We start from the raw sequence: 230686 nt of genomic DNA, 5'->3' as shown, positions 1-230686 counted from the left end.
GTTGCCGCGGATTCCGGCGGCAGCCAGCCAGTGACGGATGCAGTAACAGGAATCAGCAGCGCCACTCCGCTCATCGGCCCAATCCCCGGGAGCACGCCAACGGCGGTCCCAATCAAGACTCCAACGAAGGCAAATATGAGGTTATACCAAATGAAGGCTGTTTCAAAGCCTTGAAATAAATACTCGAGTGTACCCATTTTCTACAACCACCTTTCGAAAAAGCAACACCAAAAATTATGAAAGCCAAATTGGCCATCCTGGCAGCGTCCCTTTTAATACTTCTACATACATAAAATAAACAAGTCCGGAAAAACAAGAAGATATGATAAGGGAAGTAATCACTTTAGAGCGTTCCATCGTTTGAAAACAAACAAATAAAAATAAAAACGTTGTGATGACATACCCGATTGTTTCCAATGTCAAAATATAAACCAATGTAGCGAAAAAAATGATGAGGAAAGGTTTATACAGTAATTTTTCTTTTGAACTATGCTGGGCTTTTGCAGCCATGGTTTCATAAAACAAACGAATGCTTAACAGAACAAGAATGATACCAAGTAATAAAGGAAAAATATCAGGACCAACGGAGCTGCCATAAGAAGAAGTCGCAAGCTGTCTGCTCCCAACAATGAAAAGAACTCCTGTAGCTAAAAATAGTATCGAGGCAATCCGATCGAATTGAATACTCATCGCTTACTCCTTTCAAGAATCGGGGAAGGAAGAAAAACCCTCCCCCCTTTAATTACTTCTCCATGCCCAGGGCTTCTAATAATTGCTGAACCTGCCCTTCCTGCTCTTCAAGGAATTTTTTGAAATCTTCGCCATTCTTATAATCAAGATCCCAGCCCTGTGTCTCTACTTCTTTCTTCCACTCTGGGGAATTCGCGAGCTTTTCAAGTGATTTTTCCCAATATGCTTTTGCATCTTCAGACATTTTTTCAGGTCCAAACACACCGCGCCAAATCGTAAATTCGGCATCTACTCCCTGTTCTTTTGCAGTTGGAACGTCCTTGAAGTCGCCTGCTAAACGTTCCGCAGAAGTTACCGCCAGTACTCTTACCTTGCCAGCCTTCAAGAATTCCTTAACACTGGAAGCGTCAGTGCCAATGACATCAGCGTTCCCGCCAAGCAGTGCAGTAATCGCTTCTCCGCCGCCATCATAAGAAACATATTTCACTTTTGTTGGATCAACGCCATATTCATAAGCTGGCAGGATCGAAATCAGATGGTCCATGGAACCAGGCGCAGAACCGCCGGCAAATGTAAGTTTACTAGGATCCTTCTTTACTTCTTCCAGAACAGATTTCAGGTCTTTAAATTTAGAGTCCTCTTTTACAACAATGGCACCATAATCCTTTGTCAACTGAGCCAGAGGAGTTGTATTTTTAACCCCATATGGACTGTTTCCTTCTTTTTTCAGATTGTTGATGATAATTGGAGGTGAATTAACAAAAAGCATTTCATTATTTTCTGCCTGTGCCGTAGCATATTCCGCCATAAACACAGCACCGCCGCCACCCGGCTTGTTCTCAACTGTCATAGGCTGCTTAACAATCTTTGTTTCACTCAGAACCTTCGTCAATGAACGTGCGGTTAAATCCCATCCGCCGCCAGCTCCAGATGGCGCCACCACGGTAATAGCTTTGGCAGGATAACCTGAACCTTCTTTTTTAGCAGACGATGCAGGAGCATCACTGCTGCAGGCACCCAGGCTAACCGCCATTGCACCCGCACATAAAACTGCAGAAATCTTTTTCATCGAAAACATTTGTAACTCCCCCTTGTAAGCGTTTTCTTAATTTTACAAAGTTTTTGAAAATAGGATAGATTATTCATTTAAACAGCATTAAAAACTTAGTTAACATTTTGTTCATTTTGTTCACGGGGGTTATTTTTAAAAAGAGTGTGGAACATCAGGAATATTACGTGCAAGTTCAGAGGCTTGCTAAAATAACAATGATCTCAGCCATTTTATCCAAGTTGCAGACAGTTATCTCCACAAAAAATAGAATGCCTTCAAAGAGACTTGAAGACATTCTTATTTCTGACAATCTGATATAATCTTTTAAACACTTGAGCCGTGCCATTTAATTTATAAAGCCAGATTGGCTATGCATACCGTGGAGGCTTCCGCTGGCCCACAAATTTAAATTTTTTACTAATTATTATTAGCTGGACGTATCTCTTGAAACAATACTAATCTTCCAAATAGTCCCATACTTTTCATTTAATTCGCTAATCATTTTTTTATGTGCTCTTAAATGAACTTTTTCATAATGTTTAGTTTCTCTATCCTCAAGTCTATTCCTATCCTTATTATCTTTTTCTTTCCCATAACCACACCTTGAATGTTGAATGACCCTGCAGCAGGTCCTTTTTCCGAATCATTTGGTTCAAGAAATAGCATGTATTGTTTATCATTTTCCATCGGTAAATATCCACTAACACTTAATAGCTGACCCTGATTTTTGTCGAAAGCACTGGTTTCTAATATAGAGACTTCTTGGTTCTTTTCTATTTTTCGTCCTGTATCATTTTTAATAACTGCATGAACCTTAAAATCTGAAACGGTAAAATAATAATTCGGAAATCCTTCCTCATCTCTATCGATAATTGATTCTCCACTTATTTTTTTCCCAATTAAAATTAAAGGAGTTTGTTTTTCCATTTCATCCAATGATTCATATGAATCCTGAAGTTTTCCTTCTGATACTACTATATTCGATAAATCTTTATCACTGTACAGATATCCTATAGAAACTCCTATTAATAAAACTCCTACTAATATAAGTTTTTTCATTCTTTCTGCTCCTAGTATGCATGGATAGTTTAGCGTCCTGATTAATGCTCACTGAAGAACGCCTCCTTAAGCGAATATATTTCTTATAAGGAATGCATTAAATTACTCATGATCACTCAATTGCGTTAAAACCATTAATATTAAAATCACCAAAACATGTATTCCGGCTAGAACCCCATATATAAGGCCATCTACCGGCATGATGAAAAGACTGATGCCAATTAACAAAATAGTTTCAATACCAAATAAAACAATGACCAGTCCAATCCGCTTTGCCATTAATTTTTCATTGTTCACCTTATCTTTCGCATAACCCGCTAAAAAAGAAACGCTTCCTTTTCTCCAGATGAATAGACCAAGCAGGATAAAGAAACTGCCCAAAAGTCCTCCATAAGCCATATTCGCAACCATGCTCTCCCTCCGTGACTGAACAAAATAATTCCCTGCAAAACTAATTCCTACCCAATGTTTGCCACCGTTCACGTGCACATTCTTAAACACTTGCATATCACAATCCAATCAAACTCGTTCCTGCGCGTAATTGTTAAAATTAGGATAACACGTTTTTGAATATTTTACAGTTGATTCCAATTTTGGAGTTCCGAAAAGGAAGTGTACTCCTTGAGGTAAACGCTTTATACCAACACGTAATAAATTTTACGTTTTATGAGAAACTTGAACCGTCCCGAGTCTTGTAAAATCCACCAATATCCACAAATCTTCTTGAACAAACACGGATCAAAGTTTATAAAAAAGCTTGCTATCCAATTAAGGACAGCAAGCTAGGGACACCCCGTTTCACTTTGTTAGCTTTCATTTAAGTTCGCTCAGGGTACGTCCCCATTTATCAAAAAATGATAAATTCAACTATTATACAAGCCCTCCCCTCTTTTGGTTAATAGAATAGGATGTATTAAACCAAAGGATGGGAGGTGAATGAAAATGGCACAAAAAACGTTTAATAACCGCAGCGCAGCGACTTTGCAGATTGGTCTTCTTGTTCGTCAGGGGGCGGATCCGGCCAACTTTGATGGAGTACTCTATTTTACACTTCGTCCAGGAGAAACGAGAACCATCACTTATGGAAACCAACAGAATGTGTTCCTAAATGGTGTCGTGATGTCTACGAATTTCAATGGGGATATCTATAATAAAACACAAATCGTAACAGTAAGAGGAAGCCAACTCGATAATCTTTTGAACACAAATAGTATTATCGATATCCTTCCAATCTCAACTGACTATGTAATGTTTGGACGCAATTCCTAATTCCGTAAAAGGTAAGTCCATGACGGAATTAGATAGATTTTCCTGCCGCACTCAACCCTTTATTGGGAAGAGTGCGGTTTTTTTATGTCGTATACTGGAGGCAACACTATTTCCACTCTTGAATCGGACAGTAAACTTCATCTGTTTTTCCCTATAGAAAAAAAGCAACCAACTAGCGGCTGCCTTTTCAACTCATATTTTCGTAAAAATAATACCAAGCAACGCTGAAAAAATTCCAACAAGCTGGTACATTTTGATTTTCTCTTTAAAAAGCCAGATGCCAGCAAGTATGACGACCAGGCAATTCAGGCTGACAATCGGGAAGATAATACTCGCTGTTCCCTCATGCAATGCATAAAAGTAACAGCTGTAGCCGATGACACTGATCAAGCCAACGAGAGAACCGATATTGGCTTCTGTCAGCTGCCAATGCTCTTTTTCCCGAATGCTGGTGATTCCCAAATAAATACTTCCGCCGCCATACATGCAAATCAATGTATTAAGCGAACTGATTTGCAAATAAGAAGTCGTCTTCATCAAGATTCCAAGAATCCCGAACGAAAGAATGGCCAAAAGCACCCGAAATAGCCATGGCCCATACTCAGTCCCGCGGTTCGTGCCTGGCGAATATTGAATCAACAAGGCCGAGCCCAGAATGAATACAATGCCTAGCCACTGAAGCAGGCTGATCTGTTCGTGAAAAATAACCGCTGCACCGAGAATCGGAAATATCGCGTTTGCGCCTACCAGAGGCGATGTCAGGCTTGCCGGCCCCTTCTCAAACGCCCTCGACATTTGGATATTCCCATTTGCATTCAATATTCCAATCAGGCCGCCAAGAACCATTGCCAGCAAGTTGAACTCCAGCGCCCCAGACGCCACTCCATAACCAAGGGTGACCAGAAAGGCTACCAAGTAAAAGAAAAATTGAATATGTACTTTTGAAAGATGTCGTGCTGTACTCCATTTAAAAATCGTATTATTGATCCCAAAGCTTAACGTCGTTACCAATGCCGCGGCAATCCACATGCTGATCCTTCTCTCTCTAACATTTTCCCTCCCTCATTTTAAGACTCTATCAGAGTATTCGCAATCTATTTTTTCGTGTTTCTAAATAAAAAAGGAAACCTCTAAAACTTTATGTTTGCCGAGCGAGGGGAGAATCGAAGGATTGAACGAAATAGTGCTTTATAACCAAATTTGTAAAAAACGTGTAAATTTACACAATCCACTTTTAGATTATTATATAATGTTCTTTGTATAAATTTTCCATCACATGAGGTGTCCTCCTTTTCTTCCATTCAGGTTCAAATAGCATAAGACCTCCACTTTGGCTAACTCCACATACCTGCTTGAAAAGGTCTAGGATCACCACTCACATGACAAAATCATGCTGACAATACAGACTTTTTTGCCAGTGTGATTTTAAAAAATGATATAGAGGAGAGTGATTGCCAAAATTCAGGAATCAGCCTGAATTCATCTGGACACCTAGCTCTTTTATGGCCCTGACGGATTCCGAAAACTTTTCGCTTCAAGCCGGACTAAAAACAAAAATGAACACCTTACATCATTCAAATCGTTCAAAAACATGGAGGAAAAAGATATGAAATCAGTAAAGCCAGAAGTCGTCTCAGAGACCGAGAAAAAAATCATACTACTAATCGCTAAAGAAGTGCCAAACAAGGAAATTGCGTCAATTCTTAATTATTCGCAAAGAATGGTAGAGTACAAGATTAGTTGCATTTTCAGGAAGCTGAACGTCAAAACCCGCGTGGGCATTGTGACAAGAGCATTCCAGACGGGTATTATTTGTCCGAAAATGATGAACTTTGCGGAAACACGAAATACCAATTTATAGAAACGTTTAGTATATTTGTAAATGGATAGGCGATGCCAGGCTTTAACAGGAGGAGAAATAAACATGCCAGGAATTGGTACAATCGCTAAATATATCGTTCAATATTGGAGTAAAATCGCTTCTGCAGTAAAATCTAAATTAAGCGCTATTGATTATGCAGCACTTGCCGCGGCTGTTAAAAAAGGTGCTTCTGCAGTTGCAAGTTGGTTATGGAGAAATATCTCAAAGGTTGCTATCCTTTGGGAAATCCTTAAAGCCATTATCGGCTTGTAAGAACCATTACAAACTAAGCCCATTATCTATTAACCTTACTAACTAATAAACTACATAAAGTTTGGGCACGCCTATCCTTATCTAAAAAAGGGGAAATGAAAGTGGAAACGCAGTCACCCGTGCTTCAGGTGAAAGACCTGACCAAGACATTTGAAGATAAAGTAATATTGGATAAAATCGACATGGAATTGCATAGTGGAGAAGTGATCCTGCTTTATGGGCCAAACGGGTCCGGAAAATCTGTCTTCCTGAACAGCATCCTTGGTTTTCTGCCAATCGACAGTGGCAGTATTACGTTATTGGGCCGTTCCATTGATGACCATCAGCACTTAAGGCAGCATAGCTGCATCGTTTCCATTGACCATCAGCAATTCATGGATCTGCTCACCCCGAGTGAGTACTTCTCATTCCTTATTGATGTATACAATCTAAATCAAGCTCCTAAACTGGAGGAAGCACTTCAGCTGAGCGTCCAGCTGAATGTAGGGGATAAGTGGGATGAATTGATCAGTTCGCTATCCTTTGGAAGCAAGAAAAAGATACAGTTGATCGGCAGCCTGCTCATCGATCCAATTTTCCTGGTCTGCGATGAAATTTTTGAAGGATTGGACTCGGAATCTGTCGAACATGTCCTTCACCTTTTCCAGGAACGAAAAAATCGCGGAAAGCTAACGCTGATTACGACTCACTTAAAGGAATATGGAGAGGCTATCTCTACTAAATCCTTCGAAATTAAGAACAGGAAGCTACTCAATATAACCGCAGGGTGATTCACTTGAAATTAAAAACCTATAAGACTCTCTATCATAAAGCTTTTGAAACCACAAACTCTCTCACCTTCAGTGAGCTTGCCTTCCTGATTTTCTTTTACGGCGGTGTGTCCGCAGGGTTCCATTATTGGACCGTTGGCCAGACACTGAATATGTATTTCACCTTACTTTTTACCATCTCCTTATTATCCGCTTCCATCATCGGAGGAATAGGCAAAAAAGGCACTCCTGTTTTACTCGACTCTTTTAAATACGTTCCGATTCTTCCAAGCACGATCTTTTTCTATCAGTATATAACGTCAGCATGGCTAAGCAGGGCTGTGCAAATCGAGCAAATCATTTTGATAGGGCTGCTCTTGCTTTATCAGCAGTCCCTTTTGACAATCGCCAAGGCAATGATCATGTTCCATTTAATCGTCATTGCAGCGTTATGTCTGCAATATCTCTATTTCTGGTTAAAAAAACTGAGGATCATCAAGTATGTGATCACTCTCTCATTCCTGTGCCTGGCATTAATCATACAGTTCTATATTCTGTATTTTTCAGATCAAAAACTGCTGCCCCTCAGCTACTCATCGGCCTTCTGCTCGCTTCTGGCCATCATCTCGGCGCTGGGGCTGGCCAGCCATAAAACAATGATCTCGCACATTCTTTCGGAAAAAAAGTATCATTTCGTTCCCATCAGCCAGCAGAAAATCGTTGTATTCTTAAAACTGGCCAGCTTCGTATTCATTGCTCTTCCCGCAAGGTTCAGGGCCCTTCTTAAGGTCAGCTTTATTAAAGCATTAAGGGATCAGGACATTCTGCTTTCTTACATCTATATGTTAAGTTTTATTATTTTAACGTCAGCTTTTGGCTATGCCTTCACCAAGAGATCGGGCGAAGAACTGTCGCTGACAATCGCCCTGATTTGTACGCTGATCCTGAACTCAAAATTGAAGTTTTCTGGAAAACTGGCCAAACTGAATAACCCTTATTTATTTCCTGTAACTCCTAAAGCTGCCAGCCTGGTATCCGATATCACCGCAGGTATCCTGCTGGTGTTCACCTGGTTCCTGGCGATGATGTTATATTTCGCTCTGGGGCTGCTCAATCTGGTCGACATCTCGTACAGTTTTGTGGCTCTTCTATGTTTTTTGGCGTTAAACAGTCTTTTTATTATCACAGGGAATCTTACCGCCAAACATCGAAACCGCTCATCCTTTCTGTTTTTCTTGTTTGTTGTCCCTTTAAATATTTTAATCGAGCAAATCATCTATTCCTGGTGGCCTATACTTGCCGCCGGCGCTCTGGCTGTCTTGCTCGCCAAGTACCTGGATGCATTTGAGATGACAAAACAAGTCGCTCATATAAGGACCAAGAAGCAAAGCATTGCCATAAAAAAGAGATAATGCCATAAAGGAGCATTATCTCTTTTCTTCATTCACCGGGAAACCAGACCAAAATTTCTGTCCCTTCCCCAATTTTACTCTTCAATTCAAGCGAGCCTCCATGAGCAAGGATTAGCTGCCTGGTAATCGCCATGCCCAATCCTGTTCCGGAATCCCTTTCCTTTGTGTGCGTTCCCCGGTAATATCTTCTGAAAAGATTCCTTTGCGTGATTTCATCCATTCCATTTCCGTTGTCTCTTACCGAAAGATACAGTGCGCCGTTCCTTCTATCCAGCTTCACTGCAATCTTCGTACCGGCAGCATTGTGCTTGACCGCATTGGCCAGCAGGTTATCGGAAATTCTTCTAAAACCTGTCGGGTCGACCGGCCACATGACCTCAGATGGATCAGATTCAAACTGTATTTCGGACTTGTTCCGCTCAAGCTCAAGCTTTAACGAGGCAATGGAATGTTGAAGAATTACCCTCACATCCACTCTCTCTTTTTCTAAATTCAGAGAGGAGTTTGCCAGCTGATTGCTTAAGGTCAGGTCGTTAATCAGTTCAATTATGTAATCTGATTTCTCTGTCATGGTATTTCCCATGATTTTCAGCTCATCAAGCGACCATCGTTCCGGGTCGGCCTGCAAAAGCTTGGAATAACCATAAATCGAACTTATTGGTGTCTTCAAATCATGCGTCAGCCCGGCAATCCATTCTTCCCTCAGTCTTTCATTGCCTTCAATTTCTCTTTTATTCTCATCTAGAGTTCTTGTCAGGTTCGTCAATGAATGGTAAATCCGATTGAAAAACGCAGACTCGGTATGCCCTTTGGGTGACAGCTTCTCCTGAGGATACTCCCCTTTGGCGAGCTGATTGATCCAGTCCATGATAAAGAGGACTCCCCTTCCAATCTTCATTCCATAGTTCACGGAAACCAGGAGCAAGATCAGTAACAGAAGGAGCAGAAAAGCAATGAACACTTTCAGAGCTTTATCATTTTCCTTTCCGTCCATCTGGGTTTGATTCAGTGTCACGACGGTAAGGATATTCCCTGTCTCAGGGTCTGCTCCGCTGGCAATCTCATATTTTGCTTCCGGATTATATTCATATGACTGCTGAAGATCGATAAAATTGATCTCTGGCTCCAGGCCCCCATCATATTGTTCAATCATCCTTCCTTCATGATTCAGAAGAAAAATAGCTGCTTTCTCTTTGTCTGCAAGTCTCTTAACTTCTTTAGGGATGGTGTCAGCAGCTGCATAGCCGGCAATTTGTTCGTACAGTTCCGAACTTTTAGAGGAATGGCCATAAAGAACAATATATTCCTCCTTGTCGATTGTAATGTTCCAGCGTGACACCTGATAGGGTAACGAGAGGGCAGGTGTGAGAAAATCGTTTAATTCATACCTTTCAGGAACGCCTTCAGGCACATGGTAGCCTTCCACTGCCTCCCCGCTTTCATTAAGGATCTGGACCCAGCCATTCTGCGTTTTCACTGCCTGTTTCATTTTATTTTCAATCCGGATTTCCCCATTTTCCCTGTGGAGGGAGCTTTCAAGATATTCTCGTGTCGTCCTATGAAAATTCCCTTTTGTTTCGTTCTGCAGGATTTGATAGGAGAGGTATAGGATCATTCCTCCAAGAAACATCATGACCATGATCAGCAAAAACAGGAAACGGAAGATAAAATACAGCGTTAAATCTCTTTTAATTCCTCGCATTTAATCCCTCGCAACAAATTTATAGCCTAGCCCATGGACGGTCCTGATATATTCCGGCTGGCTTGGATCTTTTTCAATCTTCTCCCTCAACTTTCTGATATGCACCATGACTGTATTGTCATCGATAAAATGAGGTTCCTTCCAGATTCGCTCGTAAATCTCCTCTTTGGAAAAGACACGGTTGGGATGTCGGCAGAACAGCAGCAGCAGCTGGTACAGGATGCCTGTGCACGGGACAGCCTTTCCATCGACCTTTAATTCCGCAGAGGATAAATGAACAGAAAACCATCCAAAATCCAATACTTTCTCTGTCCTGTCCTCTTTTTGCAAAGAAGTCCGGCGCAGGATGGCTTTGATCCTGGCGGCCACTTCCAGCGGATTAAAAGGTTTCGTTAGATAGTCATCTGCACCGTGGGCAAATCCCATTAATTTATCGAGATCGGAGTTCTTGGCTGACAGGAACAGGATTGGGATGTCGGCTATTTGTCTGATTTCGGTGCAGACCCTGTATCCCTCCATATCCGGGAGCATAATATCAAGCACAATAAAGTCATATTGGTTCTGCTGAACCTTATGAAGAGCTTCCTGGCCTGTAGAGGCGGTATCTATCGAAAAGTCTCCTTCTTTTGCAATCACCATCTTGAGCATGATCAATAAATCTTCTTCATCGTCTACCAGCAGCAGTTTTTTCTTTTCCATGTCTACCCCCAAAATTAAGGTGAATTTAAGATTGTGTTCAGCTGAAATTAAGCTGCAGTCATTATACTTAATGACAGAAAGGAGCGGATAACATGAATACCATTTGTTTTCATGAATTTAAGAGTTTGTTTAAAAGCTTTAAAACATTGGCCATCATCGGCATCATTTTTGGTTCCTCCTATTTGCTGGCGGATGTCATGGGCCAGTTCATGCAGGAGTTAGGAACCGAGGAACTTGGGAAAAATGGCTATGCAGCAGGACTCATGATCCTGATCGTCTTCTTCGGCCTCTTTTTTGTCTCCGGGCTCTCACACGACACCATCAATCGTGAGGTAAGCTCCCGAACGATGCGCTTTCTTGTGACCAAAACTTCTAGATCGAAAATCATCATCGGAAAGTTTTTGGGTATCAGTCTTTTTTGGATCCTATGCTTATTCATCTCATTTTTACTGATCAGCAGCTTTTCAAAGGAATTTCTTTGGCTCAGCTTTGCAGAAAGCCTTATTTTCATCACTTTTTCGATTTCCTTGATTCTTTTGGTTTCCGTCATTTTCCCAAGACCAGCTGTAACGATGTTCTTCGGAATCATCCTGGCATTGCTGTTCCCGGCCGTCAGTTTTTGGGCCATTGCCACTTCAAACCCATTTGTGTCCTGGTTTAAATTTCTTTCTCCCTATTACTATATTTATCTGGGAGGTCCCTATATCACGGTGCCACTCGCCATGACAGTCCTATTATTAGTGCTTTCCATATACCTGTTTAAAAGGAGTGATCTGTAATGGAAGTGATTAAAACAACCTCTCTCCATAAAGAGTTTGGAAAACAGACGGTCGTAAATGGAATTGACCTGACAGTAAAACAAGGAGAAATCTATGGATTCCTGGGAAGAAACGGAGCCGGAAAATCCACGTTCATCAACATGCTTACCGGTATTATCCTGCCATCGAGCGGAGAGTTCTCCCTGTTTTCGGAAAAGAGCCTAACTCCGGAAATAAGGAGAAAGGTCGGTGTCCTGCCGGATTACTCCACCTTCTATGACCACTTAACCGCCATGCAGCATCTTCGCTTTTTCTCAAAATTGTGCGGTGTGAAGGCAGGCAAGCAGCATTGCCTTGAAGTCCTTGATAAGGTCGGCATGAAAGAACATGCCAATAAAAAGGTCGGCAAATTTTCGTTTGGAATGAAGAAAAAGCTTGGAATCGCCCAAGCCATAGTCCATAACCCTGACCTCATATTTTTGGACGAACCCACATCTGGAGTAGATGCCGAATCTGCGATCCAGATTCAAGAACTGATCAGGGAGCTGAACCGGGGCGGTATGACCATCTTTATGACCTCTCATAATTTACATGAAGTTGAAAAAATATGTACCCGTATTGCCATCATGAAGAAAGGAAGAATCATGCATGAAGGCACCATGGATGAACTAAGGCAAAAGCACAATGCAACAATGACCATTAAACTGGTGCACTCTCCTCTTGCCAGTCCTAAAAAGGAAAAAACCTATGCATTTTTAAGCAAATTCAGCCATAATATTGAAATAGGTGCTAGCGAAACAAGCGTCGAAATTGGTAAGGAAGATTCTATCCCAATCATCATCCGTGGTCTGAGCGAGCTGGGCATCGATCTGTTCAGGGTAACCGCTGACCAGCCTTCCCTGGAAGAAATCTTCCTTGAGAAGAAAGTCAGCCCTCAAATGACAGAAAAAATGCACGCATAACACTTGTTTTCATGCAAGTATATTGTGTATTCTTATTGTAGAAGCACCTTTTTTAACAGCCGCGGCAAACGTCTGTTACAGAAACGAGAAGAAGACACTAACATTAGTGTCTTCTTTTTCGTTGGTTCATCTAAGCCTTCTCCTCTTTTTTCTTATCAGGAATGACGAAGCTGATTAACACACTTACAATGAGGACCACTAATGCACCTTTCTCAATAGCCTGGTTGTCGCCCAGGGCAGTGAATTGGCAGATAAAATAAACAACAGCCGCAATAAATCCTATACCGCGTAAGACATTAATCATCATTTTCCTCCATTATTTAGTATATTGTTATTTTATCACAAAAATGGTTATATGTGGTATTTGGCCGCTTATTTTTCTCTTTTACTATCTCTTTTTACTAATTGATCTTCCATCTTCATTTTATATAAAGGCGGAAAAAGAATCCTAGGAAGTTTAAAATCTTAAACAACTCTTAACATACCTATTTGCAGACAAAAGTGCAGGTTTGTACTACTACCTTTTATATAGTGAAATGAAAACAAAACGTTTTTTCTAGAAATCGGATTTCGGCTTTAGCACTTACAATTTTGCCGCCAAAGCATTTCGCCTGCACATAGGTTCTACACCTATACCTTCATTCCAGCTCCTGCTCCCAGTAATCTCCTCACATTCCCTTTCATACGCCTAAAATAATACCAAATACTGGATTCAAAACAATCCTACAGAAGTAGCAAAATGCCTATTGTTTTCTGAAAAGTTTCTTCGTAAAAGAAATATATGACCATCCCTAGCCTTTTTCCTCTGTTACGCCCAATTTTAGTTGTTCTGGTTATCATTTATATTTTTGAATGTCTTTTATTCTGCATTTTGCGGTTGAAGTGGATTGTTTTCTAAAATGTTTTCTACTTCTTCATACCCCTCAGGAAATGCATAGTTATATCTAGCTGGAAGTACAAAAACATACTTATTATTTTGTCCCAGGATGGATGGGCGAACAGGTGCTGCCCCAATATGAAATTCTCCCTTTTCAAGTAAGGACCACTGATTAAGTGTAAAAATCATGATCGGAATATCTTGTTTCGGTTTTTCCTCCGTCCGTTTAGGATGTCTAATTGAAAGGGTTGGGCCGCTTTCAATTATTTGTTGATCAGCAGAAATACCTTCCCAGGAATCAGAGACAATCTTGTAACCCTCCCAACTTTTTGGAAGCTCAAAGTTGAATCCATATTCGGTATTTTCATAAAGAATAGTATCTGTTACTTTATCACCAGGTTCGTTCTGATCCAGAGGATTTTTATTATCGTCCACTTTGTTTTCATCTATTGGAGGATGCTCCTCGCTTTGTTGCCCTTGTTCATTTGATTCAGGACTTGATGGACGTTCCTCATTAAACGGAAGAATAAGAATGGCGAATAACAATATAGCAGCAACACTCGCTAAACCAGCAAAAAACCTTTTCATGATCGCAGCTCTCCTTTTTTTCTTCTTATCATTTGACCTTGCAAATTGCAGCAGGTTTTCATGGATCATATCTTGTGTAGCTTTACTGAACTTTTTATCATAATCAGGTTCTGGTAATGATTTGATTTTTCTCTCTAAATCATAAAATTTCTCATGGTCTTTCATAGTGAAAATCCTCCTTCGCTTTTTTGCAGGATCTTTAACGCACGATGGTAGGTAATACGCACCTTATTTTCAGTCCAATTTAAAATGGATGCTGTTTCAGATACAGAAAGTTCTTTAATCCCTCTAAGGATGATGACGTCCCGATAATTTGCTTTAAGCGATTGGACTGCCTGATAAAGCAATCTGTTATTTTCATTAAGCTGGAGGATTTCCTCAGGCGTTGCCTTATCTGTTTGGTCATCCCAGAACCTGATCATTTGCTTCACACTAAGACGCTTCCTTTTTCTAATTTCATCTATCCCCACATGGCGCGCAATCGAAAAAAGCCAGGTCTTAGGACTTGATTTTTCCTGATACGTATCAAAGCCCTTAATTGCCCGGATAAAAACTTCCTGCACAAGATCTTCCACATCATTTGACCCGATATAATAAACTAAAAAATGGTATATATCTTTGTTGTACAAGTAAAACCACTCTGAAATTCTGTTGCTAATCATCAGCTGGTCAACTCCATTTTCCCATCAATTTTTTATGCTTATAAATTAGTCGAATCCGTACAACATTTATTTCACTTATTAGAGTTATTTTTAAGAATTATTTTTAATTAGTTTAATATGAAAATGAATGCACCACGCTAAACTTTCTGAAAGATAAATAAAAAAAGCAACGGAAAACTTATTCTCCATTGCTTTTCTGTTGATATGTAATTGTGATTGCTAAAGCTCCCTATTGCTTCTCCTGCTGTGGAGTATAATTTTAACGGCCTCTCTGTTTTATTACATAGAAATCACATTTTTGTTTATTGACCTAGATAACTTTTCAATCCATGTTGTACACACCTTGTAAGCAGCCTGGAAAATTGGACTCTGGATAAATGTATAAATAAAGGTGAAAATAAAGACCGGCCCGCCCAGTAATAGGGCAACCACCAGCACCATACTCTCCACAATCATTCGCACTCTGCTGATTGAATACCCGAGCTTGACTGAAATCGCAAGCATAAATCCGTCTCTTGGCCCTGATCCGATTCGAGCAGCATTATACATTCCTCCTCCAATACCCATGATCACAATACCAAGCAGCAATACCAAAACATCAAACATGAGCGTGGAAGCCTTGGGCAAAACATCCAGCCAGAGAAAAAAGTCAACCATCGTGCCAACCATCAGTGCATTAATAAAGGTACCAATGTTAACATAAGAACGATCAATCAAAAGCGTTACAAGAACTAACATGATCCCAAAAATCACGTTCCATGTTCCGATTGTTAAACCAAACTTATCAAAAAGGGCAATATTCAAAACATCCCACGGGTGGACCCCTAAGTACTTAACCTTGATTGCCACCGCTATACCATAACTAAAAAGGATAAGTCCGAATATGAAAAAGGGAATTTGTATTTTAAGTTTCATTTTATCACTTCATTTCTATCAACTTAGTTATTGAACTTAGTTTAAATCAACACGAGGAGCAATTAAAGCAGAAGTTTCTGCATTGATCCATGTCGTACAAGATAAAAAAGAAGTGAAACAAAGCTCATTTCAGACTGCGCAAGCGAGTATGTGGTTAAATCTTAATAATTGACGAGACGTCGGAACCGTCACCTTGTCGCAATAGAGCACTAAGTATATTGTTGGACTTTCTCGCGAGCTGTTTTGACATAATGCTCTTTACCATTCATGGTAAAAAGCATACACGCTTTATCCATTAGTTCCTTGCCTTCAGGGATAGCTTTTTCCTCTAAAAGGATTAACCCCTTCTGATACAACAATTCTCCTAGCAAGTAATTAGATTCATTGGCGCTATATAAGGGCTTATTTCTCCTTTTTCTATTTTGCTGATTTGTGATTGACTACAAATTCCTTTTGCTAGTTCTTTTTGGGTTACATTTAGCTTTACTCTAATTGTATGGATTGTATCACCAAGGTTTTTGAAATTGAATTCACTCATAATCTTGACCCCTTCCCATCACCTCGGAGTTTCTTTAACATTTTACTTCTTTTTTATATTTGGAAATATATTACTTTACCAATAATCATATTACACCTTTCATCCAGAAGAAAGGTGTCTTTTCTATTATCTAGAAAAAAATATCTTCTACAATAAAATATTCTTAAATGAATAAAGAACTATATATAACGTCGTATTTTTACAAAATATTGAATTTTATCGATTACATCTTACTATGTTGCATCATCTTAGCTTCTTAATATTATGCTATATTTCAATTAGGAGGGATGAAAATGAAAAACTTATCAAAGATTATTGTAGGACTTACTCTTATAGGCCTTATTACTTTAAACGGGATTAATTTTGATATCATCGTCTTGGATCCATTGTATGACTTGCCTTTTGAACATTAAAAAAAACACATAAAATAAGGCTGAACCAAGATGGTTCAGCCTTATTTTTTATGAAGTTCTTTTTGCCTTAACAGCGATAATTAGTGCACTAGCCAACAGAGCGATGTGCATGGAATATAAAACTACGGAGTATTTCGAATCAACAACAGACACAACTGCCAATGTAGAACTCGAAAGGAGAACCAATACAACAATATTCATTCTGATTTTATTTTTGTTCCTGTTCCTAATTAACAAAAATAATATAAGACTAATAGAAATTGCATAAATGATGATTAATAATGTTTCCATATGGTGATTTCTCCTTTCTTGTTTTAATTTTACCAGTTAAGATAGAAACAAGTTGCAATAGCACCAGTACTCATTCCAAGAGCTACAGCGAGACATGGCAGGCAGAGGACTCCAGTGAGACAAGCGATCGCGCAAATATTACCTAATTGCCAGCCGACAATAGAAGGGAGACCTAAACATTTGACGAAGCCACTAAAACTAAAGCCCATAGTGGAAATAGCCCCATCCTGGCTGTCAAAGTACTCTGCAGCTGTATAAAACATTTCATCAGTCACTTCGTTGAAAGTTACCTCACCATTAATATATGCAATTGTTTGGAAAGTATCAATCTCAGATTTCTGGATTAATATCTCTGAATAAGATTCAACCTTTCCTGGCTTCAGGAAATGGAGAGCTACATTGCTTATTTCATGATGCTTTTCGCTAGATACAGGAATCGTTACAGAATGAAAGTCATTTTCCTTATAAGTAAATACTTTAGCATTCTCAAAATCTAATTCAGTAGAATAGATCTTAACTTGGCCTTTTTGAATTTGTTTCTCTGCTCTTTTAACCCATCTACTCTTTTCCTTCTTATCCGTAACCTCAACAAGTTTTTCTAATTGAAATTTCACAGAATCCTCCAATTGCGCAAGAGGATCATCTGATGTTACCTCAGCATTCACTTGACTTTGAGGTGTTGACATAGAAACAAATAGTAACACCACTAATGAAACTAGAAAACTTTTCTTAAGCCACACTATTTTCCAACCCCTTCTGATATTAATCCCAATATTGACCTAGACAAGCCAATGCGGTACCACCTGTTACACCAATCGCAGCCGTGACACAGACAACACATGCAGTCCCCAAGGTGATTACACACGTTGCTCCACAAATGTACGATAACCATCTTGCTGCCATTCCCGAAATACCGAGACAATCACCGACTTTATTCCAATCCACACCTAGAGCGCCTATTTGTCCAGCTGAATTTTCCCGAACTTCTTTTTCAGTCATGAATGGATCCTCTGTAAGCTCGTTAATCTGTTCTTTTCCGTTAACATTCAACAGGATATGGAAAGTATCTTGATCTGATCTCTTAAATTCCATTTCTGTATAGGTTTGCAGCTTTTTAGTTTTTTCATTAAAATAAATGGACACATTGCTGACCTCGTGATGATTACTACTTACAATCGGTATTCCAACAGCAACATAAGGACTATTGTCGAGTTTATAAACTTTAGCAGTTCCATAGGAAAGATGCTCTTCCTTGACACTTACTTTTTTTGTCCCGATGACCTGCATAGCACGTCTTGTCCAAAAGGATTTGTCTTTAGCATTTGTAACTTCACTAATTTTCTCTATGCTTTCTAGTAGCTTCGAACTAGGTTCTTGTATAAGCTGCTCCCCGCTTTCTCTAGGCACATCAGTTGTTGCTTTTACAGTTAGGCCTTCCACATTCATGCTGAATAACAATATAGTTGTCAGCGTGAGTAAAAGTACTTTTTTCATTACATTCATTTACCTGCTTCCTCCCTGCCCCTTACAAAAGATTAAATATCGCGTAAACCTTTAAAACTTTTCCCCCTCCCTTTTCCACTTTCTGCATATGGTACATTTCTACCATAAGTAAAATAATTAAATAAACCGAACTTGCTTATTGCTCTTTTGTCCCTTCAATTTCTTTTTCCTACTTTACATACTTCCTATTACGAAAAGACTTAGCCTTTTATAGTTTTATAGGAATATTTCCCACTTAAGTCATTAGTACTGCTTCTTGAATAATCACGAGTAAACCACTCATTATATCTAGCAGACACGTTAAACATTGAATCTGTGAAAATAAAAAGAATCTCTGCAAAGGAGATCCTTCATAACCATCTTTCGAAGAACATTTTGATCTTGTCAGAAATGGGAGAACGGGGACTTGAAAAACTTTCCACGGGTTAGAACGTGCCAGAGGGTGCGGTCTCAAAAGCATGGGGTTATAAGAGAAATGACCGCTTTGGCGGTAAACTTAAAGAGGATTTTGAATATACTATCCTCTAATAAGTCTGCTTCTACGCCTTTTATTATCATTTATTTCGGAATACCAAATGAAAATCTTCATTTTCTGGAAGCAGCCTAGAAATGGAGATTTCCTTTTAAAAAATAGGGCACTTTTTCAGTGGAGACATGGGGACGGTTCTTATGTCCCGAAAATCCCTGTTTCTTGATTATTAAATCCTTAAAAATCACCTGCATGTCGCTAACCAAAATTAAAGGGAAGCATTATTTAGCTTCCCTTATGCTATTTAAGCACTATTCAGCTATTATTTCGACTCCCGAATGGGACAAGAGAACCGTCCCTAAGGATCTTACTAATCAACAATGTTTAGTTTAATGACCATCTCTTCATGATCTTCTGCAGCACCGCAAACTGTGGAACAAATTAACTTGTATTCGCCAGTTTTCTCTGCTGTGAATTCAGAAGGAGCATCAGCTTTAAGGTCCAAACCTAATTCATCATTTCCGATGGTATGCAACCCTTCTTTATTAACCAAGTTCAGCTTCACTTTCTTTCCTTTTTGAATCGTTAACTCCCTATCAGAAGTGAATTCCCAATTAGTAGCTGTGATTGTAAACTCCTCTACTGACTGATTTGCTGATGCTGCGGCGTTTTCTTCATTCCCGGCCGATGTATTTGCTTTTTCCTCAGTCCCCCCGCAAGCGGCTAAACTTATTGTTAAAGCTCCAGTTAATAGCATTAATCCAAACTTTTTCATTGCCTCTCCCCCTTAATGTAATGGTCTCGAAGGTTATTATAACGAGGAGAATTTACCAACCAAGTGAATCAAATCACGCAATGTGATTTTTGTTACTATCTTTTGGATTATGTTCATAAAATGTTCACAAACGAAGGAGCACAGGGACGTTGATATGCTCATTGTGTACCCATCACCGTTCCGATCGTCACACCCATTTGTGGAATAGAACCGAAGAATCCTCTGCGTTCTGCTGAACGGAAATGGGGACGTACCCTGTGTTTTTCTGATAAACAAGGCGCAGATCAGCGCCAAAGCCAGATAGCCGTCGGTCAAAGCAAATCGTGGGATCGGCTTAGACTCCAATCATAAGCAGCGATACGCTATCCAATTTCAAGAAAAAAATGCTCATCTATCCCTTTTTAGTATATGGATAATATTTTTGAAGTTTTTTGCTCCGCTGAGAGGATCTGTCACCCCCGCTACACTAAACCTCCATCCTCCATCCCGACACAGCCAGCCAGCGCTCATACCGTTCATATTCAGGCATGATTTTTCCGACAAGCCGCCAAAATGAACGGTCGTGATTCATATGGACCATATGGCACATTTCATGGACGACAACATAATCAATCACTTCTATTGGTGCCATGGAAAGCTTCCAATTGAATGTCAAATTCCTCATGGAATCACACGTTCCCCAGTTCGTCTTACTGTCCGTGATTCGAATCGAGCGCGGCTTTATTTTGAAATTGCTTTGATAAAATTTAACCCGTTTTTCGACGAATGCCTTGCACTGCTGATAATAAAATCGCTTCAAAGCCTGTTTGATGCTCTCTTCATTTTGCTCATTCACGTATACATGGAGCTTGTCTTCCTCGAACACGGCATTGTCTTTTTCGATATCTGCATCCTGAGAAATCAGAATGTGATAGAGCCTGCCCAAATATAGAAATTGTCCGCCTGGTCCGTACTCTTTTTCCCTACCGGCTGAGGCCCGCTCTTTCATTTCCTTCGCCCTTTGCAGGATCAAGTCCCATTGGCCTTCTAGGATTTGGAGCACACTTGCATCTGCGGTCCCCTTAGGAGCGTGGACTTCGAAATGGCCGTACAAATCCATATAAATGCCGATTGTTTTCCGATTTTTAAAAATCACATCATACCGGATTGTTTCACCTAAAAAAGTATGAAGCATGTCATCACCTGCATTTTATTCTATAAATACGCCCCAGCCATCAGAATGGCCGCCGTAAGGCTTGCTTATTTTATCCAGCTTTTCCTGCACTTTTTTTAATTCACTATGGTTAAGGAGCATCCTTTTCGAGCAGCTGCAAGCCCACTCATCTGTCTCATCATCCTGATCGAGTAAGCCATGAAAGCCTTCTTCCTTCAATACTGGCAGAAGCTTCTCGCCAGTTGCCTTATCCGGCACAGCTATAAAAAATTCGACTGGCTGCGGCTTTTTAAAACTGACACCCTCATTAAATAAACTGCGCAATGCTTCTCCATCCGCGTCGTTTGGAAATTTCATCATCCATTCCTCCATTTGTGTGCCTTCTATGTTGTCATTATCATGCACTTGCTAAATTTCTGCTAATCATTTGATTATGAGATTGTTGTGTTATAATGTAAATAACCTTTTGCTTTAAATTTTTTACTTTACCGGTACCATGCCCCTACTCGTTCGTTGAGTAGGGGTTTTTTTATTGCTGTTATTTTTGAAAATAAAAAAACAGACCCTTTTGGAGTCTGTTTCGGTATGCTATATCAAAATTAAGCTTTTTGAACGTTAGCAGCTTGAGGTCCACGTGCACCTTGCTCAACGTCGAAAGTAACTTTTTGACCTTCGTCTAATGATTTGAAGCCTTCAGATTGGATTGCAGAGAAATGAACGAATACATCTTCTCCACCTTCGCGCTCGATGAATCCGAAACCTTTTTCTGCGTTAAACCATTTAACTGTACCTTGTTCCATGTTTGTTGCCTCCTAGTGCTAGAGCACATTGTATTACTATCCTTGCCCAAAGTGATCATTAGAACGAAGAGTCGAACTTTACACCGAACAAAAATAATTCTACCTAAGAATAACAAGATTTAGGAATAATTGCAAGGGACCTTAGTAGGATGACTTCCTCTTAATAATGTGTGAGTTTGAGTTGAATGGAGAAAGTTGTAGTTCAAGAGAAAATCACGGCTTATTTTGGCACAAAAAAAAAGGATAGATGAGCCGCAAAAAATTGCTCAATCTATCCTTTTTTAAAACCTTCGCCTATACCTGGGTTTTGCCTTATCCATCCTACAAAAAAATCTTCTCACCTAGATTCAGTTCTTTCGCCTTTTCGAAGACACCCTTCGCCACAGCAAAATCAAAATAAGCCGCCCCATACCGCTTTAAAAATAGTAACATCCTCAACTCCACGTTCAATCGGATTCACATGAAGTTCAGCCAACGTCCCAGAAAGCCGATCAAACGACCATTTCCCTAGACTCACTGCATCAATAAATTCCCCAGCTTCCGATTTCACCGGGACACGGGGACGGGGACACTGGGACGGTTCTTGTGTCCCGAAAAATATTACAATAAAAATTCCACCTGCATGTAACTAATCAAATTTAAAGGGAAGCATTATTTAGCTTCCCTTAGGTTATGTATGTTACCTTAAGCTTTATTTCGACTTCCAATAGGACAAGATAACTGTTCCTCTTCCCTTCCGCTACTTTACACGGATTATACTAATTCCCAATACTGTAGCCGGAAAAAGTACCAGGACAGCACCTATAAAAAACTGATAAGATTCCTTTAATGTATCTGGCTGGGTGAAGATTTTATATCTTATCACATTGAGTGTTATAAATATTAATGCAATAATAACCACTGCTATAATGGTTCCTGCCACATACCCCTTGTAACTATTCATTCTCCGTAGTTTTGGGGAAGAGATAAATAGAGACAAAACAACATTAATGACAGCACTACCAAAATATACGACTAGGGTTAACTGAGAGTAATTTACTTCCTCAATAATTTGTCCCTCCCTGACTCCCAAGTTATACATTCCGGTTGAAGTCAGGAGGAGCTGAAAGCTTATGACAAGCAGGAAAAAGAAGAATTGGAGACCTCCATTAACCCAGGATAAGCCCTTTTTAGAAAGTGATAATCCATAGACGAAGAGCACAATCGAACAGATTAGTAGAATGATGAAACTTATATTCAACCAACTTGGCACCGTCGAGATTGATTGTATATTCATCACTGAAATAAACAGACTGATTATGAAAAATGCAGTAGTTACAAATCTGAAGTTTTTTTGCATCTCTTCTTGAGTTGTATGTCCTGACCGGGCTTTTACCTTCTTCATCGCAAGCTCCTTTCTGTCTTAGTTCCAGAGGTTCATCACGTGAATAAAAACTTGAAAGAAAATAGAAACTTGGTCAATCACCCAATTCAGAATTAAGATCCATAAATATCGGCATATGATCACTAAAACTAATCCATTCTTCATATGTTCCAATTTCAAAATTTGTCATCTGCTTAAGAAGTATTTCTGACGCAAAAATAAAGTCAATGTGAAATGGGCTGGATTTACTCTTCCTAAAATAATGCGTTGGTTGTAATTCAAGACCTTGTTCCTCTTTATACAAATGATGATATGTACTTCTAATATTTATTTTCCCCAGAAAATCAACTACATCAGAGTGGGTTCCTACACGTTTAATATGATCAAATATTTTATTACTGTTCCAATCACCTGCAATAATACACGGCTCTTTAAGTAAGGCTTCATAATACTTTAAAGCCAGAAATATTTGCCCTACATAGCTATTAAACCTGCTCTTTGTAAGTTGCGACCAAACTGCAAACAGCAGGAAACTTTGTCTTCCAGTAACTATTAAAGGAATAATATAGCGAAAATTTTTATTATAGGATGGATGCAACTTTATATTAAAAGCATCATTTAAATTAAGTATCCCAATGCCCTTATTCAAATTGTCACCAAACCAGAGAAATTGATTAATATCCTTATGATGGTTTTTCCCTCTCCATTTTTCTGGAGCTTCACATTCGGGAATGACTAAAATATCTGCATTAAATGGGAGTATATAATCAATTTTATCTCTGAATCGCATAGAAGCATTCCATGTAATAACCTTCATATTCCAACTCCTTCAAAAGAGAGCAAAGATTATTCCGACTCCCTAATAGGACAAGAGAACCGTCCCTATGTCTCTTTTTTAAAATCATTTGTGGAACCTACACCTTGATCATTGTCCAGAAGCCTCTAATAAAACTCACCTTTCATTTCAAATGTAAATTCCGCCCCCTCAGTCCTATATCTACCATCTCTAGCATTTAAATCATCCAGGTAAACATAGTCTGAATAACCTTTTTGTCCAGCCATTATATCGAGAGGTAATTTCTTAGTGCCTAATATCTCCCCATTCTTTGTTGCAGTCACCAGTAAAGTCCCTTTAAAAGATTTTTCATTATAATTATTGATCACTACACTAACGCTCATTTGACGTTTAATACCTGAAACAAAGTGTGTATGTAAAATTTTATCCATAGTTGGTTCATCTGTTAAAAATGTGGTTTCTTGATATTTCTTGTCCAGTTCATCAACATAGGCTTTATCCTCATAAAAGGTTACTATTGCAACTATAATAAAAATAAACATTGCTAAACTGATAAAAAAAATATTTGAATATTTATAGGATGACTTAAAGGTTTTACCAGTCCATTTAAAAACCAAAGCTGCGATTGGTGCCACGAGGGCTCCAATAATAACAGCCATGAAGGCAGCTGTGAGAATATTGTATGCAAGGCTATATGTCCCATCAAAATATATAAGGATAACCATCGGTATTGCGATTATAAGTAATATCACTGCAGACCTAATACTTCCTTTAATCCACGAAGGAATAAAGGACTTCCCTCTAAATAATTGGTACAGCCCAAGAATTGGGCCTATGATCAAAGTCGCAAATAGAATGGTCAAAATAATTATAAGTATGATTTCATTAAATAAATCCATAAAGAGTTCTCCCTATATACAATTTCTTTCTTAATTGTTCTTGCATTTTAAAATAGCAGCCCCCCTCTTCCTGGCCGATATACTTAGGGTCATTAATGACCTGCATGCTAAACAACGCCTTGACTGCAATAGGTCCCGAAGTTGCTAAAAAGTTCCTAAAAAGGTTCCCATCAAGCTTCTTCTTTAGAATGTCTAGAGATTCTCTAGAAGAATAAAACATCTGTACCAAACCCACACTTTTGGGAACGTACGATAGCCCCCGTTTCCTGAAAAGAATTCTTAAAATAGAGCTAAGTAAGCAAACAAGAAAATCATCAGGACATACCTAAAGGCTATATTTGATGATTGTTCCTTAAATGAATTTTTTTTAATATCTATTGTTAAAAAACAAAGTAAGATGATAACTAAAGAATATGAAATCGATTCCTTTAGTGAAGCTAGTCCAGTAAATAGTGTTAGTAATAGAACAAAACTTACTATCACCATTAAAATAATAGTAATATACTCAGGTTTAAACTTCTTAACGGTTTGCACATTTATCCCCCACTTAAACAGTCTATTAATAGAGCCAAAGGCTGTAGCTAAATGAGCCTTTTGTTCTCTCAAAAACCCCTTCATTCTTCCATTTCTCTTCTTTGCTAGTTGCTGCTTCCCTGGGCTCCGCCTTGGGAAATCGACTCCCACCTATACTTCTCATTCATACTTTTATGGGATCCAACCGTCCAGGTCATTACACCGTCAATATACTGCCCAGATAACTCTGTCAATCGGTCTATTGCCCATACTTGTTGCTCTAGAGTCAGCCATGAGTCATCTTCAATGTATTCGTACTCCGCCTCATGGATAAAAGCTAAATAGTATTGAGTAGTTGCTAATGGTGTGGCATCTATATAGTTTTTTATTTTTTGCACATCATCTTCGAAAAACTTCATTGGACCGTTGGCTTTATACTTTAACTCAATGATTGCTAGAACAGTTTCAATGTCTTCTTTCAAATGATTATTGTTTCCTGGTTTTTCATTCAATTTCACAATGGCCAGATCCGCAATAAATCCACCATGATGATATTCCGTATAAATCCTTACATTGTGCTTTTCTAATAAGCTAGCCAGTTCAGATCGCAAATGGAAATAGAGAGCATTTTTTAATGTATCTTCTTTCAATAGATAAAACGACTTATGGTCTTTTGAAATTTTTCCTACCCAAATATTTTTGATAGCCCGGTCAATTGTTTTTTGTATTTGCTTCAGATCCATTGAAATCACCCTTCAATCATCCTAACCCTCAAGATAGAAATTAGTTATTTTTTCCATTATATCAAATTAAAAGTTAAATAAAGAAGGTATTAGAACGAAAGTATAAGAGAGGATACTTTACAGCAAGGAGATATTATCATGTTATTAATTCTTAATTTCTTGAAGAAGCAAAAGACAGAGACACCCCCTGTAAAAGCGATGACTGCCGCTCCAAAACAGGTTGCCGTAAGAAAAGGTGAAATTGGAGAATACAAGATTGATATACAGCTAGATCAGCTGCCAAAAGAAGCCGCTACTTGAGTTATCTTCTGATAAAGAACCCAAAAGCAAAGTCAGGATATTCACAGATTGACCATGTTGTGCTGACACCATACGGCATTTTTGTAATTGAAACGAAAAACTATCAAGGCATGATATACGGCGGGAAAGACAGAAAAATATGGTCCGTCAATGGGAAGTTCAAAATGATGAACCCATTTGTCCAAAACTACGGGCACATTAAAGCACTAGCTTCCTTGATTGATCGAAAGTTCAAGGAGTCCTTCAGGAGACAGTGGGACGGTTCTACCGCCTCTGATATTTACATATTTTCTCTTTTTGCGAGACACGAGAACCGTCCCCGTGTCTATCTTGGAGTCCTCCTGGACCTAAGTTAGGGGTTAATTCGGTGTACGATTTGACACCCCGTATCATACTAAGAGGGCTCTTTTTTGTTCAAGTCCTCGAAAATCCTTCAAACAGGAATGCTCTTTCATAAGATACTTCTTTTTATAGAACCTCCCTCTAACCTTTTACAATATAAAAAGCTAGAGTAAATAAAACTCTAGCTTCACCTTGTCCGATTTACTTATGACTCAAAAGCTGTTCTATCTGGAAAAACTCCGCCTTCCCTCATCAAACAAACTGCAAGTCGTTGCGCAGCTCGATCAAAGTAGAACTTAGATGGAATATTCTGATCCGGTATAACCTCTAGTTCTGAAAACTTCCTCGTAAGTTTATTTAATTCAATTTTCCCCATAATATTTTCATTGGGCCCAAATTTGTATACAACCTTTTCACTATCTTCGTATTCTTTTAATAATAAAACGTATGAAGCCAATTTTTACTCCTCCTCTAATGGATACCAAGGACGACCAGACTCAACTGTCTTGTCATGAGCCGTCCTATAATCTGTCTTGAAAATCCCTTCAAACTTTGATTCAAAAAGTTCATGGTTTAATAAATCAATATCATTCTTGTTGAAAGTTCCTTGTTGAAGCCTATCCCATGCCTTTGCAATTTCATAGTCTGAATCAAAACGTCCAACTCCATGTTCCTTAATGTGTTCTTTAATAAATAAATGTTCTTTAATCCTTTGTATCCTATATTCAGACATTCCTGTAAATTTTGCAATAGACTCGACATCAGTGTTGCTTTTCCTAAAAAAATCGTACATTTCATCGGCTCTATCCAGTTGTTTTAAATATTCTTCAAAAGAAAGTTCTCTTCCACCAGATTGAAAAATCCCCATATCCTGAAAGGCGCTATCTTTATATTCACCTTTCCCGTCTACCCCTAGAGAAACCTCTCGTTTTTCAACCCCTACTCCATTGTCTTTCGTCCCAGGAGTCACACGTTTTTCAACTGCTGCGAGTAAAACAAAGGGACGGTTCTACTGTTTCATGTAGTCCAGGCTACTAAAACAGCAGAACGATCCTCTGTTTCTTTGTTTGACCTACTTAGGATCCTTTTCTTTTTTTGAGGACTGCTTCTTTGTCCAAAACAATAGATGACCATTCTTCTGCATGAATGGTACGATAAGGTTACCCAATGCCTAGATGCATCATATGCCAACCAGGATTCATCATTTTCTTCATTACAATTTCACTGGAGGCCTAAAAAATGAAAAACAAAGTGATCTTGCTGTCATCCGACCAGCTCGGAAAAGGTGAGCCAGGATTAGGTGAAGGATTATTAGAAACCTTTTTCACAATTCTGAAGCAACAGGAAGAACTGCCTGTCGCGGTATTCTGCATGAACAAAGGCGTGTTCACTCTAACAGAAAACTCTTTTGTGTCTCTCCAATTAAAAGAACTGGAAGAAAAGGGCTTAGAAGTACTGGCCTGTAAAACATGTGTAGACTATTATGAACTCAACGACAAACTCGCAGCCGGCAAAATCAGCGGAATGGCGGATTTTATACACCTAGCCTCACAGTATGAAGTGTTGACATTGTCGTAAAACGAAAAAAGGGACTGTCCTTATCTTCCATAGAAGTGAAAAACTGTCCCTTTTGCTGAATAATTTAGCCATCATACCTTTTCAAAATTCTATTATTCAGGATCACGCTAAGCAGTTTAGCTCCTCTCAAATTTGGAATCACCTTCTCCAATTCAGCGACTACCTTTTCCTTCTCGTACAATTCCAATAGTCTGCGTTGAAAAGGTTTCCTGACTTTTTCTTTATACTTCCTATACGATTCACGCTCCCCCTGCACAAGCGCAATTTCACAAGAGAATAAAATATATACATTTGATATTTTAACTCTCTCGCCATCCTCCGCTTCCTCTAACTCACCATTGAAACAATAATAAAAAAAATCGAAATTGCTGTTGTTTCGATTTTTTCATAAAATCCATAATCTTTTCCGGATTCATTTCATCTCATGGTTTGTGCAAATAATTTATCATAACCTCGCCTGTTTCCCCATAGAAAAAGGCAGCCGTGGTCGGCTGCCTTTTCAACTCATAGTTTCGTAAGGCTCTTTTCTCAAACTTTGTTGCTATTGACGACAAAATAGGATGGGATTGCCTAAGTTTCTGCACAAAATGAACGCTTATTTAGAGAAAAGAGCTTGCCAACTTCGTACCGACCTATACAAAATGGCTTTATCACTTTAAAATCGGCTTTCGGATTTTAACAACAATCTTTACGAAAACCGCCTTTCGTAAAAATAATACCAAGCAATGCTGAAAAAAATCCAACAATCTGGTACATTTTGATTTTCTCCTTAAAAAGCCAGATGCGAGCAAGTATGACGACCAGGCAATTCAAGCTGATAATCGGAAAGATGATACTGGCTGTTCCCTCTATGTAACGCATAAAGATAACAGCTGTAGCCGATGACACTGATCAAGCCAACGAGGGAACCGATATTAACTTCTGTCCACTGCCGATGCTCTTTTTCCCGAATGCTGTTAATTCCCAGATACACACTTCCGCCGCCATACATGCAAATTAATGTAAACCATCCCTCTGGTTTACATACAACGGCAGCGTGAAAATAAACTCGCTTCCTTTTTCCGGCTCGCTCTTGACTGAAATCTCTCCTCCATGGGCTTCGATGATATATTTCACAATAGCCAGGCCCAGTCCGGTTCCTCCAGACTCTCTGGACCGTGATTTTTCGCCCCGGAAGAATGCATTGAAGATGAAGGGCCGGTCTTCTTCCTTAATCCCCAGCCCATTATCCCTTATGCTTACTAGAAGCTGTCCGCCTTTTTTCTCTACATTCAAGACAATTTTCTTTCCTTCATACTTCACGGCATTGTCAATCAAATTTGCCATCACCTGCTTAATTCTGCCGCTATCAATCATCAGGCTTACCGACGGTGGCTGACCAGCCAGGTCAAGGTCAATGCCTTCGTTCTGATGGTCCAGCTTGGCATTTTGATAAACATCCATGAAGAAATCCTGGCTGTTCACAAGAGCCTTATCGATCGAAAGCTGTTCCAGCTCGAATTTCGAGAACTCAAACAAGTCCTCGATCAGCCTGTCCAGCTGGTCCGTTTTTGACCTGATCACTCTCAGGTATTTTTTCTGCATGTCTTCCGTCTTCGCAATTCCATCTTCAAGGCCTTCTACATAACCTTTAATCGAGGCAAGCGGCGTCCTGAGGTCATGGGAGATACTTGCGATCAATTGCTTGCGTGCCCGTTCGTATTGCTGCTGGTGCTCAATCGACTTTTTCAAGTGATCCCGCATCAAGTCAAATCCATGGATAAACCGGCCGATCTCATCCTGTTTCCCATACGTGATCGTATAATCCAAATTGCCTTCAATCACTTCCTCGGTCGCCTTATATATGTCTTTCAAAGGAAGGAGAACCGTCCTTGAAAAATGCCACGTCCACAGTAAATAAGTGCCGCCAGCACTGCAAGCCCGGTGGCTATCCCGCCAACCAATGCTAAGATCACTTCCTTGAACTGGGTAAAGGGTGCTACGGAAAAAGATTTCGCCTGGATTTCCACCGACAATTCTCCACGTTCCTTTGTCGACACATCCACCTTCAGCTTCCCAAGCCTGCTCAAAAAAAACGAAGAATCTATCCTCATCTGATGCTCAGCAGAATCGAATAGGCTTTCCCCCTCTGATGAATAAACAGCCAACTCAATATCATATTTTTTCAGAAGCGGCCTTACCCTTTCGTAAAAAAGTTCAGGTTCTGAAAGGTTTGCCGCGTTCCGGTCAATCGTATTCTTGACCTCTGACAACAGCATATCAAGTTCATCTTCGCTTTTACCTGCCTGCTCTTCCATCCCTGACGCAAACAAAAACATAAACAGTACCGATACAATAATCGGCAGCACAATGATACTGATAAAAGCGAGGATCAATCGCGGTTTCAGTCCCATTCTCATTGAATGCCTCCGTCAAATTTATAGCCAATTCCCCAAACCGTCTTAATAAACCTTGGCTCTGACGGATTTGGCTCGATCTTTTCCCTCAGCTTCCTCACATAAACGGTGATCGTATTCGTATCGCCAATATGCTGATAACCCCAAACATTTTCAAGCAGCTGTTCTTTAGAAAAGACCTGGCCCCTGTTTGCTGCCAAAAACGCGAGCAGCTTGAACTCTTTTGCCGAAAGCTCGACCTGCCTTCCTTCCGCCCGCACTACCGTGTATTCTTTCAAGTTGATCTCAAGTCCAGGGAATTTGATGGTATGTTCTTCTTCCTTTTGAACTGAGAGATGCTTAAACCTTCTTAGCTGCGCTTTGATCCGGGCCACCAACTCACCCGGGCTGAACGGTTTGGTCACATAATCATCCGCGCCAATCCAGAGGCCGATAATTTTATCTGTCTCACTTTTCTTTGCGCTCATAATAATAATCGGAATATTCGACTCTCCCCTGATCCTCCGGCACAATTCAATCCCATCCATTTTGGGAAGCATGACATCAAGCACAGCAACCGTAGGCCGATGTTCAATAAAATGATCCAGCCCTTCTAGCCCGTCAAAAGCCAAAATGCTTCGGTATCCCTCAGCTTCCAGATAATCCTGGACAAGCTCAGCAATTTCACGTTCATCTTCAACAATCAAGATCAAATCTTCTTCCATCATTGGTACCATCCTATTTAATAAAATAAAGGAAACCGTTGAATCCGGTTTCCTCTTTCATACCATAGTTAACCTTAGGCTGCAACGTCACGCTTGTTGAAAATGAACAGAGATAGGAAGGCAAACAGCAAAAAGTAGATCAGGAGCGTGACGATTGAGAATGTCATCGTCATCCCTTCAACAATCGGTGTTCCCGTTGTGTATTGCTGAAGTTCCGTATTGGCAAAAAGGATGTATTTTGCCCAGTCATACTGGCTTAACAGCTGGACTAACTGCGGACCTGTGAACATAAGGAACAAGGAGATCCCGATGGCTAGCGAGCTGCTTCGAAATACAGTTGATATCATGAAAGCGAGTGTCACCATCATGACCAGATCAATGCTCCTGAATGCAAAGAGTTCAATAATATGTGTGACCATATTCTGCTCGACGACCCTTCCATTGCTATAAGCAAGATAAGGCGCCTCCGTTCCGCTGAAACCGAAAAATAGGATGCCGAACAGGAAAGATGAACTAAATAATAAAACAAGCATCAAGAGTGCGAATAACAAGGTCGATGTGTATTTTGCCATGAGGATTTTCGTCCTGCTTACAGGGCGAATGAGCAGAAGCTTGACCGTTCCCCAGGAAAATTCACTTGCTACCATGCCGGCCGCAATGACTATCGTAAATAGAGCCGCAAGCCCAGTAAATGTCGTGGCATCAACCATGTAACCCCAAAGTGAATCTTGTTCAATTGGCGACAAATCATGTTCGATCCGATACTGATTTAAGGCAATCCTTTCCTTCAACAATCGCTTCTGCGCTTCAAGCATTGGTGCAGATTCTAGATTCTCTGACATTTGGGCATTTTCAGCGCTCAGCTGCGACTTCCAGTCCGCATTGCTGCCAGGGTCTAATACAAACTTTGTAAAAATCCCAACCAGGGCTACGACGAGTACCAGGATTCCAATCATCACCCATGTACCGGTACGTTTGTAGATTTTTATATTCTCATTATGAATTAATCTTGAAAAATGGGTCATTTATTTCTCCTCCGTTATTTCCAGAAATTTTTCCTCCAGCGTCTTATTTCCAGAAGAAATTTCATAAATTTCGAAATCATGTGCCGCCAATTCCTTAACAAGGGCTGGAAGCTTATCACGGCTGGCTGAAACTAATAAGTGTTTTCCCTTTACTTCTGGATTCATCTCAGGGAACGTTTTTCCTACAAATTCCCTGGCTTTTTCCATCGGTTCGATTTCTAACGCTGTATTCACTTTATCTCCTACAAAATCACCAATCGTTTCAACGCTGACCAGCCTGCCATCCTGGATAATACCAATCCGGTCACACATCAGCTCCATCTCTGAAAGCATATGACTTGAAACAAAAACGGCAATCCCTGCCTCATGGGCAATCTTGCGAATATATGTCCGGATTTCACGGATACCTCCAGGGTCAAGGCCATTTGTAGGTTCATCCAGGATCAGTAAAGCCGGAGAATGGAGCAGCGCTTGCGCAAGACCAAGCCTCTGCCTCATTCCAAGCGAATAATCCCGGACCTTCTCATGAATCCGTTTTTCAAGGCCCACAAGCTTTACAATTTCATCGATCCTTTCCTTTTTCACAGGATCTCGCAGCATCCGTGCATATTGAAGCAAATTGTTGTAACCCGATAGGAACTTGTACATCTCCGGGTTTTCAATGATTCCGCCAACATGCGAAATCGCCTTCTCAAAGTTCTTCTCGATGCTGAAACCATTGATCAGTACCTCACCTTCCGTGATGCCCATTAATCCAACCAGCATCCTGATAGTCGTCGTCTTCCCCGCCCCATTGGGACCTAGAAAACCAAATACCTCACCAGGATATATATCCATGCTGATCCCCTGAATAATCGTCTTATTGCCAATGACTTTGATTACATTCTTTATCTCAACAATCGGTTTTTTCATTATCATTGCCTCCCTTCACTCCCTATTTTTCCACCCAAACTCTAAAATGCTCTTATGAAATTATTAATAAATTATTAATTCAGACGAAAGAAAGACAGTTCTCCTGTTCAAAAAGAACAAGAGAACTGTCGCGGCGATTCTTCCCTATGCTCACCATAGCAGATGAGTGATAATAAAATATTCATAATATTGTTAAAATTTCGTTCCCTTTCTGCTTTTATATAATTGTATTATGTTTTTGAAGATATTGGTGTAAGAAGGGATGAATAGTATGAGTATTCTATTTTTCATCTTAATGTTATTTCATGGCCTTATACATATAATGGGCTGGTTAAAATCATTTGGTTTTGCGGAAATTAATGCGATCACTCAAGGTATTCCAAAGATTATTGGTGTATTTTGGCTATTTGCAACTTTACTTTTTGTATTTGTAGCAGTTTCTTACCTTCTTAAGATGGAGTGGTGGATTATCCCTGCAGTAATTGCAGTTATGACTTCCCAAATCCTTATACTAATGACATGGCAAGATGCTAAATTTGGCACTATACCAAATATTATTATTTTCATTGCCATAATAATTGGGTTCTCTGTTTGGAGATTTAATTATCAAGTGGATTTGGACTTAAGAAAAATGAATAATTCGAATTTCTCTACCAAAGAAATTCAAATAATTACAGAAGAAACGATAACTCCCTTACCCCTTCCAGTCCAAAAATGGGTACACAATATTGGTTTGATAGGAAGAGAAAAAGTTAATTCTGTTTATTTTAAACAGAAAGGAAAAATGAAACTAAAACCTGATCAAGAAAAATGGTACGATGCTGTTGCTGAACAGTATATAACAACTGATGACCCTGCATTTCTCTGGAAGGTGAAAATGGATATGTTTCCATTTGTAAGTGTGGCAGGCAGGGACTTTTTTATCAACGGAGAAGGTAGAATGTTGATGAAAATAGGATCATTGATACCGGTGGTGAATGTTACTAATAACAAAAAAGTAAATCAATCAACACTTCAGAGGTATTTAATGGAATTACCCTGGTACCCTTCAGCAGCATTAAATGATTATATTAATTGGGAAAGTATTGATGGAAACACCGCAAAAGCAACAATGAATTATAAAGGGACTACGGGTTCAGCAATTTATTATTTTAATGAAAACGGAGAATTATTAAAAATCAGTGCTTTAAGATTTAAAGAAAGCGATAAAAATGCTGAACGTATTGAATGTATAGGTGAAGTGAAAGAGAACAATGTTGTTAACGGAGTAAAAATTCCAACTAAACTCAATGTATCATGGGTATTAGGTGAAGAGGTATTTACTTGGTACAAACTCGAAATATATGATGTAGAATTTCGATAATCCCACTGAACTTATCGGAAGCTCTTATACTTTAGGAGGAAATAGAGAAGAAATTATTAGATTATCTTTAGCTGCTGATTCAATATAAAGGGGTTCTTTTTAATTTTAAAATTTGTGAAGCAAGTCACAATTAACAAAAACCAAGTCAGGCGAGACGTAGGGAAGCAGATGAACGGTCGACTGCACCCCAATTGTCAGACATACCTAACAATCGGGGTGCAGTTCACTTATTCCCCATTGCTTGCTTTTATGTTGATTTGGGTGTGATCTTTAATTAAATCCTAGAAATTATAGGATTTAAAAAATTCAGTTGTTTAACTAACGAGCACCAAGAAGCGAAAGCTACATCCCCTTGCTCCGTATTTCTCCCAGTTCCTCATATGTAATCCCAAACGGAGCGCCTCCCTCGGTGAAGTCCTCGATAAATACGAACCCTTCATCATGGTCCTCCCATTCCTGCTCTCGGTCTTTTTGCAATCTCCTGACTTTTAAAAGCTGTTTTTGCCTAATCCTGTTCTCTTGACCAAATAAAACGTTCATTTTCTGTTTTTCAGAAAAACGAAGTCCCAATAGTTCCAGTTCCTTTATCGCACAAACCGGATCAACAGCGAACCACTTACTGTAAGATTTAACGACATTTTCCCCTTCGTAACTCACTAACCACGATTTTGCACTTTGAAGCCTGGCTTCTCGTTTCATCCGTTTTCGCCTTGGCCCTAAATTCCCATTCTTTTTTGCCATTATGATACCTCTTAGTGATTATATAGTTATTGAGACATTATACCGTTTCTAAGTCCCGCTTTGATTTATTCATCCTCTTCTTCAATATATCCCATATCATAGTATAAATAAGCTAAGGCATCGGGAAAGCCCCAACCGATGTCTTCAGTATCAGTAACAACTCGAAGCAGACGATCGGCCAAAGCATGATAGTATTCTTCCTCCCGGGCGCATACGCTTGTGACCTTTTCATACATGGAGACCATGCTATTGTAAAAACTTTCATCAATATCTCCGAATGAATTCGTAAACTCAACACCTTGTTCAACATAATAAAGCATCAATTCTGTTTTCTTAAATTTATCGCCAGTCATTTTTTCAAACTCGGATATTGACTTTTTCGCTTGACTCAAACGGAGTTTCCCATGCCCTCGATCCGGGAAAAACTCATCCTTTATCTTTTTCTTGGTTTGAGTAAACAAATCATCAACCGCATCGTCCCCTCGGAGTCGAACGTCCATATACGTTTGTACTTCCTTACTGTTTTTGTATAACTCCGAAATCAATTGAATCAGTTCTTTTTGGTCATATTCTTTTAATTTCTTTTTTACATCAGATAGTTTTAACTTCATCGGATGACCTCCATTCTGTATATTTGTTTATTCTAATTATACTTGAAAGGGCTAGTAGAACGCCTCTTAAAAAAGACACAATAAAATTAGAGCAAAAAAATACGATAAGGAAAGTGACTGCTTATCGTTCTCTTTGTATCTATATTTGTTTTATTGCATTCTAAATTACCAGCGGCTAGCTGAAACTTACCAGAATCATACCCTCGTATCCATTCACCCACCTACTCCACCCTCCTAGCCGCCTGCTGAACAGGGTCCCACACCCCGTTATAAGGGGGAGCATACGCCAGATCTAAATCAAGCAGCTCTTCGGTCGTCATGGAATGGAATATGGCTGTCGCTAATACATCGATCCGCTTATCGACGCCCTTTCCCCCAAATGGCACTTTTTTCCCCGTCCAAATAGATAATAATGAAGGAATCAATTCCAGCTTTAACAATTCCCCCTTATTTGCTGCAATCATAACTCTCTGAATTAACTTTTTAGCTAAATCTCCAGGAAACGCTAGATTTTGTTGAAAATAATAACGGTTCGGATCATTATGATCACTAAACTCGAAATAGAATTCACCAATCTCTTCTACGGTAGGTTCTTCCCCGATGTGCTGTTCAAAATCAAGGAAAAAGTCGATAGAATCTTTAATTATACTAGCTGTTTCAATAATATCTTCCCATTCTTCAAGTAATGCCAATAAGTACGGAATTATCTCCAAAGAAAGAGAAGTTGTAGCAGCAGATGCAAAAGTGTTAATTGTTTCTTCAGTACCTTCACTAAGGAATCGAAGGTTATTTGAATCCCTAAAGTCATCATGTGTGGCTATAGACATAAAAACTCTAATGCATAAATTCAAAACAGCTTCATCCTTAGTCTGATTCATCAACTGAATTAATAATGGTTTTTGAGCAAAGTCCCCTATTTTATATAATTCAATTAAGTTAAGTAAAACATCCCTTTCCGTCTTAGCATTTAAAATTATATCTTTGATATCAGATTGGGATAGCCTTGATTTCTCTCCAAACCATATACTATTCATAAGGTTTTCAGTTTCATTCATAAGTACACCTGCTTCCAACCAATGACATTAAAGGAAAACTCTTTTAAAACCAAAGAGAAAGCGGTCTGCTGTTTCAAAGGTGCTTTTTAATATTCAAGATCCTTCCATTTGTCCACTTTTTAGGCAATCAAGGTTCATATTATGGATCACTTGTAATATTTTCTTCTCGCTTCATGTGTGGCTAAATCCGCAAATCTTATAGTAATAGGCAGACGGCTATCTTTCTCTACAAAATGCATTGTAATCTGAGTAGCAGTTTCTATGTCAATCCAATTTCCACATGAAACGAAAATAGGTTTAACATTCACTCTTGTTCTCAATGCTCGTCCATAAACTTCTCTATTTATAATAATATCTGTATACGCCCCTACTACATTTTCTGGTATCGTAAAATCAACATTTTCTATCTTTAAATATGTTTTTGCAACCCCTATGGTAGGCTTCCTTAAGTGGAACGAGGCATGAGATGCAATACCCATGTGACGACTATGCAAATAACCATTACCATCAAACATATATAGGTCTGGGATATTTTTCAATTGCTCAACTGCCTTTAAAATAAAAGGTAGTTCACGAAAAGCCAAATACCCTGTAATATACGGAAATTCAACTTCGCCTACATACTCAACTTGCTCTATAACTTCTTTGGTGTTGTAATCTATAACCACAATACAACACACACAGTAATCGACTTTATTCTCACTCCAATAAGCAAGGTCAACCCCTGCTACTAGAGATAGCTCGCTCATGTGAAATCCATTTGTTAAATGAATGTTAGTCTTTAACTCATTCTGTATAGCATTTAATTTTCCGATATCCATTTGGCTTCCTACTCATATCTTTTTGAATATTTCAAGTCTGATTCACTTGGTTCTTTTTTTTGATCTACTATATTTCCATTTTCATCATACTTTATATACTTCATCTCACGCCCAGCAATACATTCTGACTCATATTTTTTTTATTCTCAAAATATTCAACTTGGTATCCTTGTGCAGCGCCTTGGTCCATATTATTTATTCTTTTTATATTTCCATTAGGGTAGAAAGTAACACTGGCACCATGTTTTACTCCATTTTCGACGAAGAAGTAACTCTCGACATTTCCATTTTCAAATAACTCGTAAGCTAAGCCAGTAAATAATTTTTCTTCACCAGCTTCGGTGTATTCCACAATTCCTTGATCGAATGGTCCTCCAAATCCCAATTCTTCTTCAAAATCCCCGCCATTCTGTAGTACATACTCAATATTTAAAATCTCATTTGACATTTTAGGTACCTCCGATATAAAAAGGAGCATCTTTTCACTGTATTTAAAAAAGAGACAAGCATGATAGCTTATCTCGTGTAATTGTAATCCCCACTAAATTGAATCACTAGAACCGTCTCGCCTGTCTTAGGATCTGGAAAAATAAGTTGTAACCCCAAATATATTTTCAAATGTTGAAGATTTCCACAAATATACTAGTATCTATTAGCTTCCTCATACTCTTTCATTCTTTCAACTAACTCACGGTCTTTTTTATTCTCTGGAACTTTTTTCATATATTTATATTGAAAATATTTTATCCGTGCTGTAGGTCCAAACTCTGTTGCTGACCAGTTTGTATAATCAAAGTAAACTTTCAGTTGTCTTTCTGCGTCCACAATTATATTTATAGAAAACCATGGATCCTGGTCATTTTCAATGAATGTTTCTTGCAATTCAACTGTCAGATCAAATATTTCATCCTCATACTCTTCATATGCGTCTCTATTTACATTATATATTTCAGGAATATAATAACTATACTTATACTCATCATTATCTATAGTATTGAAGAAAAAAAACACTCCCCCATCTCCATTTTGAACCTCACCTTGAAAATAGAATTCTTTCCATTCTGTAGGGATTGAATCACTGATTGTTTGTGTTAAATTTTGATATAACATGTTTAATTTCGTTTCAAAATCCATCTATTGTCAACCTCCAGATTTGTTCTTAATCCTTTTCCTTACTGGTAACTCACCCTCAATCTGATAAGTTACTTTAAATTTATCAGGTCTGAGAGAATTATCTATATAATGGGGCTCTATCGCTACGGAAACTTTCTTTGGGGGAATTTCCTTTAATGCATTCGCCCATTCCATCTCCATTTCATACCACTTTCCGCCTCGTCTATTAATCTGACTATTTTGAGGGACAAGGTTATCAATGTCTCCTGGTCCATTAAATTGAGCAGCAATTAGATGCCCACCATCATCATCTGGGAGTCTATCAATTCCTCCAACAGTTGCCTGGGCATATTTATTTCGCTCCCCTTTTTTTAATATAAGTTCCGGCGCATTTACATACATAATGCGACCAAGCTCATCGGTAGTGTATTTATAGTTAACATCTGTAATATACCTTGTATTGGGTAGTAAGTATTTCTTTCCATTTTTACCCTTTATTATATGATTACCAAAATCGACTTCTTTAACATCCTTAATAATAGTACTCTTACCATTATCCCCAATTCCCACTTTTCCGTCTATCTTATGGAGTACTTCTTGTTTTCCAATACCCACTCCATTGTCCTTTTTTCCACGAGTCACACGTTTTTCAACTGCTGCACCGCTGTCCTTCTTCTCAATAGTCCCCGGCTTAACAATCCGAACTCCCCCAGCTTCCTCCACAACCTTAGCACCTTTAGCCATTTTCACAGCCTTGTCGACGCCTTTGGTGCCGATGATCGCAAGGGCGACTTCTCCTATGGCGCGGCCAAACCACTGTGATCGGCTTTTGGCATCGCCGTTTATGACGTCATTTTTCCAGGAGTCTGATATCGACTTCCAGATACTTTTTGCGGTTTCCACGGGGTGACTTACAGCATAAACGATTCCCTTGGCAGTCTCGATTGGATGGGTGATGGCGTTCCATATTCCTTCAACGGTTGAAAAAACAGCTTCAGCTACCCCTTTGCGAAATCCTGATACAACATCGTTAGCCGTTCCAAACATGTCTTTCATTTTGTCCCAGACCGACTTCTTTTCCGGCTCCTTGAATCGGTCCGCTTTCTTATCGGCTTTCACATACAAATTCATCGATCCATCAACGAATTGATGGATTTTCTTCAGTTTCTTTTCAGCCTCTCTTACCTTTGCAGCTGCTTCATTTAAATTCCCACCTATGTTCCTTCGTGAGACTATCCTGCCATCAACCTGATGCCTGACGGACGAAATCCGGTTTCCAACCCCATCGACCCGGGAGGCTAGATTGACTAACTCCTTGTTGGCAGCCTTCACCTGCTTCACTTTTATATTAATCTTGGACACTCGGTAACCTCCTTCTCAAACATCGTCCGGAATTCTTCCAACGATTCACGGAAATAAAATGGTCTGGTGTCTTCCACAATGGAGCTGGCCAGCGGGATGGCATCATCAAGAATGAATACTTCAACCTGCTGTTCTCCTTGTTGATTTATAGCCTCAAAAACTTCTTGAGTCAGGCCTTCTTCCAAGTCATCCACTTCCAATGCGACTAGAGGAAAAGGACGTCCTGCAGCCGATGGGTTATATATATTTACAAGGTAGGCTTTACTTACAGATGGAAACTTCATTAGGCAAGAACGTACCCTTTTCATTACACTTTCCGGGAGCTCCACTATTTGTTCAGTCAGAATCCTTTCCCTCTCTTCATCACTTAACTGTTCGAAAAAATAATGCAGAATTCTGCCGTCCTTCATCGTTTCCAGTTCTTCACAGATAATTTTTTTACTCAACCCGGTAAAAGGATTCAACACCCATGGGATGTCCGTTCCCGCCATTTCCAAAAGCAGCACTGCAGGGATTTTCACATATGGATACTCTGATTGGATGATCCCATCGAACTTCTCCCAGCTCGTAAAAACTGGTAGGACAAGCTCGCCATCCTCTTCGATGTATTTTAAATTCAGCGTCTCATCATCCGCAACCGACCCAATCACGACCAGTTCAAGTTCAACCAAAGCTATATAAAATTGAAAACGCCTAGAAGGCTCCTCAATAGCCGCAGACAGCAGATCATCAAAAGACTCAATCACCTGATTATTCATAACCACTCCTGAAAATTAGACATAACCAATATATAATTCCACAAATATCCAAATGTTCCTTTTTGTTTTATATGGGTAAAAAGACTCAAAAACACCTGAACGTTTAGCCAACCTGCATATCATGAATCTCCTCAAAATAACGCTCCTGAAACTTCTTGTTCAGAATTCCGGTGAAATAAGCCATTGGATTCTTCAATTCCACCTTCGACTTCAGCTTCCGGACGAGCTGTTTGAAGGAGTCAAGGGACAGCGATAACAGGAGACCCGTGTCTTTTTCATAGTTGTTACGGTAAGCAGCAACCATGCTCATCCGCCAGAATTCTTCAATTGACTTTGCGGTTGGGTAGAAGTATTTTACAAGATTGACGAAATCCACTGGAACCCGGTCACTGACAAATAGATGCTCATCCGGTGCTTGTTCAGCAATGGATTTTAACTCTGTGATTTTGGCTGATTGTTGTTCAGCAGCATTTTCTTCACGTTTATTATTCTTTTTAATGTTAGTTTCAGAAGGAATGATAGTTTTATATTGGTGGCTCAATTGAACGCCATCCGGTAGTTCATTCATCGGGAAACGATTGAATACATACAGGTTGCTAGACTGTGAGCCGTTCTTGCGCGCAGTTTCATATACAGTGAAAATACCAATTCCACTAGCCTTCAGAATCATCCTTTTAAAAGTAGAACGGGAAATTCCCATCTCCCCATACTCCTCATAAATCGCCTTAAGGACCGTCCCGATCTTGGCATTCGCCACCCCAGGAACCTTCGCAGCAAAGCGAGCTAGCCTCTTCAACCCAATCAACTCACCCTTACTGAAAAAACGCTTCTTATCCGCCATCCACATCTCAAAATGATTGTTAAACTCCTTCAATGAACCAAACGTGAATACTCAGCAAAACTCTCAATAACCGCTGATTTAATTGTCATGCTAATGCACCACCCTTTCACCCTTTATATATGGATGAACGGGTGGAAAGGACAGGGGGGAAGCGGTCGATTGTGGCAGTTTTGTGAACAGTTAGATAGGAGACTTTATAAGAAATTTTGCTGCCTTATATAAAAAAATACGATTAGCAACGTGACTACTTATCGTATTTTATGGATTTCTCAATAATTAACCGTGCACGGATACTACAATTAACAATGCCTAGTTGGACTGTCATAAGAATGTACTACTTCTTTCATGTTTTTATCAGCGGTTTTCGCATAAATAACCACTTTTCACCAACTCAAGTATCAAAGAAGCAATATCAAAAAATAAATTTATTACGTTTAGGACTTTGAAAAAAATCTAATCTTCCACATTAATCGAGGAATTAGACTAACAATTGCACCCAATTGTAGAAGATCAATTAATTAATAAAATCCTTTTCGTGGTTTTTAAAGGAATTAAAATCAATAATTTTGATTTTATGGTCTTTGAATAAATCAGGGTGTTTTTCTCCATAATACTTTTCAGCAGATAGACATATGTACTCACACAATTTATCGATATTTACTCAGACTGTTCTATTCTTTAATATTTTCAAGCTATTTTCAGTAGGGGTTACCCAAGATAAACCATTTTTATCTGCTCCACCTATTGCTAATTCAAATTCGTATGAATAATAAAAATTCGCGTCTTCTTCTTCGCCCCATTTCTTTAAATCCGAATTTCCAGCATGTAAGAAAGAACAACGGAGAGAATAACACATCTCTCCCGTAAAATACGGATTTTTTGCCTTAGAGCCATCCTTTATCCAACCTGTATTATCTGCAAAATATTGGTTTACCCAATCATCAAACCATGCTACATATTGTTTTCTTATATTTCGTTCTCCATTTTTTTCTTCAAATCTGGATATTCAATTTGTCCACAAATATCAGGTATAGTTAAAGATAGTGCAAGCGCTGATAAATAACTTTTATTAGTAAGCAAAAGGTTAATATCCTTTATTTTCTCTATCAATTGTATCTCCCCAATATATAAGTCTAATTAATTTTAACTTTAACATAAATATCCAAATAGACAGATAGTGATTACTTTAGGCTTTTTTTATGGCTCTATATATCATGACATACCACTTCTCAATATACTTCCATCTTTAAATCACTTAGCAATTGGAAGAGCATTTGTTTGATTAAACGCAAATACTTTATGAGTTCATCAAAAGTATACCAATACTAAAATGGCATGCGAGGGGATGAAATAAAAAGGACGGTCTAATGCTTACGAAACATTAGACCGTCCACTATTATATCGCTCTACTCGTCGCCTTGTTTAAAATAGTATTTCCAACTCTCTCCATTTGTTGCTGGTCAAACATTTCATCGAATTCCAATTTCCTTTTGCCATATTGGATCCTTAAGCCTCTTTCAAGGAAGCCATCTTTAAACCAGTTGACGTTGATGATTGTCTGATATCTGAACTTATCCATGAAGGTAAGGTTTTTGGTTACAAATAAAACCCTTTTATTTGTTGGTATCAGATATCCTTTTATCTCTTTCTTACTTGATTTATCAAATTCACAAAAAATGAAAGTAAGAGCTTTTTCATTGGTATCAAATACTCTTTGCACGAGATTTAGGAAAAACTGTTCATTGTTCTTAATCTCGTTAACTTCATATTGTGAAGCACAATTAACTCCATTCTCCAACACTTTGGATAGCAAAGCCTCAACTTCTCTTCTTTGAAGCTCTTCCTTCTCTTTACGCTGCCTTTCTTGAGCTTCATATCTTTGTTTGTTTAGCTTCGTCTGTTCTGCTCTTTTCTTTTCCTTCTCAAGCTTTTTTGCTTGCAACTTTTGATCTGCTTCAGTTCTGTACTTTGCAACCTTTTCCTTTACTACATCAGAATCTTGCTTCGCTGCTAAAATCTTTACAAATACATCTTCAACCTTACGACTGACAGTTCGGTAAATTCCCATAGCGGCCTCCCCTTAACCAATCATTTTCTTTGCCACATAGAATCTTCTTCCCAACCATGCAAGTGCTGCTATACCTAATCCCCCAGCAGTTGTCTGTCGACTATCCTCTTTCTCAGCTTCATATTCTTTAAAGCCTTGTTCATAGTAAAATTTATAGACTACTTCGCCCTTTGTATATTCTTCAGGGATTGCCAACTCTGTCCCTCCCTTTCCTTGAGCAAGTGCTGCGTCTCTAATTTTTACTACCTCTTTGTTAGACTCAAAACCTTTTTTATACCAATCTATGAACTTCTCGTTTTTCAAGTCAGGCTTCTTATATTCCAATAGGCTAAAAGCAGCTTCATACCCCTGCTTAACATAAGACTCTTTTAATTCCTTTTGACCCTCTTCGTATCCTTCTTGATATGCTTCACCAAAGTCCTTTTCCTTTGGTGGATTATTCACATCATTTTTTCCATCTTTTAGACCTATAGCAAAGTACTCTTCTTTCTTAGCTTCTATTCGTTCTTTAACAGCTTGATTAAAACCTTCTTCAAACGCTGCCTTTAAGTGAGCGTGAGCTGCATATGTTTCAGGAATTGAAATTTTATCTTGTTTCTTCCCTAATGAATATCCTTCTTCATTAGCCTTTTTCTTTTCAGTTTCTAACTTTGCTTTTCCTTCTTCATATCCCTTGTCATAACCAGTTTTATAGCCATTCTTGAAAATATCACTTCCACTCGCAGCTGCGTTGTTGCTGGTGTTCCCTTGATACCCATCCTTCTGGCCTTGAGCATATCCTTCCTGCTCACCGTTTTTACCCTCTTGCTGATCTTTCTGGAATTGAACCTGCTCAGGACTATTGTTTATTTTAGTTTTGTCATAGCCACTTGGGGCTTCACACGGTATCCCATCATCAACAGCATTTCCCCAACCATCCAATCTTTCTGGATCATATGTAGCGGAGTATCCTTTTGAATTCCAGTATTCAACCACTTCATCATAGGTTGCAAAATCAGAACAATCCTTATCGTTTCTGGTTGCTGCAGGAGCAGTCCCTGAAGAGCTACCAGAAGAACTCCCTTCAGAAGCTCCTCCTCCATTATGATTATGGTATCCAGTGCAAAGTCCCTTCGCTTTAGATTTCTCACTACAATTATGACCGCCACTAGAGTCCGTTCTACCTGAGTGTGCAAAAGAAATAGTCCCAAATACAAAAGTAAATAACAACGTTAAGATGGCGATTTTCTTATACATGTTTCTCCCCCTCAAAAATAACTAAGGCGCTATTTTTATGTTGCCTATGCTGTTTTTCAAGTTTTATATTAAGGCAAATTCCACATATTTACAATACACTTTTGGACTATCTCCTATTTTTTCTCAACAAAAAAACTCAGTCGTTTTCAAACTGAGTTTCTAGCTAATTGTTTCTTTTTTATTTATACTTAGTCTTATCTTCTGCTACCCTCGGCATCTCCCTAAAAAACTCATTAGCCTCATAACTCTGCTGAATGTCCTTAACCCGTTCGATAAAATAATCCTCTAAATACTTATCCGTACAATAAACAAAGCACCCCTTTTGTCCGCGCGTCATCAATGTACGATAAGTATTCCGGATAATCTCATCAGCAAGCTGCTTAGCTTCTTCAGGTTTTTCCTTCAGCATTTTTTTCAAGCCTTTTAATGAGTTGTCAGTTTTAGCGCGTTTGGTATAATCGGTGATTACTTCTCCATCCTTATATACCAGGTCATCACCAATAATGACACCAACATAGTCAAACTCAAGTCCTTGGCAGGTGTGAATACAGCCAATTTCATTTACTGAGCTTTCGTCAATCGCCCATGTTGCGGAGTTATCGAGATTCCAGCTCATACTAAACTTGTGCTCTGGTAGCTCAATATCGTGAAAATTGGTATTGGACTTTCCTTCCTTGATCCAGTTCCAACAGTAGCCAGCCACCATGCGCGACTTGTTGTTCTTTTTATTCAGCCTTTCAATTTCCTGACGCATTTCGTTGGGATCCTTAAAGATGCGGAAATCATAATTTGTACCGATATAATTCGAGTTAGCTGTCTCCCGAATCTGCAGCACGTCGTCAATCCAGCTCAGATAACCATCAGAGCCATTGCAGCGAAACTGTGATTCCAGCTTGACCGTTGACACCCATGCACCAAATTCTCTAGCAAACTTCTTAACCATGCCGATACTTCCGATATCCTTCAGAGTGACCCGCTGTCGCTCATCGATAAAAAAGACTGCCAGCTTTGAAGCATTGATAATTTCCTTGACTTGATTTTCACCAAGATTGCTGAAAAGACCGGACTTCTCATTTAGTCGATGGGCTTCATCAACAACGAGAACATCAAATTCATTTGCAGGTGCATTGATATAGCTGCCAGATCCAACAAACAAGTTATCAATATGGCCTTTGCGAAAATTCTGCTTAAGCTTAGTCGCATAAATGTTTCTCGGTGCTGCATTTTTAGTGACATATTGAGAGACTAAACTGCGATTCGTAGCCTCTACCAATAAGTTAATCGCCAATACAGACTTCCCAGTACCCGGGCCACCCTCAACGACTAATACCTGCTTAGTGTTTGTCCGTACTGCTTCACTTGCCAGTTGCAACGCTGTCTCATAAACCACTTTCTGGTCATCGATCATGACAAACTCCCTATTACCCTGAAGCATGCTGTTCAATGAATCCTGCAGTGATTTGGACGGCCGAATTCTCCCTTTATCAATCGTATATAAGATCTCTTTATTATCACCGTGTTTGATATATCTTTTGATAAAATCGCGCAACTTACCGGAATCACCTTTTACAAAAACCGGTGCTTCCTCTATATAATAATCATATACAGGATCAGTCAACGGATCCTGCTCACCCTGGTTTATGTAACTATGAAGGTATGCACATGGATAAAGTTGAATTTCCTCTTTTTGCGCATTCTCATTATAATCCTTGATCAACGCTGCATATGACCAAGCCTGGTATGAGGGATGAGTCGTCTCATGCACTCCCCTGTTGATGACCGTTTTAACAATAGCCTCTTTGCCCTCAATCTTTTCAACAGTTTCCCACTGCTTCAACTCAACAATGACAATCGATTGCCTGGCATCCTGGTCAGAACCAGAGATAAGGAAATCCACCCGCTTCGAGGTGTGAGGAATCTTGAACTCAATCGCAACACCGGCATCCAAAGGAATCTCGCTGTCACTCAACACCCTGTGCATATACTGCATTGAATTGTGCCAAGACCGAACCTCCCGCTCATTAATCCGGCCAATCTTAGCGTTATAATTGCTGACAATATTGTTCACCAACTCATCATCAAAAACATCCCTCAAGAACTCATCCTTCGTCGCCTCATATACAATCAACTACCCTCACCCCTTCTGCACGGGATACTTAAGCGCATTCTTCTTCATCTTCCCCAAAACTTCCGATTCCAGATCAATATCCAATTTATCCGCCAACTGAACAAGATAAATCAAAATATCAGCCATTTCCTCTTTTATGTTTTGCTTCGAATCATTGACAGCTTCTTCGCTGCTCTTCCATTGGAAGTTCTCCAGCAGTTCGTTTGCTTCTAGAGAAATCGATATGGCTAGGTCTTATTCGTTGTGGTATGGTTTCCAGTTGCGTTCGTCGCGGAAGTTTAGGATGGTTTGACTGATTTTGTTCATAATTATTTACTCCGAATTAACAAAATTCTACAAATCTATTCTCCCTTTAATTTAGCAGGGAATTTAGCTAATTAATTTTATGAAATCCCAAATTAAGCATCAAACTTATCAGCTAAGGATAAATACGTTTCTATCTCATCAAGATTGTACATATTCTGCAAATATGTCCTTGGTAAGATTGTAAGGGTTAAACTGTTTGTATATTTTCGGTGTTTTATACTAGACAAAAACGTACTCACTATTAGCGAAATGATTTTTAATCTATTTTGCGTTAATCGTTGCCGTCCACTTCCTAAAATTGGGATAATTAAAGGTTTTGTATCACCTTGTTGACCTATATACTCCCACAATAAATTTAGAGCAGTTTTCAAATGGTCAAAGTTCGGCTCTCCTCTTCCATGCTCATTTAAATCAGTAGAAGCTAATAAATATGCTACTCTTCCGCCAGGCCCAGGTATTGGAATTTGGGCAACAGTTCCTATTGGATACTTGTAAACTTGCTTACCCCTAATTTTGAAATTCTCTTTTGGCTCGCTTCGAAGAGCATTTGAAATCACTTCATCAAATAGTTGGGAATCTGAAAAAAAAAGATCTCTAAGCTGGACTATCAATGCACCTTCATCTATATAGTCATGTTGAAAAGCACTATTAGAAGGAATGATTAGGGAACCATTCTTCATCTCAAATATATTATTCACATCCACTTGTAATGTAATATCCTTATCTGACAAATGTACCGACCGTAATAACCTAGGCCTACTTATCCAAGCCGAAATAAACAATCCCACTAGTAAAACTAGCCAAACATTAGGTTTTAAAGAATCATCATCTTTAATAAAGAAATAACCTAAAAATTCTATAAACGTCCAAATCACTCCAAAGACTGCAGTCCAGTGGATTAAAAAAGTTTTAATATTTAACGAATGTTTCCAAGCATGCAAAGAAAAAAATGTTTTTAATTTAATATACATAAAACTTATTCCCCTCAATACTTATAATTGAATAAGACATTTGTAACCCTCTTCCGAAAGTTTTTGGCGGATAATCACATTTTAAGGGTTACATGTGATTGGTTTTTTAGCTTATAGAGCTTATAATACTATTAGTTTCAAACATTAATTAAACTTATATATCATTTACCAGAAAACTAGGGACAGTTCAACTTTAAAAGTCGAGCCGCCCCTGGTATAAAAACATTAAAACATTAAAACCACTTTCGACCTATATATCCTGCTGGTGGGGTTTTAAGTGGAGATACCTTTATTGGATTTACACCATGTTTAAACGAGGATGCATCCACTTCGAAAATACTAACAGCAACTTGGTTGTTCCCATGGGTATGTGCAATTTGGCGAGCATGTTTAGTAAATGGCGCTTGAGCAGTAGAGCCACCAAATTCCCCTGTATTTGCAAGTATTACCGGTTGATACATATGATACTGAAGAGCTGTAACCATATTATCAAACGTTTGTACATCCTGGTTCATTGCTGCTATTACATACATATCAGATACTTCCCTTAAATCAGCGGCAAGAGTTAAATCAGTAGCATCGTAGCAAATACTCCCTGTGATATTGAAGTTTTGTTGACCATTCCCCATGTTTATTATTAGTTGGTACGGCCGGTGACCGTTTATATTCATCTCTTTCTCAAACTTTGTCATATGTTGTTTGCCTTGATAGACATATATAAACTCTCTTCCAGTAGATCGTTCTGCTCTAAGTAACCAAAGCCCTTGGTTTATTATAGATTTATTGTCGTTTGAAGATATAAAGGTTAAACCTGTAAAAATATTTGCTTTAGTTGCATCAGACAAACCTCTTAATAAATCAATATCATCTGGATGTACTGTTAGTTCCGGAAAAACAATTAAATCTAAATAATTACTAGCACTTTCATAACTTTCTGCAGACCTACTTGCTTTAAGCTGGTTATTAACTAGATTGCATAAGGATGCAATATGATTCCTATGTTTTGCTCGAAAGGCAGGGGTCCAATGTAAAGGATCTTTCACATTGAAATCCGTTGTCTTGGGTAATAACGGTTGGACTATTGCTACTTGAATTTTTTGGTTCATTTTCTCCTTAATAGGTGGCAAAGGAAGAGTGTAAAAAGGGGTCTTAGATAAACTTCCATATATCTTATTTTGAAAATCCAACCTATCTTTAATAATCTTTATTAAATCTCCGGTATGATTAATTTTATCGAATTCATTGATTTGATCACTCCAATCCTTAATTCCCGGCCATTGGAGCAATTTAATTAAGAATTCACTAAGCCAAGGGGAGATGGGACTAGGTTCGTTCAAAAGACCTCTAGGATAAATACTCAACCCTAACCTTCTTGTAAACCAAGTAGACTTAAGCCCTTTATATGAACTGTTAGCTTCCCTCTTAAGAAAAGCATTTGACGTGAAGTCGTATTCTCCCGTTATAGAAGAACGTAATATTCTTCCCAACGAATACAACCATTCATAACCTTTTTTCACCCAAGGTGGAATCTCGCGATACTTTTGTATACTATCATTAGTAATTTGAAAATCCACTTTAAAATTTTCTTTTCTTGGGTTTTGTATTTCATTCCATTTAACTTCTTTTAGAAGTATGTCACTAGCCATTACACCCTTTTCCAAAACCTCTTGACCCCTAGAATGAACTAAAATGGATAATGCAAGTTTTAATAATGCATTTTCCTGTTTAAAAGGATTCTCACTACTTTGTATAATCCTAATTAGAGATTGTCTTCTTCCATCTTTTATGATTATTTCTTTATTCTCTAGAGGTTTTAATGAGGTTTTTAATTCAAATGGAATTTCCTTTATCCATTTAGCATTTTTTAATCTCCTAGATTTTATAATGTTGCTCATTATATCTGGACGGCTAAAAGACACTATCATTATCGCTTCTTTCCGTTTATCTGCATCGTCTTGATTTCTCATTAATTCTATAAACCATGTTACGTATTTTTCAGTATTAGGCTGAATTTGCTGGAGTACAAGAGATAGTGTAATAATATCTGAACTATAATTAATACTTGTTTTATAAAGAGCTATGTCTTGCAATAATGCATATTTCAACACCTTATTTTTTTCGATTGACTCTAAAGAATAACCGTAATCTCCTGATGATATTAAGTATAAGATAGCTTGATGTATTAAATACCAAGGGGATTCAGGACGATTGATAAGAAGATCTCTTGCAAAAACTACCAGTTCCTCTCTGAATCCTTTAAGGTCTGCCGATTCAGGATAATAGGTTTCTAAACGATATCCTATATCCGTAGCAGCTGCTCTTAGCAAGTCAGCACAGACATATTCTGCAACCTTCATTTCTTTTTTTATTATCTTATCTTGCGGTTGTACGTATAGCTTAGTTTTTAATGCTTCTAAAACCGGAATGAGTAAATCAGGGTCCGGGTATAAGTCCAAACCACATTTCAAGAGTAAGGTAAGAGAAGGATTAGCGGACCAGGCAGAAATTAATTTTCTTGCTGCAGATTCAAATTCATTATTTAACAATTGTCCTGCAGTAAAATTCTCTAGGTCATCTCCCTTATTTACGACTTCACTAAGGTCAGTCATGCTTCTTCTAAGCCGAAGCGTTCTTACCATTCTAGTTGCTACAAACCTTTTTAATGTATCATCCCGAATATCTATGTTTGGAGTAGATATATTGGCAAGAGTTAATGGATTATTAGTATACTTCACCTCATTTAATATTTGTTCCGATAAACCAAGTAATCCTTCAAGTCCCCCGGTGACCTGACGGAGTTCATCTACATCTGGTGTTCCACTTATAACTCCTTGGAACATATTCATTAAAGATGACACATTATTTTGTGCTATCAACTCTCTATACGGAGTTACTTTGGTTTTACTGTCGTTAACTTTAAGATTAAAGTCTGTGCCAATACTTTTTTGATATTCCTTTAGAAATTTATTTACTTCTTTAGTCACTAACTCACTTATTTTTTCTATATCAATGTCACTGGATGCTTCAATCACCAATCTTATATCATCCACATACCTACAATAATCTAGTAAAACAAATGATTTAGGAGTAAATGCACTATCGATCTTGGCACCAACCATGCGGTCAAAATTTATTAGATATGCATTAGATAGAAATCCACTGGCAACTAACCCTTGAGGGAGACCCTTAGGAAGATCCTTTCCAAGCAATTTTTTTGCACTATCAATATCACTATCTTCCCATTCCCATGAAAAAACACTCTCAAGTTTGTCCCAGAATTTATCCTCGTTATTATACTCAATGTCCAATATGTAGTTATTAAAATACTCTTTGTATAGCTTTTTTAATTGACCTATAAGTGCTTTAACATCAATATGATCATAAAACTCTTTTAAATCAATTGATACTACATATAATGTTTTATTGGGCGAAAGTCCTGATGCATATCCTTGACAGATTTTTTTTGGTCTTAATAAAAATGACCTATAATCTTGATAATATTGTCTATAACTTTGTGAACTTCCCCAGCTAAATATTCCCTTTTTATTTTTCTGAGGATTTGATTCCCAATTACAGTGTAACCTATTTCCATAACTATAAATTTGTTGTTTTTGTGCTGAAAAATAATTACTTTCCTCAGTGGGACCTTGGCAAGTTTCTATAGCATCTGCTAAACATAGCATCGCAGCAGTTGAAATTGTCTGATCTCTAATTGTTAGGTGCGTTAATGGTCTTAACCTTATTTCTTCATCTTTATCGTCAATTCGATCATCATTTAAATCTAATCGATCTTTTTTTCGCGAACTCCATAATTGAGTCATATCCTTGATTTTCGAATCTGAAAAATACCATTGTTTATTTTTAGGTGCTAAAACTAGCTTAATGGCGTCAGATTTATAATTCTCATCTTCTAACTCACGTATCCATAATGAGATATTATTCTCCAAGTCAACTGTCGAACAATCTAATTCCAATATATCTGCATACCAATTATGTTTCCTTATATATAATTGGGACTTCTTCCATGCTTGTGCTAAAACAACTTCATCACACAGATATTTTATTTGGGGAGCTATTACCTTATATTTGTCTTTTATAATCGACATTTCAACCTCCGCTTTAACTTATAATTCTATTACACTAATTTTCAGGAATTAGGAAAACTCTAGAAATATTTTAACATAATAATACAATTTTTCATTTACCTTTATAGATACAAATAAAGTAATCTTCTGCTATTTGAACGATAATAATCCATAAGTCCCTTCCAAAGAAAAACTTAAAATACAAGGATGGCATTCACATCTTACTTAAAAAATAGTTTTGAAAGAACGAGACACAGGAAGGTTCTCATCTCTCACTCGGGAATCGAAATAAAAGATAGATAAATTGGCTTTACGATTTTCTTTTAAGAAATAGTTTTGTTGACTATTAGATTGAGGCATTAGAAACTATTGGATGAAGTATTCAATGAATTGAGCTATACGAGGATGAACTCAGTTAATGCTCTTGAGAAGTAATATTTCAGTGTGAAGTAATTGCTCTGTCAACAATAAGTTAATCTCTCAGATTTAAAATATCATTTAAGGAATAAAATGGGGACATGAAATGCTTCCCCCATTTCCCTTAAAATCCTCCCCCTTAACCTACAAAAAAATCTCCTCCCCCTCAGTCTTCCCCTCCGCTTTCTCATAAACCCCCTTCGCCACAGCCAAATCAAAATGAGCCGCCCCAACCGATTTAAAAATAGTAATATCCTCAACTCGACGTTCGACCGGATTCATATGAAGTTCAGCCAACGTCCCTGAAAGCTGATCAAATGACCATTTACCTCGATGAACGGCATCTATGAACTCCCCAGCCTCAGCTTTCATCCCCTCATAATCATCTGCATAAATAAACGTTGCTTTTTCAATCGCACCTAACGGGATTTCTCGCATTTCGGGCAAGTAACTACCCACTCCGATAATATGTGTCCCTGCTTTTACATAATCGGCATCAAATACTTCTTCGGTTGACCGGGTAGCACAGCAAATGACATCGGACTGGGCGACGGCTTCGTTTCGGTCGACTCCGGTATGTATTTTAGCGGTAATACCTGCCTCTTTGAGCTTTTCGCCGAATGTGTAGGTTTTTTCAATGGAACGGTTGATTAAATAGATATCTTGGATTGGCAAGACGTTCACTATTCCCAGTACTTGCTCGAAGGCCATTCCGCCTGTGCCAATGACGGTCAGTACCTGGCTGTCGAGCCTGGCGAGGTGGCGGGCTGAGATGGCACTTAATGCGCCGGTTCTCAACCTTGTCAGGTAAGAAGCGGACAGTAAGCTTATATGTCTTCCTGTTTGTAGTTCTGTGAGTAAAATGGCTCCTTGTGTGGTCGGAAGATCGGCTGAGCTGTTATCAGGAAAAATTGAGACAATTTTGGTCGCTGCCATGGATGTTCCATCCGAACTTGGCATATAGAGAACAGATCCGTTGCGTTCAGGGACATTCAGTACTGTCCGGTGAGGATTTTCAACACGGCCTTCATGAATGGCCACTAACATGGCTTCGACATCGCGAATGGCATCTTCGATTTTATAGATGGACTGGATCAGTTGTTCGTTCAGTATAAGCATATAGAATCTCTCCTTTTTAAGAAAAAACTCGGCCAAATTATTTGGCCGAGCTCATTTTACCAGTGATCACAGTTGGTTCAACGCGGCTTTTCACTGCCCAGATGGCAATCAGTGACACCGCAGCAGTGAACATGATGTAGAGTGCAACTGGAACGTAAGAATTATCGAATGAAGCGAGCAGCGCTGTAGCAACGAGCGGCGCTGTACCGCCAGCAACTGCGGCACCGATTTGATAGCCTAGTGAGACCCCGGTATAGCGAACCTTGGCATCAAAGATTTCAGAGAACATGGTTCCAAGTACTGCCGTAATCGGAGCCCAAATGATCCCCAGGCCGATAATCGTCGCCAACACCAGCATGAGCACACTGCCTTGATGAATCATCCAGAAGTATGGGAAAGCGAAAGCCATCATCGCCAATGTACCGGCGATATACATTTTCTTGCGGCCAATTCGGTCTGACAGACTTCCCATGATTGGGATAAGGATCGTCGTAATGACGGTTGAAACCATGACGGAACCTAACACAGCGGAGCGGCTGAATCCTAGAGTGCTTGTCGCATACGAAACAATGAACGTACTGAAAATATAGAATGGAGCTGTCTCAACCACTTTCGCACCGATTGTGATGAGCACTTCTTTCCAGTAATAGCGAAGTGTATCGACGATTGGCAGCTTTGGAATTTCACCTTTTTGCTGAACTTCCTTGAATTCTGGTGTCTCATCGATTCCTTTTCGGATCCATAAACCAAAGACCACGAGCAATGCACTAAAGATGAATGGCACGCGCCAGCCCCATGACATGAATTGCTGCTCTGGCAATAAGCTCATGAGCCAAAGAGCGAGCGTACCCATCACCATTCCGATCGTCACACCCATTTGCGGGATGGATCCGAAGAATCCTCTGCGTTCTGGCGGAGCATACTCAGTTGCAAGCAGCAGAGCTCCTCCCCATTCCCCGCCGATTCCAAGTCCCTGGATCAGACGAAGCGTGATCAAAATGATTGGTGCAGCTACACCAATTGCTTGATATGTAGGCAAGATACCCATTGCGAATGTTGCAGCACCCATCAAGCTCAATGTTAAAACGAGTGTTTTTTTCCGGCCGATTCGATCCCCGATATGACTAAAAATGATTCCTCCAAATGGCCGGATGAAAAACGAAAGTGCAAACGATGCATACGCTAAAAGCAAGCCTACTGTCGGGTCCTCGTTGACAAAGAATAATTGGTTAAATACAAGTGCGGCCATTGTTCCATATAGAAAATAGTCAAACCATTCAATGGAACTGCCAACAAGGCTGGCAATCAATACACGATAAGTTGTTTTCTTATCCAATTGTTGCATTTTGTCTTCCTCCCCTTTTAAAATTGAAGTGTCACTTCAATTAAATTTTAGATAACGATAAATATTCTGTCAACTTTGTTCAGATTGACACAATCCATATATAAGGGAAAAATAGGAATAGGTAGGTGAGGTTTTATGATCGGTGTACGACTTAAAGAAATCCGGAAAGAGAAAAATATGACTTTGAAAGAACTTGCCGAAGGGGCTGGTGTATCCATCAGCTTTCTATCACAAGTAGAACGCGGGAAGTCCAGCGTCACATTGGAATCCCTTCGTAAAATATCCGAAGTTCTTGGCGTCAATCCAAGTACTTTTTTTCCAAGTAACAATGAGCCTGTGAGTGGACCATCATTTCATTATAGAGACCTGACACAACAAGTCCCAAACCCGGACTTTCATCCCATACTCGTTACACTTCCAGCAAACCAGAGCGACGGGCAGCCCTTCGCACATAGCGGACATGAATTTGTCTATGTAATAGAAGGAACTTTGACACTGCAAATAGGTACAAAGATGATTGAACTGCAACAAGGAGAATCCTGGTTCTTTTCCGCTAGCGAAACTCATTATTGGTATAACCATACCGATCAGAGCATTCGGTTTTTATTGGTGTCGTCAAGGTAAAACAAGGGGGGTTCTTCAGTCCCTGACCAGTACCATCCCACACATCTCCCGCTTCTTAATATATGGCAAGAACCTAATTCCACATGGAATTAGGTTCTAAGTAATATTCAATATAAAAGAAAAGTATTCTTTGCAAATGGCAAAACATCACCAAATAAAATTATTGCTTGGTCAACATCTTTTCTTTTTTTGTTCTTAGTCTGCCATGGTCATCTTCATATGTTTCAACTAACCCTAAACTAGCAGCTCTTTTCAATAGTTGATTTGTTCTATTGTGGGAGGAAGCCAACCTTTGATTTCTTCTTTGGACTATTCTTAATCCATTCGTTCTACTTTTTAATGTTGACATAATAATCACTCCTTCCCGCTTATTAACATTTTATCATAAAAGTGAGCTAATCCACACATATCAGCATAAAAAACAACTGTCCTTTCATCATCTTCGGCAAAATCCTCAGGGTCCTCACTTTGAATGCATAATACTCCAACAACCTTTTTACCAATCCTAATTGGGACACCCAATATTGACCCGTACTCATGTTTTGGTGCAAACTTTCCTTGGAAGTGTTCATTTTCTTCGTTAACATTATTTATTAATACGGTTTGATTAACATCCCAAATATGTCCTGCAAATCCTTCTCCTTTTTTAAACACCCTTTCCCGTGATGAACTAAATTCAATCCTGTTGTAAGCAAACATCTTAAGCTCTTCTTCCTCAATAAAATAAATTGTGGATGATTTATCCGCACGATCCTCCAATAAGATGGTTACGCACTCATCTAGAATGTTATTACAAAATTCATATTTCCAAGTCGGTTTTCCTTCATCCAGCAATTGAATCAAGGACCTAACAAGCCGGCTGGCATTTTTATGGTGACGAATGAATATATCACTTATGTACGTTACTTCGTCCAGATCAATAGCCTTTAATTCCACTTCTTCAATTAAATCAATGTTTATTTCCTCTAAATCCTCTATCTTCTTATTTAGTTCATCGTTTTCCTTAATGAGACTTTTATCTAAGTAGTGTTGTTCTTTCTCAAAAGCTTCATCATACATGAAATTTGGAATATTAGTAAATCCGATAGAAACTGCACTGGGATTTGTTCTAAGGTATTTTGCCAACCCATTCGTAATGACAATAACTGCGACTACTATTCCAATCCATTTAATAACATCAAATGGCATTATCTCTTTTTGTGGAAGAAAAAACTCGATAATCTTTACAATTACCTCTCCCACAGCTAACAAAATTATTAAAGTCAACCCTAATCCAATAAACCGACTTAACCACTTCTTCTTTGACTTACTCATCAAGATCACCACAAATATATAGAATTCTCACAAAATATATTCGACATTTTTCTTCATTTAACCTCTTATAAACCACAAAAAAAGAATCTTATTATCCTACACAAAATTGGAGACAATTGGACAGCTCCCTCCCCTCAGTGTTGAACGAAGATAGGGCATGTCCCATTACCACCCACCAAAAAAGAAGCACAAACTCGTAGCTTCCAAAAACCTTTACGAAAAAGGAGCAAAAGGTCCATCCCTTACTCCCTCAGCTGAAAACACAACAAAGCACGGAAACCTTGATCTCCGTGCTTTATTTTAACTCATGAGAATAACTCCAACTGCTCTACCTCTCCCAATCGCTCCAGGGCCTGTGGTTCATGATCCTGGAAATAGGCTTGGTGTAGTTGTTTGATTTTGGTCATGATTTGTTTGTTTGAGTCTGCTGCTTTTCGTAGGCGGCAGCTGTAGATGACTGGGAAGTAGTCGCGCAGGAACTTTCCTTCGGCGTGCGCGGTTAGGGCGATGATCTGGAATCCAAGTTGTTCTGCAATGAAGAATACTGGATTCAAGACGTGATCGCTGGATGCTTTACCGAATGGGTTGTCCATGATGACTACTCGATGGCGCTTAGTTTTAGCAACTGAGTGTTTCCGTTTTTCGGTAACGTAATTTAAGATACCGAGGAAGAGGGTCATGTTTTTGCTCCACTTTTCTCCTCCAGACCAGGCATTGGACTGCTCCCATGAGTACGATCGGGTGGTCACCTGATTATCGTTTGTGACTTTACGGCAGGTCACTTTCATGCTCTCATTATTCATGACAATGCGGAGAAGCTGTTTGGAGTGAATCCACGTTTCAATCTCTTTGCGCATCTTGCCGTAATCTTCGGTTCCATCACTACTTAAAAATCGGTCTGAATCCAATTGCCCCAATATCCATTCAATGTGCTTGCGGATCCTGCTTTTTCCTTCTTCCTCCGTCCATGCTGGAATGGAGAACTGGAAGATTTCCTTCCATTTATCGTCGACTTTGACTTTCGTCTTTTTAGGAATCAAGGCTAGTTCGCCCGCAATCGTAAACAAGTGGCTGTTGATATGGGTGACGAATTGTTCGAGCTGTTTGTCATGGTCGATGATCGTCGCTTCATTGTATTTGATCGCGGTCTGGATCCGCTTTTGCATGTGCCTCTGGAATTCTAGCACTTCCCCATACGTCTTCTTGCTGTCAATTCCCTGCCGTGCCATTTCCCGCATTTTTACGTTCGTGATATTGTTTTTGCAAAAATGCTTAAACGTTTCTTTTGCATGTTCGACTTTTCCCTTTTCAGCCCCAACAAGATTACTCATTCTGGTCAACTGATCCGTAACTCCTTTTACAAAATCCTTTCTTCGATAGGTAAAGGCTTGAAGTTCGTCTTCTTCCAAAATGGCGGCTTTGACGGTTGGTCCTTTAAAATGATGGGCTTCTTCAAAGCGGTCAAGCTGATGAAAAGCCTGTTGGAGGGAGTTGATTTCTCCTTCCAAGCGCGTTTGTTCTTTTTGTAAAAAGGCTTTTCGCTCCTCTAGTATTATTGCCTCTTCTTGCAACTCTTCCTGGATGTCCGCTGCGCTTTTTGTAAAGAAGATTGGCTCTGCCTGCGGAAAGGCTGTTGCGAATTTTTCCTGAGCGATCTCAACTGCTTTATCCTGTTGGATTTTTAAAGTATTCTGCGAGTTATACTTCTTCGTTTCCTGTTGAACAGTTTCTTCAAGGTCCTTAATTCGCAGTCGTAACGATGAAATTCTTTCAGTTCCATTTGGCGGGAAGATTATTTCCTCATCCAGGTCAGCATGCTCAAGCCTTGCATCTTCCATTCCTTTTTCAATCCTCTTAAGTTCCTCTCGGGTATGGGAAATCTTCAATTCTATTTCATTCCTCGTACCGGAAAGCTTCCTCAAAGCAAAATTCAGTTCATCTCTTGCCTCTTGTAAAACAGCCCTTGATTTATTGGCGTAAACCGGTTGAACGTTTATCACTTCAGCATATAAAGGGTCAGCCTGCTGCCTTTTAGCATAGCTTGTTTCTTCCCAAATGTCTTTCTCTTTCAAATCCAGTTCTTCTTTTAATCGCTTTTCATGCTCTTTGTAGCGTTTGATCTGCCGCTCCGATTTCCCCGATTGTTCAACCAGTTTCTCCCGATGGCTAAGCAGTTCATTCCGTTCTTTCTCCAACTGAAGGTATTCACGTGCATCCTTCAACTTTCCTTCCAGACCATTGTGCTCATCTGAGTATACCTTCACCCGGTCTTCCTGGGACTTCATCAGTTCCCTATTTTCCGAAATGGTTGCTCGGTTATCCCTTATCTGGATATCTAACTGGCTAAGAGTTTGAAATAACTCATGTACATAACTCTTTTGCTGTTGTACTTCCTCATAAGGATAGTTTTGAAAAAATTCGATAAGCTGGGCATCTGCTTTTTTCCACCTCTCCAATTGTCCTTCGATTTCAAGTCGATCCTTCTTGGCTTTCTCAGCGTATTGCATCATCGTTAGTTTCCATTTTTGAAAAAGATCAGGCGAATGGTTTTCACGCCAATGAGCCGGTGCCACAACATTCGATTCCGTGTTCTCACCCTGTACAATGGCACTTGCCTGTTCGATTGTCATCACATTAATGGGAAATTGCAGCTGCTGCTGAACAGACTGTACCTTTGAGAGCAAATGCGACATGTCAGTGGCAGTGGTCACCAAGGTAACCGGCCAGAGAGGATAGATAGCTGCACTTTCTGTGGCAGACTCTTCAAGCGACTGAATAAATTGAACGCCCGTTTGCAAAAAGCTAAATTGGTTTGTCCACTTAATGATTTGTTTTTCAAGGAAAGGGTCGGCAAAAAATAGATCTTGTTCTCCATAGTCATCGATGCGTCTATAGGCAATCCGCTCCTTGAACAAGCTTGATTCCCTTTCCCGTTCCAAACCCTCAAGCTGATCCCGAACTTGACGCACAATTGAATCTTGTTTCAAATACAGTGAATCGACCTGTGCCCATTGGGGGCGAAGTCTAGCCAGCACTACTTTTACTTTATCGTGATCTTGGTCCGCTAGATCCACTTCTAGCTTTGATTTTGAATACACTTCCCATTTCTGGCTCTTCTCCGTATTTAATCTCTCCTGCTGAACTTCCAACTCTAAAAGGAATGTGGCGATCCTCTTGTTTTCCGTTTTCAATTGAACGGTCTGTTCATCCAAGAGTCCAAGACGCTGCTCCCATTTTGGCACACTCTCTTTCACCGTTTCCTGATTCGGATTAGATAGAATTCGCTGCCTGATCCGCTTCAACTGGGCTTCTAAGGTATCGATGGTTCCAATCTTTTGATTTAGCAGTCCTTTTACCTGTTCGAGCTCATTTTCTTGTTTCTGCCTATCCCTTTCCATTTGTTTCAACGCTTCCTCAATCGGGCGCCTTTCAATTTTTAAGTCCTGAGTCCGTTTCAGACTTGCCTCGATTTCCTGGCTAAAATAACCCTTCAGTTCACGGCTATTCTCCTCCAGCCGATCTTGAATATCCTGAATGTCTTCATCCTCGTCCAATTCCGCCAACTTCTCCAAATGAAAGGCAAGTTTTTCACTCGCTTCCTTCCATTCTTTTTTCAACTGTGCAAGCTTGAGGGAATGATATTGATTTTTTGAAGCTGAAAGGTTTTCTTGAACTATATGGAGCTGCTGCTCAGATTCTTTCCACTCGGCTTCAATGGTCTGCAAGAGAAGCCTTTCTTTATATAGATCAAGAGAGAAAACCTTTTTCTTGTTCTCGTTTTCTTCCTGCTCCCATTGCGTCATTTTTTCAACGAGACCTTTAAGCTCTTGCAAAGCATGCTGTTCTTGCCGAGAAATTTCCTCTAGAACAGCTTTGGCCCGTCCCTTGACTCGCTGATACGCCTGCTGCTGTTCAAAAAGTCTCTCATAAGTCGAGGCATATCGGTTGAGTTGTTCCTCGATGGCCTTGTTTTCTTCAATTTGTTCCTTTAATTCTTTGTACAGCTTGAAGCTGGCTCGATGCTTTTCAAATGTGTCTGCGAACGTATTCGCGTGGTGTCCTGCAATGGCGCCTTCCACTGTCGGAATCAACAGGCGGTCAAAAAGCTGGTTCGTCTGCTTGCATTCATCAAAAAAAGCTTCGACTCCCCCTTCTGTACTATTAATCTTTACAACCGCTTCCCATTCGTCTGTGATGATGTGATACTGATCTTCAATATGATTCTGGAACGCTTTAATCGTTGAAAAAGTGTGGGCATTCATATTCTGATGCGCCATGTTGGAATAGTAATCGGAAATCTCTCCCCGGTCGGAAGGGCGATTGGTATCTTTCCGGACAAAAGGCAGATCTTCAATCCCACTCTTGTCTCCAGCCTTATATTCGTATACATAGCGGTATGAATCCAATCCATTCTTGGTTAAAAACAAACTGACACATGTAAGTAAATAGTGACGAGGCGAATCAGAGAGAATCCATTCAATCGCGATGTGCGCAGGGTAATTATCAAGCTGCAACGTCTGCTTTATCTTTCGTTCAGCTAGTGAAGTGTGGGGCATAATCGCTTGCAGAGCGGTTTGGATAAAGACCGTCTTCCCTCCTCCATTTTCTAGTAGAATCGCACCATTGTATCCGTCAAATCTAAATAGTTCATCATTGTACCGTTTCATGCCATCTTCATAGACGACATTCGTAAAGCGGATCTTACTGATGGTCGGCATATTCCGCTTCCTCCTCCCATTGATAGATAAACTCAAGGATGCCTTTGTTGTACTCCACTTCCATGAAAAAGCGCTGGACGATCGTTTTAGCTTTTTCAGTCAGAATGATTTCGTTATTACCAATTTCAGCGATTAATTCTTGGGCAACAAGAAAACGTTTCACCGTATCCATAAAGCTCAACCGGCTAATCGTGTTTCCGCTCTGCTTCTTGGCACTTTCTTTGATATCATTCATGTCATCCCACTTACCAACAATCTGGCCCCAATTATAAGAAAACTCTCTCTCTCGTTCCTTCAACATCTCATCATCCAGTTCCTTCAGCAAATCAATTCGCTCATGAACTAGCTTTACCCAATCATCGAGCTGAAGAAAGTCCCGAGTCGGCTCAAGCGTCTGATAGCTATCATAAAAGGCGCCGAACAGCACAATCGATGCAAAGTAGAGCAAATATAAATCAGCATTGGTCGCTCCTGATTTCAGGTAAGTCCTTTTGATATAGTCATTATTCACATGAAATGGAGAAAGCTTTGTCTTAGGAATCATATACATTTTTTCACCAGCAGGCACGATGACACAATCGACTTTGTGGGCAAAGCCGTCCACCAGCGCCCGAACCGAATCATCTGCTATGTATAATGAAAGGGAATCGCTTCCGGCCTGACCATCTCTTGCCAGGATCATATATAGTTCAAAAGCTTGCATAACTTTGCTTTCGCTATAATTCATTTTCAAAATCCTCCTTTAAAACAATCTCCATTTCCTGAATCGAAAATCGCTCTGTTACATGAAGAGTTTCCCCCTTTTCAAAAACCAGCAATGTCCTGCTCCCCAACAATGCCAGTGCATCATCCATAATATGACTAGCATCATCTTCTTCTCGTTCAATAGGTCCACTTGATACTGGTGAGCGTTGATGGAGAATGAGCCAAAAATCATACAAAAATCGTTGATTCAATAATGGGTTATCTTTTTCACGTATGTATGTGAGGATTTCAGAAAGTTGATTCTTTCCTTCATCCAATGCCTCCAACATCAATTTCATTACATGCCCGTAATTTTTCCGCAAAATTTGCTGGTAATTGTTCTCCTTCTGATCGTCAAGTTCCATAAACCCGAATTCGACGGATTCCTCGCGTTCTTCGCGGATATTCTGTTCGGCAAAAAGTGTCAGCGGAGACCACGACTGCTCCTGTTGAACATGCAGGAACGGATGCAGCAATCCTTTCATTGCTTCAAGCGGGAGCGGTGTCCCGATGATTTTTGCGTTAATGTCCTGATCGAAATTGAATGCATCGATTCCTGTATAATAGAGGGATTCCTGAGCCGCCTTTAATGTATGATTCTTTAATTCTATGCTTTGCTCAAGCAATCTCGAATGCTCATAATGGACCTCTTCCAGATGATTGGTGATTTCTAGGACATACTTATAGGTTTTGGCTTCTTTTTTGTGATAATCCTTTTCATACAAGCGGTCTTTTGTTTCTTTTACAAATTGGCGGAGCTCGGTAAATTCCTCATTTTCCCGTTCCAGTCTAGCATGAATATCTTCGAGCAGCTGTTTGTAACGGTCGAAGGTCTCCTCCGAAACGATGCTGCGCTGTATTTCGTGACGCAATTTTAACATCCGTTCATTTAGTGACTCGACGTCGATTCTCATTTCATTGATTTGGCGGAGGGCACCTTTGAATTCGCCTTTCTCTAGCTGTTTCCGAAGCATGAGCTGATTGATGGAAAGCTGGAACTCACTATAGAATTCTTTGGTGGCAAACACGAGCTCAAGTCCATCTTCATCCAGTGTGTAATATTGCGTGTTCGTTATAGAATCGAAATTATTCGCCTTAAGCAATGAGTATTCTAGCTCATCTTCCTTAAACTCCTCCCAATTAAAGAAGGAATAGGAACGCTTTTTCCCCGTCGCCGGCCTGAATGTCATGATGATGGCTGTGGCAATTTCTTCACAAGTTTGGATATCCAGCGTATACTGGCGTGCCGATATTCGCTGAAGGAACTTTGCCAAGTCTTTTGTGCCCGTCTTCATTTTCCGCATGATTTTTTGCTCGAAGAAAAAGAGCAACGAGAGCAATCCAAGTCCTTTCATATCAATTGGCTGATCCAATTGGTCTTTCATTTTTTTGCGTTCTAGTTCATATAGGGGATCAAACAATGCCAGGCGGCGCATTCGCTCTTTAAACCCTGACGTCACTTCCGTTAGTTCATTCAATTCCATGAGATTGCCTCCAAATTTCCTGTAACTCCTTCGTCTTCAACACTTCCTGAGGAAGGTATTGTCCATTTTCCAACATGGTTAGTAGCTGAAGATTCTCACCTTTTGAAAAATAAGTCAGGAATTCCAAGATCGCTTCTTGGTCATAACGCTGATTGGTCTTTCCGGCAAGTGTATCTTTGCTTAGGCATGCCTGGTAAAAGGGTAAATAAAGCTTGGCAGGAACTTTTTGATTCAACTTATGCCATATAAAGATGCCGGACCGATCGATGTCGCCAAAGTAATAAAATTCATGATTCTTATTGGATAGCGGAAGTTGACGATCAAACTGCTCGATGCTCTTAATGATTTTGTTACCGCATCCGTAAATTAGAGTTGTGAACACCGTTTTTGGCAGTGCGTCCTCTAATGCCTGGAACGTCGTTTTGTTCTCCACAATCAAATGGAGGTGTTTGTTCCGGTTTATAGCACTTGGATTCAAAGAAAACATCAGAGGATCTGCTACCGGGATGATTTTCATTGGGGCCAGGAGCCCGATTCGTTTAAGTAATTCTTCTCCACGCTTTTCCGTGATCCACTTTTCATCACCAATAAGTTCTACACTCCGCTCAGGTGCAGGAACTTCATAGGCAGGAAAACCTTTTTCTTCTATATAACTACTTATCTTCAGTATGTATGGAGAATCGTGATTCCAAAGAGAAGGCTCTTCGGAAAAATACGAGTCAAGTTGAATGGATGGATGCAAAAGGATCCTGTGTTTTAAGAGGTCAGCATGGTGAGCCTGTTTCAGAGGGGTGGTGTGAATGCGATAAACATAGGCTAGAGATGGATTCCGTGTGTTTCGTCCTTTTGATTTCATCATTTCAATTACACCCTCTTCTTCAAGTGAAAGAACAGTTTGGGCAAATTGTTCATATGACATACGTGGCAACATGATTTCCAACTCAGACAGCTCAATCGTCTTTCTTTTATAGACTGCTAACATAGTTCTCGCTGAATTCAACACAAAGAAACCCTCCATTTTTTTACAATCTCCTGCTATTATTCTACTAAATTCCTCCTCTTTCGTCAGTAGGTATCTTTATTAAAAGGAGACATAGTGAACGTTTCCATGCTCTTACGAAGCGTTAGTGCGCAATGGTCACAAAGAAGGTTTGGTAAGAAAAGCATTACGAACTGCTGAATGAACCAGGGTGGCTAAAATATATTGGCGATAAAGGCATTCGGTCGCTTGAGGATGCCAAGAATTATATTTTGACCGGGCCAAGAAAGATGTATGAACGAGTGGGGTTCGGACTTTTTGTGGTTGAACTAAAAGAGAGCCAACTGCCGATGGGTTTATGCGGCCTGATTAAACGGGATGGACTGGAGGATGTCGATATTGGATATGCCTTTCTTGCCGAACATCAATCAAAAGGATATGCCTTTGAATCAGCAAAAGGAACATTGGAATATGCCCGTAAACTAGGTTTGGAGCGAATCGTTGCCATTACAACCAAAGATAATGCCTCCTCCTCAAAACTCCTTGAAAAGCTTGGGATGAGTTTTGAAGGATACGTGACTCTTCCTCAAGACGATGAGGAGCTTAAACTCTATGCTATAAACGTAGCAAAATAATGGATTTGGGAAATGCTCTTTTTAATGTATGGCTCATTGCAAATGCTTGAACCCTAAATGCCTGGCTTTATCAACCAGGCGTTATTTTCTGGTCATTTTAATTGTTCATATTAACGAACTTTCCCTCCAAAGCCTCAATATACCTCTTCCGGAATTTTGAACAGACTGATGGGCATCTTCCTTAATGACACGATGTTAAGCATTATATAGTCGATCGAAATTTAGAACCGACTTTAGCTGCCATCTCCTGGACCTTGTCAGCTGGCAATGGAATAAGGTTGGGATAACTACACATGAAACTTACCCATTTTCGGTCGGCCACTATTTGAATAATATCACCAGTAAGAAGTACCCCTTGCTTGATCATATCATTTTCCCAATGTAAAACACTTCCTTCATTAAAATGACCACCCAAACGATGCAATGTTACACCCGCATCAAGCTCCAGAGAATCACCAGTCCAGAATATGATCCTGTCACTACGCTTAGGAACACACTGTCATCTAAAGCAAAAAAACACTTAGAGAATCAACTCTATGTGTTTTCTGAAATCTATATCAGTCATCATTACTCGTCTTGGAACCATCTGTGTTTTTTACACCTTTGCTTTTGTAAGGTTTAGCACTTTTTGCTTTGTTTGCACTAGCTTGCCAGCGGTTCCAGCCTTTCTTGCCTGTTCCTCTGCCTGTTCCGCTTTTACCCTTGGTTTTACTCATTGAATCAACTCCATTATTCTTTACGTTGATGTACCGCTCATTGAATAGTCTTAACCATTTTACATGGGTAAAACCAAAAGCAATGAAATATAAGCATATTACATTAGTTAGTATTTTACCAACACACAATTATAAAAACCTGATGCAGCAAAGGAATGTTTCCTTTGCTTCTTTCTTGAGCGTAGGTGATGGAAGCATAAGGTCCGTCCCCTTGCTCCCATTTAAAAGTTAAACGCCTGATTTCATCAACCAGGCGTTATCTTCATAATGATTATTTTAATTACTGATATTAACGAACTTCCCCTCCAAAGCCTCAATATATCTCTTAGCGGATTTTTGTACAGACTGATTGGCATCTTCCTTAATGACACGATGAAATGCATTATATAATCTGTCAAAATTTAGAACGCTGACTTTAGCTGCCATCTCCTGAACCTTGTTAGCTGGCAATGGAATCAGGTTGGGATAACTATACATGAAACTTACCCATTTTCGGTCAGCCACTATTTGAATAATATCACCAGTAAGCAGTACCCCTTGCTTGTTCACATCATTTTCCCAATGTAAAACACTTCCTCCATTAAAATGACCACCTAATCGATACAAGGTTACACCCGCATCAAGCTCAAGGGAATCACCAGACCAGAATATGATCCTGTCACTCGGCCTAGAGACCCACTGACGATCCGCTTCGTGGATATAAATGCTTGCTCCGAATCGTTCAGCCCATTCAACCTGTGTCGAATAATAATGCGGATGGGATAATGCGATTGCATCGATTCCTCCAAGGGAATGTAGTTCCTTTTCAGTTTTTTCGTCCAGGTAGGTGATGCAGTCCCATAACAAGTTGAACCCTTCATTCCGGACCAAATAGGCTGTCTGCCCAATCGCAAACGAAGGAGTAGTCGTAATGCTGTACAGTCCCTCCTCTTCTTGGACAATGGTATTTTTATATTTCCCTGAATCTACAAGCTGTTGGAGCGTTGTCCATGACTGTCCATCCGGATGGATATACTGTCTTTCGTCAGCGCAAATCAAGCAGGTTTCAGGAGCATGGGCAGAATGGGGATATTGGACACCGCACGTATTACATATATAATGGTTCATTTTGAACACCATCCTATGAGTTTTCTTATCTTTATTATAAGAAAACCATTAAGCAATCTCTTCGGAAGAACGGTGTAAGCTATCTACAACTTTTGGATGAGACTTTTATGTTTCTTTATCGAATTTGTAAGAATTAAATTAATCAATAGAAAAAAGCAGATTTTTTCCAAATCTGCTTGCCTTCCCCCTTTTTGTATATCCAAGTGAGTCATGCCGCTCAAGGAATGAAGCAAAAGGACAATAAAGGACTTGGGACGGTATTTGGGCCTAAGGACCTCATTTTCTTGGTTATTAACCAGATAAAAAAACAACTGCATGTCTGGCTCTTACCAAATTTAAAAGAGGCATTAGCTAACTTACCATTATTAAGCTAGCGTTTATAAGTTTCTACAGGCTCTTATTTCAACGGGCTATTTACTTAACAAAAGCATAAGGTATCTCCCTATGCTTCCTACAGGCTTTCTTAAAGTAAATCTAATTTACAATTTTAAAGAAGATGAATTTGGTGATACTCATGTTTATCTTTAAATGGTAGTATGACACAATCGACTTTTAAGCGATTAAAAATTTGCATATAGTTATCCATCTAAATTTGCCGCAGTTATTTTCTAACAATTTAATTTGTGAGACCTTCGGAAGTTCACTTGTCGAGAAAATTAAATTTATTCCATCGATAATAGTTGCTATAATAAGAAATGGATAGGTTGCCCAGCCCTCATTCTACCGAGAAAGGGGGATGGGTTTCATGACAAAGAAAAAGCCTATGTCACGTAAGCAAGCTTTGGCATACAAAACCCAGCAAGAAGGAAAGGCTGTATTGGTTACAGCCTGGATGCCAGCCATTCTGTTGGTCGCAGGTGCAGGCATTTTATTCCTTTTCTTGCACACTGGTGTCGATTTGAGCCAGTTAGCACCACTAGCTGAAATCATTTCAGCACTAGCACTATAAAAGTAACAAACTTAAACATATTATAAGGAACTATGCCCTAATTATACTAGCCATAAAGCTGCAAAGTACGTTCTGTCGGTCAACAGGGCTTGAAATGCAGTATGCCGCCTATGCCTAACACCACTCACAAAGGGCCGGGAGTGTGAGCAGGGTATAAGTTCCTTCCCTGATATGTGCATGAAAAAAAGCCCTCTGGTCAGGAGGACTTTTTTTTGCCATAGCATGCCCGCTTATGGCAATGGATTCGGTCGGTCAAACCTGATCCAATTTCATGAACATGATGTTCAATTTTGCATGGAGGTTCCGCTCCATACGAAAAGCGTAACTAATGATTCGCGCGGCTCCGACACCACTCGGTTCCACAACAAATACTTTACCTATGTCAACTATAAGTATAACACTCTTGTTGACATTGTAAACACAAAAAGGATTGACAAACTCGCACATTTTTTCGACACATGAAAAAACAGAAAAATGGTCCTTAAAATGGAGCCTCCCTCAAATTGCCCTTTTTGCTACAAATAATAAAACTAGGCGAAAAACGCATGCGTTTTTCGCCTCTTTCAATTTATCTAATCTTAATTCAATTCCGGCCAGTACCCTTTATTGGCTTCGATTAAATCGTCTAAAATCTCTTTTGCTACTTTTGCGCTTGGGACTGTTTTGGAAAGTGTCAGTGCCTGCCACAATTTTTGATAGCTGCCTTCGATATAGGCTTCGACGACTAATTTTTCGACCGTTACCTGCTGGTACATCAGGGCTCTTTGGAATTCAGGAATCTTTCCCTGGCTCAATGGTTCTGGGCCATTGCTTCCGACGATACATGGCACTTCTACCATGGCATCGTCATCAAAGTTGGCGATGGCTCCGTTGTTTTCAACGATCAGCAGCATTCTTTCATGCGTGTTGAAAGCAATCGCGCGTGCTAGGTCGACGACGAAGGTTGCATGGGCACCCATCTCGAATTCACAGCCATCTGCTGTTCCTCTTTCCACGATGGTCCTTGCTGTTGAGAATACCGTCTTTTCTCTGCCGGCGATCACTTCATTAGCCCTGGTGAATTCTGGATTTGAATGTTCGACCACATAATCAGGATACAGGTAATATTTTAAATAGGTGTTCGGCAGGAATCTTGGATCAACTGCCAATAAGTCTTTTGCTTTTTTATGCGTATCCTGCCAGCTTGCATCAGTATGCTGGGTGTCCACTTCTTTTTGAGTGAGATAACCATTCTCCGCCACATAATCGCGGATCTGCGGCAGATATTCGTTGCCTTCCTTGTCTTTGATGCTTGTCCACCAGCCGAAGTGATTCAATCCAAAGTAGCGCACTTCCAGATCACTTGGCTCTTTGCCGATGATATACGAGATCCTGCGCAGTGTTCCAACAGGCATATCACAAATGTTCAGCACCTTTGAATCAGGGCGAAGCACCCGGCATGCTTCCGCTACGATGGCTGCAGGATTGGAGTAGTTCAGCATCCAGCAGTCCGGTGAATATTTTTCCATCAGGTCAATCATCTCGACCATATCCCCGATGCTTCTCATTCCATACGCAATTCCGCCTGGTCCGCATGTTTCCTGGCCGACCACACAGTGTTTTAACGGGATTTTTTCATCTTTCTCGCGCATTTCGTATTTTCCGGTACGGATATGGGCGAAACAGAATTCGACATCTGTGAACGCTTCTTCTGGATCGGTTGTAAAACTGAATTCTATATCCGGCGCTTTTTCCTTCATGACAATGTCCAGCGCCTCTCCCAGGACAGCCTGCCTCTCGCCGTCATTGTCGTATAATTTTAACTTCCTGAGCGGGAAACGATCCAGATTGTCCAATAGCATCATGACAATTCCCGGTGTATAGGTACTACCTCCACCTGCTATAACAACTGAGAATTTTTTCATCTTATCCATTCCCTTCTTCTAATCTGTCATTCTAAGATGTTAGTTCGTTTGTACTCCTAAATAGCTTTCGACAGCTTTGCGAATGTTGGTTACCTGCAGGCCATAAACAACCTGGACGTTTTCGTCTTTAATCACGACCCCACTCGCCCCTGTTTGTTGTTTCAGTACATCTGCGTCTACTTTCTCCGGCTGCTCTACTGTCAACCGAAGTCTTGTATAGCAGTTCGTAACTGTTTTAATATTTTCCGCTCCGCCTAAAGCATCGACTATGACTGGAGCCAGCCCAAAATCACCCTGCAGTTCGGACGTTGCCGCAACTTCCTTGCTTTTCTTTTCCTTGTAATCTTCCTTCGAATACAGTTTTGTTTCTCCGCCTTCATCTTCTCGTCCGATGGTCTTGAAGTTGAACTTCTGGATCAAGAAGCGGAATGCCGCATAATAAGCCGCAAAGGACATCAACCCGATTAAGATGTAAGTTGGCCAATGCGTTTTTTCAATTCCAAGCGGCACGTTGAACAGCAGGAAGTCGATCATTCCATTCGGTCCGATTGCTCGGACATCAAACAAATGGAACAATACCATCCCCAATCCGCTTAATACGGCGTGAACAACAAACAGCAATGGTGCGACAAACAGGAACGAAAATTCGATTGGCTCCGTGACACCAGCAATGAACGATGTAACTGCAGCAGGAATTAAAATCGCTTTTGCCTTGCCTTTGTTCTCTGGCTTTGCCATATGATACATGGCCAAACATGCACCAATTAAACCGAACATTTTCGAAATACCACGTGCATCCCAAACGACACTTGAGGAAAGCTCTTTTACATTTGGATCGATGATTTCCGCATAGTAAATATTCCTTGCCCCTTCGTATACTTGGCCGCCAACTTCAGCGACACCGCCCAGGGATGAATACAGGAATGGTGTATAGATCAAGTGGTGCAGCCCAGTTGGGATCAACAGGCGCTCCAATGCCCCATACAGGAAGATACCGAAGCTGCCGCTATGCTGGATCAGCGACCCAAGGCCAGAAATGCCTGATTGGAAAAACGGCCAGATGAATGTAAGGGCAACGGACAGCAGGATAAGAACTGGAATTAACACGATAAAAACAAAGCGTGATCCGCCATAGATTTGAAATGCACCTTTGAACTCTGTATCAATAAATCGATTGTGGACGATAGCGGTTACAATACCGAGAATGAGACCCAGGAACACACCCATATCGAGAACCTGCACACCAAGGACCATGGTTTGTCCGGTTCCCTGCAATGATTCTCCTTCATGAAGAATTCCGCTGATCTGCATGAAACGATTCATGGCATTAACAAACACTAGATAGCCTAATAAAGAGGTAAAACCGGCGATAGCTTTTTCTTTATTCGCCAGCCCTATGGCAATACCTACAGCAAAAATGAGTCCTAAATTGGTTAGAATCGATACCAATGATCCAGTCAGGATCGTACCAAATCCAGTCGTGATCGGATTATCCAAAAACGGGAGGACTTCCATTAGTTTTGGATTGGTAAATAAATTACCGAAAGCAATTAAAATACCTTCAATTGGCAAAATAAGTATAGGAATAAACATTGCTTTTGAAAATCGCTGCATAGCTTCCATGATTCTCGTCTTCATTTCGCCTTCCCCTTCCTGTGTATAGATTCATTTTTTTAATAGGTTTAGAATACAATGTAAACGCTTTACCGTCGATTGGTTTCACCATATAAAAAACGTGTTTCACAGATTGAAACACGTTTCATTGGTTCAGTTCTTATTTGATATCGTATCAAGATACATCTTTACAATAAACTCAAACATCAGCAGCAGACTGGGAAAGAAGCTGTTTGGCAGCATATTGCGGTCATCCAGTTTATTATGGTCGGTGATTTTAAAGTTCAAGTTTGAAAGCGCAGCAATCCGATTCTCCGTTTCTTTCGTGAACGATACGGTAAAAATATTATGCTCTTTGGCTGCCTGCAGTTTGTCCAGGATCAGCTGTGTTTCCCCTGATTTTGAAATCACGACAAGAGCCCCGATATCCTCCAAATTATTTTCGAATACGCCAATTGAATCACTGCCACTCGCCACAATCGTTTTTCTTCCCAGTACTAATAGCTTTTTATACAAATACTCAGCCGCAATGGAAGAAAACCCCGTAGCATAAATAAAGATATAGCGCTGACGAAGATTCAATACATTATTAATAAACGTTTGGATATCCTCCAGCGAATTATGATTTAAAAAATCCTTCTCACTGATTTCCAGATAATCTTCCATCATGCCGCTCTGCGGTAAATCCGCCTTCTTCACAAGAGGCAAAAGCTGATAATACATATCCACAAAACCCGCATAGCCCAGCTTCTTTGACAGCCGGATCACCGTCGCAGGAGAAGTGAAATTCTCCTTCGCAATCCTGCGGACACCCATCTGCAAAACCTGATCAATGTTCACCACGATATACTGAACCAATTGAACTTCCAGTTCCGACAGATTCTTCCCTTGAATGATTTTGCTGATATCGATCATACTCTCACCACACTCACTTTGCCGAGTTGTCTAGTGCAAATGAACAATAATTCTATTAACTACAGGACAGTTCCATGTAAACCATGGACATTCTTCATCCGGATAGTTTTAGCTTATTGTACCTTAACCTAAACCATAATGGGAAGGAAGGCAGGTAGCGAGGTCATGGCGGTGTATCTTGGGCTTTCGCTCGTGCATTTTCTATCGCTTAAAAAAAAATGAGAGAAGCTTATACATTAAGAATGGACCTATTGTATAAAAGACTGAAAATAGAATAGCCAAAGAATAGCCATCAGCAGTTTTTGCTGTAAAGAATACTCATCACTGCCAAAGGTTGATGATAATGTAATGACTATCCCAAAATATTAAAGAGTAGAAAGAAATATTTTATAAAAATTAAAGACTTGGACATTATCTTACCTTTCTCCCCTTATTCACTCTTGGTGATGGTTTCTTCTTTGTACTTGGAATGTTCGTATCAATAAAAGAAGGGAACTTCCACTTTCCATAAGCAAGGAAGTAAAATTCCGGATAGGCATAGCTTAGACCGAGTACCATCGGCATGACAATTGCCAATAACCAGCCGTTCCCGATACCTCCGAAGAAAAACAATATCAGCACTGCTAGAAGGAGAACGTACATCAGTACAGGGAGCCATGGCCATAACTTAAAATGTCCGGAATAAAGGATGCCCTTTCCCTGAAGAGTCCCTTCGCCTTTTTCTATGTTAATTTTTGCTCTCTTGATGGAGAAGAGAAGAAAGGCAATTGTGAAAGTCATGTATGCGAAGCCAAGTGTTATTAAATAAGGATGTTCTCCCTTTACACTGAGAAAATACAGACCAAACCCTTCCGAAATCAACTTTACATAAAAAATGTTAACCAGTACCACTAGCCAATTCTGATAGCGGTACGCCCTTTCAGTTGATAGGAAAAAGGCAGCAGAGATCCCTTGCAGAACCCATAAAATGGATAGGATTGTTAAAAAAACTGTAATCCAGGCGACTTGAAAACCATTCGTCTTATCTGCTGCAAAGGGGATTAACGTAAACCACAAACTTAGGATAAACGAAACAGCCAGAAAGGCACGGAGACCATCCGGACTCAAACGGTTGAATCCCACGTCTTTCACCTTTTGCAGTTGTTGTTCAGTAAATTTATTCACATTTCTATTCTCCTAACAACATGTACTTTTACTCAATTTAGAATAACAGTGAAAAAAGGGCTTTAGGCGTAAACAAGAATCATGATGTTATGTCAAAAAATGAAGGGAGCATGAGAACCTTCCCATGCCCCACTTCAACGTCTTTTCTTCTTTCTTCTCCTATCCGGTTTACCGTAATTTTTATTGATGACTTCCAGATCAATTAGTTTTGGATAGAAGTGGTACATTGTGTAAATAAAGAATCCTGCCAGCGGCAAAGCGATAATCCAGCTCATCACTGAATCAGCGGAAAAGACTGCTGCGCCCAGTGCTAATGCAAACACTCCAACACCAGCGACTACAACTTGTTTTGCGTACATGAACAATAATATAATCAAGCTGACCAGGCGGGTCCCCATTTCATTGATATGATTCCATTCTTTAAAAAAATGAATGAAAAGCAGGATTAAATTCCAAATGATCAGAATGCCCATTCCTGCTACAAAAATCAAATCATGTATTCCAGTAATCTTTTATTCCCTCCCCATTAATTGTATTCTTTTTATATTTTCTACGTATGCAAATGAAATATAGTTTCAAAAGTTTCTTACCTAAGTCACTGCTCCTCTTTCGCCACCTGCTCTTCAAGAGCTGCTTCCAAAGCCCGTATATCACTGATCTTTTGTATGTCCTCCAAAGAAATGAAATCAACATATTTCCCATCCATAACCTTCAGTCTCACGTTATTGATTGGTAAGTTGACTGATTTGACAATGGATAGCATCTGCATGATTTGTTCCTGCTTATTTTCTTCAGCCATGTCTGACAAATTACCCTTTGTTTGCAAGTTGAGATCATAGGACTGGCAAGCGTCTATGTTTATTGATTCATAGGAAACATAGTCATCACTTCCATCTAAACAGAATAAGTAGGGCTCCACGAAGCCATAATAAAAGCCTTCATCGGGTTCAAATCCAAGCTTATTCAGTTCTGGCATTCTCTCAGCAACTTTTTGTTCTTCTTTTTTGAAAAAATGATAACTGATCAGTTTCTCCCGGTTAAGGCTGTCAGAAAATATCGCTTCTTTAACCCTTTCGACAGTATTCATTTTCTCGATATCAGTTTTATAGATACTGACTTCATTCATAATCTTATAATCTTTGCTATCATTTTCATTTAGAAAAAAGCGGTTGAAAGCATTAACGTCATAAACATAGAGTTCATACAGATCATACTCCAGACCTGCGAGTGTCTGCTTCACCTCCTGGATCAGAGGGTAGCTTTGCTGCAGCAAGGCATAATCCTGTTCATCCACGCCAATCCCTCCAGGCTTAAACAAGAAAAGATACGCACTTCCTTTAAACCCATCCTCGTCATCCGTTGTATACAATTGCAGGAAGGATTTTTCGAAACCCAACTTTTTAAATTTTTCATGAAGGTCGGATTCCATATACTCTTGATTGAATTCATAGAATTCAAGGCTCTCTTTATAATTATCTCCTGTGATTCTATTGAAAAAGAGCCCATCAACAAACACGGAAAACCTAAACTCTGGAATGTCTTTATGCTTAACCCTGAAGCTGCTTCTCCCTCCATTGCCTGTATCAATCTTTGGCCTTGAGACAATATCGACTTCTGCATTGTGTTTATATTGAACATAATCCTTAAGCTCCCCGTCGCTAACCGAACAGCCCGTTATAACAAGAAACATCAGGATAATCGTAAAAAACTTCTTTTTCATGTGTATCTCCTTAAAATATATATAGAAGAATTATAAACAACCAATCCTGTTTTTTTAAAAATTTTCCACTAAGGGTATTCTAGTATACAATATATTCGTCAAAGCCAGCTCAGATCATATTAGGAGGAACATATCAAAAAACAACGAGGAAAAAAGACATTAGAAATCGGGAAGAATAAACAAACTACAACCTGCTCTCTGGACATTAATCATCACAGTGGCACTAATCCTACTCTTATCTCCTATTTTAAATATTGGTTTATTTGCCAATAGGGATGCCGGTAAGGGACCTTAAACCTCATCTTCATGAGGGAAGTTTAACAATAAAACATAAAAGTGCGAAAATCATTACGCTTTTCAAGTATAATGAACCTTATTCAGATAAGGAATATAATCTTTCACAGAGAAGATTCTATACATATGACGAAAAAAAACAAAAAACGAGGTTAACAAATGAGTAAAAGAAGTTTTGCAGATTATCATGTAAGCGAAGAAATACAAAGAGCACTAGCTGTGTTGAAATATGAAACTCCAACAGAAGTACAAAGTAAAGTGATTCCTTTAGCAATGGAAAACCAGGATTTGGTCGTAAAGTCTCAAACCGGAAGCGGAAAGACTGCATCCTTTGGTATTCCTGTTTCGGATTTGATTGAATGGGAGGAAAAAAAACCACAGGTGTTAATTCTTACCCCAACCAGGGAGCTTGCGGTTCAAGTCCGCGAAGATATTACGAATATCGGAAGGTTTAAACGCATTAAAGCCGTTGCCGTCTATGGAAAAGAGCCTTTTTCAAAACAAAAGGAAGAATTGAAACAAAAAACTCATGTAGTCGTCGGAACGCCCGGACGGGTTATGGACCATATTGAACGAGAAACCCTGGTTTTGGATGAAATCAAGTATCTGATCATTGATGAAGCTGATGAGATGCTCAATAGAGGTTTCATCGATGAAGTGGAAGCGATCATTAAACAGGTGCCTTCAACCCGGGTGACAATGGTGTTTTCTGCTACCATGCCTAAAGATATAGAAAGTCTTTGTCATAAATATATGACTGAGCCTATTTATATTGAGATTGAATCAACCGGTATAACGGCCGATACCATTGAACATTCTTTAATTGAAGTGAAAGAAGAAGAAAAGCTCTCACTACTTAAAGATGTCACGATTACAGAAAACCCAGACAGCTGCCTCATTTTCTGCCGGACCAAAGAACATGTGGATACTGTTTACAGCGAACTTGATCAAAGCGGATATTCTTGTGAAAAGCTACATGGCGGACTGGAACAAGAAGACCGTTTTGCTGTTATGGAGGGTTTCAAAATGGGAAACTTCCGCTACCTCGTGGCCACCGATGTAGCTGCCAGAGGCATTGATATTGATAACGTCAATCTTGTCATCAACTATGACGTTCCAATGGAAAAAGAGAGCTATGTGCACCGGGCTGGCAGAACCGGCCGTGCCGGAAATAAAGGCAAGGCAATTACATTTTCAACACCTTATGAAGGAAAATTCATTAAAGCCATTGAAAAATACATCGGCTTTGAGATCCCTATTATTGAAGCTCCCAGCCAACCGGAAGTGGCTGGTGCAAAAGCTGATTTCGAAGAAAAACTTAATGGCAGGCGAATTGTAAGAAACAATAAAACCGCCCGAATCAATCAGGATATTATGAAACTCCATTTCAGCGGCGGTAAAAAGAAGAAAATCCGTGCTGTTGATTTTGTTGGAACAATTGCGAAAATCCCGGGAGTCACAGCAGATGACATCGGCATCATTACCATCAAGGATCATATGTCATATGTTGACATTCTGAATGGGAAAGGCTCGCTAGTCTTACAAGCCATGGAGAATGCGACCATCAAAGGAAAGAAATTAAAAGTCAGCAAAGCCATTAAATAAAAAGCTTATATTAAAAATCCCCCTTATTTAAAGATGAGGGGGATGCTTGTTTCCATTATTCCAATTCTGATAAATTCCATATATTTTCGGTTCACCGTAGCGTCCCCATCCCCTTATTCTCCTCCATTTGAAGAAGCTACGACAGCTGCACCTGATATAGCTGAGATCGATGCTGCTTGCTGAGCCTTGATCAATATTTCGATTGTTGTAGAAAGATTAGTCTGAAGCAGGGATGAATGATCGATTTTGTCACTGATGACAAAATTGACGGCCATCATAAAATTGATGTCTTTCTTCCATTTAAACAGCTTCTCTGCGTTCAATTGCTCCCATACTTCTTTTATTTCCGTAAGATGGTCGCTGCCTTTTTCCATGAAGGTAAGCAGAGCTATCTGAGGATAGAACATGGTCTTTGGCTTGATTCCTTCTTTTTTCATTCTGTCATAGATTTCAGTGGATAGAGCAACGAGGTCATCTGCAGTGCTATTTTCATGCAGCGATAGGATATGGCTCATGCTTTGCAGATCATTTCCCTTTCGGAATCCGTTTTGCGAAAGCTTGCTGTACAGGTCTTCGATCTGAAAAATCATTTCATCACTCTGAAGCTCATTTTGAGCAAGCATGACTGCAAGCGGATAATCGCTGTGGCCTGTCAAAAACAAATGCTCCTCCCTCATTTTCTTGTAAATGCTCCTTGCCCTTTCAGAAAGGGATTTGAGGTCATCTGGATTTTCTGTGGCCAGCAGCATGGCGGAAATGTAGGTGAAAGTATTTTTGCTGAATCCTGCTGAGACCAACGCCTGGTATGCAGCGATAAAGGCCGGAAACTTTTCTTTCGGATTTTCAAACTTAGTGTCAAGCAAAGCGGCAAAGGTAAAGCGAGATTCAGAGCGCAAAGGCGAGAACAACCCAGACTCACTTTTTATATAATCCGCAAGGTCGGTAAATCTATCGATATCAAAGGTGCGGTTGCTGGAGATATACAAAGAAGCGACCATCATCAAAACCGATTGATCGGTAACCTGCCAGCGGTATTTTTCTCTCAACTGGGAATAATTTTGGATGTAACTATCAATACTCCTGTTTGCCTTTTCCATATAAACCTCCATTGATATGTCATTACCTTTTAATACGAATCAAACCGGAAAAAGTTTTGTATTTTTATGGAAATTTTTTCAGATTTTCAAAACACGGAAACACAAGGTCAGTTTTCGCGTATCTGTGGAAATCAAAGTGCTGCTTTTGTGCAGTCGTGGTTTCGAGGTACTGCCCATTTACCCGGGCTTCCTCCCTTCCATATGCAAAGACCCTTCCATACTCCCAAAAACCGCAAATTTGGAAAAGAAATCACCTCCCTCTCACCCTATAATCTGATCAGGGGGAGATGAAATTGACATTAATGAAGAAAATGGATTCGTATCGTGTCTATCTTTATACACGTTTTTGGTCGCAGTTCTTATTTACATTCATTTTTACGGTTAACTTGCTGTATCATGTGAAAATTGTGGGTCTTGGTTCGTTGCAGCTTGTTCTGGTCGGTACTGTTTTGGAGGCGGTCGTTTTCCTGTTTGAGATTCCGACTGGGTTTGTCGCGGATTTAAAAAGTCGCAGGCTTTCTGTGATCATCGGGTATTTTTTGATTGGGGCCGGGTTCCTCATTGAGGGCTCGTTTCCTTATTTTGCAGCGGTTTTATTGTCCCAGGTTCTGTGGGGAATTGGCTATACGTTTACAAGCGGTGCGCATCAAGCGTGGATTGCAGATGAAATTGGAGAAGATCGTGCTCCAGAGGCGTTTGTCAACGGTGCAAAGGCTGGCACACTCGGAGAAGTGATTGCGATTCCTTTAAGTATGTTGATCGGTTACTTTTTCATGATCAATCTTCCTATCATCATTGGCGGGCTATGCATGGTGGGATTGGCTGTCTTTTTGCTCCTATTTATGAAAGAAGAGAATTTCAAGCCTGCGGAACATGAAAATACATCAACATGGAACACGCTGAAAAGTAATATGCACGAGATGATCAATTATACAAAGACCAGTTACCTTATGCGTATTCTCTTCATGATTGCCTTGTTTTTTGGGTTATACAGTGAAGGCTTTGACCGGCTATGGATTTCACACTTTCTTGAAGAGACTCGTCTTGCATACATGACGGATGGGAATTTGGTCGTCCTGATCGGAAGCATTCAGTTTATCGTCATGCTCCTTTCATTTATCGGCCTTCATTTTATCAGCCGGAGTTCTCTCCATCATCAGTTAAACACCATTTATGTATCCTTGCTGATTGGATGTGTTCTGATTATCACTTCGCTGACTGGTTTTGCTCTTTCGGCTGGAATCATCAGTTTGCTGTGCTTTTATCTGATCATCCAGGGTACAAGGTCAGTTATGGCACCTCTTGAGGATACATGGCTGAATAAAATCATTCCTGATTCCTCGACACGCGCGACTTTCTTTTCGGTGAAAGGCCAGGTTGATGCGATTGGCCAGATAAGCGGAGGACCGGCTATTGGATTGATTGCCGCCAACTACTCTATTAAAATAGCCATGATGGCAAGTGCCATTCTTTTAACACCTGTCATCTGCTTATATAAACTAGCAATCAAAAAATCTCGAGAATGACGTCACTCTCGAGATTTTTCTTTAACCGGGATATGAATTTCCATATACACTTTTTTATAATCCCAATAATGGCAATGCTCGTCATAAAATTCAAAGTCGAATCCCTCATCATCCACTTCATAGGATGAGTGCGGAAACCAATCCTCCAGTATGTATCTCCACGTCCCTTTAATGGCGGCGGCGAATTGTTCAACCTCAACCAAAGGCGTCCGGAAGATAGCGTAAACAGCCTCGGGGATTTGTACAGCTGTTAATCCGTCCGGTAAGTCTTTTTCATCGTCATAGTCTACAGCAAATATATAACGGCACCTGTCTTCCTCCAGGCTGCGGCTCAAATTAAGACAATACTCTCCATGCTTCTTCGGCGCCAACACATTGTATAAGTACGTTTCAATCGAACCATCAGTCAAACCCTCCTGCTCCCAGAAGGCAGGAACATTTCTATTAGCAGGGGCATTGTCTATACTGAATATTTTTCCGGCGACATGAAAAGCATTACGCCGGACAATCTGAGGCTGCAGGACAATTCCGCCCGTGTTCTTTGCGTGAAGGCTCATAAGATCCAGTTTTTGAGGCAGTGAAGTCGGACAATGCTCCTTATAAAGACTAGGCGGACTTCCAAAGCACTTTTTGAACGCTTTTGTAAATCCAGAATGTGTTTCAAACCCGTAGTCCAGTGCAATTTCGATGATTTTTTTCCCATTCACTAATTCATACAATGCAAACTGGAGCTTCCTTTTCACCACATAATCCATCAATGTATAACCCGTTTGTTTATAAAAAATCCGCGAAAAATGATACGGAGAATACCCAACCATTCTTGCCAGCTCTTCTGCACTAAGTTCCTCTTTAATATGATCCTCTATATAATCAATCACACGTTGAAGTAAAAGTAACTGTTGAATCTTCCTCACCACTTTACGGTTGGTCTTTGTCTTCTCCATTACAATTTTACATAAGTTTTGGGATACTTGGAATAATGAGACGACCTAACAGTTTCAATTGTCACCATTTCTCATCTCCAAATATGACACAGTGTCACATTTTAAATTGACATATGACAGCGTGTCATATATTATTTAAATATAATATGACACGCTGTCACATCATAGAACCGAGGTGATCACATGCCAAAGCAAACATTTTTCAATTTACCAGAACATAAACAGAAGAAACTGCTTGAATCTGCAGAAGTCGAGTTCATCAGGGTCCCATTTTTTGAAGCTTCAATAGCAAATATTATTAAAACGGCTGGTATATCGAGAGGGAGTTTTTATCAATATTTCCAGGACAAAGATGATTTATATTTCTATTTATTAGAAAGTAAAATAAAAATGGCCAAAATTTACTTCAGCGGATTATTGGAAAAACATAAAGGAGATTTGATTGAAGCGCTGATTGAACTTCAAAATTACTTTTTATATGCATTATCAGATGAGGAAGAAAAGCAATTTTTAAAAAATGCCCTGCTCTACACAACCCATAGAGTAGAGAGCTCCTTCACAAGTATTTGGGATACCTATCTAGAACACGAGGAATTCAAGAAGATCGGGGAACTCATTAATAGAGATCAGCTGAATATCAGTACAGAAAAAGAGCTGTTACAAATTTTTAAAATAGTCTCTGCACTGGCCTTTAACAATCTTATCGAAAAAACAGTAAAAGGCTTATCTGATGAAGAGGCAATGGAATCCTTCAAACTTAGCATGCGCTTACTAAAACAAGGGATATACAAGCAAAACCTATAATGACATCGTACGGAGGTGTAAGTAAAATGACTGTAATGCTATATGGATTAGGATGCAGATCAACAAAGAAAGCAAGAAAATGGATGATTAACAACCAGATTCCTTTTGTAGAGAGGGATATGATGGAGGAGCCTTTAACGGTTCATGAACTTCAGGAACTCTTACAATTGACAACTGATGGTACCGATGACATTCTCTCTAAGCGGTCCCTTCCTTATAAAACTATGGATATAGATTTTGATAGCCTTTCTTTACTCGAATTACTGAAAATTATCCATCAACATCCAAGGTTGCTTAAAAGCCCTTTGATCGTTGAAAACAAAAAGCTTCAAGTTGGTTATAACGAGGAGGAAATCAGGCAGTTTCTTCCGAGAAAGGTTCGTAAGTTTCAGTGGCTGAAATGGAAAATGGAACACTTGCAGCCTTTAGAAGGTTAACTTTTTTCAGAATGGATGACCTGCTTATTACAGTCCTCCCTGTTATTGTAATAGCAGGGAAGTGAATTTCACCGCAAGGAGTAGCCAACAATGAATGAATTGACTCAACAGTATAGAATAAATCCCAAACAAATGAGGAACGAGCTAAAAAGGTTTTCTTTAGTCTATAAATTTGCACTGGATGAAATGAATACGAAAATAAATATCTTAAAAGAAGAATTTATCCATATCCATGATTACAATCCAATCGAACATTGTAATTCAAGGCTAAAGTCACCAGAGAGTATCATGAAAAAAGTGCACAGGAAGAACCTCAACTTTTCGATGGAATCGATCCGGGAGAATATAAAAGATATCGCCGGAATCCGGATTATTTGTCCTTTCATCACAGACGTTTATAAAATAGGTGAGATGATCGAAAAGCAGAAGGATATCGAGTTGGTTGAACATATCAAGAATCCAAAACCCAACGGTTATCAGAGCCTTCATCTGATTATTAAAATCCCTGTTTTCATGTCTGACAGAGTGGAAATGGTATTTGTGGAATTGCAGATACGAACTATAGCCATGGATTTCTGGGCCAGTCTTGAGCACAAAATATATTATAAATATGATAAGGACATCCCTGAAAGAATTAAAAAGGATCTTAAGGATGCAGCCCTTTCAGCTGCTGAACTGGATTTGAAAATGGAGAGCATCAATAACGAAGTGGTTAATTTAAAAGCGAAAGATCAGGATGATGACCTTCAAATTTTGAATGAAGCTCTCAATAGTCAAAAGACAAATATTCAGTCAGTCCTTAATGCATTTTTAGTGAATGTTCCTAATGAATTAAAGAAGTAGTCCGATTTAATCCCGCGAAGGTGTAATCAATTCCAGAGCTTTTCGTCATGATATTATAAACTTCCTGGGACATGAGAACCGCCCTCCCATGTCCCACGCATACACTTTAACTACTCCAGAGCTTGCTTAAAATAGCTCACAAAAAAAGCGACTTTTGCTTTTCATGATTGCACTATTTTACAATTCATGAAAAGAAAAACCGCTCCATATTCCTATTATTAAAATTTCTCACCATACCACTTAGCGGCTGCTTCAACTTCCTCCCGGGTCAATTGATGCCCTCTATTCTCCCAGTGAATCTCTGCATTCGCACCCGCTTGTTCCAGCAGCGATTGCAGTTCTTCGGATTCCTGCGGCGGGCAGATTGGATCGTTCGTTCCGGCCGCAATGAATACAGGCGTTCCTTTCAGGTCCGGCAGGTCGATTCCTCGTCTCGGTACCATTGGGTGATGAAGAATTGCACCTTTCAAGGCTTTTTGATAGTGAAAAAGCAGGCTTGCTGCGATATTCGCTCCATTTGAATAGCCGACGGCAATCACATTATTGCGATCGAAGCCGTACTTTTCTGCCGCTTCATCCAGGAATTCATTCAATTCCTTTGTTCGGAAAAAGAGGTCCTGTTCGTCAAAAACACCTTCTGCCAGTCTGCGGAAGAATCTTGGCATTCCGTTTTCAAGTACATTACCACGGACACTTAAGACAGATGCTTCATCATCAATCATACCGGCAAGAGGCAGCAGATCCAGTTCATTGCCTCCTGTACCGTGGAGCAATAATAATGTTGGTTTTGTCGGGACTGTTCCCTTGTTGAATACATGTTTCATTTTTTATCTCCCTCCATAAGAAAAGCGCAAGCACCAGCACATTCTCGAATTGCATTTTTTCTTTCTTATCCCAGAACACGAGCTTCCACCTTTGGCAGCATGCTTTCCAATTCTTCTCTTTTTGACTCCAGCCATGATGGCAGCATCAATCTTTCACCTAGTGTATCCATTGGCTCATCGACTGTAAAGCCGGGTGAATCGGTCGCTATTTCAAAAAGAATCCCTCCACCTTCATGAAAATACAAGGCTTTGAAGTAGTTACGGTCCAGAATTTCTGTTGGATAATAGCCTTTTTCAACTAGAAGCTCTCTCCACCTTTTATGATCCTCTTCATCCTTCGCTCTCCAGGCAATATGGTGGACGGTGCCGGCTCCCATCAACCCACGGACGGATGGAGTCAGCTTGATATCGATCGTATTGCCAATCTCTGCTTCAGATTTGAACCTTAAGAAGCTTTCTTCCTGGCCAATGTTTTCTAGTCCGAGTATATCCTCCAGGACTTCTGCTGTTTTATAAGGCTGTGACGAAATCAAAATGGCTCCGCCAAATCCTTTGATCGCAACATCAGGAGTTACTCCTCCGAAGCTCCAGGCATTGACTGGCCCCTCGTTGCGTTCGACCAGCTCGATTTCAAGCCCGTCAGGATCCTGGAACTGCAGATAGCTTTCACCATACCTGACATTCTGAATGAACCTGACTCCAAATCGTTTAAATCGGTCCTTCCAAAAGGGGATGGAACCAATCGGGATGACGTAACTGGTCACACCGACCTGGCCGGTTCCTATTCGGCCTTTCAACTGGTTCGCCCATGGAAAAAAGGTGATAGCGGTGCCCGGATCCCCTGATTCATTGCCAAAATAGAGATGGTACACTTCCGGACGGTCAAAGTTGATCGTTTTTTTAACCAGCCTCATGCCAAGTACCCCGGCATAAAAATCGATATTCCTTTGAGCATCATTTACCATCGCGGTAATATGGTGGATTCCTGATGTTTTCTGCATTCCTCCTCACCCTTTCTTCTATGGGGACTACTTCGGCCTTTGTATTTCAAACACCTCTCCGATTTTCGCGTAATGGTTACCAGCAAGCCGGCTTACAGCAGCCAATCCTTCGGCGTCGATTCTTCCATTCTCATAAATGCCTTTTTCTATATGGTACTGAACAACCTTTCCAATGATGAAATCACAGCCGGGAGTTTCTTCTCCTCCTAATTCCAGTGTATGCTCAAGTACGCATTCCATCCTGACTTTGGCTTCCTTAACACCAGGCACCGCAACCTTCACGCTGTCAGCCGGAGTTAAATTGGCCAGCTGCACTTCACTTTCGTCAGGAGCAAGGCTCGCGGCAGTCTGGTTTATTTTATCAACATTATGCTCATCAACAATATGGACAACAAACTCTCTGGATTCCAGGATGTTCCTCGCTGTATCCTTCTGATTCCCGCCTGACCGCTGGATGGATAAAGAAATCATAGGCGGATTGGATGAGACGATATTGAAGTAGCTGAATGGCGCTCCATTCAATACCCCATCCTTCGACCTTGTCGTAACGAAGGCAATCGGCCTGGGGATGATGCTTCCTATCAGGAATTTGTAATTATCCCTTTCGGAAAGCCTGGCAGGGTCAAACGAAAGCATAGCCATCATCCTTTCTTTTTAGATTCAATCCAGCACTCTGACTTCAATCGGAATTAACCCTCTTTCAATCTGTCCGCGATACTGCTCATATCGTTCCGGCAGCATCAATTTTTTACCCATTGTTTTCTGTGTTTCATCATGCGCAAATCCCGGAGGATCTGTTGCGATCTCAAACAGGATTTCACCATGTTCTCTAAAATAAATCGCATTAAAATAATTCCGATCCTTAACCGGGGTGACACCATAGCCATTGTCTGCCACGTATTTCTGCCAATCCAGCTGATCCTTGTCATCAACCGCTCTCCAGGCAATATGATGAACCGTTCCAACACCCATCACACCGCGTCCAATCGGTGTCAACTTCAAATCAATGACATTTCCGATTTCTGCTGTTGAGCGGAAGCGGATGAAATCTCCTTCTTTGCCTACAAGATTAAGGCCCATTACTTTTTCCAGAAGTTCAGCGGTTTTTTCTGGCCTGGCGGATAATAATGTTGCACCGCCAAATCCTTTAATCGCAACTTCAGGTGTTACCTCACCAAAGCTCCAATCATTGGCTGCTCCTTCTTCTCTTTCCACGATTTCCAGATGAAGCCCATGAGGATCATCAAATTCTAAATAATGTTCTCCAAAACGGTCCATCGTTGTGTAGGCTATATTGAACTTTTCCAACCGGTTTTTCCAAAAATCCATCGCCCCCGCAGGAACCACATAGGAAGTCACTCCTACCTGGCCGTCACCGACGACTCCCTGGCTTGCTCCTGCCCATGGAAAGAAAGTGATGATGGTACCCGGCTTTCCGCCTTCGTTTCCGAAATAAAGGTGATAGGTTTGGGGATCATCAAAATTGACCGTTTGCTTCACCATGCGCAGTCCCAATACACCAGCGTAGAAATCAACGTTTTCCTGCGGATGGCCAACAATTGCCGTGATATGGTGAATTCCCATTGTCTTTTTGCTCATTCTTCCTCACCTCTCTAGTAAAAATCTTGACTCCAAGATAAATTAGAATAAAATAGCGTCTATTGCATATTTACCAGGACCAATCAGCGCCAGCCCAACCGCTACAGCGATCAACGTTAAGTTATATTCATATCCATTTGAAGTGGACCACAAACCGTTTGGTGCATGCACTTTGACAATTGCCATCAGCATCGTTCCTGCGATCATAAGGGCTGCCAGCGGCGTTAAAAGTCCTACAGCTAATAATATTCCCCCGAGAAATTCTGCTAATCCCGCCAAAAGTGCCATCGTTACACCCGGTTTCATGCCAATCGAATCGAACCAGCCTCCTGTTCCCTTTATTCCATAACCGCCGAACCAGCCAAACAACTTTTGCGCACCATGTCCGATAAATAAAATTCCAATTACCAATCGTATGATTAATAAACCTAAATCCATCATTTTAAAATTCCTCCTGTAATTATCTTGAATTCAAGATATATAATTTTAAAAAAAATTTAACATTTTTTTGCCCGGTGACCGATTCTTTTTAAGAGAGATATGGTCTGATTGATCTCGTCGGCATCCAATTCGGCAAAAACATTGCTCATTTCCACTTCATGCTGCGGGAAAATTTCATCCATCAATTCTTTTCCCTCGTTTGTCATCACCGCATAGGTGACGCGGCGATCCTCTGGGCAGCCCCTGCGTTTCACATAGTTTTTTTGCTCTAGTTTATCGATAACATAAGTAATGCTGCCGCTTGAAATAAGAACCTTTTTTCCAATCACCTGAATAGGCTGTTCGCCTCTATGGTACAAAATCTCCAACACAGAGAATTCCGTAGGATTCAATCCATACTTTGCCGCATCTTTCCGGATCACTTCCTGTATTGCCTGTGCGGCACGAATGATTACTGTAACAGCTTTTAACTCATTTTTTGGCAGTTCCATTTCCATTACTCCTTGTCAATGGTCATGCTGGATCCAACGAATCCAGCATGACCACTAAGGTTTGAACCGATTTATGCGGTTGGGTTCACTTCTAATTCCACTTTGATTTTGATGTCTTTCCCTACAAGGACACCGCCTGTTTCAAGTGCAGCATTCCAGGTAAGGCCAAATTCTTCACGGTTGATTTTCGCTTCCGCTTCGAAACCGTAAACTTCTACACCCCATGGGTTTGTGCCTTTGCCGCCGAATTCAACATCAAACGTTACTGGCTTCGATACATCCTTGATTGTAAGGTCACCAGTTACTTTATAATCATCACCATCTTTTGTGATGTTCGTAGATTTGAAATCGATTGTCGGGTTATTCTCGACATCGAAGAAGTCTGCTGATTTCAAGTGATTATCGCGATCTTCATTGCGTGTGTCGATGCTTGCCACATCAATCTTGAATGCGATTGATGCTGTTGTTAAATCTGTCAGATCTGCTGCTTCAACATCTGCAGTGTAAGATTCAAATTGACCTTTCACCTTTGACACCATCATGTGTTTTACTTCAAATCCAATTGCTGAGTGAGATTGGTCCACTGTCCATTTTGCCATTTTAAAATTCCTCCTAGTATTATCTTTAATTCGAGATATAATTTTAAAAAAATATCTTTAATTAATTTATTTTTAATTCGAGATAAAATTTATCATGAATGCTGTCACTGTGTCAATACATAATTTCAAGTCGACCAGATTGCTTTCTTCCTATTCCTGGCTTGTTCGGTTCGTAATTTTTTCGGAGTTACATCTGCTCCTTCAGGGTCTACAACCGTTGTATTCAGCAGCAACTCTTGCATCGATCCGCGGAAGATTTCCAGATACATTTTCCGTAACCTGTTCATTTCCTCCATTTCAATCTCTGTTAAACCTTCATTCTTTTTTTTATGCGCAAGTTCATTTATCCTTTTTAAAATATCCAGCATACCAATCCCTCCTTTTTGAAAAATATCTTGAAATTAAATATCTTGAATTAAAGATAAATGATTTTTTGATTTTTGTCAACACCCATTAAAATTCTTAGTACTCACCATCAGGAAATACTTCTTCAATTATTTAATTTCTTTTTATGAAAAGAATGCCTGCAGGAACGTTCACTACTCATTCCACTTTACTAACGTATACGGTTATGAAGTTAATTCACAACCATCATAATAAGTATTTTTTTGTACTGCACCCCAAAAGTTAGAGTGAAATTTAACTTTTGGGGTGTTTTTTGTGGTCAAATATAGCGAAGGATTTAAATTAAAGTTAGTTAAAGAGTATCTAAGTGGGAAATCAGGTTATAAATTTTTAGCTAAAAAGTATGGCATGAAGGACAGTACACCAATTCTGAGATGGGTCAAATCCTATGAGAAATTCGGAGAGGAAGGATTAAGAAGAAAGAGAAATAAAACAGTTTATTCTGTTCAATTCAAGCTAGAAGTATTAAGCTTTATGAAGAGAACAGGTTCTTCAGAAACGGAAACGGCCCTCAAATTTGGGTTAAAGAATCCTCCTTTGATAGCCTCATGGAAGAAAGCTTTTCTTGAGGGTGGTACTGAAGCCCTAGATAGACTGAAAGGACGGTCATCCATGTCTGAAAAAGCTAAGAATAAAAAAAGTAAACATATCGAAGAGAAAGAAATGACATATGAAGAAAAATTAGAACGGGAAAACGAACTTCTTCGGTTAGAGGTAGAATACTTAAAAAAGTTGCGAGCTTTTCAGATGGATCCGGAAGGCTATCTCGAAAAGCACAAGCAGCGTTATCATTCGAACTCAAAGAAACCTTCAAACTAAAAGATGTGTTACTGGTAGTTGGCATGCCTGAATCCTCGTACCATTATCATATAAAAATGATGAAGAGGGCAAATCCAAACCAGCAGCTGGAGGAAACTATCCAATCCATTTTCGAAGAAAATAACGGAAATTATGGTTATCGACGCATCAAATTAGAATTGAAGAATACTGGGGTAAAGGTGAACCACAAGAAGGTCTATCGCATCATGAATAAACTTGGACTCCAATGCGAAAAGTTCAGTAGGAAATCTAGAAAGTACAGTTCTTACAATGGAGTTGTTGGAACTATTGCCAAAAACCGTATTAATCGTCGTTTTCACACAAACGTGTGCCATCAAAAATTGACAACAGATATTACAGAATTTAAGTGTTCAGACGGTGTGAAACTATACCTTAATCCAATTATGGACATGTTCAATGGTGAAATTCTTTCGTATGGGATGAGTATGCGCCCTACCTTAGAATTAGCGCTCAGACCTCTCGAGGAAGCACTAGAAATTGTCAAAGATTCAAAGTTCAGAACTACTGTACATTCCGATCAAGGTTGGCATTATCAACATAATAAATGGGTTAAAACGCTCAAGGAACATAAGGTATTCCAAAGTATGTCGCGAAAAGGGAACTGTTTGGATAATTCCCCCATGGAGAACTTTTTTGGATTAATGAAACAGGAAATGTATTATGGGGAAGCGCTATGCCCATTTGAGGATTTAAAAAAGAGAATTGAAGAATATGTCAATTATTATAATAACAAACGCATAAAGCAAAAATTGGCCGGCATGAGCCCGGTTCAATACCGTATTCATACCAGCCAATTAGCTGCTTAATATAAAACTCTAACTTTTAGGGGTCACATCATTTTTCCATTGCTTTTATTGTTAAATTTGGCCATTTGTAATACGTTGTAACTCAATTTTATCCACTCAGCAGTTCGATCATGATTTATGTAGTTATTGAAAATCCTATATAAATGATGCAAGTAAAAAAATGAAACTTATCCATATACAAAGAGGTGAATAGAAGGCGGTATCTCTTTTGGCAAATGTAGTATGTTTGATTTTCTTGAAAAAACCCACATATTTTCCTTCCCCGATAGCACGCAGCAAGAATACAATTCCTCCAGATATACAAAGCCATTTTGACAGTGTGGAGGGTTTGATGGCTGTGAAAAAATCTATTTGAACCAATAGAAGGATAGATGCAAAAAAGCATAGTAAGCCGATAAAAAGTGTGCCTAACATTCTTGGCTGTAAAACTGGTGATTCGCGGTCATCTTTAGTCGGCAGGGCCATACTTACTCCCCAACTTCCGCCAAATGCCCAAAAAAAGTGTAACATACCAATAAATATAAATATTAGAGACGTTATTCCTATTAAGCTATTTATCAATCTCCCACCCCTTCTGTTTTTATCGTCCTTCGTCATACCCTCATTATTATACTTAATTTTCCAGCATCTTAGCACTCTTTTCACAAGGTATCTGAAATCAAAAGTAAAGAGGATAGACTTCTGTCTATCCTCTTGTCCTCGTTATTAAATATAAGTGACGAGATTCTACGCCTTATGGATCTTTACTTTATCTTCATTATCTTTACGGATTTTTTGCACCAGCTCAGTTACTTTCTCATTTTCTTTTTCTGAGACAACTTGCTGCTCGAGCTGTGGTTTAATCTTATCAAGTGCTTCGACCTCTTGCTTTTGGCTTTCAGCCTGCTGCTTGTACTGGTCATACATGGCCTGGATTTCCTGGTCGGTTGCTTCTACCTTGCCAATCTTGCTTTCCAGATAAGTGTTGACCGTCATTTGCTTTTTCAGCTGACTCTTAAGATCCTTCTCGGTCATTTTATTCTTTTTCAATGCTTCTTTAAATTGTTTTTCATCTTCGAAGTTAGCTTTGATCTTTTCCATCTCTGCATCAACTTCTTTTTGTTTTACGGAAACGCCGTCTTTCTCAGCTGTCTGGAGAAGAAGCTCCGCATTGATCATTTGGTCCAGAACGGACTTTTCGAGTTGATCCTTCATCTTTTTATCCATCTGGTCAGCCGGCATGCCCTGCTGTTCATAAGTTGCTTTCATGGCGTCGAGCTCTTTCTTGTATTCCTTCTTAGAAATGCCTTTCCCGTCAACTGTAGCAACTAAATCTTCTTTATTTTGTTTCTCAGCATTCCCTTTCGAGCTATCTTTGCTGCATGCGCCAAGCACAAGGACTGCTATGCTTAATAAAAGAATGCCTGTAAAAATTCGCTTCATCATAAACAAACTCCCCTTTCACCCAACATGTCCGTCATACTACCATAGTTCTCGAATGAATTGGAGATTTTAAGGGAAATGTTATCAGATTGTAATATAGCAAACGATAAAATTCTCCCAAAAGCTGCTCATTCAAGCGATTCTATTATAACACAGCCAATCGTTAACCTTACCAATTGAATAAAGGATGGTTCCACTGATATTTACACCCGCAAAAAAAACTAAAAAACATAGTTTGGCATGAATAAGTGGGTAAACACATCAGAATGTTTATTGGCATCCTCCGAGGCTAAATATAGTTATACACTTGTATGGTGCGGAATAGTATCAAAAAAATGCTTTAGCGAAAGCGGGGATGAGGATGGGGCGGTTATTATTGGTTCTGATTGCGACGGTGCTCGTGGTGCTGGTCAATGCACTTGCAAATACATTGCCGATCAACGGGCAGACGACAGGCGAGATATCGAATAGACTGGATGTGCTGTTTACTCCGGCTGGTTATGTTTTTGGCATCTGGGGTGTGATCTATTTTTTATTGTTCATTTGGACATTCAGGCAGTTCCCCTCTTCAAGACGTGATTTGCCGCTGTACGGAAAGTCCACTCCGCTTTATGTGCTGAGTTCTGTCCTTAATATTGCCTGGATACTTTTATGGCATTACGAGTTTTTCCTTCTGACAGTGCTTGTGATGATTGGTTTGCTGTTGACTCTGATCAGGCTTTATCATCTTATCAAAAATATAGAACACTCTTTTGGGGATATCCTTCCCTTCTCTGTTTACCTCGGGTGGATCAGTGTCGCCACAATTGCCAATATCAGCTATTACTTGAAGTACGTCGGCTGGAATGGATTTGGTATATCGGATGTTGCCTGGACGCTGATCATGCTAGTAATTGCTGCACTCCTGGCTATTTATTTTCACCAAAAAAATGAGGATCGCATCTATCCGCTGGTATTCGTCTGGGCCTTTGTTGGAATCGGTGTAAAAAACGCTGCCACTCACCCGACAGTCAGCACCACTTCTTATATCCTGTCCGCCATAATCCTGATAACGATTATTGTTGGGATGTATAGGAAGCACTGATCTTTCTCCTTATATTGTGACAAAAGGACGGTTCTGCTCTTAAAAGCTGGAACCGTCAACATTACTTTATATTTTTAATGTTACTTCGCCTGTCAGCCTCTCACTCACTATCATCTTGTCTTTCTGTATTTCTTCTTTTCCAGTTTTTCGGGTTAATGGCCTTTCTAATTTTTCCAGCTGCTTCTTTGCCGACCATTAAAGCACCAATCCAGAATAAAACCTCTGCCATGACCAGGCTGCTTGTAATGCTAATTGCTTTTACCTTACCAGTAAGAGGCAAAAAGGGAATCCCCAGGGGAAGGACCCAAATGATGAAAGATACAATGATCAAGATCATTCCTATTCTATATATTAAAGGCTTGGCTGTTCTCGATTCTGTCTGCATCCGTACCTCCAGTCTGGCGTAATTCTTCTATCATTCCATTATGGAGTAATTTTTTCTATTCATCATCCAATTCGGCTTATGACTTTGTCTTTTCGGCCAAAAGTAGTAACTCGCTGTTTCAATAGCTGTCTCAATACAGCGAAAAGGCTCTTCGTTTGTGGGCCCCGGGTGATAGACTATCCCTTCATTGCATGTTATCTCCAGGAAATACAAGCAACCTCATTTAGAAACTCAACGAGATCTTTGCAGTTCAGTACTTAAACGAAACAAATCAATTCACTAAAAGAGACAGAGGGTACTCTGTCTCTTTAAATTACAGTCTCCCTATTACAGGAATACTGAACTAACCAATACACTTCTAATACAACTCTACTATTCCCCTTTTATAAGCTTATCCCTATCCGCGAACATTGGCGGCTGTTCAAGCCAGCCTCTTTCAATAATCATTTGCGCTCCATCTTCTGAATAGGTTAAAGCCCTCAGGATAAAACTGCTGTAAAGTGCCCCTACATCCCTTCTCATACACATAGACAATGCTAATCCATAAGCAGCTACCCCCAATTGGAAAAGGATGCCTACCACGAAGAGCATCAGCTGGTCAGAATATGGCGGATTTGTAGATTCAGTGACGATTGCATCCCATGTCATCGAATTGGGGACATCACTCTCCATCAGAACATGATGGGTCTCCCGCAAGATTTTATCGGAGAGCTGTATGCCTGAATGGAAATAAGATTTCAATTCACGTTCCTGTGCGACCTGGGCAAAACCTATTAGGGTGGACTTCCCAAGTTCATTATGAAGAGAAGTCATATATAGATGATTGACCTCATTCCCCAGAAGCGGGCGTTTTTTACCCAACCAGCCTGTCAGGAAGTTTTGCTTATCCACAAATTCTGCCTTTTTCGGATAATTCATATATGGAGGCCGTATGTATACTCCCTTTTTCTTCATGAGCGTAGTAATTTCTCGGTTAAGTTCCAATGCCTGGCCGTGAAACTTTTCAAAAAGGGACCGGATATCATCTCTGGCCGAAGTGGCAATAGCATTAGAATGGCTCGACAAACCAAACTTGCTCATATGCTGCATGTACTCCATGAAAAAAATATCAGAAAACAGCCGCGGGGCAGATAGATTCACATGCTTTTCGACCGGAAATCCCTCTGGCCTGGCGATTCCCTCCTGCTCATAGATCCTGCTAATATCACTTAGATGAGAGTCCGCAACCTCTATGGTAAATTCAAGGAGTGGTTTGACTTCAGAATCTTCAACGGTTTTAAGAAAATGAGTCAAGATACATTTGACCACACTATCATTTATATAGGTATCCCATAGGTTCGATATCTCCGCACAGGATAAATGAACCTTTTGATGTGAAGCGTCCAAGTGATCTCCTCCAGAAATCTTCAAGATTTTATAAATAGTTTCTGCTAAATGTTCCCTAAAAATGCATACAGGTTTCGGGGCATGGGGCGGTTCACTTATGCCCCTAAAAAGTGAACAGGCAGAAGACCTGGAATCTTCCAGGTCTTCTCCAATAGTCTATTTCCTATTATGCTTTTTTAGATATTCAAGAGCTCTTAATAGATCCCTAAGATTATCAAGATCTTCCTCATCACAATCATCGTGGTCATGGTGATCGCATTGGTCATCGTCTGTCTGATCTGTATCACAACAGAAACGGAACAGTTTGTTTACGTTAATATATCCTGTACAGTTCCCCTCAGGATTTCCCTGGCATCTGATCGATACTCTTTGCACATCTTCTGCAATCACACCAGTAGAACCGCCAGGCGGTATTACTCGTTCAATAGTACTTCCATTCCTGAACTGAATAATCGCCGTCATCGAACATGGAGCAGGAGTATAGCTGTTAATATTCACCTGAAAAATCCCGCTGGTTGAAGTTAAATCGTCAAAATATGTTTGTGTCGTACCGTTGCATGGCTGGAAAATGGATATACCAACAGACCTAGATTGCGGATCCGTGCAGTTAACATTAAAAGTGCCCTTAAGATCGCTGCAATTATTATGTTTTTCTCTCATTTTTTCATATCCTTTCATTTGTTTTATTCCTTGAATCCTTGATTTATTCATCCGTACAGCAGAATCGGAAGGTCTTATATACATATAAAGATCCCGAGCAGTTACCAGTAGGGTTTCCCTGGCACCGAATAGAGACTCTTCTCAAATTATCCACATATAAATCGACCTGTCTTGTTACATTCCGCTCAACAGTTGTGCCATTAGCCAATTCTAGAATGACTGTCATCGTACAGGCTGACGGCAAAGATCGTATCTATAAACCTCAACAATATAAAACCCTTCCGTATCTGTAATATCTTCAAATAACATCCTAGTTGTCCCATCACAAGGCTGGTTTATCGCAATGCCCACTGAACGAGTGACGGGATCGGTGCAGTTACAGTTGTAATTGCCCTGGAGGTCATTGCAATCTCTGTTTGGATTCTCGTTTTTTCCCAAAGCTAATCCACCTTTCCATTTATTAAATTCGGAGCGAATGAACCCTGCCTAATACAGCCTCATCATCTCCGCTTTTGATTTTTTGTTCTGACCGTTCCTCCCGCCTTGCTAAAACTAAGAGATGTGGCATTGCCAGCAGTATTACTGGCTTTGATATCTTGATTCATCTCGACTCTGGCCGTCTGCCCTGCTTCACTTGAATGACCGTCATCTCGTAACTTTGCTGTTTGGCTTGAATCTGCCTGGCCACTCGGGCCATTACAACCGCAGTCTTCCATCACTTCTTGATTTTCGTAAGTAATTAATCGATTGAGAAATTGGTACGCCGGATGAAACATTATTTGTTCTTCTTTGATTTGGAGTATTTGTTCATAAGCTGCTCTTGCTGCCTGATCCATTTCTCCCATCCGTCTTAATAAGTCCTGATAGATCTGGTCTTCCTGCAGCAGCCTTTGTAACAGAAGCTCTCCAACCGTATTGAGATCTGTCCCGGTATCAACGAGACGAGCTATATCATGCATATTTTCCTGTAAAAAGTAGTTTCGTAAAGAGTTGATTTGGAAATTGTCCAATAGTATCCCTCCCTTTGGAGTTTTCTCATTATAATATGCCGGACAACTACAAACCGCTTGGTCTAAAACACTAAAAGAATAATAGTTCCTCATAGACTGATATCTTATTTCTTTAAAAGAGCCCAGCGTAAAACACGGAGGTGCTTCGTCCCGCTAAGCACCTCTATGAACTGCGTAAATTCACAAATAAAAAAAGAACTGGTCTCCGGCTCCTTATTGCAGGAATTCAAGACAAGTTCTTTCCAAGTTCTTTTAGATGAGGAGAAGCAGATTTATAAGCAATTCCTCATAATGCGCTTTGAAAATCTTTAAATCTTCCTGCACCAACCCACTTCAACTTTCCTTGCACCAACAAGCATAGGGAATTCTTTTGAAAAAGATGACCCCTCTATTACCGAGGAGTCATCTTGAATAACCTATTTAAAATGCTGCTGTCCAGCCGCCATCCACTGTTATAACCCTTCCATTCACAAAACTGGATTCATCTGATGCAAGGAACAGAGCTGCTTGCGCAATCTCTTCCGGCTGTCCGGCACGTGGTGTTAAGGAGTGAGTCAAGCCTGCACGTGACATTCCGAATTCATTGATGTTTTTCATGCTTGACCCAATATTGGTTTCGACCGCTCCAGGTGCGATGGCATTGCATCTGATTCCTTTTTGCGCATACATGAAGCCGGTATTCTTTGTCAATCCGATAACGGCATGCTTGGATGCGCCGTATGCTGCGCCGGCATGGGCGCCGCTGAAACCGCCGGTGGATGCTACATTGATGATGATGCCTTTTTCTTTTTCAAGGAAAATAGGGATCGCTTTTCGCATTGCGCGCATGACTCCCTTAGTATTTACCTCAAAAATCTGATCCCATCTTTCGTCGGAAATATCACCAACTGGTTCAAATCCATCCATGATCCCAGCGTTATTCACCAAAATATCCAGCGTCCCATACTCTCTCAATGCAGTGTCAATCATATTTTCCACATCCGCCAGTTCGGCAACATTTACTTTTAACGCATTTGCAGTGCCTCCTTTTTCCGTAATCCCTGCCGCCACATCCTCAGCACCTGCCAGATTGTAGTCAGCAACAACAACCTTCGCCCCTTCTCGAGCATATAGTTCTGCAATAGCCTTTCCCATCCCCGATGCTGCACCAGTTACAATCGCTACTTTTCCTTCTAATTTCATCTTGATTCCCTCCACTTTGTTAATCCACAAAATTTCCTACTACTTTATTTTAAACTTGTTTGGGGGCTTACACCGTACTGTTTTGTGAATATTTAGTTAATTAGGAAGAGTAAGTGTGCTAGGCTTTCTAATCAAATGACCCTAAAAAAGTTCGGCATTTAACCTTTCACATACTCAAGCATTCAGTATGTGGACTACCAGGTTTTCTATTAGTTCAGTCCATACTCCATTAAGATAATTACAAAAATTGTCTATTTTTGTGATAAAATGGTATGGAAAATATTAACTTGTTGGGGGATATGGATATGTACAATGCAGGCGTACTAGGTATTGGAGTGAACATCCCGGAAACAGTCATCACGAACAAAGTAATTGCAGAACAGTTCGGCATTACAGAAGAAGAGATTTATAGAAAGACTGGTATTATCGAGAGACGCTATGAATCTCCTGATACTTCACTCGCGGATATGTGTGTAATTGCGGGTAAGCGGGCAATTGAAAATGCCCGAATCAGTTCAGAAGAAATCGATATGGTCATCATCGGGACAAACACTCATGATACCCACATCACCGCAGCGCTCGTACAAGACAGGATCGGCGCTGTACAATGCGCGGGTCTGGACCTTCATTCAGGATGCTCCAGTTTTATCACAGCCTTAGCGACTGGGGCACAGTTTGTCCAAACAGGCCTATACCAAAACGTATTGGTCATTGCGGTTGATAAATGTTCCTCCCTCTTGAATCCAATGGACAAGAAGACCGCGCTGCTGTTCTCTGATGGAGCTGCGGCTGTTGTTTTGGGACGGGCAGGAAAAGACAAAGGAATTCTTGGGATCAATATGCAGATGGATGGAAGCGGTGGCAAGTACCTTCATCTCGATGAAAACAAAAATATCAAAATGGATGGAAGGGCTGTTTTTGAATTCGCTGTCGATAAGTTTCCTAAAGCGGTGCATAAAGTGCTCGAGGTATCGGGTTTGGAGATGTCAGATGTCGATTTCATCGTCCCCCATCAATCCAATCTGCGTATAATTGAAAAAGGAATCGAGACACTTGGATTCCCGATGGAAAAAGTACATACGAAAACAATTCAATATTACGGAAATTCCTCAGCGCCAACAGTAGCAATAGGCCTTCACGAGGAAGTGAAGGAAGGAAAAATAAAGGACGGAGATTTAGTCGTTTTAGTCGGATATGGTGCAGGACTTGGCTGGGGAGCCATCGCCCTTCGCTGGGGAAGATAAAAGAATTGTATAACCACTCACGCCCATAAAATTTGTATAAACAAGTTTCACATTTTTATATTTTTTATAAACTGAAATGTAGAAATATTGTGATTTGGGAGTGAAAAAAAAATGAATGAAGAACTTCAAAGCTTGTTTAATGATTTAATTCAGCTGGAGCATGTCTCTTCAACATTATATCTTGCTATGTCTGCTTATATGGCCCAGCAGAATTATACAGGTATGGCACATTGGTTAAGATTGCAGTCGGATGAAGAGAGAACCCATATGATGACCTTGGTTGACTTTGTCACGAATCGCGATGGCACTGTTCAAATAAAAAGCATTCCGGAACAGCCAGGTAGCTTTGGCACTCCGCTTGAGACGTTTCAAAAAGTATTAAGCCACGAACAGTTTGTTACGAATACTTACCGCCAGGCTTATAATTTTGCTAATCAGGTCGACCCTCAGGCCGGTTTGATCATCCAGGACCTTTTAAGGGAACAGATCGACGAAGAAGCACAAGCGAAAACCATTATTGATCGTCTTAGACTTGCGGGAAATAACCCATCTGCAATTTTACTGATCGATCAAGAGTTGGGAGCACGGACAAATGCAGCAGCAGCTCCAGCTGCAGGCTGATCCTATCAAATTCAGTTGGCTGATGCGCTTCCTCGTAAAAAGGCAAAGGGCCTTCCCCTTTGCCTTTTTGGTGTTCGGATAGGATAGGTCCCTTGCTTTGTATCCGTTTTTTTAGACATCAGGCACCCTGTCCCCTTACTGTCCTTTCTTTATGATCGCTGATCGGTCTTCCATCTGCGGCGGCTCTTCAAACCAGCCTTGTTTGATTTTAATTTTGACGCCTTCCTGAGCATAGAAATACACATCTTTAGCGAGCATGATCGATTTCATGGAAATATCGTTCCTTAAGCTGAAAAATGCTCCGCTCCCTGCACCAACCAGTCCAAATCCATTAAGGATATAAATGCAATGCATCATCATTTTATCTGAGAATGGCGGAACAGTAGAGGTAGTTACGGTCCCTCCAGGTGACTCTATCGGTGTGATGTCGCTGTCAAGAAGGATCTTCTCCATCATTCTGATTTGCTTTTTAGCAAGCTCTTTTCCCTGCAGAAAATACTGTTTTACCTCTTTGTTCTGTGCACATTGGGCAAAGCCTGTGATCAGCTTCATGCCAATATTGTTTGACTCAAGATTATGGTGAAGGATTCCGATTTCAAGGTCATTCAGGACTCTTTTGTCACCGAACAACTTCATGCCCTTCATATACTTTTTACTCTCGATAAATTCAACGTTTTTTGGCATGGTTACTTTTGGCGGCACGGATAGCAGTCCTTTTTCCAGCAGATACTTGGTGGAAAGCTTATAAATTTTCTGGGTCACTGTCGTAAGTCCCTCGTAAATCGCCATCACTTTGATGTCGTATGCCATATTCATATTCAAAGTATATAGACCCATGCTAATCTGCTTTAAGACACGGACGAACATGATATCAAATCCATTGTCATATAGTTTAGGAGCTTCGATATTCACATCATCGGACTTGAACCCCACAGGTTTTACCATCCCTTGCTCGTCAAAAACCTTTTCCATTTCTTTCACATAAAAATCAAGCTCCTGCCACAGCCCTCCCAACAGGTTCCTCGACTCCTGATCGTCTGCCTTTTGGATGAAATACTCCAAAAATCGCATGATTAAAGTCTTCTCCTGGTACGTCTGCCACAGTGTCCCTATTTCAGATGAGCTAATTGGATTTGTCAGGATCATAAAATCAACTTCCTTTCACCATTCCGTCCACGGATATTCTCCTTTTTCTATAAAGTCCCCCATCCAAAGAAAAGAATCCCATTTACAAGAAAAAGTTGAATGCTTGAGCTGGCGGGATCCAGGAATCCGTTCCAAGAACAAAAAAAGCATCCCGAAGGACACTTAAATCTATATGACGATTTTTCGTTTAACGTCCTTTCAATCAAAAGAGGCGGAATACATCAAAACGAAAGTTCCCCAAGGAAAATGCCAATTCCCTATCTTTAATCAAACGTTTGATTAAAAAGAAATGCAGGGTTCACACCGCCCATTTTTTGTGTGAACCAAATAATTCATAAAAATCCACCATAGCCCCGACTCTATCACTGCCTCGAAAATTTTGCATTCTTGGTGCTTTTGCACACGAACGGCACCCTTATGTTGCTGGGTTTGCCTTCATAAGGGTCCATTTAGCTTCCATCAGCACCCTTATGTTGCTGGGTTTGTCTTCATAAGGGTCCATTTAGCTTCGATCGGCACCCTTATGTCGCTGGGTTTCCTTCATAAGGATCCATTTCGGCTCCATCGGCACCCTTATGTCGCTGGGTTTGCCTTCATAAGGGTCCATTTAGCTTCCATCGGCACCCTTATGTCGCTGGGTTTGTCTTCATAAGGGTCCATTTCGGCTCCATCGGCACCCTTATGTCGTTGAGTGTGACCTCATAAGGATCCATTTAGCTTCGATCGGCACCCTTATGTAGCTTGGTTTGTCTTCATAAGGCTCCATTTAGGCTCCAACAACACCCTTATGTTGCTGGGTTTGTCTTCATAAGGGTCCATTTCGGCTCCATCGGCACCCTTATGTCGCTAGGGTTGCCTTCATAAGGGTCCATTTCGGCTCGATCGGCACCCTTATGTCGCTGAGTGTGACTTCATAAGGGTCCATTTAGCTTCCATCGGCACCCTTATGTCGCTGGGGTTTCCTTCATAAGGGTTCATTTCGGCTCCATCGGCACCCTTATGTCGCTGAGTGTGACTTCATAAGGGTCCATTCAGGTTCTATCGGCACCCTTATGTTGCTGGGTTTGCCTTCATAAGGGTCCATTTAGCTTCGATCGGCACCCTTATGTGGCTGGGTTTGTCTTCATAAGGGTCCATTTAGCTTCCATCGGCACCCTTATGTCGTTGGGGTTGCTTTCATAAGGGTCCATTTCGGCTCCATCGGCACCCTTATGTCGTTGAGTGTGACCTCATAAGGGTCCATTTCGGCTCCAACAACACCCTTATGTTGCTGGGTTTGCCTTCATAAGGGTCCATTTTGACTCCATCGGCACCCTTATGTCGCTGGGTTTGTCTTCATAAGGGGCCATTTAGGTTCCAACGGCACCCTTATGTCGCTGGGTTTGTCTTCATAAGGGTCCATTTCGGCTCCATCGGCACCCTTATGTCGTTGAGTGTGACCTCATAAGGGTCCATTTAGCTTCCATCGGCACCCTTATGTCGTTGAGTGTGACCTCATAAGGGTCCATTTAGCTTCCATCGGCACCCTTATGTCGCTGGGTTTGTCTTCATAAGGGTCCATTTCGGCTCCATCGGCACCCTTATGTCGCTGGGTTTGTCTTCATAAGGGTCCATTTAGCTTCGATCGGCACCCTTATGTCGCTGGGGTTGCCTTCATAAGGGTCCATTTCGGCTCCATCGGCACCCTTATGTCGCTAGGTGTGCCTTCATAAGGGTCCATTTAGCTTCGATCGGCACCCTTATATTGCTGGGTTTGCCTTCATAAGGATCCATTTCGGCTCCATCGGCACCCTTATGTCGCTGAGTGTGACTTCATAAGGGTCCATTTTGACTCGATCCGCACCCTTATGTGGCTAGGGTGGTTTTTATAAGGGTCCATTCTCTTGGATTCCTAATTTATCTCATGAAAACCTCGTATAAAATAACTATAAGTAACAATAGAGCTATAGAAAGTGACCGAGAGTTATACATAAATAAAAAGCATCCCGAAGGATACTTAATCATATATTCTAAGTGGTTCAATGTTGATTTTGAGAACGATGGTTCCAGGGTCATGAACCATATTTATTTTGTCTACCATATACTCTTTTTGATTGATCGTTACTGTATTACTCGCCCTTAAAGCTGCAATATAATTCTCCCAGTGCTTTACATTGGCACTTAAGAGACATTTGTTTTTTAGATAATAATCTACTCTGTTAGGAACGTTACCCAACCCTACACCCCCTTTAGAGAGAGTGTATGAACGGTGGCTTCCAATGATGACAAGCTGTTTATTGTTTCCCATGTAAAGCCTATACTAAGCCCTTATAAAAACTAGTTGCCTGCCAATTTACTAACAAGTTATGATATTCCTAATTTAATAGCACTTTTTGGAAGGTTGAGGGTTAGTTGATGAATATTAGAGTTGACGATCTAACAGGTACGGAAGTTATTGCTTTAATTGGCGAGCATTTGCATGGGATGACGCTGCACTCCCCGCCTGAGAGCATCCATGCACTGGGGCTGGAGGCTTTGCAAAAACCGGATATCACCTTCTGGACAGCATGGGAAAATGACCACCTGATGGGCTGCGGCGCTTTAAAGGAACTGGACAGCCAGCATGGTGAATTGAAATCAATGAGGACGGCAGAATCCCATCTTAGGAAAGGCGTCGCACAGGCCTTACTTGAGCATATCATGAAAGAGGCCAAGTCTCGCGGCTATAAAAAGCTGAGCCTGGAGACTGGATCAATGGAGGCGTTCCTGCCGGCGAGAAGGCTTTATGGAAAATACGGATTCGATTACTGCGGGCCGTTCGCTGACTATGTGGAAGACCCTAATAGCGTCTTTATGACAAAAGAATTATAAAGCAGTATATTCATTTCCAAACTTACTAAAAATTAAATAATTTCCAATAAAAAACATCTTTTAGCAAGAACTTCCTCCCTGATATAATACTATCGATAACTTATTAAAGGGGAATGAGAATGACAAATCAAGAGTTTGAAACGCTGGTGAACAAGCTTGAAAAACAGGCATCAGCCAACCCGAAGCTGTACAGATTCAAAGTCATCCTGCTCACTGGACTTGGTTTTGGTTACGTCGCACTATTTTTGTCCTTATTTTTATTTTTAATGGCCGTTTCGGTAGCCATGATCGCAGATGGGAATTTCACCTTTGGGAATGTAAAAGTTTTGCTCTTGACGGGAACTCTGTCATTCTTCATCATCAGAGCGCTGATTGTAAAAATGGAAATGCCTGAAGGATATTATCTGCAAAGGGAGGAAGCTCCAAAATTATTTGAAATGATTGACTCTTTGCGCGTCAAAATGAACACGCCGCCTATTGATGAAATTGTACTCGACAGCGAATTCAATGCTTCAGTTGCACAAATTTCTGCCTATGGATTCATCGGGAAAAAGCGGAACGTCCTTGTCATCGGAATCCCGCTTTTAACGGCGCTTTCCCGGGAACAATTTACGGCAGTCCTGGCGCATGAGCTTGCTCATATTTCTAATTCAGACACGGCCATGGGTGCGAGAATCTACCGTTTGAGAATGAGCTGGGGGCGTTTAATGCATTCCCTGGAGGAAAACGAACAATTCGGCACTTTTATTTTCAGGAAATTTTTCCAGTGGTATTATCCAAGGTTTGACGCCTATACATTTGCCATGGCAAGGCAGCAAGAATACAGTGCAGACCATTCGGCAGCTTCGGTAACCTCCCCGCAGGCTATGGGAGAAGCACTGGCTGTTACTTCTATAGCCGCACCGTATTACTACCGTGATTTTTATAGCGAATTGTTCGAAGAGTGTGCCAAAACAAACAGTGTCCCACAGCCATATTCCAACTTTGCCGAGAAGTACCAGAAACTTAGCGACCAAAAAGCAGCACAGTATTTCACTGAAAAACTCGAAGCGGAAAGCTATGTGACAGATACCCATCCTTGTTTAAAGGATCGGCTTTCTGCCCTGGGCACAGAAGCGGGATTACCGGAGAGACAACAGGAATCGGCGCTTGACTATTTCCTGGCTTTCCCTGGCCGGGTTTTAAGTGACTTTAATAAAATGTGGGTTGAATACAATCAGGATGAGTGGAAGGAAGATATTGAAGACTACAATGAAGCAAAGCAGCGATATGAAGAGCTATCACAAAAACAAGTAAACTCTCTTGAAGAACTGCTGGAAAAGGCTTTTTTGACAGTAGAGTTTAATAGTTTGGAAGCTGCGATTCCGTTGTATAAGGAAATTGCTGAAAAGCATTATGAAGACCAGCGGACTGCGGGGGCACTAATGACTTTGGGAGAGCATTATCTGGCATCCAGGGACACTGCGGAAAAAGGAATACAATGGATCAATCTTGCTATGTCATATGATTGGGAATTGCGTTTGCCTGGTCTTGACCTGTTATGCGGATACTATTATGAAACAGAACAAAATGAGTTATTTGAAAAAACAAGAGATCAGCTGGAAGAGTGGGAACAACTCGTAGAGGCTTCCAATGAAGAGTGCGACTTTATCCATCCAAACGACCGCTTTATTGCTCATGAAAAAGAAAACAAAGAAATCCTCGCAGGAATCAATCAACTTGAACAGTTTAAAGAAATCTCAAACGCTTATCTCGTAAGAAAACAGCTCACGTCGATTCCAGAGCGTAAACAATATGTCCTCGGTCTTGACCTGTCACTTCCGAAAAGCACGGACCTCGACGAAGCTGAAGAGACCTTATATGAAAAATATATGAATGGTCTGGGAGAGTTCGAGGATACTTGCGTGATCATCCTCAATGACAAAAAGGATTTGCGAAAAAGTATGCTAAAGATTGAAGGTTCGATGATTTATTCTGAATCTGATAAAGAGCAGGCCTCTTAACAAAGAAGCAGTGAAGCCCCTGGGACTTCGCTGCTTCTTTGCTGTATATCATGTTATATCAAGTTATTTCATTAACCAAAACACCAATACAACGATCAGTATAAAAACAAGACAGCCACCCTTTGTCGGGCTTCCGTACAACGCTCTATTCCATCCATCATCAGAGTCTATTTTACTATCATGATTATTTTTGCTGCGCTCAGACATCTAATCACCCCTAATACCTTCACTCTAAGAGTGCAATTGGTTTCATTGAGCACACTCACTCTTCCTTGAACTCCGAAACCGTGCCAAGGCTCCACACTTCATCGATATACTTGATCCCGTTATATCCTGTGATCTCAAGTTTTAAATCGGCTTGATTGATTCCCTCTAACTTCATGTTTTGTTCCGTGACAAAATAGCGAGGCTGCTCTAATTTTTCATAATCGATAGGGTCTTTATGGACATCATATTTGACACCGTGTTTGTCAATGATCACTCCTTTAGAGTCCATATGCATGATGCTTGGTTCATTATCACTTCCGTCGGTGAAATTGACCTGAAGGGATTCATATTCCCGATTTTCAAGGTCATTGTCGATAATCGTCACTTCGGTGGACTGACGGCTTTCAACCTTGTCGATGGTGAGCTTACTGCCTGCATATTCAATAGTCTGGGGAAATGTCTGACTCCCCCCTATATCAATGCTCTTAGGATCTATAATCGAAAAATAAACCGAATCTAGTTGAGCACTTACTTCTTTTGGTTTTTCACCATACATTGGACCAAAATGCAATTGAAGGGCAGTCCAGGCACTATCCTGCTGGTGATCCATAAAAAGGCTTCCATAACGGTCAGTCTTCAGTTTCTTCTTATTCACTCGCAGCGTCTTAAAATTAGCCATTTCAATTCGCTTGTCTTGCTTTTCCATATTAATGGCATATTGTAAAACTGTGGCGGTAGGGGCGATCGTCAATTTCTCGAACCGAATCGGGATTCCCTCGATTTCCTTCTGTTCATTCAATGCATATTCGGTTGAAGGCTGCTTGGCTGCCGGGAATTCGAAGGTCCAATTCCCTGTTTTATAAGCATCGCCTCTTAATCCATATAGCATATTCGGTTCGCCAGTCAACTCCTGGAGCTTCGTAATCCTCAGCTTGATTACTCCTTGATTTTCTTCAAGCGGCCACAGCGCCACCTTTCCGTAAAACACATTCTTCTGATTTTTGTTCATTTCCGCTTCCACATCCGGTATAGAATACCGTGGATATGAATCCCGTTTCATAATATCATTCTGGTTCTCTACAAAGACCCCATCCTCAAAATTCATGACATATCGCTTGTCTTCATTCAGGTCGCGAATTTCATAGAAAACGAGCGTCTGGAAATCATCCGCAACCACACCCTTAATTTTCACCACTACCCCGTTACTTTCCGCCTCCAGATTCAGCCTTTGGCCAAAACCCTCCTGAAGGAAGGCACGCAAATGCACATCATCTTCTGTCCATGCATAGTAGGCCTTCGGAAATGCACCTGTAATGAAACCAATCATGATGATAAATGCAAATGCACTGGAGAAAATGAGAGCCCGTTTTCTGCGTTTTTTCTTAATCTGCTGTTGATGCTCCTCTTTAACTGCCAGCCTCTTTCGTATGTTTTCCATAAAATGAGGCGGGACTCTCAGGTCATTTGCATCGTCCGCAAAATTCAATCTGGTCATGGCCACTTCTTGAAAGCTGGCCAAATCTTCCTGGCACTCCCGGCAGTTATAGAGATGCTTCTCAAACTCGATCTTCGCCGGCCGGTCCATGGATTTTTCCAGGTAATCGATATAATTCTTTTGAAAATCCTTACAGCCATTATAGTCGGAAGCATACAATTGATTTCTGACAGACTTGACCCCTGAAAACAAAAGGCCCCTGATTTTACCTGTTGAAATGCCGAGAATTTGACCGGCCTCCTCCAGAGAAAACCCTGTGACATATGTAAGAATCAGCGCTTCCTTCTCCTCACCAGACAGTTGATCAATGGCATTAAAAATACCCGGGCGCGGTTCCACTCCCTTTGAATCTCGAGCAAGCTCTCGGCTGTTTTGCATCAGAATAGAAATCACCCAATTCTTGAATGATTGATTCCCTTTATACCGTGGCAACTCCTTATGCATCTGCAGGATTGACCGGTAAAAAAGCTCCTCAATCTGATGTTGATTCGGCAAATAAAACCAGCCCATCGTATAGAAATATTCCTTATGCAGATCAAACCAATCAACGACAGATTCAATTCCTTTTTCTTGAACAACTGCAGTCGAAATCGGCTCTATTTTTTCCAGGATCATCTATGTATTCCCCCCTTTGGGACAAAGGGACGGTTCAGCTGTCCCAAACGTTTTTTCTGTCATGTAATTTTAGGAGCAAGAAGACACTATCCTCTTCATCTCCTTCTCTCAAACTTGGATCCACTATTTCCACTACATTCCGTTGCTGTTGACAATTACATTCATCCATTAGGCCTAGACTACTTCCAATTTTCAAGCCGCAAGATTTATCAACTGAATAGGCAAATTGTTTCTTTAAGTTGCTGATCCTTTATGTAAAACGGCAATTCTTCAACTTTAAAGATACCACAAATTGGAAGATAGAGACATAGGAACTATATAGTTATATGCAAAATAATATAGTATTTACATTTTTTACCGAATTAACCCTTGCATTACAAGATACCATTTTGTATAGTATTGGTATATCTTGTAATACAAGGTAGTGATATTCACACCAAATACCTTGCAATACAAGTTACCGAAAGGAGTCAGTTCATGGCTGATACCACGCAAATGCTAAAAGGAATACTCGATGGTTGTCTTTTATCCATCATCAAAGAAGGCGAAATTTACGGATATGAATTGGCTGCCAAGTTAGAATCCTATGGCTTCCATTCTTTCAGCGAAGGGACGATTTATCCCCTGTTGCTGCGAATGCAAAAAGAAGGCCTGGTGACCACCACTCTAAGGAAATCTACAGCCGGACCGAAACGGAAATATTACTCTTTGACCAAAAAAGGCGAGCAGGAATTGGAGCAATTCATCATCCGGTGGACGCAACTAAGCTCCTCGGTGAACAATGTATTGATTAAAAGGGGGAAATGAACGGGATGGTTTCGAAACAAGCGGAGCAGTTTTTAGTGGAACTGCGGATGTATTTGATTTCAAAGGGGAAAAACGACCAGGAAATCAACGAAATTACCGAAGAACTTGAGGTCCATTTAATGGAGGCCGAAGCAGCCGGCAAAGATGTCAGCCATATCATCGGCGAAAGTCCGAGGAAGTACATGAAAAGCATCGGCGAATCCATGAAGACAGATTACCGGCAAATAGCAGGCCTGGTTCCATTGATGATCCTGCTGCTGTCAGCCTATTTAAGCATTGGCCCTGCAATCGAGGGAACTTTTTCCGTTTCTCAAGGGACCATCTGGTCGGCGGTCATCATCAGCGTCATTGGTATCCTGATCTACGGCTTGTTTTTATTCAAAGCGCTGCCAAAACTCTTTCAGTCTAAATGGAAATATCTTTTATTTCTTGCTACTTTCATTGCTGTAACGAATTTAATGGTATCATTTCTGCTTTGGTACCAAGCACAGGATTTCGAAACCGTCTTTGTCGCTTCTCCGGCACAGAACAACTGGATCATTATCCTGTCTGCAGCCATTTTCATCAGTGCTGCTCTCTACACTAAAACCTGGTTAACCATAATAATCCCTTTGTTCATATCAATGGGTCCTATTGCAACTCGCTTCATACCGGAAAAAGCAAACAATGACCCATTGTACATCACGATTACTCTCCTGGCATTTTTATTAGCCGCCGCTGCTGCAATAACTATCTTTTTTATCCAGAGAAAGAAGCAGCAAAATAAGATTTAAAGTTCAAAAAGGAGCTCAACTAGGTTGAACTCCTTTTTTTGCATAACCTAATGATCCAAAGCCCATTATTCGAAGCAAAAACACGTTGACTCTCTTTTTTTACCTAAAATAGACCGCAAAAATTGGGCGCCCGAGAACCCTCTCATATTCCCACACATACTAAATCTCCTTTGGCAAATAATATTACCGTTAAAGCAACAATTGAGGAGGGTTTTTATGCAAAACAAAGGCAAAATGGGTGCTGAAATGAAACCAGGGTTCGCTGGCACGGATGCGCAGCAAGTAAAACAGCAAATCCAGAAAGATGTAAACGCAGGACAGGGCGAGATGACTTCCCGAGAAGCAGGAGCCATGCGCGATTAAAACCACTTTAAGTGGTTTTTTCTATTTCGCTACATATTCTTGCTCTGCTGAAGGAGTTTGGACTGGCCGGTACGCTTCCATTCTTCTACTGTCTGATATGCCTTTCAGGGGTGTATCCTTTTCCTGCGAGCACACCCATCAGGATGAATTCCTGAAGGAGGTGCATAGCATTAATACCTCTTTTGACATCCTCCAGTCTTTCTGTACCAAAAATTCGGTGTGTCTTACCATTCGTATGGCGTATTTCCAAAAACAGCTATATTTCCATTGCCATGCGGACGACCGCCTTCTGCAGCGGCTGCATCGGCTTTGGTCACGTGAACAGTACCAAATGGATGATTTGGCGGAGCATAGATTGAATACAGTTTGAGCGGCGTATTGCCCGTGTTGGTCACATTATGCCATGTTCCCGCAGGAATCATGATGGCAGAATCATCGGCGACATTTCTCTGGAAGGTCAGGTTATTTCTGCTCTTGCCCATTTGGACAACCCCCTGGCCCTGTTCAACCCGTAAAAATTGATCGACATTCGGATGCATTTCCAATCCAATATCGTCTCCAACATTGATGCTCATCAACGTCACCTGTAAATGACTCCCTGTCCATATAGCAGTTCGAAACGTATTATTCTGCTTTGCTGCTTCATTGATATTAATGACAAATGGTTTTTGCCCCTGGTCAGTTATCCTGTAACCTCCATCCCCGTACGTATACCGGTAGGCATGATTATAGGGATACTGCCAATTCCCCCAAGTGTTATTCACCTGTCCATTAGAATAGTAAGGATTTTGTTGCGGATATCCATAATACATTTTGGTCATTCCCCTCAAAAGTTTTTTAAGATATCCTATGCAGTGGATGAGAGAATGTACTTTGACTCATGTGCACAGTCTCAATGTCAGTGTTATAAAAAGAAGCCCCAACATTCGTCAGGGCCCCTTCATTACTTCCTATGCATCTTAAATTCTAGAAATAATTCATTATAAAAAGCCAGGTTTTCCTGCCCGAGATTTTCATAAACTTCCAGCTTCTCTGTCAGCTTAGCGGATGGATAGAATCTTTCATCCGTCACCATCTCCTCAGGCATAAATTCCAGCGCTGCTTTGTTGGGCGTCGAGTAGCTGACCCACTCTGTATTGAGGGCTGCCACTTCCGCTTCAAGCATGAAATTGATGAACTGGTGCGCACCCTCGACATTCTTTGCAGTTTTTGGAATGACCATGTTATCAAACCAGAGATTGGAGCCTTCTTCCGGGACGACATAGTCCAAGTTTTCGTTCTCTGACATGATGTCGGCAGCGTCACCTGACCACACGAGGCCGATAGGCGCTTCTTCATTGGCGAGGAGAATTTTGATTTCATCGCCGACGATGGCTTTGATGTTCGGTGTCAGGGTGTCCAGCTTCTCCTTGGCTTCGCGCAGGTGAGCTTTATTTGTATCATTCAACGAGTAGCCGAGGCTATTCAGCCCCATTCCCATTACTTCACGGGCTCCATCGACCAGCAGGATTTCATTTTTCAGCTTAGGGTCCCATAGGTCATTCCAGCTTTTAAATTCCTTCCCGTCAAGCAATTCCGGGTTATAAACAATCCCAACCGTACCCCAGAAATAAGGAATTGAATACTTATTTTCCGGATCGAATGGCAAGTCCATGAAGCGACTGTCAATATTTTTCAAATTCGGCAACTTCGAATGATCAATCGGAATGAGCAGATTCTCTTCCCTCATTTTTTCTATCATATATTCAGACGGGACGGCGATATCATACGATGTTCCGCCCTGCTTGACCTTTGTCATCATCGCCTCGTTGGAATCGAAAGTTTCGTACACGACACTGATTCCGGTTTCTTTTTCAAAGCGCTTGATCAGATCAGGATCAATGTAATCGCCCCAGTTATAGATTGTCAAAGTGTTATCGCCTGAGTATCCCTTTGTATCATTCAATTTTGAAATCATCACCAGCAGTAACGCTGAAACAAGGGAGATCACGATGAACACACGCACTAATTGCTTCATTTCCTCACCCCCACTGCGTTCAGCTTCTGGCGCTGTGTGATGAAGTAATAGACTACGACAAGAACGATTGTGAATAAGAATAATAACGCCGATAAAGCATTAATATTTAAGGATACGCCACGGCGTGCCAGGGAGTAAATTTCCACAGATAAGGTGCTGAAGCCGTTACCTGTTACGAAAAATGTCACTGCGAAATCATCGAGCGAGTAAGTCAGCGCCATGAAAAAGCCAGCCATGATCCCTGGCGATAGGTATGGCAGGATGACCTTTGTCAGGACATCCCAGCTGTTCGCACCAAGGTCCCTTGCCGCATCAACAAGTGAAGAGCTCATTTCAGACAGCTTCGGCAGCACCATCAGAACGACAATCGGCACGCTAAAAGCAATATGGGAGAGCAAAACGGAATAGAATCCGAGCTTGTAGCCGGAAATCGTAAACAGAATCAGGAATGACGCCCCGATGATGACGTCCGGACTGACAATCAGCACATTGTTCAAGGACAGCAGCGCATTGCGTGTGGAGCGTTTTTTTACCGCATGAATTGCCAATGCCCCGATGACACCAATGATGGTTGCAATCACCGCTGACAGCAAGGCAACGACCAGCGTGTTCAATACAATGATCAGCAATCGGACATCGCTGAACAATTCTTTGTACCAATCGAGCGTGAAGCTTTCAAAATTGTACATCGTCCCCCCGCTGTTGAACGAGTAAAAAATGAGGAAAAAGATTGGCGCGTATAAAATGAAGAAAACGATCATTAAGAATACATTCGCCAGCTTAGAAGTTTTTCGCTCCATTCTACACACCCCTCTTTCTTGTACCAGTAACAGCCATGATCGCGAACATGATGATGATCAAAAATACCGCAATCGTCGAACCCATTCCCCAATCCTGCGTCACGAGGAAATGCTGCTCAATCGCCGTACCGAGCGTGATGACACGGTTTCCAGCAATAAGGCGAGTCAGCATGAACAGCGACAATGCCGGAATGAACGTCACCTGAACCCCTGACTTGACCCCTTCAATCGTCAGCGGAAAAATAACCCTCGTGAAGGTCGTCCATTTGGATGCTCCTAAATCATTGGCCGCATCAATCAAGGTCGGATTCAATTCATTCAGCGAATTGAAAATCGGTAAAATCATGAATGGGATGAAAATATAAACCGATACGAAAATAAAACTGAAATCAGTAAACAGAATTTGCTGCGTGCCAATCCCGATTGCTTCCAACAATTGATTGCTGACTCCGTATGTCCCAAAAATCCCAAGGAATGCGTAGGCTTTTAACAAAAGATTGATCCATGAAGGAACGATGATCAGCAATAGCCAGAGCTGTTTATGTTTTGTTTTCGTTAAAAGATAAGCCGTTGGGTAAGCAACCAAAAATGAGAAAAAGGTAATCAGGAATGCGTACCAGAAAGAGCTCAGCGTCATCGTCAAATAGACTGGAGTGAAGAACTTCTGGTAGTTGGCCAGCGAAAACTGGCCGTTGATGTCCAGGAATGAATAGTAGACAACCAGCACAATCGGCGCGATGACGAAGAACACCATCCAGAGCGTATAAGGCAGTGTGTACCATGAACGTGTCAGTTTCGTGTTCATTTCACTTCTCCATCCTCATATGCTTCTAGACGCGCATCAAACTCCTCTTCCGTTTCACCAAGACGCATGACATGGATGGCTTCCGGATCAAAATAAAGCCCGATTTGTTCTCCCACTGCTGCCTTTTTCGTGGAGTGGACAAGCCATTCATTGCCTTCATTGTCGTAGCAGCTCAGTTCATAGTGCACGCCGCGGAATAATTGTGAATCCACCTTTACCTGAAGTTTGCCGTTCCCGACTGTGGTGATTTCCAGATCCTCAGGTCGGATGACGATTTCAACCGGCTCGTTCGGGTTGAAGCCCTTATCGACACACTCAAAGCGCCTGCCCGTAAACTCAACGAGATTGTCTTCAATCATCGTGCCTTTCACGATGTTCGATTCACCAATGAAATCAGCCACAAATCGATTGATCGGCTCATCATAAATATCCGTCGGGCTGCCGCTCTGCATGATCTTCCCCTGATTGATGACGAAAATCTCATCCGACATTGCCAGCGCTTCTTCCTGGTCATGCGTGACAAAAATAAACGTGATGCCAAGACGCTGCTGCAGCTCGCGAAGCTCATACTGCATTTCAGTACGCAGCTTCAGGTCAAGTGCAGACAATGGCTCATCCAGCAGAATGACCTCCGGCTCGTTGACAATCGCCCGGGCAATCGCCACACGCTGGCGCTGCCCGCCTGACATCTCACGAATTTCACGAGTCTCATAGCCTGAAAGATTCACGAATTGCAAAGCTTCCCTTACCTTCGCTTCAATATCTGCATTCTTCATCTTCTTGATCCGCAAACCGAACGCGACATTCTCAAAAACATTCAAATGAGGGAATAGGGCGTAATCCTGAAAAACCGTGTTCACCTGGCGCTTGTTCGCAGGCAGGTCATTAATCCTTGTGCCATTGAAAAAGATATCACCAGACGTCGCCTCCGTGAAACCAGCTATTAATCTAAGAATCGTCGTTTTTCCACAGCCAGACGGTCCCAGGAGCGTATAGAATTTCCCCCGCTCAATCTCAAAACTCACACTGTCCAAAACAGGCGGGTCGTTATCGTATTGCTTCGTTACATTGTTGAAATGAATAATCGTAGAATGATTCATTAATCCAACCTCCTTTTCATTTTGCTTTTTCCCAATAAAAAAAGGCCATGAAGCCTTGATGAATAAATAACTATTTTGCCATTCGAAATAATTATACAATAGGGGCGTGAAAATACAATGAGTGCTGTTATTTTGTCAGCCTTTGTTTTCTTCAAGGAGCCTGGCTGAATCTGCAAGCCTTTGTGACCAGCTTTTCCTCATTTACCATCAGACCTGTCATGATTCCATGCTTTTCTTGACAGCTTTTCTCCTTTCACCATCAGACCTGCCATGAATCCCGAACTTTTCTTGACAGCTTTTCACCTTCCTCCAACAGACCTGCCATGAATCCCGAGCTTTTCTTGACAGCTTTTCTCCTTCCTCCATCAGAACTGCCATGATCCCTAGCTTTTCTTGACAGCTTTTCACCTTCCTCCATCAGACCTGCCATGATCCCTAGCTTTTCTTGGCAGCTTTTCTTCTTCCTCCATCAGACCTGTCACGATTCATTGCAACCTCCCAATAATAAAAAAAGCTGCCACTATGACAGCTTTCGAAAGCTTACTCCTGATCTTCAAGTTGAACAAAATAATGGTCCTTCCGGTAAGAAACAGCCTCCATTGTGGCGACGGTGTTATTTTCATGAAAAATTTCGATTCTGTAAAATCCTGTCCGGAAGTTCCGCCTTGTTTCTGTCGCCCTTGCCACGATTTTCTCTCCCGGTTTCACTGCTTCAATAAACTGGATGGTGGTTGATAAGCCCACCGAAGTTTTCCCATAGGCATTGCATGCTACCGAAAAAGCGTGATCAGCCAGAGCATAGATTACCGCACCATGGACGGTTCCGTGTGCATTCACCATATGATCTTGCACATCCAGCACCGCTTCAGCAAAGCCTGCCTCAAATTTCGTTAACTGAATACCTAATGACTGTGCATAAGGGTCGTTTTTTACTTGCTCAAGAATTTGCTCGAAATGGTTTTCATGGATTTGGTATTCATCAATTCTCTTCTTCACAATGCCCCTCCTGAATCAGTCTCTCTCCCTTGCCCTTTGTGTGTCCCTGATATTCTTCTGAACCGTTATCGCTGCAAAAAGGCTAAGAACAAATGACATGCCATAGAACCCTTTTTCGCTTAGAACAATGCTGCCTGCATTATACAAGCCGATGGCCATCAATGAAACGGATACGACCAGCGCAAACCAGCTGATGCCGTAATAAATGCCGGTAACAGGTACTCCCTCTTCCTTGTCCCGGACCGCTTTTTGCAATGACACGGATGCGTAAAGTCCAAAGATCAAAACAGCAAAATAATAGCCTTTTTCATTCAGCTGCATGGCTGCATTGAACAGTCCGATTAAATAAGCGGAAATCCCCACTAACAGCGCTGCCCAGGAAGCCCCTTTAAACGCTGAAGTAGGCTCTCCTTCTTTCCTTTCGACTCTCACCTTCGGCTTACTTTGCTCGCCTTTATCCAATAAAATCTCATTTTCATTAGGCATTAGTTGCTCTCCTCCTCTTTTTCCTATAAAAATAGTGCTTATGTCTAAATTTATTATATAGAAATTTATGACAAATAATAGTTAAAATTCTTAAATTTGTAATTTTTAAAACATCCTCTATGCAGTTCTAATATTTGAATTTGGGATATCATATTTTTTCCATGAGAGGGGATAATACTTTCGAGGTGAGAATATGGATAAGGACAACGTACGGCTTACTTCGTCTGAGATAGGTTCCTTGTGGGGTGAATATGTAAACGGGACAATGATCGATGCAGTAAACAGATATATGGTTACCATCATTGAAGACGGGGCAATAAAAGCCATCTTTGAGGACGCGATTAGTACATTCGCCCGCCAAAAGAATCAGCTCGCTAAATTCATCGAGAATGAAGGTTTTCCTGTTCCAATTGGATTTGGTGAAAATGATATCAATATCGGGGCTGCCAGGCTGTTCTCCGACATTTTCTGCTTGAATTATTTACATATCATGACATTGCACGGATTGATCGGGCACATCACAGCACTAAGCGTATCCGTCAGAAAAGATTTACGGGATTTCTATGATTCGTGTGATAATGATGCCAAGAAAATGTATACCCAGACAATTGAACTATTGCTTGAAAAAGGCAATTTTCAGAGAGATCCCTTATTCTATCCTGATAAAAACCCTAGCTTTATCGAGAGTGAAGATTTTACCGATGGAATCTTCGGAAACGGAAGATATTTATCCGCTACGGAAGTGATCAGCATTTCTTTCAACATCAAGAAAAATATTATGGCCAAAACAATTTCGATTGCCTTTAGCCAAGTGGCTCAATCAAAGGAAGTCAGAAAGTTTCTAGTGGAATCTGAGAAAACGGCGGACCAACACATCCAAAAGTTTACCAGCATTATGCACCATGATAATTTGCCAGTTCCCCGTTCATGGGAAACAGAAGTGACAACTTCCACTGATTCCCCATTTTCGGACAAGCTCATGATGTATCACACAGGATTCCTGTTCCAAGCCTCGCAAGTCTACTACGGAACAGGATTGGCATCTGCCATGCGGTCGGATTTAGTTACAACGTACGAAAGCATCATTTTGAAAAATATTTTGGTGACAAAAAAGTGGTTTGATATCATGAAAAAGCACAAATGGCTGGAACAACCCCCACTTGCGCCAAATCGAAAAGAACTCGCAGGTGATAACTAACGATCAAATGTCCTTCCGTATGTGGGTGGACATTTTTTCATTCACTTAAATTTGCTGAGATGTGCGGGAAGTTCGAAAACCCTGCCCAGACCTCTATCGTTCTATCGTTACATGCGGCTTACTGAAGTGGCTCGTTCCTCCGCCCCCTACAAGGATGTAACCATTTTTCGGGAAAAGCGCCAGTCTTTTTGAACCATCAGAAAGGATCAGCTCGACTGAAGCCTTGTTTCTCAGCGCGATATATTTAACATACCCAGTTTCCGTAATCGTCGTCTTCCAGTTTTCATCGAATTCCGCCCTCAACACACGGTTGGAATAAGTCTGGTTCGTTATCTCCCTATCCATTTGCTTCTTCCTCCTTTGTAAAAAAATGCTCTCCATAGTTTATTCACTGTTTGAAAATTGGCATAGACAAGTACACACTTCGAACCTCGCAAATGAAAAGGAGCCACCTTTTACGGCAGCTCCCCCTTTACTTCATGTCCATTTTCACTATTTCAGCTTAGCCAGTTTACTGTTAATTTCAGAGATTTCTTTCTCAACCTCATAAAGATTCTTCTGCATCCGATCCCTGCGAGCCGTAAGCACACTCAGCTGCTGTTTAAGATCCTCTTTCTTCTCACTCATTACACACAGACCCCCACAGTTAAAAATCTACTTACAATTGAAAAAAGATCCTCTCTTTCCGAGAAATCCTTCCTTATTGTGTACAATTATTCAAGGATAATTAGGAGCGAAATACTGAAAAAATTAGTAAGGATAATTAGGGTTTTTCAAAACTAAACACTTTACATCCTAAACCTTAAAAACAGACACCAAATATGAAACCAAGACACTGAACCACTGCAGAGCTGCAAATAAAAATATTGTTTCTACGCTGTAATTCGGATCGCTTAAGAGCATGATCATCAAAAAGGGAATCATCAGTATCGATAAGATTCCTGCCAGCATCAGACTTTTGGCTAAAATACTCACCTGATATTCGTCGTATTCCTTCGTCCTTTTTATAATGATAATAAGTACAATCAAAATTGCTAAACCAATGATTAAGTAGCCAATGTATCTCATATTCCCAGACTTAATAAAATCGGACCAACCGTTCCAAAATGCGGATTCTAGGGTTTTACTGTGAGAAAGCAATTCTATAAATTCGACATGACTTGCGGTGAAAATAAAAATAAATGCATAGACGGCTGACATAAAACCAATAAAAAATATATTGACCAAAGGCTGTTTTAAAATCCTCATTTTCTCACACTCTCCTCGAATTCGAATAATTCCTCAATACTCATATTGAAAAGTTTCGCTAAGTCATAGGCAAGCCAGATCGATGGATCAAATTTTTCTTTTTCAATAGCATTGATGGCCTGGCGTGATACATTTACCTTCTGGCCCAGCTGTGCCTGTGTCCAACCTACCTGTTCCCTTAGTTGTTTGACTTTATTTTTCAAAGTGAGCACCTCTCTTCATGTCAGGTTAACATTACATTTAATTTACTTTTCACTCCATTTAATGTCAAGTAAACCTTACATATCTACCACAAAAAAACGCTTCCCAATTAAGAAAGCATCACTCTACCTTTTAGCTATTTTCTTCACCGTTTCTTCTTCAATCGTTCTATTTCCCAGGAATCCCGATACTTCCAACTCTAAAAAATAGGAAGGATCCTCATTACTCTTGTAGGTTTTATGCATCTGTGCCACAAAGATGCCGGGTGAATAGCCGCCATGCACCATTTGCATTGTGACTGCTTCGCCGTCTGTTTCTACTTGGAAGGTGTCGCAAATCTCATCAAGACACTTTATTTCGTAAGTATCCTCCATCCACTCCGCAAAATCCTCTTCCTCTGGTTTCATCATAGCCACTGCAGCCAAAATCACTACTATTAGTAAAAACCTTAACAGTTTCTTCATGCCTTCCCCCTTACTCGGAATTCAAAACAAAGCTTTTAATTTTCTTAGGGTTAAATTTGATTTTAACCAATGCGTCCGGCCCTTTGTGTTCTGTTTTCTTGTTTGTAAACATCAGGATAATGGCGTCATCCTTTTGTTTCACTTCAACTTCACTGAACACAGCCGAATGAGCGTACAAGAAATGATGGCCCTTGGTCTCATCATTGAACTCTATTGTCCTTGTCCTGGTTTGATCAGGTTTTTGCAGCCAGCTTTGAATGTCATCCAGATGTTCATCTTCAATCGAATTCCTTTCATAAGAGAAAACAAAATCCTCTGGTGGTGAAGAAACACAGCCAGACAAGACAAATAAGAAAACAAGCAATAATTTGAACCTCATTCATTTCCCAGCCTTTCAGGATAAGCTATCTTTCTTCCGCGGCACCATTTTAAAAAAACCGATCATACAAAGAGCTGCGATTGCTTTTATGACGCTGTTTCCGATTAATGAATCATCAATTGTGATGCCAATGAGGAGACTTCCAATAATCAATAGAATAAAACTGACCAAGGCTCTCAAAATGAATCCCCCTTTTCTCTACTGTGAACAAGCTCTTATTATAAGGACAATTCCCAAAACAATCAGGACCGAAATCACATTCACTAAACAGCCATTTCCAGGACTGCCTGTAATTGCCCGGGCCCATGCGTTATTTAGTGCGGCACCAGGATTTTTCTGCTGCTCCTTTGATTTCAACCTCTCCCTATTTTCCTCTGACATAACGCCCCCCCTGTCTGTAAAAAAAGCGATAGAAGCCAAAATACAGCTCTATCGCCCAATGAAAAAGCATCAATTCACGTCTACGGATATACTTGCCCTTTTTCTCGCCCGTAAAAATTTGACGAGATTCAATATGATTGTTTTTATGACAGCATATGTCGGCACGGCCAGCACCATTCCAAGCACACCGGCCAGGTTTCCGGCAGCCAATAAAATAATGATGATTGTTGCCGGATGAGTATCCAGCGTTTTACCAAGGATTAGCGGAGAAAGCAGGTTCCCTTCAATTTGCTGAGCAATAAGGATAACCACCACAACCAGCAGCGCCTTTGTCGGAGAATCAAAGAAACCGACCAATACTGCCGGAGCTCCGCCGATAATCGGCCCAACATACGGGATGATGTTGGTAAAAGCAACGATCAGCGCCATGATCAGCGCATAGCGCAAATCAATGAATAGATAGCCGATAAAAGCCAGCGTCCCAACCGCCAAAGCGACCGTGACCTGCCCCTGGATATAAGCAGACAGGGTTTCGCCTGTTTCCTTCAGGATTTTAAGCCCTTCATCCCGATAATCCTTCGGGATGAACTTTGACACAGCTTCCGGGAACCGGTGACCATCCTTGAACATGTAAAATAATAAAAACGGCACCGTCACAAGGATGATTGCGATATTGGTGACGATCCCCAGGAAACCCTTCAGTCCATTCGTCAGCTTGTTTGGCAAAGTATTGGCATACTCAATCAAACGATCCTGCACTGTATCAATCATTTCGCGCTGCTCATTCCTGAAACTTTTAAACTCAGATGACCGGACCACATCATAAAAATAGTCAGTCGTCTTGTTCGCAAATTCAGGAAGGTCATTAGCAAGCTCAGTTGCCTGCTTGGAAACCGCTGGAACCAGATTCCCAATGGCCAGAACCAGAAGTCCCCCGAAGACCACATAAATGATTAAAATCGCAATCGGCCGCGGAAGCTTTTTGCGCTCGAGAAAATTCACCACCGGATTCAGCAGGAAATAGAGGAAACCAGTGATCAGAATCGGAAAGAATATCGTAGAAATAAATATCCCGATCGGTTGAAACATAAAGGAAATCTTTGTTGAAACATAAATGATTGTCAAAATAAGCAAAATTTGAATCAGCCAAAACTGCACTTTCGATTTAGTCAATTTATGTACCTCTTGCCTTAGATTATTTTGGTAAAATTATACCAAAACCCCGAGGTAAAGTACATCAAAGTCAACTTACCCTAACCTCGACATCCCCGCTTAATTTCTTCCTTAAAAGCGTAATGCAAACAGGGGTTATGATTGTCATCACACCAATTGCGGTAAAGGCAATTCCCCAATTAAAATAATCGAGCAGGATACCAAAAATCATCGGCGAAAAGATTGTTGCGCTAAAACCCATTACAGATTGAATCCCCAAGGCAATACCGGTTATTTCCGGATCCGATATTTCCGTAATCATCGTATTATAAATAGGTGAATCTGCAATGATCGTAAATCCATATACGAAAACAAGCGGAAGCAAAATCCAGAAACTCGCTTCAGCAAGCCAGCCTATCGACAGCGAACAGGCAATACTGATGTAAATAAATAGCTTGATGGATTTTAGCCGGCCGAACGAATCCGACATCCTCCCGCCTATGAAGCTGGCAATCCCGCCAATCATCACCACAAACGCTCCGATAAAATTACCAACTGATATCGAATTCGAGACGCTATGACTCTCGAAGTAATACACCATAAAAGGGCCAATCCATGCCCACATCGCGTAAAGCTCCCAGCAATGCCCGGTATAGCTGACATTCACCAGCAGGTTCCTCTTTGTGAGGACCCGTTTTAACAGAGCCATACTTAAACGCTGGCTATGTATATGTATATTTTCTGGAATCCTTGAAAAATAAATCAAGGCAGCCGCCAGGATGGCAGAACACGAAGTAATGAAAATGACACCCTTCCAGCCCACCAGATTAATGAACAAGCCCGAAACCAGCAGGGAAAATCCCGAGCCCACCACAAGCGAGCCAACAAACAATCCCATAGCCGCCCCACGTGCCCGATCGCTCGAAGTCTGTGCAACAATCTTCATTCCCGGAACATAAATCCCCGCAATCCCGATTCCTGAAATAAATCTCAACAATAAAGCAGACCAAAACCCCTGCGCTAAAACACTAAAAAGAACACCCGACACCCCAGCGATCAGCGCTCCATACATAAACGAATATTTTGGATTATAACGATCACTTAAAAAGCTGTAAAAAAACACCGCCGCCACATATCCAATATGAAAAAAAGCAACAATCACCCCCGATTGCGTCGAGGACAATTCCCACTCCTCCTCCACAACAGGCATCACCGCAGAAAAATTAAACCACACCTGCATCGCCAGAAATTGAGCAATCGATAAAGTCCATAACAGACGATTCATAGCAGCCACCGCCCTCCCTTAATCACTAAAATACCGAATCTTCCGAATTTAAACAAGGTGAATTTCTTTTTTGGAGTGAGAGAAAGCGACTGTTTTGGGTATCACAATCGTGGTTCTGAGTATTTTTTGCATTTCTCTCTGGAACCTGTCCGAAGATAAAGTTTTTTCGGACAGCCTTTCTTCCTTTGTCCCTGAACCTGTCCAAAGTTCACCTTACTTCTGACAGCTTTTCTCCCTTTGCCTCCAAACCTGTCCAAAGTTCACCTTACTTCTGACAGCTTTTCTCCCTTTGCCTCCAAACCTGTCCAAAGTTCACCTTACTTCTGACAGCTTTTCTCCCTTTGCCCCCAAACCTGTCCAAAGTTGCTCTTACTTCTGACAGCTTTTCTCCGTTTGCCTCCAAACCTGTCCAAAGTTCACCTTACTTCTGACAGCTTTTCTCCGTTTGCCTCCAAACCTGTCCAAAGTTCACCTTACTTCTGACAGCTTTTCTCCGATTGCCCCCAAACCTGTCCAAAGTTCACCTTACTTCTGACAGCTTTCCTTCCTTTGCCCCTGAACCTGTCCAAAGTTCACCTTACTTCTGACAGCTTTTCTCCGATTGCCTCCAAACCTGTCCAAAGTTGCTCTTACTTCTGACAGCTTTTCTCCGTTTGCCTCCAAACCTGTCCAAAGTTGCTCTTACTTCTGACAGCTTTTCTCCCTTTGCCCCCAAACCTGTCCAAAGTTCACCTTACTTCTGACAGCTTTTCTCCCTTTGCCTCCAAACCTGTCCAAAGTTCACCTTACTTCTGACAGCTTTTCTCCGTTTGCCTCCAAACCTGTCCAAAGTTCACCTTACTTCTGACAGCTTTTCTCCCTTTGCCCCCAAACCTGTCCAAAGTTCACCTTACTTCTGACAGCTTTTCTCCGATTGCCTCCAAACCTGTCCAAAGTTCACCTTACTTCTGACAGCTTTCCTTCCTTTGCCCCTGAACCTGTCCAAAGTTGCACTTACTTCTGACAGCTTTTCTCCGATTGCCTCCAAACCTGTCCAAAGTTCACCTTACTTCTGACAGCTTTTCTCCCTTTGCCTTCAAACCTCTGACAGCTTTTCTTCTTTCTCATGAACCTTTTCCTAAGTTACCACACACAAAAAAACCGCCCAAAGAAATAGCTCTCTGAACGGTTTTAAAAAACTGATTTATGCTGCTGGGTTTACTTCTAGTTCAACTTTGATTTTGATGTCTTTTCCAACTAGAACGCCGCCAGTTTCTAGAGCTGCATTCCAAGTAAGACCGAAATCTTCGCGGTTGATTTTTGCTTCAGCTTCGAAACCGTAAACTTCTACGCCCCAAGGATTTGTTCCTTTGCCGCCGAATTCCACATCAAATGTTACCGGCTTTGTTACACCCTTGATTGTTAAGTCACCAGTTACTTTGTAATCATCGCCATCACGAGTGATGCTTGTAGATTTGAAATCGATTGTCGGATATTGCTCAACATCAAAGAAGTCGGCTGATTTCAAGTGGTTCTCGCGGTCTTCATTGCGTGTATCAATGCTAGCAGTGTCGAGCTTGAAAGCGATAGTAGCTGTTGTTAGATCTGTCAGGTCCGCTGCTTCCACGTCTGCTGTATAAGAGTTAAACTGACCTTTCACCTTTGATACCATCATGTGTTTTACTTCAAACCCTACTGCTGAGTGCGCCTGGTCTACTGCAAATTTAGCCATTTTTAATTCCCCCAATTTTTTATTATCTCGAAATCGAGATATGACACTAAAAAAATAAAATCTCGATACTAATTATTTTTAATTCGAGATAAATTTATCATACAATCAGCTTCGCTGTCAATAATTTATTTTTCAAAAATTTTCATATTCTAAGCATTAGTGCTCTTCTTTTCTACTCGCATACTTTCCTCTATCTTTAAAAATTTGCTATGAACACAAGAAGAAGCACCCACAAGGCGGATGCTCTCCTATTTCAACTCAAAATAATCCATCGTGGACGTTTCTTCAAAGCCGCAGGATTTATATAGGTTAAGCGCATTTGAATTCTCAGCTGCAACCTGAAGCATGATATCTTTCGCGTTTTCTTCTCTAAGTTTTTCGATGGCCAGCAATAGAAGCGCTCGCCCATACCCTTTCCGGCGGTGCTCCGGCAGTACTCCAAGGCCAAAAATAGCCCCCAGCTTTGTGGTCAGCTGCAGATTCACTTTCCCGATGATTTGCCCGTCTTTTTCCACAAGGTATGAAGTCATCCCGCGCTTCTCCTCTTCCTCGGGCAAAATCATATCCTCGGCTTCCTCACTAACCTCTTCGTTAAAATAAATCGCATTCTGCCTGGCAATTTCCTTCGCATCCGCATTAGCCGCTTTCCTGAATGTAATGCCAGCAAGCTGGTCAGGAGCTGCAGGTGGAGCATCTTTTTTCAAAAACATCTCAAATTCAGAATGCTTGTATACCGCTCCTGTTCCAGCAATGAAGTTCTGTCCTGCTCCAGACAGGCGGTCACTTAGAAGCAGCATGCTCCCTGAATTCCGTCGTTTCCATTCAGCGACCACCAGCTCAAACAACTTGGTGAAGACACCCTGGCGCCGATAATCCGGATCAACCAGGCCATTCACTTCCAGCGGGCCTCCGAAACCACAAATCCCAGCATAGCCAATCAACTGCTGCCCATCGAAGTACATAAATTCATTCACTTCCTGAACACCCTGCTCATTCCCATTAACAGCTAGTTTATAATCAAGCTCTAGCTTCAATGCAGTTTGGTCATGTTCTTTGCATCGCTCTTGTAGTTGTCCGATTAGTTCATAATCCTCCGCATCAATCGTTTCCTTCAACTTTATCCAAGGTTTCTCGATTCTTTTCATGCATGACACCCCTTTAATTCTCGATAAAATCAATCTGATCGTATATTTTATTCGCTTGATTGTATGTTCACTCCTCTTTCTGAAGCGAAAAACGTAATACTCGGCCACTGATATTGAGAAGGTATAAAACTGGGACTCATTTCACTCGATTATGAAGGATTCGCGGTTTTCGGGGATAAAAAAACAGCTGCCAGCATTGCTGACAGCCATTTTATATGAAAGGGGGATTTTTCTAAGGTTAAGCGACGTTCCGAACGCCTTCGTCACCGCGTTTGAAAACTGTTTTGCGGATGAATGGTACAACCCAGCGGTCCAGGCCGTATTTGCCTGCGTTAAATCCAGCAAACAGGATGATGAAGCCAAAGAAGATGTCTGTTGGATTATGAGATACTGTTCCTGCAAGGAAGAAACTGAAGTTCATCACAAGTCCGAAGAACATTGCAGCAGTTGTCAGTGTTCCAAGCAGCAATCCAAGTCCAACAAGGAATTCCCCTAGCGGAACGATGAAGTTGAAAATATCTACATTCGGGATCGCGAAGCTTTCAAGGAAGCTTACGTACCAGCCGTATACCATATGTCCATCTGGACCTTTTACCGGATTCGCGACGGCACCTTTCAAAAAGCCGGAAGCATCGAATCCAGGGCCAGTCAATTTACCCCATCCAGCAGTCATCCAGTTGTATCCAAGCCATACCCTAATGACAGTCAATATACCAGCAGCAACATTGTTTTCCCTTAACCATTTTGCAAACATGTTCCTCACTCCAATAAGTTAATTAGTATTAGTACACTTATAAGATATCAAATTTATCTTGAAAATAGGGTTATTTGTGATTCAATTCACAATTCTGTTGAAATGTTTTGAACGAATGGTGACATAGTCAAAACTAGGAAGTTTTTTTAAAAAAATCCTTCCTCTCCTGCATATCACTCGAAATTCTAGACATCATAAGGACAAGTACACCAACAAGGAGTGAGCAGAATGAATAAATCAATTATTATCGCAGGCTGTGCTGTTTTTACATTAGGATTGGCAGGATGCGGAGCGAATAACAATGCCGCGGATGATAATCGTAACCAGAAGGCAGAAATCTCCCAGGTCAGAAGAGGACCAGCAACTGAGGGTAACAGACTTCAGCTCGCTGATCGCGCAGAACGTCAAGTCGAACAGATGCCAGAAGTAGACGATGCTCGGGTCATCATCTCGGGCAATGATGCGTACGTAGCTGTAAGACTTGCGGACAATAACATGGACAACAACGGAAATGCACAAATCAATGGTGCATTGGATGGCAATGGCAGGACCTTTGCTGACAATGGCCGCGTTGACAACGATGACAATCGCGCCGGAAATGATGGCATTATTGACGGCCAGGGCGATGCTGGAAAAGGAAACCGCCAGAATGCTGGCAATGGGAATGGTGCCAATACTTTAGGTAATGACAACAACAATGGTATGAATGGTACTGCAGGCAATAACGGTGATAACTTAACTTCGTTAGAACAGCAGATTGAACAAAGAGTCCGTCAGGCGAATAAAGGTGTCGACAATGTATACGTCTCTGTTGATCGTAACGCCTATAACAGAATGGGAACATTCGCGGACGATCTCCGCACAAACGGAAACAGGGATGGCCTTTTCGATGATTTCCGCGGTACAATGGGCGATTTCTTCGGAAGATAACAGTTCAGGGCATAGGATTCGATTCCTATGCTTTTTTTGTTTTTCATGGCAAACAGGATTTCCTCCATGTTATCTAGAATATTGATTTCCATAGAAATTCCATAACAAGGAGATCAAGATGATCGTTGACACTGAAATAAGAGAGGAAATATTCGAAACGGTCTCACGTTTATTTGGCATTGAAATCCATGACTGGGTTCAAATTCATTTAGGATACAAGAACTTAAAATGGCAGATCAAAACCGATGCCGGAGATTTGTTTGTAAAGCAATATAACAAGCATCGTTATCCCGTGAATAGGTTAGCCGGTCTGGAAAAAGCACTCCAGATTCAAAACAGATTGTTTCAGGAAGGATTGCCCTGTCCTGAACTTTTTTCACATGAAGGTAAGTTTATCTTCAATAGTGAGAACGGTGAACATTTTGTCATTATGGGGCTTAATAAGGGATTCACCCTCCCGCCTGGCAGTGCCAATTCTTCACAAATGTACAGCCTTGGGAAGACGATTGGAAGGATGCATGTGCTCCTTGATAGAAATATAGCCAGGGAACCCCTCCACTGGGACCTGCAACCTAAAATAAAAATGTTGGAAAACTGGAAGGAGAGATGGGATGAGGCAATAACTCTTGATTGCAGTTCAACCCTAAAAATTTTAGAGGCTCAAAGAAGAATTCTAGAAGAAAACGATACCGATTTATTTGCGCAATGTGAAAAAGGCTGGGCGCATTGGGACTTGTTTACGGATAATATTCTTTTCTACGCTAATGAGGTCTCCTCGATTCTCGATTTTGACAGAATGAATGTTGTTTATACGGACTTCGACATTTCCAGGCCGATATTGTCCTGTTGTATTCATGAAAATCAAATACGTCTTGAGTGCGTGTCAGCATTTGTCATGGGTTATCGAGAATTCAAACCTTTGTCGCTAGAAAAACTAGTTCGTTCTATAAAGATCAACTGGTGGAAAGAAGCTGAATGGATCAGGGTTGAGAAGCCGGGAGACTCCATTCCCCTCAAAAGGTTCCGTGAAGAAAATGTGTGGATAGCAGAAAACTGGGATGTTCTGGAGGATTTATTTTCACCAATATAAAAATAACTGCCGGGAATTCCCGGCAGCAGCATTTATTTTTAAGGGGGAGAGTTAACTAAGCTTAAGCGACGTTCCGAACTCCGTCTTCACCGCGTTTCAATACTGTCTTGCGAATGAATGGTACAACCCAGCGGTCCAAGCCGTATTTGCCTGCGTTGAAGCCTGCAAACAGGATGATGAATCCGAAGAAGATGTCTGTTGGGTTATGAGATACTGTTCCTGCAAGGAAGAAACTGAAGTTCATCACAAGTCCGAAAAACATTGCGGCAGTTGTCAGTGTTCCTAGAAGCAATCCAAGTCCAACAAGGAATTCCCCTAGCGGAACGATGAAGTTGAAAATATCTACATTCGGGATCGCGAAGCTTTCAAGGAAGTTTACGTACCAGCCGTATACCATATGTCCATCTGGACCTTTTACCGGATTCGCGACGGCACCTTTCAAAAAGCCGGAAGCATCGAATCCAGGGCCAGTCAATTTACCCCATCCAGCGGTCATCCAGTTGTATCCAAGCCATACCCTAATGACAGTCAATATACCAGCAGCAACATTGTTTTCTCTTAACCATTTTGCAAACATGTTCCTCACTCCAATAAGTTAATTAGTATTAGTACACTTATAAGATATCAAACATATCTCGAAAATAGGGGTTTATGTGAATCAATTCACAATTCTGTTGAAATGTTTTGAACAAAATATGACAGCCCTTCGCTTTTAGTTGCCGCTAGTATCCAAATCCAAATGGAAGTAATGCTTGTCTTTTGAAACCCTATAATAGCCCTGTTCACCTATATTTGCACCCTTATGCTTGCCAGTCCAGTCCCATAAGGATCCCGTTCCTCTCTAATTGCACCCTTATCTCTGACTTCCCATCACATAAGAACCCCGTTCCTCTCTAATTGCACCCTTATGCTTGCCAGTCCAGTCACATAAGAACCCCGTTCCTCTCTAATCGCACCCTTATCTCTGACTTTCCCGCCACATAAGAACCCCGTTTCACCCTAATCGCACCCTTATCTCTGACTTTCCCGCCACATAAGAACCCCGTTCCTCTCTAATTGCACCCTTATCTTTGACTTTCCCATCACATAAGAACCCCGTTCCTCTCTAATTGCACCCTTATGCTTGCCAGTCCAGTCACATAAGAACCCCGTTCCTCTAAAATCGCACCCTTATCTTTGACTTTCCCATCACATAAGGGCCCCGTTCCTCTCTAATTGCACCCTTATCTCCGATTTCTTAGCCACATAAGGATCCCGTTCCTCTCTAATCGCACCCTTATCTCTGACTTTCCCGCCACATAAGAACCCCGTTTCACCCTAATCGCACCCTTATCTCTGACTTTCCCGCCACATAAGGGCCCCGTTCCTCTCTAATTGCACCCTTATGCTTGCCAGTCCAGTCACATAAGAACCCCGTTCCTCTCTAATTGCACCCTTATGCTTGCCAGTCCAGTCACATAAGAACCCGGTTCCTCTCTAATCGCACCCTTATCTTTGACTTTCCCATCACATAAGGGCCCCGTTCCCCTCTAATTGCACCCTTATCTCCGATTTCTCAGCCACATAAGGTTGCCGTTCCATCTAATTGCACCCTTATCTTATACTTCTCATCCATATAAGTGTCACATTCCTGCTTAAAAGCCCCCAATCCAGTACAGCTCAAGCATTTTTAGGTAAATGCCTGAAAACTCATTCCATCCTGCAACAAAACTGTAAATAACTGGACTCTTTAAAGTCACATAAAACGGGAATATAGGTTTTCAAGAGGAGTTATTTTCAAAGGGAGTGAAACGACGATGAAAAAATCGACCAAAAATTTTGTTATGGCTTCTTTACTCTCGGCAGGCGGTGCAGTGCTGCTGACTGCCGCTTATCGAAAGAGCCAGAGGGATGCGATTCGTTTTCTTGAAGATACTGACATGAGGAACAGCGAGAAGATTGACCAAATGGAAAGTGTTGATGCCGGCCTTGACCCTGCTGAAAGAGGACTGACCCAGCTTGACTCTGCGATGCGTGCGGAATGGCAGGCCAATGGTTTCCCGCAGACACATATGGAAATGGAAGAATTGGCAGAGAAGACTGACGTTGAAAATAATACTAACTATGCTCCTATGTAATAAAAAACCTCGCCAATGTTAGGCGAGGTTTCTTTATGCATTCTGAGTAAGGTTTTTTTCTTTTTTACCATGGAGAACGTAGTAAATTATGATGCCAAAGAGGATAAGCGGAACCATCGCTAGATATAAGCCGCTATATCCGAAATCCGGGATCATGAAACCGAGCAGGAATGGCCCAACACCTATGCCCATATCCATCATGATGAAAAAGGTGGAGGTTGCAAGGCCCATGCGGTGCGGCGGGGTCATCTTGATTGCGACTGTCTGAGCTATCGATTGAAAGTTTCCGTATCCCAACCCGATAAGCGCTGCACCTGCAAGGAATGAAAATCCGGAACTAGCCTGGCTTAGTAAATACATTCCAACGGCAAAAGCAATCAATGACGGATAAGCCACGCTGTTAGCACCTCTTGCATCCATCAGCTTGCCCGTGAATGGCCGGGAAAATAAAACGGCCAGCGCGTATACAAAGAAATACATGCTCCCCGCTTCTGTCAAATCAGCCTCCTTCGCAAATGAGGCGATAAATGACAGTATTACTGAATAGGCCAGCGCGATGACAAACATGACAATCGATACCGGCAGAGCATTTGGCTCGAAATAATTCCCCAGGCTGAACCCCCTGCTTTTGGTCTCGTCTCCCTTAAAGTCCACAACCGGTTCTTTAATGGTAAGAGCAAGCGGCAGACACGCTGCACCAACGACCAGCGAAAATATAAACATGCTCAAATATCCAAACTCATTGATCATTGCCAGCCCAATCAATGGACCTATTGCTGTCGATAAAATAACACTCAGGCTAAAGTAACTGATCCCTTCCCCTTTTCTGCTGGCAGGAACCACCTGTGCCACAATCGTACCAGTCGCTGTCGACGCAAATCCGATTCCAATACCATGCAGGAAACGGATGATCAGCAGTACATAAATATTAGAAGGAATTAGATAAAGAGCAGTAATAAGAACAAAAAACAGTATTCCTCCAACCAGCATCTTCTTGCTGCCAATCCTCGCAATCTCTTTGCCCCCATATAATCTAGCAAAAAGAACCCCAATAATAAAAATGCTCGAGGCTAATCCTGCCATGCTGCCTGAGGCACCATATGTATCTGTCGCATACGAGGCCATTGTCACGATCAGCAGATACATAGACAACATAACCACAAAATTCACAAGCGAAATCGAGATAAAATCTCTCGTCCACAATTTTTCTTTCTGCATATATTCACCTTCTAAGATGTAAGGATATATTTCGAAAACCGAATTAATTATACCGTTTTTCAGATTGAATGTCTATGGAGGTGAACATCTTGGATCTTTGCTAAGAATCAAAAGGACTGAATACACAAGGGATTCAGTCCTTCAAAAAATTATTTTGGAAGCAATACTTTGTCAATCACATGGATGACGCCATTGGACGCCTCAACGTCTGCCGTTACGACATTGGCATCGTTTACTTGAACAGGCTCAAGTGAGATCGTAATATTTTTCTTAGCAAGTGTCTGTGCCTGCATTCCTTCCTTAAGGTCGCTGGACATCACCTTACCAGGCAGTACATGGTAAAGCAGGATATCCTTAAGATCCTGTCTTGCCAGTAACTCATCTGCCGTAATCCCCAGGTCCTTCAATAGTTTATTGAAAGCTTCATCAGTTGGCGCGAATACCGTGAACGGACCTTCACCTTTCAACGTTTCAACAAGGCCAGCCTTCTCAAGGGCAGCTGCGAGAATCTTAAAGTTCCCTGCTGCTACTGCCGTATCAACAATATCCTTTTTGTTCCCTGGATTCCCCGCTGCAAAGCTAGGATTTCCCAATGACAAGACGAGCACCAATGCAAACATAACCACCGCAAACTTCTTCATGATAAGAATCACTCCTTTTTAAAAAGAGGCACTCATGACCTCTGATATTTTACAAAGGATAGTGTTCTCCACTATAACAATATTATCCATACTATTAAAAAGCTAATTATTTTACCTTTTACAGGGGGAACTTTTTTAAGGCTTATGAATTTTTCTATATGACCTTTTATGTGGATTCCCTCTGTTTGAGCTTCTAGTAAAGGCTGCCAGCAATCTCTGGCAGCCCATTTCTTTTATATTACTCAGACATAATGTTTTCCATTTCTTTAAACTCTTCCTTAACTGCTTTGCCTGGTCCTGTCGTAATTTTACTTACAACAATTACAGCAACTAGACTCAGGAAGAATCCTGGGATCATTTCATACATGAACTCAGATAGTCCATCGATGCTGATCCAGATAATGACGGTGAGCGCACCGACAATGATTCCGGAAAGCGCACCCCAACGGTTCATGTTTTTCCAATACAGACTAAGGATCATGACGGGTCCGAATGCAGCACCGAAACCGGCCCATGCGTTACCAACCAATGATAGAATTGTATCATTTGGAGTATAAGAAAGTGCGATGCCGATTAATGCGACAAGCAAAACGGCAGCACGGCCAACAAAGACTAACTCTTTGTCACTTGCTTCGCGGCGGAAGAACGCTTTGTAAAAGTCCTCAGTCAACGCACTGGATGTGACAAGCAGCTGTGACGAAATCGTGCTCATGATTGCAGCTAATATCGCGGCGAGAAGGAAACCTGTGATATAGGGGTTGAACAGGATATTTGCAAACATGATGAATACTGTTTCCGGATTATCAAGCGCGATATTGTTCACTTGGACATAAGCAATCCCGACAAGACCGACAGCCAAAGCCCCAATTATGGATATGATCATCCAGCCCATGGCAATTCTGCGCGCTGGCTTAAGCTCTTCGACAGAACTTATTGCCATAAATCGAACAATGATATGTGGCTGGCCGAAGTAACCCAGACCCCATGCCAATAGTGAAATGATTCCAAGGAAGGTCGTTCCCTTGAAAAGATCCATCATGGTAGGATCGATTGCACTTACTGTATTCATGACGTTTGTTGGTCCTCCAAGTTCTGTGAAAGCAACTACAGGTACCAGGACAAGCGCGAGGAACATGATGACACCTTGAACAAAGTCAGTCAGACTAACAGCAAGGAAACCGCCGAATAGTGTATAAACAACTACGACACCTGCTGTCAGGAACAATCCCCAGCGATAATCAAGCCCAAAAGCAGACTCGAACAATGTACCGCCTGAAACTATACCTGCTGACGTGTAAAGCGTGAAGAAAATGATAATAACAATTGCAGATACAGACCTAAGGATTTTTGTGTTATCTGAAAAGCGATTTTCAAGGAAATCGGGGATGGTGATTGAATCGTTTGCCAGCTCCGTGTATGTTCGAAGTCTTGGAGCTAAGATGAGGTAGTTCAAATAGGCACCAATCGATAATCCAATGGCGATCCAGGCACTGGAAATACCTGTTGTGTACATCGCGCCAGGCAAGCCCATCATCATCCAGCCGCTCATATCAGAAGCACCAGCTGAAAGGGCTGTTACCGACGGTCCAAGACCCCGGCCTCCAAGCATATAGTCTGTCAGATCAGAGGTTTTGCGGTATGCATACAATCCGATGAGGATCATTGCAATAAAATAAATTCCTAAAGATATGAATACTTCAAAAGTCACCAAATCTCTCCTTTTCGTTTTCCCTAAACGAAATAATTAACATAGTGGTTTTAAAAAATTGGCTAACACAGAAGGGTATATCCTAAAGGTTTTTTGGGCTAACAGGCCAAACCACACTAAAAAATTTTTTATGTTAATTATGCCGTCCAAGTTTTTCTAGCCCTCAGGAGGCTTACGGTTATCTAACCTAACAAACATCCAGAATGGTTTCAAGGATGTTTCAGGATATTATGATTAGGCAAAACCAGCGCCCTTACTAGTATATTAATAATGATAGCGCTTACAAATTTTATTGAAGTAAATATATTGCGAAAATTCAGAAGTACTGATTCACCAACTGAATAAGCAGTTTTTTACATAATTATGTAGGAAGTTATGCTTTATTCTTTTTTGTAGAACGCAATTAATTTTTAAAAATTACACTTTAAATTCTAATGCGAAGACTGTCCCAATAGATAAACTACCATCACCAGACTGCCGATTCCCAAAAATATCAGAATAGCATTAAAAACTTTTCTCCAAGGTGCCCCTATGAAGTATAGGTTAAGCAAAAAGTAGTAGATTATGGCACTTCCAGCGATGAATACCCAATACTCTTTAAAATCATCCGCTGGCATTGGATTTGTGATACTTGTCAGCGCTAGTCCACCAAAGATGAATAGACCGATTATATTCAATACCTTTTTCAAATCTGCGTCATGGTCCCTCTCCGATTTCTCGATCTTCTTCATTCCCAACATACCACCTCATAAATTGATTGTTAATGGTTACGTTTCAAGGGCTAAAATGTTTCAGTAAAAAAGAAAAACTCCTTACCACCCAAGACATGCACCCTTACCAATACTTTTCTCCTACATATCATATAGGGATAGCCGATTAAAGAGGAGGAGGTTTTATGAAACTTTATTTAGATCCCGGCCACGGCGGCTCGGATCCTGGCGCACAGGGTAATGGTCTTCAGGAGAAAAATTTAACCCTGGATATTGCGCTTAAAATCCGCTCGATTCTGGAAAATGAATATGAAAGTATAGATATCCGGATGAGCAGGACAAGTGATATAACGAAAAGTTTGGATCAGCGGACTAATGAGGCCAATGCGTGGGGCGCTGACTTTTATTTGTCCATCCATATCAATTCCTTTAACGGTTCAGCCAGTGGATACGAAGATTATATCTATATCGGCCTTTCGGATAATTCAGCAACGGCGAGATACCGTGACATCATCCACGAAGAAGTCATGAAGCTGACCCAGCTCAATGACCGCGGCAAGAAAAAAGCTGATTTCCATGTCCTTCGTGAATCAAATATGGATGCCATGCTTTCAGAGAATGGTTTTATAGATAATACACAGGACGCCGCCCTTATGAAGCAGGAATCCTGGCAGCGCGATATTGCGCGAGGACACGCGAATGGGATTGCAAGAGCGTTCAATCTTAAATCAAAAGAAACAACTAACCGAGATGAATCAATGACTGACGGCGGACAATCTTTATACAAAGTGATCGCTGGCTCTTTTAGGGACAGAAAGAATGCCGAGCAGCGAGCAGCAGATTTGGGCGCGAAAAGGATTGACAGCGCTGTTACAACTGCACAGATATCTGGTGAGACCTGGTATCGTGTACAAGCTGGCGCATTTTCAAACCGCGAAAATGCGGATTCTCTCCTCCAGCAAATTGAAAGCCAGGGAATTGAAGCGTTTATCACGACAGATTAATCTGTATCAACAGCCGGATCCTGATGACAGATTCGGCTGTTTTTTTATATACTGAGCCTTCGATTCTATAAAACAATATAGTGACTTGAATGGGGATAAAGTTCGCCCTTTGTAAAACCAATAGAAGCATAGAAATCATCACCCTGTTGGGTGTCCGTACGAAGCACAAGAATTCTATAATAGTTTCTGGCTTCCTCCATCATTCTTTTAACCAAGAGGCTTCCAATCCCGTTTCGCCGATACTCCTTTAGAACATAAAACCTTCTCAGCCGGCCTATTCCCCGTTTACTAGTAAATGGGTCATTATTTAACCCGCCAATGGCAACGAGTGCACCATCCCCGCTGAAAACGCCGTATAAAGCTTCTCCAAAATTGCTGAATGTATTAGTGCCATTTTCATAATCATTTATCAACCTTTCAACAAAACGAAAGCCCTCTTTCTTGCTTTGAGTGACCAAATCGTCCAGTTCAAGATCCAGCAGTTTTTTTATTTGCCTAATCTCATATTCTCCTATCTTCTTCTCCTCCTGTTCTATCACTCTACAAATGGATTTATTTGTTCTGCCTCGCATCTCAGGTTATAAAAATACTGAATGATATCCATTTCGTTTTGAATAGGTTCCCTCAGTTTCATTAATGTTCGTTTCCCTGCCCTGCGGTCGATCAACGCAAGAATTTTCACGACCATATCATCTGATTTTAAAGCCTGGTCTATTGGCATATTCACAAACTCTTCCACCGCGTCATAAAAGTCATACTGCGCATAAACGCCTTCTTGTTTTACCAGTTCATGTGCGATAACACTTATCTCATAATTGACTTGATAATCCTCATAGCTAAGCTCCCTAAGTCTATGCAATTCGCGATTCTTTCTATTAATTCTTATATCAGAGGTGATGGTGCACATATTAAGAACTTCCTTTTTATCGACAGTAATAAAGGCCCTGCCAAGCTGATCATGTGCCCTGCGATAATTTGTAATCGTGAAGTTCACTCTTCCTTTAAGCGAATCACAAATTAAATCGTCTAATCTTCTTTTTAACTTACTCCATAACTGACTGCGCAATGACTTCCCTCTCCATAACTTCGAATATTAATTCCTCCATACTCCCAATACATTTTCGCACTTCTGGCAAATGATAGAACGTACTGGTTGTTTCCAAATGATTCACTTCTCCATCTGGTGAATGGAGATAAATTCTTTTTCCGAGTCCAAGGGCAATCCCTAATTCTATATGGCTGCCTTTTCCTGCTGGCAAAAGGACAAGCAAGAAATCAGCTTCCATGACAGCAGCCTTTTCCCTTTGCCCTATTTCTGTTAAATCTTCGAAGGTCGATGCTCTGTCATTCCTCGTCCAGTCATACGTGTGAAGATATCCTCTCTCGACCAGCTGCCTACTGATATACCGAACTGCTTCTATATTTTTAAAGCTCGATGCCACGTAAAACTTTTTCAATAACCTTCCTCCTTGAAAAAGACCGCCTCTAAAGGCAGCCATTTCTTAAAATTAATCCCAAACTTCCCCCAGTGTGTTCCTGAATAGCTGGTCAAGCTTAGGTGTGAAGTCCTGCAAGTCAATATGAAGGGTAGATGCATATTCTCTCAGTCGTATTATTTCCTCGTCGAGAAATTGGTTGATGACTTCAATTTTCGGTTCGAAATCAAGTTCATCTCCGCTTATTTTCCTTTTCAACAGGGTGTGTATCTCCCTTTTCAATTCCCCTTCAGGCAAGAGATTCTCCAATAGTTTCGGGAATTCCAGCGGAGGAAACTCGTTGTATTTTTCAATCCATCTGGCAGCAAGGACCGGCCTCAGGACATAAAAATACTTTTTAATTTTCACTTCATCACCCTGCAAGTACTCCCTGAAATTGTTACTGGCCATATTCAAATAGTGATGCAGGCAGGAGTTTGGAGCGAAAATCTCTTTGCTGAGCTCCTTCATCTGGTCAATGGTCGAATAAGCCTGGTAGTAAACAATCCCCGAACGCAGCCATTCCATTAACGGCGGATTCGACTTTCTGAACAACTTTAGTGCCTTCGTCAATTCCCATCCGGTAACATCCAGCAAATCGTTAATCGGCAATTCAATCACATCTCTTCTCTTGCCAATTCCCATCTGGTCAATCGTCAGATAATCTTCTTTTTTATGGACATAAATGAAACGGACATCATAGTCACTATCCTTAGACGGAAATTCCCAGGCCCTGCTTCCGGACTCGACTGCATAAAGGATTTTCACATCGAAGTCTTCTTCTATTTTTGCCAGGGACTTTAAAATGGTCTCTTTCAAAACTACTCTCTCCAATCATTTTACTGATTTAATGGCCCATCTGACTGCTAAGAAAAGATAAATAATTATCGTATAAATCACTACGCTCACCATATAAAAGATTACCTGTGGCTCCGCCGATTCTTTGGTTATTCCGTGAAGCTGGTTATAATCTTCTGCTGATTCGAAATAGAACCAAAAACTAAATAAAGTAGCTAATAGCAACGCAAAGGCAAGAATCGCTTTTTTATGTAAAATCAACCTGGTCAGACTTACTTTCCACGTCACAGTTGTGTAACTTTCACCTTTGTCATTGACTGGCGTCAGGAAGAAGATCATCAGCCCTCCCCAGACAATCGCGAATACCACTAAAGCTGTGAACTGCATTCAGATCCCCCTTTCGTTTGCCTTCCAGGTATTTTTCAAGCATTCAGACTTATCATTTGCATGTGAAAAATTACTAGCACTGCTGCTTCTCTATGGTTTCAGACGAGAGCACCACAAGCCTTTTTCGAAAATCGCCAACAAATATATCTCTCTGAATAAACAACCCGCAATAATCCCGCTAACAACCGGTCCCATGTTTAAAAGGAATACCAAGAACTGCACTTAATAGTAAAGTGCTCTCCCCTATCCTAATTCAATAAAAGGAAATTTCCGCTCAGCTCACGATCATTAACCGCTACTCTGGTCGTCAAATCCCTCGTCCGCAGCACATACTCTTTGACGCCAATGAATTCAGATTCAGCAATCAAATAGAATTGCGTTCCTTTTTTCAGACCCCTAAAATTCTTCTTCAGCATATATCTCTTCATTCTCTAGTTGCTCCTGTAAAGTTGTCTTCGTTTATTTCCACAAAAAGAAGCGTGAATCCTGCTATGATTGATGCTTCTGCTCCTATTCTGACTTCTTTTATTTAAAAGAAAAATGCCACCCAAATTGGCAGCATATTTCCGTAGCAGTATTCAGCTGATTCAGATTCAGCGCGAAGGTTTTGGCGGTTGGCACACTTCGCATTTGCGCTGGTGATTATCCTTGAATTTCTTAAAGGGTTTTTCAAAATTGTTGCCGCACTCGCATTTAAATAGTAACTTTTGCGAAAAACCGTGGTACTCCGTTGTCAGCAGCCTACTTTCTGAATTCTTCTCCACAAACTCTTTAATCTTTTCGATTGTCCATCGCTTGTTCATTTTTTATTCCTCCATATATGATCGCCAGGCGGAGGCTTTTCAGGCATCCGGCAATTAAGAGTAATTTAGTGACCTAAGTTCCTCATTATAACATTTGAAGACATACAATTATATAACCAGTAGTCAGTGAACAGTTAGTTCTTATTGTCCTTTTCCAGCAGTTCAATTATTCTGTCCAGTTTTTGTTCGATGCTCTTCTGATTGTCAGGTTTCTTTTTTAAAAAGGAAGTGACAACAAAGAAAACAGCTGCAGATAGACCAATTAATAATACGAGAAACACTAATTGGAATAATAAATCCCCAATATTCACATTAACCCCGCCTCATATATCATTTGAATAATTATACTATATTAATTGAGGTTAAACCCTCGTAAATTGATTTACATTACTCACCTCATGGATTTACTATTAAACTAAATAGTGGACGGGGGTGGTAATTATGGAAAAGTTTAGAGTTGGTATCATTGGGACGGGTTTTGGCGCCAAGGTGCATGCACCCATGATGGATCACCATGAGGGTTTCGAAGTAGTCGCGATATCAAGTGTATCAAGAGGCAATACCGAGGAGGCACGTAATGTCAGTGGTATCGAAAAAGTCTATACAAACTGGCGTGAAATGCTTGAGCAGGAGGCACTTGATGTAGTGGTGGTCGCTTCGGCAGTAAACTTGCATAAGGAAATGGTCACTGCGGCTTACGAAAAGGGAGTTCACGTATTATGCGAGAAGCCCATGGCCATGGATACGGCCGAAACTAAGGCTATGATTACAGAGAAAGACAAGGCAGGAAAACTGGGGCTCATCAATCATGAATTCCGCTTCCTTCCGGCTCGTACAAAGATAAAAGAAATCCTGGATAGCGGACAGCTTGGACAGGTTTTGCATGTCCGTTACCAATGCTCCTTTGCTAGTTATAATGGCCTTATTTCAAAACCCCGCGGCTGGCTGGGGCAGGAAGATAAGGGAGGCGGAATGCTTGGCGCCATTGGCTCCCATATGACAGATGCTCTCCACTGGTGGCTGGGCAGCACCTTTAAGGAAGTTTTCGCCCAGCTTCCCATCCACATTCCCACCCAAACCGATGATAACGGATTGACTGAACAAAGGACAGCTGACGATGCGTTCCAGATCATTGGCACCCTGGAAAACGGGGCAACCGTTACAATGGAACTCATTTCCGCAGCACGAAAAACCGATTACACATGGCATCTTGAAATCTTCGGCACAGAAGGCACCCTCGTAATGCTGGACGACCAAAAGGTATTGCTTTCTCTTGGTGACGCGCCTCTTGAACAAATAGAATTATTACCGGATTTAGAAGCACCTTCAACAATGCCTGAGGTAGCTGCGAGGTATTATAACGGCTTCCAAAGAGCCCTGGACGCCCTTCACGAAACCCTTGTTTCAGGAAAAAAGCACCCATACCTCGCTGATTTTGAAAATGGATCCTCAACTCAAAGAGTATTGGATGCAGTAAGGAAATCCGCCCGTGAAGGCAGGAAAACAGAAGTGTAATAAACGAGTTCTTGTGTCCGTCATGATTTTGATGACGGACACTTTTTCGTCTCCCCAGCCAACTTCTGTCCATCATAAACTTGATGAAGGACACTTTTCACTCTGCCAAGCCGATTTATGTCCATCATGAACTTGATGACGGACACTTTTCCATCTGCCCCGCCGATTTCTGTCCATTACAGACGTGATGACGGATACTTTCTCCTCTCCCCCGCCAATTTCTGTCCATCATAGTCGTGATGACGGACACTTTCCCCTCTCCCCCGCCGATTTCTTTCCATCATGAGTTCGATGACGGACACTTTTTTTACAGACCCTCCGATTTATGTCCATCAAGGGCATCAATTATTGTCCATAAAAAAAAGCCCTATCCTTATAAAAGAATGGGCTTGGGATTTTACATGTCACGGAGCCGCTGGTTCAGGGAGCTTAATTCCTCTTCGATTGCGGCCAGTCGGTTTTCGAGCGGATGGAGATTGCCTTTTACAGATTCGAGTTTTTCGAGATTATGCTGGAGCTGTAAGTACTCGTCTTTTAGTTCAACGATTTTATATTCAATTTCTTTTTTGTCCATTTCTGTTCCCCCTGCTTTGACAGTTTCTTCTTTAAGAATAGCATTTCCATATGCATCAGGGCACATAAAAAGGCGTACCAATTTATGTACGCCTTCCTGTATGTTTATTTATGGCTGTTTTCGTAAAGGTTGTTGTTAAAATCCTAAATCTGATTTTAACGTGATAATAGCCTTTTTGTCGGTCGGTACTAAGTTGGCAAGCGCTTTTCTTTTAAGTTAATCTTGTGAAGAAACTTAGGTAATTCCATCCTATTTTGTAGCAACAAAATTTGAGAAAAGAGCCTTATTTGTTTACTTTTGATAATAGTGTGAGGCTGTATATGGCTGCGAGGCCGACAAGGATGTAGACGATCTTTGCGATTGGACTGTCCATTCCACCGAAGAGGCCTCCAACCAAATCCCATTCAAATAATCCAACCAAAAGCCAATTTAAACCGCCGACAATAAGTAATACTAATGATACCAAATTTAAAGTTTTCATAAATACACCGCCCATTGTATAATTTTTGTATAACCTTTCTGAGTTAATTATACAAAACCTATACAAATTAAGCAAACATTTTATATAATATAATTAAGGAAGTTGATTTAAAAGCTTTTTTACTGTGTAATTTTTGTATAACTTCTCTATAATAATGAGTGGAGGTGATCAGTTTGTATAGCATCAAGCAAGTATCTGAACGACTGGATATCCCTGCTGTCACCATCAGGGCATGGGAAAACCGATACAACGTCGTTACACCCAAAAGGACCGAGGGCGGCCACCGCTTGTATAGCGAAAAAGATGTGGAAACACTCAAGTGGATTAAAAAGCAGGTTCATGAAAAAGACATGAAAATCAGTGATGCCGTCCGGCTTTTACAGGACTCTGCCCAGGAACCTGTGACACCTCCATCCGAAAATGATAAATTCAGCGAATTGAAGGATCAACTTTACACGGCACTGATCAACCTGGATTCCCAAAAAGCGAATCAGCTTGCCGACCTTGCTTTCTCTCTCTATGACTATGAGGAGGTATTCCATCATATTATGGTAAAGGTTTTGTACAAGGTCGGGGATGAATGGGAGACAGGTGCTATCAGTGTCGCCCAGGAACATTTCTCTTCACAGTTCATCATCAACCGCTGCAGCCAATTTTTAAGGGTGCTTCCAGTTAATCCACTACACCCAAAGATCCTGGCATTTTGTCCGGAGGGTGAGCACCACCAAATCGGATTGATGATTTTTAGTTTATTTTTGAAAAAGAAAGGTCATGATGTCATCTATTTGGGTCCCAATACTCCCCTGGAGGGTCTGGCAGATTTAATTAAAATGAAGGACATTAGCGTTGTCGCAATTTCCTTGACCAACCCGGATCCAGTTGGAAAGGTCGAGGATTGGATTCGTACAACCCTAAAAATGGATCCGTCCCTGAAATTCATCGTTGGCGGCAGTTGCATCAAAGATTGTCCAAAAATCGAATCAAAGTCCGTCACCTACTCGCTTGGTTCGGATTGGGACGAATGGTATGAAGCATTCATGCGCTGATCACTTAGGAGACAAATCATATTTTCCCTACCCAGAAATAGATTTTATATGGGACAAGAGAAATTTCAAAAAAACGCCTGGTAATGAACGGCACCCTTTTAACAATAAGGGTATCAATTCAGCACCAAGCGTTTTTCTATCCTTTCACAGCTAATTCACGTACCGCAAAACGTCCGATATGGCCTGGCCGATGGCGGAGCCGGTTTGCAAAATTCTTCCTGGTCAGGGGAATGCTCATATGGATTCGCCATGATTTCAAGCAATTTGACCATCACATTCAGATCCCCATTATTTGCTGCTTCAATGGCTTCTTCTACCCTGTGATTTCGCGGGATAACGGCTGGATTATTGTCACTCATCAAATCCTGGACATCTTCTTTTGACTGCTCCTGGCGTCCCAGTCGGCCCTGCCACTTTTCATGCCATTGTGTGAATTCCTCAGTCTTGAACATTTCCGATTCATTAAGCTTCCCAAAAGTCAGTGCCTTGAAAGTGTTCGTATAGTCAGCCTTATGTTGATTCATCAGGTTAAGAAGGTCAGCAATTAGCGCTTTATCCTCTTTTTCCTCATTAAAAAGACCCAGCTTCAACCTCATTCCTGACAGGAATTCACTTTCGAATATCTCAGGGAATTCAGAGAGTGCTTCCTCGGCCAGCTTTACTGCCTCATCTTCTTCCTTATGAAGCAACGGCAATAAAGCTTCGGCAAACCTCGAAAGATTCCAGCCGCCAATATAAGGCTGATTCCCATAGGCATAGCGACCATCGCGATCGATCGAACTGAACACAGTGGCCGGATCATAGGTGTCCATGAAGGCACAAGGCCCATAATCAATTGTCTCACCGCTGATTGTCATATTGTCTGTGTTCATGACACCATGGATAAAGCCTACATGCTGCCACTTCGCAATCAGAGCTGCCTGACGCCTGATTACATTTTTCAGGAATGCGAGATAACGGTTTTCTTCCTTTTCAAGTTCGGGGTAATGCCGGTTGATTGCATAATCAGCGAGTGCCCGAAGGTCCTCTGTGTCTCCCCAGTTAGCAGCAAATTGGAATGTCCCAACCCTTAGGTGGCTGGCTGCGACACGTGTAAGGACAGCACCTGTCTGCATCGTTTCCCGGATGATTTCCTCTCCCGTTGTCGCCACCGCAAGGCTTCTTGTTGTGGGAATACCCAAACCTACCATCGCTTCGCTGATGATAAACTCACGAAGCATCGGACCAAGACCTGCACGGCCATCTCCGCCACGTGAATATGGCGTTCGGCCCGAGCCTTTTAACTGGATGTCAAACCTTTGTCCATCCGGGGTGATCTGCTCGCCCAGAAGAACAGCCCTGCCATCCCCCAGCATCGTAAAATGCCCGAACTGATGCCCTGCATATGCCTGTGCAAGCGGGTTCCCTCCTTCAGGAATCTCGTTCCCACCAAAAATTGCAGCCCCGTCGTCACTTTGGAGCGCCTCACTGTCCAGTCCCAGTTCTTCTGCAAGTGTCTCATTGAAAATCACCACTTCTGGTGCTTTCACTGTCGTCGGTTTCTGCAGACTATAGAATATTTTCGGGAGTCGTGAATAGCTGTTGTCCATTTTCCAGCCAGCCTGATTGTCCGTCATTGAATTTCCTCCTTCTCACACATTTTCTTCGTACAATTCCATATCCATTAATGTATTCTTCCTTTTAGTTAATATACCCTCCCGATGGAAGGGTAAAGCTGTAATAGGTTTTTAATCAAACGTTTGATTAAAACCTGGATTTACTATTTAAAAATAACAAAAATAGGGTAAATATAAATGAATATAGAAAGGAGAATTGCCATGAATTATAAGAATATCACTATTGCCGGCAGTGGCGTTCTGGGAAGCCAAATTGCTTTTCAAACTGCATTTAGCGGTTTTAATGTTTCCATCTATGACATTAACGACGAGGCACTCGGTCGCGCAAAGGAACGCATCTTGAAGCTCAAGCCTCGCTACCAGGAGGATTTGGGAGCATCTGAGCAGGAGCTAGATTCAGCCTATAACCGTCTTTCTTTTTACAGCGATCTTGCCCAGGCGGCAGCCGATGCCGACTTGGTTATTGAAGCAGTGCCAGAAGTGGTTGACATCAAAACAGACTTTTATAAAAAATTAGGACAGGTGGCACCAGAGAAAACGGTGTTTGCTACAAATTCTTCGACATTGCTGCCAAGCCAGTTTGCGGAAGCAACAGGTCGGCCGGAAAAATTCCTCGCCCTGCACTTCGCGAACGAAATCTGGAAGAATAATACCGCTGAGGTGATGAAGCACCCTGGTACAGACATGAAAGTATTCGATGAAGTGATGGAATTCGCAAAAGCCATCGGAATGGTTGCCCTGCCATTGCACAAAGAGCAGCCAGGTTACATCCTGAACTCATTACTGGTTCCATTCCTTGAGGCTGGCCAAATGCTGCTGATGAAAGAAGTAGCCGATCCTGAAACAATTGATAAAACGTGGATGATCGCCACTGGAGCGCCAAAAGGGCCTTTCGCCATCCTCGACATTGTCGGAATCACAACTGCCTACAACATCGCCAATGCAAAAGGCGAAGCAGGCGTCCCACAGTTCAAAGAGCTGGCAAACCTTTTGAAAACAGAGTACATCGACAAAGGAAAACTAGGAGCGGCAACCGGTGAAGGATTTTATAAATATCCGAACCCGAGTTATGAGCAGCCAGGGTTTTTAAAAGCATGACTGAAGCAGCCTCATTCCATGGGGCTGTTTTTAATTTCTCCATCAATCCTGCAAGACATCTCCCATCCAGCTATCAAGGGCTTTTTTAACAATCCTGGTTCACCTAAAAAAACAGCCTAACCCCGTAAAAGGAATTAGGCTGCTTCCTATATTTATTTATTGATTTCCGTTTTTCACCCATCCGGCAACGGTCACCGTGCGCTTCGCCTGATGTTTTACCGCTGCTTCCACATCCTCGACCATATTGCCGTCCTGGTCGACGGTTACGCTAGTGCCATAAGGATTTCCGCCAGCTCCGAATGTCACTGGATCGGTATAACCTGGCGCAGCGACAATCGCTCCCCAGTGATACATCGTTGTGTAAAGGGAGAGGATGGTTGCCTCTTGTCCGCCATGCGGGTTCTGTGCAGAGGACATTGCGCTCACTACCTTGTTGACCAGCTTGCCCTGGGCCCACAGACCGCCTGTCGTATCAAGGAATTGCTTCATTTGAGATGGCATGTTTCCGAAACGTGTCGGGACACTGAAGATGATGGCATCTGCCCACTCCAGATCGTCTGGCGTTACTTCAGGAATGTCCTTTGTCGCTTCAACGGTTGCTTTCCATGCTTCATTGCCTTCGATTGCTGATTCAGGAGCCAATTCTTTTACCTTAAAGACTTTGACCTCTGCTCCTGCCTCTTTCGCGCCTTCTTCGGCCCATTTCGAAAGCTGCACATTCGTTCCACTCATACTATAAAAGATGACTGCTAATTTAACCATTTTATCCGCCTCCTTTATTTGTATGTGTTCCACAAAGAGCTGGTCTGCAAACCCTGTTTACAGATACTCTTTTTCAATATTTCTCGTGCTCCGGACTGTATCAATCGGCCGCACAAAGTCCTCAATCTGCTCCCGCTTCGATTCAAGGAACGGTGGCAGGGAAAGTTTTTCACCGAGTGTTTCATATGGCTCATCACCCATGAAGCCCGGACCATCAGTTGCCCATTCGAACAGAATTCCTGGCGCCACACGTGCATAGAGTGATTCAAAGAAGAATCGGTCTACATATCCTGACGTGCCAAAACCTGATGCTTTCATGTGGTCGATCCATTCATAAAGGACCGACGTGTCAGCAACGCGGAATGCAGCGTGGTGCACAGTACCAAATCCCTGGCGTCCTGCTGGAAGAACCTTATTGTCCTCGACGATAACCTCCGCCCCATTCCCGCCTTCACCCATCTCGAATAAGTGAAGCGAACCTTCTTTTCCAACCTCACGCATGTGCATCACTTTTTCCAATACCTCTTTAAAATAATCGAAACGTGATATCCGGATGTGAAGCGGCCCAAGACCAGTAATCGCATACTCAAGCGGAACAGGCCCATTTTGCCATGGTGTCCCTGAAGCTACTCCCTTATTGTTTTCATCTGAAACCAGCATATATTGCTGGTCATCAAAATCGACGAAGGATATTGTTTTCTTGCCGAACAACTCCTTGATGCCCGTGTGCTTGACTTCATACTTATCAAAGCGTTTTACCCAGTACTCCAGCGCCGCATCCGTCGGCACCCGGAATCCTGTTTTATAAATCTCGTCCGTACCATGAGAACCCTTTGGGATCCCAGGGAAATCAAAAAATGTCATATCCGTGCCTGCAGATCCCTTATCATCCGCAAAAAACAAGTGATACGTCCGGATATCATCCTGATTGACCGTTTTTTTCACAAGCCGCATTCCGAGTACATAGGTAAAAAACTCATAGTTTTTTTCCGCGCTGCTTGTAATAGCTGTTACATGGTGTATTCCTCTTAGTTCGTTCATCTTCTCTCTCCTTTATCTTGAAATCGAGATATTACCTCAAAAAAATATCTATCATTACTATATCCTTTTTTGCCAAAAGGAAAACAAACTATCTTGAATTCGAGATAATTTTATCATGCAAACAAAAATTGTGCAAGGCAGAAGTTTGAGTCCAGAAAAAAAGCCTTTGAGGCACCAAAGGCTTAAGATTTTAAAAGCTCGCTGTATTTCGGCTTTCTCTCCAGCTCTTTTTTAGCATAAGAGCAAACAGGGTCGATTTTCAAACCTTCGTTCTTGGCTTTTTCCGCAACATGCCGGACCAGCTCCTCAGCTATGCCCTGGCCTCGATAGTCTGGATCTACTCCCGTGTGATTGACGACCAGGACTTCATCGCCATCCCGCGTAAACGTCACTTCCCCAACTTCGAGCCCGCTCGCATCCTTCGCGACAAAACGGCCATCTTCTTCGGAATATTGGAATGTCATCCTTACACCTCCGCAAATTCATTCAAGATATCTAATTATACCCTTAAAACCAACAATCATGCATACAACGGGATTGATGTTGGCAGTCTAATAAGAAGGCTGTTTTCATAAAGGTTGTTGTTAAACGTGATAATAGCCTTTTTGTAGGTCGGTACTAAGTTGGCAAGCTCTTTTCTCTTAATAAGCGTTAATCTTGTGAAGAAACTTAGGTAATTCCATCCTATTTTGTAATCAATAGCAACAAAGTTTGAGAAGAGCCAATAAGAAAAACGAATGGATGGTAACCTTGGAAAAAGAAAGAATAAAGGAGTTTGACAAAATCGTTGAATTGGGGGAGCAAGGTCAGAAGGCTTTGAACCAATATTGGCTGGATTACTCCCTATATGCTTCCGTTGAATATTTGATGATGGTCCTCTTCCTTGTCGGCCCTCTCATTTTATTATTTTTTAAAATCGATCGGACGAAAATTTTCAGGATTGCGTTCTTTGGTTACAGTATCCACATGATTTTCGGGTATCAAGATCTTTTTGGGAGAAATATGGGGTACTGGAATTATCCTTTCCCAGTTATCCCGGTATTGCCGGGAATCTCGCTCGACTCAAGTCTGATCCCCGTTACCTTTATGCTCGTGTACCAATGGACGATCAACCATAAAAAGAACTATTATCTTTATGCAATCCTAACCGCAGTCATTCTCTCTTTTGGGTTCAAGCCATTACTGGTTGGTTTAGGTCTTTTTAAAATGTACGAGGACGTCAGCTACTTCCATTTATTTATAAGTTATCTATCGGTGCTCATTCTAGCTAAATTGCTGACAAATCTATTTGTTTGGATGAAGAATCACTACGAATCCCATCATACTTTTTCCGAAAAGGAACCAAATTAAGGCCAGATTCACTTTGGGAATCTGGCCTTATATTATCATTACCTAAAGACACTTTTCGGCACATCAAACTGATTCCATAGAAATAAAATAAAGACCGCGGAAGTTATCCAGGCAATCACCGGGTTATGGAAATGGAGCTTTAAAATAAGAAACATAACAGCATTGAAGAACATAGACCACCACATATTCCAGCCATTGAAGTATTTGATTAGATGAAAATGAAGATCTACCAGCTCATTGACAAAATAAACAGCTACCCACGCCAGGTAATATAATAATTTTTTTATACTGCCTTGCCTGGGGAAGTGAGCTAAATACGCCAGGCATGTGGCCGTATACTTGATCGCCATGATAGAAAAAGAAATATGAGTGTTTGTGATTCCTGCTTCTTTGTCCCCTTGTGAAGGAATATACCTCCACATCGGATAATGATCTGATAATAAGTACAAATAGAGAAAATCCCCCAGCACAAAAAAGAGCAGTGTTGGATAGTACTTCCTCCAATTCTTCCAGTCTCCCCATTTCACTAATATTCCTGTCCAAATCAACCCGTAAATTGTATTGACCATAATCCCGCCTCTTCTATACAAATAAAGGAAATCATTTTTCAGTATAGCCAATAATCTCAGTTCACAATCTTGGAGAATAAATAACGCAAATAAAGGCAACCTACAAAAAGCTGTAGCGATTGGGAGGATCAGGGAGGTTGCCATTATGAAGAGAACCACGGAACAAAACATACTAAGGATGCTGATCGCCATTGGCATTTTCGCATTTTACAGGCTGGTGCGAAAACCGCCTGTCAAAGACTGGCTGCTCATTTTCTTTTTGAAAAGCTATTTGGCTTCCATCCTTGATACTCTGCTTGTCAAGAAAGGGTATTTAAAATATCCTGTATCCTTATTTAAAACCTTTGATATCAGCGTCATCTTTAGCTATCTGATTTTTCCCGTTTGCTGCGTTTACTTTAATCAAGTCACCAGGAATTCCGGTATTATCTCCATTTTGCTTAAATCCCTTTTATTCAGTGCACCTTCTGCCATGGCAGAGTCATGGCTCGAACGCAATACAAAGCTGATCAAATACAAGAAAAATTGGACTTCCATATATAGTTTCTCTTCCATCGCCTCTACCTTCCTCGCGGTAAGATTTGTCATGGGAGGAATACGGAAACTTTCCAATAAGGTTGAAAATTGAACCATATTTAATATAACCCCGGGATTCCCTTAACATTTATCCTCTAAACTGAAACAAAGCCAGGAAGGAGGCTGAATGAATGAGGGAGAGCATGACCCCGGAGGAAAAACAAAAACTGGCGGAACTTAAACTCGCTTTGCTTAATTCAAAGTCTGATGAGGAGAGCGGGACTTTACTCGCTGCCATTGAACGGCTGCTTAATACCGCCAAAAAGCGCCATAGATTCATGGCGACATTGGAGCGGGAATAACAGTGGACCTCCACTGTTCTTTTTTTTGGTCAAAAAAAAGAATAGGGGATCCCCCTACTCTACTTTTACCTGTTCTAATAATTCTTCTTTATGTCTAATTCAATTTTTCCAATTCAGCTAATTCACTTTTTGACCTATTTCAATTTTTCCAGTTCAGCTAATGTCGCCTGGATATCATCATCAGTCAATGGAGCGAAGCCAGTTTCAGCAGCAACTTCCTGTGCATTTTTCATCGTATACATTGCGTAGTCAAGTACCTCTGCCTTCTCCTTGGCTTTGTTTACGTTCAAGTATGTGAATACAGGGCGTGTGAACGGTGCGTAATCTCCATCTTCTTTAATTGTTGATAGTGACGGTTCAACAGGCCCATTTCCGAAATCCACATTCACTGCAGCCAATTTATCTTTGTTGTTCGCATAGTAGCCATATCCGAAAAAGCCGATCCCGTTTTTATCCTTGGAAACAAGGTCAACCAGTGTGGAGTAGTCCTGCTGCAGGTTGATGCCTTCAACCAGATCTTTTTCTTCTAAAATGTTTTCAAACATGAATTCGTAGGTGCCATGGTTTTCATTTGGTCCATATGTGTTGATTGGCTCATCCGGGAATTCAGGGCGTACATCAGACCATTTCTTCTTGCCGCCTTCAGCCAGGAAGATGTCGACGATTTCTTCTTTTGTCAGGTCCTTCGCCCAGTCATTTTCTTTATTGATGACGATCGTCAAGCCATCCAAAGCGACCTTCATTTCTTTCACATCGATGCCAAGCTCTTCAGCTTTTGCCTTTTCTTCGTCTTTGATCTGGCGTGAAGCATCATTGTAGTCCGTACCGTCTTCAACAAGGAATTTCTTGAAACCAGCAGAAGTCCCTGAGCGGCTTACTTCCACAGATACATCTTCCTGCTTGCCCATATAGTTCTCAGCCATTTTTGCCATGAATGGGTAGACCGTGCCAGAACCGTCAATCACGACGCTGCCTTCAAGTTGAGTTTCATTTCCATTAGAGCCATTCTTCGCTTCCGCATTGCTCTCTCCATCTGAACAAGCAGTCCCAAAGGCCATTACAGACGCAAGCATGGTAAACATCGCTAACTTTTTAAAACTCTTCATCCCTTAATTCCCCCTAATATTTTGTCCGTTGCTACAAGTACAAGATTACTAGAAGGTTATTAACGGTGTTTTAAGGAGTTGTAAATTAATTGAAAAGGATTGTTAAAGAACATTAACTCTTTCTTTAAAGAGCAGAGTTTAATATAGTGGAACAAAGGAGGGCTCAAGATGAACTTTGTATTGGAAACAACCGATCCAGAAAAAACGATCAGTTTGGAAACAGCCATCCAGGGAAAGCCGACAATGGCCGTTTTCGTCCGCCACCTTGGCTGACCCGTTTGCCGGGCATATCTCACGCAGTTGCGTGAGCGAATAAATGAAGTAGAAGCGACAGGCTACCAGGTTATTGCTGTGGCCCCGTCCAAAGGAACATTTATAAAGCAGTTCATTGACCATTTCGGGCCATTCCCTTTCCCGATCCTCGGCGATCCTTCAAGGGAAGCATACCGTGGCATGGGCCATAAAACGATGCCTAAATGGAAGCTGCTAACGAAAGCCGGAATTAGATTCATTACTGGACAGGTCAAAGACTTTATCCCTAAAGAGGAAAAGCAGAAAGAATTTGTATTGAAATCGATGAAAACACAGGACGTTTACATCCAGGGAGGAACATGGCTCTATTCAGCCGAAGGAGAACTCTTGTGGAAGCATATCGATGAATCACCAGAGGACCACGCAAAAATTGATGACGTATTGGAGCAAATGAAAAAACGCTGATCAGCCTGCTGCGATCAGCGTTTTTTCTTGTCTTCTTTTTCAGAAGCTTGTTCAAATAATTGAGAAACATAACCCTTCAGCTCAAAACCTTCTTCATTCATAAATTCAGTGATTTGTTTCATTGTAATCTACCTCCGATTTAATATGTTGTTAGGAATAGTATTCCCGCTCTATCAAACTTTTAATCAACCAATGATTGGAAGTCTATTAATTTAGACGGACAGTAGTTTGGAAAAGTTTCACATTTTTTTTAAAAAGAGAGAGTATCAGCTACCCTCTCAGTTATTTAACTTCCACATGCTGTAATTGAGCCGGAGCGCATATGACACCCATGCGATATAAGGCAGCATCAGCCTGCCAGCAACTTTATCTTTTTGATAATATTGATAAGTTGTTAACGTAATCATACCCAGGAGCAGGCCGATCTCCGCAAAAGCAGTCCCCCGCAGGTTCCATTTGAAAAATAAGAACGACCAGAGAAAGTTTAACCCAAGCTGGATATCATAAAGAGCCTCCGCCGCTGCAGTTGGCTTCTTTTTCATCGAAACCCGATAATTCGCCAGTCCCATCGTCGCATACAGACCCGTCCACACCACCGGAAACACCCATGAAGGCGGTGCAAACTCCGGTTGCTTCAGCTTCCTGTACTTCTCCTTCGCATTCCTCGTCGCAATCATCCCCGTCACCATTCCGCCAACAACAGGAATCAATAACTCCTTCACCAATTTCCCCTTGTCGACCTTCCCATTCACCGCAAATACACTCATGATTCTCACCTGCCTTTTTCATACTTTTACCTAATATCTGTGAAAAAAACCTTTGAGGTTGCGAACGCAAACCTCTCCAAAGTTCCCTTACTTCTGACAGCTTTTGCCCAAGCACCACCAAACCTGTCCAAAGTTCAGCTCACTTCTGACAGCTTTTGCCCAAGCACCACCAAACCTGTCCAAAGTTCCCCTTACTTCTGACAGCTTTTGCCCAAGCACCACCAAACCTGTCCAAAGTTCTCCTTACTTCTGACAGCTTTTGCCCAAGCACCACCAAACCTGTCCAAAGTTCCCCTTACTTCTGACAGCTTTTGCCCCAGTACCCCCAAACCTGTCCAAAGTTCCCCTTACTTCTGACAGCTTTTGCCCAAGCACCACCAAACCTGTCCAAAGTTCCCCTTACTTCTGACAGCTTTTGCCCAGTACCCCCAAACCTGTCCAAAGGTCTCCTTACTTCTGACAGCCCTTTGCCCAAGCACCACCAAACCTGTCCAAAGTTCTCCTTACTTCTGACAGCTTTTGCCCAAGCACCACCAAACGTCCCCGAAGCTGTCTAAAGAACCAAAAGGCTGACTTTTAAAATAGCTGTCATCTCCCCCAAGTATCCTTTGCCAGCAACAAAAAAAGAAGCATGAACGAATCCATGCTTCTCCTCTCTTACTCCCCGGCGCTCAACCACATCTCCATCGCCTGCTCAAGCTCGCTGTTCAATTCGAGTTTCCTGCTATACAGCTGATCAAGCTCTGCATAATCCTGTTTAACGCCCATCACTAAATCAAGCTCCGAGATTTCCTTTTCGAGGCTTTCTATTCTTCTTAAAAGCTTCCCGCCAGGATCCGGTTGCTGCACCTGCTGAAGCAATCCCGCCTTTTCCTTCTTCTCCTTAAAAACGGGCACCGCCTCGATCGCTGCTCTCTCTCTTTTATAATCATCATAATTACCCTGATAGCTTTTCAACCCGCAGTCCTCAATCGCAATCACGCGCTCGCCGATTTTATTGATGAAATATCGGTCGTGGGAAATGAAGAAAATCGTGCCTTTGAAATCTTCCAGAGCGGCCTCAAGTGTCTCAATGGAATCGATGTCCAGATGATTCGTCGGCTCATCGAGAATCAGCAAGTTGATATCATCGAACATCAGCATCGCCAGTTTGAGACGGATCCGCTCGCCGCCTGACAGGAATTTCACTTTTTTGAAGACACTCTTTTTGTAAAACATGAACTTCGCCAGATACTCTCTTGCCTTGCCTTCGACAATCCAGATTCCCTCCCGGAAGCACTCAAGTACCGTAAGCTCTTCATTTTCAAAAACAATCTTCTGGGGCAGGTAAGCAGCCATTACATTCGCCCCCAGCTCAACCACTCCAGCATCCGGATCTTCCTCGCCCAAAAGCATCTTCAGGAAGGTCGTTTTCCCGCTGCCATTGGCTCCAACCATCCCGACTCGCTCGCCATAATGGACCATCAAATCAGCCCCGTCAAAAATCACCTTATCATCATACCGCTTTGACAACCCCACAGCCTTGATTGTCTCTTTTCCCGACCTATTGGCATCATTGAAATGCAGCCTCATATTCCTGCGCTCAAAAATTGGTTTATCAATTCGGTCTAGTTTATCGAGCTTTTTCTGGATGCTCGCCGCGCGCCGAAAGAACTTGTTATTGTCTGCGCGCATCGCCCAGTCACGCAGGCTCGTCACCTGCTTCTCCATATTATTGACCTTTTTTTGCTGCTCACGGAAATGCTCATATTGCACCCGCATATTTTCTTCCTTTTGACTGATAAAAGCCGAGTAGTTTCCCTTGTAGCTGATTGTTTCCATGTCCTCAATCTCGACGATTTTGTTCACGACGTTATCCAGGAAGTAACGATCATGCGAGACGATCAGCACGATGCCTTTATAATTTTTCAAAAAGCCTTCGAGCCATTCAATCGATTCCATATCCAGATGGTTAGTCGGCTCATCGAGCAGCAGGATATCCGGCTGGTGAACCAGGATTTTTCCGAGACCAACCGATGTTTTCTCCCCTCCGCTCAGCAAGTCGAAATCCCTCTGCAAAAAGTCTTCCGTAAACTTAAGCCCGGTGCAAACCCTGCTTAGCTTTTCCTCCTGTTCATAACCGCCCTTTGCTTCATATAGATTCACCAAATCACTATATTTATTGAGCGCTTTTTCCAGTGCCGCATCCTCTAAAACCTGCATCTTTGCCTCGATTTCACGCATCTGTCTTTCAACGTCATGAACCTCTTCAAAAGCCAGTTTCAGCACATCAATTACTTTCAGGCCGGCAGGATACAAAGGCATCTGTTCCAAGTAAGCGAACGACGCTCCCCTCGGACGATGAATCAACCCTTCATCATAGCCCGGGCTCGAGGTCTGTGGGTAGCCAGGATAATAATGCATTGGCTCGATTCCAGCAATCACTTTAAGAATCGTGCTTTTGCCGCTTCCGTTTGCCCCGACAATCCCGACCTTATCCCCTTCAAAAGCTTCCAACGTAAAACTATTCACGACAAGCGTCGCTTCCATATATTTTTTAATTCCATGCACTTTCAGTTCCAACATACAAATCCCTTCTTTCATCCATAATGAAGCTACGCTTTTTATGGACAGCACAAAGAAGAACCCATTTACTATTCCTTTTTTTCAATATAAAAAGACTGCAGGAATCCCTACAGTCTTGAATCAACATGTTCAGCAAGCCCAAATAAGCCCATGCCAAAATATCACTATCCCGATTCAGTAAAGTAAGTTTTCTTCTAATCGCTGCAATTCCATAAAGAGCATAACGAAATAAACCTATTCAGATAGGCTTTTTATACTCAATACAAAACCCTTATTAATAAAATTATTAATCAGCAATTAGATGTTGGTTCCATAAACTTACTTTCCCTCCTAAACCATTTGCTTTATTATCTCCGATTTACATAATTTTGTAAATAATCTTGGGTTTTTTCATTTATTCTTCTTCTTGAAGGACGAGCATAGAATGATAGAAAACTGTTCAGCAGAAAGGATTTAAGCAATGGTTCCGTTTCGTTCCAAGCTTACCGCTTCGCTTTACGCACTTTTATCGATCAGCTTCTGGGGAGTTTCCTTTGTTTCTGCAAAAGCCCTGCTTGATAAGCTCGATCCCTATTCCATATTGGTGTTCCGCTTTGGTTTAGGGGCTTTGTTTTTATTGATGATATTAATGCTCCAGGGCTCACGGCTCCGTATTTCAATTGGGTATATCCCTCATCTTGTTGTCCTCGGAATACTGGGTATCTTCGTCCATCAAGTGCTGCAGGCGACGGCCTTGTTAACGATTTCTGCCTCTTCTGCCGGCTGGCTGATTTCATTTTCTCCTATTTTCACTGTCATCCTCTCAGGTCTATTTTTGCATGAAAAGATGAATGTGAAAAAAGCAGCCGGAATGCTTATTGCGGTAACCGGAGTCTTTATGGTCACTACCACTCGAAGCGGCCACTCCTTTGAGTTCTCCATGAACATCGGCTTCATTCTGATGATCCTGAGTACGCTGAACTGGGCAGTCTATTCCATCCTTTTAAAAAAAATGCGCATTCCTTACCCTGCTGTTGTCGTAACATTTTACATGAGCTTAACCGGCTTCGTACTCACTCTCCCTTTTTTAATCCGGAACAGAGGCTGGGAGTCCCTGCCCTTACTGTCACAAACAGAATGGGCAAATCTTCTGTTCCTTGCTATATTCGTGTCTGGAATTGGATATTGGTATTGGGGAAAAGCACTGGAAGTATTAGATGCTTCAAAGGTATCCATTTTCTTATATCTCGAGCCTTTGGTCACCCTGATTTTCGCCATTATTCTTTTACATGAAAAATTCATCCTCATAAGTGCTATAGGCGGAATCATAATCATAATAGGAGTGATAATTGTAAACGGTGGTCTAGTTCCCATGCTTTTGCGCTTTTTCCTAAAAAAATCACCATGAATCAGGAGGAAGGTTGTATGACTTTAAATCCTCAGGCCAAAAGAATATTGGATTCGCTTAAAGCTCCATCAAAAACCGAGATGAAAGAGGCCCTCGGCAAGCTCAACATGACCGTTGCAAATTTAAAGCCAGAACTTAAATCTGCTTCTGGAAAGCCTTATTTTCGTAAACTTTTGTACAAAAGCGAGGATGTCGAGCTTCTGGTGATGAACTGGTCAGATTTAGAATGCGCTCCACACGATCATGGTGATTCCCATGGCTGGATCCTGGTTCTCGGTGGGACATCTGTTAATTCAGTTTACGAAGTCAATGGCAACAGCCTGCCCAAAGAGCTGTTTAAGGAGTTTCACCATCAGGGAAAAGACTTCTACGCTCCACGGAAAGGGATTCATAAAATGCAGGCAGATGGCGAAGCGGGACTCGTCACTCTCCACCTTTATTCCCCGCCCATCAGCGGGATGAAGGTCTACGATTTTGAAAAGTGTGCCGCCTGTATCGTCTCCGATGACTGCGGAGCATGGTGGCCAGAGGAAACCTATCAGAAGGTCAAAGAAATTCGGCTTGCCAAACAAGAAGACGGCTCTCATATTTCATGAGAACCGTCTCTTAAGATTTCTATTCCCGGAATTTCAGCGTCATGCCCTTCAAAAAATTCCGGGCGAATTTATCCCCGCATTCGCGGTAGTTTTTATGCCCTTCCTTCCTTAAAATCGCCCCGAGCTCCCCTTTGGAAACACGGACTCCGGCAAGGTCGAAAATCTCAAGCATGTCCTCACTCGTGAGCGACAGGGCGATTTTCACCTTTTTCAACAGCTGATTGTTCACACTTTCCCCGGTCAATGGGGGAGTTCCCATCTCACCAGGACGCTTCCCTCTTTTAAAAGTAACCAGGCCATTTAAAAACTGCTCCATCATTGCATTATTGACCCTTATGTAATCTTCAGGCAGATCATCGTATTCATCTTCATCCACCTTCTTCAGCATCTGCTGTACGTCTTCCTTCTTCAAGTCGATGCCGCCAAGCTCGAACATTTCCACCATATCGGTATCCTTGATATCGAGGGCATAGCGCAAACGGATCAAAATATCGTTGTTAAGCATGAAAGAACCTCCTATAACCCAAACAAAATTATCCAGACTCTATTGTAGCATACGCAAAGTCAGCATAAAAATAAGGCGGTGATCATCTTAAACAGGAGTCTCTTCTGAAAGATTTTTTCTGGAGACCTATCTGCAATATTTCATAAAGGGTAATTCGTATTCAGGAAACCACTCCCGCTGGATTTGGGTATATTATTAACAATCAAAAGGAAAACGGAGTGAGGACATGACTGATTTTTGTGCATACTTATGGCCAGAGGAACCAACCCCTATCGGGCAGCGCAATTGCGGTGACTGTCGTCTGAATGAGCATGGGACCCGAATGGTCTGGGGGGAAGGGAATCCCGAAGCTCCAATCATGATTCTGCTGGACAATCCGGGATCACGTGAGGATCGGGAAAATCAGCCTTTTGTATGCGGAACGAGGAAAACGTTGCAATTAGCAGTACACGACGCTGGATTAAAAGCGGAGGATCTTTATATAACCTATATTTTAAAAAGGAAACCACTGCGCGCCTATGATAAAGAACGAACCAGGCATATTTGCATGAAGCACCTCAAGGAACAGCTCGATTCCAAAAAACCTGAATTGATTATCTGCCTTGGCAACGTGGCGGTCCAATCCTTCTTTCAGGATTCGGAAAAGGAAGTCAAATCGCTTCGCGGAGAAGTTCATGATGTCCGGGGACATAAAACAGTCGTTGCCTATCATCCGTTAGCCGTAAGAAGGCGTCCGAATCTTTGGCCATTGTTTTTGGAAGACATGAAGCTTGCAGCGGAACATTTCCATAGATAAACTTTTTTTGCTGCTCTTTATGTGGGGGACAGTTCGTATCCACGGGTTTAAACAATCTAATTTGATTCAAACTAATATAAGTAAATTGAATTCCATAGGAGGTATTTTTCATGACCCAGGATAGAAGAGTAGCGGAGGAATTGCAAAGAATGATGACCGCTAACCAGGTGCCGGTATCAGCCCAGGAAGACATAAATGAAATTTCAGACAGTCTTGCGGGCGGTTCTGTCACACTGCAGGAATTGGAAAATAGAGATCCTTTCATTGTCGATATCATCCATAGGGCCGCAGCACAAAGTGAAAAAGGACAGTGAATCAGTTCATTATAAAAGGAGAGCTTACCAAAAGCCCTCCTTTACAAAAGCTATTTTTCATACTAAATAATAACTGCCGGCCTATTTCGTCTCTCTATGCAGCGTATATCTCTTCAAGCGAGGGCAATATTTTTTTAATTCAATCCGGTCCGGATTATTCCTTTTATTTTTAGTTGTAATGTAATTCCTGTCTCCCGTTTCCGTACATGCAAGCGTAATTTTGACTCTCATCTTTCTTTCCTCCTGATTTTAGTCTTATAAACTCTGAACGATTCTTTCTGCGGCCTGACGCGCACCGGAGATATTCCGGGCAATCGGGCCAATTTCCAGTTCGGCAAGAGATCCGATCACGTATAAGTGAGGGCACCATTCTAGCTTTGGATTGACAATTGGATAGCCACACCAGGCACATGAGAGGTCCAACTTTTCGATCACCTTGTCCAGCCATCCTCCGCCAGGACGCCCGGGCTTGAATCCTGTGGCAAAAACGATGGAATTTACGTTGACCTCTTGTTGCGCAAGTATAAGGGTGATCTCTTCCCCGTCCCTTTTAGTAGCTGATGTAACTTCACCATCCACTACCTTAATCTTTTGTTCATTCTCATGTTTCTTAAGTTTCTGGAACAATTCCGAAGTCAGCGTCCCTTTATTCCTGGCACGTGTAATAACATCCCTGCGTCTTTCATAATCGCTGATCTGACGAAAGGCAGTTTGTTTATTTGGGCCTAGCCATCCCGGGTCGCTGTCAAAGTCAAAAACTCTGAAGGGATGCCTTTTGATTAAAGTGACCCCTCCCGGATACATAGCAGCTAGCTTGATTGTCAGATGCGCGGAGGTGATTCCTCCTCCTACTACGGCAATAGGAGGCTTCAGTTCCTCGATACAGGCAGTTTTATCGAAGATATGAAACACCTGGTTTGATTCTTCATGAAGTGAGTCTGCCCATTCAGGAATAAACAACTGGTCATTTACATTTAGGGCCAATACGATATTCCTGCCAGCCAAGCTTTTACCGTCTAATGTATGGACACGCCAGTGATCCTTCTCTTTATCGATGTCACTCACAAAGCCTTGCTGCCAGGACTTTTCCAAAGCTGTCTCTTGAAAGAGATGATGACTGTGTTCGTTAAATATCTTCAGCGACGGACGCTTGTATGGACCGTAAAACTCGTTATCCTTTAAATTCTTTTTCTTTGTAAAACTGATTAAGCTGAAAGGATCGGCATCTAGATGATGGACGAATGGAGAACGAAGAAACTTCATATCAATTAACCCAGTATTTCTCGTCCAATTGGTTAAAGGTTTTTCATGCGGGTCAATGATACAGAGATTGTCTGGTAAAACCTTATTGTTTTTCAGCAAAAAGGCCGCTATCGTACAACCTTGTATCCCCCCTCCTACCACAATCCATTCAAACATTTCGGTGCCTCCTAATAATAGTGCGATATAAAACGAAATCATTACGATTTATAAATCAAAAAAAATCAAGAATGAGCTTCATTTACTGAGAAATAAAAGTACTTTACATTGTCATTACTGCCATGGTTTCTTGAATGGACTTTTTCTGTCAGATCAATCCATATTGCGTTTTCAAGCTTTCTCTCCAGCTGCCGATTGATAAAATGTTCTGCTTCTGTCATTAATGCCATCAGCTGCCCAAATGATAAATTAAATTGCCTTGCTGCCTTCCTGTGAGGAGAATGCTTTACCAGGAGGCCCATGAACTCTTCCGATGTCGAAGCTTGATTTGCCAGTTGGTCCTCAAGCTTAACAACATATTCATAAACATCTCTTTGTTCATTTGGAAGTGTTTTTATAATCTCTCTAGACAGAATTTCCATCAAATGTGAATTCATACCTTGTACCTCACCTGGCTAAAATTCTATTTGTTCTTGAAATTATATCTCTTCATGAATCGTTCAGTCCGGCCGCCACGGTCGGAGAACTTTTGGACTCCAGTATAAAATGGATGAGTATCAGAGCTTACCTCTACTTTAATAAGCGGGTAAGTGCTGCCATCTTCCCATTCGATTGTCTGATTCGATGACTTGGTCGAACCTGTTAAAAACTTAAAGCCGCTGTTTGTATCCATGAATACTACTTTATGATAATCGGGATGAATGTTTTCCTTCATAGCATACTCCTCCAATCTTTTTACCAGCTTGATTTTGTCACGCCCGGAATCTGGCCTTTATGGGCGTATTCGCGGAAAGCAATACGCGACATTTTAAATTTACGGAGATATCCACGCGGACGGCCTGTCACTTCACAGCGATTTTTCAAACGAGTGGGTGCAGAATCACGAGGAAGTTTCCTGAGCGCCTCGTAATCGCCCTTTTCTTTCAATTCCCTGCGCAATTCAGCATATTTCAATACTAGCACCTGGCGTTTTCTTTCTTTAACTACTTTAGATTTTTTAGCCAATTTACTTACCCCTTTCTCTAAAAGATAATCGTAATCATTACGATTTATACATAACATAGAGATATTTAAACACATTTACTCCCCTTTTGCAACTTCATTGGATAGCTAAAAAATTTTTCTCTTTAAAAAAACGATTTTCTATCAACAAGTTTTTCTCTTTGAAATTTACTATAGCCCCTAGTCCTCTTAAGTATTCTCTACTCCTCTTCCGCCTCAAATCAGCCTTAAAATATGTTTTGATAATTCACGTGTTTTAACTTCGTCTTAACACTAATATGGTAACCGGCGGTTTATTATCCCGATTGTTCAATAGATGATTCAATAATGCGGTCTATCCGGATCCAAGATAGCCACTCAATACGGATAAAGGAATCCATTTGCTCCCCCCAATGATTTTATTTTTTTCATATACGCTTTCCTTAAGGCATATTATTCTGGTATATATCACTAATCGTAATCGTTACGTTTTAAAATAGATAGTAATCGCTCCTCCCCTGCTTGCCAATATTTAAAACTCATTGGTTTTACACTAATAGTAAATCGTAATGATTACTAAAATCATTTACAAATTTAGTAACCTGCTTTACACTATAAATCGTAATCATTTCGATTAACGACCATAATCCAGACCCGCTTTAATAAAGGAGAGTTAATATGAAAAGCAAAAACCCTTTACTAGTTCTATTCTTAATAACCGCAACTGCACTTTCGGGATGCTCATCAAGTAAAGAATCCAGCCATGAGGAAAGTACAGAGACTGAAAAACTCACAGTCTATACAACTATCTCCCCTCTAAAAGATTTCGCTGAAAAAATTGGCGGAGAACATGTAGCAGTAAATACAATATATCCGCCAAACGTTGATGCACACAGCTATGAGCCGACTACAAAAGATATGATAAAGCTTGCAGAATCTGATTTATTTTTCTATACAGGAACAGGAGTTGAAGGATTCACAGAAAAAGCGGAACAGGCACTAAAAAATGAAAAGGTAACAATTGTGAAGGCATTGGAAAATATTGAACTCATCGAATCAGGTCACATTCACTCTCACGAAGAGGAAGAGGGACATTCAAAAGACGAACACCATGGGAACGAAGATTCCCACTCAGAAGAAGATTTACATAATAAAAACGAAGCTGCCCACTCTGGAGAAGACAAACACCATGAAAACGAAGCTGCCCACTCTGGCGAAGACAAACACCATGAAAACGAAGCCCCCCACTCAGAAGAAGATTTACATAATAAAGACGAAGCTGCTCACTCTGATGAAAAACATCATGAAGACGAAGTTCACATTGATGAAGAACAATACGAGGACGAGACACACTCCGGCAAGGAAGATCATGGGGGGCAAGGAAACTATGATCCACACGTCTGGCTTGATCCAATTTTATCTATAAAAATCGCATCCAATATTAAAGATTCTTTCGTCAAGCTGATGCCAGAGCATGCTAAAGATTTCGAAAAGAATTTTCTTCAAGTTGAAAAGGAGCTTAAGGAGCTGGATCGTGAATTTAAAAAGGTGATTGACCAGGCTGATAAAAAACATGTACTTGTGGCCCACGAAGCATATGGCTACTGGGCAACCCGTTACGGCATTATCCAAATCGCTGTTAACGGACTTTCTCCAACCCAGGAACCTTCTCAAAAAGAACTCTCCTCTTTGATAGAAGAAGCAAAAGAACATAACTTGAAGCACATAGCATTTGAACAAAACGTTTCTTCAAGAGTCGCTGAAATCATCCAGAAGGAGATTGGTGCTGAACCTGTTACTCTATATAATCTGGAGTCAATTTCTGAAGAGGACCTAAACAACAACGAAGATTATTTTAGCCTTATGCAGAAGAACCTCCAGACTTTAAAGAAAGTACTGAAGTGATTCTATTATTTTGAAAAAAATATCATGAATTTTAATAGAAATTTATATAATGAACCATTAGGAAAAAAACTAGCATTTTAATAGGAGGCTAATATGATTCGAATAATCCGGTCAAATATACTGGATGTCACTGGTTTCGCTGTAATCCTTATGCTCCTCTTGCTTTTGTCCATGGGAATGGGTTTTCAGGATGAACTTGAAATCCCTTCGTCCATCTTGAACCTGAATACGATTTTTTTAAGTATTTTAATAGAGGCTTTCCCTTTTGTGCTGATAGGGGTGCTGATTGCCGGTATGATTCAGATTTTTGTTACTGAAGAGCATATCAGCAAATGGATCCCGAAAAACAAGTATATGGCGATTGTCATGAGCTGCAGTATTGGTGCTCTTTTTCCGGCATGCGAATGCGGGATAGTGCCAATTATCCGCAGGCTCGTGGGAAAAGGGGTGCCGATCGCAGCTGCCATTGGTTTCATGCTGACAGGCCCGCTTATCAATCCAATTGTCATAGCATCAACCTATATGGCATTTGGGAACAACTTTAAGATCGCTGCCCTTCGTATGGTCATTGGTTTTGGCATTGCGATCATTGTCGCCTTGTTTGTAGGTATGCTTTTCAAAGGGACACAATTTAAATCTTCCCTTTCCTTTGAAAGTCACAGTCATTTTAAAAATCAGTCTTTTCTGGAGAAATTTTGGGCCATGCTCCAGCACTCGATTGACGAGTTTTTCGATATGGCCAAGTACTTAATCATTGGTGCTTTCCTTGCCGCCCTTGTTCAGACCTATATGCCTGCGAAAAGTCTTCTGGAAATCGGGAGCGGAACAGCTTCTTCCCTTGCCGTGATGATGGGGCTTGCCTACTTCCTTTCACTTTGTTCAGAAGCTGATGCCTTTATCGGTGCATCGTTCAGCAGCATCTTCCCTTCCACTTCGATTCTGGGCTTTTTGATTTTCGGGCCAATGATTGATTTGAAAAATACGCTGATTATGATGAGCGTGTTTCGCTTTAAATTTGTCATGACTGTTTTAGCACTAGTGGCCGGAACTGTATTTACGATTCTGATGCTGTTCAACAGCGTTCTATAGGAGGTCTTGTTCATGCAATTTCATGCACAGCAGGCAGCAAGATCCCTCATACTGCTGGGGTTTTCAGTTATGCTATATATGCTGCATTTTACAGATAAGATTTATTTGTTCATCAACCCAAAATATTTATTATTAAGCCAGACAGCCGCTTTCCTCTTCTTGGTGCTGTTTTTTATCCAGATCACACGAGTCTGGACCATAAAAGGTGCGCAAGACCATGATTCCTGCAATCACGGGAACCAATGCTGCTCACATGATGGCCCTGATCACGATCATCATCATGACCATGGAACAACACCTTTTACAGTAAAAAAATTAATGTCCTACTCAATCATTGTCCTGCCTTTGCTGACAGGCTTCCTGCTGCCGGCAAAGGTTCTCGACTCAGCAGTTGCTGACAAAAAAGGCGCCATGCTGTCGATCGCTGGTTCAAGCAAAAGCAGTCAGGACAGCAAGACAATAGGCGAAACGTCAAAGCAGGCAGATAACCAGGAAACAGGCGATTCCGTACAGATACCAGATGAGGCTGGACAAGGCACTGTTATAGCTGAAGGAACTGACACAGCAACAGGTTATGAAAATCTAATGACAGATGCAGAATATAATAAAAAAATGAAAGAACTTGAGACTGGGTCCACTATCATTTTTAATGACAGTATCTATTCCTCCTATTATGAAGAAATCAGCTCCGACATTGATAAGTTCCAGGGCCGGAAGGTAAGCCTCTATGGTTTCGTATATAAAGAGGAAGGCTTTGCCGAAAATCAGCTAGTCGTTTCAAGATTCCTAGTCACCCACTGTGTCGCCGATGCCAGCATAATCGGTTTCTTATCGGAATTCCCGGACGCAGCAAAGATAGAAAAGGATACCTGGATTAAAATAGAAGGTGTCATCGGAACAGGCTCCTATATGGACAACCCTATCCCGCTTGTTAAAGTCGTGAAATGGGAAATTGCAAAAGAACCGGAAGTTCCCTACCTATATCCGGTCAGCATTAAGAGAGATTAATGTTTAGGCCGTTCTCTTGTTTGCTTATGAGCATGCACCAGCAAGGGCCTTTAAGCTATTACTTAAAGATACCCTGTACTTTACATGGCATATACGCCAGAACAACAAAAAACGGCCAGAAATTCTGAACCGTTTTATTTTTTTGTGGACAGCACCGAAATTGTCATTCTTCAGTATAATCATAGTGAGGTGAAAAAAATGTGTGTTTCCCATCATAACATCGAGCAGCAGGCTTACCATTATGCGGAACAAATTCGGCAATACACAAAGTACTGTCCACTCTATATCCAATATATCGGTGCTGGCCGTTTTGCCTTTGAACAAGGTGAACCGCTTCCGGAAAATAGCCCGGGAGTGATATCCAAGATCGTTTTGGCTGATAAGGATGGGAACCAATATCCAATTGAGCCAGATGAACTCGGACTCCGCTTCGCCCGGGGGGAGCTTGCCTACAAGGATTATTTACGTCAGCAAAAGAAAGAAAACGGACAACTGATCGGCCTGACACTCGCCCTGGTTGCTGGTTTTGGGACTGCAGGCTGGGCATTCATCGCATTCCTTTTTTGAATAGAAAAGATTTTTAAAAGAGCCATAATCCCGCTTCAGGATTATGGCTCTTTTCAGAATGAGTCTACTTCACTAGACAGAGTGTATGCCTAGCGATATCATGCACATTAACATTTACAGTTCATCAAACCCATTCTCATCCGATGCTTTGGTGTATTGTCTTGATTTTTGCTCAAAGAAATCGGTCTTGCCAAGGTCCACTTCCTGATAGGCGATGATCCATCGCAACGGATTGGCACGGTATCCGTCGAAGGGAGCATCAAAGCTGAGTTGTTCTGCGCGTTTGTTTGCCATGAACTTGATATAGGCTTCGAGATCAGACATGAGCAGTCCATCGATTTGATTGCCAAGAATATAGCCTGCCCACTCAATCTCCAGCCTTGCTGCTTCCCGGAAGGCTGTGGTCCCAAATTCCCTCAATGTATCTGTGTCATACTCCGGATTTTCACGGAGAACCTCCTTGAAAATTTTTTCAAATAAGCCCACATGCAGCTGTTCGTCACGGTTGATGTAGTTAATCATCGTGCTGGTGGCGACCATTTTCTGATTCCGCGCAAGATTATAGAAGAACGCAAAGCCCGAGTAGAAAAATAGGCCCTCAAGAATGACATCATAGATAATAGATTGCAATAAATTTTCGATGCTCGGGTTTTCAGCAAAGCCTTTGTATCCATCGGTGATAAACTCATTCCGCTTGCGCAGGATGGGTTCTGTCCTCCAATAATCGAACACTTCCTCCTGCTTTGATTTGGGTACAATGCTTGACAGCACATAGCTGTAGGAGTGATTATGGATCACTTCCTGCTGTGCCAGAATAATCATCAGGGCATTTAAACTGGAATCGGTTAGATAGTCAGCCACCTTGCCGGCATAGTCTGTTTGAATGCTGTCGAGCAGTGCCAGGAGCCCGATGATTTTTAAAAAGGCATCCTTTTCTTTTTCGGAAAGCATGGAAAATTGCTTGATATCCTTTGACATATTGATTTCAAAAGGCGTCCAGAAATTAGCGAGCATCCGCTTGTATTTTGGATATGCCCATGGGAAGCGGACATCATCCCAATTCAGGATATTAGAACTCTGGCCGTTTATAATCCCGGTCGAAGCATTGGGCGCATCGATGTCGATAAGTGATCTTTTTTTCAATAAATTCATAGTTTCCCGTCCCTTCCTCTTAACTATGGCAGCTTTCGCATTCGTCAAAATCGCTGCTCGATGTGGAGCGGACATAATAGGTTGTTTTTAGTCCTGATTTCCAGGCATCCATATGCAGTTCCAGCAGGGCTTTTGCCTTGATTGTATTTTTCACATAAAAGTTAAACGAGATGGCTTGGTCGATATGGCGCTGTCTTCGCGCATTCTGCCTGATGCTCCAGTGCTGGTCTACATTGTAGGCCGTCTTGTAATACCACATAGTTTCGGCTGATAGATCCGGTGCCGTCACTGGAATCTTATAATCTTTCTTTTCCTCAGAATACTCCAGCCTGAAAATCGGATCAATGCTTGCTGTCGATCCCGCAATGATAGAAGTCGAAGAGTTAGGCGCGACGGCCATCAGGTAGCCGTTCCTGATACCGTGCTGACTTACTTCCTCTGCAAGAATCTCCCATCTGCCACCAGTGTATTGTCTTTTCTCAAAAAACCGTCCCGTCGACCAATCCGAACCTTCGAAATAAGGATATGCCCCTTTTTCTTTTGCCAGCTCAAGACTTGCCGTGATCGTTAAATAAGCGATTTTTTCATAAAGAGTATCACAGTAATCGACCGCTTCTTCACTCTCCCACTTGATTCCTTTAAGGGCGAGAAGATGATGCCAGCCGAATGTTCCCAGCCCGATTCCCCGGTAATTTTTGTTTGTCATTTGTGCCTGCAGAACCGGAATGTCATTGATATCAATGACATTATCCAGCATCCTGACCTGGATATTGATCACTCTTTCCAGGACATCATCCATCACACTTTTCGCCAGGGAAATCGAGGACAAGTTGCAGACGACAAAGTCACCCGGCTTTTTATATATCAGAATCTTCCCGTCCTCGACTGTTTCCTCTTCTAGGAGAGTCGGGCTCATGTTCTGGGTGATTTCCGTGCATAGGTTGCTGCAGTAAACCATTCCTTTATGATGATTGGCATTCAGCCTGTTCACTTGATCCCTGTAAAACATATAAGGGGTGCCGGTTTCAAGCTGTGAAATCATGATAGATTTAAAGATTTCAATCGCAGGCACGACTTCACGGGACAGCCCAGGATGGTGTACACAAGCCCAATATTTTTCCCTGAACGATCCCGCTCCCTTTTCCTCATCGAAGTAATCCTCAAGCGAAAACCCCATGACACTTCTAACCTCATGTGGATCAAACAGATACCAGTCGCCCCGTTTTTCTACTTGTTCCATAAATAAATCCGGGATGCAGATGCCCGTGAATAAGTCATGTGTCCTCTGGCGCTCGTCCCCATTGTTCAGCTTGGCATCAAGGAACGAAAATATATCCTTATGCCAGACATCAAGGTAAACGGCGATTGCGCCCTGGCGCTGGCCTAACTGATCGACAGAAACCGCTGTGTTGTTCAGCTGTTTCATCCAGGGGATTACTCCGGAACTGACCCCTTTAAAGCCTTTAATATCGCTGCCGCGGCTTCTGATTTTGCCGAGGTACACGCCAATGCCGCCGCCATTCTTGCTTAAGGTGGATATATCCGTGTTTGAATCATAGATGCTTCTTAAATCGTCTGCTACCGTATCAATAAAGCAGCTCGATAACTGGCCATAGCTTTTCCCGGCATTCGCAAGCGTTGGAGTTGCTACAGTCATATAGAGGTTGGAAAGCGCCCAGTAAGCCTCCTCTACCAATCCGAGCCGCTTATCCTTTGGCTCTTCAGCAAGCAAAGTCATGGCGATAATCATGAACCTCTCCTGCGGCAGCTCGGCAAAATCGCCATTTTGCGTGCGGGCAAGGTACCTTTCCGCCATTGTTAAGAGACCTATATATGTAAACAGCTTGTCTTTCGCGGGATCTATCACATTTTCAAGATATTCGATTTCTTCCCGGGAGTAAGAGGATAACAGCTTTTTGTCATAAATCCCGATTTCTATTAGCTTATTGATTACTTCATAGAAAGAACCGTATCCAGCTTTTCCTCTGAAGCCAGCACTCAGCTTGTACAATTTCCTCATGTAAAACCTTGCTGCCACATAGGTCCAGTCCGGTTCATTACGCTCGATTCGTTCAACTGCAGTCAAAATCAGCATGTTGTGAATCTGGTCATCTGACATTTTCTTCGCTTCCAGGGCCTGATAAACCCTTTCTTTAAATGATTGGAAATCTAGTTGAGGAAATGCCTGCTCCATTTCCGTGACCAGATTCGCTGTTTTCTCTTCCTTTACTTGTATACTCATCGCTTATCCCTCCAGCTGGATTATTTTTTCTCTTTTCAAGCCTGTGCTGCCTTCTGATCCCAGCAGTGTTGAACAACTCCCACTCCTCGGCACTCTCCGGAATGACGCTTGCGACCTGCACAGGGACACCATTTTCATCCTTTGCCACCATGGTTAAAATCGAGGTGGTGGTCAACGTTTTTTTGCCAGTCTTAAAGTTTTCACTTTCCACTTTCACGAATACTTCCATTGACGTTCTCCCGGTAGAAATCACCACCGCTTCAAGAGTCAAAATATCGCCAACTACCGCGGATGACAGAAAATTGACCGAGTCGATCGATGCAGTGACAACCGCCCGTCTGCTGTGCTTCATTGCCGCAATTGCAGCAATTTCATCAATATAGGACAGCACGGTCCCGCCAAAAATTGTTCCAAGATGGTTTGTGTCCGGAGGCAAAACCAGCCGGTTCTGAAAAGTCCTGGACACATTTGTTGATAATCCTTCCATACCTGACCTCCTGTGTGTCAAAAATGCTCCCTGAAAATGAGAAAAACCCATCTCGAAAGATGGGTTTAAGTAACGTTGATGTATGAACAGCTCATATGGACCTGCAAAAAAGCACATGAGTCTATCAATGATCCCCGTAATACCTTCCCAATTCCCGAAGAAGATAACACGAATAAATATGGCAGGTCTCCTGACTTGTGCTTCACCCTACTTTAAGGCCTTCCCATCTATTTTTTAGACAGTGGTTCTTCCTTATTTCGTCAGCACTTACAGTTGCGGGAACAGTTCTGGACTCTCACCAGATTCCCTATTAAGTCTAATTTCAGACACCATACTTACCGGTAAATTCAATATTTAGTTATATAAATCACTTACCAACACAATATATCGTGTTATGAATTGATAGTAAATCATATTCGCGGGTTTTTCAACTATTAACATTTTTATCATGAAGTTTCGATGCTGCCAACGCAGCCAGATTGAATGTGGTCGATATATTTCGAAATGTGGTTGATATATCTTTAAATGTGGTCGATAAAATCAAAAATCCACTGATATATTTCAAAATGTGCTCGATATATTTAAATTTTCGCTAATAACATGAATTAGTGAAGCGTCTTTTGCTTCTTTTTCTTTGCAATCTGGACCTTTTGAGGAACTTTTTCGGATTCCCTCATTAATTGAAAGTATTCCTATTTAAAATATTTAATTAAATACCACCCAGCGCATCCGAAAACACCCCAATAGGTGTTTTCCCTTACTTATCTATACTCTCTGTCAAAAATTGTTCAAGACTTTTTGACAGAATTGTGTGCACTAACAGAAATGTGAGGTTCGTCACACCTCGGCTGTGATATAAATGGTTTATTAATCTTGTAAACACTCATATCACATATGGAGGAATTAAAATGGCACGCATAAATACTTGGAATCCTGAAGATGATCGTTTTTGGCAATCTGAAGGAAAAAAGCATGCTCAACGTAACTTGTGGATTTCGGTACCTTCCTTGATGCTCGCTTTCATTGTCTGGCAGATTTGGTCTGTGGTTGCAATTCGACTTAATGATATTGGTTTTAATTTTACTGATCAACAGCTTTTCACACTGGCAGCTATGCCTGGTCTTGTTGGTGCTACTTTGCGATTTGTGTACACTTTTGGAGTAGGAATGATGGGGGGACGTAACTGGACAGTGCTGACAACTGCAGTGCTCGCGATTCCGGCTGTCGGAATTGGCTTTGCCGTTCAGAATCCCGATACACCTTTTTCAGTAATGCTTTTGCTTGCTGCACTTTGCGGCCTGGGTGGCGGAAACTTTTCAAGTTCTTCATCCAACATCAGCTTCTTTTTCCCGAAAAAAGCTCGTGGAACAGCGCTTGGTATTAATGGCGGTTTAGGTAATATGGGTGTATCAGTCGTTCAATTCGTAACACCACTGATCATTACAACTGGAACATTCGCTTTTATTTCCGGCGACGGACAGAAATTATCAAACGGACAGGAAGTATGGCTTCAAAACGCGGCATTCATCTGGCTGATTCCAATCGCCATCGTAACAATTGCGGCATGGTTTGGCATGGATAACCTGCCTGGTACAAAGCAATCCTTCTCAGATCAGTTCGTTATCGTGAAACGCAAGCATACTTGGATCATGACATGGCTTTACGTGGCAACATTCGGCTCTTTCATTGGGTACTCAGCGGCTTTCCCGCTATTGTTGAAAACACAATTCCCTGAGCGTATCTCACTTGCATTCCTTGGCGCATTCCTTGCTGCAGCATCACGCCCTGTAGGCGGATGGCTTGCTGATAAGATGGGGGGAGCCAAGCTGACATCCATCGTCCTGGTTGTGATGATGGCTGGAGCAGGAAGCGTTATTTTCTTCCTTGGCAATAAGCAGTTCAGCGGCTTCCTGGTTTCATTCCTGATCCTGTTCATTGCAGCAGGTATCGGTTCTGGATCAACGTTCCAAATGATTCCTGGGATTTTCGTTCCGAAAGAGGCAGCTCCAGTACTTGGTTTCACAGCAGCCTTCGCAGCATATGGCTCATTCCTGATTCCGAAGCTGTTTGGCTGGTCAGTCAATATTTCCGGAGGCTATGCTCCTGCATTCTTCATCTTTATCGGCTTCTATGTGCTTTCCATAGTCCTGAACTGGTATTACTACCAGAGGAAAGAGTCCGTGGCAGTATTTGAAGCAAAAAAGACAACAGCATAATTTCCAAAGCCCTGCCATTTTGGCAGGGCTTTTTACGTTTTAAGCTTAAATTTATTGGGTAATTAGAACTACATAGAGAGATATACTCTTTTTAAAAGGGGAGATCAAGATGGTGACACTTTTTCTATTCGAAAGAGAACTCCGTCAACTTAAAGATGAATATCAGTCAAGTGCTAACAAAATCATCAAATCTCAAATCCTCAATGATATTGCCCTTCTTACAGCAGCTATAAAAGAATTAAAAGAGAGCCGTGATACAAACGGCTCCATGCCCTCTACATGGCGAGAGTAGTTTTCCTTGCCGTACTGCCGATTGGAGCAGGCTTTCCAAAGAAGTAGCCCTGGAATAGCTGATATCCCTTTTGCTTAAGCCACTCAAAGTCTTCCTCTGTTTCAATCCCCTCAGCCAGCGGTACAGAACCTAGCCGTTTCGCTTCGGCTAAAAAAACGGAAGCCGTAATCTGCTTTTTAGAATCTTGCGCAACACCCTGAACATATTTCATATCCAATTTCATGTAATGGGGCTGCAGATCGGCAAGCAGCTCCAATGTGCTATATCCTTCTCCAACATCATCGAGCGCATACCGGAAACCCTTTTCTTTGTAAAAAGTAAGGATTCTTTTTAAGTGGTCTGTATCCTCCACATTTTCAGTCTCTACCACCTCAAACACAAGCCGATCTGGGTCAACCCCCAGTCGGTCAGCCAGCATTGTAGTCGACTTTAAACAAAATTCGGGCGAATAGATCGACGTCGGAATAAAATTGATGAACGCCTTTTTGTCAGTAAAAGAAGCTGCCCTTACTGCGGCCATCCTGCATATTCGATCCAGAGCATATAATCGGTCACGCTTTTTGGCAGCGCCGAAAATTTCGCCAGGATAAATGATTGAACCATCTTCCCGGTAAAATCTCGCCAGCATCTCATGGGCATAAACTTCACCCCTAGCATCAACAATCTGCTGCGCATGGCAAGTAACCAGTTCTTTACGGATGACTTCATCAATCCACTGGCTCTCCAGAATTTCCTCCGCTTCCGAAAGCCCCCGCCAACTCCCTCCATCCAGTCGAAATAAGACCTCATTTGAATCCATGTGATCATGGCAAAAATCTAGAAAGTCCCTCATTCCAGCTTCTTTTACAACCAGTGAATCATCAGTGGCCTGAACCAATTCACCATTACGCTCCATGTGACGAACCACTTCAGGATGGATGGATAAATTCCGCTCCCCTTCTATCTTTATCTCAAACTGTAATTTTCCCACCACACACGCATTGCAACTCATAGCATCCAGCTTCCTCTCAGGTTCGTTTTTCCCCCATCGAGGCCATGTAAATAAAGGGGGATAAACTTTTTGTATGGCTGGTTCTACCCATGTTTTGAATGTTCCCCAACCAAAAAAAGCGCTTCTTCCGTTTTATCGGAAAACATACGCTTTCGTTTTACCTAATCCTCTCTATTCCAAATCTTCACTATACAACTCCATCACGACAGAAGCCGCACGTTCAGCTGACAGAAGCGCTCCTTCAAGATGACCTCCATGGCCTGATGTAGTTTCGGTACCTGCAAAAATAACCCTTTTCTCCCACGAATTTTTACCTGCCGGCAGTCCGTAGTCAGGAAAACTGGTCAATGGCCTGGTGCCCTCCTCCATGGTTGTGTCTGAATCGCTTGCCCAATCTTTATAAAGAAGAGCAATGGGTTTTTGTGCCGCAGGGCCAAAGAGTCGTGTCAATTGATCGATGACAAGTTTAAGTGTATTTTCCTCACCGAGCTCTTGACGTTCATTTGCAGGAAGTCCGAAAAAGCCAAAAAGGGCGCCTTGTCCCGTTTCAGGCGATGCATCGTGTATTTCCTGCAAGGGGCCCGCCCAGCTGGTAACCTGGCCAGAGAGACCCTGTTCTCTCCAGAATGGATGATCATAAATCGCAATCGCTTTTGCCTGTCCCGCCATCCAAGTCGGCTTGTTTTCCAGGCCGGCAATAAGTTCCTCTGGCATAGGTGGTGAAAAAGCAATCCTTCCGGCAACGATCCTGGGCGGCAATGCAAGGATTACAGCTGATGCCTGGATGCTTTTCTTTTTTCCATCAGGCAGCTCTGCTTCAATCGTGACCTCATCAGATTCATCACATTGCATTGCTGTTACCCTAGTATTTAGTTCAACCGTTCCCGGCAAAAGTCTCGTTGTAATGGCGTCAATGAGGGATTGAATTCCGCCTGCCAGACGTACCGATCTTTCTACAGAGCCTTCTGGCAGAACATGCCGCTGTACCTGCCCAGTTTGCGATTGCTCATAAAGCAAAGCTCCTGCGGTATACTGCTCGATTGTGCGTAATCCATAATCTTTCACCATTTTAGCAATAACAGGTTCATGATTTGGCCAGAACCAGGTCGGCCCCAAATCAAATCTGCCGAGCTCGGGCCTGTCCTTGGGTGCCATGCTCAAAACCCTGCCTCCAATCCGGTCCCGCGCCTCGAAAACCTTGCAGCTAATTCCCTTTAATTGAAGCTGAGCGGCTGCATAAAGCCCAGATAAGCCAGCCCCGACAATAACAACAGGTTCTTTCATAATTGAATCCTCCAGTGACGTAGACCTTTCCGAAGTGGGGAGCAGGTTCGGACATTTCCCAACTTTGTCCGAATTCTGCCTTGGTTCGGACACTCCGACAGTCTATCCAGCGTGTTTTGTCCGAAGTCAGTCCAGGTTCGGACATTCCACCTGCTCTTCCCGCTAGTTTTGTCTGAAGTCTGCCTATGTTCGGACACTCCGACAGTCTATCCAGCTATTCTCGTCCGAAGTCACCCCTAGTTCAGACATTCCACCTGCTCTTCCCGCTAGTTTTGTCCTAAGTCAGCCTATGTTCGGACATTCCGGCAGTCTACCCAGCTAGTTTTGTCCGAAGTCAACCCAGGTTCAGACTTTTCTCCAACTCTTCCCGGTGGTGTCATCCAAGGTCTGTATCATGTCCCAAACCACTTCTAGATAATTTTGTTTGAAAGTTTAGCCATATATAACGCAACTCCCAGCCCGGAGTCTCATAATTGAATCTGTTTTATCACTCTGGCTGGATTTCCGCCAACTACAACGTTATCTGGGACGTCTTTCGTAACAACTGCCCCTGATGCGATGACGACATTATCGCCTACCGTTACTCCCGGGTTTATGATGGCACTACCGCCAATCCATACATTGTTTCCAATCGTAATCGGCTTTGCATATTCCCGGCCGGAATTCCGTTCAACAGGATGCAGGGGATGTGTTGCGGTATAGATTTGCACACCAGGTGCGAGCATACAATTGTCACCAAATCGGACTTCGCAAACATCCAGGATCGTGCAGTCGAAATTCGCAAAAAAGTTTTCCCCTACATGTGTGTTATATCCATAATCAAAACGGATATTGGGCTCCATTACCACGGTTTCCCCTGTTGAACCGAGCAAATCTTTTAATAACTTTGTCCTTATTTCACCTTCCGTTTCTGAAGTTTGGTTATATATTCTAACTTTACGTCGGGCTTCCTCACGCTCTTTTACTAAGACCGGGTCTGCAGGGTTGTACATTTCCCCGGCCAGCATCTTCTCTTTTTCCGTCTTCATTCCTCAAGACCTTCTTTCAAATATTGCACACGTGTTCATTGTTTCTTCCAATTAAAAGTTAAAGATGATGGCTATTTCCCACAACATTTCTTATATTTTTTCCCGCTTCCGCAAGTGCAAGGGTCATTCCGTCCAACCTTGCTCCTAGCATTCAGATCAATTATATTTGAAGAATCATTTGGCTGATTCAAAGGGAAACTCGGCATTGGTTTTAAATGTTTTTCCTCTTTTTTACGCAATTCCGCAGGTGAATAACCTTTCAAGATCCACTGGCGTGTATTGTTGTAAAGATCCATAACATGTGCAGTTAATTGCTTCAAAAATTCGAAGGAAGGAATCTCAAATATACTCTTCAAATACTCAATGATCATTGTCGGGTGGTCATCCGAATTGATCATATACACAAGTTCATCAGCGATTTCGTCCATATCCTCTACTGTTAGGTCATATGATTCTGATATAAACCGAAGAAACTTTATCATTTCAGGAGATTTATCAACAAAACCAGGTTCTCCTGCTTTTAAAAGCTGTTTCTTTGTAAATGGATAGTAATCTACACGAGGGCTAGTTTTGTGTCCCTCAATAATCTCTTCTACATCTGCAATGCTTTCATCCGCTATATACATGCCATTGGTGCCTCGGTAAAACCTTATTTCCTGATAATAGTCAATTGCGCTAGTCAGTACACTCCTATATCTTAGTATGTCGACGTCATCTTCAGAGAAAGCTTCAATCTTCTCAAGCAATTTGGAGTCCTTCATCACTCCATAATAATGAATCATTCCATGAACAAGACGTATCCACTCTGTATTTTGGCGGATTGTCTCTTTCAATTCAATCTGGTCTACTTCTGCAAATTGGTTGATAAGTTCAACCGGAATGGCTAATTGCTTTACCCCGTCCTTCATGACCGGAAAAACAATTCCGAGGTTTCTAAGCGATTCCACACTGTAAATAGGAAACTCATTTGTAATTCGCAATTCACCGGAATTTTTAATGATATTTCTAATTAAATCGTACCTTTCCTGGTCAAAGGTTTTTAATATTTTTTCAAATTCGATTGGAACTAACCTGGCCAATTCACTTGCCATTTCAGCCTTTTTTAACGAGCTCATTCCTGTAAGGTTAAGCTTCTTGCGAATGGAATCCAACTCATCCTTTGTCAGCAAGATTAAAGCATCATTCAGCTTGAATGGTTTCTCCATATCCTTCCAAAGCTTTTCGTACCTTTTTCTCTGCAATTGATGGTGATGACCCATTGTATTTTCAAGTGCGTTTAAAAGTTGGTTTTGCATTTTTTTATCCATTTTATCCATTTTGAACTCCTTATTAATCCATTCGTAACCCTTCACGGTTTCCAGCTTTATTATACATACTATACCTATCCCAGCCTCCGTTTTAAAGGCAGGAGCTCAAAAAGCGGACCTATAATGGAGTGCGCTTTTTCTAAAGATGAACCCAATTGATTCGAACATCCGCCTATAACGCTTCATATTATGTAGTCATGATTATGAACAGATAGGAGTAATCGCATGCCAGAAGAAACGAATAACCTACCAGTTGAATTGGTCAATGTAACGAGTCCTGCGTTGAATTCAAGGCTTGGGAGATATTTTATAGGCAAAACTGGACTGCTGAACTTTGGTGGCGGATATTATGCCTGGGGTGGAATCGTGAATCCCATTGATTCTGGAATCAATCTATATATCGATCTTTTTACCATTACAAATTATACGAATCAAAACTTCATCGGTGAGATTTGGTTAAATGCACTTCCGCCAAAAAATGCAGCAACCTCTTTCGATGTAACTCCAACAAACCAGGCAGCTTCCCCATCTCCAAAACCAAAGGCGGTCATGAAATATGCTGGTTCTTCCTCTGAACGCATGACTAGAGGTGTGAATATTTTTGATCGAATTGTTCCTCAAAATTCCACTCTTGTAAGCGATTCGCATAATGGATCGATCATTATTGGTCCTGGAGGTTCCTTCTCCATACTGCTGAGACCGCACGGATATCAATACTTCACAGGGACCATTGTTTTGACCTGGTGGGAGGAAAAAAGTGAATCACCGGTCAATGTTTAAGGATGAGGAGGCAGGATTATGAGCTTTGATTCAATAATGAATGAGAAAAAAGTCCGTGAAGCCACCATACTGCCCGAAAATGTATTTCACTCTTATCAAGGCGAGTATTTTTTGGGACAAACGGAACTTATAACCTTTGGAGGAGGATACAATGGCTGGGGGAGATTAGTCAACCCTGCGGACTCCAATGTGAATATGTTTTTGAACGCTTATACCATTTCCAACTATTCGGGTGAGGCCTTAACAGCGGAAGCCTGGCTAAGCGGCAGACTCCCCGGGAGAGGAATCATCTCACAAAATTTTGCGGCCGGGAACCAGGCCATTATTCCGCCGCCCATGCCCAGGGTAAATATTGAAAGTTCCAGTATGGTGCCGGTAAGGCCCACAGAAGGTACCCATGCCTTTGTAAGAAGAGTGGAACCCCTGGCAACCCTGACAAAGCATGATTTCCAGGGGATGTTTATCATACCTCCAGGGAGTTCCTTTTCCTTATTCTTTTTGTCTCCCGGTAAAAGTCAGGGCTATGCAAGAGTCGCCTTTGGCTGGTGGGAAGAAAAGATATAATCATCATTTAAAAAGCGAGTTTCATTTAGGTCCTTGAACTATTTAAATGGGATGTTTGTGCAAATAACAAAGCGGTTTTTTTGAAAAAACCGCCTTTTTTATTTGCTATTTCCCATCCCTTTTTGGTGCCGGCCATACAACGGGTGATTCTGCCACTGATAATGGCCATATTATTTTATACTCTTTATTGATAATTTGAGCCAGTAAAGCGTCTGCCAGAACGTTTTGCCCGTTTGAATCAAAGCGGACGCCCCGCCACGGCATGATCAAATTTTTACCCGGAAGGTTTGTTTGGCGAAGAGCTCTTGTTATTTCATCTCTATTTGTACTTCCAGCCCGATTTATTGCATCAGCCAGGACGAGAAGCCCTGTAAAGCTTCTTGCGCTGGTTTCGTTCAAATCTTCATGATATTTTAAGCGGTAAAGTTCATTGACTTCTGTTACAACAGGTTTGACTTTCCCCAATCCCAGTGCCCAGGCAACACGACTAATAATGTAATTGCCATCTTCCCCTACCGCTTCTAAAAACTCTGGTATGGTATAGCCGGCATTTTGGACAACCAGCCCGTCCGGAAACCAGTTCAGCCTTTTAAGACTTTGAACCACTTGAATAGCATCGGAAAGGAATTGGTGCCCAAAAACAGCTTGTGCCTTACTTTTTCGAATCTTAATGAGTTCACCCAATAGCGATGCAGCGGGAGGGCTGTACATTTCAAGTTCTACAAGTTCCCCGGGGAATTTTCGGATAAGATTTTGTTCAATCACAGCTGCTTCTAATCCAAAAATAGAATCCTCCGTCAAAATCGCGAACTTTTTAATCTCTCTGCCTCTATTTTTCAGATAATGAAATAGTTCGAAGAAAAGTTCGGTATATAAATGATCATTGGGTGCTGTTCTAAAAAAGAATTGGTAGTTCCTCTCTGTAAGCGACGGTGCAGAAGCTTCCGGGGTTAAGAAAGGCACCTTTTTCTCTTCAGCTATAGTGGAAGCTTGTAGTGTAACACTGCTTTGATAACAGCCAATTAACACTGCAACCTTTTCTTTTACAATTAACCGTTCTGCCACTTCCCGGCCAATTGCCGATGACCCCTGGGAATCTCCATAAATCACTTTAATTTTACGGTTATCCAATAAGGGAAGACCTATAGTACGAGCTAAAGGCAAAGGCAAGTCATATGAGTTATTAATAATACTAACAGCCAGATCTATGGCCTTGCGAATATCCTCTCCAACTGTAGCCAGGGAACCTGTAAAAGGATAAACAGCTCCAATTTTGATCACTTTTTCTTCTCTCATATCATTCTCCCTCTCCTGCTTTCACCTTAAGAAACGTCTGCTATTTACTTTATATTCATCCAATAAAGGATGGTTTACAAAAATCAGGAGCAAAAAAGGACTTGCTCCGTTGGAAACCCGGTAAAAAGATTGGAATGAGAGAACACAAAAAAAGCAGGAACCTGTTAGATTCCTGCTTCGCCTCACCTTATGATGCTTTTTTAATTTCAATCACTTTTCCTTCTTCGCGCCATTTCTTAAATTCTACTGCAGCCGTGAATAAAACGTCCGTAGATGAGTTAAGGGCTGTCTCAAAAGAATCCTGTAAAACACCGATGATAAATCCTACTGCAACTACCTGCATCGCAACATCATTCGGGATGCCGAACAAGCTGGCTGCAAGGGGGATCAGCAGAAGCGAACCGCCAGCCACTCCTGAAGCGCCGGCAGCACTGATTGCAGCTACAACACTCAGAATGATGGCAGTTGGAATATCCACTTGAATGCCAAGTGTATGAACTGCAGCCAGTGTCATAACAGAGATTGTGACTGCTGCTCCAGCCATGTTGATGGTAGCGCCTAATGGAATGGAAACGGAATATGCATCACGATCCAGACCTAACTCTTCACAAATTTTAATATTAACAGGGATATTCGAAGCCGAACTGCGAGTAAAGAATGCAGTAATACCACTTTCTTTCAAGCATTTAAAGACAAGCGGATATGGATTTTGCCTCATCAAGGCGAATACAATGATTGGATTGACCACGAGGGCCACAACAAGCATACAGCCAATCAGAACCGCAAGCAATTTGCCATAGCCGAGCAAAGAACTAAGTCCATTTGCCGTGATGGATTCAAACACCAGGCCCATGATGCCAAGTGGGGCAAACTTTATCACCCAGGTGACGATTTTGGACATGGCATCTGAAAAATTCCAAATCACTGTTTTAGTTGAATCAGCCGCATTTTTCAGAGCAAGACCAATCAGGACTGCCCAGGCTAAAATACCGATATAATTAGCATTCATAAGAGCGTTAACCGGGTTATCAACAATATTGAGCAATAAGGTTTTAATAACCTCTACAACACTTCCAGGAGGCGTCATGCCCTCGGTGCCAGCTGTAAGCTTTAAGCTTACCGGGAACATGAAACTAGCAATAACCGCAATCAGTCCGGCTGCGAAAGTTCCTAAAAGATAGAGAGAAATAATCGTTTTCATGTTTGTTTTCTGTCCGCGTTTATGCTGGGCAATTGCCGACATAACCAGGAATAAAACTAATACAGGGGCAACTGCCTTCAGGGCACTTACAAATAAAGACCCAAAAATAGCAACTGGCTTAGCCACTTCCGGGATTATTAAAGCAAGGATAATACCAATTAACATACCCGCAATGATCTGTTTGACCAGGCTTACTTGATTCCACTTCCTCAGTAAATCTTTCATCGTCATCTCCCCCACTAGTAAGTTCTTTTCTTTTCTGAACATGAGACCAACAACCACTTATGACAAGTTGCAGTCATTGTACTCTTAGAAAATACATTTGTCCTTATTTTGAGTATTATAGAGGCAAAAATATTATATTACAATACAAAGATTTCATCACTATAATATTTTAACTTTCTAAATACTCAATCTATCATACATCAAATTGAATCTAACTGTTAATAGATAATTGTTCCCAACAGTGGGCCTTGATTAAAAATACCATTTATATTCGTAAAAAGAGGCCTACTCAACAACTCTCATTCGGCAAGAGGGATGAATGAATGGCTGCTTTTATTCTAGCAACTTAACTATTTTTAAACCCCAGCAATTTATAGATACACTTGATTTGCAACCTCCGGCAATAAAAATAGCAGACCAATTTATTGGTCTGCTATCTGCCAAACTAATGATTAATTACGCATTGCCAGTTCCGATGTCTCACGAGCCTTTGCATTAAGGTCAAACCGATCTGCGTTCATGACCTTTACCCATGCAGAAATAAAATCACGCACGAACTTCTCTTTGTTATCCTCCTGAGCATACACTTCTGCAATCGCACGCAGCTGTGAGTTCGAACCGAAAACGAGGTCAACTCTGGTTGCTGTACGAACAACATCACCTGTCTTGCGATCACGTCCCTCATAAACCCCTGCGTCTGCAGGCTTCCATTGTATTCCCATATCGAGTAAATTCACAAAGAAGTCATTGGAGAGTGTGCCTACACGGTCAGTGAATACGCCGTGTTTTGTGCCGCCATGGTTCGTGCCGAGCACACGCATCCCGCCGATCAGGACCGTCATTTCAGGTGCACTAAGGTTCAACAGCTGCGCCTTGTCCAGCAAGAGCTCTTCCGGACTCACACCATACTGTTTTTTCTGATAGTTGCGGAATCCGTCTGCATAGGGCTCAAGCACCGCAAAACCTTCTGCATCGGTCTGCTCTTCTGTTGCATCCCCGCGCCCTGAAGTAAATGGAACTTTTACCTCAAACCCAGCATTTCTTCCGGCTTTCTCTATTGCGGCACTCCCGCCTAATACAATCAAGTCGGCAAGACTGACGTTCTTATCCAGATGACTCTGAATGTCCTCAAGTACATTCAGCACCCTTGAAAGCTGTTCTGGCTGATTTACTTCCCAATCCTTTTGCGGAGCCAGACGGACGCGCGCCCCATTCGCTCCTCCTCGGAAGTCCGAGCCACGGAAGGTACTTGCCGAAGCCCAGGCAGTCGTAACTAACTCGCCGATAGTAAGCCCAGAGTCCAGAATCAGATCTTTTATTTTTTCTACTTCCTCATTCGTCAATTCATAATCGACTTTTGGAACGGGATCCTGCCAGACGAAATCTTCTTTAGGAACTTCCGGACCTATATATCTTGTTTTAGGGCCCATGTCACGGTGTAATAATTTGAACCAGGCACGTGCAAATGCATCAGCAAATTCTTCTGGATTCTTATGGAATCGGCGGGCAACTTTTTCATACTCCGGATCGTGGCGTAGAGCAATATCGGTAGTCAGCATCATGGTTGGAACTTTTACAGAAGGATCTTCTGCATCCGGAGCAAGATCCTTCTCTGCAGGATCCACGGCCAGCCACTGATAGGCACCAGCCGGACTCTTTGTCAGCCACCAATCATATCCGAACAATAAATCAAAGTAACCATTATCCCACTGTGTTGGATTTGCCGTCCAGGCTCCTTCAAGACCGCTGGTAATGGTGTCACGCCCTTTGCCGCTTCCGTATGAATTCTTCCAGCCCAAGCCCAACTCTTCAATAGAAGCCGCTTCTGGTTCTGGACCTACTTTGGCTGCGTCTCCTGCACCATGTGCTTTGCCAAAAGTATGGCCGCCTGCGATTAATGCTACCGTTTCTTCATCGTTCATGCCCATCCTCGCAAAGGTTTCGCGTATATCCCGGGCAGCTGCAATGGGATCCGGCTTACCATTTGGGCCTTCCGGGTTCACATAAATAAGACCCATTTGCACGGCAGCAAGCGGATTTTCTAATTCACGGTCCCCTGTGTAACGTTTGTCTCCCAGCCATTCTGATTCAACACCCCAATAAGTGTCTTCTTCTGGATGCCAAATATCCGGACGTCCTGCGCCAAAACCTATTGTCTTGCCGCCCATCGACTCAATGGCCACATTGCCTGCCAGTAAAATCAAGTCAGCCCAGGAAATCTTGTTCCCATACTTCTGCTTGATAGGCCATAACAACCGCCGGGCTTTATCAAGATTGCCATTGTCAGGCCAGCTGTTCAGCGGTGCGAATCGCTGTGAACCAGTTCCTCCTCCGCCGCGTCCGTCACCAATACGATACGTACCCGCGGAATGCCAGGCCATACGGATGAACAATGGCCCATAATGTCCATAGTCAGCCGGCCACCAGTCCTGACTGTCTGTCATAAGGTCGGTAAGGTCCTGTTTTAGAGCATCATAATCAAGCTTCTTGAATTCTTCGCTATAATTAAAATCTTCTCCCATAGGGTTGGATTTTCGATCATGCTGATGGAGAATATTCAATTGCAGCTGGTTTGGCCACCAGTCTCTGTTTGTCGTCCCGCTAGTTTTATGAGAGGCAGCACCCCCGTGCATCACCGGGCATTTTCCAACCTTAGCAGTATCCTTGTCCATTCTCTTTCCCCTTTCATTAAAATAAAAATGATTGAACTTTCAACATTAATAAATATGACAGGGACAAGGGATTTAGTATCTATAATTGGAATCTTTTATGATGAGAAGTGATTGAGGTTGGAATTAGGGGGTAGATGAGAGAGATTAAATGTAAGAGGCTAGCCAAAATATACTTCTACACTTTTTTCTTTTTGTGCAGTTTTCAAACAGCTTTGGATAAAAGTAAGAATCTGTTTTTGATCCCAGGATGTACAATCACTTTCCGACGGTGAATCACCAGTATTGAAAAATTTCTTATAGCCATCCATAGCCTTTTCAACTTGTTGCTCCGAGAAAATTGAACTTTTTCCTGACCCGCTGACTCCGGCATAAAACTGATAAGCATCCAGAAACCTGTACAGCAGGAGTGCATTATGATTTCCCATGCTAAAACGCGCATAAGCAATTTCTTCCCTTGCTTTATTCAAACCGTATATATCATGACCCATTTTATGTTCCTCCTTCAAATATAAATTTGTAATAGAAAATGCTGTTGGTCAGTTTACATGGCTACCACTCCTTTCGCGTACAATTAGGAGAAAACATAAATATGAAAGATAAAGAGAGATATTATCCCATGGATACAAATAAAAAGGAACATACAATATATTGAGGATTTTTAAATCATTAAGAGAATGTGAGTTTGAGTGTCGGAGGATAAAGAAGTGATTTTTTTGAGGCATACTTACACAAAAATAATACCATATCACGTATTAATTCAATTGGTTTTTTTTCAACATATTAAAACATTTTTGTGAACGCCTTCCTCTGTAATCATGGAAAGGCGCCTGAAGGCAGTCCAGATTGGTTGTCTCTTTCCTTCAGATTCATATAACCGTAACACCCGATAGGTTACGATATAAAACCTTTCTATTAATTACGTAAATTTTTTGCAAAAAGTCCCCCAAACTAAAGTCTGAGGGATTTCTGAATATATTTAAATCAATTAATAGATTCCTACCGCATCAAATCCAGATTTTGCAGCCGCCTCTTCCTCGCTGCCTTCCCCATATAGATCGATAGCAGACTGAACAATCGCCTTGCGTGCGTCGCTGAAGTTGGAATCAGGAGTTAGATAAACTGTTAAAGCACGATAATAAATTTTTCCTAATTTTTCTCTTCCGAGGTCCTGAGCAATCAAGTACGCTGCATGGTTTGTGATGGATGAATTAACATGGACTCCGCCCCCATCAACAGTAACAGGCATATGATAGAACTCGTCCATGTGGTCTGGGTAGACACCGCCATTTGTGCTGTATGCTCTTCTTTGTTCGTTGCTCACGATAACACCGTTTGGATTGCTAAGGCTGCGCAGTACTGTCGAACCGTTCGCTTTAGCTTCTGGAGCCATGATATCCTCGCCCATTTCCCAGTCACTATCATCAACCAGTGCACCGAAGACATCAGCAAATGATTCGTTCAGTGCCCCAGATTGATTACGGTAGACCAGATTTGCTGAATGAGTGATTACACCGTGAGTCATCTCATGGGCTGCAACATCCAGGCCTGCTGATAGAGAGATCATGAACTTGCCGTCCCCATCACCGTAGGTCATCCAGCGTCCATTCCATGATGCATTATTGTAATTTTTCCCATAGTGAACTTTAGAAATAATCGCCATTCCTTTCCCGTCTAAGGAGTTGCGGCCATGTTCATTCAGGAAATAATCATAAACCTTTTCAGAATTATAGTGCGCATCGACAGCCGCTCGATCATAGTCACTGATAAACGCAGCTGAATTCCCAACATAAAGTGTATCATTGCTGGAAGTGTTATCGTTTTTGGCATCATACGTAACGATTCCGCCTAAGTTTGCATGAGAGTAATCCGCTAACGAAAACTTAGTGCCAGTATTCTCTTCCTTCACCGGGGTAATGTGCAGTTCCCTGTGTTCACCATGTACACCTTTTCCGGCACCTTTTTGTGTTTTCATTTCATCTGCATGCATCAGGCCATTATATTGATCAATAACCTCACCTGTTTTTGCATCCACAAAGACAAACCAGTTTCCAGGCTCATCTCCCATAAAGTTAATATTTACTTTATATGCTGTGTGGTTTTTCCCTTCAAAAGGATAGACAACCAGCTCAGACGTTGGTTCGTATGTAAGCTCTTCAGGGGCATTCACAGAGGACTTGGCCACTTTAAGCGCAGCTTCACTGCTTAAAGAGGCAGTGGTATCCACTGAAGCATCGGTAACGGTTTGGTTTACTCGGCCATTCACCGATACTACTTCATTATCCTTATTAAAATGGACGATAATTTCCGAGCCTTCTACATTGATCCCATTTACAGCTTGATTGAAGCGGACATGAGTCATTCCCAATTCATCTGTTTCGATGTTTTTCACTTTGAGGTTTTTATCCAAATGGCTGATTCCCGTTTTACCCTCGTGCTTCTGTAAATAACTTAAAGCATTAGAAACATTACTAGAAGAGAATCTTTCAGCATAACGTTCCTTCACAAAAACAGGGACGCTAGCCCTCTCATTCCATTCCTTACTCACTGCCCCGGAGCTAACAGGCTCTGCAAAGACACTGCTCAGAGGAATAGAACCGACTAACATAGCTGATGATAGAATTACAGGTGCTAAAAATTTTTTCTTCAATATTTTTACCTCCCATCAATTTCCATTCTCCCTAATTATAGGGGGGAGGCGAAATAATATCATGAATAATTAGAATTATTTGAATAATATTAAATGGTGAACAATTTTTCCCATTTAAGAGATACGATGGGTAAAAAATACCATTGTAAGCGATTGTGTTCATTCAAAATGCTAAATAACTAAAATAAGCCCATCCACTGACAGGCCTAATGCTTAGAAACATATAAAAATTGACCGGAATGAGTCAGTTATAAAACCGCCCACACCCCAGCCAATTAACTGCTAGTACAATTATTACCGATTGTAGGGTTTAACGTCCTGATTCTGTACTTTAAATTAGGACGACTCTTCTACTATTCCTCTATTCCATCAATATTCTTTGCCGCAAATTGATCAAGCAATTCACGTACTTCAGCTGTTGACTTTGTGTTCATTAATTCATTTCTTAATCCACTCGCCCCGTGGAAGCCTTTGACATAGATCTTGAAAAAGCGATGAAGAGCCGTAAACGGCCGCAGCTCTAAATGCGAGTACTTATCATGGAGATCCATATGCAATCTTAAGAGATCAAGCAGTTCGTCACTGCTATGTTGTTTCGGTTCCTTTTCAAAGGCAAATGGATTATGGAAAATGCCACGCCCAATCATGACCCCGTCAACACCATATTGACGGGCCAGTTCTAAGCCGGTCTGACGGTCAGGAATATCCCCATTGATCGTCAAAAGGGTATCTGGTGCCACCTCATCACGAAGTTGCTTAATCTCCGGGATCAGCTCCCAATGTGCATCCACCTTGCTCATTTCATCCCTTGTACGCAGATGAATGGAGAGATTGACAATATCTTGTTCCAAAATGTGTTTCAGCCAGCTCTTCCATTCGTCTACTTCTGTGAAACCAAGCCGCGTCTTTACACTTACAGGCAATCCTCCTGCTTTTGCTGCCTGGATTAGCTCACCTGCAACATCCGGACGGCGGATCAGGCCGCTTCCCTTCCCATTCTGCACCACATTGGGTACCGGACAGCCCATATTGATATCCAGACCCTTAAAGCCCATTTCCGCCATCCCAATGCTCATTTTCCGGAAGTTTTCAGGCTTGTCCCCCCAAATATGGGCTACAATCGGCTGTTCATCCTCTGTAAAAGTCAAACGCCCGCGCACACTCTTGATCCCATCCGGGTGACAATAGCTCTCTGAGTTCGTAAACTCAGTAAAAAAAACATCAGGTCTCGCTGCCTCACTCACCACATGGCGAAAAACAACATCTGTCACTTCTTCCATTGGTGCCAATATAAAAAATGGCCGTGGTAAATCACGCCAAAAATTTTCTTTCATAATCGTTCAATTCCTCTCATTATGGGATTGTGATTGCCAAATCCCAAAATTAAAAGCATATTTCTCCTGCTCCTTTTACACTTATACCATGTATCGGCACTTTTTATCAAACTGATCGCTGGTGGTAATTTTAACTTCAAATACTCTGTACAACCTATATCATTCCACAGTGCTAGATAAAATAAAAATAATTGCCAGGAGGCTTGTATTCCATATCCAGATTAGAAGAGGTTTCACATCTTTATCCCTTTACATAAAATGTGAAGAAAATCTTTTACAGGAGGGATCACCATGCCCACCATCAGTCTCTGCATGATTGTTAAAAATGAAGAAGAAGTATTGGAGAACTGCCTCAAAAGTGTACAGGAAATCTGTGATGAAATCGTCATCGTCGATACTGGTTCGACTGATAAGACCAAGGAAATAGCCAGGCAGTATACGGATAAAGTACTGGATTTTGAGTGGATTGACGACTTTTCTGCTGCCCGGAATTTTGCCTTCAGCAACGCCACGATGGAGTATATCCTCTGGCTCGATGCCGACGATATTCTGCTGCCGGCTGACCAGCAAAAGTTCAAAAAGCTGAAAACCTCCCTGAAAAAGGATGTTGATGCTGTCTCGATGATCTATGTCATCCTCAGGGATGAGTTCGGGAATCCAACTTTCCATTACAGAAGGAACCGCCTGGTAAAGAGGAGCAAGAACTTCAAATGGATCGGACCTGTACATGAATATCTTGATGTGAGCGGCAATATTTTATCCTCTGATATATCAGTCGAGCATAAAAAGGATGAAAAACAATCGACCGGCCACTCCTCTGACAGGAATCTAAGAATCTATGAAAAGCGGCTAAAAAGAGGCGAGGAGTTTTCCCCAAGGGATTTGTACTATTATGCCAATGAGCTGCGTGATCATAAGCAATATGAAAAAGCGATCATTTATTATAACGAGTTTCTTGGAGGCAAAAAGGGCTGGGTCGAGGACAACATAAGAGCATGTTTGAATCTGGCGGATTGCCATGTGCATAGAGGCGAAAAAGACGAAGAAATGGATGCTTTACTGAAGTCACTTTCTTTCGACGTACCCCGCCCTGAACCGAGCTGCCGGATCGGCGATATCTTCAAGGCTAAAAAGGATTATCAAACAGCTATTTTTTGGTATACAACCGCTATGCAGATGAATAAGGACACAGCCGGCTTCCAGAATCAGGCGTATTCCACCTGGTATCCGAATCTTCAGCTATGCGTGTGCCACTGGGAATTAGGCAATGTAGAAAAATCGATTGAACACAATCAGAATGCTAAAAAATATCGGCCGGATGACTTGCAGGTTTTGTTCAATGAGAGATTTTTTAATGATTTCATGAAAAAGAAGAGCAAGAAATAAGAGGAAAACCTGCTGATTTCCTCTTTTCTCTTGCTATTTATTTGTTTTGTCCGCGATTAACTCCAATATCAAGATACTGTATGGCCTGCTTATCCAGTGCTGCAATTTTGTATGAATCTATATTCATATTGGTAGGCCTGAAGAATGAATAATTCGATTTCTTCCGCCTGATGTTTATACAAGGATGAATTGTCCGCCAAAATAGGCCATGCAACTTTGCACATCCTTGTAACCCAATATATATAGATAGCATATTCATAAAAATATTGAACTTTTGAACTCTAATCACATACATGGACTCAAAAGGAGGAGCTGAAACTGAAAAAAATATTATATATAGGCTGGATTGGTTACAAAAATCTGGGTGATGAATTAATGCTTGATTTGTTCAAAGAATGCCTTCTTCCTTTAGGGAAGGATTATAGATTGGATGTGGTCAATAATGAAGCAGTATATTTAGAGAATTATCCGCTTGGCGGATACGACCTTATTGTTCTTGGGGGCGGATCCATTATCAGTGCTCCACATCAAATAGTAAATCCAGTAGTTGTCAATACATTATATAAAGCAATCAAGCTAAAAAAGAAAATCATGATCTGGGGTTCAGGAACTGATTGGGTACCTCAAAAATATTTACTTCAATTACAAAATAAAAAAGAACTGAATCTGGCAGTAAATAAAAACTTAATCGAGATGCTGAATGAGGTACTCGCAGAAAGTGTTTGGACAGGAGTTAGAGGTCCATTAACCATTCAACTGCTTAAAAATCTTGGAGCAGACATAGACAATATTCATTTAAGTGGAGATCCCGGGTTTCTTTTACAACCAGGGCAATCCGGACATATTCATCACCCGTTTTTAATGGATCAATCAAAAAAAGTAATTGGCTTAAACTGGGGAACTGCCGGCAGTAACATCTACGGTAATGATGAAATGAATGTCGAAAACCAATTAGCCAATGCATTGAAATCTTTGATTCAAACTGGCTACAAGGTTTATATGTTTGTTGTCTGGCAAAATGATATCCTTCCCTCTGAAAGACTCTACAATAAAGTAAATGATTCTCAAAATGTTTTTTTAGATAAGAAGCTTTATAACCAGGAAGAAATGATGAATCTCATTGGTCATTTTACCTTTACATTAAACTACAAATTACACGCAAATTATCTTTCTTTAGCCTCGAAAATCCCCTTTATAGCAATCGGTTACCGTTTTAAAATTTTTGATTTTGTTAAGTCAGTAGACCTCGAGGAGTTCATCATTCCCACTGATTCAGATGAGATTAATGATGACATAATGAAATTAGAAAAAATCATTTCAACAAATAGGAACGAAATAGTTAATAAAATGATTTCGAAACAAAATGATTACAGAAAAATCTTAAGTGTGCCTTTCGAGAATAAATTATACATTTAAAGATAGGAATGTTAACTATGAAGAAACTTAAGATCTTGTTCCATACAAGGGATGATAGCCGTTATATCGTCCCCGCTTCCCAATATTTCATTAAAGAACTTACTAAAATTACAGAATTAACGGTTTCTCATGATGCTGGCCATATTGAAGATATTATAGCCAAATCAGGTATTAAACCTGATTTCATCTACTTTAACGACTATCTTGAAAATTTATCCCCAGTCGTTACAGGCCTAAAAACACTTAAAATTCCTTTTGCTGTAGGCTTACACGATTTACATTATAGATTCCCTGAAAGGAAGAACACCATCTTAGATGAAAATATAAAATATATTTTCACCTATTATAGAGATAAATTCCTGAGCTGGTATCCAGAATTTGCAAATCACATGATTTGGCTGCCTCACCATGTCAATACTGAGATTTTCAAGGATTATCATCTTCCAAAAGACATAGATATGCTGTTAATGGGGTCAACAAGAGCCGAAGTATATCCGTTAAGAGTGAGTATGGTCAATAGGCTTCAACATACTCCTGGATTCGTACATCATACTCATCCCGGCTATCGTAAAGTCGGTGAAAAGGAACAGGGAGTTTATGTCGGAGAATCCTATGCAAAGGAATTGAACAGAGCAAAAATTTGTTTAACATGTGATTCCATCTATAAGTATCCCTTAATGAAGTACTATGAGATTACCGCTGCTAACTCTTTACTATTGGCCCCAGTTTCAGATGAATTAATGGATTTGGGCTTCATACCAGGTGTGAATTTCATTTCAATAAATGAAACGAACTTTGAAGAAAAAGCCTCTTATTATCTTGATCATGAAAACGAAAGAAGGATGATTTCATTAAACGGCATGAAGCTATCGCATCAAAAGCATTCAACTATGAAGAGAGTGTTTGATTTCGTGCATGAAATAAAAAAAATCATTCAACGGGAGTCTGAAAGTTAGAACATTGGGCTGCTCTTATTATGCTTATACACATACCTTTTTTTACATCCTGAATAAAATAATACTAGTGGACAACTACCTAGCTGCAAATCAGCGAGGGCATAAGGATGTGAATAGTTGAGTGAAAAAAATTATTATGTGTTATGGCAAAACCCGTTATACGCCAGGACGTTATTTAGAGGATGGCTTAAGAAATATTGGGGTAACAATAGATTTGTATGAAAAGTCAGTTGATTTTAGCGAAATTAATCTTTCCGACTACGATGCTGTAGTATTTGTAGAAAGTCCCTCAAGGCCTTCAATAAAGGTTAAAAATATTGAGTTAGTAACTATCCCTAAATTTTTTTGGGTACACCATGGAGAAAATCGATTAGATACGAACCTACAATTAGCAAAAAGATATCAGGCAGATGTCGTATTAATGGCTCACTCCCTTCACCTGGCCAAAAAATTCTCTTCACCTGTGCGCTTTTTCCCATTTGGAATGTCAAAGGATATATTTAATTGCAACAAAGAACTAAAGGACAGAAATATAGATATTGCGTCTGTAGGAAGTAATGATGCTGGATTTTATGGAAAACGCAGAATGGCAATCAATACAATTAAAGGGCATTTTTCCTCAAAGTACCGCCTTTCTTTTGATAGGAAAGCCTACCTGCATGACCTTGCCAAGATATATGGCAACTCCAAAATTGTTTATAATCAATCTGCCAATGCAATTAAAAGTATCAATATGCGGTTATTTGAAGGAATGGGCTGCGGGGCGTTAGTATTTTCAGATTATGTCCCTGGTATGGAGAAGCTTTTTATAGAAAATACACATTACGTTTCTTTCAAAGATCAGGATGAATTAATAGAAAAGATGGATTATTATCTAAAAAATACGGAAGAAGCTCAAGTGATTGCAACTGCAGCTTATGAGCATCTATTAAATAACCATACTTATGAACACAGAGCAAATGAGATTATTGAATTGATTGAAGAGCTTGGCAATAACTAAAAAAAGACCCTGGTGCTCTTTATCCATCAAGATAGCACAGGGTCATTTTTTATTCAGAGCCCTATAGATAGAAGTTGTCATGAAAGGGCTTTTCGATTAGAGGGAGAAAATGTTTCAAGTGCTCCTCATAACTACTCAAAATCTGATCTCTATTTTGTTCAATGAAAGATACACGTGCTAAAATTTCAGATTTTAAATCTGGATGGCTCGTTGAGATGACATGGCTTTCCATACCGATGGATTTAGCTAAATCAAATACTTTATATCTATACCCAAGAGCAATGAATGGTACCTTTGCCCCCATTGATAATAGGTTTGGATGAAGTTTGTAGTTAATAGTCAGTGTGCAGGGGGCCAGTTCGGACATTAATTCTTTTTCAGAAAGAAGGCGGGTTATTAATTTTACATTTTTCGAATCGTTTATTCCTTTATAAAGACTCTGACACGAAGCATGGTCTTTATCCCAAACTGAGTAAATGACTATTTTGTATCCCATATCTATCAATAACTTCGCAGTGTCCACAATGTACTGTTTAACAAACTTCTCATTGCTGCCATACAGGTTATTTAATGTGGTACCCCAATTGATCCCTATAAGTTTCTCTTTTTTCTCTTCTTTTGAAACATAATTTAGAAAAAGCCCTGGATCCCCAATGATTTGAATATCCTCACTGTTAACTCCTAGTGAAATGAGTGCTTGCTTTGTTAAAGGTCCTCTAACCCCAGCAAATGATGCCTTTAAAAAAACATATTTTAGAAGTGCAGCTTCTTCATTTGTGAATCTTTGTTTTAACTGAAGATTCGCACCTTCATTCATTTTGTTTAAAGCATTTTCGTTTATTCTATCGATCCCGCTGCCCCAAATAACAACCTTCTTTTTCATATCCAGTGCTTTCTTTAAAATCTTGATATAGTGGGGAGCAATCAATGATCCCCCACCGAGAACAACTGTATCAAATTCATTCACGTTACTTATATCAACCGCTGGGTAGGATGGAATCACCTTAATTTTCTTTTCGAGAAAATGATTTTTTTTACTCAACTCATTAAATATATTCCATAAAAGGTCATCACCCAAATTGTTATAGCCAATCCAGCCTATATAAAGTATTTTTTTCAAAAATAAATCACTCCTCCGGAAAGAAACTAACTCTTTCCCTTTTTTTCACTGGCAAGATAATCGTTGAAAAACTTCTCATTATACAGAACCTGACGATCATGCGGTTTATACTTTTTTGCCAGGTTATTGTGTTCTATGGATTTTTCAATCTCACCTAATTGCCAGTAAACTACACAAAGCTGCAAATGAGGATACCAAGTAGAATATGCCTTCTGCGTAAAACCAAAATCACTTTCGATTTCCACCTCAACAGCCAGGCGATACCAGATCACAGCTTTCTTATATTGATTTTTATTCTTGTAGATATCACCAATCCGACAAGAAACCTCAGGTCTAGGAACATCATAATTCATGGAGGATGTGAGAGCTTTCATTTCTTTTTCATAATCCCCTAATTTCTTATAGCAATCGGCCATATTCAAACAAGCACGTATCTCATCTTCCACCCAGCCTTTTTTTGTCGCTAAAAACTCATGATAATAAATCGTTGCCCTTTGATATTGGCCATGATCCTTTAGCTCATTTGCATAATAATATAAATCTCTCGGAGTGAATTCCTCTCCATTTTTAAGACGTTTTTCATAAATATTCAAATTTCGGTCAGATGAATTCACTTGACGTTTTTTATCAGACTTCCTATGTGTTATGGCAATATCAGCTGGAATAATATTTCCACTCACTTCCAAGTATTCATGTACAGGGCCAATCCACCTGAATTGCTTCGACCTCTTCACCAGCCGGTTTCTTCTGTAGCTAAAGGTCGGTTCGCCATCATCATCAAAATCAATATCATACTTCATGGCAACTCCGTCTATTGCTTCATGTAGCTCTTTTTTCAATTTCTTGAATTCAAGGAAATCTTTCTCTTTAAGTATGTCATCCGCATCTAACCACAGAATGAAATCCATTGATGCTTTGCTAAATGAAAAGTTTCTGGCCGCGGAAAAATCATCAGTCCATTTAAAGTCAAAGACCTTGTCGGTAAACTTCGCAGCAATCTCTTTTGTTCTATCTGTCGACCCAGTATCCACAATAATGATCTCGTCACATATTGGATAAACACTATTTAAACATCCCTCTAATACCTCTTCCTCGTTCCTAACAATCATACAAAGACTTATTGTCTGCATATTCCCACCCTCCGCATTTATGCTTTAAAATCCTCTTTTTTAAAAATTTGTTCTTAGTTCTTGATTCATATCTTCACCTTCTAACAATGTTCTATTGATACATTATGTATCAATATGTTTAAAGGAACGTAACCAATAAATTGTTGTTTGTATAAAAGAATGAAAAAGGCTGTTCCAAGGAGGTTTACTCATAGGACAGCCTTATCTCATTATGGTGTTGGCGGTGGAACAATCAGGTTTGGATTTATATCGGACAGAGCAGCTATGTGGCAAGTTGAGAGAACTCTGACATCATTGCCACTTTGGATTTTCACTAATCCTTCTTCGATTTCAAGAATGGAGAAGTTCTGTAAGTTACCAAAATCACCAGAACCCTCGGTTAAAAAGTCTGCAGTTGCCGGCCTTGCCTGGATCAATTCCAGAATGTCTCTTGTCGCTTGTTCACAGCACTCACAGAAGCCGCCTTCTTCATCTTCAGATGATGGCAATGGTGTTGTAAATAAGGCAGAAGTAGTGTTTCCTCCTAGTCCGACAATCTTACAAATCGGTATTGCTGCATCCCCGCCATTGACGATCACATAATCACCAACAACTCTACTTATGGTTGCATTGGAGAAACCACCCTGAGCGCTTTGTAAAGTCGTTGCAATATCAATATTCGTGGCGCCTTCTATTGATTCCAGGTATTCTCTCATTCGCTCAACACAGCAATCACATTCTGTTGCAGGCATTGGCCCCGTTGGTCCGGTTGGTCCTGTTGGTCCCGTTGGTCCTGTTGGCCCTGTCGGTCCTGTTGGTCCGGTTGGTCCTGTTGGCCCTGTTGGTCCTGTTGGTCCGGTTGGTCCCGTTGGTCCTGTTGGTCCCGTTGGTCCTGTTGGTCCCGTTGGTCCGGTTGGCCCCGTTGGTCCGGTTGGTCCGGTTGGCCCTGTTGTTGGTCCGGTTGGTCCGGTTGGCCCCGTTGGTCCGGTTGGTCCTGTTGGTCCGGTCGGTCCTGTTGGTCCAGTCGGTCCCGTTGGTCCTGTTGGTCCGGTCGGTCCTGTTGGTCCAGTCGGTCCCGTTGGTCCTGTTGGTCCGGTCGGTCCTGTTGGTCCAGTCGGTCCCGTTGGCCCCGTTGGTCCTGTTGGCCCCGTTGGTCCTGTTGGTCCTGTCGGTCCCGTTGGTCCTGTTGGTCCAGTCGGTGCCGTTGGTCCCGTTGGCCCTGTTGGTCCTGTTGGTCCCGTTGGTCCGGTTGGTCCGGTCGGTCCCGTTGGTCCTGTTGGCCCCGTTGGTCCCGTTGGTCCTGTTGGTCCTGTTGGTCCTGTTGGTCCTGTTGGTCCTGTTGGTCCGGTCGGTCCTGTTGGTCCAGTCGGTCCCGTTGGTCCTGTTGGTCCTGTTGGCCCCGTTGGTCCGGTCGGTCCCGTCGGTCCTGTTGGTCCTGTTGGTCCTGTTGGCCCCGTTGGTCCGGTAGGTCCCGTTGGCCCTGTTGGTCCTGTTGGCCCCGTTGCTCCGGTTCCTCCGGTTGGTCCAGTTGGCCCGGTCGGCCCGGTCGGTCCGGTCGGTCCCGTTGGCCCCGTTGCTCCGGTTCCACCGGTTGGTCCAGTTGGTCCGGTCGGCCCGGTCGGTCCGGTCGGTCCCGTTGGCCCCGTTGCTCCTCCACCAATTGGGACTTGTTGATTCTGAAGAAGCTTGATTGTAAACTTGACGATCATCTTTTCCACGATGTTCCTAAAGGTTCCTTCGGATAATGCGCCCTCTTCTAATGGTACCCTGTCTGTTGCTTCATCCCACTCTATGATTCGGCTGGACACCAAGTCACAGTATGGAATTTCATTATAGTGCTGGGTACTATCTTGATGATATTGTGAAAGGTCGCTCGTTAGCAGTTCATCTTTTTCAGGAAACCCTTCAGGTAAAGGTTTGGCAACCAAAAAATCAAATTCACTGCGCTGGTTAAATTGGACGTCCAATGGACGAGTAATAAACTCCCTAATTGGAGTAGTACACTCAAAAGGAACTTTCACGGTAAACGATCGAATATTTGAGTCTATAGATTTCCGAGTCCATCCCTTGGGTGCAGCATATCTGATATTTTTTTCTACATATCCTTTTATGAATAGCTGATTGGTTGGCACCAGCAGACGACATTGAACAAGGACTACCCGTTTCTTTATATCCTTGATTTCAAGTACATCCTCTGGAAATGTAATGTTTGCTGTAACCGGGGTACTCACTTCAATCTCAGCTAAGACTACTGGTATCTTGCCTACTCTTGCATCAAAATTCACATCTGGCTCTATGTTCCTATTTGAACAATTTCCAATACTAGCCGAATGTTCCTTATCGTGATTCTCTTTTTCTCTCAATAACCTCACTCCCTTATTTTTTATTGAGAACACAATATATTATGGGAAATTCTCCACAGAGGATTGGACTATTTGTCTAAAAGCCTGAAGCTTGGGGAAATTCCACATTTGCCTTAGAACAAAGATGCAGGTGAAAATTTTTAAAGGGGTTAAGGATATTAATATATTGTTACTGGGCAGGACCTCGGTTCTATCAAATGTACCCTTTGGATAATCCTTATACATTTATCTCGTCAACTAAAAAAGAACAAACTGATTTCCTCTTGGAAACTTGATTTTTAATGTACTCACCATTCGGTGAAATAAGAAAAGAACCTATCTCGTTAAGCTTTATAAGAAAAAATTCCCAAAATTAAATTGACAGTTTTAGTGTACTAACCATATAATACACATTAAGTGTATGAACCAATTAATACACACACTTAAAATGACACTGTTTCTTATTAGGTCGTATAGGAGTTGTTTCAATGACTGTAAATTTTAATAATCGGGATCCCGTCTATTTACAGATAGTTCGATATTTTAAGGAACAAATCGTAAATGGAGCATTAGAGCCTGGAGAAGAAATCCCATCAAGACGTGAACTGGCAACTAGAATGAAAGTGAATCCTAACACGGCTCAACGTGCGTATAAGGAAATGGAGGAACAGGGTTTGATTTATACGGAAAAGAATCATCCAAGCAAGATCACCACGGATACACAAGTTTTAGGAAATGTAAGAAATGAGCTGCTCGTTGAGGCAGTTGATATGTTTGTGACTTCTGTTCGTTCGATCAATGTACCAGTTGAGGAGCTTCTTAACCTGGTTAGGGAAAAATACAAAGCTAATGGGGAGAAGGAGGATTAAACATGATTGAAGTAAAAGCGGTTGAAAAGAGTTATGGACGCAAGAAAATATTAAAAGGCGTTTCTTTTACAGCAAATAAAGGGGAAATCACTTGTTTAATTGGAATAAATGGAGTTGGTAAAACGACGATCCTAAATGCCATTATGGCCCTTACTCCAATAAATAAAGGACAGATTCTAATAGACGGAAAACAGTTAGATAAACATACTTTCGAAAAAGTCGCCTTTATCCCTGATGCCATTACTATGCTTCCTAACATGACGATCTCTGAGGCGATGGAGTTCATGAAGGACTTTTACTCTTGTTGGAATGATAAACGTGCCACTGAACTACTTGATTTTTTCAGATTAAACCAGAGCGATCGAATTTCTTCCCTCTCAAAGGGAAATACAGCAAAGGTGAATTTGCTTCTAGGTTTAGCATTAGATGTGGATTATGTATTAATGGATGAGCCGTTCTCAGGAATTGACATATTCAGCCGAGAGGAAATTGCCAATGTGTTTACAAGTCATTTAATTGAAAATCGCGGTGTCATTATTACAACCCATGAAGTAGGAGACATTGAACATTTAATAGATAAAGTTGTCCTGCTGGATAATGGAATCGTGACCAAGGAATTTAGTGCAGAAGAAGCACGAGAAATCGAAGGAAAGTCTGTCATTGATGTAATGAGAGAGGTGTATCAGAGATGAATAATTTTTTCAAATTAGTTAATTTGGAATTTAACCGCGTTTCTAAGCTATTTGCTGTTTTACTAAGCTTAACATTTATTATTCAGATCACAGGTGTGATTGTGGAATCAAAGAGCTACTTAAACATGGTTAATGAAAAGATTTTTGAAGAATTAGTGCCAAAAGCTCAGTTCCTGGAATCTTTCGGTCAAATGAGTTTCTTACAAATCGTAAGAAGTGCATGGTTTTTAGGTCCAATAGCAATATGTATCGCTGGTGTCGGTTTTTACATCTTTCTCATTTGGTATCGTGATTGGTTAGGAAAAAATACATTCATTTACCGATTATTAATGCTTCCAACCACAAGATTGAATGTCTTTTATGCAAAAGCCACTACTATTCTAGTCATGACATTAGGCTTAGTCGCCTCTCAACTCATTTTACTGCCGGTGCAGATATTCGTAATGAACATCATGGTCCCAGAAGAATTCAGAAGGGATATGGGTGTAAGCGAAATTTTAACCAATTTGCCTGAGTTATCGATTATTATTCCAGGCAGCTTCGCAGAACTGCTTCTATATTATGGTGCAGGTTTGTTGGTGGTTGCTGTTATATTTACCGCGATTTTAATGGAAAGAAGTTTCCGGTGGAAAGGGATTATTGGGGGGCTAATATATATTGCCATTGCAGCAACGATCTTTATTTCACCATTACTTTTACAAGCATTTGTTCTTAATGGTTTTTTCTATCCGATTGAATTACTGGTACTTGAAATCATTACCGGTTTGATTATACTTGCGGCATCTATTTGGATGAGCAGATTCCTATTAACGAGAAAGATTACGGTATAAGGGGTGTTTTTTTACATGAAGAAATACTGGAAAATCATAACGATCACTGCTGTTATAGTGCTTAGCCTTGGAACTTTCTATGTTAACTCCACTTTGTCAGCGGAATCCAACCCGGAGTTCATTATCAAAACAATAAGCGGGAATGCAGAAGAAATAAAGCCATTGATATTACAAGGCTCGTATACAGATACTTCTTCTAATAGTTACGTTAATACAAACTTATCCATCACAGCAAAGGGATCTACATACCAAAATCGTTCATTTCTAGACCAGATTATCGGACAGCCTCCAGCCGTAATCAAGGATTTTCAAGAAAAATATCGTACCTTCATGCGTGGTAAAGACCCATTTGTTACCTGTTTCTTTGAGAACGAGGAGTTTCTGGCTTACGCAAATGTAGATTATAAAATAGATTCGTTAAGATCAAGTGACTTTAAGTTTGATATCTCAGTGTTAAACAAAGAGGATGGTAAAATTGAATCCTTTATGATAGAAGTTCCAGATAGCGAGGAACTCGAGTATATTTCTGTGGATGATGTACAGAAGGTTGAGGGTAAGTTATACCTTATTACCAGAAATACGATGAGAAATAATGAGAATTTCTCTGAAGGAGAACATATCTATACGATTAATTTAGCTAATCGAAAAATAAGTGACCATGAAGACATCATTCACAACACAAACGCTCAGATTGATACTCGTACTAACGTACAGCTAATCAGTACCGACCCGATAAAAGCGAATGAGCATCTGATTCTCGTAAAAACGGAACTAAAGGTGATTGAAGAAACAGAATCTATAAGAGAAGAAATTTTAAACCAAGAAATCATTTCCTACAATTTAGCAACAAAAGAAAAAGAAATAATCGATGTACCAGAATTGCAATTGGACGAAAATCAACTCAGCTTTTTTGATGGCTCTCAAATTTATTTCACAAGATTAAATGAGCAAGAACTTCTTGTAACTCCTTATAGTTTAATAGAGGATAAGATTGGTAAAGCCTATAGTATTCAACTATCAGGTGAGAATGGGGATATGGGTGGTCATATGACTGCTATAAAAGATGGTAAGCTCTATATTGCTTCCTCCCAATTAAGTCCAAACTTAAAAATAAATGCAGATGTGGTTGTTGCGGATGTAAATACCGGTGAAACACTTTTTAGAGGCCAAATAACTTTAAAAGATTCATCGAAAGAAGCAAGGCGGTTCGATTTATATTTACATGAAATTTATGTGAAATAATATATTTGTTCTCTCCTTCTGGGATGGAATTCTAACAGGCATGGGGACGGTTTTTCCGTCTCAATCTCGAGATACAAATATCACTTCAAATAATGAAATCTCTTCTGCTAAAAGAGCCTTATCCACCATACCAAAGGATAAGGCTCTCCTATAATTCAAGACCATTTTCGCGCGCCGTCATACCAAGGATAGATCCTTTAGGACCCTCTTTACATATATGGGGTGGCTTTTACTTTAAGTTATACGCAGTTCTCTGTTAGTTTGTCTTATTATATATTCGCTTCATAATGTTCTTCATTAAGTCTCACTACTTCAAGTTCTTTTATATTCTCAGTCAATTTCAATGCTAAACTTTCGATTCCAAAGAATTCTGTGAAAGTATGACTCCCAATGATAAGATTGATCCCTTTTAACTGAGCATATTGAATCGTATACAAATTACATTCACCTGTTATGTAGACATCGCACTTATTTTCAACTGCTTCTTTAAGGCAAGCGGTTGGTGCTCCGTTACCACAGACTAAGCCCACTCGCTTTACCTTATGGCCATTAAACCGCCAGTATTTAACTGGTTCTTCAAGCAGGTTCTCCATATTCTTTACTAAATCATTTAATTCGATTTCTTCTTCATACTCTGCGATTCTGCCAAAAAATAACCCTTCCCATTCGTGGGTTCTTTTAACAATCTTTAAATTCAATTTTGTTAATAAACTATCATTTGTTCCAAAGTTACAATCATCAAGCGGCAAGTGATTATAGTAGTGACTTATACCATATTCTGCTAGTTTTTCGATGCATGCATCTTTTAATCCATATATTTCATCCCATGCATCGTGGTGTGTCACCATCATTTCAACTCCATGCATCCTTGCTTCCTCTATCGTTTCAAGCGTGAGGTTCACACAGTAGCCTAACTTTTTAACCTTTTTATCTGCATGGTATGTAAGCCCAGATTCATCGGAATAGATTTTCTTATTTTTTATATTGAACAGATCATTAATTCTATCAACAATTTGTATAACATCCATTTACTGCCCTCCTGAATTTCATCAGTTTTACGTTCACTTTCATACCTGGTTGCATTAAAAATGATTTTCTCAAGGTTTGTGCCCATTAACCATTTTACCTTACCACACCCATATATTCCCTAATTAGAATGAAATAGATTTCTTCTATTTCCAAATTACCTTGTTCTTTTTTAAAAATAGATTAAAATATTCTATGAGTAATAAGAATTTTCTAAATAGTCAGTTGAATAATTCTGGGAGGCCAAAGCAATGGATCAACAGCTTATTACCTTTGTTACAGTTGCTGAAAAAAAGAATTTTACCCGTTCTGCTGAAGCTCTGCATGTTACTCAATCGGCAGTTACTTTAATAATAAAAGGATTAGAAAAAAAATATGGAGTAAAATTATTTGATCGTACGAATAAATATGTCCGTTTGACGAAGGCTGGAGAAGTTCTGTATCACCATGCCAAAGACATACTTCATAAATATGAACATATGCAAAGATTAATCGACGATTTATCCTTTTCTACGAGTGGTCCATTATTCATAGGATCAAGCTTTACGTTTGGCGAATATCTGCTGCCACGAATCGTTTCAGAATTTAAAACTTCTTATCCGCTCATCACACCCGACATATCCATTCGAAACACCAATCGAATTATTGCCAGACTACTAAGACATGAATTAGATGTTGGAATTGTGGAAGGGAAAATTGAGCAGCATCCAACCCTGATCATCCAGCCTTTTGCACAAGATGAATTGTTGGTCACTGTATCTTCTAATCACCGTTTTGCCTCTAGAGACGAGATTGAATTGGAAGAATTAGCTTCGGAGACCTGGGTCCTGCGTGAGGAGGGTTCGGGGACTAGACAAACGATAGATTCACTCTTTTTAAGGAATGACTTTTCTCCCTTAGCTATCATGTCATTCGGAAGTTCTCAAATTATAAAGGAATCTGTAGAGGCAGGTATGGGGATATCGATTATGTCCAAATATGTCATTCAAAAAGAAATTGCACTGGGGACACTGCACTTATTACGGGTCAAAAACAATCCAATAATTAGAAACTTCTCGTATGTCATCCATAAATCGGATTTTCACACTAAACTCATGGATGTTTTCCTGGATTTCCTTAATAACTATCCTTTCGGTAATCTTTCCCGGATGTTTGATTGTTATCAAAAGAACTAATAGCCTTGGTTTTGTTCAAAAACCAAGGCTAGATCAATTTATTACTAGTTATGCACTTACGTCATTCGATGTACTTAAGTCATTGGATAATCTCATTTCCCTTTTCTCTTCCATTGCTTGAACAACAACAGCGGCAGATGCGTCACCTGTTACATTAACAGATGTCCGAATCATATCCAAAATCCTATCAATACCTGCAATTAATGCAATACCTTCTAAAGGCAGCCCTACAGAAGTTATTACCATCGTACTCATAATCAATCCTGCACCTGGGACTCCAGCAGCACCTATTGATGCAAGAGTTGCGGTTAATACAATCGTTAACATTTGCATCATGGAAAGATCTACTCCAAAGTACTGGGCCACAAATAGCGTAGCAACACCTAAATAAATAGCAGTTCCATCCATATTGATGGTAGCTCCTAAAGGAAGAACGAAACTGCTGACTTTTCTAGATACTCCTAAGTTTTCTTCGGTGCTCTTAATCGTTATAGGCAAAGTTCCTGAGCTGCTTGATGTACTAAATGCTACTAAGCTTGCAGGTGCAATTCCCTTAAAGAATTTAATAGGACTCATATTGGCAAAAGCTTTTACAGAAAAACCATACATCAATGCTGCGTGAAGAATACAGCCTATATAGACAGCAAGAATAACCTTTAAAAGAGGGAGGAGTACGGAGAGCCCGTATTTCCCAACAATCGGTGTTACAAGTCCAAATATTCCAACTGGAGCAAACTTCATAACGATAGCCGTAATTTTATACATCACTTCAGCCAATTCATCAAAGAAGCTATAGAAAGTTTTCGCCTTATCACCTAATATCGTTATGGCTAATCCAAGGAAAATGGCAAAGAAGATAATTTGCAGCATATTTCCTTCTACTAAGGCCTGTATTGGATTAACAGGTACTATGTTTAGAAGTTGTTCAATAATCGTTGGAGCTTCATTAACTTCTACCTTTTCTGCTGATTGTGTGATGTTAAGGCCTTTCCCAGGTGAAAACAGGCTTCCAAAAATTAAACCGACAGTTACCGCAATAGCAGTTGTAATCAAATAGTACGAAAATGCTATTCCGCCCATACGTCCTAGATGCTTGATATCACCTGTGCCCGCAACACCAACTACAAGGGAAGCGAGTACTAAGGGAACAATAATAAATTTGATGAGGCGTAAAAATAAATCTCCCAGAGGCTGTACAATCTCTGCACTTGGACCGGCGAGTACACCAATCACTATTGCAAGAACAAATGCTATTAAAATTTGTGTTAACAGGCCCATTTTTTTCATAAAAATCCCCCTTTTATTGATAAATCTTGAATAGGATAACGGAGTATTACAAGAAACCTATCCTCCTTAAAAACTTATTACCTCCCTCCATGAGTTTCTGAAAGAAGTGTCATGTTGATTTGAAAGCGCATACATAAAAAGCCATTATGTTATATATATAATTCGAAATAGATAAAATATTCAGTTAGTTTAATTTTTAAAAAAAGGTGGGGAATCGTCTATTTGTTTAAGACAATCGTATCCCACTTCCATTTCCGTAAAAGCAATTATCTCAATTTCATTTCTTGTGAATATGGGCCAATAGCATGCTGAAGCCAGGTTGGGTTAAAATGTTTAGATCATCTGACCGGTTCCTCCTGAGAAAAACCGTTTATGTTAACAGTTTGTAATTGGGATTTTTATAAAACTTCCTTTTTCTAAAACAGGTACTTTAACCTGAACAGTATCAGGATACTTAAGGCCTGAGCCTGTATTAAGGGCTACAACAACATCTTCTTCCTTTATCCACCCATTTTCTCTTAGACGGCGAGCTGCAACAAAGGTCGAAGCCCCTTCAGGACAAATAAACGCTCCTTCAAAAGCCGCAATCTTTCTTTGCTCCTCTAAAATCGCCGGGTCCTCGATCGCGATCGCACAACCCTTGGTCTTATAAATAGCGTCAAGAACCAGGAAGTCACCCAAAGCCTTTGGTACATTAATACCAAATGCAATGGTTGTAGAATCCGGCCAAAATTCAGAAACATCCTTCTTTTGCTCCCATGCTTTAACAATTGGGGCACACCCTGCAGCTTGAACAGCCACCAATCTAGGAAGTTCACCTTGTACCCAGCCTAACTCCTGAAGTTCCTTAAGAGCCTTATAGATTCCTATAATCCCTACGCCCCCGCCAGTCGGATACAAAATGACATCAGGCATTTTCCAATTCAATTGCTCAGCAATTTCCAAGCCCATAGTCTTCTTACCTTCGATGCGATAAGGTTCTTTCAAAGTCGATGCATCAAATAATTGATAATCTTTAACAGCTTGTGCAATAATCTTACCTGCGTCACTAATCAAGCCGTCCACCAAAAATAGGTTTGACCCAGATATGGCACATTCGTTTCTAGTAATCTTCGGGGCGTCAATTGGCATCACAATATTTGATTGAATGCCTGCCCTTGCAGCATATAATGCCCATGCCGCTCCAGCGTTGCCGTTTGTAGGCATGGCCAACTCCTGGATTCCCAGCTCTTTAGCTTTGGAAACACCAACGGCCGCCCCCCGAGCTTTAAAGGACCCAGTTGGAATAATCCCTTCATCCTTCATTAAAAGCTTAGGAATTGCCATCTCCTTTCCTAATCGTTGCATCGGCAGTAAAGGAGTCATGCCTTCTCCTAATGACACGACATTTTCTTCGTGACGTATTGGAAGCAGCTCATGGTATCTCCACAAATTTGTTTCTCTGCCAATCAAGTCTTTAGGCGACCAATATTTCTTTAGTTCCTCAAGATCATATTGCACTAATAATGGGGACCCACAAGAGCAAAGCTGGTTTTTATCCGCTGAATTATAACTCTTATTACATTTCGGGCAGTACAAATGAGATAAGTAACTATATTTCATAAATATCCCTCCTCACATTAATAAAATCGGCTTATTTTTGGAAAATTTAGCAAGTGTTGAATCTAAGTTACAATAGCCTTAAAAATTAGTAAAACAACTTATTTTTATTGTGATGATAATAAAAACTAATGGTAAATATCTTAGTAAATTTCCTTTCCTCCTCCCAGTTCGATAATAAGAATTTTAAATAGCTATAATGAAAAATTTCTATTTTATTCCTCCTTGGAACTCTGCTAAGGTTAACTAAACAATTATCCAGGGGGAGAACAATGGAAGCCAAAAAAATATTAGAGGAATTTAAACCAGCCCCTTTCATAACAGAAAAACGAAAGAAATACGTAAGAGACTTAACAAGAGGAATCGTATTAACCGGGGTCCTTGCTGCAGTTGCGGATCAAATTACCAACCTACCATTCTTATCAATAATGGGGATTATGATTATTTCCATTTTGTTAGGAATGTCATGGAGAAGCCTCATGGGACCTCAAACAAGCGCAGATATTGGAATAGGGTTCAGCAGTAAATATCTGTTAAGAACCGGGATCATCTTAATGGGGCTTAGGCTTAATCTTCAGCATATTGTAGAAGCGGGAATGTCGGTGGTCCTCATCGATGTAATTGTAATCACTTTCACTCTTGGCCTAATGATATTTTTAGGAAAGGTTTTCAAAGTTAATCCTCAACTTTCTGCCTTAATTGCTGTTGGAACAGCTGTCTGCGGAGCGGCGGCTATCGTAGCTGTTTCCTCTGTAATCAAAACTAAGAAGGAATATACTGCATTAGCGGTTGCATGTATTGCAATCTTAGGAACTATTGGGTCACTCATGTATATCATTCTTTATCCTCTACTTCCTTTCGAATCAGAAAGTTATGGTGTCTTAGTTGGAGCGACTTTACATGAACTAGCTCATGTCATTGCTGCTGCTGCACCAGGCGGGGGAGCTAGTATGGAGAATGCTCTTTTAACCAAACTTGGTCGCGTAGCTTTGTTAATCCCTGCAGCTCTTTTTTTAGGGTATTTGTTTACAGAAAAGGATCAGAAGACTAGTAATAGTACATCTAGCAAGATAAAGAATCTACCCATCCCCTGGTTTATATTCGGTTTCCTCGCCATGAGTGTTGTGACAACGTTCAGCTTAATATCCTCTAACCTATCCAATTTTTTAATTGAGGTAAGTGTCTATCTTCTTGCGATGGCAATGGCAGGATTAGGATTAGGTATAAATTTCGGTGACTTTAAGAAAGCAGGAATAAAGCCGGTGCTTGTGGGAGTTCTAGGATTCGCAGCATTAGCCGCGATAGGACCTTTGTTGCTTTTATTGTTATAACGTGCCTCACGTTAAAGAATTTAAGAGATATGAAGTACTCAGGAATGAATGCTTCAATTCCTGAGCCGCTTATGACGGAAACTAATTTATAAGAGTTTATACTCTAAGCTAAAGGACAAATTAGGCAGAGCCTCAAGTTACCATTTAAGGCTGGCAATTGGGACAAAAGTACGTTTTCCGTGAAGAGATTTCGCTTTTTAAAATGTGGGCATTGCAACGAGAACACTCCTGTCCTTCTCTGTCGTAAACATAAAATTGGTAGCCTCCTGTTTTGCCATCTCCTTTATAGAGAGGGTTTTCCATATAACCACCTTGTTCGATTCCTCTTCTAAGGATAAACTGAATCGAATGATATAGCCGTGAGATTTGTTGTTTGTCAAGATCATTGATTTTTTTATCAGGGCGAATCTCTGCATGCCAAAGAATCTCATCAGAATACCCATTCCCTATTCCAGCTAGCACTTCTTGATTGATTAATGTTGTTTTAATTGTTCCTTTTCTTTTTCCCATTATTTGATGAAAGGCATCCAATGTAAAACCATGCTCAAGCACTTCTGGTCCCAACTTTTTAAACTCTTCCTGGACCTCTTCAGGTGATAAAAGATGCAGGTAGCCCAATCGCAGTCCTATGAAATATAAACTTTGTTCCCCGAATGATAGCTTTACTTGAATGGTCCTGTTTGGCCGATCTTCCTCTTTGCCAAAAAACATCCATCCGCCAAGCATCAAGTGCAATAATAAACATTTTCCATCCTGTAATTGAAAAATTAAATATTTAGCTCTTCTAGTAATCGTTTTTATAGCCTGGTTTGAAACTTGCATAGTAAACCTGTCAACTGGTACATTAATGGACTTTTCCCGCCCAATCTCAACAGCCGTAATTTTTCGCCCGCCAATTAATGACCCCAGCATTGTTTTATATGTTTCCATCTCTGGCAATTCAGGCATGATTCTGTCCTCCACTTTACAATTTATTTATACAGTATTTCCTACTGGTGAATTATTATAAATGGGTGGATTGCAGGAAATGGAAACAGAAAGGAAAGTAATGCCTTTGTCACATTGAGTGATTTCCTGAAACTGCAAGAGCCCTATCCACAAATGGATAAGGCTCTCCAAATTAAACTAATTCAATTTTCGAAACAGCTTCACAGTATGGCAACACAGAAAGCTGGTAAGTTTACAACAATTTCGCTTTGTCCAAATCCACTCTAAACTCCAGGTCATCTCCGCTCTAACCTGTCGTTTTTTGGCTCCACCGGCATGCCTACTAAGCTCTTATCAGACCCAATTATCATTTAGAAATTATGTGTATAGGATTATTGATGTTCCCAATTCCAACTTCACACTCTATTAACAAGGCAGTTATAGCATCCTGGTTTAGCATTAAGAATGTGAATGTATTCTACTTCTTTATTATCAAAAATTTCATCTATATTCTCTCTTAAGTTTACACCTTCTGTAACCCTTGCCTCTACAATCATTGATTCAGTATTGTAGCCGCGCACAGACAGATACCTATGATGTAACATATCCGGAATTTCATTAACAGCAAGCTTAGCGGTAGTTGCTCCCTTTCGTATAAAAATAGGCCCACTTGCCTTATAAGGGGAATTAACATCATGATATTGGTAATTCAGTAAGATTACTTCTTCTCCTACCTCTGCATCCTTTAAACTTACCCGGCAGGGATATCCAGGCTTTTTATTTGCTGTCATTTTGACTGCCCCGATGCTTTTTAATACTTCTTCATTCATTAAAAATAGGTTATCAAATTCCTTCTCTTGTAACGCAACGATTTGAAAGTTATTTCTCATATTCTATCCCTCCTTATTTCAAGCTTATTTAGTTGTTATAAAGCATTTCTAAATAACTATTTACAGACTCTTCATTCTGTATTCTTTTGGGGTTAATCCAGTTCTCTCTTTAAAATTTTTATAAAAGTTAGACATGCTTTTAACCCCTGCTTTAAGTGCAACTTCAGTAATTTCTATATCCGTATGTGTCAAAAGCCTGATTGCTTCTTCCATTCTTAACTCAACAATATAATCCGATATGGTCATGCCATAATAATGTTTAAATAGTCTAGCTAGATGATTACTGCTGACACCGAGCCCCTGGGCTATCTTTTTACTGTTAAGAGGTTTATTATAGCTGTTATTAATTATTTCTTTTGCTTTTTCTATTAATTCTTTATTAGGATCATAAGTTGTTTCATTAAGATCAGGCCTACACATTTTGCATGGCCTAAATCCATCTTTTAGCGCATCCTCTATATTATCAAAGAAAATGGTGTTCTTTTTCAAAGGTGTCTTAGCCTTACAGGATGGTCTGCAAAAGATCCCTGTTGTTATGACTGCATAATAAAACAACCCATCATAGTAATTATTACAGGTACTAACTGCTTTCCATTTTTCTTCACTTGTAATAGGCCTTCACCCCTCTATCTCGCATGTATAGTTATTATATATCTATTAGTTCTAAAATTTCTTCCTGTATTTCACCAACCTATTCTCCCTATAGCCTAACTATTCATTTCATTGAAATTTAATCGCAATATCCCTATTTTTTGTGTAAAAACAAAATCCCCCAAACCAACGGTCTGAGGGAACATAAAACATACTTTAATTTTAAATAAAAGCCTTAAAATCTTTGATACCAAGCTATTTCAACTCTATTAGCGCTACACACTCTACATGTGTGGAGTGTATGTGGCAACACATGAGATAGCTGGTGAGTTTACACACCTGACTTTTCTTTCAAAAAATTGAAAATCGACATTGTGGCAATGAATGAAATTAGTCGGAAGTTGGGCAAAATGATTTCATTTATTCCCCGAACCTCTTTAGTTTTTTCGTCAAAATCAATAATTGTTTCTTTATCAAAAAATCTATTATAACTGTCTGGTTTCTTATGAGGTGGATTTTGGCCCTCATGAGTGAACTTAGAACGATGATGGTAGCAATCGGAAAGTAAATTCCTTATTTGTTGCCCATTAAGATCTTCAGGATAAATCTCGTCCCACTGCTTTTGGGTTACCCAACTCAACTCACTTGTAAAACCTGAAATTTCTGATGTGTAGGCAATCGAATTTTCCTTGGGATGTTCTAGGTCCATCCATTGATCAGGAGGACAATAATTCATTACAAACGCTACAAATCGCTTTCCAATATATCTGTTTTTGCTTAGTTCTTGTTGGTAAGCATTTAATAATGGTTGAAATTCAGGGTTAGTTTTTGATTTAGCCCTCCACTCATCAAGTACGGGATTTTTGGGTGCAACCGACTTTCTGCTAATTGCAGCAGTTGCAATTGGCTCTATTGCTGAAATTAGCAAATAATAACCTAAACCAAAGTCATCTCTTTTATTTATTTGAGATAAATGTACCAATCTAATGGATTGCATTCCTTTAATATATAGCTCATAAGGGAGCTTATGTAAGATTTGAATTGTTTCTTGAAGCTGAGTTTTTATTTTCTCATATGTTAACTGTGATAGGCGTGTGTCGTGGGCGCCGGGACCTGCCTTCAAGATAGGATGCTGTATAGCAAACTTTCCAAGAGTATAGTCATCTAAATTGATTTGTCGTGATTCATACCCATCCCGAGGAGCTTTTATGGATCTACCAGTAACAAAAGAAAAAACTGAACTTAGTGCAATAGTAAATAAGTGTATATTATGGTTCCATTCAAACCACTTTGGTAAAACAACAGGAGCAATAAAAGCGGAATAGGCTCCTGGCAGGTTTACCTCGATTGTTGGTTGAATACTAAAATATTCAAATACTATGGGCTGTTCAAGCATAAAGTCCAAGAACAAATAACCCCGCTGTTCCGGTTGTTCTTCTTTTAATTGAAAGTGATCTGGTCGAAACATCTGAATACATTCATTGAACAATACATGATCCGCGGTTACTGCCCGTGACACTTTAACCCCTCCAGTATAGTTTCATACTTTCACTATACAGCATACCCATCAATACATTTGTGCTTTTTTGAAATCATTTGTTAATTAGTAAGTGAAATAACTCAGTGACTTACTTAACTTTATGTATTTAATACCTAACTTTCTTTTGTCAAATCTCATTGAGTCAAAACTCTTTAAGCAAAATGTTGTATCCTTTTCACTAAAGGTTGTCTTAACGTCAGAGTTAAACCCTCAGAAGGCAAATCAGCTACCTCTGCTTAAACGCTTTTGCCAAGCTAGAAAATAACAACTGATGAAAAGAATAACCGTAGGAGCGACCTTAAGTCCCGCTTAATAAGAGTTTGGTGAACTGAGCCAATGAAAATGCGACCTAAAAGAGCCTTATCCACCAAAGGAGAAGTTTCTCATATTTATGCAGCCATTTCCTTCCCCCTATCAAGCCATAATAAATTGAAAAACTTGCTTAGGAGCGATATTACTATAAAATAATCGTATTATGTTCAAATCGAGCAGGATAATTATGTCAGGGAAGTTGAGTGACCAAATAGGAATAGAATCTAATTATAGTGCCATTTGATTTCCTAACTTACGCATCTTTTAAGCTGCGGATGTGAATATTTGGAGGTGGGGTAGTATGAAACATGAAGAGAGTAACGGGGACACCGTTTGAAGGTATAAGGTATGTATACTCTATTTGAAGAAACAGGAAAAGGACGAGTCATGACCCGTCCTTCCTTTTCTTGCGCCTCTTAACGAGGATATCAATATGTGATCAATAAAATCAGTTCTTGCGCCTCTTAACGAGGATAACGTTTCTTTAATATATACCCATTATATTCAACTTTTACTTAATTGTCAAACCATTTTTTTAATTAATACAAATCGGCATAATCAGCAAGAGCTGAAGCCTTCACTCCTGGATCATCAGACCAAAGATTGCGAACTAATACTTTTTTGGACTCCTTTGTAAAAGGCTTTTTGGGGCTGACTAATTCAAAAGTATAGATGCTATCGCTATTCCACTCACGAATTGATAATACCTTTGTAGCCGAATTGTAGTTACCCTTTATAGGTTTAAATCTCCAAGTATTCAAAACTTTAATTTCATTAACCATATCTACACCGCAATTATTGAGCAAAAATTCTTCAAAGGTAATTTCATCTCCATAAGTCACCGCTATGGCTTCCTGTATTCTTTTAACCCAGGCAAACGGTAAACGCACAGGTATGACCCCTTTTTTAGGATGATTAAATGTTACTTTACTCAATCTTTTTCTAGAAACTCTTGTCATATCGGTAACTAACAAGGTCGTACTTTTCTGCTTTGTCCCATTATTTAAGCCTGAAATTGTGCCTACAGGTATAATTCCAGCCAAATCCCCTTTTCTTTTCTGGCTTGTAGTAGGAATAACCATTACAGAATCAAGTTTAGGGTTGATATCCCAAATCACAGCATAATGTGGCCCATCCCATTCAAATCCTACTCCAGTAAAGTCACAATGGACAATATCCATTTTTTGATAATCGGGCACAAACTTTTGTTTACTTGAATCGAAATGAACTATACTAGCGTCCTTTTCGGCAAACAATTTAATTTTCTTTAAAATTATTGCTCTATCGACCGTAGATAAACTAGCCAAAAAATCATTGAGCTCGTTAAACTCTTTAAGGATATTATTTAAATCCTGAAAGTCCTTACTGGATAAGGAATCTATAGTCTGTGTGAAAGTCTTATAATCCATTAAACTATTCCTTCCTAATTAGGTTAGCATATGAAACATTTTAACATGACAAATTAATACAGAACATGACAAATTTCAAATAAATTCCTAAATATAACCAATACTTTGGTTTTTGAGTATTTAACATAACAAAAAGCTTGAAATATCCCTTGACTTACCTCCGAATGTTTATATTCCATTTTACCGGTGGATGAACCGACCATTATAAATAAATGGAGAAAACAACAACGAAAAACAATCTTAGAAATAAAATACGAAACAATACACAGGCTGCAAACCGGCACTTGAAAGATAGGGGGATGCTTTCATAAGCGCCTACCATTCCCCTTTTATCAGCAAATTAAGAAAACGTTGGAGAAAGGTAGTCTTTCACCCTTTTTATTTGAGAACTTTAAAGAGTGCCAGAGTAAAAGGAGGTTGGCAACTGAATAAAATTTATTGTATAAACAGAGAACCAACCGCTGCCTAATAGTTCGTTTACTAGTTCGCCTAAAAAAATAGAAGCCTTATCCACCAAAGGATAAGGCGCTCTATATTTATGCATGGACAATTATCCAACAGCTTCACAGTGTCCAGAGTATGTGGCAACACAAGAGGTGGTGGTTTGCCGATATTACCATTTACTACACAATACTCAAATTAATTTTTTTTCGCCTTTCCATAAGCTCCATTTAAAAATTCTTTAAGGACTAAACTTATTCGATACACAATCACAATATCTTTTTGTTTTCTTTTTAAACCAAACAAGGCTTGTCTTATTTGTTTCTTTACAATACTATCGATAGTTGTATTTTCCAAAAGATTTCTAATAAAATTAAAATAATCACTGCTACATGGCTGAGCTAGATTATCAAATATATATAAATGATCAGCTATTAAATTCACATTTTTATTTAAGATTATTTCACATTCATCATAATTTTCTTCCTCAAATCTTTTCTTAAATTCCTTAGAATATAATTGTTTTATAAGCTGTTCTTCATATTGTTTGGATTGAGACAATAAATTCTGCACTAGAGGAAATTTCTTATTACTAATAGATAATTTGCGGAAAGTTGAATTGAACCGTCCACTCAACATTTCTTTATGTAATACGTTTTTCTCAAGTAACTCCTTAATCCGTTCTAATGCCACATCATCGATATTTGCAGGCACTAGTTTTAGATTGAATAGATTATTAAAATTTTTCATGTCAGCTACTAATAAAATAATATAGTCTTCTGATAATTCATTAGCACTACCGGTTTTCAGCAATTGAATAGATTCTGATATTGTTTCTTCAATGACATATTTACTACTTAAAATACCTTCATAAAATTGATCCATTAACAGGACAATTTTACTCTTTTCAGCTGGATTAACAAAGGAATCGAATAAAGTTGGATCAATTTTGTTTGTAACTAGGTAGTTTTTAATATGATCCAACAAAGAAAATGCTCTATAGTTAATTTTATATTTTTGATATTCAAGTAGTGGATTTAATTCAGCCTTACTTTTTTCCTCATCAGTTAGCTCCTTTTCCTCAGACCGATTAAGCATTTCCTCAAGAAATACCGCAGCACAAAGGTTTATTAACTCTCTATTAAGAGGAACTTTTCCTTTTAGTTCCTGGACATAGCTAGTTAACTTCTTCAAGGTTCTTAAGTTATTTTTTCCGTGCTCTAAAAAGAATTTAGTTAGCGTTTCTTTTTCATCTGCTAATACTATCTTCTGATTAATAATAATTTGCTCAATTACCTGTTCAGATAGCGAATCCAAAGTGTATTCAAAATCCAGTATTTTTTCTTTCTGCCTTTGAAAATCTTCAGTTTTTTTCCTCATTTCTTGATCATTATATATTACCAACACCTTAGCGGATTGAGCTACTTGTTCAATTACTCCCATAACATCTGAAATTTGTATACTATCAGATGTTCTTTCCAAATCGTCAAAACAAATTAGATAGTCACTTCCAAATTCAAGTGAAACCATTTCCAAAAGGTCTATTGTGCTTCCCAAGAACTTGGTCGAAAGTACATCGCCCAACATTTTTATAGCTGGGTACTTTCCGGAAGCAGCTACTTTCCCATAACGTTCGTCTTGTTCAAGTTTTTTCCTTTTAAGTTCCCTTTTCAAAGTATTAATGTTTTCAATTCCGAATAAAGAACAATAAATTACTTTCAACTCATTACTAGATTCCTCTTTGTTTTTAAGCCTTTTCTTGAATAACTCCCAAGCAAAAGATTTACCAATTCCCCATTCTCCGTTTAACCCAATTCTATTATTCGAATTAACAATAGAGAACTTTTCCTGTAGAACTTCTACAATTTCTTCTTGATTCAATATTATCTCCCCATTTTAAATTCTATTAATAATCTTTTTATGAAGTTGATTTAGAAAGTAACGAGAAGAATGTTTCATCAAGTTTCTCTTTATATTCTTCCTCGTATAATTCTAAGGAAAAACTAATACTAGCATCGATTTTAAATGAAATCCAATCCTCATATACCAGTGCAACGCTTCTTGCTAGTTTAAGTTCAGGTGTAGGTTTTAAAAAACCTGGCACCCTATGAGCGGAGTATTGGTTTCGCCAATCAGTTATGGATTTCCAATATAAGTCATAATCGTTTTGTTCAATTTTTAACCTATCTAAAATAACAGGTTTAAAGTCTCCAAAGTCACCTAATTTTCTCCAATGCGTCTCATTATTGTTAGTACCAAAAATCATACACCATAAATTTATAGCCTGGAAGTAGTGTGAATTAATAGTGAGTACCCAAAATTCTTGAGAACCATGTTGATTTACAAAGTTCTCAAAATTGTTATTTAAATAACTAAAACTAGAGTAGTGAAATAGAAAATCCCTTAGAATATATAGTTGTTCTGACAACACCATTTCATCAAAATTGCTCAAAAACATCCCCTCTCTCTTTACTAATATTTTACAAACTTAATAGTAATAGAGAATACAAACACAATCAATAGTACTATAAGTAAAAGCCTGCATATGATTGCTCAGTTCATGGAATCTGATGTGATTTATACAAAAAAGAGCTATTAGAAGAGATGGACAGAGGTTTATATAAATGATGTTTAGTGACTACCGATCTATCAGTCCGAAAGAAGCAGCGCTGGTCATTCTTTCTTTGCATTGATTGCCAAACATAAATGAACATATGCTAAATTAAAAACCAATTAAACAGTAGGTTTATCCTAAATGGACAAAGGGGCGATTAGGGGGGAGAGATGCTATTATTAATTTTTTCATTTTAAGCTGATTTTTAAAGATTTTTCAACCTAAATAATAATTATTAATATCCCGCATTTCTTGACAAAAGAAACATTTCACACTCTTATCACCATATATAGTATTGTCGAAAAAGAAAACATTACTATATATTGATTTTTGAGGTTTTTGACTGATATAATCAAATCGTGGTATATAAAGTCATTATTTGATTGTTAAAAGGTATAAGATGTTAATAAATGTAATAGTATAATAGAGAGAAGAGCTAGAGCAAAAACCGAACATTTAATGAATATACAATTAAATCGTTCGTGTTTTCGTTGACAAAGTATTGCGAATTGGTTATATTTTACACAGAAAGAAATGTAGACAAAGTGAAAAAAGCATGCAAAAAGACGAGGCTTTCTACATGCTAAAGAAAAGTATTATGTATCGACAAATCCATAATACAAAACATTAAAGTTGAATGCAAGATTATGGGCACACCTGTAACAAAGTGTTCGGTGTTCTGTTCGCATTATCGTAGTCAACTTATAATCTTTCTTTAGGATTTGAAATCGCTTCTACTGTATGAAGGGGGAGTATAAAGGGCAGGCTGTATGTTTTTTCACTCTTATTATAGATATTTAAATAGATTAGGAGTGATTCCCTTGGATAAAAATAAGAATCGCGGTGGACAAGGATTTGATCCACAACCGGGTAGAGGTAATGATGATAAAGGCCATAACGGAAACGGTAATGGCAACAACGGCGGACACGGACGACCAAGAACACCTGGAACATCGCATCCTTCGGTGACAATATGGAAGCAAAAGTAATCGATAAACTTACCGAGGTTTTTGGACCTTTAAAGTGGCTTGACCAAAAAATCTTTGGAGGTATGAGAAATGAGGGATGGTTTGTACTTGAAACCGCCCCTCTCCCTCCGGAGAATGAACTAAGGCAGGTTATATCCGATATCATGAACGGCTGTCCAGTTGACTTCGCTAATGGGAAAGTAAGACACTTTCAAGGGTGCGGGAACACTGAACATAATATAACAGACTACCGGGTAAATGCCATTTTACACGAACTGATGGAGCAGAAGTACACGGTTGCAATATGTACTGGGACCGATAAAATGCTTGAAGGTCAACCAATAGTGATTTCCTTGGAGCCGCGGATGACTTACAGCATTTATCCGGACCATCCACATCTGAACATGGGTGTTTATATTCCTGAATTAAAAAAATACCTCCCTGACTCATTTTGTTACGGCTATACAGTTGAACCAGAAAGATATGGTCCAACGGAATATGATCGTTTTATAAATACATTTGATGAAGTAACCCTTTGGCTATTACGGCATCAAATTTGGGAAGCTGTCCGTAAGAAATTTGGACAAGGTATTTGGATTGGTCCTCATAAAGGTGTACTGCCTGCGTGGTCATACGTAAATAAATTAAATCCACTGGGGAAATGCCGATGCGGCAACAAAAAGATATATAAGGAATGCCATCTAACCCTGGATTTAAAGCCCGAAGTTGCTCTTTTGGCAAAACGTTATAAAGCTTCTGAAAAGACCATTTTAGCTAACAAAATAAAAGGTCTAGAGGCATCGTGGAAAAAAAACGTGTTTGTGCCTGAAAGTCATATGATTAATACAATTAATAAAACGTTGGTGAATGTTCGTATAGATCAATCAAAAGTGGTTTAAGATGGAGGGGCCAAAAAAAATATCATTTTGGCCCCTTTTGTTGACCTTATCAAATAACTAAGCAGAATGGTTTAACCAGCCATATGTACCTCTACCACTTGAGAATAGGAAAATTAGATTGATTTAGGAATTACAACCATCAAAAGGTGATGTAATAATTCAATAGTATAACCTGTTAAAAAACTTAATTTTAAGAGAATCGTATGAACTTAAATATAACCACAATTAAATGCTGGATATAATTTTTTTAAACACGTAGAAAATCATTAATACAGCCGTTGCATTAAGCAAAATCCATAAGAAAAAGTTTATGATCCTATAGCCTAACTTATTATTTTTATTTCCTACATAATCGGCAATACTCCAATTGGAAATAAAGGCTATAGTCAAGGGTAAGCTTAATAATAATGTTAGTTTCAAGTACATGCTTACACCATATCCTGCAATTTCTATATTTTTTAATGTAATAAATAAAATAATTGAACCTAAAATTCCTACTGCTGTATATTTTCCATTCAAAGTTTTATCCCTCCTTCACGCCACTATATGAAGCAAAAGGACAAACTATTCCATTAATCAATCGCTTTCCTTCAAGAATCATTTGTGTTCCAGATAAGAGGGAAGTCATAATCCTTAAAAGCACATCCGCAATCAATCAATGCTCCTACTAAGTGTCACAATGAAAAGAGACACTCTAAATGAGTGCCTCAATGAAAAAACTATGAATTTAGTAACTACTGTCTACATATTAGCAGCCTGCAACTTAGCTTGCTCTAATACATCCTCTACAGCTTTTGGTTCTTTGTTAGGTGGATAATCCCACTTCCGAAGAACTTTTTTGATGTATAACCTCATGCGGGCTTGTGCACTTTCTTTCTTATCCCAATCATGAGATCGATGTTCTTTAACTGTTTGGGCCAAGTCTTTTGCGATATTTAGCAATATCTCATCTTGAAGTAAGGACTTAATATCTGGATCAGACCCTAGAACATCAAAGAAAGCTTTTTCCTCATAGGATAATCCTAATTGTGTTCCTTCATTAATGGCTTCTTCAAGTTCTTCTTTAAACTTTAGAAGCTCTTCAAACACTTCATAAACGTCTAAGTGATCATTTCTATTATGATATTTTTCAATTATCTTTTCAAAACGTTCTGAAAAGCTTTTACTTACGATCATGTTCTTCTTTTTAACGTCTTTTAGCTTTTCTTTCATTACACGCATTAAAATGGTTGTTGCAATATTTTTTTGTGGGATGGCTCGAAGCTTAGAAATGTTTTCTTCATTTAACAGATCGAAGCTTTCATTTGTTGTAGCTTCTGTTAATACCATTACGCCGTCTTCTAGAATTGCATTTTCTAAGAGTTTAGAAATCCGTTCATTCACTTCTTTCAAATCCGGAGTTCCAGGTTTTGATGATTTTAAAATAAAGGAACGTACGGCAATAAAATAAGCGATTTCCTCTTTAATTTCTTTTGTTAATAGCCCTGTACAGATTTTATATACGTCTTTTAACTTCTTAGTTTCTGTTAGGAATAGAGCCTTTCCTTTTTCTGTAGCTTGAGCAAACTCAGCACCATCTCTAATTACCTCATAACGTCTTTTATCACTATTGCCGAAAAAGTCTCTATAGTTAAATTTATGGAATTGGTTCCGAAGGACTTCTAGAATATTTAATGCGATATCCCTTGCTTGTTCATTTTCCTGTACTTTATCTTGGTCACGACTCGTATAAGTCTTTAAAGCTTCCATAAGATTTCTCTTAAGACCAATATAATCTACTACAAGTCCGCCAGTCTTTCCTGAATATACACGGTTTACACGAGCAATTGCTTGCATTAAATTGTGTGCTTTCATTGGCTTATCGACATACATCGTATCTAATGAAGGAACATCAAACCCTGTCAACCACATATCCACAACGATAACAATTTTAAATGGACTTTCAACATTTTTAAACTCGATTTCTCTGTCTTTACGGGTTTGTTTATTCCCCACTAACACAGCTAATTCTTCTGGGTCCTGGTTATTTGCTGTCATAACAATTTTGACCTTTTCTTCCCAGTCAGGTCGCTGCTCCATTATCTCTTTATACATTGCAAATGCAGTTTTTCTAGAATATGCAACAATCATCGCCTTACCTTCCACAAGGTCTTTTCTATCCTCGTAGTGATTTATGATATCTGCAACTACTTGTCTTATACGATCCTTGTCACCGATGATTAGTTCCATTCTAGATAGGTGCTTCTGACTTTCTTCAACAACGTAGTCTTCTACACCTTCATTTACTTGCATTCGCCAATATTCTTTATCAATCTCACTCATCTGTGTTTCATCTAATTTGACTTTTGCTAGTCGAGACTCATAATAGATTTTAACTGTCGCGCCATCTTGAACAGCTTGCGTCATATCATAGACATCAATAACCTCACCAAATAGACCTGTTGTTGATTTATCAGTGGTCTCTATGGGAGTGCCGGTAAAAGCAATAAACGCTGCATTAGGGATTGCATCTCGTAAATATTTAGCATAACCATATTTTTGTTCCCCTGTTGCTATATCGTATTTTGCATCTGTCCCATACTGTGTACGATGTGCCTCATCCACCATAACGATAATATTCTCACGGTCTGAGAGTAGACCTGTCTCTTCCTCAAACTTCTGAATAGTAGAGAAGATGATTCCACCAGTCTTTCTATTTTCAAGTAAGTCCTTAATATGACTCCGACTTTCAGCTTGAAGTGGGGTTTGCCTAATGAAATCAGAGGCCCCAGAAAAGGTTGCAAATAATTGTCCGTCTAGATCGTTTCGATCTGTTATTACTATTATTGTTGGGTTTTTCAGCTGATGGTGCTTAACTAAGTTACCAGTTAAAAAAACCATTGAGTAGCTTTTTCCACTTCCCTGTGTATGCCAAATTACACCTGCACGTCCATCTGTTTGTGTTGCATTCACCGTAGAAACTATTGCCTTTCTCATACCATAATACTGATGGTAGGCTGCCATAATCTTCGCTTCATTTGTAAAAAGAATAAAGTTTTTGATTACATCTAACATTCTTTTTTTATTAAAAAGACCATACATCATAGTATCCAAAGGGCGATTTTCAATAATTGCATCTTCAACATTTATCTTTTTCCATGCAGAAAAACGATCGAGAGGTGCTGTGATTGTACCAGCTTCCGTTTTAACACCGTCACTAATCATTAAAAATGCATTGTAATAAAATAAAGAAGGTATGTGTACATTCATGTAATTTTTTAACTGATTAAATGCATGGTCAATATTAACTTCTTCACGAGATGCACTTTTTAATTCAATAACAACTAACGGCATACCATTCACATAGACAACAATATCAGGTATTTTCTTAGCACCTTTTTCTATAACCTCTAGCTGGTTAACAACAAGAAAATCATTATTTTCTGGAGTACTCCAATCCACAAGTGAAACACGGTGATAAATAGTCTCGCCATCAACAAATTCAGTTACTTCGACTGTTTCTGTTAAATACTTTGAAAATACTTTATTGTTAGTGAACACGTCATTTGTATCAAACGTCTTTATCTTACGAATAGCCTCTCGAATTATGTCTATCGAGAGACCTTTGTTCAATTTCTTTAATCTAGTTTCTATGCGGTCATAAAGTAATACTTCTTTTATATCTCTTGACAGCCTACTGCCATGGAGGCATTCATATCCGAGCTCTTGAAAATATTCCAAAACAACATTTTCTAATTGCTCTTCTGTAAACATTCCTCAACCTCCTTTTCTGCTTCAGGAATACGAATATCACCTGACGTCAGTTTAGGTAACAGCGTTTTACGCAAATCAATTAAAATATTGTTTTGATATAAATTACTGGCATATTTTTGTATTATACTATTAACTAACCTTCCAAATTTATCAAGAACATCTCTAGAAGGATTTACAACTTTAATACTTTCCAGACCTGTTGAACTAATATTTGGTTGGGCACTTCCCATTGCTAGGCTTTTAATTTGTTCTTGCACTGATGGCCGATTTAAGCTATAAAATGCATAAGCTTTACCACCATTTACTTTTTGTTTCAATTTACCTACACGCTGATTTAAATATAAAGTCTTTTCAGTTTGTGGAACAACTCCAATTTTCCCAACCTCAGCACCAGTCATTGCGATCAGTACATCCGACCCACTTACTAAGAATTTACTATTTGTTTTCTCTGCTATGCTTTGATTAATAAACTGTGTATTGTTAATATCTACTACACCGTTACTTATATTTTTAATTTTTACTACTCCAAATTCACCATGTTCTTTGAAGTCCTTACTCTTAAATGCAAAGCCATTTTGAACACTAATAAATTCTTTTAAGGTACTTATCTCCCAAGTAGCAGGTATTAAACCAAAATCAGTATTTATAAAATTACCTCCACCTGATCGAAAAGGCACCCCATCTTCCTTTGGAAATTCAAAATCTATAAACCACCGTTTAAAAATTGCCTGTGCTATTTCTTCTAATGTATCATTCATTAAGGTATTATTTTCTATCTTTTTATCTAACGATGATAATAGTAAGAATATTTTTTTTTGTTCCTCCAACGGAGGGGCAACTATTTTCAATACAGAAAGCATGGAATTATTTAAACTTGCTCTCGTAGTGATTGAAGACATACTTGTAACTTGGCTTCTAAACCTCGGTGATCGGAAATAATATCCCGCAAATTCAGGTAGTATTATATCGCTTGTTCTTGGTCTTAACCTTTTTGTAAACCCGTTAAATGTTGCATGCGGGTAATCCTTTAGTGCTACCGAGCTTAACCCTAATTCATCTTGGTTTTCACTAGTTCTTGTTAAAAAAACATCTCCTCTTTTTACAGAGCATTTTAGCTGTTCTTTTTCAGAGGAGTTTACTAGTTCAATTAACTCATTAGGTAAAAAGTAATTATTGAATACTTCTTTAAACGTAAGAAAAGGTGCTCCAAATCCAAAATCCTCACGTTTTTTAGACAACCCAGAACTAAAATCATAAATTTCACCTAAGCTGTACTCCTTCCACTGACTACAACTCATATCCAATTCCCCCAAGTTGCTTTAAAATTTCATCCTCCAACTCTTTTGACTGCTTAAGCTGTTTTGTAAGACTAGTTGTCAAACGTTCCATTTTTTCTTCAAAGAGTTCTCCATCATCCTCCAGTTCTTCAATTCCAACATATCGACCTGGAGTTAAGACATATTCATGGCCTTGAATTTCTTCAAGTGTCGCTTCCATACAAAAACCTTTTATATTTTCAAAATCTTCTCCGTTCTGCCACTTACTAAGAGCATCTGACATCTTACGAATATCACTGTCAGTTAATTCCCGTAAGCGACGATTAATCAAAGTACCTAGTTTCCTACCATCAATAAACAAGGTTTTCCCTTTATGCTTTTTATTCCTATTCAATACCCATACACACACAGGAATTCCTGTTGTGTAAAACAATTTATCTGGTAAAGTTATAATTGCCTCTACTAAGTCTTCCAAAATTAAATTTTTACGAATTTCTCCTTCACTCGAAAGTTTCGTTGAAAGAGATCCATTTGATAAAACAATTGCTGCTCTCCCATTTTGACCTAACTTGTCAATTATATGCTCAATCCAGGCAAAGTTTGCATTGCCTGCAGGTGGTGTTCCGAATTTCCAACGAGGATCTTCTATTAAAGCTGCTTGTCCCCAATCGCTGTCATTAAATGGTGGGTTAGCTAGAACATAGTCTGCTTTAAGAGTTTTATGTAAATCATTATGGAAGGTGTCTGCATTCTTTGTCCCTAAGTTACTTTCAATTCCTCGAATAGCTAGGTTCATTTTCGCTAATTTCCAAGTTGTAGGATTCGATTCTTGCCCATATATCGAAATATCAAATTTGTTACCACTATGTTCTTCTACAAACTTTAATGATTGGACAAACATACCACCACTTCCACAAGCTGGATCATAAACATATCCCTTATATGGCTGAATCATCTCAACCATTAATTTAACAACACTTTTAGGTGTATAGAACTCTCCGCCACCTTTTCCTTCATTAGCTGCAAACTTGCCAAGAAAATATTCATATACACGGCCTAGAACATCTTTTTCTTTTGCCTCAGTTCCACCAACGTTCATATTAGTGAATAAGTCAATGATTTCTCCCAGTATTCTCTTATCTAATTCAGGGCGTGCGTAACTCTTTGGGAGTACTCCTTTTAATGTTGGGTTTTCCTTTTCTACTTCATCCAAGGCAGTATCTACTACTTTACCAATTTCAGGTGTTTTTGCATGTTCAGCAATATAAGACCATCGAGCATTCATAGGTACCCAAAATATTCCCTCTGCCATATATGCGTCACGGTCTTCTGCAAAGTCAGGATCAAATTCCATTAATTCTTGCCATTTTTCTTGAAATGAATCAGACACATATTTTAAGAAAATTAGACCTAAGACAACATGTTTATATTCACCAGAATCCATGTTATTACGTAATTTATCAGCCGCTGCCCATAACTTCTCTTCAAATCCTATAACAGCCATTTTATAATCCCCTTTAATTAATTAATTTTACATTTTATTTACAGACCTATTATATCAAAAAACTTGTACAGATTTTTTTATATCGTTTATTTTCAAAATGCTTCCTATAACACTTCCTAATAAAAGACCTTTTCTTAATAACTCCACATTATAATTTAGACTATTCAACTACCAATAAATGTTTTTGAAATATTTTTCTGTATTTATTATTGCCTTTTAAATTAACCTGCTATATATTGGACTTAATTAAATAATTAAAAAGTAACTAAAAGCGAAGCACGCTAGGTTACATGCTGTTATCACTCTATTATTCATAGGGCGATAACCATGTTTCCTTGCGTGCTTTTTTGTTTTTCTTTACTGGAAAGGAGGATCTGTGTCCACAAACAAACCTAAACCTGAGTGGTTTAAAAGTTTACACAACAAACAAAACAAGTTTGTGTCTAAGGAAGTTTTAGCTTATTTTGAAAAGCATTACCTTACATCAACAAATATGGAGGAGAAAAATGAAGAGCTATAAGCAATCAGATATTCCAGGTATGCAAACTAGGGTGGTTATTAAACTAATTCCTGGTCGGATCAATCCTGATGATTCAGTCCAGTTAGACCTACCCCTATCCCACGAGGCAAAGAAAAGAGTATAAAGTACAGACCTTCTGTCAATCTTTTGTAATAAAAAGGACTGGCAGGAGGCACGTATGGAGAAAAAGTTTTCTATTGGAAAGGTGTCATTTAGTCAAGAAATGCCTGAGGAGTCAAAGCTTTGGCTTGAGCGACTGGTGGAGCGTATCTTATTAAAAGAACTTGATCTAGACGCTTCAACCGAAGCAAAGTTAATAAGTTATTCAGATGAAAAGTTTAGGAGGTCAAAATGATGAATAACAAGAAAACAGCCGTTTATTCACGAATAAGTTCTATTAATACAAGTTTCGATATTCAACTTGAAGCCGCGAAACCTCACCTAGAGGGAATCCCTGAGGAGGATATTCTGTACTTCAAAGATATTAATGTTCAGAGTTCTTCAAAACGAGAAAGTTTTGATAAGTTACTTGATTTAATAGCCCAGGATCAAATTGATACGTTAATTGTCTATAGTATGGACCGTTTAACAAGAAAACAAAATGAAATTCTAGGAATATTCGAACTGGTTCAAACTCATAAAGTTAATGTTATTTTCACAGCAGATGGTCATTTCCCCCTTAAACAGGACTTACAAAGGGACAGTAGTTCAGGAGTTCTAATTGCTCTTTTGGCAGAAATCGAAAAAGAGTATATTTCTAAGCGGTTAGAAGCTGCCATAAGGATTAAAAAATCTCTTAAGAAGATTAATAATGTTAACAGTTAAAAAGAAAGTAGTCGTATACGCTAGGGTTAGTTCCGATCAACAGAGTTTAGACATGCAACTTGAAGCAGCAAAACCTTATCGAAAGAAATATCATCCGGATGAAATCCTTATCTTAAGTGATGATGGTGTTTCAGCGATGAAAAATAAAATAGAAGAACGTCCTGCTCTACAAGAATTACTAAATCTAATTCGAAATGATCTAGTGGATACCATAATAGTTTATCAACGCGATCGTTTAGCAAGAGAATTCTATGAGTATTTAGAAATCATCTTATTAATTTATACTCATAAAGTGAAAGTTATCTTCACTGCAACCGGTCACCTTCCTTTTAATCATGATATAGAAAGTGGCATACATTCTGAAGGCTTATTTGGAATGATGAGCCAGATTGAAGGAATGAGTATCACTAATCGAACAAGAGATGCTTTTGAAAAAGCTCCTCACAGTATTTTTGGATATATAGTGGAAAAGAGCGGTAGTAAGAAAACCTACACTATTAATCAAAAATATAAAGATGTTATTCAAAATTTATATAACGACTGCTTATCAGCAAAAAACGGCAGAGAGTTTATTGAGCTATTGTTGAAGTACAAAAAACTAATAGGGAGAAAAGACTCCGATGTGTTTAACATATTAGTTAGACCATTCTATGCGGGATATGTTCGAGTTCGCGGAGAGTACGAACGCTTGGATTATGTTCCTCCAATAGTTTCTCTTGGTATTTTTAAAGATGTACATGAGCACTTGCAAAAGTTAGTTCCAAACTTAAATCTTAATACCTTAAGAGGCAGTGATATGCCTTTGTTTACTCCCAAGTGCCATATTTGCCAACAACCCTTATCAAAGAGCAATACTTTAGACAATAATTTAAAGTGCAAGAAGCATAAGAAAATAGTTATCTCAATAGAAGATCTGAACTCATTAATAATGGATGTTGTTAATGATGCATTTAAAAGGACCAACCTCGATCAACTTGAGAAAAAGGCATTAGCACTTTTACTGAAAAGTCATGCCAATCTTAAAGTTGAAAAAGAAAACCTTCAAGCAAGATTTGAACAATTACAGTTGGAGTTGTTCACAGAAGTGAATTTCGCTAAAGATGAAAAGAAAGTTAATGACTACTTAGATTCTTTGAACACATTACAAAATGAATATCATGGGCTGGCTGAGAAAGAGGCAATAATTAAGAAGCGTATATCAGAAGCAAAGTTTTTGGTTCAACTAATAGCTGAAAAGTTAGAATTAGAGGTTAGCCAATATCAAGATTTACTTATAAGAACCTTCATAAAAGAAGTGGTAGTACATAATGGTTATGTTGACTTCGAAATTTACTACTCTGAATTTTATGACCATAAAACGGGGTGATAATTATTAACTTTGAAAAAAATGCAATTGGATATTGTCGACGGTCTAGCCGTAAGCAGAAAGGAAATCAATCAATTGAATTCCAGAAGCAACAAATAGGGATGCATGCAAACCGAATGGGTTATATCATCGTTGATTGGTGTATCGATGATGCTGTAAGTGCCTATCGAAACCCTGCAAGTAAGAGAGATGGACTTAAGAGATTATTTGAATCAATTCTAAATGATAAGGCTAATGCAGTGTTTTTCTACGATGAATCAAGAATTGATCGATCTATTGTTAGCTTTGTAAATGAGATCTACAAGCCATTAATGCACGCTAAACCAAACATTAAATTCTACTCTTCTTCAACAAATAATGAGTGGGATCCATATCAAACCGACATTCAATTCAAGTTGTTAAACGCTTCCTACGAATCATTATCTAAATCTCAAAGAACCAAAGATACACAAAAATCATTAATGAATCACAATAAACGTCCAGGTAGCAGAACACCATTTGGACTGAAAAAGATACCAGCTTCAAAAAATGCCGATGAAAAATTTATTGAAGATGAAAATGCCCCTATCGTGCGATTAATTTATTATTTATATATGTGGGGTTATAGCATTGAGTATATAAAAAAAATCCTGGACAAGAGTAAAGTACCTGCTCCTGGCGGGGGGAACGATTGGCACAAAAATACAGTTGAGGCGATACTAAAACGCCCCATTTATATTGGAGACAATGTATGGGGTATAAGCAGTGAGTTGCCTAACAGCTTATTAAGGAAGCCATCTGTGTACTCTCCAATCATTAATTGGGAGTTACATGAGCTTGTTAAACAAGCAAAGGACTTGGAAAAGAAATTCGGACAATTTAGCACACCCTATACTTTTCGTTCGATAACATACTGCATGAAGTGCGACGAAGTACTAAAGACGAGAGACTCTACACCAGGTAAAGGAAAACGTAAATATAGGAACTACTATTGCCCTAATTGCAAACAAAAGGCGGATTTAAACGACGTTCACTCTGCTATTAATGACTGTTTTTCAAAACAATGGTCCACAGCATTGAGCCAAATGGAGCGCTTAGGCTTAATTAGGCTTAAGGAAATTAAGAAGGTGTTGGAAAAGGAACTCGATTCGCTAAAAACGAAAGAAGAGTTGCTTAAATATAATGAAACAATGATTCCATCTTTAGATCTTCCATCTTCGATTGAAAAACACTATGAAGAGGTAAAGAAGAAACTAAATGACAAACGGAAAGAAATAGTTTCCACATTAGAGCAAGTATCGAAGTTACTTAACCACGAAGGATCCTTACGTTTAACATTACACTTGTCTCTCTCAAGCTCATTTGAAAAATTGTCGGATGTCGAGAGAAGAATGATCGCCTTAACTTTTATTGAGAAGATCAGCATAAACCTGGTACAAGAGAAAATTAATATCGATTTTAGATTACATCCATTCATTCAATTAGAAAGTAAAGTAGGTTACCTTACCGAAAATAATGATGTAAAGATGGATGCCTAACCGAATAAGCTTTTTGTTCTTTTGAAAAACTAATTTCTAAATTGAGGGAAAGCCTATGGTATCACGAGTTTTCCCTCGATATTTTTCGGCAAGCTGCACTATTAGGGATCCCTAATAGTGTGTCTTACCGAAACCTAGTTTTATAACATGGGCAAAAAACCGAATATATTAGTTGTTAGTTCAGTTATGCGAAGCACGCAAAACCCTATCAGGGATTTTTGCGTGCTTTTTTTATTTATCTGAACGGATTAATTTGTGGCCTTTTCTTACATCCGTTTTAAAACATAAACATTCCAAAAAGAAAGTACATTATGGGGGAAATTAATATGAATGTGATTCGTTCTTATGCCACATCCAGTAATGGTGTTAACATCAGCCGGTTTGTTGAGCAATTAGTGGAAATAGAAATAGAGAAATTAGTCAATAGTAGTAAAGTAAACTCACCAGCATCTCATGGAAAAATTACTCCAGGTGGTGATTATGCATGAGATGTGCAATTTATGCTCGTGTTTCAACAGAATTAGATTCACAAAGGACATCGATAGATAATCAAATTGACATTTTCGAAAATTATGCTGCCCAACAAAATTGGGAAATCGTAAAAGTTTATACGGATAAGCAGTCAGGAACGAAAGAGAATCGACCTGGATTAAAAGCCTTAATTGCAGATGGTAAAGCAGGAATGTTTGACGTAATAGTTGCAAAAGAGCTTTCCCGTTTGGCACGCAATGGCAGGCTATCCTATGAGCTTAGAGATATCTGTCAGTTCAATAACATTCATATCGTATGTCTAGATAACTCAATCAACACAATAGAAGGCAATGTTCAAAACTTTGGATTATTTGCATGGTTGTATGAAACTGAGTCAGCTAACAGTAGCCGTCGGAATAAGCAAGCTAAATCCGCAAAGGCCAATCGTGGTCTCTTTGTTGGATCTATTCCACCTTACGGTTATTACTCAGATAACGGGGTTCTAAAGATTAAGAATGATAACACGCCAACAATTGTTCGCCGTATTTTCCATGAATATTTAAGCGGCATAGGGATGGATACAATTGCCAAAAATCTAACAGAGGAAGCTATTTCTACTCCAGCTCAAGTAGCCAATAAAAAAAATGCTTCTAAGCAATGGCACGGTTCCACAATAAAAAATATACTTATTAATCGACATTATTGTGGTGATCTGGTCCAAGGCCGAACTGAAACGATTATGGTTACTTCTTCAAAAAGGCGTGATATAGACTTAGAAAATCAAGTCATAAAAGAAAATACACATGCTAAGATAATTCCAAAAGAAACCTTTAATACGGTGCAAGATTTATTGCAGAGCCGCTCAAGAACAACCACAGCACCTAAGAAACATCTCTTCACCAATGTCCTCTACTGTGAGGAATGCCAGAAAGGGATGTGGTATAAAGCCAATCAAAAAGGCTACCGCTGTGGCGGTAATATTAGATACGGTCAATCCTTCTGTCCTAATCGTGTTGTAATCCGAGAAAAAGAGCTTATGCAAGTCATTGTGGATGACTTACAAGCACTCTTTACTACATTGAAAGAAGATAACTATGAAAAAACCTTATTGAACAAGCTAAACAAAAAGAAACAACTCATTCTTAAGGAACTAAAAGCAGCGCAGTCGGAAATAGAGTCATTAAAAATGGAGAAGCTCGAGTACGTCAAATTGCATATTAATAAGGTCATTACTCAAGATGAGTTAGTGGATTATCGTGAAATAACGGATAGCAAAATCAAATCTCTACAGTTAAAGCTAGACCAACTTAGAGATAAAATCCAGGAATGCGAAAATGAAAATTATGCAATCCAAATCGGTAATAAACTAAAGGATATCTTAACTTTGAATGAATTAACTCCTGAAATCCTACATTCATTAGTTAAGAAAATAAATTGCAATAAAGACGGCGATATTCATATCCATTATAGTTTCGTTAATCCTTTACAAGATATGTAAAAGGCAACTCCCGTAAGGGTTAGTTGCCTTCTTTTAAAATGAGTTGCGAGACACACTCGACATGCGTCGTCTGCGGGAACATATCAACCGGCTGCACCTCAACGGTCTTGTACCCGCCATCTTCAAGGATCCGCAAATCTCGCGCGAGGGTGGCCGGGTTGCATGATACATAGACAACTTTCTTCGGTTTCATATCGATGATGGTTTGCAGAAGTGCTTCGTCACAGCCTTTGCGTGGCGGGTCAACCACTAACACGTCTGCACTGTTGCCTTGTTTGTACCAGGCCGGGATAACCGTTTCGGCTTCTCCGACTGCGAATTCAGCGTTCGTAATCTCGTTCAGTTCGGCATTTCGTTTTGCGTCTTCGATGGCTTCGGGAACGATTTCGACACCGAATACCTTTTTGGCCCTTTGTGCTAAAAATAATGAAATTGTGCCGATGCCGCAGTATGCGTCAATGACAGATTCTTCGCCTGTAAGCTCGGCGTATTCAAGAGCTTTATCGTAGAGCACCTTTGTCTGTTCCGGATTCACTTGATAAAAGGAACGCGCTGAGATAGCGAACTTGATATCGCCGATATAGTCGTAGATAACCTCGCTTCCCCAGAGAACCTCCGTTTTATCGCCCATGATGACATTTGTCTTCTTTGAGTTAATATTATGAACGATTGATTTCAGCTTAGGAAGCCTCGCGATGATTGCTTCAACCAATTTATCGCGCTGCGGGATCTCATTTGTCCTCGTTACAACTACGATCATCAGCTCACCAGTTTGCCTGCCATAACGGGCCATGATGTGTCGCAGCACACCCTTATGCGATTCTTCATTATATGG

The 230686-nt window shown here is 40.5% G+C and carries 230 protein-coding genes, 7 pseudogenes and 1 riboswitch (2 of these 238 only partly in view); of the genes and pseudogenes, 72 read left to right on the top strand and 165 right to left on the bottom strand.

The window, feature by feature from the left end:
- The 5 genes from B5X77_RS02860 to B5X77_RS02840 form a co-directional block, all read right to left on the bottom strand.
- Nucleotides 1-197, bottom strand: partial view of a tripartite tricarboxylate transporter permease gene (locus B5X77_RS02860; protein WP_079504903.1) — the start only. 1330 nt of this gene lie to the left of the window's left edge; 197 of the gene's 1527 nt are visible here — the first part of the coding sequence; it begins with the start codon at nt 195-197; its stop codon lies beyond the left edge, outside the window.
- 37 nt (nt 198-234) lie between these two features.
- Nucleotides 235-690 carry a tripartite tricarboxylate transporter TctB family protein gene (locus B5X77_RS02855; protein WP_079504901.1) on the bottom strand — a complete coding sequence of 152 codons (456 nt, stop codon included), beginning with the start codon at nt 688-690 and terminating at the stop codon, nt 235-237.
- Between the two features lie 52 nt (nt 691-742).
- On the bottom strand, nt 743-1768 hold the full coding sequence (locus B5X77_RS02850; protein ID WP_139378288.1) for a Bug family tripartite tricarboxylate transporter substrate binding protein: 1026 nt from the start codon (nt 1766-1768) through the stop codon (nt 743-745).
- 489 nt (nt 1769-2257) lie between these two features.
- Nucleotides 2258-2800: a hypothetical protein gene (locus B5X77_RS02845; RefSeq protein WP_079504899.1), complete on the bottom strand. Its 543-nt coding sequence runs from the start codon at nt 2798-2800 to the stop codon at nt 2258-2260.
- A gap of 102 nt (nt 2801-2902) precedes the next feature.
- Nucleotides 2903-3211 carry a hypothetical protein gene (locus B5X77_RS02840; RefSeq protein WP_079504897.1) on the bottom strand — a complete coding sequence of 103 codons (309 nt, stop codon included), beginning with the start codon at nt 3209-3211 and terminating at the stop codon, nt 2903-2905.
- Between the two features lie 531 nt (nt 3212-3742).
- On the opposite strand from B5X77_RS02840, the gene B5X77_RS02835 reads away from it, so the two are divergent.
- Nucleotides 3743-4069: a hypothetical protein gene (locus B5X77_RS02835; RefSeq protein WP_079504895.1), complete on the top strand. Its 327-nt coding sequence runs from the start codon at nt 3743-3745 to the stop codon at nt 4067-4069.
- 192 nt (nt 4070-4261) lie between these two features.
- Here B5X77_RS02835 and B5X77_RS02830 read toward each other — a convergent pair whose 3' ends face one another.
- A complete protein-coding gene (locus B5X77_RS02830) occupies nt 4262-5098 on the bottom strand; it encodes a DMT family transporter (RefSeq protein ID WP_079504893.1) in 837 nt (278 codons plus the stop codon).
- A 577-nt stretch (nt 5099-5675) separates the two neighbouring features.
- Between B5X77_RS02830 and B5X77_RS02825 the strand changes: the two genes are divergently transcribed.
- The 4 genes from B5X77_RS02825 (at nt 5676) to B5X77_RS02810 (ending at nt 8364) form a co-directional block, all read left to right on the top strand.
- Nucleotides 5676-5930: a response regulator transcription factor gene (locus B5X77_RS02825; protein WP_079504891.1), complete on the top strand. Its 255-nt coding sequence runs from the start codon at nt 5676-5678 to the stop codon at nt 5928-5930.
- 63 nt (nt 5931-5993) lie between these two features.
- Nucleotides 5994-6203, top strand: coding sequence for a hypothetical protein (locus B5X77_RS02820; protein ID WP_079504889.1), 210 nt, complete (start codon nt 5994-5996; stop codon nt 6201-6203).
- Nucleotides 6204-6304: 101 nt separating this feature from the next.
- Entirely contained in the window at nt 6305-6973 is a 669-nt protein-coding gene (locus B5X77_RS02815) for an ABC transporter ATP-binding protein (protein ID WP_176167212.1), read from the top strand.
- 5 nt (nt 6974-6978) lie between these two features.
- The gene (locus B5X77_RS02810; RefSeq protein WP_079504885.1) at nt 6979-8364 is read left to right on the top strand and encodes a hypothetical protein; all 1386 of its coding nucleotides are present in this window, start codon (nt 6979-6981) and stop codon (nt 8362-8364) included.
- A 28-nt stretch (nt 8365-8392) separates the two neighbouring features.
- On the opposite strand, the gene B5X77_RS02805 is transcribed toward B5X77_RS02810, so the two are convergent.
- Both B5X77_RS02805 and B5X77_RS02800 read right to left on the bottom strand, forming a co-directional pair.
- On the bottom strand, nt 8393-10066 hold the full coding sequence (locus B5X77_RS02805) for a sensor histidine kinase (protein ID WP_079504883.1): 1674 nt from the start codon (nt 10064-10066) through the stop codon (nt 8393-8395).
- Complete coding sequence (locus B5X77_RS02800; RefSeq protein ID WP_079504881.1) at nt 10067-10765, bottom strand: response regulator transcription factor; 699 nt, start codon at nt 10763-10765, stop codon at nt 10067-10069.
- 92 nt (nt 10766-10857) lie between these two features.
- Here B5X77_RS02800 and B5X77_RS02795 point away from each other — a divergent pair, with 92 nt between their 5' ends.
- Nucleotides 10858-11544, top strand: coding sequence for an ABC transporter permease (locus B5X77_RS02795; protein ID WP_079504879.1), 687 nt, complete (start codon nt 10858-10860; stop codon nt 11542-11544).
- Nucleotides 11544-12485: an ABC transporter ATP-binding protein gene (locus tag B5X77_RS02790; protein WP_079504877.1), complete on the top strand. Its 942-nt coding sequence runs from the start codon at nt 11544-11546 to the stop codon at nt 12483-12485. Before B5X77_RS02795 ends, B5X77_RS02790 begins: the two co-directional genes overlap by 1 nt.
- A gap of 130 nt (nt 12486-12615) precedes the next feature.
- Here B5X77_RS02790 and B5X77_RS23165 read toward each other — a convergent pair whose 3' ends face one another.
- The 7 genes and pseudogenes from B5X77_RS23165 to B5X77_RS02755 all read right to left on the bottom strand — a co-directional run bounded on the left by B5X77_RS23165 (nt 12616) and on the right by B5X77_RS02755 (nt 18272).
- The gene (locus B5X77_RS23165; RefSeq protein WP_176167211.1) at nt 12616-12792 is read right to left on the bottom strand and encodes a hypothetical protein; all 177 of its coding nucleotides are present in this window, start codon (nt 12790-12792) and stop codon (nt 12616-12618) included.
- 552 nt (nt 12793-13344) lie between these two features.
- The gene (locus tag B5X77_RS02785) at nt 13345-14115 is read right to left on the bottom strand and encodes a hypothetical protein (RefSeq protein WP_079504875.1); all 771 of its coding nucleotides are present in this window, start codon (nt 14113-14115) and stop codon (nt 13345-13347) included.
- Nucleotides 14112-14612: an RNA polymerase sigma factor gene (locus B5X77_RS02780; protein WP_079504873.1), complete on the bottom strand. Its 501-nt coding sequence runs from the start codon at nt 14610-14612 to the stop codon at nt 14112-14114. The genes B5X77_RS02785 and B5X77_RS02780 overlap by 4 nt, the downstream gene beginning before the upstream one ends.
- A gap of 279 nt (nt 14613-14891) precedes the next feature.
- Nucleotides 14892-15527: a YczE/YyaS/YitT family protein gene (locus tag B5X77_RS02775; RefSeq protein WP_079504871.1), complete on the bottom strand. Its 636-nt coding sequence runs from the start codon at nt 15525-15527 to the stop codon at nt 14892-14894.
- 397 nt (nt 15528-15924) lie between these two features.
- Nucleotides 15925-16065, bottom strand: a pseudogene (locus B5X77_RS02770) (helix-turn-helix domain-containing protein); the annotation flags it as partial.
- A gap of 733 nt (nt 16066-16798) precedes the next feature.
- Nucleotides 16799-17509, bottom strand: coding sequence for a hypothetical protein (locus tag B5X77_RS02760; RefSeq protein ID WP_079504865.1), 711 nt, complete (start codon nt 17507-17509; stop codon nt 16799-16801).
- A gap of 22 nt (nt 17510-17531) precedes the next feature.
- Nucleotides 17532-18272 (bottom strand): hypothetical protein, encoded by a 741-nt coding sequence (locus tag B5X77_RS02755; protein WP_079504863.1) that lies wholly within the window; start codon nt 18270-18272, stop codon nt 17532-17534.
- Nucleotides 18273-18651: 379 nt separating this feature from the next.
- On the opposite strand from B5X77_RS02755, the pseudogene B5X77_RS23955 reads away from it, so the two are divergent.
- Nucleotides 18652-18807, top strand: a pseudogene (locus B5X77_RS23955) (IS5/IS1182 family transposase); the annotation flags it as partial.
- A gap of 304 nt (nt 18808-19111) precedes the next feature.
- On the opposite strand, the gene B5X77_RS02750 reads toward B5X77_RS23955, so the two are convergent.
- From B5X77_RS02750 to B5X77_RS02705, 8 genes are all read right to left on the bottom strand, one after another.
- Nucleotides 19112-19516 carry a cupredoxin domain-containing protein gene (locus B5X77_RS02750; protein ID WP_079504861.1) on the bottom strand — a complete coding sequence of 135 codons (405 nt, stop codon included), beginning with the start codon at nt 19514-19516 and terminating at the stop codon, nt 19112-19114.
- A gap of 466 nt (nt 19517-19982) precedes the next feature.
- A complete protein-coding gene (locus B5X77_RS02745) occupies nt 19983-20690 on the bottom strand; it encodes a M48 family metallopeptidase (RefSeq protein ID WP_079504859.1) in 708 nt (235 codons plus the stop codon).
- A gap of 15 nt (nt 20691-20705) precedes the next feature.
- Entirely contained in the window at nt 20706-21029 is a 324-nt protein-coding gene (locus tag B5X77_RS02740) for a ribonuclease E inhibitor RraB (protein WP_257391699.1), read from the bottom strand.
- A 239-nt stretch (nt 21030-21268) separates the two neighbouring features.
- Entirely contained in the window at nt 21269-21469 is a 201-nt protein-coding gene (locus B5X77_RS02735; RefSeq protein ID WP_026694123.1) for a cold-shock protein, read from the bottom strand.
- Between the two features lie 739 nt (nt 21470-22208).
- The gene (locus tag B5X77_RS02730) at nt 22209-22853 is read right to left on the bottom strand and encodes a hypothetical protein (RefSeq protein WP_079504855.1); all 645 of its coding nucleotides are present in this window, start codon (nt 22851-22853) and stop codon (nt 22209-22211) included.
- A gap of 73 nt (nt 22854-22926) precedes the next feature.
- Nucleotides 22927-23649, bottom strand: coding sequence for an endonuclease/exonuclease/phosphatase family protein (locus B5X77_RS02725; RefSeq protein WP_079504853.1), 723 nt, complete (start codon nt 23647-23649; stop codon nt 22927-22929).
- Between the two features lie 125 nt (nt 23650-23774).
- On the bottom strand, nt 23775-24527 hold the full coding sequence (locus tag B5X77_RS02720) for a hypothetical protein (RefSeq protein ID WP_079504851.1): 753 nt from the start codon (nt 24525-24527) through the stop codon (nt 23775-23777).
- Nucleotides 24528-25165: 638 nt separating this feature from the next.
- The gene (locus tag B5X77_RS02705; RefSeq protein WP_139378287.1) at nt 25166-25783 is read right to left on the bottom strand and encodes a hypothetical protein; all 618 of its coding nucleotides are present in this window, start codon (nt 25781-25783) and stop codon (nt 25166-25168) included.
- Between the two features lie 138 nt (nt 25784-25921).
- On the opposite strand from B5X77_RS02705, the gene B5X77_RS23905 reads away from it, so the two are divergent.
- Entirely contained in the window at nt 25922-26083 is a 162-nt protein-coding gene (locus B5X77_RS23905) for a hypothetical protein (protein WP_306807282.1), read from the top strand.
- Nucleotides 26080-26439 carry a nuclease-related domain-containing protein gene (locus tag B5X77_RS23600; RefSeq protein ID WP_306807281.1) on the top strand — a complete coding sequence of 120 codons (360 nt, stop codon included), beginning with the start codon at nt 26080-26082 and terminating at the stop codon, nt 26437-26439. Before B5X77_RS23905 ends, B5X77_RS23600 begins: the two co-directional genes overlap by 4 nt.
- A gap of 191 nt (nt 26440-26630) precedes the next feature.
- Here the strand turns inward: B5X77_RS23600 and B5X77_RS02695 are convergent, their stop codons facing one another.
- Both B5X77_RS02695 and B5X77_RS02690 read right to left on the bottom strand, forming a co-directional pair.
- Entirely contained in the window at nt 26631-26882 is a 252-nt protein-coding gene (locus tag B5X77_RS02695; protein ID WP_079504843.1) for a hypothetical protein, read from the bottom strand.
- Between the two features lie 3 nt (nt 26883-26885).
- Entirely contained in the window at nt 26886-27395 is a 510-nt protein-coding gene (locus B5X77_RS02690) for a hypothetical protein (RefSeq protein WP_257391698.1), read from the bottom strand.
- 269 nt (nt 27396-27664) lie between these two features.
- Between B5X77_RS02690 and B5X77_RS02685 the strand changes: the two genes are divergently transcribed.
- Nucleotides 27665-28003 carry a DsrE family protein gene (locus B5X77_RS02685; protein ID WP_079504841.1) on the top strand — a complete coding sequence of 113 codons (339 nt, stop codon included), beginning with the start codon at nt 27665-27667 and terminating at the stop codon, nt 28001-28003.
- 769 nt (nt 28004-28772) lie between these two features.
- Here the strand turns inward: B5X77_RS02685 and B5X77_RS22955 are convergent.
- The 6 genes from B5X77_RS22955 to B5X77_RS02655 form a co-directional block, all read right to left on the bottom strand.
- Nucleotides 28773-28976 carry a hypothetical protein gene (locus tag B5X77_RS22955; protein WP_139378286.1) on the bottom strand — a complete coding sequence of 68 codons (204 nt, stop codon included), beginning with the start codon at nt 28974-28976 and terminating at the stop codon, nt 28773-28775.
- A 23-nt stretch (nt 28977-28999) separates the two neighbouring features.
- A complete protein-coding gene (locus tag B5X77_RS02675) occupies nt 29000-29857 on the bottom strand; it encodes a sensor histidine kinase (protein WP_079504839.1) in 858 nt (285 codons plus the stop codon).
- On the bottom strand, nt 29854-30402 hold the full coding sequence (locus B5X77_RS02670) for a hypothetical protein (protein WP_079504837.1): 549 nt from the start codon (nt 30400-30402) through the stop codon (nt 29854-29856). The genes B5X77_RS02675 and B5X77_RS02670 overlap by 4 nt, the downstream gene beginning before the upstream one ends.
- Nucleotides 30399-31106, bottom strand: coding sequence for a response regulator transcription factor (locus B5X77_RS02665; protein ID WP_306807280.1), 708 nt, complete (start codon nt 31104-31106; stop codon nt 30399-30401). The genes B5X77_RS02670 and B5X77_RS02665 overlap by 4 nt, the downstream gene beginning before the upstream one ends.
- Before the next feature lie 71 nt (nt 31107-31177).
- Nucleotides 31178-32128: an ABC transporter permease gene (locus B5X77_RS02660; RefSeq protein WP_079504835.1), complete on the bottom strand. Its 951-nt coding sequence runs from the start codon at nt 32126-32128 to the stop codon at nt 31178-31180.
- Nucleotides 32129-33040, bottom strand: coding sequence for an ABC transporter ATP-binding protein (locus tag B5X77_RS02655; protein WP_079504833.1), 912 nt, complete (start codon nt 33038-33040; stop codon nt 32129-32131).
- 271 nt (nt 33041-33311) lie between these two features.
- Here B5X77_RS02655 and B5X77_RS02650 point away from each other — a divergent pair, with 271 nt between their 5' ends.
- Nucleotides 33312-34403, top strand: coding sequence for a DUF6920 family protein (locus B5X77_RS02650; RefSeq protein ID WP_079505844.1), 1092 nt, complete (start codon nt 33312-33314; stop codon nt 34401-34403).
- A 342-nt stretch (nt 34404-34745) separates the two neighbouring features.
- Here the strand turns inward: B5X77_RS02650 and B5X77_RS02645 are convergent, their stop codons facing one another.
- The 17 genes and pseudogenes from B5X77_RS02645 to B5X77_RS02560 form a co-directional block, all read right to left on the bottom strand.
- Entirely contained in the window at nt 34746-35144 is a 399-nt protein-coding gene (locus tag B5X77_RS02645; protein WP_079504831.1) for a hypothetical protein, read from the bottom strand.
- 65 nt (nt 35145-35209) lie between these two features.
- The gene (locus B5X77_RS02640; RefSeq protein ID WP_079504829.1) at nt 35210-35755 is read right to left on the bottom strand and encodes a DUF6155 family protein; all 546 of its coding nucleotides are present in this window, start codon (nt 35753-35755) and stop codon (nt 35210-35212) included.
- A gap of 221 nt (nt 35756-35976) precedes the next feature.
- Nucleotides 35977-36810 (bottom strand): Imm47 family immunity protein, encoded by an 834-nt coding sequence (gene imm47, locus B5X77_RS02635; protein ID WP_079504827.1) that lies wholly within the window; start codon nt 36808-36810, stop codon nt 35977-35979.
- Between the two features lie 146 nt (nt 36811-36956).
- The gene (locus B5X77_RS02630; RefSeq protein WP_079504825.1) at nt 36957-37631 is read right to left on the bottom strand and encodes an endonuclease V; all 675 of its coding nucleotides are present in this window, start codon (nt 37629-37631) and stop codon (nt 36957-36959) included.
- 8 nt (nt 37632-37639) lie between these two features.
- Nucleotides 37640-38079: pseudogene (locus B5X77_RS02625) on the bottom strand (toxin-antitoxin system YwqK family antitoxin).
- A gap of 194 nt (nt 38080-38273) precedes the next feature.
- A complete protein-coding gene (locus B5X77_RS02620; RefSeq protein WP_079504823.1) occupies nt 38274-38765 on the bottom strand; it encodes an immunity protein YezG family protein in 492 nt (163 codons plus the stop codon).
- A gap of 6 nt (nt 38766-38771) precedes the next feature.
- The gene (locus B5X77_RS02615) at nt 38772-40106 is read right to left on the bottom strand and encodes a DNA/RNA non-specific endonuclease (protein WP_257391697.1); all 1335 of its coding nucleotides are present in this window, start codon (nt 40104-40106) and stop codon (nt 38772-38774) included.
- Nucleotides 40088-40864, bottom strand: a complete 777-nt coding sequence (locus B5X77_RS02610; RefSeq protein WP_079504821.1) for an enhanced serine sensitivity protein SseB C-terminal domain-containing protein — start codon at nt 40862-40864, stop codon at nt 40088-40090. The genes B5X77_RS02615 and B5X77_RS02610 overlap by 19 nt, the downstream gene beginning before the upstream one ends.
- A gap of 103 nt (nt 40865-40967) precedes the next feature.
- Nucleotides 40968-41705, bottom strand: a complete 738-nt coding sequence (locus tag B5X77_RS02605; RefSeq protein ID WP_257391696.1) for a hypothetical protein — start codon at nt 41703-41705, stop codon at nt 40968-40970.
- A 1396-nt stretch (nt 41706-43101) separates the two neighbouring features.
- Nucleotides 43102-43773: a hypothetical protein gene (locus B5X77_RS02595; protein WP_079504819.1), complete on the bottom strand. Its 672-nt coding sequence runs from the start codon at nt 43771-43773 to the stop codon at nt 43102-43104.
- A gap of 12 nt (nt 43774-43785) precedes the next feature.
- Nucleotides 43786-45009 (bottom strand): YHYH domain-containing protein, encoded by a 1224-nt coding sequence (locus B5X77_RS02590; protein ID WP_079504817.1) that lies wholly within the window; start codon nt 45007-45009, stop codon nt 43786-43788.
- Nucleotides 45010-45187: 178 nt separating this feature from the next.
- Nucleotides 45188-47137, bottom strand: a complete 1950-nt coding sequence (locus B5X77_RS02585; RefSeq protein WP_079504815.1) for a DUF2075 domain-containing protein — start codon at nt 47135-47137, stop codon at nt 45188-45190.
- A 6-nt stretch (nt 47138-47143) separates the two neighbouring features.
- Nucleotides 47144-47443: pseudogene (locus B5X77_RS02580) on the bottom strand (nucleotide pyrophosphohydrolase).
- A gap of 92 nt (nt 47444-47535) precedes the next feature.
- Nucleotides 47536-48414, bottom strand: coding sequence for a macro domain-containing protein (locus B5X77_RS02575; RefSeq protein WP_079504813.1), 879 nt, complete (start codon nt 48412-48414; stop codon nt 47536-47538).
- A gap of 233 nt (nt 48415-48647) precedes the next feature.
- Complete coding sequence (locus B5X77_RS02570; protein WP_079504811.1) at nt 48648-52520, bottom strand: RNA-directed DNA polymerase; 3873 nt, start codon at nt 52518-52520, stop codon at nt 48648-48650.
- Nucleotides 52521-53060: 540 nt separating this feature from the next.
- Nucleotides 53061-54035 (bottom strand): ornithine cyclodeaminase family protein, encoded by a 975-nt coding sequence (locus B5X77_RS02565; RefSeq protein WP_079504809.1) that lies wholly within the window; start codon nt 54033-54035, stop codon nt 53061-53063.
- A gap of 37 nt (nt 54036-54072) precedes the next feature.
- Complete coding sequence (locus B5X77_RS02560) at nt 54073-55371, bottom strand: MFS transporter (RefSeq protein ID WP_079505840.1); 1299 nt, start codon at nt 55369-55371, stop codon at nt 54073-54075.
- Nucleotides 55372-55515: 144 nt separating this feature from the next.
- Between B5X77_RS02560 and B5X77_RS02555 the strand changes: the two genes are divergently transcribed.
- The gene (locus tag B5X77_RS02555; protein WP_079504807.1) at nt 55516-56004 is read left to right on the top strand and encodes a helix-turn-helix domain-containing protein; all 489 of its coding nucleotides are present in this window, start codon (nt 55516-55518) and stop codon (nt 56002-56004) included.
- 160 nt (nt 56005-56164) lie between these two features.
- Here the strand turns inward: B5X77_RS02555 and B5X77_RS02550 are convergent, their stop codons facing one another.
- The 6 genes from B5X77_RS02550 to B5X77_RS02525 form a co-directional block, all read right to left on the bottom strand.
- Entirely contained in the window at nt 56165-56353 is a 189-nt protein-coding gene (locus B5X77_RS02550; RefSeq protein WP_079504805.1) for a hypothetical protein, read from the bottom strand.
- A gap of 5 nt (nt 56354-56358) precedes the next feature.
- Nucleotides 56359-57318 carry a GAF domain-containing protein gene (locus B5X77_RS02545; protein ID WP_079504803.1) on the bottom strand — a complete coding sequence of 320 codons (960 nt, stop codon included), beginning with the start codon at nt 57316-57318 and terminating at the stop codon, nt 56359-56361.
- A gap of 305 nt (nt 57319-57623) precedes the next feature.
- Nucleotides 57624-62036, bottom strand: a complete 4413-nt coding sequence (locus B5X77_RS02540; RefSeq protein WP_079504801.1) for a coiled-coil domain-containing protein — start codon at nt 62034-62036, stop codon at nt 57624-57626.
- Entirely contained in the window at nt 62020-62763 is a 744-nt protein-coding gene (locus B5X77_RS02535; protein WP_079504799.1) for a DUF6063 family protein, read from the bottom strand. The genes B5X77_RS02540 and B5X77_RS02535 overlap by 17 nt, the downstream gene beginning before the upstream one ends.
- Nucleotides 62753-64264 carry a replicative DNA helicase gene (locus B5X77_RS02530; RefSeq protein WP_079504797.1) on the bottom strand — a complete coding sequence of 504 codons (1512 nt, stop codon included), beginning with the start codon at nt 64262-64264 and terminating at the stop codon, nt 62753-62755. Before B5X77_RS02530 ends, B5X77_RS02535 begins: the two co-directional genes overlap by 11 nt.
- Nucleotides 64251-65267: a DUF2220 domain-containing protein gene (locus B5X77_RS02525; RefSeq protein WP_257391695.1), complete on the bottom strand. Its 1017-nt coding sequence runs from the start codon at nt 65265-65267 to the stop codon at nt 64251-64253. Before B5X77_RS02525 ends, B5X77_RS02530 begins: the two co-directional genes overlap by 14 nt.
- Before the next feature lie 170 nt (nt 65268-65437).
- On the opposite strand from B5X77_RS02525, the gene B5X77_RS02520 reads away from it, so the two are divergent.
- Nucleotides 65438-65878, top strand: a complete 441-nt coding sequence (locus tag B5X77_RS02520; protein ID WP_079504795.1) for a GNAT family N-acetyltransferase — start codon at nt 65438-65440, stop codon at nt 65876-65878.
- Between the two features lie 97 nt (nt 65879-65975).
- On the opposite strand, the pseudogene B5X77_RS23595 reads toward B5X77_RS02520, so the two are convergent.
- The 3 genes and pseudogenes from B5X77_RS23595 to B5X77_RS02505 form a co-directional block, all read right to left on the bottom strand.
- Nucleotides 65976-66371, bottom strand: a pseudogene (locus B5X77_RS23595) (hypothetical protein); the annotation flags it as partial.
- A 64-nt stretch (nt 66372-66435) separates the two neighbouring features.
- A complete protein-coding gene (locus B5X77_RS02510) occupies nt 66436-66594 on the bottom strand; it encodes a DUF3934 domain-containing protein (RefSeq protein ID WP_079504790.1) in 159 nt (52 codons plus the stop codon).
- Between the two features lie 276 nt (nt 66595-66870).
- Nucleotides 66871-67701: an MBL fold metallo-hydrolase gene (locus B5X77_RS02505; RefSeq protein ID WP_079504788.1), complete on the bottom strand. Its 831-nt coding sequence runs from the start codon at nt 67699-67701 to the stop codon at nt 66871-66873.
- A 745-nt stretch (nt 67702-68446) separates the two neighbouring features.
- On the opposite strand from B5X77_RS02505, the gene B5X77_RS02495 reads away from it, so the two are divergent.
- Complete coding sequence (locus tag B5X77_RS02495) at nt 68447-68650, top strand: hypothetical protein (protein WP_079504784.1); 204 nt, start codon at nt 68447-68449, stop codon at nt 68648-68650.
- Nucleotides 68651-69228: 578 nt separating this feature from the next.
- Here the strand turns inward: B5X77_RS02495 and B5X77_RS02485 are convergent.
- The 6 genes from B5X77_RS02485 to B5X77_RS02460 form a co-directional block, all read right to left on the bottom strand.
- Complete coding sequence (locus B5X77_RS02485; RefSeq protein WP_079504780.1) at nt 69229-70554, bottom strand: 6-phospho-alpha-glucosidase; 1326 nt, start codon at nt 70552-70554, stop codon at nt 69229-69231.
- Between the two features lie 39 nt (nt 70555-70593).
- On the bottom strand, nt 70594-72192 hold the full coding sequence (locus tag B5X77_RS02480) for a PTS transporter subunit EIIC (protein WP_079504778.1): 1599 nt from the start codon (nt 72190-72192) through the stop codon (nt 70594-70596).
- 129 nt (nt 72193-72321) lie between these two features.
- A complete protein-coding gene (locus B5X77_RS02475) occupies nt 72322-73083 on the bottom strand; it encodes a MurR/RpiR family transcriptional regulator (RefSeq protein WP_079504776.1) in 762 nt (253 codons plus the stop codon).
- Between the two features lie 411 nt (nt 73084-73494).
- Nucleotides 73495-74247: a hypothetical protein gene (locus B5X77_RS02470; RefSeq protein WP_079504774.1), complete on the bottom strand. Its 753-nt coding sequence runs from the start codon at nt 74245-74247 to the stop codon at nt 73495-73497.
- A gap of 134 nt (nt 74248-74381) precedes the next feature.
- A complete protein-coding gene (locus tag B5X77_RS02465) occupies nt 74382-74738 on the bottom strand; it encodes a hypothetical protein (RefSeq protein WP_079504772.1) in 357 nt (118 codons plus the stop codon).
- A gap of 104 nt (nt 74739-74842) precedes the next feature.
- The gene (locus tag B5X77_RS02460; RefSeq protein WP_079504770.1) at nt 74843-75967 is read right to left on the bottom strand and encodes a hypothetical protein; all 1125 of its coding nucleotides are present in this window, start codon (nt 75965-75967) and stop codon (nt 74843-74845) included.
- 453 nt (nt 75968-76420) lie between these two features.
- Here B5X77_RS02460 and B5X77_RS02455 point away from each other — a divergent pair, with 453 nt between their 5' ends.
- Complete coding sequence (locus B5X77_RS02455; RefSeq protein ID WP_079504768.1) at nt 76421-77866, top strand: DEAD/DEAH box helicase; 1446 nt, start codon at nt 76421-76423, stop codon at nt 77864-77866.
- Between the two features lie 113 nt (nt 77867-77979).
- Here B5X77_RS02455 and B5X77_RS02450 read toward each other — a convergent pair whose 3' ends face one another.
- Nucleotides 77980-78963, bottom strand: a complete 984-nt coding sequence (locus B5X77_RS02450) for a DUF4003 family protein (protein ID WP_176167210.1) — start codon at nt 78961-78963, stop codon at nt 77980-77982.
- Nucleotides 78964-79265: 302 nt separating this feature from the next.
- Here B5X77_RS02450 and B5X77_RS02445 point away from each other — a divergent pair, with 302 nt between their 5' ends.
- Nucleotides 79266-80489: an MFS transporter gene (locus tag B5X77_RS02445; RefSeq protein WP_257391732.1), complete on the top strand. Its 1224-nt coding sequence runs from the start codon at nt 79266-79268 to the stop codon at nt 80487-80489.
- A gap of 2 nt (nt 80490-80491) precedes the next feature.
- Here B5X77_RS02445 and B5X77_RS02440 read toward each other — a convergent pair whose 3' ends face one another.
- Nucleotides 80492-81433 carry an AraC family transcriptional regulator gene (locus B5X77_RS02440; protein WP_079504762.1) on the bottom strand — a complete coding sequence of 314 codons (942 nt, stop codon included), beginning with the start codon at nt 81431-81433 and terminating at the stop codon, nt 80492-80494.
- A gap of 183 nt (nt 81434-81616) precedes the next feature.
- On the opposite strand from B5X77_RS02440, the gene B5X77_RS02435 reads away from it, so the two are divergent.
- From B5X77_RS02435 to B5X77_RS02425, 3 genes are all read left to right on the top strand, one after another.
- Nucleotides 81617-82237, top strand: coding sequence for a TetR/AcrR family transcriptional regulator (locus B5X77_RS02435; protein WP_079504760.1), 621 nt, complete (start codon nt 81617-81619; stop codon nt 82235-82237).
- Nucleotides 82238-82263: 26 nt separating this feature from the next.
- Nucleotides 82264-82674, top strand: a complete 411-nt coding sequence (spx, locus tag B5X77_RS02430; protein WP_079504758.1) for a transcriptional regulator Spx — start codon at nt 82264-82266, stop codon at nt 82672-82674.
- 90 nt (nt 82675-82764) lie between these two features.
- Nucleotides 82765-83517: a GTP pyrophosphokinase gene (locus B5X77_RS02425; protein ID WP_079504756.1), complete on the top strand. Its 753-nt coding sequence runs from the start codon at nt 82765-82767 to the stop codon at nt 83515-83517.
- Between the two features lie 218 nt (nt 83518-83735).
- On the opposite strand, the gene B5X77_RS02420 is transcribed toward B5X77_RS02425, so the two are convergent.
- The 8 genes from B5X77_RS02420 to B5X77_RS02385 all read right to left on the bottom strand — a co-directional run bounded on the left by B5X77_RS02420 (nt 83736) and on the right by B5X77_RS02385 (nt 88840).
- Entirely contained in the window at nt 83736-84341 is a 606-nt protein-coding gene (locus B5X77_RS02420) for an alpha/beta hydrolase (RefSeq protein ID WP_079504754.1), read from the bottom strand.
- A gap of 65 nt (nt 84342-84406) precedes the next feature.
- Nucleotides 84407-85342: a ring-cleaving dioxygenase gene (locus tag B5X77_RS02415; RefSeq protein WP_079504752.1), complete on the bottom strand. Its 936-nt coding sequence runs from the start codon at nt 85340-85342 to the stop codon at nt 84407-84409.
- Nucleotides 85343-85369: 27 nt separating this feature from the next.
- Nucleotides 85370-85978 (bottom strand): flavin reductase family protein, encoded by a 609-nt coding sequence (locus B5X77_RS02410; RefSeq protein WP_079504750.1) that lies wholly within the window; start codon nt 85976-85978, stop codon nt 85370-85372.
- 24 nt (nt 85979-86002) lie between these two features.
- Entirely contained in the window at nt 86003-86941 is a 939-nt protein-coding gene (locus B5X77_RS02405; RefSeq protein WP_079504748.1) for a ring-cleaving dioxygenase, read from the bottom strand.
- Between the two features lie 42 nt (nt 86942-86983).
- A complete protein-coding gene (locus tag B5X77_RS02400) occupies nt 86984-87382 on the bottom strand; it encodes a DoxX family protein (RefSeq protein ID WP_079504746.1) in 399 nt (132 codons plus the stop codon).
- 56 nt (nt 87383-87438) lie between these two features.
- Complete coding sequence (locus tag B5X77_RS02395; protein ID WP_079504744.1) at nt 87439-87873, bottom strand: MarR family winged helix-turn-helix transcriptional regulator; 435 nt, start codon at nt 87871-87873, stop codon at nt 87439-87441.
- A 71-nt stretch (nt 87874-87944) separates the two neighbouring features.
- Complete coding sequence (locus tag B5X77_RS02390) at nt 87945-88472, bottom strand: YceI family protein (protein ID WP_079504742.1); 528 nt, start codon at nt 88470-88472, stop codon at nt 87945-87947.
- Between the two features lie 125 nt (nt 88473-88597).
- Nucleotides 88598-88840: a DUF896 domain-containing protein gene (locus B5X77_RS02385; protein ID WP_079504740.1), complete on the bottom strand. Its 243-nt coding sequence runs from the start codon at nt 88838-88840 to the stop codon at nt 88598-88600.
- Between the two features lie 283 nt (nt 88841-89123).
- On the opposite strand from B5X77_RS02385, the gene B5X77_RS02380 reads away from it, so the two are divergent.
- Nucleotides 89124-89696 (top strand): helix-turn-helix domain-containing protein, encoded by a 573-nt coding sequence (locus B5X77_RS02380; protein ID WP_139378283.1) that lies wholly within the window; start codon nt 89124-89126, stop codon nt 89694-89696.
- The gene (locus tag B5X77_RS02375) at nt 89597-90523 is read left to right on the top strand and encodes an IS3 family transposase (protein WP_257391731.1); all 927 of its coding nucleotides are present in this window, start codon (nt 89597-89599) and stop codon (nt 90521-90523) included. Before B5X77_RS02380 ends, B5X77_RS02375 begins: the two co-directional genes overlap by 100 nt.
- Before the next feature lie 135 nt (nt 90524-90658).
- Here B5X77_RS02375 and B5X77_RS02370 read toward each other — a convergent pair whose 3' ends face one another.
- Nucleotides 90659-91084: a DUF3995 domain-containing protein gene (locus tag B5X77_RS02370; RefSeq protein WP_176167209.1), complete on the bottom strand. Its 426-nt coding sequence runs from the start codon at nt 91082-91084 to the stop codon at nt 90659-90661.
- 165 nt (nt 91085-91249) lie between these two features.
- Nucleotides 91250-91948 (bottom strand): SurA N-terminal domain-containing protein, encoded by a 699-nt coding sequence (locus B5X77_RS02365; protein WP_079504732.1) that lies wholly within the window; start codon nt 91946-91948, stop codon nt 91250-91252.
- Nucleotides 91949-92306: 358 nt separating this feature from the next.
- Here B5X77_RS02365 and B5X77_RS02360 point away from each other — a divergent pair, with 358 nt between their 5' ends.
- The gene (locus B5X77_RS02360; RefSeq protein ID WP_079504730.1) at nt 92307-93029 is read left to right on the top strand and encodes a TspO/MBR family protein; all 723 of its coding nucleotides are present in this window, start codon (nt 92307-92309) and stop codon (nt 93027-93029) included.
- 100 nt (nt 93030-93129) lie between these two features.
- On the opposite strand, the gene B5X77_RS02355 is transcribed toward B5X77_RS02360, so the two are convergent.
- From B5X77_RS02355 to B5X77_RS02330, 5 genes are all read right to left on the bottom strand, one after another.
- The gene (locus B5X77_RS02355; RefSeq protein ID WP_257391694.1) at nt 93130-93414 is read right to left on the bottom strand and encodes a transporter suffix domain-containing protein; all 285 of its coding nucleotides are present in this window, start codon (nt 93412-93414) and stop codon (nt 93130-93132) included.
- Between the two features lie 372 nt (nt 93415-93786).
- Entirely contained in the window at nt 93787-94800 is a 1014-nt protein-coding gene (locus B5X77_RS02350; RefSeq protein ID WP_079504728.1) for a DUF3231 family protein, read from the bottom strand.
- A gap of 156 nt (nt 94801-94956) precedes the next feature.
- The gene (locus B5X77_RS02345) at nt 94957-95460 is read right to left on the bottom strand and encodes a hypothetical protein (protein ID WP_139378281.1); all 504 of its coding nucleotides are present in this window, start codon (nt 95458-95460) and stop codon (nt 94957-94959) included.
- A 500-nt stretch (nt 95461-95960) separates the two neighbouring features.
- On the bottom strand, nt 95961-96470 hold the full coding sequence (locus B5X77_RS02335; RefSeq protein ID WP_079504722.1) for a hypothetical protein: 510 nt from the start codon (nt 96468-96470) through the stop codon (nt 95961-95963).
- Nucleotides 96471-96890: 420 nt separating this feature from the next.
- Nucleotides 96891-97652: an SDR family oxidoreductase gene (locus tag B5X77_RS02330; protein ID WP_079504720.1), complete on the bottom strand. Its 762-nt coding sequence runs from the start codon at nt 97650-97652 to the stop codon at nt 96891-96893.
- Nucleotides 97653-97957: 305 nt separating this feature from the next.
- Here B5X77_RS02330 and B5X77_RS02325 point away from each other — a divergent pair, with 305 nt between their 5' ends.
- Nucleotides 97958-98896, top strand: a complete 939-nt coding sequence (locus B5X77_RS02325; protein ID WP_079504718.1) for a 3-oxoacyl-ACP synthase III family protein — start codon at nt 97958-97960, stop codon at nt 98894-98896.
- 111 nt (nt 98897-99007) lie between these two features.
- The gene (locus B5X77_RS02320; protein WP_079504716.1) at nt 99008-99517 is read left to right on the top strand and encodes a ferritin; all 510 of its coding nucleotides are present in this window, start codon (nt 99008-99010) and stop codon (nt 99515-99517) included.
- Nucleotides 99518-99652: 135 nt separating this feature from the next.
- On the opposite strand, the gene B5X77_RS02315 is transcribed toward B5X77_RS02320, so the two are convergent.
- On the bottom strand, nt 99653-100663 hold the full coding sequence (locus B5X77_RS02315; RefSeq protein ID WP_079504714.1) for a DUF3231 family protein: 1011 nt from the start codon (nt 100661-100663) through the stop codon (nt 99653-99655).
- A 1996-nt stretch (nt 100664-102659) separates the two neighbouring features.
- Nucleotides 102660-102878, bottom strand: coding sequence for a hypothetical protein (locus tag B5X77_RS02310; protein WP_079504712.1), 219 nt, complete (start codon nt 102876-102878; stop codon nt 102660-102662).
- 179 nt (nt 102879-103057) lie between these two features.
- On the opposite strand from B5X77_RS02310, the gene B5X77_RS02305 reads away from it, so the two are divergent.
- Both B5X77_RS02305 and B5X77_RS02300 read left to right on the top strand, forming a co-directional pair.
- Nucleotides 103058-103513 carry a GNAT family N-acetyltransferase gene (locus B5X77_RS02305; RefSeq protein ID WP_079504710.1) on the top strand — a complete coding sequence of 152 codons (456 nt, stop codon included), beginning with the start codon at nt 103058-103060 and terminating at the stop codon, nt 103511-103513.
- Nucleotides 103514-103632: 119 nt separating this feature from the next.
- A complete protein-coding gene (locus B5X77_RS02300; RefSeq protein WP_176167208.1) occupies nt 103633-105516 on the top strand; it encodes a M48 family metallopeptidase in 1884 nt (627 codons plus the stop codon).
- A 63-nt stretch (nt 105517-105579) separates the two neighbouring features.
- Here the strand turns inward: B5X77_RS02300 and B5X77_RS23160 are convergent, their stop codons facing one another.
- Nucleotides 105580-105723 carry a hypothetical protein gene (locus tag B5X77_RS23160; protein ID WP_176167207.1) on the bottom strand — a complete coding sequence of 48 codons (144 nt, stop codon included), beginning with the start codon at nt 105721-105723 and terminating at the stop codon, nt 105580-105582.
- Between the two features lie 55 nt (nt 105724-105778).
- Nucleotides 105779-107833 carry a DUF4179 domain-containing protein gene (locus tag B5X77_RS02295; protein ID WP_079504706.1) on the bottom strand — a complete coding sequence of 685 codons (2055 nt, stop codon included), beginning with the start codon at nt 107831-107833 and terminating at the stop codon, nt 105779-105781.
- Between the two features lie 477 nt (nt 107834-108310).
- On the opposite strand from B5X77_RS02295, the gene B5X77_RS02290 reads away from it, so the two are divergent.
- From B5X77_RS02290 to B5X77_RS23155, 3 genes are all read left to right on the top strand, one after another.
- On the top strand, nt 108311-108640 hold the full coding sequence (locus B5X77_RS02290) for a PadR family transcriptional regulator (protein ID WP_079504704.1): 330 nt from the start codon (nt 108311-108313) through the stop codon (nt 108638-108640).
- Between the two features lie 5 nt (nt 108641-108645).
- Nucleotides 108646-109413, top strand: coding sequence for a DUF1129 family protein (locus tag B5X77_RS02285; RefSeq protein ID WP_079505834.1), 768 nt, complete (start codon nt 108646-108648; stop codon nt 109411-109413).
- Nucleotides 109414-109629: 216 nt separating this feature from the next.
- Nucleotides 109630-109776, top strand: coding sequence for a hypothetical protein (locus B5X77_RS23155; protein ID WP_176167206.1), 147 nt, complete (start codon nt 109630-109632; stop codon nt 109774-109776).
- Nucleotides 109777-110000: 224 nt separating this feature from the next.
- Here the strand turns inward: B5X77_RS23155 and B5X77_RS02280 are convergent, their stop codons facing one another.
- The 8 genes from B5X77_RS02280 to yiaA all read right to left on the bottom strand — a co-directional run bounded on the left by B5X77_RS02280 (nt 110001) and on the right by yiaA (nt 115980).
- A complete protein-coding gene (locus B5X77_RS02280; RefSeq protein ID WP_079504702.1) occupies nt 110001-110588 on the bottom strand; it encodes a cupin domain-containing protein in 588 nt (195 codons plus the stop codon).
- Nucleotides 110589-110719: 131 nt separating this feature from the next.
- Complete coding sequence (locus B5X77_RS02275) at nt 110720-111793, bottom strand: ABC transporter substrate-binding protein (protein ID WP_079504700.1); 1074 nt, start codon at nt 111791-111793, stop codon at nt 110720-110722.
- On the bottom strand, nt 111790-112593 hold the full coding sequence (locus B5X77_RS02270) for an ABC transporter permease (protein WP_079504698.1): 804 nt from the start codon (nt 112591-112593) through the stop codon (nt 111790-111792). The genes B5X77_RS02275 and B5X77_RS02270 overlap by 4 nt, the downstream gene beginning before the upstream one ends.
- 1 nt (nt 112594) lies before the next feature.
- Nucleotides 112595-113398 carry an ABC transporter permease gene (locus B5X77_RS02265; protein ID WP_079504696.1) on the bottom strand — a complete coding sequence of 268 codons (804 nt, stop codon included), beginning with the start codon at nt 113396-113398 and terminating at the stop codon, nt 112595-112597.
- Nucleotides 113395-114498: an ABC transporter ATP-binding protein gene (locus B5X77_RS02260; protein WP_079504694.1), complete on the bottom strand. Its 1104-nt coding sequence runs from the start codon at nt 114496-114498 to the stop codon at nt 113395-113397. The genes B5X77_RS02265 and B5X77_RS02260 overlap by 4 nt, the downstream gene beginning before the upstream one ends.
- A 259-nt stretch (nt 114499-114757) precedes the next feature.
- A complete protein-coding gene (locus B5X77_RS23150) occupies nt 114758-114916 on the bottom strand; it encodes a hypothetical protein (RefSeq protein ID WP_176167205.1) in 159 nt (52 codons plus the stop codon).
- 122 nt (nt 114917-115038) lie between these two features.
- Complete coding sequence (locus tag B5X77_RS02255) at nt 115039-115494, bottom strand: PaaI family thioesterase (protein ID WP_079504692.1); 456 nt, start codon at nt 115492-115494, stop codon at nt 115039-115041.
- A 15-nt stretch (nt 115495-115509) separates the two neighbouring features.
- Nucleotides 115510-115980 (bottom strand): inner membrane protein YiaA, encoded by a 471-nt coding sequence (yiaA, locus tag B5X77_RS02250; protein WP_079504690.1) that lies wholly within the window; start codon nt 115978-115980, stop codon nt 115510-115512.
- Between the two features lie 193 nt (nt 115981-116173).
- Here yiaA and B5X77_RS02245 point away from each other — a divergent pair, with 193 nt between their 5' ends.
- Complete coding sequence (locus B5X77_RS02245; RefSeq protein WP_079504688.1) at nt 116174-117178, top strand: DUF3231 family protein; 1005 nt, start codon at nt 116174-116176, stop codon at nt 117176-117178.
- Nucleotides 117179-117271: 93 nt separating this feature from the next.
- Here the strand turns inward: B5X77_RS02245 and B5X77_RS02240 are convergent, their stop codons facing one another.
- The 13 genes from B5X77_RS02240 to B5X77_RS02190 form a co-directional block, all read right to left on the bottom strand.
- Nucleotides 117272-117523 (bottom strand): hypothetical protein, encoded by a 252-nt coding sequence (locus tag B5X77_RS02240; protein ID WP_139378280.1) that lies wholly within the window; start codon nt 117521-117523, stop codon nt 117272-117274.
- Nucleotides 117524-117670: 147 nt separating this feature from the next.
- On the bottom strand, nt 117671-117805 hold the full coding sequence (locus B5X77_RS23590) for a hypothetical protein (RefSeq protein ID WP_257391693.1): 135 nt from the start codon (nt 117803-117805) through the stop codon (nt 117671-117673).
- Between the two features lie 168 nt (nt 117806-117973).
- Entirely contained in the window at nt 117974-118426 is a 453-nt protein-coding gene (locus B5X77_RS02235) for a hypothetical protein (protein ID WP_079504684.1), read from the bottom strand.
- Nucleotides 118423-118629, bottom strand: a complete 207-nt coding sequence (locus tag B5X77_RS02230) for a helix-turn-helix transcriptional regulator (protein ID WP_079504682.1) — start codon at nt 118627-118629, stop codon at nt 118423-118425. The genes B5X77_RS02235 and B5X77_RS02230 overlap by 4 nt, the downstream gene beginning before the upstream one ends.
- A 123-nt stretch (nt 118630-118752) precedes the next feature.
- Nucleotides 118753-119091: a hypothetical protein gene (locus B5X77_RS02225; protein WP_079504680.1), complete on the bottom strand. Its 339-nt coding sequence runs from the start codon at nt 119089-119091 to the stop codon at nt 118753-118755.
- Nucleotides 119092-119101: 10 nt separating this feature from the next.
- Nucleotides 119102-119470, bottom strand: a complete 369-nt coding sequence (locus B5X77_RS02220) for a hypothetical protein (RefSeq protein WP_139378279.1) — start codon at nt 119468-119470, stop codon at nt 119102-119104.
- Between the two features lie 15 nt (nt 119471-119485).
- The gene (locus tag B5X77_RS23145; protein ID WP_176167204.1) at nt 119486-119650 is read right to left on the bottom strand and encodes a hypothetical protein; all 165 of its coding nucleotides are present in this window, start codon (nt 119648-119650) and stop codon (nt 119486-119488) included.
- An 18-nt stretch (nt 119651-119668) separates the two neighbouring features.
- A complete protein-coding gene (locus B5X77_RS02215; protein ID WP_079504676.1) occupies nt 119669-119851 on the bottom strand; it encodes a hypothetical protein in 183 nt (60 codons plus the stop codon).
- Between the two features lie 69 nt (nt 119852-119920).
- The gene (locus B5X77_RS02210; RefSeq protein WP_079504674.1) at nt 119921-121024 is read right to left on the bottom strand and encodes an AI-2E family transporter; all 1104 of its coding nucleotides are present in this window, start codon (nt 121022-121024) and stop codon (nt 119921-119923) included.
- Between the two features lie 70 nt (nt 121025-121094).
- Complete coding sequence (locus B5X77_RS02205; RefSeq protein ID WP_079504672.1) at nt 121095-122288, bottom strand: MFS transporter; 1194 nt, start codon at nt 122286-122288, stop codon at nt 121095-121097.
- 1183 nt (nt 122289-123471) lie between these two features.
- The gene (locus tag B5X77_RS02200) at nt 123472-123999 is read right to left on the bottom strand and encodes a YceI family protein (protein ID WP_079504670.1); all 528 of its coding nucleotides are present in this window, start codon (nt 123997-123999) and stop codon (nt 123472-123474) included.
- Between the two features lie 248 nt (nt 124000-124247).
- On the bottom strand, nt 124248-125144 hold the full coding sequence (locus B5X77_RS02195; protein WP_079504668.1) for a GNAT family N-acetyltransferase: 897 nt from the start codon (nt 125142-125144) through the stop codon (nt 124248-124250).
- A 238-nt stretch (nt 125145-125382) separates the two neighbouring features.
- Nucleotides 125383-125898, bottom strand: coding sequence for a DoxX family membrane protein (locus B5X77_RS02190; protein ID WP_079504666.1), 516 nt, complete (start codon nt 125896-125898; stop codon nt 125383-125385).
- Between the two features lie 228 nt (nt 125899-126126).
- On the opposite strand from B5X77_RS02190, the gene B5X77_RS02185 reads away from it, so the two are divergent.
- Nucleotides 126127-126828: a YhcN/YlaJ family sporulation lipoprotein gene (locus B5X77_RS02185; protein ID WP_079504664.1), complete on the top strand. Its 702-nt coding sequence runs from the start codon at nt 126127-126129 to the stop codon at nt 126826-126828.
- Nucleotides 126829-126946: 118 nt separating this feature from the next.
- A complete protein-coding gene (locus B5X77_RS02180) occupies nt 126947-127918 on the top strand; it encodes a phosphotransferase enzyme family protein (RefSeq protein ID WP_079504662.1) in 972 nt (323 codons plus the stop codon).
- Nucleotides 127919-127979: 61 nt separating this feature from the next.
- Here the strand turns inward: B5X77_RS02180 and B5X77_RS02175 are convergent, their stop codons facing one another.
- Nucleotides 127980-128495, bottom strand: coding sequence for a DoxX family membrane protein (locus B5X77_RS02175; protein WP_079504660.1), 516 nt, complete (start codon nt 128493-128495; stop codon nt 127980-127982).
- A 1219-nt stretch (nt 128496-129714) separates the two neighbouring features.
- Between B5X77_RS02175 and B5X77_RS02170 the strand changes: the two genes are divergently transcribed.
- The gene (locus B5X77_RS02170) at nt 129715-130035 is read left to right on the top strand and encodes a hypothetical protein (protein WP_079504658.1); all 321 of its coding nucleotides are present in this window, start codon (nt 129715-129717) and stop codon (nt 130033-130035) included.
- A gap of 33 nt (nt 130036-130068) precedes the next feature.
- Here B5X77_RS02170 and B5X77_RS02165 read toward each other — a convergent pair whose 3' ends face one another.
- The 4 genes from B5X77_RS02165 to B5X77_RS02150 form a co-directional block, all read right to left on the bottom strand.
- Nucleotides 130069-131253, bottom strand: coding sequence for an MFS transporter (locus B5X77_RS02165; RefSeq protein ID WP_079504656.1), 1185 nt, complete (start codon nt 131251-131253; stop codon nt 130069-130071).
- Nucleotides 131254-131402: 149 nt separating this feature from the next.
- The gene (locus B5X77_RS02160) at nt 131403-131894 is read right to left on the bottom strand and encodes a fasciclin domain-containing protein (RefSeq protein WP_176167203.1); all 492 of its coding nucleotides are present in this window, start codon (nt 131892-131894) and stop codon (nt 131403-131405) included.
- Between the two features lie 238 nt (nt 131895-132132).
- Nucleotides 132133-133602, bottom strand: a complete 1470-nt coding sequence (gene putP / locus B5X77_RS02155) for a sodium/proline symporter PutP (RefSeq protein WP_079504654.1) — start codon at nt 133600-133602, stop codon at nt 132133-132135.
- A gap of 431 nt (nt 133603-134033) precedes the next feature.
- Entirely contained in the window at nt 134034-134333 is a 300-nt protein-coding gene (locus B5X77_RS02150) for a hypothetical protein (protein ID WP_079504652.1), read from the bottom strand.
- A gap of 164 nt (nt 134334-134497) precedes the next feature.
- Here B5X77_RS02150 and B5X77_RS02145 point away from each other — a divergent pair, with 164 nt between their 5' ends.
- The gene (locus B5X77_RS02145) at nt 134498-135316 is read left to right on the top strand and encodes an N-acetylmuramoyl-L-alanine amidase (RefSeq protein ID WP_079504650.1); all 819 of its coding nucleotides are present in this window, start codon (nt 134498-134500) and stop codon (nt 135314-135316) included.
- A gap of 65 nt (nt 135317-135381) precedes the next feature.
- On the opposite strand, the gene B5X77_RS02140 is transcribed toward B5X77_RS02145, so the two are convergent.
- The 8 genes from B5X77_RS02140 to B5X77_RS02105 all read right to left on the bottom strand — a co-directional run bounded on the left by B5X77_RS02140 (nt 135382) and on the right by B5X77_RS02105 (nt 139090).
- Nucleotides 135382-135855: a GNAT family N-acetyltransferase gene (locus B5X77_RS02140; protein ID WP_257391692.1), complete on the bottom strand. Its 474-nt coding sequence runs from the start codon at nt 135853-135855 to the stop codon at nt 135382-135384.
- Entirely contained in the window at nt 135852-136382 is a 531-nt protein-coding gene (locus tag B5X77_RS02135; RefSeq protein ID WP_079504648.1) for an SF0329 family protein, read from the bottom strand. Before B5X77_RS02135 ends, B5X77_RS02140 begins: the two co-directional genes overlap by 4 nt.
- Nucleotides 136360-136773 (bottom strand): group-specific protein, encoded by a 414-nt coding sequence (locus B5X77_RS02130; protein WP_079504647.1) that lies wholly within the window; start codon nt 136771-136773, stop codon nt 136360-136362. Before B5X77_RS02130 ends, B5X77_RS02135 begins: the two co-directional genes overlap by 23 nt.
- Before the next feature lie 51 nt (nt 136774-136824).
- On the bottom strand, nt 136825-137610 hold the full coding sequence (locus tag B5X77_RS02125; protein ID WP_079504645.1) for a nucleotidyltransferase domain-containing protein: 786 nt from the start codon (nt 137608-137610) through the stop codon (nt 136825-136827).
- A gap of 15 nt (nt 137611-137625) precedes the next feature.
- On the bottom strand, nt 137626-137976 hold the full coding sequence (locus B5X77_RS02120; RefSeq protein WP_079504643.1) for a hypothetical protein: 351 nt from the start codon (nt 137974-137976) through the stop codon (nt 137626-137628).
- Nucleotides 137977-138224: 248 nt separating this feature from the next.
- Nucleotides 138225-138404, bottom strand: a complete 180-nt coding sequence (locus B5X77_RS02115) for a hypothetical protein (protein WP_079504641.1) — start codon at nt 138402-138404, stop codon at nt 138225-138227.
- Nucleotides 138405-138569: 165 nt separating this feature from the next.
- Nucleotides 138570-138779, bottom strand: a complete 210-nt coding sequence (locus B5X77_RS02110) for a hypothetical protein (RefSeq protein WP_079504639.1) — start codon at nt 138777-138779, stop codon at nt 138570-138572.
- Nucleotides 138780-138913: 134 nt separating this feature from the next.
- Complete coding sequence (locus B5X77_RS02105) at nt 138914-139090, bottom strand: DUF4083 family protein (RefSeq protein ID WP_079504637.1); 177 nt, start codon at nt 139088-139090, stop codon at nt 138914-138916.
- A gap of 130 nt (nt 139091-139220) precedes the next feature.
- Between B5X77_RS02105 and B5X77_RS02100 the strand changes: the two genes are divergently transcribed.
- Complete coding sequence (locus tag B5X77_RS02100) at nt 139221-140294, top strand: Gfo/Idh/MocA family protein (RefSeq protein WP_079504635.1); 1074 nt, start codon at nt 139221-139223, stop codon at nt 140292-140294.
- A 397-nt stretch (nt 140295-140691) separates the two neighbouring features.
- On the opposite strand, the gene B5X77_RS23140 is transcribed toward B5X77_RS02100, so the two are convergent.
- Both B5X77_RS23140 and B5X77_RS02090 read right to left on the bottom strand, forming a co-directional pair.
- Nucleotides 140692-140868 carry an SE1832 family protein gene (locus tag B5X77_RS23140; RefSeq protein ID WP_176167202.1) on the bottom strand — a complete coding sequence of 59 codons (177 nt, stop codon included), beginning with the start codon at nt 140866-140868 and terminating at the stop codon, nt 140692-140694.
- Between the two features lie 283 nt (nt 140869-141151).
- Nucleotides 141152-141349, bottom strand: a complete 198-nt coding sequence (locus B5X77_RS02090; RefSeq protein ID WP_079504631.1) for a DUF378 domain-containing protein — start codon at nt 141347-141349, stop codon at nt 141152-141154.
- Nucleotides 141350-141522: 173 nt separating this feature from the next.
- On the opposite strand from B5X77_RS02090, the gene B5X77_RS02085 reads away from it, so the two are divergent.
- Entirely contained in the window at nt 141523-142395 is an 873-nt protein-coding gene (locus B5X77_RS02085) for a MerR family transcriptional regulator (protein ID WP_176167201.1), read from the top strand.
- Between the two features lie 155 nt (nt 142396-142550).
- On the opposite strand, the gene B5X77_RS02080 is transcribed toward B5X77_RS02085, so the two are convergent.
- Nucleotides 142551-144011: a protein adenylyltransferase SelO gene (locus tag B5X77_RS02080; protein ID WP_079504627.1), complete on the bottom strand. Its 1461-nt coding sequence runs from the start codon at nt 144009-144011 to the stop codon at nt 142551-142553.
- A 201-nt stretch (nt 144012-144212) separates the two neighbouring features.
- On the opposite strand from B5X77_RS02080, the gene B5X77_RS02075 reads away from it, so the two are divergent.
- A complete protein-coding gene (locus B5X77_RS02075) occupies nt 144213-145109 on the top strand; it encodes a 3-hydroxyacyl-CoA dehydrogenase (protein WP_079504625.1) in 897 nt (298 codons plus the stop codon).
- Nucleotides 145110-145265: 156 nt separating this feature from the next.
- Here B5X77_RS02075 and wrbA read toward each other — a convergent pair whose 3' ends face one another.
- From wrbA to B5X77_RS02060, 3 genes are all read right to left on the bottom strand, one after another.
- The gene (wrbA, locus tag B5X77_RS02070; RefSeq protein WP_079504623.1) at nt 145266-145871 is read right to left on the bottom strand and encodes an NAD(P)H:quinone oxidoreductase; all 606 of its coding nucleotides are present in this window, start codon (nt 145869-145871) and stop codon (nt 145266-145268) included.
- 57 nt (nt 145872-145928) lie between these two features.
- Nucleotides 145929-146912 carry a ring-cleaving dioxygenase gene (locus tag B5X77_RS02065; RefSeq protein WP_079504621.1) on the bottom strand — a complete coding sequence of 328 codons (984 nt, stop codon included), beginning with the start codon at nt 146910-146912 and terminating at the stop codon, nt 145929-145931.
- A 182-nt stretch (nt 146913-147094) separates the two neighbouring features.
- A complete protein-coding gene (locus B5X77_RS02060) occupies nt 147095-147376 on the bottom strand; it encodes a GNAT family N-acetyltransferase (RefSeq protein WP_079504619.1) in 282 nt (93 codons plus the stop codon).
- A gap of 286 nt (nt 147377-147662) precedes the next feature.
- Between B5X77_RS02060 and B5X77_RS02055 the strand changes: the two genes are divergently transcribed.
- Nucleotides 147663-148262: a hypothetical protein gene (locus B5X77_RS02055; RefSeq protein WP_079504617.1), complete on the top strand. Its 600-nt coding sequence runs from the start codon at nt 147663-147665 to the stop codon at nt 148260-148262.
- Nucleotides 148263-148300: 38 nt separating this feature from the next.
- Here the strand turns inward: B5X77_RS02055 and B5X77_RS02050 are convergent, their stop codons facing one another.
- On the bottom strand, nt 148301-148831 hold the full coding sequence (locus B5X77_RS02050; protein ID WP_079504615.1) for a CBO0543 family protein: 531 nt from the start codon (nt 148829-148831) through the stop codon (nt 148301-148303).
- A 145-nt stretch (nt 148832-148976) separates the two neighbouring features.
- Here B5X77_RS02050 and B5X77_RS02045 point away from each other — a divergent pair, with 145 nt between their 5' ends.
- Both B5X77_RS02045 and B5X77_RS23135 read left to right on the top strand, forming a co-directional pair.
- The gene (locus tag B5X77_RS02045; protein WP_079504613.1) at nt 148977-149459 is read left to right on the top strand and encodes a CBO0543 family protein; all 483 of its coding nucleotides are present in this window, start codon (nt 148977-148979) and stop codon (nt 149457-149459) included.
- 79 nt (nt 149460-149538) lie between these two features.
- Nucleotides 149539-149709, top strand: coding sequence for a hypothetical protein (locus tag B5X77_RS23135; protein WP_176167200.1), 171 nt, complete (start codon nt 149539-149541; stop codon nt 149707-149709).
- 134 nt (nt 149710-149843) lie between these two features.
- Here the strand turns inward: B5X77_RS23135 and B5X77_RS02040 are convergent, their stop codons facing one another.
- On the bottom strand, nt 149844-150815 hold the full coding sequence (locus B5X77_RS02040; RefSeq protein WP_079504611.1) for a PstS family phosphate ABC transporter substrate-binding protein: 972 nt from the start codon (nt 150813-150815) through the stop codon (nt 149844-149846).
- Nucleotides 150816-151100: 285 nt separating this feature from the next.
- On the opposite strand from B5X77_RS02040, the pseudogene B5X77_RS02035 reads away from it, so the two are divergent.
- A pseudogene (locus B5X77_RS02035) lies at nt 151101-151532 on the top strand (peroxiredoxin-like family protein); the annotation flags it as partial.
- Between the two features lie 278 nt (nt 151533-151810).
- Here the strand turns inward: B5X77_RS02035 and B5X77_RS02030 are convergent.
- Together B5X77_RS02030 and abc-f are read right to left on the bottom strand one after the other, a co-directional pair.
- Complete coding sequence (locus tag B5X77_RS02030; protein WP_079504607.1) at nt 151811-152299, bottom strand: TspO/MBR family protein; 489 nt, start codon at nt 152297-152299, stop codon at nt 151811-151813.
- 657 nt (nt 152300-152956) lie between these two features.
- A complete protein-coding gene (gene abc-f / locus B5X77_RS02020; protein ID WP_079504603.1) occupies nt 152957-154864 on the bottom strand; it encodes a ribosomal protection-like ABC-F family protein in 1908 nt (635 codons plus the stop codon).
- A 460-nt stretch (nt 154865-155324) separates the two neighbouring features.
- Here abc-f and B5X77_RS02015 point away from each other — a divergent pair, with 460 nt between their 5' ends.
- Nucleotides 155325-156251, top strand: coding sequence for a DMT family transporter (locus tag B5X77_RS02015; RefSeq protein ID WP_079504601.1), 927 nt, complete (start codon nt 155325-155327; stop codon nt 156249-156251).
- A 17-nt stretch (nt 156252-156268) separates the two neighbouring features.
- Nucleotides 156269-156847 (top strand): cysteine dioxygenase, encoded by a 579-nt coding sequence (locus tag B5X77_RS02010; protein WP_079504599.1) that lies wholly within the window; start codon nt 156269-156271, stop codon nt 156845-156847.
- Nucleotides 156848-156866: 19 nt separating this feature from the next.
- Here the strand turns inward: B5X77_RS02010 and B5X77_RS02005 are convergent, their stop codons facing one another.
- Entirely contained in the window at nt 156867-157352 is a 486-nt protein-coding gene (locus B5X77_RS02005; protein WP_079504597.1) for a YehS family protein, read from the bottom strand.
- 226 nt (nt 157353-157578) lie between these two features.
- Between B5X77_RS02005 and B5X77_RS02000 the strand changes: the two genes are divergently transcribed.
- Nucleotides 157579-158148, top strand: a complete 570-nt coding sequence (locus B5X77_RS02000; protein WP_079504595.1) for a uracil-DNA glycosylase — start codon at nt 157579-157581, stop codon at nt 158146-158148.
- Between the two features lie 110 nt (nt 158149-158258).
- Nucleotides 158259-158462, top strand: coding sequence for a hypothetical protein (locus tag B5X77_RS01995; RefSeq protein ID WP_079504593.1), 204 nt, complete (start codon nt 158259-158261; stop codon nt 158460-158462).
- 81 nt (nt 158463-158543) lie between these two features.
- Here the strand turns inward: B5X77_RS01995 and rpmG are convergent, their stop codons facing one another.
- The 5 genes from rpmG to rpsN all read right to left on the bottom strand — a co-directional run bounded on the left by rpmG (nt 158544) and on the right by rpsN (nt 160886).
- Nucleotides 158544-158693, bottom strand: a complete 150-nt coding sequence (gene rpmG / locus B5X77_RS01990; RefSeq protein WP_079504591.1) for a 50S ribosomal protein L33 — start codon at nt 158691-158693, stop codon at nt 158544-158546.
- A gap of 24 nt (nt 158694-158717) precedes the next feature.
- Nucleotides 158718-159881, bottom strand: coding sequence for an FAD-dependent oxidoreductase (locus B5X77_RS01985; RefSeq protein ID WP_079504589.1), 1164 nt, complete (start codon nt 159879-159881; stop codon nt 158718-158720).
- 65 nt (nt 159882-159946) lie between these two features.
- Nucleotides 159947-160318 (bottom strand): hypothetical protein, encoded by a 372-nt coding sequence (locus tag B5X77_RS01980; RefSeq protein WP_079504587.1) that lies wholly within the window; start codon nt 160316-160318, stop codon nt 159947-159949.
- A gap of 26 nt (nt 160319-160344) precedes the next feature.
- On the bottom strand, nt 160345-160596 hold the full coding sequence (locus tag B5X77_RS01975; protein WP_079504585.1) for a type B 50S ribosomal protein L31: 252 nt from the start codon (nt 160594-160596) through the stop codon (nt 160345-160347).
- Nucleotides 160597-160616: 20 nt separating this feature from the next.
- Entirely contained in the window at nt 160617-160886 is a 270-nt protein-coding gene (gene rpsN, locus B5X77_RS01970) for a 30S ribosomal protein S14 (protein WP_079504583.1), read from the bottom strand.
- A gap of 654 nt (nt 160887-161540) precedes the next feature.
- Between rpsN and B5X77_RS01965 the strand changes: the two genes are divergently transcribed.
- The 4 genes from B5X77_RS01965 (at nt 161541) to B5X77_RS01950 (ending at nt 165431) form a co-directional block, all read left to right on the top strand.
- Nucleotides 161541-162767, top strand: coding sequence for a metal ABC transporter solute-binding protein, Zn/Mn family (locus tag B5X77_RS01965; protein WP_079504581.1), 1227 nt, complete (start codon nt 161541-161543; stop codon nt 162765-162767).
- Between the two features lie 93 nt (nt 162768-162860).
- Complete coding sequence (locus B5X77_RS01960; protein ID WP_079504579.1) at nt 162861-163856, top strand: permease; 996 nt, start codon at nt 162861-162863, stop codon at nt 163854-163856.
- A gap of 12 nt (nt 163857-163868) precedes the next feature.
- A complete protein-coding gene (locus B5X77_RS01955) occupies nt 163869-164864 on the top strand; it encodes a TIGR03943 family putative permease subunit (RefSeq protein WP_079504577.1) in 996 nt (331 codons plus the stop codon).
- 198 nt (nt 164865-165062) lie between these two features.
- Nucleotides 165063-165431: a hypothetical protein gene (locus tag B5X77_RS01950; RefSeq protein ID WP_139378278.1), complete on the top strand. Its 369-nt coding sequence runs from the start codon at nt 165063-165065 to the stop codon at nt 165429-165431.
- Nucleotides 165432-165545: 114 nt separating this feature from the next.
- Here B5X77_RS01950 and B5X77_RS01945 read toward each other — a convergent pair whose 3' ends face one another.
- From B5X77_RS01945 to B5X77_RS01935, 3 genes and pseudogenes are all read right to left on the bottom strand, one after another.
- On the bottom strand, nt 165546-166583 hold the full coding sequence (locus tag B5X77_RS01945) for a ribonucleotide-diphosphate reductase subunit beta (protein WP_079504573.1): 1038 nt from the start codon (nt 166581-166583) through the stop codon (nt 165546-165548).
- 19 nt (nt 166584-166602) lie between these two features.
- A complete protein-coding gene (locus B5X77_RS01940; protein WP_079504571.1) occupies nt 166603-168825 on the bottom strand; it encodes a ribonucleoside-diphosphate reductase subunit alpha in 2223 nt (740 codons plus the stop codon).
- A gap of 34 nt (nt 168826-168859) precedes the next feature.
- Nucleotides 168860-169312, bottom strand: a pseudogene (locus tag B5X77_RS01935) (acyl-CoA thioesterase); the annotation flags it as partial.
- Nucleotides 169313-169475: 163 nt separating this feature from the next.
- Nucleotides 169476-169661, bottom strand: a riboswitch (cobalamin riboswitch).
- 559 nt (nt 169662-170220) lie between these two features.
- Here B5X77_RS01935 and B5X77_RS01930 point away from each other — a divergent pair.
- The gene (locus B5X77_RS01930) at nt 170221-171528 is read left to right on the top strand and encodes a NarK family nitrate/nitrite MFS transporter (RefSeq protein ID WP_079504567.1); all 1308 of its coding nucleotides are present in this window, start codon (nt 170221-170223) and stop codon (nt 171526-171528) included.
- A gap of 109 nt (nt 171529-171637) precedes the next feature.
- Complete coding sequence (locus B5X77_RS01925; protein ID WP_079504565.1) at nt 171638-171820, top strand: hypothetical protein; 183 nt, start codon at nt 171638-171640, stop codon at nt 171818-171820.
- On the opposite strand, the gene B5X77_RS01920 is transcribed toward B5X77_RS01925, so the two are convergent.
- From B5X77_RS01920 to B5X77_RS01905, 4 genes are all read right to left on the bottom strand, one after another.
- The gene (locus B5X77_RS01920; protein ID WP_079504563.1) at nt 171804-172811 is read right to left on the bottom strand and encodes an EAL domain-containing protein; all 1008 of its coding nucleotides are present in this window, start codon (nt 172809-172811) and stop codon (nt 171804-171806) included. The genes B5X77_RS01925 and B5X77_RS01920 overlap by 17 nt on opposite strands.
- 171 nt (nt 172812-172982) lie before the next feature.
- Nucleotides 172983-174095 (bottom strand): flavin monoamine oxidase family protein, encoded by a 1113-nt coding sequence (locus B5X77_RS01915; protein WP_079504560.1) that lies wholly within the window; start codon nt 174093-174095, stop codon nt 172983-172985.
- Nucleotides 174096-174562: 467 nt separating this feature from the next.
- Nucleotides 174563-175123, bottom strand: a complete 561-nt coding sequence (locus B5X77_RS01910) for a sugar O-acetyltransferase (protein WP_079504558.1) — start codon at nt 175121-175123, stop codon at nt 174563-174565.
- 71 nt (nt 175124-175194) lie between these two features.
- Nucleotides 175195-176439 (bottom strand): SEC-C metal-binding domain-containing protein, encoded by a 1245-nt coding sequence (locus B5X77_RS01905; RefSeq protein ID WP_079504556.1) that lies wholly within the window; start codon nt 176437-176439, stop codon nt 175195-175197.
- Nucleotides 176440-176655: 216 nt separating this feature from the next.
- Between B5X77_RS01905 and B5X77_RS01900 the strand changes: the two genes are divergently transcribed.
- Together B5X77_RS01900 and B5X77_RS01895 are read left to right on the top strand one after the other, a co-directional pair.
- Nucleotides 176656-177210 (top strand): DUF6143 family protein, encoded by a 555-nt coding sequence (locus B5X77_RS01900; protein WP_079504554.1) that lies wholly within the window; start codon nt 176656-176658, stop codon nt 177208-177210.
- Nucleotides 177211-177228: 18 nt separating this feature from the next.
- On the top strand, nt 177229-177774 hold the full coding sequence (locus B5X77_RS01895; RefSeq protein WP_079504552.1) for a DUF6143 family protein: 546 nt from the start codon (nt 177229-177231) through the stop codon (nt 177772-177774).
- 105 nt (nt 177775-177879) lie between these two features.
- Here the strand turns inward: B5X77_RS01895 and B5X77_RS01890 are convergent, their stop codons facing one another.
- The 6 genes from B5X77_RS01890 to B5X77_RS01865 form a co-directional block, all read right to left on the bottom strand.
- The gene (locus tag B5X77_RS01890; RefSeq protein WP_079504550.1) at nt 177880-179070 is read right to left on the bottom strand and encodes an ABC transporter substrate-binding protein; all 1191 of its coding nucleotides are present in this window, start codon (nt 179068-179070) and stop codon (nt 177880-177882) included.
- A gap of 187 nt (nt 179071-179257) precedes the next feature.
- Entirely contained in the window at nt 179258-180496 is a 1239-nt protein-coding gene (gene sstT / locus B5X77_RS01885) for a serine/threonine transporter SstT (protein WP_079504548.1), read from the bottom strand.
- 452 nt (nt 180497-180948) lie between these two features.
- Nucleotides 180949-183168, bottom strand: coding sequence for a catalase/peroxidase HPI (gene katG, locus B5X77_RS01880; RefSeq protein WP_079504546.1), 2220 nt, complete (start codon nt 183166-183168; stop codon nt 180949-180951).
- 158 nt (nt 183169-183326) lie between these two features.
- Nucleotides 183327-183656 (bottom strand): hypothetical protein, encoded by a 330-nt coding sequence (locus B5X77_RS01875; RefSeq protein WP_176167199.1) that lies wholly within the window; start codon nt 183654-183656, stop codon nt 183327-183329.
- A 497-nt stretch (nt 183657-184153) separates the two neighbouring features.
- Entirely contained in the window at nt 184154-185815 is a 1662-nt protein-coding gene (locus B5X77_RS01870; RefSeq protein ID WP_079504544.1) for a M4 family metallopeptidase, read from the bottom strand.
- Between the two features lie 353 nt (nt 185816-186168).
- A complete protein-coding gene (locus B5X77_RS01865; protein WP_079504542.1) occupies nt 186169-187149 on the bottom strand; it encodes a tRNA dihydrouridine synthase in 981 nt (326 codons plus the stop codon).
- A 291-nt stretch (nt 187150-187440) separates the two neighbouring features.
- Here B5X77_RS01865 and B5X77_RS01860 point away from each other — a divergent pair, with 291 nt between their 5' ends.
- The 4 genes from B5X77_RS01860 to B5X77_RS01845 all read left to right on the top strand — a co-directional run bounded on the left by B5X77_RS01860 (nt 187441) and on the right by B5X77_RS01845 (nt 191907).
- The gene (locus tag B5X77_RS01860; RefSeq protein ID WP_079504540.1) at nt 187441-188535 is read left to right on the top strand and encodes a glycosyltransferase; all 1095 of its coding nucleotides are present in this window, start codon (nt 187441-187443) and stop codon (nt 188533-188535) included.
- Between the two features lie 312 nt (nt 188536-188847).
- Nucleotides 188848-189951, top strand: coding sequence for a polysaccharide pyruvyl transferase family protein (locus B5X77_RS01855; protein WP_306807289.1), 1104 nt, complete (start codon nt 188848-188850; stop codon nt 189949-189951).
- A gap of 17 nt (nt 189952-189968) precedes the next feature.
- Nucleotides 189969-190907, top strand: coding sequence for a glycosyltransferase (locus B5X77_RS01850; RefSeq protein ID WP_079504536.1), 939 nt, complete (start codon nt 189969-189971; stop codon nt 190905-190907).
- A gap of 121 nt (nt 190908-191028) precedes the next feature.
- A complete protein-coding gene (locus tag B5X77_RS01845; protein WP_257391691.1) occupies nt 191029-191907 on the top strand; it encodes a CgeB family protein in 879 nt (292 codons plus the stop codon).
- Between the two features lie 61 nt (nt 191908-191968).
- On the opposite strand, the gene B5X77_RS01840 is transcribed toward B5X77_RS01845, so the two are convergent.
- The 3 genes from B5X77_RS01840 to B5X77_RS23130 all read right to left on the bottom strand — a co-directional run bounded on the left by B5X77_RS01840 (nt 191969) and on the right by B5X77_RS23130 (nt 196499).
- A complete protein-coding gene (locus B5X77_RS01840) occupies nt 191969-193027 on the bottom strand; it encodes a polysaccharide pyruvyl transferase family protein (RefSeq protein ID WP_079504534.1) in 1059 nt (352 codons plus the stop codon).
- A 26-nt stretch (nt 193028-193053) separates the two neighbouring features.
- Nucleotides 193054-194157 (bottom strand): glycosyltransferase, encoded by a 1104-nt coding sequence (locus tag B5X77_RS01835; RefSeq protein ID WP_079504532.1) that lies wholly within the window; start codon nt 194155-194157, stop codon nt 193054-193056.
- Nucleotides 194158-194366: 209 nt separating this feature from the next.
- Nucleotides 194367-196499, bottom strand: coding sequence for a CsxC family protein (locus B5X77_RS23130; RefSeq protein ID WP_176167198.1), 2133 nt, complete (start codon nt 196497-196499; stop codon nt 194367-194369).
- Nucleotides 196500-196966: 467 nt separating this feature from the next.
- On the opposite strand from B5X77_RS23130, the gene B5X77_RS01825 reads away from it, so the two are divergent.
- Genes B5X77_RS01825 through B5X77_RS01810 form a run of 4 tightly spaced genes read left to right on the top strand, consistent with a single transcriptional unit; the run spans nt 196967 to nt 200111 of the window.
- On the top strand, nt 196967-197347 hold the full coding sequence (locus B5X77_RS01825; RefSeq protein WP_079504530.1) for a GntR family transcriptional regulator: 381 nt from the start codon (nt 196967-196969) through the stop codon (nt 197345-197347).
- A gap of 2 nt (nt 197348-197349) precedes the next feature.
- Nucleotides 197350-198039: an ATP-binding cassette domain-containing protein gene (locus B5X77_RS01820; RefSeq protein ID WP_079504528.1), complete on the top strand. Its 690-nt coding sequence runs from the start codon at nt 197350-197352 to the stop codon at nt 198037-198039.
- A complete protein-coding gene (locus B5X77_RS01815) occupies nt 198036-198869 on the top strand; it encodes a hypothetical protein (protein ID WP_079504526.1) in 834 nt (277 codons plus the stop codon). Before B5X77_RS01820 ends, B5X77_RS01815 begins: the two co-directional genes overlap by 4 nt.
- Nucleotides 198870-198884: 15 nt before the next feature.
- On the top strand, nt 198885-200111 hold the full coding sequence (locus tag B5X77_RS01810) for a hypothetical protein (RefSeq protein ID WP_079504524.1): 1227 nt from the start codon (nt 198885-198887) through the stop codon (nt 200109-200111).
- Between the two features lie 269 nt (nt 200112-200380).
- Here the strand turns inward: B5X77_RS01810 and B5X77_RS01805 are convergent, their stop codons facing one another.
- On the bottom strand, nt 200381-201139 hold the full coding sequence (locus tag B5X77_RS01805; protein ID WP_079504522.1) for a Nif3-like dinuclear metal center hexameric protein: 759 nt from the start codon (nt 201137-201139) through the stop codon (nt 200381-200383).
- 249 nt (nt 201140-201388) lie between these two features.
- Between B5X77_RS01805 and B5X77_RS01800 the strand changes: the two genes are divergently transcribed.
- Entirely contained in the window at nt 201389-202312 is a 924-nt protein-coding gene (locus B5X77_RS01800; protein ID WP_079504520.1) for a LysR family transcriptional regulator, read from the top strand.
- 48 nt (nt 202313-202360) lie between these two features.
- Here the strand turns inward: B5X77_RS01800 and B5X77_RS01795 are convergent, their stop codons facing one another.
- Both B5X77_RS01795 and B5X77_RS01790 read right to left on the bottom strand, forming a co-directional pair.
- A complete protein-coding gene (locus B5X77_RS01795) occupies nt 202361-203599 on the bottom strand; it encodes a dicarboxylate/amino acid:cation symporter (protein WP_079504518.1) in 1239 nt (412 codons plus the stop codon).
- A 375-nt stretch (nt 203600-203974) separates the two neighbouring features.
- Entirely contained in the window at nt 203975-205201 is a 1227-nt protein-coding gene (locus B5X77_RS01790) for a threonine synthase (protein WP_079504516.1), read from the bottom strand.
- A gap of 269 nt (nt 205202-205470) precedes the next feature.
- Between B5X77_RS01790 and B5X77_RS01785 the strand changes: the two genes are divergently transcribed.
- The gene (locus B5X77_RS01785; RefSeq protein WP_079504514.1) at nt 205471-206529 is read left to right on the top strand and encodes a YeiH family protein; all 1059 of its coding nucleotides are present in this window, start codon (nt 205471-205473) and stop codon (nt 206527-206529) included.
- A 144-nt stretch (nt 206530-206673) separates the two neighbouring features.
- Here the strand turns inward: B5X77_RS01785 and mutM are convergent, their stop codons facing one another.
- The 7 genes from mutM to B5X77_RS01750 form a co-directional block, all read right to left on the bottom strand.
- A complete protein-coding gene (gene mutM / locus B5X77_RS01780; protein WP_079504512.1) occupies nt 206674-207477 on the bottom strand; it encodes a bifunctional DNA-formamidopyrimidine glycosylase/DNA-(apurinic or apyrimidinic site) lyase in 804 nt (267 codons plus the stop codon).
- Nucleotides 207478-207872: 395 nt separating this feature from the next.
- The gene (locus B5X77_RS01775; RefSeq protein ID WP_079504510.1) at nt 207873-208346 is read right to left on the bottom strand and encodes a DUF1203 domain-containing protein; all 474 of its coding nucleotides are present in this window, start codon (nt 208344-208346) and stop codon (nt 207873-207875) included.
- A 60-nt stretch (nt 208347-208406) separates the two neighbouring features.
- Nucleotides 208407-208958, bottom strand: coding sequence for a bifunctional transcriptional activator/DNA repair enzyme AdaA (locus tag B5X77_RS01770; protein WP_079504508.1), 552 nt, complete (start codon nt 208956-208958; stop codon nt 208407-208409).
- A gap of 310 nt (nt 208959-209268) precedes the next feature.
- Complete coding sequence (locus B5X77_RS01765) at nt 209269-210456, bottom strand: hypothetical protein (RefSeq protein ID WP_079504506.1); 1188 nt, start codon at nt 210454-210456, stop codon at nt 209269-209271.
- A gap of 872 nt (nt 210457-211328) precedes the next feature.
- Nucleotides 211329-212198, bottom strand: a complete 870-nt coding sequence (locus B5X77_RS01760; protein WP_079504504.1) for a type II toxin-antitoxin system PemK/MazF family toxin — start codon at nt 212196-212198, stop codon at nt 211329-211331.
- Between the two features lie 639 nt (nt 212199-212837).
- The gene (locus B5X77_RS01755; protein WP_079504502.1) at nt 212838-214520 is read right to left on the bottom strand and encodes a hypothetical protein; all 1683 of its coding nucleotides are present in this window, start codon (nt 214518-214520) and stop codon (nt 212838-212840) included.
- A 37-nt stretch (nt 214521-214557) separates the two neighbouring features.
- Nucleotides 214558-215091, bottom strand: coding sequence for a hypothetical protein (locus B5X77_RS01750; RefSeq protein ID WP_079504500.1), 534 nt, complete (start codon nt 215089-215091; stop codon nt 214558-214560).
- Nucleotides 215092-216074: 983 nt separating this feature from the next.
- Here B5X77_RS01750 and B5X77_RS23125 point away from each other — a divergent pair.
- Together B5X77_RS23125 and B5X77_RS01745 are read left to right on the top strand one after the other, a co-directional pair.
- Nucleotides 216075-216242, top strand: a complete 168-nt coding sequence (locus B5X77_RS23125) for a hypothetical protein (RefSeq protein ID WP_176167197.1) — start codon at nt 216075-216077, stop codon at nt 216240-216242.
- A complete protein-coding gene (locus B5X77_RS01745) occupies nt 216227-217120 on the top strand; it encodes a hypothetical protein (protein WP_079504498.1) in 894 nt (297 codons plus the stop codon). The genes B5X77_RS23125 and B5X77_RS01745 overlap by 16 nt, the downstream gene beginning before the upstream one ends.
- Nucleotides 217121-217345: 225 nt before the next feature.
- Here the strand turns inward: B5X77_RS01745 and B5X77_RS01740 are convergent, their stop codons facing one another.
- The 4 genes from B5X77_RS01740 to B5X77_RS01725 form a co-directional block, all read right to left on the bottom strand.
- Entirely contained in the window at nt 217346-217639 is a 294-nt protein-coding gene (locus B5X77_RS01740) for a hypothetical protein (protein WP_079504496.1), read from the bottom strand.
- Between the two features lie 222 nt (nt 217640-217861).
- The gene (locus B5X77_RS01735; RefSeq protein ID WP_079504494.1) at nt 217862-220873 is read right to left on the bottom strand and encodes a type I restriction endonuclease subunit R; all 3012 of its coding nucleotides are present in this window, start codon (nt 220871-220873) and stop codon (nt 217862-217864) included.
- A complete protein-coding gene (locus B5X77_RS01730) occupies nt 220852-222171 on the bottom strand; it encodes a restriction endonuclease subunit S (RefSeq protein WP_079504492.1) in 1320 nt (439 codons plus the stop codon). The genes B5X77_RS01735 and B5X77_RS01730 overlap by 22 nt, the downstream gene beginning before the upstream one ends.
- Nucleotides 222161-223654: a class I SAM-dependent DNA methyltransferase gene (locus B5X77_RS01725; protein WP_079504490.1), complete on the bottom strand. Its 1494-nt coding sequence runs from the start codon at nt 223652-223654 to the stop codon at nt 222161-222163. The genes B5X77_RS01730 and B5X77_RS01725 overlap by 11 nt, the downstream gene beginning before the upstream one ends.
- Nucleotides 223655-224352: 698 nt before the next feature.
- Between B5X77_RS01725 and B5X77_RS23120 the strand changes: the two genes are divergently transcribed.
- The 6 genes from B5X77_RS23120 to B5X77_RS01705 all read left to right on the top strand — a co-directional run bounded on the left by B5X77_RS23120 (nt 224353) and on the right by B5X77_RS01705 (nt 229851).
- The gene (locus tag B5X77_RS23120) at nt 224353-224529 is read left to right on the top strand and encodes a hypothetical protein (protein ID WP_176167196.1); all 177 of its coding nucleotides are present in this window, start codon (nt 224353-224355) and stop codon (nt 224527-224529) included.
- A complete protein-coding gene (locus B5X77_RS01720) occupies nt 224526-224999 on the top strand; it encodes a recombinase family protein (RefSeq protein WP_079504488.1) in 474 nt (157 codons plus the stop codon). Before B5X77_RS23120 ends, B5X77_RS01720 begins: the two co-directional genes overlap by 4 nt.
- Complete coding sequence (locus B5X77_RS01715) at nt 224986-226365, top strand: recombinase family protein (protein ID WP_079504486.1); 1380 nt, start codon at nt 224986-224988, stop codon at nt 226363-226365. The genes B5X77_RS01720 and B5X77_RS01715 overlap by 14 nt, the downstream gene beginning before the upstream one ends.
- Nucleotides 226362-227882 (top strand): recombinase family protein, encoded by a 1521-nt coding sequence (locus tag B5X77_RS01710; RefSeq protein WP_079504484.1) that lies wholly within the window; start codon nt 226362-226364, stop codon nt 227880-227882. The genes B5X77_RS01715 and B5X77_RS01710 overlap by 4 nt, the downstream gene beginning before the upstream one ends.
- A gap of 326 nt (nt 227883-228208) precedes the next feature.
- Nucleotides 228209-228370 carry a hypothetical protein gene (locus tag B5X77_RS23115; protein ID WP_176167195.1) on the top strand — a complete coding sequence of 54 codons (162 nt, stop codon included), beginning with the start codon at nt 228209-228211 and terminating at the stop codon, nt 228368-228370.
- Nucleotides 228367-229851 carry a recombinase family protein gene (locus B5X77_RS01705; protein ID WP_079504482.1) on the top strand — a complete coding sequence of 495 codons (1485 nt, stop codon included), beginning with the start codon at nt 228367-228369 and terminating at the stop codon, nt 229849-229851. Before B5X77_RS23115 ends, B5X77_RS01705 begins: the two co-directional genes overlap by 4 nt.
- 19 nt (nt 229852-229870) lie before the next feature.
- On the opposite strand, the gene rlmD is transcribed toward B5X77_RS01705, so the two are convergent.
- Nucleotides 229871-230686: the 3' portion of a 23S rRNA (uracil(1939)-C(5))-methyltransferase RlmD gene (gene rlmD / locus B5X77_RS01700; RefSeq protein ID WP_079505824.1), read on the bottom strand. 564 nt of this gene lie beyond the right edge of the window; the window shows 816 of its 1380 coding nt (coding positions 565-1380); its start codon lies off the right edge, out of view — the gene reads right to left on this strand; it ends in the stop codon at nt 229871-229873.

The sequence above is a fragment of the Mesobacillus jeotgali genome, assembly GCF_900166585.1.
Classification (GTDB): Bacteria; Bacillota; Bacilli; order Bacillales; family Cytobacillaceae; genus Mesobacillus; species Mesobacillus jeotgali_A.
The sequence above is the reverse complement of the archived record's forward strand: the minus strand, read 5'-3'. Positions and strand labels throughout refer to the sequence as shown.

What these genes read in the sequence shown, in the direction of transcription:
- B5X77_RS02405 (WP_079504748.1), bottom strand. Translation starts at nt 86,941, where the DNA reads ATGAGCAAAAAGACAATGGGAATTCACCATATCACGGCAATTGTTGGC.
- B5X77_RS02620 (WP_079504823.1), bottom strand. Translation starts at nt 38,765, where the DNA reads ATGGATTTTGAAACGAAATTAAACATGTTATATCAAAATTTAACACAA.
- B5X77_RS02075 (WP_079504625.1), top strand. Translation starts at nt 144,213, where the DNA reads ATGAATTATAAGAATATCACTATTGCCGGCAGTGGCGTTCTGGGAAGC.
- B5X77_RS01775 (WP_079504510.1), bottom strand. Translation starts at nt 208,346, where the DNA reads ATGAGAAATAACTTTCAAATCGTTGCGTTACAAGAGAAGGAATTTGAT.
- B5X77_RS02000 (WP_079504595.1), top strand. Translation starts at nt 157,579, where the DNA reads ATGACTGATTTTTGTGCATACTTATGGCCAGAGGAACCAACCCCTATC.
- B5X77_RS01965 (WP_079504581.1), top strand. Translation starts at nt 161,541, where the DNA reads ATGAAAAGCAAAAACCCTTTACTAGTTCTATTCTTAATAACCGCAACT.
- rpmG (WP_079504591.1), bottom strand. Translation starts at nt 158,693, where the DNA reads ATGAGAGTCAAAATTACGCTTGCATGTACGGAAACGGGAGACAGGAAT.
- B5X77_RS02720 (WP_079504851.1), bottom strand. Translation starts at nt 24,527, where the DNA reads ATGGATTTATTTAATGAAATCATACTTATAATTATTTTGACCATTCTA.
- B5X77_RS02180 (WP_079504662.1), top strand. Translation starts at nt 126,947, where the DNA reads ATGATCGTTGACACTGAAATAAGAGAGGAAATATTCGAAACGGTCTCA.
- B5X77_RS02480 (WP_079504778.1), bottom strand. Translation starts at nt 72,192, where the DNA reads ATGAAGACGAGAATCATGGAAGCTATGCAGCGATTTTCAAAAGCAATG.
- B5X77_RS02725 (WP_079504853.1), bottom strand. Translation starts at nt 23,649, where the DNA reads ATGAAGGTTATTACATGGAATGCTTCTATGCGATTCAGAGATAAAATT.
- B5X77_RS02050 (WP_079504615.1), bottom strand. Translation starts at nt 148,831, where the DNA reads ATGGTCAATACAATTTACGGGTTGATTTGGACAGGAATATTAGTGAAA.
- B5X77_RS02325 (WP_079504718.1), top strand. Translation starts at nt 97,958, where the DNA reads ATGTACAATGCAGGCGTACTAGGTATTGGAGTGAACATCCCGGAAACA.
- B5X77_RS02800 (WP_079504881.1), bottom strand. Translation starts at nt 10,765, where the DNA reads ATGGAAAAGAAAAAACTGCTGCTGGTAGACGATGAAGAAGATTTATTG.
- B5X77_RS02225 (WP_079504680.1), bottom strand. Translation starts at nt 119,091, where the DNA reads ATGAAGAAACTGTTAAGGTTTTTACTAATAGTAGTGATTTTGGCTGCA.
- B5X77_RS02640 (WP_079504829.1), bottom strand. Translation starts at nt 35,755, where the DNA reads ATGAAGTTAAAACTATCTGATGTAAAAAAGAAATTAAAAGAATATGAC.
- B5X77_RS01895 (WP_079504552.1), top strand. Translation starts at nt 177,229, where the DNA reads ATGAGCTTTGATTCAATAATGAATGAGAAAAAAGTCCGTGAAGCCACC.
- B5X77_RS02285 (WP_079505834.1), top strand. Translation starts at nt 108,646, where the DNA reads ATGGTTTCGAAACAAGCGGAGCAGTTTTTAGTGGAACTGCGGATGTAT.
- B5X77_RS02535 (WP_079504799.1), bottom strand. Translation starts at nt 62,763, where the DNA reads ATGAATTATAGCGAAAGCAAAGTTATGCAAGCTTTTGAACTATATATG.
- B5X77_RS23120 (WP_176167196.1), top strand. Translation starts at nt 224,353, where the DNA reads ATGGAGAAAAAGTTTTCTATTGGAAAGGTGTCATTTAGTCAAGAAATG.
- B5X77_RS02705 (WP_139378287.1), bottom strand. Translation starts at nt 25,783, where the DNA reads ATGGATCTGAAGCAAATACAAAAAACAATTGACCGGGCTATCAAAAAT.
- B5X77_RS02270 (WP_079504698.1), bottom strand. Translation starts at nt 112,593, where the DNA reads ATGGAGCGAAAAACTTCTAAGCTGGCGAATGTATTCTTAATGATCGTT.
- B5X77_RS02300 (WP_176167208.1), top strand. Translation starts at nt 103,633, where the DNA reads ATGACAAATCAAGAGTTTGAAACGCTGGTGAACAAGCTTGAAAAACAG.
- B5X77_RS02235 (WP_079504684.1), bottom strand. Translation starts at nt 118,426, where the DNA reads ATGAGGATTTTAAAACAGCCTTTGGTCAATATATTTTTTATTGGTTTT.
- B5X77_RS02360 (WP_079504730.1), top strand. Translation starts at nt 92,307, where the DNA reads ATGGGGCGGTTATTATTGGTTCTGATTGCGACGGTGCTCGTGGTGCTG.
- B5X77_RS02545 (WP_079504803.1), bottom strand. Translation starts at nt 57,318, where the DNA reads ATGAGTAAGTCAAAGAAGAAGTGGTTAAGTCGGTTTATTGGATTAGGG.
- B5X77_RS02010 (WP_079504599.1), top strand. Translation starts at nt 156,269, where the DNA reads ATGACTTTAAATCCTCAGGCCAAAAGAATATTGGATTCGCTTAAAGCT.
- B5X77_RS02755 (WP_079504863.1), bottom strand. Translation starts at nt 18,272, where the DNA reads ATGAATGTAATGAAAAAAGTACTTTTACTCACGCTGACAACTATATTG.
- B5X77_RS02080 (WP_079504627.1), bottom strand. Translation starts at nt 144,011, where the DNA reads ATGACGGACAATCAGGCTGGCTGGAAAATGGACAACAGCTATTCACGA.
- B5X77_RS02565 (WP_079504809.1), bottom strand. Translation starts at nt 54,035, where the DNA reads ATGCTTATACTGAACGAACAACTGATCCAGTCCATCTATAAAATCGAA.
- B5X77_RS01760 (WP_079504504.1), bottom strand. Translation starts at nt 212,198, where the DNA reads ATGGATTATAAGACTTTCACACAGACTATAGATTCCTTATCCAGTAAG.
- katG (WP_079504546.1), bottom strand. Translation starts at nt 183,168, where the DNA reads ATGGACAAGGATACTGCTAAGGTTGGAAAATGCCCGGTGATGCACGGG.
- B5X77_RS01730 (WP_079504492.1), bottom strand. Translation starts at nt 222,171, where the DNA reads ATGAGTTGTAGTCAGTGGAAGGAGTACAGCTTAGGTGAAATTTATGAT.
- B5X77_RS01705 (WP_079504482.1), top strand. Translation starts at nt 228,367, where the DNA reads ATGAGATGTGCAATTTATGCTCGTGTTTCAACAGAATTAGATTCACAA.
- mutM (WP_079504512.1), bottom strand. Translation starts at nt 207,477, where the DNA reads ATGCCTGAATTGCCAGAGATGGAAACATATAAAACAATGCTGGGGTCA.
- B5X77_RS02385 (WP_079504740.1), bottom strand. Translation starts at nt 88,840, where the DNA reads ATGCTGGATATTTTAAAAAGGATAAATGAACTTGCGCATAAAAAAAAG.
- B5X77_RS01910 (WP_079504558.1), bottom strand. Translation starts at nt 175,123, where the DNA reads ATGAAGACGGAAAAAGAGAAGATGCTGGCCGGGGAAATGTACAACCCT.
- B5X77_RS02550 (WP_079504805.1), bottom strand. Translation starts at nt 56,353, where the DNA reads ATGTCAACATTAAAAAGTAGAACGAATGGATTAAGAATAGTCCAAAGA.
- yiaA (WP_079504690.1), bottom strand. Translation starts at nt 115,980, where the DNA reads ATGCCTAATGAAAATGAGATTTTATTGGATAAAGGCGAGCAAAGTAAG.
- wrbA (WP_079504623.1), bottom strand. Translation starts at nt 145,871, where the DNA reads ATGGTTAAATTAGCAGTCATCTTTTATAGTATGAGTGGAACGAATGTG.
- B5X77_RS01900 (WP_079504554.1), top strand. Translation starts at nt 176,656, where the DNA reads ATGCCAGAAGAAACGAATAACCTACCAGTTGAATTGGTCAATGTAACG.
- B5X77_RS01820 (WP_079504528.1), top strand. Translation starts at nt 197,350, where the DNA reads ATGATTGAAGTAAAAGCGGTTGAAAAGAGTTATGGACGCAAGAAAATA.
- B5X77_RS02805 (WP_079504883.1), bottom strand. Translation starts at nt 10,066, where the DNA reads ATGCGAGGAATTAAAAGAGATTTAACGCTGTATTTTATCTTCCGTTTC.
- B5X77_RS02170 (WP_079504658.1), top strand. Translation starts at nt 129,715, where the DNA reads ATGAAAAAATCGACCAAAAATTTTGTTATGGCTTCTTTACTCTCGGCA.
- B5X77_RS02415 (WP_079504752.1), bottom strand. Translation starts at nt 85,342, where the DNA reads ATGCAGAAAACATCAGGAATCCACCATATTACCGCGATGGTAAATGAT.
- B5X77_RS01955 (WP_079504577.1), top strand. Translation starts at nt 163,869, where the DNA reads ATGCAATTTCATGCACAGCAGGCAGCAAGATCCCTCATACTGCTGGGG.
- B5X77_RS02555 (WP_079504807.1), top strand. Translation starts at nt 55,516, where the DNA reads ATGATCGGTGTACGACTTAAAGAAATCCGGAAAGAGAAAAATATGACT.
- B5X77_RS02320 (WP_079504716.1), top strand. Translation starts at nt 99,008, where the DNA reads ATGAATGAAGAACTTCAAAGCTTGTTTAATGATTTAATTCAGCTGGAG.
- B5X77_RS02660 (WP_079504835.1), bottom strand. Translation starts at nt 32,128, where the DNA reads ATGACCCATTTTTCAAGATTAATTCATAATGAGAATATAAAAATCTAC.
- B5X77_RS01795 (WP_079504518.1), bottom strand. Translation starts at nt 203,599, where the DNA reads ATGAAAAAAATGGGCCTGTTAACACAAATTTTAATAGCATTTGTTCTT.
- B5X77_RS02265 (WP_079504696.1), bottom strand. Translation starts at nt 113,398, where the DNA reads ATGAACACGAAACTGACACGTTCATGGTACACACTGCCTTATACGCTC.
- B5X77_RS02530 (WP_079504797.1), bottom strand. Translation starts at nt 64,264, where the DNA reads ATGGAATTGAATGAACTAACGGAAGTGACGTCAGGGTTTAAAGAGCGA.
- B5X77_RS02030 (WP_079504607.1), bottom strand. Translation starts at nt 152,299, where the DNA reads ATGAGTGTATTTGCGGTGAATGGGAAGGTCGACAAGGGGAAATTGGTG.
- B5X77_RS02190 (WP_079504666.1), bottom strand. Translation starts at nt 125,898, where the DNA reads ATGTTTGCAAAATGGTTAAGGGAAAACAATGTTGCTGCTGGTATATTG.
- B5X77_RS02175 (WP_079504660.1), bottom strand. Translation starts at nt 128,495, where the DNA reads ATGTTTGCAAAATGGTTAAGAGAAAACAATGTTGCTGCTGGTATATTG.
- B5X77_RS02395 (WP_079504744.1), bottom strand. Translation starts at nt 87,873, where the DNA reads ATGGAACTGCCAAAAAATGAGTTAAAAGCTGTTACAGTAATCATTCGT.
- B5X77_RS23905 (WP_306807282.1), top strand. Translation starts at nt 25,922, where the DNA reads ATGTTATTAATTCTTAATTTCTTGAAGAAGCAAAAGACAGAGACACCC.
- B5X77_RS02460 (WP_079504770.1), bottom strand. Translation starts at nt 75,967, where the DNA reads ATGAAAAAGAAGTTTTTTACGATTATCCTGATGTTTCTTGTTATAACG.
- B5X77_RS02775 (WP_079504871.1), bottom strand. Translation starts at nt 15,527, where the DNA reads ATGAAACTTAAAATACAAATTCCCTTTTTCATATTCGGACTTATCCTT.
- B5X77_RS02595 (WP_079504819.1), bottom strand. Translation starts at nt 43,773, where the DNA reads ATGGGAATTTACCGAACTGTCAGTCGTAAGGTTGAAGATGTATTTGTA.
- B5X77_RS02400 (WP_079504746.1), bottom strand. Translation starts at nt 87,382, where the DNA reads ATGATGGATTTAGGTTTATTAATCATACGATTGGTAATTGGAATTTTA.
- B5X77_RS02780 (WP_079504873.1), bottom strand. Translation starts at nt 14,612, where the DNA reads ATGATTAGCAACAGAATTTCAGAGTGGTTTTACTTGTACAACAAAGAT.
- B5X77_RS01800 (WP_079504520.1), top strand. Translation starts at nt 201,389, where the DNA reads ATGGATCAACAGCTTATTACCTTTGTTACAGTTGCTGAAAAAAAGAAT.
- B5X77_RS02455 (WP_079504768.1), top strand. Translation starts at nt 76,421, where the DNA reads ATGAGTAAAAGAAGTTTTGCAGATTATCATGTAAGCGAAGAAATACAA.
- B5X77_RS23155 (WP_176167206.1), top strand. Translation starts at nt 109,630, where the DNA reads ATGCAAAACAAAGGCAAAATGGGTGCTGAAATGAAACCAGGGTTCGCT.
- B5X77_RS02420 (WP_079504754.1), bottom strand. Translation starts at nt 84,341, where the DNA reads ATGAAACATGTATTCAACAAGGGAACAGTCCCGACAAAACCAACATTA.
- B5X77_RS02425 (WP_079504756.1), top strand. Translation starts at nt 82,765, where the DNA reads ATGAATGAATTGACTCAACAGTATAGAATAAATCCCAAACAAATGAGG.
- B5X77_RS02845 (WP_079504899.1), bottom strand. Translation starts at nt 2,800, where the DNA reads ATGAAAAAACTTATATTAGTAGGAGTTTTATTAATAGGAGTTTCTATA.
- B5X77_RS02575 (WP_079504813.1), bottom strand. Translation starts at nt 48,414, where the DNA reads ATGTATATTAAATTAAAAACATTTTTTTCTTTGCATGCTTGGAAACAT.
- B5X77_RS02410 (WP_079504750.1), bottom strand. Translation starts at nt 85,978, where the DNA reads ATGCTTTCGTTTGACCCTGCCAGGCTTTCCGAAAGGGATAATTACAAA.
- B5X77_RS02855 (WP_079504901.1), bottom strand. Translation starts at nt 690, where the DNA reads ATGAGTATTCAATTCGATCGGATTGCCTCGATACTATTTTTAGCTACA.
- B5X77_RS01825 (WP_079504530.1), top strand. Translation starts at nt 196,967, where the DNA reads ATGACTGTAAATTTTAATAATCGGGATCCCGTCTATTTACAGATAGTT.
- B5X77_RS01985 (WP_079504589.1), bottom strand. Translation starts at nt 159,881, where the DNA reads ATGTTTGAATGGATTGTGGTAGGAGGGGGGATACAAGGTTGTACGATA.
- B5X77_RS02195 (WP_079504668.1), bottom strand. Translation starts at nt 125,144, where the DNA reads ATGAAAAGAATCGAGAAACCTTGGATAAAGTTGAAGGAAACGATTGAT.
- B5X77_RS02590 (WP_079504817.1), bottom strand. Translation starts at nt 45,009, where the DNA reads ATGTATAAGAAAATCGCCATCTTAACGTTGTTATTTACTTTTGTATTT.
- sstT (WP_079504548.1), bottom strand. Translation starts at nt 180,496, where the DNA reads ATGAAAGATTTACTGAGGAAGTGGAATCAAGTAAGCCTGGTCAAACAG.
- B5X77_RS02290 (WP_079504704.1), top strand. Translation starts at nt 108,311, where the DNA reads ATGGCTGATACCACGCAAATGCTAAAAGGAATACTCGATGGTTGTCTT.
- B5X77_RS02045 (WP_079504613.1), top strand. Translation starts at nt 148,977, where the DNA reads ATGAAGAGAACCACGGAACAAAACATACTAAGGATGCTGATCGCCATT.
- B5X77_RS02240 (WP_139378280.1), bottom strand. Translation starts at nt 117,523, where the DNA reads ATGGATAGGGAGATAACGAACCAGACTTATTCCAACCGTGTGTTGAGG.
- B5X77_RS02740 (WP_257391699.1), bottom strand. Translation starts at nt 21,029, where the DNA reads ATGATGAAATTTCCAAACGACGCGGATGGAGAAGCATTGCGCAGTTTA.
- B5X77_RS02495 (WP_079504784.1), top strand. Translation starts at nt 68,447, where the DNA reads ATGACAAAGAAAAAGCCTATGTCACGTAAGCAAGCTTTGGCATACAAA.
- B5X77_RS01860 (WP_079504540.1), top strand. Translation starts at nt 187,441, where the DNA reads ATGCCCACCATCAGTCTCTGCATGATTGTTAAAAATGAAGAAGAAGTA.
- B5X77_RS01905 (WP_079504556.1), bottom strand. Translation starts at nt 176,439, where the DNA reads ATGGATAAAATGGATAAAAAAATGCAAAACCAACTTTTAAACGCACTT.
- B5X77_RS01715 (WP_079504486.1), top strand. Translation starts at nt 224,986, where the DNA reads ATGTTAACAGTTAAAAAGAAAGTAGTCGTATACGCTAGGGTTAGTTCC.
- B5X77_RS02670 (WP_079504837.1), bottom strand. Translation starts at nt 30,402, where the DNA reads ATGAGAATGGGACTGAAACCGCGATTGATCCTCGCTTTTATCAGTATC.
- B5X77_RS01835 (WP_079504532.1), bottom strand. Translation starts at nt 194,157, where the DNA reads ATGCAGACAATAAGTCTTTGTATGATTGTTAGGAACGAGGAAGAGGTA.
- B5X77_RS01875 (WP_176167199.1), bottom strand. Translation starts at nt 183,656, where the DNA reads ATGGGTCATGATATATACGGTTTGAATAAAGCAAGGGAAGAAATTGCT.
- B5X77_RS02145 (WP_079504650.1), top strand. Translation starts at nt 134,498, where the DNA reads ATGAAACTTTATTTAGATCCCGGCCACGGCGGCTCGGATCCTGGCGCA.
- B5X77_RS02305 (WP_079504710.1), top strand. Translation starts at nt 103,058, where the DNA reads ATGAATATTAGAGTTGACGATCTAACAGGTACGGAAGTTATTGCTTTA.
- B5X77_RS02110 (WP_079504639.1), bottom strand. Translation starts at nt 138,779, where the DNA reads ATGAACAAGCGATGGACAATCGAAAAGATTAAAGAGTTTGTGGAGAAG.
- B5X77_RS01915 (WP_079504560.1), bottom strand. Translation starts at nt 174,095, where the DNA reads ATGAAAGAACCTGTTGTTATTGTCGGGGCTGGCTTATCTGGGCTTTAT.
- B5X77_RS02835 (WP_079504895.1), top strand. Translation starts at nt 3,743, where the DNA reads ATGGCACAAAAAACGTTTAATAACCGCAGCGCAGCGACTTTGCAGATT.
- B5X77_RS01805 (WP_079504522.1), bottom strand. Translation starts at nt 201,139, where the DNA reads ATGGATGTTATACAAATTGTTGATAGAATTAATGATCTGTTCAATATA.
- B5X77_RS23115 (WP_176167195.1), top strand. Translation starts at nt 228,209, where the DNA reads ATGAATGTGATTCGTTCTTATGCCACATCCAGTAATGGTGTTAACATC.
- B5X77_RS01735 (WP_079504494.1), bottom strand. Translation starts at nt 220,873, where the DNA reads ATGTTTACAGAAGAGCAATTAGAAAATGTTGTTTTGGAATATTTTCAA.
- B5X77_RS02160 (WP_176167203.1), bottom strand. Translation starts at nt 131,894, where the DNA reads ATGAAGAAGTTTGCGGTGGTTATGTTTGCATTGGTGCTCGTCTTGTCA.
- B5X77_RS02785 (WP_079504875.1), bottom strand. Translation starts at nt 14,115, where the DNA reads ATGAAAGACCATGAGAAATTTTATGATTTAGAGAGAAAAATCAAATCA.
- B5X77_RS02505 (WP_079504788.1), bottom strand. Translation starts at nt 67,701, where the DNA reads ATGAACCATTATATATGTAATACGTGCGGTGTCCAATATCCCCATTCT.
- B5X77_RS01945 (WP_079504573.1), bottom strand. Translation starts at nt 166,583, where the DNA reads ATGAATTTATTGAAAAAAAGATCACTTATCGACATCGATGCGCCCAAT.
- B5X77_RS02120 (WP_079504643.1), bottom strand. Translation starts at nt 137,976, where the DNA reads ATGCAGTTCACAGCTTTAGTGGTATTCGCGATTGTCTGGGGAGGGCTG.
- B5X77_RS01995 (WP_079504593.1), top strand. Translation starts at nt 158,259, where the DNA reads ATGACCCAGGATAGAAGAGTAGCGGAGGAATTGCAAAGAATGATGACC.
- B5X77_RS02060 (WP_079504619.1), bottom strand. Translation starts at nt 147,376, where the DNA reads ATGACATTCCAATATTCCGAAGAAGATGGCCGTTTTGTCGCGAAGGAT.
- B5X77_RS02665 (WP_306807280.1), bottom strand. Translation starts at nt 31,106, where the DNA reads ATGATGGAAGAAGATTTGATCTTGATTGTTGAAGATGAACGTGAAATT.
- B5X77_RS02185 (WP_079504664.1), top strand. Translation starts at nt 126,127, where the DNA reads ATGAATAAATCAATTATTATCGCAGGCTGTGCTGTTTTTACATTAGGA.
- B5X77_RS01745 (WP_079504498.1), top strand. Translation starts at nt 216,227, where the DNA reads ATGGAAGCAAAAGTAATCGATAAACTTACCGAGGTTTTTGGACCTTTA.
- B5X77_RS02850 (WP_139378288.1), bottom strand. Translation starts at nt 1,768, where the DNA reads ATGTTTTCGATGAAAAAGATTTCTGCAGTTTTATGTGCGGGTGCAATG.
- B5X77_RS02355 (WP_257391694.1), bottom strand. Translation starts at nt 93,414, where the DNA reads ATGCAGACAGAATCGAGAACAGCCAAGCCTTTAATATATAGAATAGGA.
- B5X77_RS02365 (WP_079504732.1), bottom strand. Translation starts at nt 91,948, where the DNA reads ATGATGAAGCGAATTTTTACAGGCATTCTTTTATTAAGCATAGCAGTC.
- B5X77_RS02315 (WP_079504714.1), bottom strand. Translation starts at nt 100,663, where the DNA reads ATGATCCTGACAAATCCAATTAGCTCATCTGAAATAGGGACACTGTGG.
- B5X77_RS02655 (WP_079504833.1), bottom strand. Translation starts at nt 33,040, where the DNA reads ATGAAAAAACCGATTGTTGAGATAAAGAATGTAATCAAAGTCATTGGC.
- B5X77_RS01785 (WP_079504514.1), top strand. Translation starts at nt 205,471, where the DNA reads ATGGAAGCCAAAAAAATATTAGAGGAATTTAAACCAGCCCCTTTCATA.
- B5X77_RS02485 (WP_079504780.1), bottom strand. Translation starts at nt 70,554, where the DNA reads ATGAAAAAATTCTCAGTTGTTATAGCAGGTGGAGGTAGTACCTATACA.
- B5X77_RS02065 (WP_079504621.1), bottom strand. Translation starts at nt 146,912, where the DNA reads ATGAACGAACTAAGAGGAATACACCATGTAACAGCTATTACAAGCAGC.
- B5X77_RS01930 (WP_079504567.1), top strand. Translation starts at nt 170,221, where the DNA reads ATGGCACGCATAAATACTTGGAATCCTGAAGATGATCGTTTTTGGCAA.
- B5X77_RS02745 (WP_079504859.1), bottom strand. Translation starts at nt 20,690, where the DNA reads ATGCTTCATACTTTTTTAGGTGAAACAATCCGGTATGATGTGATTTTT.
- B5X77_RS01925 (WP_079504565.1), top strand. Translation starts at nt 171,638, where the DNA reads ATGGTGACACTTTTTCTATTCGAAAGAGAACTCCGTCAACTTAAAGAT.
- B5X77_RS01865 (WP_079504542.1), bottom strand. Translation starts at nt 187,149, where the DNA reads ATGAAAGAAAATTTTTGGCGTGATTTACCACGGCCATTTTTTATATTG.
- B5X77_RS02825 (WP_079504891.1), top strand. Translation starts at nt 5,676, where the DNA reads ATGAAATCAGTAAAGCCAGAAGTCGTCTCAGAGACCGAGAAAAAAATC.
- B5X77_RS02605 (WP_257391696.1), bottom strand. Translation starts at nt 41,705, where the DNA reads ATGGCGGATAAGAAGCGTTTTTTCAGTAAGGGTGAGTTGATTGGGTTG.
- B5X77_RS01890 (WP_079504550.1), bottom strand. Translation starts at nt 179,070, where the DNA reads ATGAGAGAAGAAAAAGTGATCAAAATTGGAGCTGTTTATCCTTTTACA.
- B5X77_RS02475 (WP_079504776.1), bottom strand. Translation starts at nt 73,083, where the DNA reads ATGATCGATATCAGCAAAATCATTCAAGGGAAGAATCTGTCGGAACTG.
- imm47 (WP_079504827.1), bottom strand. Translation starts at nt 36,810, where the DNA reads ATGAATGAAACTGAAAACCTTATGAATAGTATATGGTTTGGAGAGAAA.
- B5X77_RS02820 (WP_079504889.1), top strand. Translation starts at nt 5,994, where the DNA reads ATGCCAGGAATTGGTACAATCGCTAAATATATCGTTCAATATTGGAGT.
- B5X77_RS02570 (WP_079504811.1), bottom strand. Translation starts at nt 52,520, where the DNA reads ATGTCGATTATAAAAGACAAATATAAGGTAATAGCTCCCCAAATAAAA.
- B5X77_RS02750 (WP_079504861.1), bottom strand. Translation starts at nt 19,516, where the DNA reads ATGAAAAAGTTTGGATTAATGCTATTAACTGGAGCTTTAACAATAAGT.
- B5X77_RS02790 (WP_079504877.1), top strand. Translation starts at nt 11,544, where the DNA reads ATGGAAGTGATTAAAACAACCTCTCTCCATAAAGAGTTTGGAAAACAG.
- B5X77_RS02215 (WP_079504676.1), bottom strand. Translation starts at nt 119,851, where the DNA reads ATGTCAGAGGAAAATAGGGAGAGGTTGAAATCAAAGGAGCAGCAGAAA.
- B5X77_RS02245 (WP_079504688.1), top strand. Translation starts at nt 116,174, where the DNA reads ATGGATAAGGACAACGTACGGCTTACTTCGTCTGAGATAGGTTCCTTG.
- B5X77_RS02510 (WP_079504790.1), bottom strand. Translation starts at nt 66,594, where the DNA reads ATGAGTAAAACCAAGGGTAAAAGCGGAACAGGCAGAGGAACAGGCAAG.
- B5X77_RS23590 (WP_257391693.1), bottom strand. Translation starts at nt 117,805, where the DNA reads ATGAGTGAGAAGAAAGAGGATCTTAAACAGCAGCTGAGTGTGCTTACG.
- B5X77_RS02685 (WP_079504841.1), top strand. Translation starts at nt 27,665, where the DNA reads ATGAAAAACAAAGTGATCTTGCTGTCATCCGACCAGCTCGGAAAAGGT.
- B5X77_RS01975 (WP_079504585.1), bottom strand. Translation starts at nt 160,596, where the DNA reads ATGAAGGAAAACATTCATCCCGATTATCATAAAGTAGTATTCATGGAT.
- B5X77_RS01815 (WP_079504526.1), top strand. Translation starts at nt 198,036, where the DNA reads ATGAATAATTTTTTCAAATTAGTTAATTTGGAATTTAACCGCGTTTCT.
- B5X77_RS02330 (WP_079504720.1), bottom strand. Translation starts at nt 97,652, where the DNA reads ATGAAATTAGAAGGAAAAGTAGCGATTGTAACTGGTGCAGCATCGGGG.
- B5X77_RS23140 (WP_176167202.1), bottom strand. Translation starts at nt 140,868, where the DNA reads ATGGACAAAAAAGAAATTGAATATAAAATCGTTGAACTAAAAGACGAG.
- B5X77_RS02630 (WP_079504825.1), bottom strand. Translation starts at nt 37,631, where the DNA reads ATGGATATCGGAAAATTAAATGCTATACAGAATGAGTTAAAGACTAAC.
- B5X77_RS02610 (WP_079504821.1), bottom strand. Translation starts at nt 40,864, where the DNA reads ATGAATAATCAGGTGATTGAGTCTTTTGATGATCTGCTGTCTGCGGCT.
- abc-f (WP_079504603.1), bottom strand. Translation starts at nt 154,864, where the DNA reads ATGTTGGAACTGAAAGTGCATGGAATTAAAAAATATATGGAAGCGACG.
- B5X77_RS02165 (WP_079504656.1), bottom strand. Translation starts at nt 131,253, where the DNA reads ATGCAGAAAGAAAAATTGTGGACGAGAGATTTTATCTCGATTTCGCTT.
- B5X77_RS02645 (WP_079504831.1), bottom strand. Translation starts at nt 35,144, where the DNA reads ATGGCAAAAAAGAATGGGAATTTAGGGCCAAGGCGAAAACGGATGAAA.
- B5X77_RS02440 (WP_079504762.1), bottom strand. Translation starts at nt 81,433, where the DNA reads ATGGAGAAGACAAAGACCAACCGTAAAGTGGTGAGGAAGATTCAACAG.
- B5X77_RS02735 (WP_026694123.1), bottom strand. Translation starts at nt 21,469, where the DNA reads ATGGAACAAGGTACAGTTAAATGGTTTAACGCAGAAAAAGGTTTCGGA.
- B5X77_RS02150 (WP_079504652.1), bottom strand. Translation starts at nt 134,333, where the DNA reads ATGAAGAAGATCGAGAAATCGGAGAGGGACCATGACGCAGATTTGAAA.
- B5X77_RS02650 (WP_079505844.1), top strand. Translation starts at nt 33,312, where the DNA reads ATGAGTATTCTATTTTTCATCTTAATGTTATTTCATGGCCTTATACAT.
- B5X77_RS02090 (WP_079504631.1), bottom strand. Translation starts at nt 141,349, where the DNA reads ATGAAAACTTTAAATTTGGTATCATTAGTATTACTTATTGTCGGCGGT.
- B5X77_RS01850 (WP_079504536.1), top strand. Translation starts at nt 189,969, where the DNA reads ATGAAGAAACTTAAGATCTTGTTCCATACAAGGGATGATAGCCGTTAT.
- B5X77_RS01960 (WP_079504579.1), top strand. Translation starts at nt 162,861, where the DNA reads ATGATTCGAATAATCCGGTCAAATATACTGGATGTCACTGGTTTCGCT.
- B5X77_RS02275 (WP_079504700.1), bottom strand. Translation starts at nt 111,793, where the DNA reads ATGAAGCAATTAGTGCGTGTGTTCATCGTGATCTCCCTTGTTTCAGCG.
- B5X77_RS01725 (WP_079504490.1), bottom strand. Translation starts at nt 223,654, where the DNA reads ATGGCTGTTATAGGATTTGAAGAGAAGTTATGGGCAGCGGCTGATAAA.
- B5X77_RS02100 (WP_079504635.1), top strand. Translation starts at nt 139,221, where the DNA reads ATGGAAAAGTTTAGAGTTGGTATCATTGGGACGGGTTTTGGCGCCAAG.
- B5X77_RS02200 (WP_079504670.1), bottom strand. Translation starts at nt 123,999, where the DNA reads ATGGCTAAATTTGCAGTAGACCAGGCGCACTCAGCAGTAGGGTTTGAA.
- B5X77_RS01920 (WP_079504563.1), bottom strand. Translation starts at nt 172,811, where the DNA reads ATGAGTTGCAATGCGTGTGTGGTGGGAAAATTACAGTTTGAGATAAAG.
- B5X77_RS02280 (WP_079504702.1), bottom strand. Translation starts at nt 110,588, where the DNA reads ATGTATTATGGATATCCGCAACAAAATCCTTACTATTCTAATGGACAG.
- B5X77_RS02540 (WP_079504801.1), bottom strand. Translation starts at nt 62,036, where the DNA reads ATGCCGACCATCAGTAAGATCCGCTTTACGAATGTCGTCTATGAAGAT.
- B5X77_RS02295 (WP_079504706.1), bottom strand. Translation starts at nt 107,833, where the DNA reads ATGATCCTGGAAAAAATAGAGCCGATTTCGACTGCAGTTGTTCAAGAA.
- B5X77_RS02345 (WP_139378281.1), bottom strand. Translation starts at nt 95,460, where the DNA reads ATGAGAGAAAAACATAATAATTGCAGCGATCTTAAGGGCACTTTTAAT.
- B5X77_RS02730 (WP_079504855.1), bottom strand. Translation starts at nt 22,853, where the DNA reads ATGAAGAAGGTAAAAGCCCGGTCAGGACATACAACTCAAGAAGAGATG.
- B5X77_RS02795 (WP_079504879.1), top strand. Translation starts at nt 10,858, where the DNA reads ATGAATACCATTTGTTTTCATGAATTTAAGAGTTTGTTTAAAAGCTTT.
- B5X77_RS02390 (WP_079504742.1), bottom strand. Translation starts at nt 88,472, where the DNA reads ATGGCAAAATGGACAGTGGACCAATCTCACTCAGCAATTGGATTTGAA.
- B5X77_RS23135 (WP_176167200.1), top strand. Translation starts at nt 149,539, where the DNA reads ATGAGGGAGAGCATGACCCCGGAGGAAAAACAAAAACTGGCGGAACTT.
- B5X77_RS02220 (WP_139378279.1), bottom strand. Translation starts at nt 119,470, where the DNA reads ATGAGGTTCAAATTATTGCTTGTTTTCTTATTTGTCTTGTCTGGCTGT.
- B5X77_RS23160 (WP_176167207.1), bottom strand. Translation starts at nt 105,723, where the DNA reads ATGTCTGAGCGCAGCAAAAATAATCATGATAGTAAAATAGACTCTGAT.
- B5X77_RS01980 (WP_079504587.1), bottom strand. Translation starts at nt 160,318, where the DNA reads ATGAATTCACATTTGATGGAAATTCTGTCTAGAGAGATTATAAAAACA.
- B5X77_RS01720 (WP_079504488.1), top strand. Translation starts at nt 224,526, where the DNA reads ATGATGAATAACAAGAAAACAGCCGTTTATTCACGAATAAGTTCTATT.
- B5X77_RS02205 (WP_079504672.1), bottom strand. Translation starts at nt 122,288, where the DNA reads ATGAATCGTCTGTTATGGACTTTATCGATTGCTCAATTTCTGGCGATG.
- B5X77_RS01950 (WP_139378278.1), top strand. Translation starts at nt 165,063, where the DNA reads ATGTGTGTTTCCCATCATAACATCGAGCAGCAGGCTTACCATTATGCG.
- B5X77_RS23150 (WP_176167205.1), bottom strand. Translation starts at nt 114,916, where the DNA reads ATGGAGGAAGGTGAAAAGCTGTCAAGAAAAGCTAGGGATCATGGCAGT.
- B5X77_RS02005 (WP_079504597.1), bottom strand. Translation starts at nt 157,352, where the DNA reads ATGCTTAACAACGATATTTTGATCCGTTTGCGCTATGCCCTCGATATC.
- B5X77_RS02840 (WP_079504897.1), bottom strand. Translation starts at nt 3,211, where the DNA reads ATGGTTGCGAATATGGCTTATGGAGGACTTTTGGGCAGTTTCTTTATC.
- spx (WP_079504758.1), top strand. Translation starts at nt 82,264, where the DNA reads ATGACTGTAATGCTATATGGATTAGGATGCAGATCAACAAAGAAAGCA.
- B5X77_RS02015 (WP_079504601.1), top strand. Translation starts at nt 155,325, where the DNA reads ATGGTTCCGTTTCGTTCCAAGCTTACCGCTTCGCTTTACGCACTTTTA.
- B5X77_RS02445 (WP_257391732.1), top strand. Translation starts at nt 79,266, where the DNA reads ATGAAGAAAATGGATTCGTATCGTGTCTATCTTTATACACGTTTTTGG.
- B5X77_RS02830 (WP_079504893.1), bottom strand. Translation starts at nt 5,098, where the DNA reads ATGTGGATTGCCGCGGCATTGGTAACGACGTTAAGCTTTGGGATCAAT.
- B5X77_RS23165 (WP_176167211.1), bottom strand. Translation starts at nt 12,792, where the DNA reads ATGATGATTAATGTCTTACGCGGTATAGGATTTATTGCGGCTGTTGTT.
- B5X77_RS01790 (WP_079504516.1), bottom strand. Translation starts at nt 205,201, where the DNA reads ATGAAATATAGTTACTTATCTCATTTGTACTGCCCGAAATGTAATAAG.
- B5X77_RS01940 (WP_079504571.1), bottom strand. Translation starts at nt 168,825, where the DNA reads ATGAGTATACAAGTAAAGGAAGAGAAAACAGCGAATCTGGTCACGGAA.
- B5X77_RS02260 (WP_079504694.1), bottom strand. Translation starts at nt 114,498, where the DNA reads ATGAATCATTCTACGATTATTCATTTCAACAATGTAACGAAGCAATAC.
- B5X77_RS02040 (WP_079504611.1), bottom strand. Translation starts at nt 150,815, where the DNA reads ATGAAGAGTTTTAAAAAGTTAGCGATGTTTACCATGCTTGCGTCTGTA.
- B5X77_RS02115 (WP_079504641.1), bottom strand. Translation starts at nt 138,404, where the DNA reads ATGAAGAGATATATGCTGAAGAAGAATTTTAGGGGTCTGAAAAAAGGA.
- B5X77_RS01810 (WP_079504524.1), top strand. Translation starts at nt 198,885, where the DNA reads ATGAAGAAATACTGGAAAATCATAACGATCACTGCTGTTATAGTGCTT.
- B5X77_RS02450 (WP_176167210.1), bottom strand. Translation starts at nt 78,963, where the DNA reads ATGGAAAAGGCAAACAGGAGTATTGATAGTTACATCCAAAATTATTCC.
- B5X77_RS02435 (WP_079504760.1), top strand. Translation starts at nt 81,617, where the DNA reads ATGCCAAAGCAAACATTTTTCAATTTACCAGAACATAAACAGAAGAAA.